204 protein-coding genes, 3 tRNA genes, 4 pseudogenes and 1 riboswitch (1 of these 212 only partly in view) are annotated in these 230,103 nt (G+C 68.6%); of the genes and pseudogenes, 109 read left to right on the top strand and 102 right to left on the bottom strand.

The features are described from left to right. On the bottom strand, window positions 1–495 hold the 5' portion of the coding sequence (locus tag CF165_RS23855) for a glycosyltransferase family 2 protein (RefSeq protein WP_093949765.1). It extends 150 nt beyond the left edge of the window; only the first 495 of its 645 coding nucleotides appear in the window; its start codon is at window positions 493–495; its stop codon lies beyond the left edge, outside the window. Between the two features lie 159 nt (window positions 496–654). On the opposite strand from CF165_RS23855, the gene CF165_RS23850 reads away from it, so the two are divergent. Genes CF165_RS23850 through CF165_RS23840 form a run of 3 tightly spaced genes read left to right on the top strand, consistent with a single transcriptional unit; the run spans window position 655 to window position 3,852 of the window. Next, window positions 655–2,094, top strand: a complete 1,440-nt coding sequence (locus tag CF165_RS23850; protein WP_093949764.1) for a hypothetical protein — start codon at window positions 655–657, stop codon at window positions 2,092–2,094. Window positions 2,095–2,104: 10 nt separating this feature from the next. Then, complete coding sequence (locus tag CF165_RS23845; protein ID WP_093949763.1) at window positions 2,105–2,806, top strand: response regulator transcription factor; 702 nt, start codon at window positions 2,105–2,107, stop codon at window positions 2,804–2,806. Next, on the top strand, window positions 2,803–3,852 hold the full coding sequence (locus tag CF165_RS23840) for a sensor histidine kinase (RefSeq protein WP_093949762.1): 1,050 nt from the start codon (window positions 2,803–2,805) through the stop codon (window positions 3,850–3,852). The genes CF165_RS23845 and CF165_RS23840 overlap by 4 nt, the downstream gene beginning before the upstream one ends. Here CF165_RS23840 and CF165_RS23835 read toward each other — a convergent pair. Beyond that, window positions 3,849–4,850 (bottom strand): helix-turn-helix transcriptional regulator, encoded by a 1,002-nt coding sequence (locus CF165_RS23835; protein WP_093949761.1) that lies wholly within the window; start codon window positions 4,848–4,850, stop codon window positions 3,849–3,851. The genes CF165_RS23840 and CF165_RS23835 overlap by 4 nt on opposite strands. 64 nt (window positions 4,851–4,914) lie before the next feature. Between CF165_RS23835 and CF165_RS23830 the strand changes: the two genes are divergently transcribed. Next, window positions 4,915–5,691: a nuclear transport factor 2 family protein gene (locus CF165_RS23830; RefSeq protein WP_093949760.1), complete on the top strand. Its 777-nt coding sequence runs from the start codon at window positions 4,915–4,917 to the stop codon at window positions 5,689–5,691. On the opposite strand, the gene CF165_RS23825 is transcribed toward CF165_RS23830, so the two are convergent. Continuing rightward, on the bottom strand, window positions 5,688–6,749 hold the full coding sequence (locus CF165_RS23825; RefSeq protein WP_167441548.1) for an NAD-dependent epimerase/dehydratase family protein: 1,062 nt from the start codon (window positions 6,747–6,749) through the stop codon (window positions 5,688–5,690). The two genes, CF165_RS23830 and CF165_RS23825, sit on opposite strands and share 4 nt — an antisense overlap. A 123-nt stretch (window positions 6,750–6,872) precedes the next feature. On the opposite strand from CF165_RS23825, the gene CF165_RS23820 reads away from it, so the two are divergent. Together CF165_RS23820 and CF165_RS54210 are read left to right on the top strand one after the other, a co-directional pair. Beyond that, window positions 6,873–7,373, top strand: a complete 501-nt coding sequence (locus tag CF165_RS23820) for a MogA/MoaB family molybdenum cofactor biosynthesis protein (protein ID WP_093949758.1) — start codon at window positions 6,873–6,875, stop codon at window positions 7,371–7,373. Then, window positions 7,370–7,549 (top strand): annotated as a pseudogene (locus CF165_RS54210) (hypothetical protein); the annotation flags it as partial. The gene CF165_RS23820 and the pseudogene CF165_RS54210, both read left to right, overlap by 4 nt. A 315-nt stretch (window positions 7,550–7,864) precedes the next feature. On the opposite strand, the gene mscL reads toward CF165_RS54210, so the two are convergent. From mscL to CF165_RS23790, 4 genes are all read right to left on the bottom strand, one after another. Beyond that, a complete protein-coding gene (gene mscL, locus CF165_RS23805; RefSeq protein WP_093949757.1) occupies window positions 7,865–8,278 on the bottom strand; it encodes a large conductance mechanosensitive channel protein MscL in 414 nt (137 codons plus the stop codon). A gap of 56 nt (window positions 8,279–8,334) precedes the next feature. Beyond that, a complete protein-coding gene (locus CF165_RS23800) occupies window positions 8,335–8,982 on the bottom strand; it encodes an SAF domain-containing protein (RefSeq protein ID WP_093949756.1) in 648 nt (215 codons plus the stop codon). 131 nt (window positions 8,983–9,113) lie between these two features. Next, window positions 9,114–9,413 (bottom strand): FmdB family zinc ribbon protein, encoded by a 300-nt coding sequence (locus CF165_RS23795; RefSeq protein WP_093949755.1) that lies wholly within the window; start codon window positions 9,411–9,413, stop codon window positions 9,114–9,116. 86 nt (window positions 9,414–9,499) lie between these two features. Then, complete coding sequence (locus tag CF165_RS23790) at window positions 9,500–10,090, bottom strand: 5-formyltetrahydrofolate cyclo-ligase (RefSeq protein WP_093949754.1); 591 nt, start codon at window positions 10,088–10,090, stop codon at window positions 9,500–9,502. 24 nt (window positions 10,091–10,114) lie between these two features. Between CF165_RS23790 and CF165_RS23785 the strand changes: the two genes are divergently transcribed. The 5 genes from CF165_RS23785 (at window position 10,115) to CF165_RS23765 (ending at window position 14,089) form a co-directional block, all read left to right on the top strand. Further along, a complete protein-coding gene (locus tag CF165_RS23785; protein ID WP_093949753.1) occupies window positions 10,115–11,020 on the top strand; it encodes a UTP--glucose-1-phosphate uridylyltransferase in 906 nt (301 codons plus the stop codon). Continuing rightward, window positions 11,017–12,294, top strand: coding sequence for a molybdotransferase-like divisome protein Glp (glp, locus tag CF165_RS23780; protein ID WP_093949752.1), 1,278 nt, complete (start codon window positions 11,017–11,019; stop codon window positions 12,292–12,294). Before CF165_RS23785 ends, glp begins: the two co-directional genes overlap by 4 nt. Next, complete coding sequence (locus tag CF165_RS23775) at window positions 12,294–12,962, top strand: GNAT family N-acetyltransferase (protein WP_093949751.1); 669 nt, start codon at window positions 12,294–12,296, stop codon at window positions 12,960–12,962. Before glp ends, CF165_RS23775 begins: the two co-directional genes overlap by 1 nt. A 163-nt stretch (window positions 12,963–13,125) precedes the next feature. After that, on the top strand, window positions 13,126–13,962 hold the full coding sequence (sepX, locus tag CF165_RS23770) for a divisome protein SepX/GlpR (protein WP_093949750.1): 837 nt from the start codon (window positions 13,126–13,128) through the stop codon (window positions 13,960–13,962). Window positions 13,963–14,016: 54 nt separating this feature from the next. Further along, window positions 14,017–14,089, top strand: a tRNA-Ala gene (locus CF165_RS23765). A gap of 649 nt (window positions 14,090–14,738) precedes the next feature. On the opposite strand, the pseudogene CF165_RS53820 reads toward CF165_RS23765, so the two are convergent. From CF165_RS53820 to CF165_RS23685, 16 genes and pseudogenes are all read right to left on the bottom strand, one after another. Next, window positions 14,739–15,845, bottom strand: a pseudogene (locus CF165_RS53820) (recombinase family protein); the annotation flags it as partial. Window positions 15,846–15,858: 13 nt separating this feature from the next. Next, window positions 15,859–17,367 (bottom strand): tyrosine-type recombinase/integrase, encoded by a 1,509-nt coding sequence (locus CF165_RS23750; RefSeq protein WP_093949749.1) that lies wholly within the window; start codon window positions 17,365–17,367, stop codon window positions 15,859–15,861. Then, window positions 17,364–17,594, bottom strand: a complete 231-nt coding sequence (locus tag CF165_RS53815; protein ID WP_093949748.1) for a helix-turn-helix domain-containing protein — start codon at window positions 17,592–17,594, stop codon at window positions 17,364–17,366. The genes CF165_RS23750 and CF165_RS53815 overlap by 4 nt, the downstream gene beginning before the upstream one ends. Then, a complete protein-coding gene (locus CF165_RS23740; RefSeq protein ID WP_158226821.1) occupies window positions 17,575–17,964 on the bottom strand; it encodes a helix-turn-helix domain-containing protein in 390 nt (129 codons plus the stop codon). The genes CF165_RS53815 and CF165_RS23740 overlap by 20 nt, the downstream gene beginning before the upstream one ends. A gap of 139 nt (window positions 17,965–18,103) precedes the next feature. Beyond that, window positions 18,104–18,814, bottom strand: a complete 711-nt coding sequence (locus CF165_RS23735) for a hypothetical protein (protein ID WP_093949746.1) — start codon at window positions 18,812–18,814, stop codon at window positions 18,104–18,106. 52 nt (window positions 18,815–18,866) lie between these two features. Then, window positions 18,867–19,478 carry an antirestriction protein ArdA gene (locus CF165_RS23730; protein ID WP_093949745.1) on the bottom strand — a complete coding sequence of 204 codons (612 nt, stop codon included), beginning with the start codon at window positions 19,476–19,478 and terminating at the stop codon, window positions 18,867–18,869. Between the two features lie 16 nt (window positions 19,479–19,494). After that, window positions 19,495–20,340, bottom strand: coding sequence for a replication-relaxation family protein (locus tag CF165_RS23725; protein ID WP_093949744.1), 846 nt, complete (start codon window positions 20,338–20,340; stop codon window positions 19,495–19,497). A gap of 166 nt (window positions 20,341–20,506) precedes the next feature. Next, window positions 20,507–22,696 (bottom strand): type IV secretory system conjugative DNA transfer family protein, encoded by a 2,190-nt coding sequence (locus CF165_RS23720; RefSeq protein ID WP_143268649.1) that lies wholly within the window; start codon window positions 22,694–22,696, stop codon window positions 20,507–20,509. Further along, window positions 22,686–22,823 (bottom strand): hypothetical protein, encoded by a 138-nt coding sequence (locus tag CF165_RS52100; protein ID WP_205660950.1) that lies wholly within the window; start codon window positions 22,821–22,823, stop codon window positions 22,686–22,688. Before CF165_RS52100 ends, CF165_RS23720 begins: the two co-directional genes overlap by 11 nt. Before the next feature lie 241 nt (window positions 22,824–23,064). Then, complete coding sequence (locus tag CF165_RS23710) at window positions 23,065–23,265, bottom strand: hypothetical protein (RefSeq protein WP_093949742.1); 201 nt, start codon at window positions 23,263–23,265, stop codon at window positions 23,065–23,067. Next, entirely contained in the window at window positions 23,262–23,855 is a 594-nt protein-coding gene (locus tag CF165_RS23705; RefSeq protein ID WP_205660949.1) for an MT-A70 family methyltransferase, read from the bottom strand. Before CF165_RS23705 ends, CF165_RS23710 begins: the two co-directional genes overlap by 4 nt. Before the next feature lie 210 nt (window positions 23,856–24,065). Further along, a complete protein-coding gene (locus CF165_RS23700) occupies window positions 24,066–24,794 on the bottom strand; it encodes a hypothetical protein (RefSeq protein ID WP_093949740.1) in 729 nt (242 codons plus the stop codon). Continuing rightward, window positions 24,791–25,876 carry a hypothetical protein gene (locus CF165_RS23695; RefSeq protein ID WP_143268648.1) on the bottom strand — a complete coding sequence of 362 codons (1,086 nt, stop codon included), beginning with the start codon at window positions 25,874–25,876 and terminating at the stop codon, window positions 24,791–24,793. Before CF165_RS23695 ends, CF165_RS23700 begins: the two co-directional genes overlap by 4 nt. Next, window positions 25,873–26,787: a vWA domain-containing protein gene (locus CF165_RS23690; protein WP_143268647.1), complete on the bottom strand. Its 915-nt coding sequence runs from the start codon at window positions 26,785–26,787 to the stop codon at window positions 25,873–25,875. The genes CF165_RS23695 and CF165_RS23690 overlap by 4 nt, the downstream gene beginning before the upstream one ends. Further along, on the bottom strand, window positions 26,788–26,997 hold the full coding sequence (locus tag CF165_RS50355) for a hypothetical protein (RefSeq protein WP_143268645.1): 210 nt from the start codon (window positions 26,995–26,997) through the stop codon (window positions 26,788–26,790). A 268-nt stretch (window positions 26,998–27,265) separates the two neighbouring features. Continuing rightward, window positions 27,266–27,703, bottom strand: a complete 438-nt coding sequence (locus CF165_RS23685; protein ID WP_158226820.1) for a hypothetical protein — start codon at window positions 27,701–27,703, stop codon at window positions 27,266–27,268. A gap of 181 nt (window positions 27,704–27,884) precedes the next feature. Between CF165_RS23685 and CF165_RS50350 the strand changes: the two genes are divergently transcribed. Beyond that, a complete protein-coding gene (locus CF165_RS50350) occupies window positions 27,885–29,405 on the top strand; it encodes a hypothetical protein (protein WP_143268644.1) in 1,521 nt (506 codons plus the stop codon). Between the two features lie 106 nt (window positions 29,406–29,511). On the opposite strand, the gene CF165_RS23680 is transcribed toward CF165_RS50350, so the two are convergent. Continuing rightward, window positions 29,512–29,862 carry a ribbon-helix-helix domain-containing protein gene (locus CF165_RS23680; protein WP_093949736.1) on the bottom strand — a complete coding sequence of 117 codons (351 nt, stop codon included), beginning with the start codon at window positions 29,860–29,862 and terminating at the stop codon, window positions 29,512–29,514. A gap of 360 nt (window positions 29,863–30,222) precedes the next feature. On the opposite strand from CF165_RS23680, the gene CF165_RS23675 reads away from it, so the two are divergent. From CF165_RS23675 to CF165_RS23670, 3 genes are all read left to right on the top strand, one after another. Continuing rightward, window positions 30,223–32,481, top strand: coding sequence for an SGNH/GDSL hydrolase family protein (locus CF165_RS23675; RefSeq protein WP_093949735.1), 2,259 nt, complete (start codon window positions 30,223–30,225; stop codon window positions 32,479–32,481). 124 nt (window positions 32,482–32,605) lie between these two features. Further along, window positions 32,606–33,133, top strand: coding sequence for a hypothetical protein (locus CF165_RS50345; RefSeq protein ID WP_143268643.1), 528 nt, complete (start codon window positions 32,606–32,608; stop codon window positions 33,131–33,133). An 886-nt stretch (window positions 33,134–34,019) separates the two neighbouring features. Then, window positions 34,020–34,400 carry a hypothetical protein gene (locus CF165_RS23670; RefSeq protein ID WP_093949734.1) on the top strand — a complete coding sequence of 127 codons (381 nt, stop codon included), beginning with the start codon at window positions 34,020–34,022 and terminating at the stop codon, window positions 34,398–34,400. Between the two features lie 187 nt (window positions 34,401–34,587). Here the strand turns inward: CF165_RS23670 and CF165_RS23665 are convergent, their stop codons facing one another. The 6 genes from CF165_RS23665 to CF165_RS50340 all read right to left on the bottom strand — a co-directional run bounded on the left by CF165_RS23665 (window position 34,588) and on the right by CF165_RS50340 (window position 38,593). After that, on the bottom strand, window positions 34,588–35,040 hold the full coding sequence (locus tag CF165_RS23665; protein ID WP_439098517.1) for an NUDIX hydrolase: 453 nt from the start codon (window positions 35,038–35,040) through the stop codon (window positions 34,588–34,590). A gap of 412 nt (window positions 35,041–35,452) precedes the next feature. After that, complete coding sequence (locus CF165_RS23660) at window positions 35,453–36,625, bottom strand: methyltransferase domain-containing protein (protein WP_240521751.1); 1,173 nt, start codon at window positions 36,623–36,625, stop codon at window positions 35,453–35,455. Further along, complete coding sequence (gene tgmB / locus CF165_RS23655) at window positions 36,622–37,611, bottom strand: ATP-grasp ribosomal peptide maturase (RefSeq protein ID WP_093949733.1); 990 nt, start codon at window positions 37,609–37,611, stop codon at window positions 36,622–36,624. Before tgmB ends, CF165_RS23660 begins: the two co-directional genes overlap by 4 nt. A 28-nt stretch (window positions 37,612–37,639) precedes the next feature. After that, window positions 37,640–37,903, bottom strand: a complete 264-nt coding sequence (locus tag CF165_RS23650) for a hypothetical protein (protein ID WP_093949732.1) — start codon at window positions 37,901–37,903, stop codon at window positions 37,640–37,642. Between the two features lie 22 nt (window positions 37,904–37,925). After that, the gene (locus tag CF165_RS23645; protein WP_093949932.1) at window positions 37,926–38,336 is read right to left on the bottom strand and encodes a hypothetical protein; all 411 of its coding nucleotides are present in this window, start codon (window positions 38,334–38,336) and stop codon (window positions 37,926–37,928) included. An 11-nt stretch (window positions 38,337–38,347) separates the two neighbouring features. Continuing rightward, entirely contained in the window at window positions 38,348–38,593 is a 246-nt protein-coding gene (locus CF165_RS50340) for a hypothetical protein (RefSeq protein ID WP_143268642.1), read from the bottom strand. Window positions 38,594–38,871: 278 nt separating this feature from the next. Between CF165_RS50340 and CF165_RS23640 the strand changes: the two genes are divergently transcribed. Both CF165_RS23640 and CF165_RS23635 read left to right on the top strand, forming a co-directional pair. Continuing rightward, entirely contained in the window at window positions 38,872–40,149 is a 1,278-nt protein-coding gene (locus tag CF165_RS23640; RefSeq protein WP_093949731.1) for a helix-turn-helix transcriptional regulator, read from the top strand. After that, window positions 40,146–40,652 carry an NUDIX domain-containing protein gene (locus CF165_RS23635; RefSeq protein WP_240521750.1) on the top strand — a complete coding sequence of 169 codons (507 nt, stop codon included), beginning with the start codon at window positions 40,146–40,148 and terminating at the stop codon, window positions 40,650–40,652. Before CF165_RS23640 ends, CF165_RS23635 begins: the two co-directional genes overlap by 4 nt. 15 nt (window positions 40,653–40,667) lie before the next feature. On the opposite strand, the gene CF165_RS23630 is transcribed toward CF165_RS23635, so the two are convergent. Further along, window positions 40,668–40,907, bottom strand: a complete 240-nt coding sequence (locus CF165_RS23630; RefSeq protein ID WP_093949729.1) for a helix-turn-helix domain-containing protein — start codon at window positions 40,905–40,907, stop codon at window positions 40,668–40,670. A 246-nt stretch (window positions 40,908–41,153) separates the two neighbouring features. Between CF165_RS23630 and CF165_RS23625 the strand changes: the two genes are divergently transcribed. From CF165_RS23625 to CF165_RS50330, 3 genes are all read left to right on the top strand, one after another. Beyond that, entirely contained in the window at window positions 41,154–42,251 is a 1,098-nt protein-coding gene (locus CF165_RS23625) for a hypothetical protein (RefSeq protein WP_093949728.1), read from the top strand. Window positions 42,252–43,061: 810 nt separating this feature from the next. After that, entirely contained in the window at window positions 43,062–44,849 is a 1,788-nt protein-coding gene (locus CF165_RS50335; protein WP_143268641.1) for a hypothetical protein, read from the top strand. A gap of 83 nt (window positions 44,850–44,932) precedes the next feature. Next, window positions 44,933–45,172 carry a hypothetical protein gene (locus CF165_RS50330; RefSeq protein ID WP_143268640.1) on the top strand — a complete coding sequence of 80 codons (240 nt, stop codon included), beginning with the start codon at window positions 44,933–44,935 and terminating at the stop codon, window positions 45,170–45,172. A gap of 68 nt (window positions 45,173–45,240) precedes the next feature. Here the strand turns inward: CF165_RS50330 and CF165_RS52095 are convergent, their stop codons facing one another. The 4 genes from CF165_RS52095 to CF165_RS23600 form a co-directional block, all read right to left on the bottom strand. Then, window positions 45,241–46,380, bottom strand: a complete 1,140-nt coding sequence (locus CF165_RS52095) for an SMI1/KNR4 family protein (RefSeq protein WP_205660948.1) — start codon at window positions 46,378–46,380, stop codon at window positions 45,241–45,243. Continuing rightward, window positions 46,380–47,663 (bottom strand): putative T7SS-secreted protein, encoded by a 1,284-nt coding sequence (locus CF165_RS53465; RefSeq protein ID WP_093949726.1) that lies wholly within the window; start codon window positions 47,661–47,663, stop codon window positions 46,380–46,382. The genes CF165_RS52095 and CF165_RS53465 overlap by 1 nt, the downstream gene beginning before the upstream one ends. After that, complete coding sequence (locus CF165_RS23605) at window positions 47,656–48,027, bottom strand: hypothetical protein (protein WP_093949725.1); 372 nt, start codon at window positions 48,025–48,027, stop codon at window positions 47,656–47,658. Before CF165_RS23605 ends, CF165_RS53465 begins: the two co-directional genes overlap by 8 nt. Window positions 48,028–48,256: 229 nt before the next feature. Then, window positions 48,257–49,072 (bottom strand): hypothetical protein, encoded by an 816-nt coding sequence (locus CF165_RS23600; RefSeq protein ID WP_093949724.1) that lies wholly within the window; start codon window positions 49,070–49,072, stop codon window positions 48,257–48,259. Window positions 49,073–49,376: 304 nt separating this feature from the next. On the opposite strand from CF165_RS23600, the gene CF165_RS23595 reads away from it, so the two are divergent. Together CF165_RS23595 and CF165_RS23590 are read left to right on the top strand one after the other, a co-directional pair. Then, the gene (locus CF165_RS23595) at window positions 49,377–50,861 is read left to right on the top strand and encodes a recombinase family protein (protein WP_093949723.1); all 1,485 of its coding nucleotides are present in this window, start codon (window positions 49,377–49,379) and stop codon (window positions 50,859–50,861) included. Between the two features lie 957 nt (window positions 50,862–51,818). Continuing rightward, window positions 51,819–52,340 (top strand): HNH endonuclease, encoded by a 522-nt coding sequence (locus CF165_RS23590; protein WP_158226819.1) that lies wholly within the window; start codon window positions 51,819–51,821, stop codon window positions 52,338–52,340. A gap of 40 nt (window positions 52,341–52,380) precedes the next feature. Here CF165_RS23590 and CF165_RS23585 read toward each other — a convergent pair whose 3' ends face one another. Continuing rightward, the gene (locus tag CF165_RS23585) at window positions 52,381–53,175 is read right to left on the bottom strand and encodes an NYN domain-containing protein (RefSeq protein WP_093949721.1); all 795 of its coding nucleotides are present in this window, start codon (window positions 53,173–53,175) and stop codon (window positions 52,381–52,383) included. 609 nt (window positions 53,176–53,784) lie between these two features. Here CF165_RS23585 and CF165_RS23580 point away from each other — a divergent pair. After that, window positions 53,785–54,111, top strand: a complete 327-nt coding sequence (locus tag CF165_RS23580) for a hypothetical protein (RefSeq protein WP_093949720.1) — start codon at window positions 53,785–53,787, stop codon at window positions 54,109–54,111. Window positions 54,112–54,133: 22 nt separating this feature from the next. Here CF165_RS23580 and dndE read toward each other — a convergent pair whose 3' ends face one another. From dndE to dndB, 4 genes are read right to left on the bottom strand one after another with little or no spacing between them, the layout of a single operon-like run. Next, window positions 54,134–54,532, bottom strand: a complete 399-nt coding sequence (dndE, locus tag CF165_RS23575) for a DNA sulfur modification protein DndE (RefSeq protein WP_093949719.1) — start codon at window positions 54,530–54,532, stop codon at window positions 54,134–54,136. A gap of 12 nt (window positions 54,533–54,544) precedes the next feature. Beyond that, window positions 54,545–56,536 carry a DNA sulfur modification protein DndD gene (dndD, locus tag CF165_RS23570; RefSeq protein ID WP_093949718.1) on the bottom strand — a complete coding sequence of 664 codons (1,992 nt, stop codon included), beginning with the start codon at window positions 56,534–56,536 and terminating at the stop codon, window positions 54,545–54,547. Then, entirely contained in the window at window positions 56,533–58,068 is a 1,536-nt protein-coding gene (gene dndC, locus CF165_RS23565) for a DNA phosphorothioation system sulfurtransferase DndC (RefSeq protein WP_093949717.1), read from the bottom strand. Before dndC ends, dndD begins: the two co-directional genes overlap by 4 nt. Then, window positions 58,065–59,204: a DNA sulfur modification protein DndB gene (dndB, locus tag CF165_RS23560; RefSeq protein ID WP_093949716.1), complete on the bottom strand. Its 1,140-nt coding sequence runs from the start codon at window positions 59,202–59,204 to the stop codon at window positions 58,065–58,067. The genes dndC and dndB overlap by 4 nt, the downstream gene beginning before the upstream one ends. 117 nt (window positions 59,205–59,321) lie before the next feature. Here dndB and dndA point away from each other — a divergent pair, with 117 nt between their 5' ends. The 7 genes from dndA to CF165_RS23525 all read left to right on the top strand — a co-directional run bounded on the left by dndA (window position 59,322) and on the right by CF165_RS23525 (window position 68,489). Next, entirely contained in the window at window positions 59,322–60,512 is a 1,191-nt protein-coding gene (gene dndA, locus CF165_RS23555; protein WP_093949715.1) for a cysteine desulfurase DndA, read from the top strand. 55 nt (window positions 60,513–60,567) lie between these two features. Beyond that, window positions 60,568–62,754 carry a DEAD/DEAH box helicase family protein gene (locus tag CF165_RS23550; RefSeq protein WP_143268638.1) on the top strand — a complete coding sequence of 729 codons (2,187 nt, stop codon included), beginning with the start codon at window positions 60,568–60,570 and terminating at the stop codon, window positions 62,752–62,754. A 7-nt stretch (window positions 62,755–62,761) separates the two neighbouring features. Further along, a complete protein-coding gene (locus tag CF165_RS23545) occupies window positions 62,762–62,941 on the top strand; it encodes a hypothetical protein (RefSeq protein WP_093949713.1) in 180 nt (59 codons plus the stop codon). Beyond that, the gene (locus tag CF165_RS23540) at window positions 62,938–64,992 is read left to right on the top strand and encodes an AAA family ATPase (protein WP_093949712.1); all 2,055 of its coding nucleotides are present in this window, start codon (window positions 62,938–62,940) and stop codon (window positions 64,990–64,992) included. The genes CF165_RS23545 and CF165_RS23540 overlap by 4 nt, the downstream gene beginning before the upstream one ends. Beyond that, window positions 64,992–65,462, top strand: a complete 471-nt coding sequence (locus CF165_RS23535; protein WP_093949711.1) for a DNA phosphorothioation-associated protein 4 — start codon at window positions 64,992–64,994, stop codon at window positions 65,460–65,462. The genes CF165_RS23540 and CF165_RS23535 overlap by 1 nt, the downstream gene beginning before the upstream one ends. A 14-nt stretch (window positions 65,463–65,476) precedes the next feature. Next, window positions 65,477–67,315: a DUF262 domain-containing protein gene (locus CF165_RS23530; protein WP_143268637.1), complete on the top strand. Its 1,839-nt coding sequence runs from the start codon at window positions 65,477–65,479 to the stop codon at window positions 67,313–67,315. Window positions 67,316–67,376: 61 nt separating this feature from the next. Continuing rightward, window positions 67,377–68,489: an IS630 family transposase gene (locus CF165_RS23525; RefSeq protein ID WP_167441547.1), complete on the top strand. Its 1,113-nt coding sequence runs from the start codon at window positions 67,377–67,379 to the stop codon at window positions 68,487–68,489. A gap of 62 nt (window positions 68,490–68,551) precedes the next feature. On the opposite strand, the gene CF165_RS23520 is transcribed toward CF165_RS23525, so the two are convergent. The 6 genes from CF165_RS23520 to CF165_RS23500 all read right to left on the bottom strand — a co-directional run bounded on the left by CF165_RS23520 (window position 68,552) and on the right by CF165_RS23500 (window position 73,302). Then, window positions 68,552–68,953, bottom strand: a complete 402-nt coding sequence (locus CF165_RS23520; RefSeq protein WP_240521749.1) for a helix-turn-helix domain-containing protein — start codon at window positions 68,951–68,953, stop codon at window positions 68,552–68,554. Window positions 68,954–69,202: 249 nt separating this feature from the next. Then, the gene (locus tag CF165_RS50325; RefSeq protein ID WP_143268636.1) at window positions 69,203–69,589 is read right to left on the bottom strand and encodes a hypothetical protein; all 387 of its coding nucleotides are present in this window, start codon (window positions 69,587–69,589) and stop codon (window positions 69,203–69,205) included. A gap of 794 nt (window positions 69,590–70,383) precedes the next feature. Beyond that, window positions 70,384–71,376, bottom strand: coding sequence for a sigma-70 family RNA polymerase sigma factor (locus tag CF165_RS23515; protein WP_093949709.1), 993 nt, complete (start codon window positions 71,374–71,376; stop codon window positions 70,384–70,386). 131 nt (window positions 71,377–71,507) lie between these two features. Then, window positions 71,508–71,660: an EthD family reductase gene (locus tag CF165_RS23510; RefSeq protein ID WP_093949708.1), complete on the bottom strand. Its 153-nt coding sequence runs from the start codon at window positions 71,658–71,660 to the stop codon at window positions 71,508–71,510. Next, the gene (locus tag CF165_RS23505; RefSeq protein ID WP_240521748.1) at window positions 71,657–72,583 is read right to left on the bottom strand and encodes a zinc-binding dehydrogenase; all 927 of its coding nucleotides are present in this window, start codon (window positions 72,581–72,583) and stop codon (window positions 71,657–71,659) included. Before CF165_RS23505 ends, CF165_RS23510 begins: the two co-directional genes overlap by 4 nt. Window positions 72,584–72,720: 137 nt before the next feature. Continuing rightward, the gene (locus CF165_RS23500; RefSeq protein ID WP_093949706.1) at window positions 72,721–73,302 is read right to left on the bottom strand and encodes a dihydrofolate reductase family protein; all 582 of its coding nucleotides are present in this window, start codon (window positions 73,300–73,302) and stop codon (window positions 72,721–72,723) included. A 145-nt stretch (window positions 73,303–73,447) separates the two neighbouring features. Here CF165_RS23500 and CF165_RS23495 point away from each other — a divergent pair, with 145 nt between their 5' ends. Continuing rightward, the gene (locus CF165_RS23495) at window positions 73,448–74,446 is read left to right on the top strand and encodes a sigma-70 family RNA polymerase sigma factor (protein ID WP_093949929.1); all 999 of its coding nucleotides are present in this window, start codon (window positions 73,448–73,450) and stop codon (window positions 74,444–74,446) included. Window positions 74,447–74,461: 15 nt separating this feature from the next. Here the strand turns inward: CF165_RS23495 and CF165_RS23490 are convergent, their stop codons facing one another. The 5 genes from CF165_RS23490 to CF165_RS23470 form a co-directional block, all read right to left on the bottom strand. Beyond that, window positions 74,462–75,799, bottom strand: a complete 1,338-nt coding sequence (locus CF165_RS23490) for a CBS domain-containing anti-phage protein (protein WP_276209739.1) — start codon at window positions 75,797–75,799, stop codon at window positions 74,462–74,464. Between the two features lie 32 nt (window positions 75,800–75,831). Then, the gene (locus CF165_RS23485; protein WP_093949704.1) at window positions 75,832–76,476 is read right to left on the bottom strand and encodes a hypothetical protein; all 645 of its coding nucleotides are present in this window, start codon (window positions 76,474–76,476) and stop codon (window positions 75,832–75,834) included. Then, the gene (locus CF165_RS23480) at window positions 76,473–77,417 is read right to left on the bottom strand and encodes a ParA family protein (protein ID WP_093949703.1); all 945 of its coding nucleotides are present in this window, start codon (window positions 77,415–77,417) and stop codon (window positions 76,473–76,475) included. Before CF165_RS23480 ends, CF165_RS23485 begins: the two co-directional genes overlap by 4 nt. A gap of 119 nt (window positions 77,418–77,536) precedes the next feature. Next, complete coding sequence (locus CF165_RS23475; RefSeq protein ID WP_093949702.1) at window positions 77,537–78,484, bottom strand: alpha/beta hydrolase; 948 nt, start codon at window positions 78,482–78,484, stop codon at window positions 77,537–77,539. Window positions 78,485–78,536: 52 nt separating this feature from the next. Then, entirely contained in the window at window positions 78,537–79,835 is a 1,299-nt protein-coding gene (locus CF165_RS23470) for a cytochrome P450 (protein ID WP_093949928.1), read from the bottom strand. Window positions 79,836–80,026: 191 nt separating this feature from the next. Between CF165_RS23470 and CF165_RS23460 the strand changes: the two genes are divergently transcribed. Both CF165_RS23460 and CF165_RS23455 read left to right on the top strand, forming a co-directional pair. Then, window positions 80,027–80,845: an SAM-dependent methyltransferase gene (locus CF165_RS23460; RefSeq protein WP_093949927.1), complete on the top strand. Its 819-nt coding sequence runs from the start codon at window positions 80,027–80,029 to the stop codon at window positions 80,843–80,845. Window positions 80,846–80,858: 13 nt separating this feature from the next. After that, a complete protein-coding gene (locus CF165_RS23455; RefSeq protein ID WP_093949701.1) occupies window positions 80,859–82,982 on the top strand; it encodes a putative bifunctional diguanylate cyclase/phosphodiesterase in 2,124 nt (707 codons plus the stop codon). Here the strand turns inward: CF165_RS23455 and CF165_RS23450 are convergent. The 9 genes from CF165_RS23450 to sigJ all read right to left on the bottom strand — a co-directional run bounded on the left by CF165_RS23450 (window position 82,925) and on the right by sigJ (window position 90,679). Beyond that, a complete protein-coding gene (locus CF165_RS23450; RefSeq protein ID WP_240521747.1) occupies window positions 82,925–83,863 on the bottom strand; it encodes a DMT family transporter in 939 nt (312 codons plus the stop codon). The two genes, CF165_RS23455 and CF165_RS23450, sit on opposite strands and share 58 nt — an antisense overlap. A gap of 26 nt (window positions 83,864–83,889) precedes the next feature. Further along, window positions 83,890–86,022: an MMPL family transporter gene (locus CF165_RS23445; RefSeq protein WP_240521746.1), complete on the bottom strand. Its 2,133-nt coding sequence runs from the start codon at window positions 86,020–86,022 to the stop codon at window positions 83,890–83,892. Between the two features lie 125 nt (window positions 86,023–86,147). Continuing rightward, on the bottom strand, window positions 86,148–86,396 hold the full coding sequence (locus tag CF165_RS23440) for a hypothetical protein (RefSeq protein ID WP_093949699.1): 249 nt from the start codon (window positions 86,394–86,396) through the stop codon (window positions 86,148–86,150). Further along, on the bottom strand, window positions 86,393–86,731 hold the full coding sequence (locus CF165_RS23435) for an ArsR/SmtB family transcription factor (protein WP_093949698.1): 339 nt from the start codon (window positions 86,729–86,731) through the stop codon (window positions 86,393–86,395). The genes CF165_RS23440 and CF165_RS23435 overlap by 4 nt, the downstream gene beginning before the upstream one ends. A gap of 55 nt (window positions 86,732–86,786) precedes the next feature. Beyond that, the gene (locus CF165_RS23430; RefSeq protein ID WP_093949697.1) at window positions 86,787–87,524 is read right to left on the bottom strand and encodes a Long-chain-fatty-acid--CoA ligase; all 738 of its coding nucleotides are present in this window, start codon (window positions 87,522–87,524) and stop codon (window positions 86,787–86,789) included. 53 nt (window positions 87,525–87,577) lie between these two features. Then, complete coding sequence (locus CF165_RS23425) at window positions 87,578–88,297, bottom strand: DUF2786 domain-containing protein (protein ID WP_093949696.1); 720 nt, start codon at window positions 88,295–88,297, stop codon at window positions 87,578–87,580. Window positions 88,298–88,377: 80 nt separating this feature from the next. Continuing rightward, window positions 88,378–88,956, bottom strand: coding sequence for a TetR/AcrR family transcriptional regulator (locus CF165_RS23420; protein WP_093949695.1), 579 nt, complete (start codon window positions 88,954–88,956; stop codon window positions 88,378–88,380). Further along, window positions 88,935–89,732 (bottom strand): SGNH/GDSL hydrolase family protein, encoded by a 798-nt coding sequence (locus CF165_RS23415; RefSeq protein WP_093949694.1) that lies wholly within the window; start codon window positions 89,730–89,732, stop codon window positions 88,935–88,937. Before CF165_RS23415 ends, CF165_RS23420 begins: the two co-directional genes overlap by 22 nt. Before the next feature lie 74 nt (window positions 89,733–89,806). After that, a complete protein-coding gene (sigJ, locus tag CF165_RS23410) occupies window positions 89,807–90,679 on the bottom strand; it encodes an RNA polymerase sigma factor SigJ (RefSeq protein ID WP_093949693.1) in 873 nt (290 codons plus the stop codon). A 101-nt stretch (window positions 90,680–90,780) separates the two neighbouring features. Between sigJ and CF165_RS23405 the strand changes: the two genes are divergently transcribed. Next, a complete protein-coding gene (locus CF165_RS23405; RefSeq protein WP_093949692.1) occupies window positions 90,781–91,761 on the top strand; it encodes an NAD(P)H-dependent oxidoreductase in 981 nt (326 codons plus the stop codon). A gap of 21 nt (window positions 91,762–91,782) precedes the next feature. Here CF165_RS23405 and CF165_RS23400 read toward each other — a convergent pair. After that, a pseudogene (locus CF165_RS23400) lies at window positions 91,783–92,577 on the bottom strand (MFS transporter); the annotation flags it as partial. Window positions 92,578–92,649: 72 nt separating this feature from the next. After that, the gene (locus CF165_RS23395) at window positions 92,650–94,020 is read right to left on the bottom strand and encodes a M20 family metallopeptidase (protein ID WP_167441546.1); all 1,371 of its coding nucleotides are present in this window, start codon (window positions 94,018–94,020) and stop codon (window positions 92,650–92,652) included. 104 nt (window positions 94,021–94,124) lie between these two features. Between CF165_RS23395 and CF165_RS23390 the strand changes: the two genes are divergently transcribed. From CF165_RS23390 to CF165_RS23380, 3 genes are read left to right on the top strand one after another with little or no spacing between them, the layout of a single operon-like run. Continuing rightward, window positions 94,125–95,027 carry a LysR family transcriptional regulator gene (locus tag CF165_RS23390; protein WP_093949691.1) on the top strand — a complete coding sequence of 301 codons (903 nt, stop codon included), beginning with the start codon at window positions 94,125–94,127 and terminating at the stop codon, window positions 95,025–95,027. Between the two features lie 26 nt (window positions 95,028–95,053). Next, entirely contained in the window at window positions 95,054–95,737 is a 684-nt protein-coding gene (locus CF165_RS23385; protein ID WP_093949924.1) for an MOSC domain-containing protein, read from the top strand. Beyond that, window positions 95,727–96,338: a TetR/AcrR family transcriptional regulator gene (locus CF165_RS23380; protein WP_093949690.1), complete on the top strand. Its 612-nt coding sequence runs from the start codon at window positions 95,727–95,729 to the stop codon at window positions 96,336–96,338. Before CF165_RS23385 ends, CF165_RS23380 begins: the two co-directional genes overlap by 11 nt. On the opposite strand, the gene CF165_RS23375 is transcribed toward CF165_RS23380, so the two are convergent. Together CF165_RS23375 and CF165_RS23370 are read right to left on the bottom strand one after the other, a co-directional pair. Next, window positions 96,320–97,885, bottom strand: coding sequence for a beta-N-acetylhexosaminidase (locus CF165_RS23375; protein WP_093949689.1), 1,566 nt, complete (start codon window positions 97,883–97,885; stop codon window positions 96,320–96,322). The two genes, CF165_RS23380 and CF165_RS23375, sit on opposite strands and share 19 nt — an antisense overlap. 65 nt (window positions 97,886–97,950) lie before the next feature. Then, window positions 97,951–99,822 carry a propionyl-CoA synthetase gene (locus CF165_RS23370; RefSeq protein ID WP_093949923.1) on the bottom strand — a complete coding sequence of 624 codons (1,872 nt, stop codon included), beginning with the start codon at window positions 99,820–99,822 and terminating at the stop codon, window positions 97,951–97,953. 184 nt (window positions 99,823–100,006) lie between these two features. On the opposite strand from CF165_RS23370, the gene CF165_RS23365 reads away from it, so the two are divergent. Next, a complete protein-coding gene (locus tag CF165_RS23365) occupies window positions 100,007–101,767 on the top strand; it encodes a serine/threonine-protein kinase (protein WP_093949688.1) in 1,761 nt (586 codons plus the stop codon). Between the two features lie 42 nt (window positions 101,768–101,809). Here CF165_RS23365 and CF165_RS23360 read toward each other — a convergent pair whose 3' ends face one another. Then, window positions 101,810–102,385: a class I SAM-dependent methyltransferase gene (locus CF165_RS23360; protein WP_093949687.1), complete on the bottom strand. Its 576-nt coding sequence runs from the start codon at window positions 102,383–102,385 to the stop codon at window positions 101,810–101,812. 82 nt (window positions 102,386–102,467) lie between these two features. On the opposite strand from CF165_RS23360, the gene CF165_RS23355 reads away from it, so the two are divergent. Further along, window positions 102,468–103,181 (top strand): AraC family transcriptional regulator, encoded by a 714-nt coding sequence (locus CF165_RS23355; RefSeq protein ID WP_093949686.1) that lies wholly within the window; start codon window positions 102,468–102,470, stop codon window positions 103,179–103,181. A 47-nt stretch (window positions 103,182–103,228) separates the two neighbouring features. Here CF165_RS23355 and CF165_RS23350 read toward each other — a convergent pair whose 3' ends face one another. Next, the gene (locus CF165_RS23350) at window positions 103,229–104,797 is read right to left on the bottom strand and encodes a dolichyl-phosphate-mannose--protein mannosyltransferase (RefSeq protein ID WP_093949685.1); all 1,569 of its coding nucleotides are present in this window, start codon (window positions 104,795–104,797) and stop codon (window positions 103,229–103,231) included. Window positions 104,798–104,865: 68 nt separating this feature from the next. Here CF165_RS23350 and rsmI point away from each other — a divergent pair, with 68 nt between their 5' ends. After that, window positions 104,866–105,702 carry a 16S rRNA (cytidine(1402)-2'-O)-methyltransferase gene (rsmI, locus tag CF165_RS23345; RefSeq protein WP_093949684.1) on the top strand — a complete coding sequence of 279 codons (837 nt, stop codon included), beginning with the start codon at window positions 104,866–104,868 and terminating at the stop codon, window positions 105,700–105,702. On the opposite strand, the gene CF165_RS23340 is transcribed toward rsmI, so the two are convergent. Beyond that, window positions 105,695–106,228 (bottom strand): QsdR family transcriptional regulator, encoded by a 534-nt coding sequence (locus tag CF165_RS23340; RefSeq protein ID WP_093949683.1) that lies wholly within the window; start codon window positions 106,226–106,228, stop codon window positions 105,695–105,697. The genes rsmI and CF165_RS23340 overlap by 8 nt on opposite strands. A gap of 42 nt (window positions 106,229–106,270) precedes the next feature. Between CF165_RS23340 and CF165_RS23335 the strand changes: the two genes are divergently transcribed. Next, the gene (locus CF165_RS23335; protein WP_093949682.1) at window positions 106,271–107,224 is read left to right on the top strand and encodes a quinone oxidoreductase family protein; all 954 of its coding nucleotides are present in this window, start codon (window positions 106,271–106,273) and stop codon (window positions 107,222–107,224) included. Between the two features lie 41 nt (window positions 107,225–107,265). Here CF165_RS23335 and CF165_RS23330 read toward each other — a convergent pair whose 3' ends face one another. From CF165_RS23330 to CF165_RS23310, 5 genes are all read right to left on the bottom strand, one after another. Further along, complete coding sequence (locus tag CF165_RS23330; RefSeq protein ID WP_093949681.1) at window positions 107,266–108,510, bottom strand: aminodeoxychorismate synthase component I; 1,245 nt, start codon at window positions 108,508–108,510, stop codon at window positions 107,266–107,268. A 19-nt stretch (window positions 108,511–108,529) separates the two neighbouring features. After that, window positions 108,530–109,144: a glycoside hydrolase family 25 protein gene (locus CF165_RS23325; RefSeq protein WP_093949680.1), complete on the bottom strand. Its 615-nt coding sequence runs from the start codon at window positions 109,142–109,144 to the stop codon at window positions 108,530–108,532. A 92-nt stretch (window positions 109,145–109,236) separates the two neighbouring features. Next, a complete protein-coding gene (locus tag CF165_RS23320) occupies window positions 109,237–110,001 on the bottom strand; it encodes an ABC transporter permease (RefSeq protein ID WP_093949679.1) in 765 nt (254 codons plus the stop codon). After that, window positions 109,991–110,968 (bottom strand): ATP-binding cassette domain-containing protein, encoded by a 978-nt coding sequence (locus CF165_RS23315; RefSeq protein ID WP_093949678.1) that lies wholly within the window; start codon window positions 110,966–110,968, stop codon window positions 109,991–109,993. Before CF165_RS23315 ends, CF165_RS23320 begins: the two co-directional genes overlap by 11 nt. An 81-nt stretch (window positions 110,969–111,049) precedes the next feature. After that, on the bottom strand, window positions 111,050–111,649 hold the full coding sequence (locus tag CF165_RS23310; RefSeq protein ID WP_093949677.1) for a PadR family transcriptional regulator: 600 nt from the start codon (window positions 111,647–111,649) through the stop codon (window positions 111,050–111,052). A gap of 53 nt (window positions 111,650–111,702) precedes the next feature. On the opposite strand from CF165_RS23310, the gene metG reads away from it, so the two are divergent. The 9 genes from metG (at window position 111,703) to CF165_RS23265 (ending at window position 123,594) form a co-directional block, all read left to right on the top strand. Further along, window positions 111,703–113,499: a methionine--tRNA ligase gene (gene metG / locus CF165_RS23305; protein WP_167441545.1), complete on the top strand. Its 1,797-nt coding sequence runs from the start codon at window positions 111,703–111,705 to the stop codon at window positions 113,497–113,499. A 10-nt stretch (window positions 113,500–113,509) separates the two neighbouring features. Then, entirely contained in the window at window positions 113,510–114,346 is an 837-nt protein-coding gene (locus tag CF165_RS23300; protein ID WP_093949675.1) for a TatD family hydrolase, read from the top strand. Window positions 114,347–114,635: 289 nt separating this feature from the next. Beyond that, window positions 114,636–116,063: a resuscitation-promoting factor gene (locus CF165_RS23295; RefSeq protein ID WP_093949674.1), complete on the top strand. Its 1,428-nt coding sequence runs from the start codon at window positions 114,636–114,638 to the stop codon at window positions 116,061–116,063. 125 nt (window positions 116,064–116,188) lie between these two features. Next, the gene (gene rsmA, locus CF165_RS23290) at window positions 116,189–117,025 is read left to right on the top strand and encodes a 16S rRNA (adenine(1518)-N(6)/adenine(1519)-N(6))-dimethyltransferase RsmA (protein WP_093949673.1); all 837 of its coding nucleotides are present in this window, start codon (window positions 116,189–116,191) and stop codon (window positions 117,023–117,025) included. 126 nt (window positions 117,026–117,151) lie between these two features. Beyond that, window positions 117,152–117,242: riboswitch (SAM riboswitch) on the top strand. A 209-nt stretch (window positions 117,243–117,451) separates the two neighbouring features. Then, window positions 117,452–118,465 carry a methionine ABC transporter ATP-binding protein gene (locus CF165_RS23285; RefSeq protein WP_093949672.1) on the top strand — a complete coding sequence of 338 codons (1,014 nt, stop codon included), beginning with the start codon at window positions 117,452–117,454 and terminating at the stop codon, window positions 118,463–118,465. A 157-nt stretch (window positions 118,466–118,622) separates the two neighbouring features. Continuing rightward, window positions 118,623–119,585, top strand: a complete 963-nt coding sequence (locus tag CF165_RS23280; RefSeq protein ID WP_093949671.1) for a 4-(cytidine 5'-diphospho)-2-C-methyl-D-erythritol kinase — start codon at window positions 118,623–118,625, stop codon at window positions 119,583–119,585. Continuing rightward, window positions 119,582–120,001 carry an ASCH domain-containing protein gene (locus CF165_RS23275; protein WP_093949670.1) on the top strand — a complete coding sequence of 140 codons (420 nt, stop codon included), beginning with the start codon at window positions 119,582–119,584 and terminating at the stop codon, window positions 119,999–120,001. Before CF165_RS23280 ends, CF165_RS23275 begins: the two co-directional genes overlap by 4 nt. A 4-nt stretch (window positions 120,002–120,005) precedes the next feature. Further along, window positions 120,006–121,769 carry an ABC-F family ATP-binding cassette domain-containing protein gene (locus tag CF165_RS23270; RefSeq protein ID WP_093949669.1) on the top strand — a complete coding sequence of 588 codons (1,764 nt, stop codon included), beginning with the start codon at window positions 120,006–120,008 and terminating at the stop codon, window positions 121,767–121,769. A 136-nt stretch (window positions 121,770–121,905) separates the two neighbouring features. Beyond that, window positions 121,906–123,594, top strand: coding sequence for a fatty acyl-AMP ligase (locus CF165_RS23265; protein WP_093949668.1), 1,689 nt, complete (start codon window positions 121,906–121,908; stop codon window positions 123,592–123,594). Between the two features lie 63 nt (window positions 123,595–123,657). On the opposite strand, the gene CF165_RS23260 is transcribed toward CF165_RS23265, so the two are convergent. The 4 genes from CF165_RS23260 to CF165_RS23245 all read right to left on the bottom strand — a co-directional run bounded on the left by CF165_RS23260 (window position 123,658) and on the right by CF165_RS23245 (window position 125,825). Beyond that, window positions 123,658–124,014: a DivIVA domain-containing protein gene (locus CF165_RS23260; RefSeq protein ID WP_093949667.1), complete on the bottom strand. Its 357-nt coding sequence runs from the start codon at window positions 124,012–124,014 to the stop codon at window positions 123,658–123,660. A 263-nt stretch (window positions 124,015–124,277) separates the two neighbouring features. Then, the gene (locus tag CF165_RS53460) at window positions 124,278–124,610 is read right to left on the bottom strand and encodes a DivIVA domain-containing protein (RefSeq protein ID WP_276209738.1); all 333 of its coding nucleotides are present in this window, start codon (window positions 124,608–124,610) and stop codon (window positions 124,278–124,280) included. Between the two features lie 12 nt (window positions 124,611–124,622). Further along, window positions 124,623–125,216, bottom strand: coding sequence for an aminoacyl-tRNA hydrolase (gene pth / locus CF165_RS23250; protein WP_093949665.1), 594 nt, complete (start codon window positions 125,214–125,216; stop codon window positions 124,623–124,625). Window positions 125,217–125,225: 9 nt separating this feature from the next. Next, window positions 125,226–125,825 (bottom strand): 50S ribosomal protein L25/general stress protein Ctc, encoded by a 600-nt coding sequence (locus tag CF165_RS23245; protein ID WP_093949664.1) that lies wholly within the window; start codon window positions 125,823–125,825, stop codon window positions 125,226–125,228. Window positions 125,826–126,187: 362 nt separating this feature from the next. Here CF165_RS23245 and CF165_RS23240 point away from each other — a divergent pair, with 362 nt between their 5' ends. Further along, window positions 126,188–127,282 (top strand): hypothetical protein, encoded by a 1,095-nt coding sequence (locus CF165_RS23240; RefSeq protein ID WP_093949663.1) that lies wholly within the window; start codon window positions 126,188–126,190, stop codon window positions 127,280–127,282. 100 nt (window positions 127,283–127,382) lie between these two features. Beyond that, window positions 127,383–128,024: an NAD(P)-dependent oxidoreductase gene (locus CF165_RS23235; RefSeq protein WP_093949662.1), complete on the top strand. Its 642-nt coding sequence runs from the start codon at window positions 127,383–127,385 to the stop codon at window positions 128,022–128,024. On the opposite strand, the gene CF165_RS23230 is transcribed toward CF165_RS23235, so the two are convergent. The 5 genes from CF165_RS23230 to CF165_RS23210 form a co-directional block, all read right to left on the bottom strand. After that, window positions 128,018–128,950, bottom strand: coding sequence for a TIGR03621 family F420-dependent LLM class oxidoreductase (locus CF165_RS23230; RefSeq protein ID WP_093949661.1), 933 nt, complete (start codon window positions 128,948–128,950; stop codon window positions 128,018–128,020). The two genes, CF165_RS23235 and CF165_RS23230, sit on opposite strands and share 7 nt — an antisense overlap. A gap of 64 nt (window positions 128,951–129,014) precedes the next feature. After that, window positions 129,015–129,995 (bottom strand): ribose-phosphate diphosphokinase, encoded by a 981-nt coding sequence (locus CF165_RS23225; RefSeq protein ID WP_093949660.1) that lies wholly within the window; start codon window positions 129,993–129,995, stop codon window positions 129,015–129,017. Then, window positions 129,992–131,464 carry a bifunctional UDP-N-acetylglucosamine diphosphorylase/glucosamine-1-phosphate N-acetyltransferase GlmU gene (glmU, locus tag CF165_RS23220; protein WP_093949922.1) on the bottom strand — a complete coding sequence of 491 codons (1,473 nt, stop codon included), beginning with the start codon at window positions 131,462–131,464 and terminating at the stop codon, window positions 129,992–129,994. The genes CF165_RS23225 and glmU overlap by 4 nt, the downstream gene beginning before the upstream one ends. Window positions 131,465–131,512: 48 nt before the next feature. Beyond that, a complete protein-coding gene (locus CF165_RS23215) occupies window positions 131,513–133,267 on the bottom strand; it encodes a GGDEF domain-containing protein (RefSeq protein ID WP_093949659.1) in 1,755 nt (584 codons plus the stop codon). A 36-nt stretch (window positions 133,268–133,303) separates the two neighbouring features. Beyond that, window positions 133,304–133,375: transfer RNA gene (locus CF165_RS23210), tRNA-Gln, on the bottom strand. Window positions 133,376–133,581: 206 nt separating this feature from the next. Here CF165_RS23210 and CF165_RS23205 point away from each other — a divergent pair. The 3 genes from CF165_RS23205 (at window position 133,582) to CF165_RS23195 (ending at window position 136,184) form a co-directional block, all read left to right on the top strand. Beyond that, complete coding sequence (locus tag CF165_RS23205; RefSeq protein ID WP_093949658.1) at window positions 133,582–134,547, top strand: acyl-CoA desaturase; 966 nt, start codon at window positions 133,582–133,584, stop codon at window positions 134,545–134,547. A 92-nt stretch (window positions 134,548–134,639) separates the two neighbouring features. Then, window positions 134,640–135,233 (top strand): TetR/AcrR family transcriptional regulator, encoded by a 594-nt coding sequence (locus CF165_RS23200; RefSeq protein ID WP_093949921.1) that lies wholly within the window; start codon window positions 134,640–134,642, stop codon window positions 135,231–135,233. Between the two features lie 36 nt (window positions 135,234–135,269). Further along, window positions 135,270–136,184, top strand: coding sequence for a GNAT family N-acetyltransferase (locus CF165_RS23195; RefSeq protein ID WP_093949657.1), 915 nt, complete (start codon window positions 135,270–135,272; stop codon window positions 136,182–136,184). 85 nt (window positions 136,185–136,269) lie between these two features. Here the strand turns inward: CF165_RS23195 and CF165_RS23190 are convergent, their stop codons facing one another. Beyond that, entirely contained in the window at window positions 136,270–136,662 is a 393-nt protein-coding gene (locus CF165_RS23190) for an NUDIX hydrolase (RefSeq protein WP_093949656.1), read from the bottom strand. After that, window positions 136,659–137,162 carry an isochorismatase family protein gene (locus tag CF165_RS23185; RefSeq protein ID WP_093949655.1) on the bottom strand — a complete coding sequence of 168 codons (504 nt, stop codon included), beginning with the start codon at window positions 137,160–137,162 and terminating at the stop codon, window positions 136,659–136,661. The genes CF165_RS23190 and CF165_RS23185 overlap by 4 nt, the downstream gene beginning before the upstream one ends. A gap of 30 nt (window positions 137,163–137,192) precedes the next feature. Here CF165_RS23185 and CF165_RS23180 point away from each other — a divergent pair, with 30 nt between their 5' ends. Next, a complete protein-coding gene (locus tag CF165_RS23180; protein WP_093949654.1) occupies window positions 137,193–137,924 on the top strand; it encodes an SDR family NAD(P)-dependent oxidoreductase in 732 nt (243 codons plus the stop codon). A gap of 239 nt (window positions 137,925–138,163) precedes the next feature. Here CF165_RS23180 and CF165_RS23175 read toward each other — a convergent pair whose 3' ends face one another. Genes CF165_RS23175 through CF165_RS23160 form a run of 4 tightly spaced genes read right to left on the bottom strand, consistent with a single transcriptional unit; the run spans window position 138,164 to window position 142,028 of the window. After that, window positions 138,164–139,345 (bottom strand): PQQ-dependent sugar dehydrogenase, encoded by a 1,182-nt coding sequence (locus tag CF165_RS23175; RefSeq protein WP_093949653.1) that lies wholly within the window; start codon window positions 139,343–139,345, stop codon window positions 138,164–138,166. A 16-nt stretch (window positions 139,346–139,361) separates the two neighbouring features. Further along, window positions 139,362–140,210 carry an alpha/beta fold hydrolase gene (locus CF165_RS23170; RefSeq protein ID WP_093949652.1) on the bottom strand — a complete coding sequence of 283 codons (849 nt, stop codon included), beginning with the start codon at window positions 140,208–140,210 and terminating at the stop codon, window positions 139,362–139,364. Window positions 140,211–140,256: 46 nt separating this feature from the next. Continuing rightward, window positions 140,257–140,913 carry a response regulator gene (locus CF165_RS23165; protein ID WP_093949651.1) on the bottom strand — a complete coding sequence of 219 codons (657 nt, stop codon included), beginning with the start codon at window positions 140,911–140,913 and terminating at the stop codon, window positions 140,257–140,259. Beyond that, window positions 140,910–142,028: a sensor histidine kinase gene (locus tag CF165_RS23160; protein ID WP_240521745.1), complete on the bottom strand. Its 1,119-nt coding sequence runs from the start codon at window positions 142,026–142,028 to the stop codon at window positions 140,910–140,912. Before CF165_RS23160 ends, CF165_RS23165 begins: the two co-directional genes overlap by 4 nt. Before the next feature lie 131 nt (window positions 142,029–142,159). Here CF165_RS23160 and CF165_RS23155 point away from each other — a divergent pair, with 131 nt between their 5' ends. Continuing rightward, window positions 142,160–142,756: a class I SAM-dependent methyltransferase gene (locus tag CF165_RS23155; protein ID WP_093949649.1), complete on the top strand. Its 597-nt coding sequence runs from the start codon at window positions 142,160–142,162 to the stop codon at window positions 142,754–142,756. Continuing rightward, window positions 142,728–143,216 carry a DedA family protein gene (locus tag CF165_RS23150; protein ID WP_093949648.1) on the top strand — a complete coding sequence of 163 codons (489 nt, stop codon included), beginning with the start codon at window positions 142,728–142,730 and terminating at the stop codon, window positions 143,214–143,216. Before CF165_RS23155 ends, CF165_RS23150 begins: the two co-directional genes overlap by 29 nt. Here the strand turns inward: CF165_RS23150 and CF165_RS23145 are convergent. Beyond that, window positions 143,192–143,965 (bottom strand): helix-turn-helix transcriptional regulator, encoded by a 774-nt coding sequence (locus CF165_RS23145; protein ID WP_093949647.1) that lies wholly within the window; start codon window positions 143,963–143,965, stop codon window positions 143,192–143,194. The genes CF165_RS23150 and CF165_RS23145 overlap by 25 nt on opposite strands. A gap of 74 nt (window positions 143,966–144,039) precedes the next feature. Between CF165_RS23145 and CF165_RS23140 the strand changes: the two genes are divergently transcribed. Next, window positions 144,040–144,963 carry an LLM class flavin-dependent oxidoreductase gene (locus tag CF165_RS23140; RefSeq protein WP_093949646.1) on the top strand — a complete coding sequence of 308 codons (924 nt, stop codon included), beginning with the start codon at window positions 144,040–144,042 and terminating at the stop codon, window positions 144,961–144,963. A 53-nt stretch (window positions 144,964–145,016) separates the two neighbouring features. Then, window positions 145,017–148,571: a transcription-repair coupling factor gene (gene mfd, locus CF165_RS23135; RefSeq protein WP_093949920.1), complete on the top strand. Its 3,555-nt coding sequence runs from the start codon at window positions 145,017–145,019 to the stop codon at window positions 148,569–148,571. A gap of 156 nt (window positions 148,572–148,727) precedes the next feature. Here mfd and CF165_RS23130 read toward each other — a convergent pair whose 3' ends face one another. Beyond that, window positions 148,728–149,135 carry a hypothetical protein gene (locus CF165_RS23130; protein ID WP_093949645.1) on the bottom strand — a complete coding sequence of 136 codons (408 nt, stop codon included), beginning with the start codon at window positions 149,133–149,135 and terminating at the stop codon, window positions 148,728–148,730. 85 nt (window positions 149,136–149,220) lie between these two features. Here CF165_RS23130 and CF165_RS23125 point away from each other — a divergent pair, with 85 nt between their 5' ends. From CF165_RS23125 to helR, 10 genes are all read left to right on the top strand, one after another. Continuing rightward, complete coding sequence (locus CF165_RS23125; RefSeq protein ID WP_240521744.1) at window positions 149,221–150,264, top strand: SurA N-terminal domain-containing protein; 1,044 nt, start codon at window positions 149,221–149,223, stop codon at window positions 150,262–150,264. Then, window positions 150,261–151,187 (top strand): nucleoside triphosphate pyrophosphohydrolase, encoded by a 927-nt coding sequence (locus CF165_RS23120; RefSeq protein WP_093949643.1) that lies wholly within the window; start codon window positions 150,261–150,263, stop codon window positions 151,185–151,187. The genes CF165_RS23125 and CF165_RS23120 overlap by 4 nt, the downstream gene beginning before the upstream one ends. Before the next feature lie 60 nt (window positions 151,188–151,247). After that, a complete protein-coding gene (locus CF165_RS23115) occupies window positions 151,248–151,805 on the top strand; it encodes an RNA polymerase sigma factor (RefSeq protein WP_093949642.1) in 558 nt (185 codons plus the stop codon). Beyond that, window positions 151,802–152,623, top strand: coding sequence for a zf-HC2 domain-containing protein (locus CF165_RS23110; protein WP_093949641.1), 822 nt, complete (start codon window positions 151,802–151,804; stop codon window positions 152,621–152,623). Before CF165_RS23115 ends, CF165_RS23110 begins: the two co-directional genes overlap by 4 nt. A 10-nt stretch (window positions 152,624–152,633) precedes the next feature. Continuing rightward, the gene (locus CF165_RS23105; protein ID WP_093949640.1) at window positions 152,634–153,437 is read left to right on the top strand and encodes an ABC transporter ATP-binding protein; all 804 of its coding nucleotides are present in this window, start codon (window positions 152,634–152,636) and stop codon (window positions 153,435–153,437) included. A gap of 142 nt (window positions 153,438–153,579) precedes the next feature. After that, window positions 153,580–154,938 (top strand): hypothetical protein, encoded by a 1,359-nt coding sequence (locus tag CF165_RS23100; RefSeq protein ID WP_240521743.1) that lies wholly within the window; start codon window positions 153,580–153,582, stop codon window positions 154,936–154,938. Further along, window positions 154,935–155,498: a hypothetical protein gene (locus CF165_RS23095; RefSeq protein WP_093949638.1), complete on the top strand. Its 564-nt coding sequence runs from the start codon at window positions 154,935–154,937 to the stop codon at window positions 155,496–155,498. Before CF165_RS23100 ends, CF165_RS23095 begins: the two co-directional genes overlap by 4 nt. Window positions 155,499–155,686: 188 nt before the next feature. Next, window positions 155,687–157,006: a glycosyltransferase gene (locus tag CF165_RS23090; protein WP_093949637.1), complete on the top strand. Its 1,320-nt coding sequence runs from the start codon at window positions 155,687–155,689 to the stop codon at window positions 157,004–157,006. Between the two features lie 50 nt (window positions 157,007–157,056). Then, complete coding sequence (rox, locus tag CF165_RS23085; protein WP_093949636.1) at window positions 157,057–158,487, top strand: rifampin monooxygenase; 1,431 nt, start codon at window positions 157,057–157,059, stop codon at window positions 158,485–158,487. Window positions 158,488–158,495: 8 nt separating this feature from the next. Then, complete coding sequence (gene helR / locus CF165_RS23080; RefSeq protein WP_205660946.1) at window positions 158,496–160,733, top strand: RNA polymerase recycling motor ATPase HelR; 2,238 nt, start codon at window positions 158,496–158,498, stop codon at window positions 160,731–160,733. Window positions 160,734–160,737: 4 nt separating this feature from the next. Here the strand turns inward: helR and CF165_RS23075 are convergent, their stop codons facing one another. The 5 genes from CF165_RS23075 to efeU are packed head-to-tail and all read right to left on the bottom strand — an operon-like array spanning window position 160,738 to window position 165,570. Next, window positions 160,738–161,154: a PPOX class F420-dependent oxidoreductase gene (locus CF165_RS23075; RefSeq protein ID WP_093949918.1), complete on the bottom strand. Its 417-nt coding sequence runs from the start codon at window positions 161,152–161,154 to the stop codon at window positions 160,738–160,740. Between the two features lie 33 nt (window positions 161,155–161,187). Continuing rightward, window positions 161,188–162,324, bottom strand: coding sequence for a GDSL-type esterase/lipase family protein (locus tag CF165_RS23070; protein WP_093949635.1), 1,137 nt, complete (start codon window positions 162,322–162,324; stop codon window positions 161,188–161,190). Window positions 162,325–162,329: 5 nt separating this feature from the next. Then, a complete protein-coding gene (gene efeB / locus CF165_RS23065) occupies window positions 162,330–163,589 on the bottom strand; it encodes an iron uptake transporter deferrochelatase/peroxidase subunit (RefSeq protein WP_093949634.1) in 1,260 nt (419 codons plus the stop codon). Then, window positions 163,586–164,728, bottom strand: a complete 1,143-nt coding sequence (gene efeO / locus CF165_RS23060) for an iron uptake system protein EfeO (protein ID WP_093949633.1) — start codon at window positions 164,726–164,728, stop codon at window positions 163,586–163,588. Before efeO ends, efeB begins: the two co-directional genes overlap by 4 nt. Next, on the bottom strand, window positions 164,725–165,570 hold the full coding sequence (gene efeU / locus CF165_RS23055; protein ID WP_093949632.1) for an iron uptake transporter permease EfeU: 846 nt from the start codon (window positions 165,568–165,570) through the stop codon (window positions 164,725–164,727). The genes efeO and efeU overlap by 4 nt, the downstream gene beginning before the upstream one ends. Before the next feature lie 369 nt (window positions 165,571–165,939). On the opposite strand from efeU, the gene CF165_RS23050 reads away from it, so the two are divergent. Continuing rightward, the gene (locus CF165_RS23050; protein WP_093949917.1) at window positions 165,940–166,686 is read left to right on the top strand and encodes a lysozyme family protein; all 747 of its coding nucleotides are present in this window, start codon (window positions 165,940–165,942) and stop codon (window positions 166,684–166,686) included. 825 nt (window positions 166,687–167,511) lie between these two features. Here the strand turns inward: CF165_RS23050 and CF165_RS23045 are convergent. Beyond that, complete coding sequence (locus CF165_RS23045) at window positions 167,512–167,916, bottom strand: tetratricopeptide repeat protein (protein ID WP_167441544.1); 405 nt, start codon at window positions 167,914–167,916, stop codon at window positions 167,512–167,514. 72 nt (window positions 167,917–167,988) lie between these two features. Here CF165_RS23045 and CF165_RS23040 point away from each other — a divergent pair, with 72 nt between their 5' ends. The 13 genes from CF165_RS23040 (at window position 167,989) to CF165_RS22980 (ending at window position 181,884) form a co-directional block, all read left to right on the top strand. Then, on the top strand, window positions 167,989–168,450 hold the full coding sequence (locus tag CF165_RS23040) for a VOC family protein (RefSeq protein WP_093949916.1): 462 nt from the start codon (window positions 167,989–167,991) through the stop codon (window positions 168,448–168,450). Window positions 168,451–168,514: 64 nt separating this feature from the next. After that, on the top strand, window positions 168,515–169,801 hold the full coding sequence (eno, locus tag CF165_RS23035; protein ID WP_093949630.1) for a phosphopyruvate hydratase: 1,287 nt from the start codon (window positions 168,515–168,517) through the stop codon (window positions 169,799–169,801). 191 nt (window positions 169,802–169,992) lie between these two features. Further along, window positions 169,993–170,355, top strand: coding sequence for an FtsB family cell division protein (locus CF165_RS23030; protein ID WP_093949915.1), 363 nt, complete (start codon window positions 169,993–169,995; stop codon window positions 170,353–170,355). A 149-nt stretch (window positions 170,356–170,504) separates the two neighbouring features. Then, the gene (locus CF165_RS23025; RefSeq protein ID WP_093949629.1) at window positions 170,505–171,014 is read left to right on the top strand and encodes a DUF501 domain-containing protein; all 510 of its coding nucleotides are present in this window, start codon (window positions 170,505–170,507) and stop codon (window positions 171,012–171,014) included. Between the two features lie 141 nt (window positions 171,015–171,155). After that, window positions 171,156–172,337 (top strand): lytic transglycosylase domain-containing protein, encoded by a 1,182-nt coding sequence (locus tag CF165_RS23020; RefSeq protein WP_093949628.1) that lies wholly within the window; start codon window positions 171,156–171,158, stop codon window positions 172,335–172,337. A gap of 38 nt (window positions 172,338–172,375) precedes the next feature. After that, window positions 172,376–173,329, top strand: a complete 954-nt coding sequence (locus CF165_RS23015; RefSeq protein WP_093949627.1) for a Ppx/GppA phosphatase family protein — start codon at window positions 172,376–172,378, stop codon at window positions 173,327–173,329. A 236-nt stretch (window positions 173,330–173,565) separates the two neighbouring features. Continuing rightward, window positions 173,566–175,194 carry a peptide ABC transporter substrate-binding protein gene (locus CF165_RS23010; protein ID WP_240521742.1) on the top strand — a complete coding sequence of 543 codons (1,629 nt, stop codon included), beginning with the start codon at window positions 173,566–173,568 and terminating at the stop codon, window positions 175,192–175,194. Between the two features lie 93 nt (window positions 175,195–175,287). Continuing rightward, window positions 175,288–176,217: an ABC transporter permease gene (locus tag CF165_RS23005; RefSeq protein ID WP_093949625.1), complete on the top strand. Its 930-nt coding sequence runs from the start codon at window positions 175,288–175,290 to the stop codon at window positions 176,215–176,217. Then, window positions 176,210–177,163 carry an ABC transporter permease gene (locus CF165_RS23000; protein WP_093949624.1) on the top strand — a complete coding sequence of 318 codons (954 nt, stop codon included), beginning with the start codon at window positions 176,210–176,212 and terminating at the stop codon, window positions 177,161–177,163. The genes CF165_RS23005 and CF165_RS23000 overlap by 8 nt, the downstream gene beginning before the upstream one ends. A 6-nt stretch (window positions 177,164–177,169) precedes the next feature. Further along, window positions 177,170–178,165 (top strand): ABC transporter ATP-binding protein, encoded by a 996-nt coding sequence (locus CF165_RS22995; RefSeq protein WP_093949623.1) that lies wholly within the window; start codon window positions 177,170–177,172, stop codon window positions 178,163–178,165. Then, complete coding sequence (locus CF165_RS22990; RefSeq protein ID WP_093949622.1) at window positions 178,158–179,156, top strand: ABC transporter ATP-binding protein; 999 nt, start codon at window positions 178,158–178,160, stop codon at window positions 179,154–179,156. Before CF165_RS22995 ends, CF165_RS22990 begins: the two co-directional genes overlap by 8 nt. 103 nt (window positions 179,157–179,259) lie before the next feature. Then, entirely contained in the window at window positions 179,260–180,945 is a 1,686-nt protein-coding gene (locus tag CF165_RS22985; protein ID WP_167441555.1) for a S8 family serine peptidase, read from the top strand. A gap of 117 nt (window positions 180,946–181,062) precedes the next feature. Further along, window positions 181,063–181,884 (top strand): hypothetical protein, encoded by an 822-nt coding sequence (locus CF165_RS22980; RefSeq protein WP_093949620.1) that lies wholly within the window; start codon window positions 181,063–181,065, stop codon window positions 181,882–181,884. Between the two features lie 46 nt (window positions 181,885–181,930). Here the strand turns inward: CF165_RS22980 and CF165_RS22975 are convergent, their stop codons facing one another. Then, complete coding sequence (locus CF165_RS22975; protein ID WP_093949619.1) at window positions 181,931–183,424, bottom strand: S10 family peptidase; 1,494 nt, start codon at window positions 183,422–183,424, stop codon at window positions 181,931–181,933. Window positions 183,425–183,472: 48 nt separating this feature from the next. On the opposite strand from CF165_RS22975, the gene CF165_RS22970 reads away from it, so the two are divergent. The 4 genes from CF165_RS22970 (at window position 183,473) to CF165_RS22955 (ending at window position 186,431) form a co-directional block, all read left to right on the top strand. After that, on the top strand, window positions 183,473–184,132 hold the full coding sequence (locus tag CF165_RS22970; protein ID WP_093949618.1) for an endonuclease V: 660 nt from the start codon (window positions 183,473–183,475) through the stop codon (window positions 184,130–184,132). Then, the gene (locus tag CF165_RS22965) at window positions 184,129–184,812 is read left to right on the top strand and encodes a uracil-DNA glycosylase (RefSeq protein WP_093949617.1); all 684 of its coding nucleotides are present in this window, start codon (window positions 184,129–184,131) and stop codon (window positions 184,810–184,812) included. Before CF165_RS22970 ends, CF165_RS22965 begins: the two co-directional genes overlap by 4 nt. 84 nt (window positions 184,813–184,896) lie before the next feature. Then, window positions 184,897–186,231, top strand: coding sequence for an NAD(P)/FAD-dependent oxidoreductase (locus tag CF165_RS22960; protein ID WP_093949616.1), 1,335 nt, complete (start codon window positions 184,897–184,899; stop codon window positions 186,229–186,231). A gap of 123 nt (window positions 186,232–186,354) precedes the next feature. Beyond that, window positions 186,355–186,431, top strand: a tRNA-Leu gene (locus CF165_RS22955). A 977-nt stretch (window positions 186,432–187,408) separates the two neighbouring features. On the opposite strand, the pseudogene CF165_RS22945 reads toward CF165_RS22955, so the two are convergent. The 4 genes and pseudogenes from CF165_RS22945 to CF165_RS22930 form a co-directional block, all read right to left on the bottom strand. Next, window positions 187,409–187,618, bottom strand: a pseudogene (locus tag CF165_RS22945) (helix-turn-helix domain-containing protein); the annotation flags it as partial. A 352-nt stretch (window positions 187,619–187,970) separates the two neighbouring features. Next, the gene (locus CF165_RS22940; RefSeq protein WP_093949614.1) at window positions 187,971–191,054 is read right to left on the bottom strand and encodes a P-loop NTPase fold protein; all 3,084 of its coding nucleotides are present in this window, start codon (window positions 191,052–191,054) and stop codon (window positions 187,971–187,973) included. 434 nt (window positions 191,055–191,488) lie between these two features. After that, the gene (locus CF165_RS52755; protein WP_240521741.1) at window positions 191,489–191,905 is read right to left on the bottom strand and encodes a C40 family peptidase; all 417 of its coding nucleotides are present in this window, start codon (window positions 191,903–191,905) and stop codon (window positions 191,489–191,491) included. Window positions 191,906–192,368: 463 nt separating this feature from the next. Then, complete coding sequence (locus CF165_RS22930; RefSeq protein ID WP_338023429.1) at window positions 192,369–192,815, bottom strand: helix-turn-helix domain-containing protein; 447 nt, start codon at window positions 192,813–192,815, stop codon at window positions 192,369–192,371. Between CF165_RS22930 and CF165_RS22925 the strand changes: the two genes are divergently transcribed. Further along, window positions 192,814–193,569: a methyltransferase domain-containing protein gene (locus CF165_RS22925; protein WP_093949914.1), complete on the top strand. Its 756-nt coding sequence runs from the start codon at window positions 192,814–192,816 to the stop codon at window positions 193,567–193,569. The genes CF165_RS22930 and CF165_RS22925 overlap by 2 nt on opposite strands. Before the next feature lie 36 nt (window positions 193,570–193,605). Here CF165_RS22925 and CF165_RS22920 read toward each other — a convergent pair whose 3' ends face one another. After that, complete coding sequence (locus tag CF165_RS22920; protein ID WP_093949612.1) at window positions 193,606–194,187, bottom strand: TetR/AcrR family transcriptional regulator; 582 nt, start codon at window positions 194,185–194,187, stop codon at window positions 193,606–193,608. Between the two features lie 76 nt (window positions 194,188–194,263). Here CF165_RS22920 and CF165_RS22915 point away from each other — a divergent pair, with 76 nt between their 5' ends. Both CF165_RS22915 and CF165_RS22910 read left to right on the top strand, forming a co-directional pair. After that, the gene (locus CF165_RS22915; RefSeq protein WP_093949611.1) at window positions 194,264–194,866 is read left to right on the top strand and encodes a DUF2218 domain-containing protein; all 603 of its coding nucleotides are present in this window, start codon (window positions 194,264–194,266) and stop codon (window positions 194,864–194,866) included. Window positions 194,867–195,090: 224 nt separating this feature from the next. Next, window positions 195,091–195,252: a hypothetical protein gene (locus tag CF165_RS22910; protein ID WP_205660945.1), complete on the top strand. Its 162-nt coding sequence runs from the start codon at window positions 195,091–195,093 to the stop codon at window positions 195,250–195,252. Here the strand turns inward: CF165_RS22910 and CF165_RS22905 are convergent. Beyond that, window positions 195,193–196,197, bottom strand: coding sequence for a DNA-3-methyladenine glycosylase family protein (locus tag CF165_RS22905; protein ID WP_093949610.1), 1,005 nt, complete (start codon window positions 196,195–196,197; stop codon window positions 195,193–195,195). The two genes, CF165_RS22910 and CF165_RS22905, sit on opposite strands and share 60 nt — an antisense overlap. Window positions 196,198–196,282: 85 nt before the next feature. Between CF165_RS22905 and CF165_RS22900 the strand changes: the two genes are divergently transcribed. The 18 genes from CF165_RS22900 (at window position 196,283) to CF165_RS22815 (ending at window position 230,092) form a co-directional block, all read left to right on the top strand. After that, window positions 196,283–197,263, top strand: coding sequence for a helix-turn-helix transcriptional regulator (locus CF165_RS22900; RefSeq protein ID WP_093949609.1), 981 nt, complete (start codon window positions 196,283–196,285; stop codon window positions 197,261–197,263). Between the two features lie 134 nt (window positions 197,264–197,397). Then, a complete protein-coding gene (locus CF165_RS22895; protein ID WP_093949608.1) occupies window positions 197,398–197,652 on the top strand; it encodes an acyl carrier protein in 255 nt (84 codons plus the stop codon). Between the two features lie 56 nt (window positions 197,653–197,708). Continuing rightward, window positions 197,709–198,641, top strand: a complete 933-nt coding sequence (locus tag CF165_RS22890; RefSeq protein WP_093949607.1) for a 3-oxoacyl-[acyl-carrier-protein] synthase III C-terminal domain-containing protein — start codon at window positions 197,709–197,711, stop codon at window positions 198,639–198,641. An 8-nt stretch (window positions 198,642–198,649) separates the two neighbouring features. Beyond that, entirely contained in the window at window positions 198,650–199,993 is a 1,344-nt protein-coding gene (locus CF165_RS22885; protein ID WP_093949606.1) for a preATP grasp domain-containing protein, read from the top strand. A 1-nt stretch (window position 199,994) separates the two neighbouring features. After that, window positions 199,995–201,284: a type III PLP-dependent enzyme gene (locus CF165_RS22880; RefSeq protein ID WP_093949605.1), complete on the top strand. Its 1,290-nt coding sequence runs from the start codon at window positions 199,995–199,997 to the stop codon at window positions 201,282–201,284. Window positions 201,285–201,301: 17 nt separating this feature from the next. After that, window positions 201,302–201,571, top strand: coding sequence for a phosphopantetheine-binding protein (locus CF165_RS22875; protein ID WP_093949604.1), 270 nt, complete (start codon window positions 201,302–201,304; stop codon window positions 201,569–201,571). Window positions 201,572–201,574: 3 nt separating this feature from the next. Beyond that, the gene (locus CF165_RS22870; RefSeq protein ID WP_093949603.1) at window positions 201,575–202,339 is read left to right on the top strand and encodes a beta-ketoacyl-[acyl-carrier-protein] synthase family protein; all 765 of its coding nucleotides are present in this window, start codon (window positions 201,575–201,577) and stop codon (window positions 202,337–202,339) included. Continuing rightward, window positions 202,336–203,043: a DUF2786 domain-containing protein gene (locus tag CF165_RS22865; RefSeq protein WP_240521740.1), complete on the top strand. Its 708-nt coding sequence runs from the start codon at window positions 202,336–202,338 to the stop codon at window positions 203,041–203,043. Before CF165_RS22870 ends, CF165_RS22865 begins: the two co-directional genes overlap by 4 nt. Continuing rightward, window positions 203,036–204,178: an acyl-CoA dehydrogenase family protein gene (locus CF165_RS22860; protein WP_240521739.1), complete on the top strand. Its 1,143-nt coding sequence runs from the start codon at window positions 203,036–203,038 to the stop codon at window positions 204,176–204,178. Before CF165_RS22865 ends, CF165_RS22860 begins: the two co-directional genes overlap by 8 nt. Before the next feature lie 45 nt (window positions 204,179–204,223). Further along, window positions 204,224–205,252, top strand: a complete 1,029-nt coding sequence (sbnB, locus tag CF165_RS22855) for a 2,3-diaminopropionate biosynthesis protein SbnB (protein ID WP_093949601.1) — start codon at window positions 204,224–204,226, stop codon at window positions 205,250–205,252. Window positions 205,253–205,258: 6 nt separating this feature from the next. Further along, on the top strand, window positions 205,259–206,239 hold the full coding sequence (gene sbnA / locus CF165_RS22850; RefSeq protein WP_093949600.1) for a 2,3-diaminopropionate biosynthesis protein SbnA: 981 nt from the start codon (window positions 205,259–205,261) through the stop codon (window positions 206,237–206,239). After that, window positions 206,236–213,915, top strand: a complete 7,680-nt coding sequence (locus CF165_RS22845) for a non-ribosomal peptide synthetase (RefSeq protein WP_093949599.1) — start codon at window positions 206,236–206,238, stop codon at window positions 213,913–213,915. The genes sbnA and CF165_RS22845 overlap by 4 nt, the downstream gene beginning before the upstream one ends. An 8-nt stretch (window positions 213,916–213,923) precedes the next feature. After that, window positions 213,924–221,039, top strand: a complete 7,116-nt coding sequence (locus CF165_RS22840; protein ID WP_093949598.1) for a non-ribosomal peptide synthetase — start codon at window positions 213,924–213,926, stop codon at window positions 221,037–221,039. Continuing rightward, window positions 221,036–221,824, top strand: coding sequence for an ABC transporter permease (locus CF165_RS22835; protein WP_093949597.1), 789 nt, complete (start codon window positions 221,036–221,038; stop codon window positions 221,822–221,824). Before CF165_RS22840 ends, CF165_RS22835 begins: the two co-directional genes overlap by 4 nt. A gap of 34 nt (window positions 221,825–221,858) precedes the next feature. Beyond that, window positions 221,859–222,080, top strand: a complete 222-nt coding sequence (locus tag CF165_RS22830; RefSeq protein ID WP_093949596.1) for an MbtH family protein — start codon at window positions 221,859–221,861, stop codon at window positions 222,078–222,080. Next, window positions 222,067–223,317 (top strand): cytochrome P450, encoded by a 1,251-nt coding sequence (locus CF165_RS22825; RefSeq protein ID WP_093949595.1) that lies wholly within the window; start codon window positions 222,067–222,069, stop codon window positions 223,315–223,317. The genes CF165_RS22830 and CF165_RS22825 overlap by 14 nt, the downstream gene beginning before the upstream one ends. Next, the gene (locus tag CF165_RS22820; RefSeq protein WP_093949594.1) at window positions 223,314–224,267 is read left to right on the top strand and encodes an ATP-binding cassette domain-containing protein; all 954 of its coding nucleotides are present in this window, start codon (window positions 223,314–223,316) and stop codon (window positions 224,265–224,267) included. The genes CF165_RS22825 and CF165_RS22820 overlap by 4 nt, the downstream gene beginning before the upstream one ends. 161 nt (window positions 224,268–224,428) lie before the next feature. Continuing rightward, window positions 224,429–230,092: a type I polyketide synthase gene (locus tag CF165_RS22815; RefSeq protein ID WP_205660944.1), complete on the top strand. Its 5,664-nt coding sequence runs from the start codon at window positions 224,429–224,431 to the stop codon at window positions 230,090–230,092. Window positions 230,093–230,103 lie beyond the last annotated feature (11 nt).

The following is a 230,103-nucleotide window of genomic DNA, read 5'->3' as shown; positions in this document are numbered from 1 at the left end:
CAGCTCGAGGGGATAGCCGAAGGCCCGGTCGGCGACACCCAGGCGGAGCAGCGCCAGCCGGTCCGCGGCGCGCAGCGGCGCAATGTCCCGCACCGGCAGCCCGCGGCCCCGCAACAGGTGCGCCAGCACGACGTTGCCCGCCCGCGCGTGCCACGGCCACACACCGGGGCCGGTCGGCACGCGGCGTCCCACGGCCAGGTCCGCGCCGCCTTCGACGGCGGCCACCAGCCGCGGCAGATCGGTGAGGTCCAGGGACCCGTCGGCGTCGGCGAAGCACACGATGTCCGCGGTGGCAGCCTCCAGGCCCGCGTGCACGGCCGCGCCGTAGCCGCGACGCGGCTCGTGGACGACCTTCGCGCCGAGCGAGGCCGCCACTTCGGGCGAGCCGTCGGCGGAACCGTTGTCGACCACGATCGCGCGGTAGCCCGGTGGGAGGCCGGCCAGCACGCCGGGGAGGGCACCCGCTTCGTCGAGACAGGGCAGGACGACGTCCACGTCTGAGTCAGTCACGGTGCCGACCGTAAGTCCGCCCGGAACGCCGGAGAACCCTTGTGGCGCTTACCGAATCATGACATCCGAAGAGTTCTTACCGCGTCGTTACGGCTGCGGCTCCGGGCGCGCGGACCGCCTTCCGCGAACCTAGGGTGGATGACGATGAGCGAGCCGAATTCGGCAGCCCGGCTCGCCGAGCCGCCTGCCCGTGAACCTCATGCCGAACCCCATGCCGGACCCGATGGCCCGGCACGTGATCGGCGTGGGCGACGCGCCGATCTCCTCGCCGTGGCGGCGGCCGTGGTGCTCGTCGCCGCGGCCACGGCGGTCGGCCTGTACTACAACCGGCCGAACTCCGGTGTGGTCATCTTCGTGTCGTCGCCGCCGTTGTTCGCCGACTGGCTGCCGCACGTCGGCCCGGGCTCGGTGTTCGCCGTGCTCATCGCCGTCGCCGTGGTCCTCCATGGCCCGGCGCTGGCCGCCCGTCTGCCGTGGCGGCACGCGCTCGCGGCCGGTTACCTCGCCTCGCTCTCCTGGATCTTCTCGCTGGCGATGGTCGACGGCTGGTCCCGCGGGTTCGCCGGGCACCTCACCATTCCCCAGGAGTACCTCCACGAGGTGCCCGGCATCACCGACATCCCGCGGATGCTGCGTGAGTTCTCCTCCCGCATCCTCGACTTCCGGCCGGACTCGTGGACGACGCACGTGTCCGGGCACCCTCCGGGCGCGACGCTCGTCTTCGTCTGGCTGGACCGGCTCGGCCTGCACGGCGGCGCGTGGGCGGCCACGGCGGTTGTGCTGGTCGGCAGCCTGGTCGCGGTGGCGGTGCCCGCCACGGTCGCCCTGCTCGGCCGGCCCGAGGCGGCCCGTGCGGTGCTGCCGTTCGCCGTGCTCACCCCCGGCGCGGTGTGGATCGGCGTGTCGGCCGACGGCCTGTTCGCCGGGGTGACCGCCACCGGCCTGGCCCTGCTCGCGTTGTCCGCGAAGGGGTTCACCGATGGCCGCCGGTACGCCGTACCGGCCGGGCTGGCGGCCGGAGTCCTGCTCGGCTTCGGCATCTTCCTGTCGTACGGACTGGTCCTGCTCGGCCTGCTCGCGGTCGCCGTGGCTGTCCTCGGCAGGCAGTGGCTCGCGGCGGCCCTGGCGATCACCGCGGCGCTGGCCGTCGTCGGCCTCTTCGCGTGGGCGGGCTTCTGGTGGCTCGACGGCTATCACCTCGTCGTCGAGCGCTACTACCAGGGAGTCGCGCTGGTCCGGCCCTATTCGTACTGGGTCTGGGCGGATCTGGCGGCGGTGGCCGTCGCCCTCGGCCCCGCGGTGGTGGCCGCCCTCCGGCGAGGGCTCACCGAGACGTTCCTGCCACCGCGCCGTGCGGTGCTCGCCGACCCGGTCCTGCTCCTGGGCGTCGCCGCCCTGCTCACCATCGTCTTCGCCGACGTTTCGGGCCTGTCGAAAGCCGAGACCGAACGGATCTGGCTACCGTTCGGGGTGTGGTTGCTGCCGATGACGGCGTTGCTGCCGCGGCCAGGACGCCGGTGGTGGCTCGCCGCGCAGGCGGCGACGGCGCTGGCGGTCAACCACCTGCTGCTGACCGGCTGGTGAGGGAGACGTGATGAACGATCAGGCCGGGCGCGTGCTCGTGGTCGACGACGACGAGACGGTCCGCGACGTCGTCCGCCGCTACCTCGAGGTGGCCGGGTTCATCGTCGACATGGCCGGCGACGGCGCCGAGGGGCTGGCGAAGTTCGCCGCCCACGAGCCCGACCTCGTCGTCCTCGACGTGATGATGCCCGGGATCACCGGGCTGGAGGTGTGCAAGCGGCTCCGGCAGACCAGCCAGGTGCCGATCGTCATGCTCACCGCCCTCGGCGAGGAGGAGAACCGCATCGCCGGGCTCCAGCTCGGCGCCGACGACTACGTGACGAAACCCTTCAGCCCGAGGGAACTCGCCCTGCGGGTGGCCTCGGTGCTGCGCCGCGTGCGGATGCCACGCCCGGAACCGGTCGCCGCGGAGCTCGTGGACGGCGACCTGCGCCTGCAGATGACCGCGCGCACCGCGGCCCTCGGCGGCCGCGAACTGCCCCTCACCACCCGCGAGTTCGACCTGCTGGCGTACTTCCTCGCCCACCCCGGCGTCGCCTACTCACGCGCGGACCTGCTGGAGAAGGTGTGGGGCTGGGACTTCGGCGATCAGTCCACAGTGACCGTCCACGTGCGACGGTTGCGCGAGAAGATCGAGCGCGACCCGGCCAAGCCGGTCCGGGTGGCGACGGTGTGGGGTGTCGGCTACCGCTACGACCGGGAGCAATCGTGATCGGCTCAGGCGAGTCCTTTTCGGAGATGCTGACGCATCTCTGGCACATCCTGCCGTTCGCGCTGATGTTCTCGCTGCCGGTCGCGGCGCTGGGCGGTGTGGCGTTGTACGTCCTGCGCCGCGGTTCGCTGGCCACCACGCTCACCGTGCTGGTGCTGATCCCGGTGCTCGCCACGCTGGTCGGCGTCCTCGGGATCAGCGGTTTCATGTTCACCCCGGCGCTGACCACGATGCTGCTGGTCTGCCTGCTCGTCGGGCTGGTCACCGTGCCGGCGGCGATCATCCTCGGCCGGGCGATCGCGCGCCGCAGCGTGTGGGAGCGGGAAGCGCGCGAGCGGGAGCGCGCGGCCGAGGCGTCCCGGCGCGAGCTGGTCGCCTGGATCAGCCACGACCTGCGCAGCCCGCTGGCCGGCATCCAGGCGATGGCCGAAGCACTGGCCGACGGCGTGGTCTCCCAACGCCACGAGGTCGCCGACTACGCCCAGCGGATCAGCGGCGAGACCCGGCGGCTGTCCGCGATGGTCGGCGACCTGTTCGAGCTCTCCCGGATCACCGCCGGCGCCCTGGAGCTCACCATGTCCGCCGTGCCGCTGCGGGACGTCGTCAGCGACGCCGTCGCCGCCCAGTCCCCGGTCGCCGAGCGGAAGCGGGTACGGGTGCTCGCCAACGCGTCGACCTGGCCGGTGGTGACGGGCAGCGACCCGGAACTGGCCCGGATCGTGCGGAACCTGGTGTCCAACGCGATCCGGCACACCCCGCCGGACGGGACGGTCGCCGTGCAGATTGGCGTCGACGGCAACGAGGCCTTGCTGGCCGTCGACGACTCTTGCGGCGGCATCCCCGACGACGAGATCAACCGGGTGTTCGACGTCGCGTTCCGCGGGACGCAGGCGCGGACCCCCGAGCGCGGCGGCACCACCAGCGGCGGCGGGCTCGGCCTGGCCATCGCCAAGGGCCTGGTCGAGGCCCACCGCGGGAAGATCGGCGTCCACAACCACGGACCGGGGTGCCGGTTCGAAGTCCGCCTGCCGCTGGCGATGTCCTAGAGGCCGTAGACCCGGGTCATCGCGCGCAGGGTCCGGACGACTTCCGCTCGCAACGCTTCCGGTGCGACGACCTCGACGTCGGCGCCGAACTTGAGCAGTCCGGGCACGGCGGCCTCGACCGATTCGATCGGGATCTCGAGCTCGGTCCAGCCCGCCGCGTCCGGCCCGGTCCTCGTCTTCCGGGCCACGACAGGGTCGTCGGGCAGAGCAGCGTCGGCGGCCAGGGCCGGTTCGAGCAGCTCGGGTAGCCGCTCGAGGCCACGACGGGAGAGCCGGAGGACCGCGGTGTCCCGGTGCCGGCGCCGGTCGAAGTGGTCGAGGTAGTTCTCCCAATGGCTCGCCAGGTCGAACCCTTCGGCTCGTTCGAACCGCTCGGGGAGGACGTCCACGTCGAGGATCCGGGAGATCCGGTAGGTCCGGAACTGCTCCCCGCCGCGGGCCACGAGGTACCAGTTTCCCGCCTTCAGGACCAGTCCGTGGGGCTGCACGGTCCGGCTGATCTCGTGCGGCTCCGCCCAGCGCAAGTAGCGGATCCGCAGGGCGTGCCGGTCACGGGTGGCGTCCGCGATCGGCGCCAGGTGCGGGGGTCGTTCGGCGCGGAGGTACCACGACGGGAGGTCGACGTGGAACCGGCCGGCGGCGCGGCCGGCGCGGTCGCGCAGCTCGGCGGGCAACGCGGCCATGAGCTTGAGCTGCGCGGCGGTCGTCGCTGCCGTCAGGCCCAGCTGGGCCGCCGCGGCTGGGAGCCCGGTCAGGAACAGTGCCTCGGCTTCGTCCGCGGTGAGGCCGGTCAGCCGGGTCCGGTAGCCGTCGAGCAGCCGGTAGCCGCCGTCGTGCCCCGGCTCGCCGTACACCGGCACACCGGCGGCGCCGAGCGAATCGACGTCCCGGTAGATCGTCCGGACCGACACCTCCAGGGCGTCCGCCAGTTCCCGAGCGGTCATCCGGTCCCTGGTCTGCAAAAGCAGCAGCAGGGACACCAGGCGAGTCGCACGCATGTCCGGAAGTCTGCCCGGATCCACTGACGAAAGGTGTCAGGGAACCCGCTCTAGCTTCCTGACCATGACCTCGAACTTGATCAGCCGCTACGTGGCGGTGTGGAACGAGCCGGACGCCGCCGTGCGGCGCAGCGCCGTGGCGCAGCTGTGGGCCGAAGACGGCGTGCAGTACACCGAAACCGCCGAGCACCGGGGACACGACGCGCTCCAGGCCCGGGTCACCGCCGCTTACGACCGGTTCGTCGCGACCGGGGAGTTCGTCTTCGTCGCGGCGGACGACGTCGTGACCCACCACGACGCGGTCACGTTCACCACTCACATGGTTCCCGCGACGGGTGGCGCCCCGGTGTGGAGCGGCACCATCTTCCTCCTGCTCGACGCGGACGGCCGGATCCGGCACGACCACCAGTTCACCGGGGCGGAGGCGAGCACCCGGGCGGCCGTGACCGAGTTCCTCGCCCGGCTGGCGGAAGGGAACCCGGACCGGATCGCCGAACTGTTCGCGGACGGCGTCGACCGGCAGCTTGACTGGCAGCTCGATTGGCCGGAGGCCGGGCACGCCGCGGTGCCGTGGATCCGGCCGCGGTCGACGCGCGCCGACGTTGCCGACCACTTCCGCCAGTTGAACGAGTTCCACGGGGAGCGGGGTGGAGTGATGTCGAGGGTCCTGGTCGACGGCCGGGACGCGGTGGTGCTCGGAGAGATCCGCCAGACGGTGAAGGCCACCGGTCGGGCGTACAGCGCCCGCTGCGCCCTTCACCTCACCGTTGACAGTGGTGTGATCACCCGCTACCACGTCTACGAGGACAGCCTCGCCGTCGCGCGGGCGTTCACGGACTAAACGCCAACGGGGGCGCGCAGTTCCGCCGTCGCGAAGTCGGCGATTCCCGCTTCGAAGCCGATTTCCGCGGTGAAGCCCAGCAGTGCGCGGGCGCGGGCCGGATCGGCGACGACGTGCCGGACGTCGGCGGGACGCGCGCCGCCGATCACCCGGGGCGCCGGGCCGTCGCACGCCCGTGCCAGCTCCTCCGCCAGCTCGCCGACCGTGTGCGGGGTCCCGGAGCAGACGTTCACCGGCGTGAGATCGCCCGCCGGGCCGTCCGTGCGCAGCGCCAGGACGTTCGCCCTCGCGACGTCGTGCACGTGGACGAAGTCGCGTTGCTGGCGGCCGTCCTCGAGGACGGCCGGTGCCTCGCCGCGCACGAGCGCCGAGCGGAAGAGCGACGCGACCCCGGCGTACGGCGTGTTCTGCGGCATCCGCGGGCCGTAGACGTTGTGGTAGCGCATCGCCCACACGCTGCCGCCCGTCTGCCGTGCCCACGCACCGGCCAGGTGTTCCTGCGCGAGCTTCGTCGCCGCGTACGTGCTGCGCGGGTTCAGCGGCGCGTCCTCGGGCACGAGCTCCCAGCCCAGCTCGGCCGCGCACGAGGGACACCTCGGCTCGAACCGGCCGGCGTCCACATCGGACCGGCGACGCGGCGACGGTGCCACCACGCCGTGGTCCGGGCACGAATACCGGCCTTCGCCGTAGACGACCATCGACGACGCCAGCACCAGCTTCCGCACCCCGGCCGCGTGCATCCCGGCCAGCAGCACCGCCGTGCCGTAGTCGTTGTGCAGGGCGTACGACGGCGCGTCCGACGGGTCGATCCCGTGCCCGACCACCGCCGCCTGGTGGCACACCGCGTCGACGCCGTTCAGCAGCTCCGCGACGATTTCGGCGTCGGTGACGTCGCCGCGCAGGAAGCGGTGCCTGCCGGTGTACGGCGGCGGGGCAGGGGATCCGTGGGCCGTCGGGAGCAGGTTGTCCAGCACCACGACCTCGTCACCCCCGTCCGCCAGGAGATCGGCGATGTGAGACCCGATGAACCCGGCTCCGCCGGTGACCAGCACGCGCATACCGGCCACGCTAGGGGGCCGGGCCGGGGCGCACCCCGGCTAGCGGGCCCACGTCACCAAATCGTCAGAACTCACCCGGCACCTCCCGGCGCCGGGTGACCGAAACCGACTACGGTGGGCGCCATGGAACGGAGTGCACAACGGCTGGGCCGGGCCCTCGTGGTCATCGTGGACGATCGCGTGGCGCACGGGGAGCACGAGGACACCACTGGCCCGCTGGTCACGGAGCTGCTCGAAGAAGCGGGCTTCATCGTCGACGGTGTCGTGGTCGTCGAAGCCGAGACCGCGGGAATCCGCAACGCGCTCAACACCGCCGTGATCGGCGGCGCCGACCTGGTGATCACCGTCGGCGGCACCGGTGTGCTGCCGCGTGACCGCACCCCCGACGCCACCGCCGGTGTGCTCGACCGCCCCATCCCGGGCATCAGCGAAGCGATCCGCGCGTCCGGCCTGGCCGCCGGCGCGGTCGACGCCGGGATTTCGCGCGGGCTCGCCGGGGTGTCGGGCAGCACCCTGGTGGTCAACCTCGCCGGCTCGCGCTCCGCGGTCCGCGACGGGATGGCGACGCTGACCTCGCTCGTGCCGCACGTGATCGACGAGCTTTCTGGCATCGAAGAGGTGTGACCGGGCCGGACCTGGACGAGATCGAGGCCTGGTTCGACGGTGTCCTCTCCGGACGGGCCACCCGGGACGAGGCCGATCGCTGGGCCATGCAGTGGCTCAGCGACGACTTCGCGGGCCGGGTCGATCTCGACGAGGACCAGCTCTGGGCGCTCGAGATGCTCGCGGGCATCGACCTCCCGTCCGGGCCGGGTACCGGCTATCTGCACAGCGAGGAGCAGATCCGCGGCTGGCGGGACGAGGTGCGGGCGCACCCCCGCCGGTCGAGGTTCTCTCTGGAGTTGTCAAACAACGGGTCGTGGGAGACTGGGGGCATGCCCGGTCAGAAACGCGACCCCAAGGCCGGTAGCGACCAGCGCCGCCGGGTCGACGAGATCTTCGGGGACGTCCTGCCCGAGACGACCTCCGACGAGCGCGATCCCGAGCGGCGTTCCGGCCTCCCGGACGACTGGTACCGGGAGAACCGGCCACCGCACCACGACCGCTGACCGGCGTCAGCCGCGGTCGGTGTCGCGCTGGTACTGCGCGCGCAGCAGGTCGCGGATCTCGATCAGCAGCTCCACGTCCGTCGGCTCCGACGGACCCGGCTCCTGGCCGCGCTTGCGGCGTTCCTGCAGCTTCTTCACCGGCATCACGATCACGAAGTAGACCACCGCCGCGACCAGCACGAAGTTGATCGCGGCGTTGATGACGCCGCCGAAGTCCAGGAACGTCGCCTTGTTGTTGTCGAAGATCTGGTACCCGAGGCCGTTCGCGGCGTCGGTCCCGCCGATCGTGCTGATCAGCGGCTTGATCAGGCCGCTGGTGAACGCCGTGACGATCGTCGTGAACGCCGAGCCGATGACCACCGCGACGGCGAGGTCGACGACGTTGCCGCGCATCAGGAAGTCCTTGAAGCCTTTGAACACCTTGCACTCCTCACGAACCGGAAGGGGACGCCGTCGCCCGTCTCGGCGGGCGTGGGCTAGCGGAGAGTAACCGTCACCGGACGCTCCAGTGAAATCGCCGCCACCCTGGTCGCGGTCGCTTCGGGGAGCCGGAGCAGCACGAGTGGTCCCTTGTCGGGTGGGCCGAGCGCCTTCGGCGTCGTGTCTTGGTGCTCCACCTCGACCACCGTCGCGCCGGCGGCCAGCACCGACGCGGACGTCCCCGGTTCGGACGCGGCCACGACGTCGACGCGCCGGCCGGGCGCCAGCAGTCCGGCGACGGCCGCGTCGGCCAGCCGGACCGGCACGGTCGCCGTCCCGGGATCACCCGAGCCGGCGAGGGCCGTGGCCAAGCGGACGTCGGTCAGGGGTTCACCGGCACGGACGGCGCCCGCCAGCAGGCGCCCGTCAACGGCGTCCAGGGTGCTCAGCGAGCCCTCGGGCCGCGTTTCGTCGGGAAGGTCGGCCAGCCGGACGTCGCCGGCGCGCAGAGTCGCGCCAACGGGCAGGTCGTGGGCGGCGACGACGGTCGGAGTCGTCGGCGCGCCCCGCGCGGAACCGGGGTAGGCGAACAGCAGCGCCCCGGTCAACAGCAGGCAGGCGGCGAGCCCGCGGCGGATCAGCCGCGTCCGCCTGCCCGGCAGCAGGGTGAAAACGGGTGGGTGGAGCTTCGACAGGACGTCCACAGGGCCCCCTCGGCCGGATCGGATGCGGCGGTGTGCCGCACGAGATCGACGTTAGGGAAGCCGGACGTGCCGCCGGAAGGGCCGCGTCCGGCATCTGTGGACAACCGGGGTGTTGTGGACAACCTCCGGCGTCAGGACGCCGCGGCGGCCGTTTTCGTCGTACCCGAGGAGGATGATGCCGCGCTCGTGTCCGGCTTCGACTCAGTCTTGGTCTCGGTCTTCGCCGGCGTCGTCGCGGTGCTCGACTTGCTCGAGTCGCGCGAGTCGGTGCGGTAGAACCCGCTGCCCTTGAAGACCACGCCGACCGAGCTGAAGACCTTGCGCAGCGCGCCGGAGCACTGCGGGCACACGGTCAGGCTGGGGTCCGAGAACGACTGCACGGCTTCGAACCGGTGGTCGCATTCTTTGCAGGCGTACTGGTACGTAGGCACTGACGGCTCCTTTGCTGGCACTCATCCGACCAGAGTGCTAACCCGATTGTGCTTGAAAGCATTCCCCGAAAGCAATTCCTCGTTGCTCACATCGGCAGCTCGAGCACGCCTCGACCCGGTGTCAAGGCCCCGCTCATGCGCACGTCGTGAGGTTCCCCGGGCAGCCGTTCGACCAGCTCTTCGTCACGGACCACCGCCAGCAGCGTCGCGCCGGCCGCGGCGAACACCAGCGAGCGATCGTAGTGGCCGGCGCCCCGGCCGAGCCGGACGCCCCGGTGGTCCACGGCCAGCGCGGGCACCAGGACCAGCTCGGCCGCCCCCACGGCGTCGCTACCCAGGCGTTTTCCCCCCGGCTCGCGGATCCCGCGGAACCGGCTGGGCACCAGATCGGCCTCGCCCGTGTACTCGGCCCAGTCGAGCGGCTCCGTCCGCGAGAGGATGACGGGCAGCAGCACCCGTGCGCCCCCGGCCGCCAGCGCGTCGACGAACGCTGTCGTGCCCGGTTCGTTACCGAAGGGTAGGTAGGCGCACACGGTGCCGACTGTGACTTTCGACACCACGCTGACCAGCGCGGATGCCTCGCGGGCGTGGGATTCGGCCGTCTGGTCCGCCCGCGCGCGCGTGAGCCGGTCGCGCCACTCCGCCTTGCTCAGGTGCTCATTGCCCAGCGCGTGCATGACCTCACGTTAGGCTTTGCGCCCATGACGGGCGCCGCAACCACCCAGACGTTCAGAACCGCCATCGTGCCTGCCGCCGGCCTGGGGACACGGTTCCTTCCGGCGACGAAGGCCGTGCCCAAGGAACTGCTGCCGGTGGTGGACACGCCGGGGATCGAGCTGGTCGCGGCCGAGGCCGCCGCCGCGGGTGCGGAACGCCTGGTGATCGTGACCTCGCCGGGCAAGGACGCGGTCGTCAAGTATTTCGAGAAGCAGCCCGAGCTGGAGCAGAACCTCGAGGCCAAGGGCAAGACCGAACTGCTCGCCAAGGTGCGCCGCGGGTCGGAACTGCTCGCCGTCGAGACCGCCATCCAGGAGCAGGCGCTCGGCCTCGGCCACGCCGTCGCGCAGGCCGAGCCGAACCTGAAGCCCGACGATGAGGCCGTCGCCGTGCTGCTCCCGGATGACCTGGTGCTACCCACCGGCGTGCTGGAGCGGATGAGCGCGGTCCGCGCCCAGTACGGCGGCAGCGTGCTGTGCGCGTTCGACATCCCGAAGGCCGAGATCTCGCCGTACGGCGTCTTCGACGTCACCGACACCGACGACGAAGACGTCAAGCGGGTGCACGGGATGGTCGAGAAGCCGAAGCCGGAGGACGCGCCGTCGACCTACGCCGCGGCCGGGCGCTACCTGCTCGACCGGGCGATCTTCGACGCGCTGAAGCGGATCACGCCGGGCAGCGGTGGCGAGCTGCAGCTGACCGACGCGGTGGCGCTGCTGATCAGCGAGGGGCACCCGGTGCACGTCGTGGTGCACCGCGGCGGACGCCACGACCTGGGGAATCCGGGTGGTTTCCTGCGCGCCGCGGTCGATTTCGCGCTTGAAACGCCCGAGTACGGTCCATCTTTACGGGCGTGGCTGACGGAACGGATCGGGACAGAGCGCCCATGACGGAATCCCTCGACGCGGCGCGGCCCGAAGTGGCCGGGGACGAGGCCGAGCTGCGCTCGGTGGACGCGCAGATCTCGATGACCTTGGACGCCGCCGTCCGGCCCCAGCCGGTGCGCGTGGCGATCTCCGAGGCCCAGGGCCTGCTCTGCGCCGAGGAGGTGGTCGCCGAGCACGCGCTGCCCGGGTTCGACCAGGCCGCGATCGACGGGTACGCCGTCCGCAGCGTCGACGTCCGCAACGCCGGGCAGGAACCGGTGCAGTTGCCGGTCGTCGGGGAGATCGCGGCGGGTTCGCGCCAGCCGCGGCGGCTCCAGCCCGGTCAGGCCGTGCGGGTCGACACCGGCGCGCCGCTGCCGACGCTCGCCGACGCGGTCGTGCCGCTCGCCTACACCGACGGGCACCAGGCTCGCGTGACCGTGCACCGCTCGGTGCCGTCGGCGGGATACGTGCGCCGGGCCGGCGAAGACGTCCAGATCGGTGATGTCGCGGTCCGCCGCGGCGACACGATCGGGTCGGCGCAGGTGGGCCTGCTGGCCGCCGTCGGCCGGGCGAAAGTCCTCGTCTACCCACGGCCGCGCGTGTCCATCGTGTCGGTGGGCGACGAGCTGGTCGACATCGACCGGACGCCGTCGGTCGGGCAGGTCTACGACGTCAACTCCTACGCGCTGTCCGCGGCCGCCCGGGACGCGGGCGCCGAGGTCAGCCGGGTCGGCATCGTGCCGAGCGAGCCGAAACGGCTGCGGGAGGTCGTCGAGGGCAGGCTGCTGATGTCGGAGATCGTCGTGGTCGCGGGCGGCGCCGGGGGCACCACCGGAGACGAGGTCCACGCCGCGCTGTCCGACCTCGGCCGGATCGACATGACGCGGGTGGCGATGCACCCCGGCTCGGTCCAGGGCTTCGGCAGGCTCGGCCCCGACTCGGTGCCGACGTTCCTCATCCCTGGCAACCCGATGAGCGCGCTGGTGGTGTTCGAGGTGCTGGTGCGGCCGCTGATCCGCGCGGCGCGCGGGACCCGCAACCCGCACCGGCGGATCGTCGGCGCGCGGCTGCTGTCGCCGATCACGTCGACCGAGGGCAGGCGCGGGTTCCTGCGCGGCCAGCTGCTGCGCGACGAGGCCAACGGCGAATACCTGGTCCAGCCGCTCGGCCAGTCCGGGGCGCACCTGCTCGCGTCGCTGGCCGAGGCGAACTGCCTGATCAACGTGCCGGAGGAGCTGACCGAGGTGCCCGCGGGCGAGCAGGTCCAGGTCACCTTCCTGGCACAACGGGCCTGATGAACGCCGTGTCGGGTGTGTCCTACCCGGTCGAAAGCCGGCACCCGGGGTGGCCGGCCCGGCTCGGCTCGCTGCGGGTGCCCGCGGGCGAGGTCGCGGTCCGGCCGGTCCGGCTGCGCGACGCTGGCGAGTGGAGCCGGATCCGGCTCCGGGACCGGGCGCATCTCGAGATGTGGGAGCCCGCCGGCGTCGGCCCGTGGCCGGAACGCAACGCCTTCTGGTCGTGGCCGTCCCAGTGGGCGGCGTTACGTTCGCTCGCTCGGCGTGGTCAGTGCCTGCCGTTCACCATCACCCTGGACGGGCGTCTGGCAGGCCAGATCACTGTCGGTAACGTCATCAGGGCGTCGCTCAGGTCGGCCTGGATCGGCTACTGGGTGTCGTCCGACGTGGTCCGCGGCGGGGTCGCGACGGCCGCCGTCGCGCTCGTCACCGACCACGCCTTCGGCCCGGCCGGGCTGCACCGGCTGGAGGCCACCGTGCGGCCGGAAAACGCCGCCAGCCTGCGGGTTCTCACCAAGGCGGGGTACCGGCAGGAGGGGCTGTTCGAGCGTTACCTCGACGTCGCCGGCGCCTGGCGGGACCACTACTGCTACGCCATCACGCGCGAGGAGACCGGGGCCGGGCTGGTGTCGCGGCTCGTCGCGTCGGGCCGCGCCAGCTACGCCTGAAGGTGATTACCCACCCGGGTCAGTAGCCGCGTTACCACATGCTGTGAGTTTCACCTAATCCGGTGAGGCATTTCCGTGATCGAAACCGGCGAGCCTCCGCCCGATCTGTTACTCCTGTGACTAGCGTGATTCATGGTGGAAGGATCGGGGGAGGTGACGGGAGATGCCCAGCTCCGTGATCATCGTCGCGCTCGCCGCGGCATGGCTCGTCGTTCTCGTGCCCATGGTCGCGCGCCGGCGGCAGCAGGTCGCGAGGACGATCGACTCGGCGCTCGCGGCCAGGGTCGTACGTAGTGGACGCAACGAAGACCGGGAGGAATTCGCCATGTCCGATCCCGGGAGGTCCCGGCCCTCGGTCGAGGACGACCTCGCCGAGCTGGAGGCAGACCTAGAACTCGAAGACGACTTCGACGAGCCGGAACCCGAACCGGAGCCGCTCCCGCAGCCGAAGCGCGGTTCGCGGGCCGAACGCGACCGGCCGGGCTACCGTCCCGGCCGGGGCGGCTTCGACCCCGAAGCCGCCGAGATCGCGGCCCGCGCGAAGTACAGCTTCCGGCAGCGCGTCGTGGTCATCCTGCTGGTGATCGCGGTGGCCACGGCCGTCGTGGCCGGCTTCGTCGTCCCGCTGGCCTGGTGGGGCCACGGCGCGATCGACGTCGTGCTGGTCGGTTACCTCGTGTACCTGCGCCGCCAGGTGCGCATCGAGGAGGAGATCCGGCAGCGTCGGCTCGCCCGCTTCAACAGCACCCGCGCGCCGCGGCGCCCGTCTTCTTCGGCTCCGGCTCCTTCGCCTTCGGCCTCGGTGGAGGAAGAGCGCGCGGAGGTCGAGGACGTCGAGGTCGTGGAGCCGGTCCGCCGCGAGGTGGTCGAGCGCCGCCCGTCCCCGACATCCCGCGTCCGCCGCAGCGCGGTGGTCGTCGACCTCGACGACGAGGACCCGGCGTTCGAGGAGCTCGACGAGCCCGGGACCGGGCCTTACCGGCGTGCGGTCGGAGAGTGACCCCCCTGAGTGAGGTGCTCGTAGGGCACTGCTAAGCTCTACGAGCACAACCAAGGGGCTGTAGCGCAGTTGGTAGCGCGTCTCGTTCGCATCGAGAAGGTCAGGGGTTCGATTCCCCTCAGCTCCACGCTGGAGGGCTTACTAGAACACTGGACCAAGTCCATGCCCGCTAGTAAGACTTCAACATCGTTCATGACACGAGGGGCGTCTCCGGATCCGGAGACGCCCCTCGTGTCATCTTTGAGCAGCGCGGTGGTAGCGCCCGGATCAGGCTTGTCGCTGCTCGCACTCTGGTGGCGCTCCTCGACTGAGCGCAGTGTGGCATACGGCTCTCGCAAGTCGTAGTCGGTGACTTCTTCGTCCTCGATGAAGATGTGCTCGAAGAGAGCCTGGTTGAGTAGCCGCCGTTGCTCGTCGTCGCACCGTCGATATAGGGCCTGCGAGTCATCGAGCAGGGTCAGGCAGAGTTCGACCAGCCGGGCGGCTTCCGAGAGGTCCTCGGTGGTCTCGTCTAGGCGTTCGGTTAGGCGCTGGCGCTGTCGACCGATGTCGCGCAGCTTCTCCTTGATCTTGTCCTGCGGCATTGTCTCGTCGCCGCCGGCGACCAGGTCGATCAGCTTCTCTTCCTTGGTGCCAAGCTCGCGGAGCTGTGCGGTGAGCTGCTGTTGCAGCAGGCGCGTGGCAGCTCGCTCGTCCTGGAGGGTGACAGCGACGTGGGCTCGGGCGTCTGCAATGAAGTCAGGGCTGAACCGGATGGTCGCGTAGTGCGTCTCGACAGCTTCCTCGACGAGTAGGACGTTGATGTGCGGGGCGCTACAGTCGCCGCTCTGCTTGTTCCGGCAGAAGAAGTACGTGTACTCGTAGCCGCGCGAGTTGACCGTGTGCTGGATGATCATGCGCGAAGTTCTGCCGTTCTTCCGGCAGCGGCCGCAGAACAGCGATCCCTTGAGGTAGTGGTGATGCACGCGTCGACGCTCCTTCGCGGCGGTTCGTGAGCTTGCGATGGTTTGGACGTGGTCGAACAGGACAGGGTCGATAAGTGGTTCGTGGCGACCGCGGACCTCTTCGCCCTGATGTGTGACGTAGCCGATGTAGTACCGGTCGCGAAGCATCAGCGACAGCTTGTTGATCGATACCCTTTTGGCCGGCCGCCGCGGTGTCGGTCGGGTGCGCAGGCCGCGCTCGTACAACTCCTCGTCTAGGTCCGCTAGCGTGTAGTCGCCGGTCGAGTACAGCTCGAAGGCCAGTCGGACGAGCGGCGCGCGCTCTGGGTCGACGGCGATCGTGCGGATCTCGCCACCCTCGGGCTTCGGCACACGGACGTTCAGGTAGCCGAGGCGAGCGATACCGACCGTGCCACCGTTCCGGACCTTCTGGCCCATCTTGTAGCTGATGTCCGCGCCGCTTGCCTCAGACTGATACTGGTCGACGGCGTGCAGGATGGTCTCCACCATCGCGCTCTCCGGGCTTTCTCCCATGTCGAGGATGGTGGAGACGACCCGGGTACCAACCTTCTTCAGATCCCGCTTAGTGATGCCTGCGTCGACGCTGTTTCGGAAGACCCGGTTGAAGTGGTAGACGATGACGTAGTCGATGTCCCTGTGGGATTTCACCCAGGCGACCATCTCCTGGAAAGTTGGCCGCTTGTCGATGCTGGTGGCGGTGCGACCGGGCTCTACGAACTCCCGGACGATGTCCGCGTCGAGCTGCTCGGCCTTCCGCTTACCAGCCTCGCGTTGGGCCGGGATCGAGATGCCTTCCGGGTTGTAGTCGGTGTGGACCTGTCCAGGCGTCGATACGCGAAGGTAGAGCACGGCTCGCTTGCGGCGACGTTCGCCAGTCGCGTACCGGGCGACGTTGCGGTTCAAGGCTTGCTCGGTCATGGGACCCTCCCTTCTAGTTGGTGTGTTCGCGTGGGTCAGCCGAAGGACTTTTTTCCAAGGTTGAAGCTGGAAGTAGGGCGAAGGGGAAGCACCGTTGAATCAAAGCTGTGGTCTCGGTCTGGCGAATGAGTCGCAATAGATCGACCCAGACTCGGACTTGGGTGGCTACGGTGAACAAGCGGGAGTCGTCGTTGCAGCAGACCTTGACAGCACCCCATCCGACGACGTGTGCGTAAGAACGTGCGCGTAGGTGGCTGATAACGGGGGTAGAAATCGCGTGTATTTCTGACAACATGTAGCTCTTAAGCAGGGTGTCCTGAGTTCGAGTCTCAGATGGCCCTCCAGGGGTGAGTGCGCGAAATATCGCGCCTTCACCTGTGGAAAAGTCGCTATTGACAGCAGTGTTGACAGCAGCGCCCCCTGTTAGCAGCTGCTCGATACGTTCAAGTGCCTTCGTCTGGCCGCTCAAGTCGCCGTGCTGGTACAGCTGCTGCGTCGTCGTGACGTGAGAGTGGCCGAGGATGAGCTGCGCGTCGCGAGCCGGAACGCCCATGTTCTTGAGGAGTGTCGCGGCTGTATGGCGCGTGTGGTGCACTGTGATGCGGGGCAGGCAGGCCCTCTCGCTGATCTCGTGGAAGGCGCGGACGAAGTTCTTCGGATCGACTGGGGTACCGGTGCTGCTGAGGAACACTAGGTCTTGGTCTCGCTCAACCTGCCGCTCTCGGTAGAGCCCCTCAAACCCTTCGCGGAGCAGCGCCAGCAGTGGGAGGTCCCGTTGTCCGGCTTCTGTCTTCACTGGGCCCAGCTCGAGCTCCGACCCGATCCGTTGCAACTGCTGGGTGACGTGCACGATGCCGCGCTCGAAGTCGAGGTCGCACCAGCGCAGCCCGAGCACCTCACCGCGGCGCATGCCGTAGGCGACCAACATGACGTAGGCGAGGTACCACCGGTGTCCTTCTGCGGCCTGGAGGAACCGCATGGCTTCGTCGAGACTCCAGGGCTGGATCGGCTTGCGCTTCCAGGCCTCCAGTTCGACCAGTTTGGCTACGTTGCGGGCCACTAGTTCTTCGCGCTGGGCACGGCTGAGCGCGGCTCGAAGGACACTCCGCATCAGCTGAACCATTCGAATCGATCGGCCTTGGGTCAGGTGGTCGTTGAGCAGCGTCTGCACCGTCTGGACGGAGAGCTTGGTGAGGCGGACTTTCCCAAGAGTGGGCTTCAGGTAGAGCCGGACGGTTGACGAGTAGAGCTCGACAGTGCGGGGACGGTTCTTCGTCGCTACGACGTCCGTGAGCCAGTAGTCAAGGTAGGCGCCAACGGACCACTCGGTGTCGGGAGTAGGGACGCCGCGTCGAGCAGTAGTGAGCTTGTCTTCGAGGCGGTCGTGTGCTTCGCGGCGGGTTGCGGCGTAGACGTGGATACGCTTGCGTTTGCCGCCCACGGTGTCGACGAATGCCGAGCCGACCCACCGACCGTCGCTGCGGCGGTAGATCGATCCTTCACCGTTTGCCTTGCGGCTCACAGCGACTCTCCCTCGTCGCGTAGCTCCTTGATCAGCGCAGTGAGGTCGGGCTCAGCGATGAGCCGTCGTCGGCCGATGCGGATGGTCTTAAGCCTTCGTCGGTTGATCAGTGCATATACCTGCCATCGGCTTACCCGGAGTCGTTCGCTCGTTTCGGTGACGGTGAAAAGGCGCGGTGGCTCGGGTGCTGCGTTGGCGTTGGGTGCGTCAGTATTTGGTTGGGTCATAGGTGCCTCCTTTCTGTGATCGCTCGCTTTCATACGAGCTGGCTTGTTCGGTGCAGTACTGGGCCATCGCGGCTCGAGTCTCAGCGGGAAGATGGCCGAATTTTGTGTTGATGTAGGACGTGAGGTCTGGCAGCTCGCTTGCTGTGACGTACTCGGCCATGGCGAACAGGTCGGCGAGTGGAACGTCGAGAGCTTTTGCCAGCTGCTTCAAGGTGTACGGGCTGGGTGCGTGGATGCCACCTTGCTCAAGACGCGTGACGGTCCCGCTGTCAATGCCTGCTCTAGCCGCGAGACCACGAGCGCTCAGCTTGCGCTGCGTGCGTAGGTCTCTAAGGTATTCGCCGAAAAGGCGTGCGGCATCGTCAGTCATGTTCGCGAAAGTCTCCGTTATTTGTTTCCCTATTTTACCTCCGTTTGCGCACCAAAGCACCCATTGTTGACAATTCCGCAACAGTATTCCGATTATTGGATTTATTGGACGTCTTGACGCTGCCTGCACAGCGCTGCCGCTAGCGCATGAAGACATGAAACTTCCCATCGAACTCGATGACGTCCCAGGTAGCCCGGACGGTTCGTTCAAGACGCTCTTGATCAAGCGTGACGAAGTCTTCGAAGCCCCATCGCTCCTCGGCTTCCTTGATCGCGTCCATGAAGGGCTTGATCTCAGTCAGCTCATCGACGACGTCGTCCAGGCCAGCGAAGCTGCCGACGTGGAAGTCGTTGAAGCGTTCAACAACGTCGTCAGGGGCTTCGCCTGGGTGCAGCTGGAGGTAAGCCCAGAAGGGTGCGCCGTGCTCTTGTAGTCCCTGTTCGACAGCCGTCGTGGTGTCTGCGGGATACCCAGGACGACCAGCAGGTTGCTTGATCAGGTAGAGCCCGAGCATATCGCAAAGCTCTTTCGTCTGGACGTCGCCGAACTGCGCATGGATCGCCAGTTCGCGAGCGAGCCCAAGGTGGTCGACGCTGCCCGTGACGGCGTAGTGGTGCAGGGTGCCGGGCACCGGGATGCGGTTGGCAAGCTCGCGGGCGATGACCCGGGCGCCCCAGTCGGGGATCTTCTCGCCGACTCCGCCGGCCTCTGTCACCGCGTCGAAGATGACGTCGGCCAAGGCCTCCGGTTGTTGGACGCTTCCGGTGAGGTCGATTTCGCCGGACTCCAGCTTCTCCCGGGCGGGGATGCGTCGGTTCCGGTCATATGGGTTCTGCGGTTGTTGTTCCAAGTAGTACCTCCTTTCGATTCTTGGTGGTGTGCAGGCGGTGCCGTGCGCCGCCTCAACGGGCGAAGACATGAACGGTCCCGTCGGGATCAGTCAGGACGTGCCAGCTGGCGCTAGCGTCCTGGGCGACCGCCTCGTAGTCGAAGACGACATACGGGCGTATCAGCGTGTCGGTGATCCGCCGATCGAGCTCCTGGTGCCAGCCGAGGTTCTCCACGAGGGCCCACGCCCAGGCTTCCTGCGACTGGTAGCTGCCGGTGTAGGAGTCGCGGAACTCGGTGATTCGCGTGCGGTCGTTGCCGACAAACCGGGCCCACGCTGCGAAGGCGCGACCGTGCTCGATAAGGCCGCGAGCAAGGTCCATGATGACCGCGCTGTCGGTAACGGTCGACAGGTCGATGCCGTCGAAGTCCTCCGCGGACCGGATCGTCCACAGCTTGGCGCCGGGTACCGGCGAGCTCGCCAGCATCGCCTCGATGTCCGCGTCGATCTCGCTTGCCGACTGGTCGGCGTCTATCCACAGGCCGTGCTCGATGCCGCGCTCTGTGCTGGCCAGGTCGGCGACGTAGATCCTGGGATGGCGGGCTTGCTGTCGCTCGGAGTCGAAGGTGCGTGGGTGCTCGTCGAACTCGTCGTCGGATTCAGGTTGATGTGGTTGTCTTTCCATTAGGTAGTACCTCCTTTCAAGATGAGTTGTTGGTTCTGGTGGTCGGGCTTCGCCGCCGCTGGCGGATCAGAACCCCACTGGCGATCAGTTGCCGGAACCCCGACGTCGTCACGACCTGGAAGAGTCCGGGCTGAATGGCCTTGTCGCCTGCCAGTGCGGCCTGAAGTGCTCGTTGCCGGGTGACATCCGGCACGACCCAGACCACGGCAGGGAAGAGGCCGTGGCGTACCTGGTGCGCGCCTGTCGCCGCGTAGCGCTGGTAGAGCTTCGCCTTGCGGAGGACGACGGTGGGATGTTCGGTGGCGAGGTCCGCTTCGACGTACCAGTGGTCCTCGTAGTCGCCGCTCACCGTGATGGCGAACAGGTCGGGCTTGAGCCACTCGAGCGTGCCGTGCGGGCCGGCAAAGGAGCGCCAGCAGGACGGTTCAGTCTCGATCCTGACCACCTCGATCACGCCAGCCTCGCCGAGCTCGTGCAGCGTGACGGCAAGTTCGGCGGTGGCAAGGGTGTGCGCCGCGAAGGTGGCTCCCGGCTCGACGAGCCGGCGGCGGTACTTCTTGCCTTCCATGGTGCGGATCAGGCGCTCGCCGGTCGCACCGAGCTGCCAGGTAATGCCGGACGACCCGGCGCGGACGCCACCGATGCGCCGCCCCAGGCGGACGACAAGGTTCTTCTCTTCCAGGCGGGTCAGGACCCGCATGACGGCGCCGGACGCAGCACCGAGGGTGGCGTGCCCGCGGGCGAAGTGCAGTCGCCGGATCTGGGCGGTCGAGAGCAGTCGATGGGTGCTGATCGACTGCAGGATCGAGATGTCCCGTTCCGACAGTTGGAGCAGCAAGCTGGTGACGTCGGTCGGGCTCATGCGCCGTCTCCTCGGTCCGCCCGGTGACCCCCAGATTGGGGGTCAGTCCCATCCCGAGAGGGGAGATGTAGGGGGTATGACCTGCGGGGATGCAGAAGGAGGGACGACACGAAGGTACGGGCGAACATATGGGTGGAGACACTGCTCTTGATGTCAATCCGTCGGTTCATGACGTCCTCCGCTTCCGGCCGATCCGTTCGATCGGTTGAGGTGCTGGTTCGGGGGCAGGCGTGACCACGAGCGCGCCGTCTGGCTCAGAGGTGCTCGGTGGAGCTGTGTCCTCGACAGGGGCGTAGTTGGCCTGCGAAGCCGCGCGGACGATGGCCGGGTCGATCGTGGGCGGCGTCGGTGGCAGCGTCTTGATCAGGGCCCAGCCCGAGGGGTGACCATTCGCGACGAGGTTGGCGTAGGCATGGAACTGGGGCAGAGACTGGAAGTCCTCGGGCGTGAGGTCGCGGGTGAGCTTGGCGGTGTCCCGAGCGTCCTCGTACTCGGTGGCGAACTGGATCTTGGAACGAGCGTTCATGTCGACGGCCCGAGCGAGGGCCGGTGGGAACTGGGAGCGGAACTGGGCGGCCAGGAACCAGCCGACACCGAGTGAGCGCGACACGGCGAGCGCATCAGCCATCGAGACGGGGAGATTCAGGAAGCGCGGTGCCTCGTCGATGTAGATCGTCGCCGGGTTCTTCGCCGCACCAGGGTCGCCAGCGCGCTCCTGCGTGGCCTGCCAGATGTCCGCCACGATCAGACTGCCGAGCAGGCTGGCGGTGCCAGGCCCGATGAGACCCTCGTTGAGCGGCACCAAGACGATCTTGTTCTCGCGGAACAGGTCGCGGAGCCGGAAGCGGCCACGGCGTTGGTCGAGCATCCGGATCAGCGCTGGGCGGAGCAGGAACTGGCGCAGCTTGTTCAGCGGCGGAGCGATCGCGGCTGCCTGCGCTTGAGGTGACTGCCCCTCGTACCACGCCCAGAAGCCGGCCAATGCCACGTCGCTTTGGATGCGGCCGACCTGCTGGCGACGGAACGCCGAGTCAGTGAGCAGCCGAGTCAGGTCAACCAGTGTGGCGGGTTCTTTCGGCGTACTGGCTCTGGCCAGCGTGCGTAGGCACGCAGAGAAGATGTCCTGGGTGCGTGGGCCCCAGCCGTCGCTGAAGACGGCGGCGAAGACCGCCAGGATGCCGTCGACCACGACGTCGGGATCGCGCTGCCCGACGTCGAGCGGGTTGAAGCCGATGGGTGCGAGGTCGCCGGCGTTGAGCTCGACGACGTCGTCGATGCGGTTCTTCGGGATGCGCGCCAAGAGGTCGTCGATCAACTGGCGCTTCGGGTCGAGAACGGCGACGGCGCGGCCCGCCTCGATGTCCGCTTGGATCAAATGCTGAATCGCGGTGGTCTTGCCGGAGCCGCTCGGGCCATAGGCAATCCCGTGGTAGGTCTGATCCTCTGCGGAGATCCCGATCTGACGGTCGTCGCCGGGCGCAGCGCTGATCGCGAAGACCCGCGGGCCGGTATGCACGCCCTGGGCGGCACGCAGTGGTTTGGGATGCAGCGATGGCAGCCCAGGCAGCTCGCCCTCACCGAGCGGCCACGCGAGCAGCCCGAGCAGTTCGGGTACTGCCAGGTGCAACGGCCAGCGCCAGGGCAGCCGCGCGTCGTTGAGTGCTGTCGCTTTCTCCGGCACCAGCGTTACCTGGACGCCGGGGCTGCGTGCGGTGGAGATCGCGCTGAGCATCCCCGTAATGAAGCGCCGTCGCCGATCGGTGTCGCTGCTGGCGGCGCCGAGCCGGATGGTGGCTCGAAAGCCACTTCGGGAGAGCCGGTCCATAAGGCGGTGGCGCGTATCGGAACTAACGGGTCGACCACCGGTAACGAGTGCTCCGAGCAGAGTGCCATTGGGATCGGATGCGTCCTTCGGCACTGATCGCGGGGTGTGCCGCGGGCCGAGGACGACCTGGAGTACCAGCGACTCACCGGCATGGAGGCGGACGGCAAGCGCCGAGAGCAGTGCTAACGCCGTCGCCTCGGCGGTATCCGCGCGAAGCGGCAGGCTCGCGGACTGCAGCCGAAGCTGCCTGGCCACGTCGACAGCTGGGCGCGGGTCGGTGCCGTTCGGAGCGCCGGTGAGGACCGTGCCGGGCAACAGGTCGCCGAGCAGGCGCCGAAGCGGGTGTATGTCGCTGGCACGGCAGCCGAGCAGATGCTGGGTGCCGGCTTCGCTGGCTCGTGCCTCGAAGATGACCCGCGGTTCGTCTCGGTCGGACGCGAGACGTTCGAGGAACCGGAGAACTGCGGAGGACTCGAGCGGACGTGGCAGGTGGAGCTGGGAGAAGACGAGGTGACCAGCGTCAGGCGCCATGGCGACCGCCCTTCTTCGCGGATGGGGGTGAGTCGCTGGTGGGCTGGGCTTCGGCGGCTTGCGCCTGAGCTTCGCGCTCAGCCTCGGCCAGTGCGAGGCCGATAATGGCTTTGGAGAGCTTGCGCATATCCGGTGTATCCCGGCGAACGCTACGGACCCTTAAGCGGCGTTCACGACGCTCCTTTCCGTTCTTACTGGTCTTCTTTGGTGCTGGGCTCATAGATCACCTCACTTTCTCCGTATCGCGCTTGTGCTGCATGGATTCAACACTTGGCAACGGCTTAACTTATTACCTACTTTAGACAAAACGTCAAGATTGTTTGTTTATTTGACAACGCGTGCGCCTGACATGTGTCGGTACGCTGCGGTTACCAGCGAGACCGCCGCCACCGGATGAAGGTGACCACGCACCAGCCGATAAAGGCCACTGCGAGGCCGCCGGCCAGCCAGGGCACGACGGGCTGCAGAAACGCGACCGCCAGGTTGAGCGCGATGGATGCGCCGAGCATCACGAGGCTGGCGTGCAGCAGCCAGGCGAGCGGGTTCTTCGGGCCGCCCTTGTCGTTCACCGAGCACCTCCGTCGGACCGGCGATCGCTGGGAACTGGGTAGCCGCGAATGGTGATGTCCGAGTGGATCTGGTTGCCCCAGACCGACCAGTTGGCGTTGGACGATGGCCGGCGGCGGGCGAACAGTTCCAGGTAGGGACCGGGCGAGACCCGCTCGATGAGGGCGTACTGCTCTTCCGGCTTGTGGGAGTGATCCTGGACCGGAGCGGTGAACCAGGTGGGCTGCGAGCGGAACTGGACCGGGGCCTTGCCCCGGGTACAGAACAGGAGATGCTCAGTCGTGTTACGGAGGTAGGAGCCAAGCCCGATCCGGAACTTCACCCAGGTGAGCGGCGAGCGCACCGTGAAGCCCCAGCTCGCGGCGACGTCGTAGCCGTCGCGCAGCGTGGCGTTCGTGACCCACAGCCAGAGGTGCGCGTTGTTCTCGGCGAGATCCCCGACGGGCATCGCCTTGATGCGCTCCAGCGTCATGAGCTGGTAGTGACGCCCGGCGCCGTAGCCTCCTTTTTGGAGGACATCCCACGGCGGGTCAGCCAGGATGGTTCGGAACTGCTTCGGCATGGCGGGTAAGATCTCGTTCGTTGTTGTCACGCATGACTCTCCTTTCTCTTCCTGGACCAGCGCCGGGGTGAGGTGCCAGCCAGGTATGTGGCTATTTATGGACGACGAGTGGTAGGGAGGGAAACCATCGGTTCGGTCGAAGTTTCGGGCGAATGTTCGACCGAATCGACGGTGTCCTTCTGGGATGGAACGTCTTAGGTGAAAGCATTGATCGCTCCGATGCGATCGTTGTGGAATTGACTACGGATCTTCTGCGAAGGCCGCTGCGCTACTGTCTGGTCGATGGGTGACCAGGCTGCTGAACAGAGCCTCTGCCACGGCACCGGGGCGGCTGTCGCAAGTAACCGGCGTGACAGTGATCCCGCCGGCGAGGACGCCGTCCGGCACCTGGCTCCCCATGACGACGGCGTGGACGTCGCCGGGGAAGGTCACCAGGTCGGACAACACCTGGGCCGGGTCGGTGTCCAGGAGCAGGAAGTCCGACAAGACGACCAGCGTGGTCGCGTGCCCCGGATATCCCTCGGTGAGCTGGGTTGCCTGGCGGAGGCTCGACTCAAGGGAACTTGAGCCGACCGCGTCGGTGGGGAAACGCAGCCCACGGCGCAGAGCGGTCATGCCCCGGCGTGTCAGCGGCACCGGTGCGACGTCGCCCCTGCACGGTGAGTCGAAGTGCAGCACGGCTCCGAGCTCGCGCGGCGAACCACGTCCCGCTACGACCTGAAAGGCGTGCTCGGCTTCGGCGTACCGCTTTGACAACGGATCGTTGCCGCCGCGGCCGGTGACGGAGCCGGAGTCGTCGAAGACCGCGATAAGGAGCGTCGGAATGGGAGACGGATCCCCGGGATCTCCGAGCTGGTAGAACACCTCGTCGGATTCGAGCGCCGCAGCTGGTGCATTAGCGGAGCCGGTCAGCCCGAGCAGATGGCTGGCCTGCAGGCCGCCGGGGGACAAACGGGACGGCCGAATCACGCAGCACCTCCTCGCCGAGGCCGCCGCCCGATCACTCCACCCTGTTCACCAGCTGAAAAGCCGTGTCCGAGAACGGCGGGATTTCGGACGTGGATGTGCCAGGCGAGTGACTCCATGTGCTCGGCGGCAGCTTGGCCGCGGAGGTCATGCTCATCGTGAACCGAGCGCGCGTTGGTGAGGGAAGTCGCTCGTTGACGCAGCGGAGCGGAGCCGGCGAGCTTGAGGTGCCGAGCTTCGGCACGCTGGGCGCGCTTGCTGAGCGTGTCCAACAGGTCGGCGACGTCGTCGGCGGCCGAATAGCTGAGCAAGCCAGATGCGAGGGCAGTTGCTGCCGCGAGCAGCCCGAAGGTCAGCCCTGTAGCGCTCCCCTCGATGGAGGCCCGCAGGCTGCCGACGCCGATGGCTATGAGCCCGACGACGGTCAGCGAGACAAGCCCGACCAGCTTGACGATGTTCATCCCGCCGCCGGGCCCGGCGAATAGCTGCTGGTAGCGCTGCTCGTCTGCGTTCAGCTGTTCCGGCTCGCGCTGCCTCGCCCGAGCGAGCCGGATGATGCGTAGCTCCGTGCCGATAAGGCCGGAACAGACGCCCGCCATGCCGGAGGCGAGCGCGAGCAGTAAAGCGATGTAGACGAGATCACCGTTCGTCACCGCGGCCGTCCAGACACCGCCAGTGTCCCCGAGCCACAGAACCGGCAGCCCTACCCAGTACCGCAGCTTGGCGCCGGACGAGCGCTTGACGTGCTGACTGAGGGTGCGAGCCGCATGCTGATGATCCGCGTGGGCGTCTCGGACCTGGCCTTCGCTTTCGCGGAGGAGGAACTCAGTTGCTTCGGCAGCGGACGCTTGACCTGCAGCTTCCGCCTGGTGCGGCCGAGCGGCAGCTTCACCCTCGGCCGCCCAGAGCGACTCCTGTTCGCCGGCGAGCGCCTGGTACTGGTGCTGCACGTACGTCGTGCCGACGTTGTTCGGACGCGGGCAGGCGGCAGCGCCGTCGAGGCGAGGCAGCGTGACCGCGTCGGCTTCCCGCCGCCACGCTGTCGTCTGATCTGCTCGGCTACCCGCCGTGCGGAGGCGGTTCATCGGCCGCTCACCGCATAGTCGGTCACCGCCGCACAGCTGGCAGCCGCGGTCTTCTTGCAGAGCGCGTCGTAGAACGCCACCAGCCCGTCGACGACGTCAGAGCTGGGAGGATCGCTCGCGACGCGCCCGAGTCCGGCGACCACGATGGACGAGCCGGGCAGCTGCGGCACCGCGACGCGCCCGGCCAGGTCAGCGGCTTGCTGCTTGGTGATGGCGCCCTCGTCCAGCGCGATGCCGACGTTCTGGAAGCCGTCGGTCAGCAGGTAGAGGTGCAGCTTGAACGGCGCGCCGACCTGGGCGAGCCATTCACTGGCCAGCCGGTACTCCGCGCTGATGTCCGTGCCGCCGCTCGGCAGCGACTTCAGGGCCGAACTGTACTTCGCGCGGATGGTCGTCATGACGTCCGTGACCAGCGGCGGGAGCTTCTTCAGACGGGCGTTGTCGGTGGCGCCGTCCAGGTGGAGCGACTTGTCGATGAGGATGGTGGTCGCCGCGCTGGTCGACGCGAAGACGCTCACGCGCAGCCGGCCGCCGCAGATCGCCGTGGTGTGCACGATCGACTCGATGGCCTTGAAGCGCTCCTCCGCGATGGCGTCCGAGCTGCTCGAGCCGCTGCCATCCAGCTGCACGTCGGTAGCCGGCGGGGCCGCGGCGTCGCAGGTCGAGAGGATCTGCTGGTCAGCAGCCAGTTGGCCGGCCGAATTCGATGCAGGACTGCAAGCGGACATGGCTGCGACAGCTGCACCCAGCGCGATGGCTGCGATAGACCGCTTCACGGCCGAGCGCGTGAGGTTCTTGTTGGTAAAGTAGGACACAGTGGTTCCCTTCTCTCGGAATTTCCTGACGTGACTTTCTTGTTGGCGTATCGACCAAGGCAAATGGAGCGCCTTGCTGGTGTGGTCCACCGACATTTAGTTGTCCTTCTTCTCGGGCTTAGCGCGGCGCCGGTGCTTCACGCGGGCACTGCGCTTCTCTTTCTGCTCGTTACGGATGGAAAGAGGAATGAAGTCAGGGCTCGGCTGACGCAGCTCTTGCGCGAGTGAGCGCAGTTCGGCTTCTTGACGCGCGATCTGGGCGCGTGTGCTTTTGCGAACGAGCTTGGTGTAGCGGTTCCGGGGCATGGGGTGACTCCTTGGCTGGTGGCGGGCTGTGAATCCGCGGGGGCTGATTGCTTCTCGCGGGCGCCGATCTGCGGCGTGCAACCACTTGAGCACGAGTCAGATGGAGGACAAAGATCTTCCCCTGATCTGCCCGGGGAGACCCCGGGGAAGGAAAGAAGCCGCAGCTCAGGGAGTCGGGGAGGTGTCGGGGAGCCGCCCGGGAAGCGGCGACAAGACAGGAAAAGCCCGCTCCTTGGAGAAGCGGGCGGGGGTCGGCCTGGCGGGTTGTTCAGTGGTCGTCAGCGGGAAGACGGGCGTCCGATGGGCTGAGCGGTCGGTTGCCGTGCAGCTCCCGGAACGTCGCCTTGGCGAAGAAGTACGGATCGAGGATGTCGTGTCCAGAGAGTCCGCCGTCGGAGATCGTCGTCACCCGACGCTCGATGGTCGCCATCTCCTCGGTCTTGGGGTCATCGCTGACGTAGTAGACGTAGTCGAGGAGATCAGGTGTTCGGTGCCACTCTTCGATGATGGCGATGATCGCCAGCGTGTACCTCTGGAAATCTCCTTGACACACGCGGACGCCGTAACCTGCCATCACCCATGAACAGATGTAGTCTGCCAGGGATCGATGGATCAAAGGCGACAGTTCTTCGGGCGATGTCTGGGTTGCAAACTCCCGAAAGGAGTTGATGGCGGTTTCATCGAGGAAACCCATAGGAATGCGCACGTTAGCCTCCAGATAGTTGAAGGCCGACCCGTTAAATATATTAACACATTTATTCGGTATTTGCAATAGCAAATACCGATGACGCAAGTGTGCCGCCGCCCTTGCTGTCGCTGGGCGCGTCACAGTGCGCGACGAAGTAACCTGGAAGCCTTCGACCCTGGGCGGATGGAGCAGCGCTACCGTGCGTGACGAAGACGTGACAGCAGAGCGGACGCCGGAAGAAGACCTGGCCTACCTCGCCCGCGTGGGGGTTTCCCGCATTGCGCTTGGGTCGTGTCAGAGCCTGGCCTTGGTGGTGCAAGACGAACTGAAACTCGGATCCCTTGCGGTTGGTCGTCGGGTCAACCTTCTTGGGACGGTCTTGAACGCGGTGCTTCACGACAGCCGGGAAGCGGCCCTCGCTGGGCTCGGTACGACAACGCATCACAGGGCGCGCCAGGTCGACGCGTTCCAGGTTGCCGCCGCAGGCGAGCTGCTGCGGATTACGGACGAAGAGGCGTTCTCGAAGATCTTGGCCGTCAGGCTTGTGCAGCACGAAACAACCTGGCCCAAGATGATGAAGAACGTCGGCAAGTCGGGGCCGGCGGCCGAGTGGCAGCTCCGCGCAGCTCAATGGCTGGGTTGGAAGAACATCGGAGGTATGAGCAAGAAGCGGGTCGAGCTGCTTGCGGCTCTGCTCGTTGCGCTCAGGGTGTACTTGGCCGACGAAGAAGTCGCCAGTGCTCTCCGGACCCAGTTCGCCGACGGTGTCGAACCCTCCGTGAAGGAGTCGGATGACGAGGCTCCGCCGCGTGTAGCGATGGATGAAAGTGCAGCTGCCGTCTCTTTGCAAGCCGGATCACCAGATGTAAGCGACTCGACGCAGCCACGCCGCGATGGACCTCGCGCCCTCAGTCGAGTCGGACAGCGCTGGTACGCGCTAGCTGGCGTGGTCCTGCTTATCGCCGCCGTGGTATCGGTGATCTATTTAGCGAGTGACGGTAGCGCCTCTTCTGGGGCGAACGGGGCGTCCTCAAGCGCACCGGCTCCGTCCACTGTGACGGAACGGCCTACGCTGCCCACGGGGCCGATCAAGTTTGATAATCGTGGTGGGTGGGGGCCAGAACGACAGCTCTTCACCAGCACCAGTCCGGCCGCATACGCGGTGTTCAATAGCATCACTGACAACCCCAACTATGGTGACGAGCGCAATGTCGTCACCTGTAAAGACAAGAGTCGTTCTGATCCGCTAGGCAATCAGCTCATCGCGGAAGACGGACATGTGTACCACTGTCAGGTTGGGGTATTCAACGATGTCGCGGATTCGCTCGATGACGGAGAGCAAAGAACTGCCCCGGCGCGTATGTTTAATGCTCGCCTAATCGTGGACCTCCCTCTGGGGCCAATATACAACCCTGGCGTATCGGCCACCCTTTCGGCAAATAACGCCCAGTCGGTTTGGTCGAGCTGTAATTTTATTTCACCGCAACCGATGAAACTGACGTATCAACGCGGCTCGACGCGTCTGATAACTCTCGGCTTGCCGGTGGGTGGTCTTCAAGTCCAGGAGAAGTTTCAAGGCGAGGCTATGAGTAGTGGCCTATTGGTTAAGCCGGGGATTCTGCTTGGCTATGATAAACAAGACGGCATAATCCGCCACAGTGGCCAATACTCCGCGTTTGTAACCTTTGAAATAAAAATTGAATTGGAGTCAGGTTCATAGTGCCATCGACTATGAATGTTAAGTGGCGGGAGTCGTCCAAGGTTCGGATATGGGCCGAAAGCTTCGATGACTCCCGCCGTCTGACGCTCTTGACGAGACGTCAGGGTTACTCGCCCGCGGACTTGCCTCGGCGCGTCCCGGTCTGGGGGCTGCTGGGTGCAGCCTTCTCCTCGGACTTCTGGTCGGCGCTCCCGCCGAAGATGGCAGCGATGGCTGCGCGCTCGGTCTGGGCCTTGCGCTCGATCTCGGCCCGCACCGCCTCGGCCTTCTTGAGGATGACCGGGTCGGCCTTGGTCTTCTCGATCCAGTGCTCCAGAGCCAAGCGGATCTCCTCGGTCGCGCTGCGGCCCGTGAGCTGGGCAACGATGTCCAGCTGAGCTCGCAGGTCTTCGGTGATGCGGACGGCCAGCGTGCGGAGCTGGCCGGCGCCCGCGGGCGTACTGGTTGGCTCGCTCATGGCGAGTTGCCTCCTCGGTGGTGGTGCAGCTGACGACCGGACTGGTCATCGAGGAGCTGCAGGACACCGACGAGGCTTTTGTGTCGCCAATCGCGACGTGCGCCGCGTTGGCTGCTCTATCTATCACTCAGTTCGCGAACAAGTTCAACCGTAGGTTCGCCCACGATGTAAATACCACTACAAATCGTCAGCCTTCCTCTCGTTGTATTTTGCACTATATGCACGAGTATCTAATTATGTCATAAATAACATGGCTCTTCAGCAAAGAGGCAACGAGGGTGGTTCGCCGCAATCCGGCCGAGCCGCCCTTTTGTCTTCGTACGTTCACATTTCAGAAACCAGAAAGTGGTGTAAGCCATCATGCGTAAAACGCGTATGCCGGTCATGCTCGCACTCGCGGGTCTGATCGCATCAGCGGTTACGTTCGTCTCTACGGGGACAGCGGCGGCCGCCGAGTCCATCCCGCAACTCCAGTGGCCAACGATCAAGAGCAGCCGGTACGTCTGGGATACCGTCACCAGCCCGTCTGGGGTGACGAATGGTTGCGACTACTCGAACAACGTGTACAGCAACCTGAAGTCCCTCAACAGCTCCGGCCAGGTCGTCCGCGAACTGGATCCGAACCAGCTGGTCGACGGCGTCCCGAACTGTATCTACCATCCGGCTGTTGCCGGAAACGGTGACCTTTACGGGAGACCGTACGGCAAGAACGCCGGTGGAAGCTACGTGTACGCCAGCTTGCTGGCCTACACCGGCAACACCTTGAAGTGGAAGTATGACGTCGGTTGTACTTCGCAAGGTGGCGCACCGGTCGTCGGCGCAGACGGCAATGTCTACGCGATCAGCAACACGAACGGTACCCGGTTGATCGGCCTGACCCCCGAAGTGGAGCCGGGTACGACACAGCCAAAGAAGGTATTCGACGTCGCGCTTACCGGGTCTGGCCTCTGCAGCGCCGAACTCTACGCAGTCAAGGACGGGATCGCCTACATCAACAACGGGCAGGCCTACCTCTACGCGTACAGTGGCAAGAAGCTCGGGACATCGCCGAGTGGGGCGTACCTCACTCGTGCGAAGCAGATCGGTGCCGACGGCCGCCTGTTCTATCCGGTCTTCACCGGATCGGGCAGCACGGCCAGCATCAAGATCGTCGCGTACAACCTGTTCCGCGACGTGGCCGACTGGACAGCGCCGGAGTCGCTGTTCGGCTACAACCCGCAGTACAGCAGCACCTATCCCACGCCAGACGGCGGAGTGGTCGTCCAGATCACGCGGCTGAAGGTCGTTGGTGGGGCGCCGACCACCGAACGGGTGCGTACAGTCGTCAAATTGAACGCCCTCGGACAGAAGTCCTGGGAAAAGGAATTTCCCAACCAGGACACGAGCGGAAACCCGTGGAACAACACCTACGTCTCCGTGGATGTCAGCGGAAAGATCGCGGTATTGCGCGAAGGGAGCTTGCAGACAAACGACCCGTCCAACAGCACCATGCCCGCTATATCCATCGGGGTCTTCGATGGCGCTGGGAACGTCGTGTATGACCAAATCATGCGCGGTAACCTCGACAAGCAGGCCGGCGGTGTCAACGGCTACAACGTGGGAGGACAAGGAACGAATGGTCCAACTACCGGACCAAACACCCTCTACTTCCTCGCCGTATGCAAGGGAACCTGCGGCGAGTATCTGGAAACCAAGCTCTACGCGGTCAAGATTCCCGGCCTTGGCCTGGACTACCCGCGCGGACCGGTCATCACTAGGACGCCGCGTCCAGCGTCGGCCTTTGTTGCCCTTGGTGACTCGTTCTCATCGGGAGAGGGTGTGCCGCCCTTCGAGGCTGTTACTGACCTCCCGGGCGTGAACACGTGCCATCGCAGCACCGCCGCCTATGCGCGTCTGATCTCCGGTACAAGTCCCAAGATTCCGTCGTTGGGAAGCGACGGATTCCGGGCGTGTTCAGGTGCCGTGACCAGTAACATCACGGACACGGTGCAGTGGAACGAAGGTACACAGCTCGACCTGTGGCCGGACACTACGACGCAGCTCGTTACCCTGACGGTCGGCGGCAATGACATCGGGTTCCGAGACTTCGCGAAGGCGTGCGTCTTCAACACCTGTCAAGCTGGAAGTCCCGTATACAACACCACACTGGGCCAGATCAATAACACTCTGCCGAATGGGCTAGCGACGACCTATCAGAAGGTTCTCGCGGAGTTTCCGAACGCCAAGATCTACGTGCTCGGCTATCCGCAGGTGGTCGCGAACAAGTCGGTAAACGACCCGTTCGACATCAGGTGCCCGTACATGTACAACAGCACCGGCGACACCGGTGCTGCACACTACCCATGGGAGGATGCTTGGGCGGCTCGGGACATCGTGACCAAGTTGAACGGTAAGATCAGTACCGCCGTCACGAACGCCAGCAACGCACGCCTGACGTACGTTCCGATGGATGCCGCTGGCTCACAGTTCTTCGGCCACGAGGTGTGTGGAACGGATAGCACTTCTTGGTTCCAGAACATCAACCAGGCGACCGGTGACCCGGCGTACGTATTCCACCCCAACGGCCTCGGCCAGCAGGGGTACGCCACCATCGCCGGTGCAGCAATCAACGCCGGGTAATTCTCATATGAATTGAAGAGCCAATGCCCTCAGTTCCCATGCCACCCACAAGGAGGCGAGGAACTGGGGGTATCTTCATTTTGATATTGTAAGCAAGCTGTAAATCATTATAATGGTAGGCAGTATGACAAACGATCCAAGAAGTGCATCCAAAAAGAACTCAGCGACAAGTAAGCGGGTTGCAACGAAGAACAAAATCCAATACGGGAACGGTGATATCCTTGCCGTTTCCGCTGTTCTCCTGATCATAATTGGTCTCTACTTTTTCGCCCGGAGCACTAGCTCGCTGGCTCAAATATTCACCGGACCGCTTAACGTCTTCTTCTTGCCAAGTATTCCCGCTCTGCTGATCGCCCTCTTCGGTGGACTGTATCTCTACAGGGTTATTAGGAGGGATCCGCTCGGTAGGATCCCCTTGGTGGTTGCTTCAATCTTTTCCGTCGCCCTGATTATTGTCGGCTTAGTGTTCCTAACTGTTCTTCTTGGAGCAGGAACAACTTGCCCAATCTCTTCCAACCCCCATCAAGATTGTGGGCAACTAAACGCGTTCATGCTCTATGTTTATGTAAATAACCCAATAGTCTATGGTCTCGCCATGATCCTTGCAGTGGTCGGGAGTGTGTCGTTGCTTGGCCGCGGAAGAAAAAATTAGCAGATTCTTCTTACTGTGTAGCCGTCCGACAAGTAAATCCTCGCCCTGACGCCTCTTGATGGTCATCAGGACGAGGGTTTCGCCTGAGGCGACGGTCAATGCAAGCCGCTACCTTTAGGAGCAGCATCCCGCTTCTCTCCTTCGGTGGGCCGAGTCTCTTCCGGAACCCGATTGCGAGTTGATCGACGCGGAGAAGTGCTTCCAGTCGAGGCTTTCCGCTGGTCCGGCGGGCTTGGGGCTCGACAGCGGAAGAAGTTGCGTAGCAAACGAGTCGTAGATGCGTTCCTCCATGAGGCGTTCGCAGAACGCTGCAAAAGCAGTTTTGATACGAGCTTCCGTGCCAAACCTCCTCGATCGGAAACGCGCCCTTCTTGAGACACGGGACGCCTGCGTTCAGAACGCTGGCCGTGCACCCGCACGCAGCACTCTCCACTGCACCTGCACGGGCGTCTGCATCCCCTGATTACCCATCCGTGCAGCCTCACTGGGCCGGTGGTGGACCTTCACTCGAAAGAGTTGTGGGTGTCAGGTATCTGTCCGACTTTTTCCAAATATCAGTAGTGGAACCACTCGAAAGTGGGATGAAAACTGCGACAAAAAGGTGTTTGACCAGTGCATAGTCACGCTGAATGACGTCTATCAACCGTTCACCGACGATCAAAGACCGGTCGTCGCAATCAGCCCCAAAACGACTCTCCTACTTTGCAGTAGCTCGTCGGGCTTCGCCAAGATGGCGTCAGCGTCTGACAAGGCTCCGACCCCGTCAGACGTGGACGCGGCCCCCAGCTGGAACTGGGAGCCGCGTGGGTGTTCGCACCGCCCGTCCCACACGCAAATATTGAGAGAGGCAACGAACATGGCGACGTTACCGCCGCTAGGTGGCGACATGCCAGACCGACGTTCCCCCGATCGGATCACACTTGACAACGATCCGAACTACGTCGGCCTTGAGGAATTATTCGAGGCGGCCGTCGAGCCGGCCATCGTGACGAGCTCGCCGGGCACGGTGCTCGAGCCGCCCTGCCGGAGGTTGCAGCGTGACCACGTCTCGCCGCATCCGGTGTGGGAGCTGCTGCGGCAGATCCTGTTCGGCGACCCGGCGCACATCTGGCGTTCGGCGCTTCTTCTGGTGGTGCTCGGCGCCGTGGTCTGCGGCATCTTGCTCGCAGGCTCGGTCGCGCTGACCGCGGCCGGCGCCGCGCTGGTGGGCTTGGTCGGACTGCTGCGGCTCAGCCGCTGGCAGGCCAACCGGGTGCGTCTCGGCTGATAGCTGCGGCGCAAGAGGAAGGTGGGCCGAGCCCGGGGCTGAAAAAGGCAGCCCCGGGCTCGGCCCGGCTCGGGTTCCCCCCGCACCAGCGATTCAACCGCTGGTATCCCCGCGCTGAGCACCGCCGTCAGCGTCGCGGCGGTGCTCAGACGGGTACGGCTGTCATTTCGCTGCGTGAAACCGCCAGTTAATCAGCCTGGCCGGTTTCGGCGTAGGCCTTCAGGACCGTCTTGACGGCATCTGTCACCGGCAGCTCCCCGTCGAGTCGAGCCCACTGGTAGACGTCGTGCTCCTGGAGCACGACCGGCTTCGCCCTGGCGACGTCGACGGCGAAGTTGAACTGGCGGCTCGGCTTGCCGCTACCGGAGGTGTAGTCGAAGCTTCCGAGGTAATGCTGGATCGTCGAGACGTCCAGCCCGGTTTCTTCCTTGACTTCGCGAATGAGCGCCGCGTAGAGCGCTTCACCCGGTTCGACCTTGCCGCTGGGCAGTTCCCAGAGCCCGCCCATGAAGTCGTCGGCGGGGCGACGGAGCAGCAGGATCTCGCCCTGAGACTGCATGACGGCGCCAACGACGAATTGCTGGATGCCCGCGGCCGTGGCTTCCGAGGCGAGCTTCGTCAAGAGTGTTGAGTCGACCAATACTCTATCCCCTAAGTTCGTGGTGGAGGTCGACAACCTTACGGAAGCCGGCGGTGTACTGATGGGCGAGTGAGATGTCCCGGCCTCGGTGCCAGACCGGCAGCGTCCGGGCGTACAGGCGCTCGGCGACTGGGAACTGACCCCGTTCGTAGCGGATCTGCCCGACGTACGGATGGTGCGGAAATAGCGGCCGCGGATCCTGGAATAGCGGCAGCAGGTTGAGCGGACAGGTCGCGCTGGGGCGGTCGACCCGGACCAGGCCTCCGGCGTGGTCCGGGTCGCGACGCGCTCACCGATAGATCGCCCGTCTCATCGCAGTCAGCCTGTACGGGGATGGCGTCCAGGTGCAGCGACAGCTTCACCGTGGCGAGGAAGGTGTAGGTGGGCACCGGGCTTCGTCGCCGATGCCGCACTACAAGGGCAGAGACCACTGCTTGTCGATGGCCGGGAGGGTCACGGACTGGCCGCCGCCCGGCGAAACCGTGATCGTGAAGTCCACGGGCTGAGGCTGATCGAGCCGAGTCCAGAGCTCGTACGCGGCCTCCAGTTCGTCCCACAGGCGTCGGTCTCCGCCCTGTGTAACCTCGCGGTCGGCGTCGCCGGCCTCTAGTTCGACGCGTGCCCATGACTCGCTACGCGGGTCCGTGAGGCAGAAGTACATTGGGCCGCCCTTGATCCTGATCCGGCCGGCGCGCGCTCCAGGTATCGACAACTGCGCAAGGAAGGCGAACTCCCACTTGCGGAGGGCGACAGGACCGAGATTGGTCCGGCGATGTGGTCCCGGAGCGCTAACGGCGCGAGATGCCAGCTCGGGCAGCTCGTGGAGGTGCTCCTCCTCGCTGCGAAGCGGCATGAAGTTCACCCGCTCCGGCAGGAAGCGACCACTCGCAGACCCGTCCTTGTTCACCGTCAGGCGGGCGAGGTTGCCGGCGAAGTCGCCGCGCAGGTCGGTCAAGATCGTGCCGCCTGGCCGCACCTGCTGCAGCCAGACCGGCGGCACCCTCCGCAAGGATGCTGTGGCGATGATCCGGTCGTACGGCGCGCGTGCCGGGTAGCCGAGGTAGCCGTCCGCGACTGTAAGCGTCGGATCCAGGCCGAGGTGATTCAGGCGTTCCCGCGCCTCGGCGACGCACCGCGGATCGATATCCACGGAGGTGACAGCCTCCGACCCGAGCCGGTGGGAGAGCAGACCGGCCGTCCACCCCGTCCCGGTACCGATCTCCAACACGGCGTCCCCGTCAGTCGCCTGGCTGGATTCGAGCATGGTCGCCACCACCGACGGCGCAGAACACGACGTCGTAGCCATCTCGCGCTCGTCGAAAACCGTCAGTAGTGCCTCGTCGTGGTAAACCGCGCGCAGCCACTCCTCCCGGTGGGCGCTGTCGGCGACGTCCAGGGCGTGACCGCCCAGGTTGTCCGGAAGGGTAAAGCGCGGGGCGAACAGGTGCCGGGGAACGTCCTCGAACGCGGTTCTCCATGAGCGCGTGGTCAGCTTCCCTGTTGCCGCCAGGCGCTCGATGAGAGCGTGGTTGAGGTCGATGGCCAGCTGGCTGAGCCTGCTGTCCTGCTCGATCACGTCGGTCACTGATCTTCTCCTGTGAGTAGGGCGGCGATGGCGTCCGCTATGGGAAGGGCCGTCGCGTCTTCTATCCAGCCCCATTGCCCGCTGGGGTTCAAGTCGACGAAGTAGTGGGTGTCGTCGGCTGTGACGACGAAGTCGGCCGCCGCGAAGCTCAGTCCGAGCTGCTCGGTCATCGTCAGGAGCGCCGACTCGACGCCTTCTGGCAGGTCCACGGGTTCGTAGCGCAGCGCCGCGTAGTCCGCGCGCCAGTCGAGCAATTCGCCGGCGGCCTCGTCGGCGACGAGGATGTTCGCGGCGAACACGCGCTTGCCGACAACGGTTGCCCGCACGTCCCGGACCTTCGGCACGCGTTCCTGGAACTGGTGGGCCGTGAGCGCGACCCGATCATCGGACATGTCCGCGATCGTGACCGGTGTCGTGTACACGAGCGACACGCGCTCTCCATCGGGGACCGAGGCGCCGGAGAGCGTCTTGTAGACGACGGAGCCGCCCAGGCGATCACTGAGATCGGCGGCGTCGCCGGGGACGTTGGTGATAGCGGTCCGCGGCACGGCCAGTCCGCACGCCGCAGCGGTGACGAGCTGGAGCGGCTTGTACTCCGCGTCCGCCGCCCGTGATGGGTGGTTCACCCACGAGCACCCCGGCAGGCTCATGAGGAGCCCACCGACCGCTCGGCGGGCTTCTCGCGCGGCGAAGCGCTGTTCGGCGTCGTTCATCGACGGCGGGAAGGTGAACGCGGTCGGCCTGCGGACATACACACTGCGGATGTCGCGCAGACCGACCGATCCGTCCGGACTGCGGATCTCGCCGTCCCAGGAGCCATCGAACCAGGCGCTCACACTCAGCGAGAGCGGGAAGTCGCCGGTGTCCGCCCGAAATACCTGCGCGTTCCGGCGCTCCAGATCTCGGACGACGAGATCTGCTGACGTATCGCTCGGTTCCGTCAACACCAGGACGGTGTCGGCGGTGGGGCGTGATTCGAGTTTCATGGCGTTGGCGAGTCCTTCGTCGGTGGCGTCAGATGTCGTTGGCGACGTCGTAGCGGGTGTCGCCCTCGTCGTTGCCGTCGGTGGACTGCTCGGTCACGCTTTCGGTGGCCATCGTGGCACCGGTTCCGGTGCGCAGGACCACGACGTTGCGGGAGGCGGGGGCGGTCCGCAACGTCAGGCCGAAGGGGGTGTTCTCCGTGTCCGAGACGGGCTCAGCCGTCGGCACGAATCCTCGGCGGACGCCGAGTCCGAAACGCTCGTCCGCGTCGGTGAGTGACATACGGGTCGTCATGCTCTGCTTCTCCTTTTCCCTATCACCACGCTGTTTTCGGCGTGGGGTCTTGGACGAGGCCGGTCGGCCAGGTCATGACCGGCTGACCCATTTCGAGGGGAACTCTGGACCCCGGAGCGGGGGCGAGAACCTGGAAGGGCGCGTCGGCCTGGCCCGGTGCGCCAATCGTGAGCACGGCGCGAAGGGTCCAGAGCGGCTCCGCCCCGTACTGCCAGGAGACCACCGACGGCCGGAAGACGTCGGTGCCGGGGAAGCTCGGCGTCCGGTACGCGGTGGCACGACGCTCGTCACGGATGATGAGGACATCGGTGCACGTCGGCCACCGAAACGTCGCGGCGTACAGGTCGGGCGCGGCCGGACGGCCGAAGAGGTAGAGCGTCCACTTGCGGCGGCGCAGCTCGACGAAGAGGTCGTCGAGGGAGAGCCCGGTCACCACTACGCCGCCTAGAAACCTTCGCGCAGCCGGTAGGCATGCCGAACGATGTCACAGGGCCAGACGACGGTGCAGCAAGCGCAGTCGCCGCTCGCCGGATCTGGCTCGTGCAGTACGAACGTCAGGGTGATCAGGCTGTAGAGCTGCACGGGCTCGGGGATCCGCTCACCGACCGTGGCCGACAGCCGGTTAAGCCGTCGTTGCCAGGCGCAGGACACTCGTGGGCCCGTGTGCAGGTCGATCGTTCGTACGGCCATGATGACCGCTCCGTCCGTTCCGTTATCGATCGTGGTGCGGCATCCGACGCCAGGGGCCTTGTACCGCAGGCAGCGAGGCTTCCCTGCGGAAGGAGACCTGCGGTCCCGGAGGCGGGGGATGGCTGCCCCGGCGCCGGATGCCGCTTTTGACCTTGGACGGCCGCTCGGCCGAATCCCAGGGAAAAGATCAGGAAAATTGGCGAAAGAGACCGGCAACCACAGGGGCTGACCTGGGGTAATGTGGCCAGGCGGCACGGATCGCATACGGAGGGGTACGTATGGTCGCCAAGCGCGACGAGCTGGCACGGGCACGGCGGGCAGCTGGCTACACGCAGGAACGGCTCGCTGAGGCTCTTGCCATCGACGTCAAGACGGTCGGCAACTGGGAATCCGGGAAGACCGAGCCATTGCCGTGCAAGCGACCCAAATTGGCCGCTGTACTGAAGGTCAGCGCAGACCGTCTCGAGGAACTACTACGCCTGGCCCCGACGTACGCGGCGGTCGAAGTTAGTAACGAACGCGACGGCGCGGCAGCGGCTGCCCGCGTGGATGAGCAGCGGCGTCCTCCGCGGGCGGTGCCCGTCGTCAGCCTGTTCCCTGCCCAACCCGCCCAACAGGACCGGCAAGCCGATCTCGCCACCATCCAGGCCATGGCGACGGCGTTCCAGGTAGCGGACCGGAAGGTCGGCGGCGGCCAGATCTATTCGGCCGTGGTCCACTACCTGCAGACCGAGATCAGCCCGCGGCTCTTCGACCCGGCCAGCGACATCCTGGGCGAGCGCTTGTTCGAGGCAGCTGCGTCCCTGACCGAGATTGCCGGTTGGATGGCCCACGACAGCGGCCGCGACCAGTACGCTCAGCGCCACTTCAGCCAGTCGTATCGGCTCGCCAAAGTCGCGGATCACCCAGCGCTTCTCGCCAATATCTGCGCCAGCATGAGCCACCTCGCCGGCCAGCTCCACCAGGCGGCGGACGCCGTCCGGATCGCTCAGGTTGGCTTGGCGCATGCCGAGCGTGGTCCCGCCCGGCAGCGGCTGTCGGCGCGACTCCACGCCATGAGCGCCCGCGGTTTCGCCATGCAAGGCGACGCTGACGCCAGCCGCCGAGCCCTCATGGACGCGGAATGCGTGCTGGAACGGCTGCATGAAGACACATCGGCGGAGTGGATCAGTCAGTTCGACGAAGCGTCGCTGGCCGGCGAGGCAGCCCTCTGCTACGACGCGCTCGGGGATCGGAAACAAGCCGAACGCCAGGCCCGCCGCGTCTTGGAGCTGCGCGTCGGCGACCGGGTGCGAAGTCGGGCGTTCGGGCAGCTGACGCTCGCAGAGGTGCTTGCTGGTGGCGGTGAGATCGACGAGGCTGCCGCCCTTGGACGTGAGATCTGCGCTGCGGCTGGTTCGCTGACCTCCAAGCGCGTGCGTACCCAGCTTGCCAAACTCCAAGTGACCCTGCGGCCGCACCGCTCAGTTCCCGCTGTGCAGCTGTTCCTGGCAGACTGCTCTCATGTCTTGCAACCCGCGGCTGCGCCGGAATCCGACACGTCGTGGCCGGTGTGACTGAGGACGATGCGGCCCGCTTTGCGTACCTGGCGGAGGGCAACGCCAAACAAGCGCGCAAGCGGGTCGCCGCCGACGTCCTGATCACCGACCGGGCTGGCCGCGTGCTGTTGGTGGATCCCACCTACAAGGAGGGATGGGACATACCCGGCGGGATGGTCGAGGCCAACGAGCCGCCGGTGGCTGCCGCCGAGCGGGAGCTGCGCGAAGAGCTTGGGCTGACGCTGATCGTCGGTAGGCTGCTGCTCGTCGAATGGGTGCCACCGCACGGACCGTGGGACGACCAGCTGGTGATGATTTTCGACGGCGGGACACTGGATGACGCGATGGTCGCGGAGCTGCGCCCCACTGACGACGAGCTTGCTGGCCTGGGATTCCTGACACCTGCCGAGGCGAAGCCGCTGCTCAAACCACGGCTCTGGTCGCAGCTCCAGAAAGCCCTCGCGGCGCGGACGTCGGGCGACGTCGCGTACGCCGAACTTGATCCAGACGCTGGACACTGAGGTCAGGCAGCAGCGTCAGTCCTCGGGCCACAGGCGTTGGAGGATGGCGACGACGGTCGTGCCGAGTGCCGTCCCGACCTGGTGCAGCTCGACAACATCGAGCCGTCGCTCGCCGGCCTCGTACTTGCTCACGAACGACTGCGGCTCGTCGAGCCGCTCGGCGACCTGCACTTGCGTCAACCCCGCTTCGCGGCGCAGTTCCCGGAGGAGCGCACAGAGCCGCTGGTACTCCGCGGAGTAGATCGTCTTGTTCACGAGGGGTAGCGGACCGTAATCCTTGCCAATATCCCAAAATAGGATATTGTCGGCCCTGGTAGGTCGGGAAACGGCCCTGACCAGCGGATTTCCGGGGAGGTGGGTACATGCGCTACGCGATGAGCGGCGGTGGTGGCGGAACCTGATCGCTGAAGGAATAGCGAGGACCCCTGGATGCCTGTAGCACCCAGGGGTCCTCATTTAGCTATTCAACATGAATACAAAGCTTGGTACAATAAGTGGCAGATGAACCACCTGCTCGACCAGCTGTACAAGACCAAGCTCCGGCTCGCCGGACTGATGACTGCGCTCCTCGGCATTGTACTGATAGTCATATCGCACCGCGTCGAGACGATTCCCGTGTTGAGCTGGCTCGTCGGCTGGCCTACTGGCGAAGTCGGCAGTGCGCTGCTCAGCGCCGGTGTCATTGCGGTCATCTTCGAGTACTACGCGCGCAAGGAAACCGCGGCCCGCACGAACGAACAGCTTCGCCATGCCATCCGCCAGGAGGCGCCGGCTATCCGCGACGCGGTCCTGGACAGCTTCGCCTTCAACCCTGGCGGGCTGAAGGACATTGCCTCAGACGACACCCTTGACCGCATCGCCACCAACGCCATCGGGCTTCGACTCGGTGACCAGGCGCTGGCGGCCGATGCTTACAGCGACCTGCGCGCACAAGTCATACGCTCGCCGGAGCGCTGGCGTGATGTCGATGTGTCGGTATCGCTCAGTCCGTGGACGGCCGGTCCCGCGGCGGGCAAGGGCTCAATGTTCGTCGCGACGATCCGCTGGGAGTACAAGGTGCAGCCCGCCAGCCCGACGATGCGCTTCGCCTGTGTCTCCGACCTCGTCGAGTACCACGAACTGCTCCATGACCCGACGATCGCCTCAGCCTGGCATTTCGACCACTCGGCCGGGCTCGACGCGGCCGACCCCGAGGCATTCACGCTCCTCCAGCTCAGCGTCAACGGTCGCGAGAAGAAGATTCGCAGATCGGCCCAAGAGGGAAGCCAGCTGACCACCGTCAGCTTGGGTCAGGCTGCCACCAGTAGCGAAGTGACAATCTCGTACACCTACCGTGTCCTCGTCCAGCGGCACGGCCACCTGCTTTACATCGATCTCCCGAGGCCGGCGAAGGGCGTGCATGTCCAGCTGGACTACGCCCGTGCCGGTGTCCGCCGCGTCAACGTGCTCGACTACTTCGCCAGTCCGGACGCCTCACGCATCGAACTGTCGCCAGCAGCAACACCTGCCAAGACGGTAGACGTAAGCTTCGATGGCCAGACCTTCCCGCGGGCTGGGGTCGCGTTTGTGTGGGTACTTGACGATGAGATGGAAAGCTAAAAAAATGCTTCCACTTGCAATAAGAAACTAATTTGTTACGCTGAAATAAGCGATTGAGCGGCTTGCTCTCGCCCCTTTCGTTTTATCGACTTCGGTCGGTAGATTGGGAGATTCTGTGCTAGCACTTTCGAGAGGAGGTGATCAATGATGCGCAACAGCGGCGGCGGTGGCGGTGGCGGAACCGGCGGCTGATTCAACAAACCCCCGGGCACCTTCAGGTGCCCGGGGCCTTTCATGTTCGCCGTCGATGGCGTCGAATGGTCCCAATGCGGCAGGCGCAGGTTTACCCGGTCACCCTTCGACAAGCCTCATCGACAGGCGACGAAGTGACGATCTCGTGCAGGGCCACGAGCACTGCTGTACCTGACCCGACCGACCGAGGGCCGCGTGCCCCCAGCTCAACTACGACGAATCGGACATTCAGTGTTAATGTCGTCGGCTACCTGGTGTGCCTCGGTGTCTCGCGTGTCGAGCGGTCACTTTCGAGACACCATCCAGGACGATCGACATCGCATTCGACGGCTAGATTCTCTCGGGCTGGGGTGGCGTCCGTGTGGGTTCTCGCCCAAGAGCTATCGTCGCTTGTAGATCGCTAACGCGGGGGCCTCGTCAGCTACTTTCTGTAGCTGAACTCGTGGTTCGAGTCGCAGGAACCCCTGTATGGCCCAAGAGGTGATCACTCTGAGTCAGTTTTCGTGCAAAATGCACGATTGACTGGCTCCTGCTTGGCTCGGACACTTACTAGGTTGCCGGTCGCCAGCCCCTGGTGATCGCGACAGGTCTACATGGTGCCCGGTCGAGGAGGTGTTGGTGAGCCGCTGGCAAATCTACACGTCCCTGGAGATCTTGGTGCTGGTGGCTCTGGGGTACTGGGCGGTCGTGACTTGGCATGGGTGGCCTACTCTGCCGGCGTATCTTACGGCTGGTCTTCTGGTGCTCCATGTTTTGCTCCCGCATCAATGGGGAGGGCGCCCCAAACGAAACGCAGTTGGTAAGCCTGAGCCGGAGATTATCGACTTTGCAGAACTTATTCGAGCCGACGACTATGTGTCAAAGCGCTACTCCATTGCGGCGGTCGACGCGTTCCGCCGTCTCGTCCTTGACCTGCCAGATCACCTGTCGCGAGTCGATCAGCGATTGACGCTCGAGGGAAGACAGGGGACGACGAACACATTCGTCATATACCGGAATGTCGGTTCTGCGCTGAGTGTTAAGGAACAGTATGCAAAAGTAACGAATCCCCCTGCCTTGGGGAAGGAGTCAGCCAGTCTCGACGTCGACGACTTGGCTGGCATGCTCGTTCCTCTAGCTTCTGTTCGAAGGGGCTACCTTTTCGATGGGTTTGAGGCTCGGAGCGCTAGCGGGAAGTTGCTGGCCACTGCGTCGCAATGGGAGGTTAGGGGGCTCCTGTTTGGCCTCATAAAGGCGCTCTTCGTAAGCGCCCTCCGAGGCGACGGTCTCGCCATGAACGGGCACGAGAAGTACGCGTTCAAAGGTGTAATCGAGAGCACGCTTTGTGGAGGGGCAAATGATTCGGACAACGACACAAAGATTACAGCAGCCTTCGAGTACGTCGCAAATCTGTCACCAAATAGGTTCAACGAAGAGAAGATTGCTAGAATAGAGACTTTTTGTAGGTCAATTAGTAGAGACTATCTGATAGTCGTCGAACTTGAGCAAGAGAATCTCGCCAATTTCAAGTTGTCCTACAAGCACGTAGTGACTGCGGCTGAGGTGAGCAAGAGAAGGGAGCATCGCACTCGAGCCAAGCACGGTCTCGCGCCTGTTGAGGTGGATGTAGCAATGACGTGGGCGACTCTGCCTGACAGTTTCCACTTCGAGCTCACTGCACCACCTGGCCAGTACATATTCGATCATCATCTTGAGCGGCTGGATGTGCGTAAGCCGCTTAGGCAAGCCGACTTCACAGTCAAGAACGTAAAACAGTATTTGCGTCTTCATTTTGAGCGTGGCCATAGCATCGCTCACCTTTACATCCGGAGAGTGCGCCTCGATAGATCGACGAACACGCCATCGGAACCGGTCGACGGGGCTGGCGACAAGGAGAAGGCCGACGGATCGGACGATGAGATTCGGGATTTCAAGTCGGTGATCCGCTTCAAAGAGATTCCTCCGGGTGTTCTTGGGAGTGCGGTAACCATTGCCTTCTTCACCTCGCTTATCGTATGCTTTTACGCTTTTGGTCGAGACGTGCCTCTTGTGCAATCTGTCCCGGGCCAGGCTGTCCTTACCCTACTTATGGCTGCGCCAGCATTTCTGGCGGCCGCTCTCGGCCGGGGCATATCCTCAGATAAGCTGCCGGGTGCATCTCTGACTGCTTTCTTTGGCCTATGGGCCGTAGTTTTAACGTCGATGGCTTCGGTCATTCTGTTCTTGAGTGATGTCACGACTATCGCGACGTTGAACCGCGAAATTACGTTCTTCGGATGGCCGCGCCACGTTAGCTTGCCCTGGGTGCTTCTTGCGCTGTTTAGCGTGGCCGTATTTCTATTGCTACGTAAGGAGAAGTCTGATCAACGAAGGTATTACTTGAAGATTTCGCGTAGGGCGGACATTGATCGACGAAAAGAGAAGTAGTAGTCTGAAGGGAGAATGTGTTGGCGCGGAATGCTGAAGAAGTGGCAGGCGACACTAATGCAACAGAGAGGAGGGGTAAGAATGTGAACGAGAAAAAGGCAAGTGATCGATTGGATGGACGCTCGGTATTGATGATGCCGGAGTCTCGGCCGAGCAACGTTGCTAAGCGGAATATTGTCTCAACCAAAGAGGAACACGAGGAGCTAACAAAAATACATATCGAGCAAGCGTTGGCAAGGCGTGCTATGGACAGTAGTGACGTAGACGCCGAGATCAATGAGTACGAAGAACTGGAACGCCAGTATGGGAAGTCTTCGCCGTAGGCGACGACGATGGCTGCCTACCCTCTGAGTGTCTCGACGAGGTTAGCTGCTGCAGTCGACCGCGGCTTCTAACCACCACTCAAAACATCCGGGTACCGTACGAGTACTCGCGGCTCTTGAACTGTGCCGGGCCACAACACCACGTGATAGAGATCGTCTCCGTGGATACCGTCGCTTGAGATCGTGCTGAACCCTCTTGCGTAGACACGCGTCATGTAGTCCCCGGCAGGGACGGCGGTCCGGGGGACAGAGTCGCTGTAATCCAGCATCGACACGATGACGTCGCCCGACTCCACATGCAGGCCGGCCTCGGTGACGTGGTCCCAGCTCTCGAAGTTGTCATCGGGGGCCTCTGACCGCACGTCCAGGATGACCGGAACGGTCGTCCTCCGGGCGGTACCGACCCCGATCACTCCGTCGCGTGCCGCGATCATGTCCGTGATCAGGGCCTTCGTCCATGCGCGGTCCGGCTCGAATCGCGCGGTTTCGTCCTGCACCATGAAGCTGTTGTAGTCGGCGAAGACATCGAGTTCGGCGTAGGCCAGCTGCTTGCTGCCGGGCTTGGCGGCCGGGGCGTGTTCAGCCATGAGGTGTACCTGAGCTCCGTCGGGTAGTTCGTGGATCGTCTGAGCGAGCGGGCCGCGGATGCGCATGCAGGTGACGGCGTCCTTGGCCACGAGGTTATCGAAGTCGTACGCCCCGCCCATGGTGAACAGCTGCAGCGGGATCAGGCGCTGGTCGTGCCCGAGCGCGCCGTGCTCGTCCTGCCAGGCGGTGGCGAATTGGTGGGCACCGCGGACCGCCGGGTCCTCGAGCAACCACGCGGCCCACTCGTCGAGGCTGGCCCCGATGGGGGTGCGCTCGGCAGTTTCCGGATCGAAGACGACGACCTCACGGTTGTCGCTGATCGCGAACTGGCAGCCGAACAGGTCCTGACCGAAGCAGAACAGGCGGTCGGCAAGCCCCGCGTAGGTGTTCTTCCAGGTCGTTGGCTCATTCCAGCGTCCGAGCTCGGGGCCGAGGCCGGCTTCACCGGCGTGGAAGACCTGCACCCCGGCGTTGAATGCGGTGAAGCCGTTCACCCGGGTGAGTAGCTCGGCGAGCTCGGCCAAGGGGCCGGCGTCGTGGCCGAGGTCGAGTTCGATGCGCGGTCCGAGCGGCGCGCGGGCCCCGGCCAGCAGCTGGTCGAGCGGTCGCAGGTCAGTCATCAGTCCGCCAGAATGGTGACGCGCTCGCCGTTGTCGAGGTCGCGGATCTGGTTCTTCACCGAGGAGCCAGCGCCGCGGTTGTCGAACGGGTCGATGTACTTCACGGACGAGCCTTCGCCGCCTTCCAGGAACACTGCCGGTGGGTACTCGTCGCGATCGTAGCCAGGTCTGGTCTGCGGGACTTGCTTCATCGACTCGGTCCGCCGGTCGGCGGCACCTTCGCGGTCGATCGTGATGTCCGCCGGCTGGGTCCTGGGGAACGACTCGTCGCCGCGCCAGGACGTGCCCATCTGCGCCTCGCGGGCGTGATCGGCCGCTTCGGGATAGTCGCCCTGGTCGATGATCACGTAGTGCGGTCCCTTGGGCTCCGGCTCGTCGCCACTGAGGAACGCCTTGGCGTCGTTGCCACGGTCTTGTAGCCAGTGTTCGGCGGTGTCACCAGCGCGGTCGACCGCGTCCCCGGCCTCGTGCATCGATGAGGTGACGGTATTGCCGGCGTCTTTCAGGTCGTCTGAGCCGACCAGGCCGCCGACGTCGCGGAGCACTCCGCCGACGCCGTCGCCGAGGTCGTGGACGATGTCGCCAGCAGCGTCGACGAGGTTGTTGGTGATGTCGCCGGCTGCGTTCATGATGTTGCTCGTTGCGTCGCCGAGGTCGCTTGCAAGGTTGTGCCCGACGAACTCGGCGGCCGACGTCAGCCCGTCGCCGATCTCGTCGAGGAAGGTTGGCTCCTCCGGGGCGTCGGCCTGGGCCTTGTCGATCTGGCCGACCGCCTGGTTGCCCGCAGAATCCAGCTGGCTGCGGGCCTCGTTCAGCAGCGAGCGGGCCTGCGCACGCTTTGGCTCGCCGGGATCCTGGAACGGCGCTGCCGTCGGTGCCGGTTCGCCGCGGGAAGCTGCTTCTTGCCCTGCGGCCGCCACGTCGCGGTCGTAGGCGGCGCGGGTCTGGCGGGTGGCGTCCTCACCCTGTTTCCACAGGTCAATGGCTTGCTGCGCCTGCCCCTGCGCCCAGTCGAGGGTCGAGGCGTAGCCGTTGATCGCCGCGGCGGCCCCGTGGAAGGCGTCGCCAGCGGTCAGCCAGCGGGCTGGTTCGGCGTGAGTCCGCCGGTGGTAGGCGTCCGCCGCCGGTCCCGACCAGCCGCCGGTGTCCAGTTTCTTGAAGCCCTCGCCGATGCGGATCATGGCGTCGCCGTACACCGTCAGGTGCACGGTCGATGCCCGGATCTCCTTCGCCTCGCCGGGTACGAGGGCTTTCGGGTCGTCCGTCTCGCCAAGCTCAGCCATCGCTCATCGCCGTCGCGCCGGGGTCTGCGCCCGTGTCGTCGAAGATGCCCTTGAGCTTGTGCTCGTGCGCCTGGTCGGCCTTGATGTAGGCGCCGGCCGCGTCGACCAGGCGGCGGGAGAGCTGCTGGCCGTCCTTGGTCAAGTTCTCGACGCCGAGCGCCCAACGGGTCGTGAACGACTCGTAGGAGTCGGCTAGCTTGGTGTGCCCAATGAATTTCCGGTCGCAGTCGATGTTCTCGACCTGCAGCTCTTCGAGGTCGCCGAGCAGATCTGACAACCCGAGCCCGGCGTTCTTCAGCGCCTCGACGTCGACAGCAAAGCCGTCTGGCATCGCACCCTCCCCGTGGATGACCAAGATCGGCATCCACCCTACGGTGCCGCGTCGACACGTTGAGCGACGCCACACCAGCGTCACTCGTTCGGCGGAGCGACTGCCGATCAAGCGCCGGGACGGGTTCCAGACATGATCGACGTGCTCACCAAGCTGGCAGACGACATCACCGCAAAGGCTCCCTACCAGACGGGTCCGCCCGGTGACGACTACTCACAGCGACTATGTTGATACATTCGTGACGGTTGAATACGCGACCTCATCAGCCGCCCTGTCCAGAAGATGATCGGCTGCCCTCGCACCGGCGGTCGAACAAGCTCCACCCGCAGCGCAGGCTGTGTATGGCGAGGCCGAACCAGCCAGCGAGGTCATCAACCGAATGCCCGTTGGCCGTCCCGGTAGAGAGCCCCGAGCGCTTATCCTGCGGCGAAAAGGAGATCGTCCTTAGCGCCAGGCTCCACATCAGGACGTGTGCGTCAGAGGAGAGAACGTTCCACGACTGCCTCAAGCCGGCCTGGCGGAACTCATCGTCAGGAAAGATCACCGACGCGGCTGATTCTATGAAGACCGCACCTTGCAACTTCGCCCTGGAAGTCCGGACCGCCCGCACGGCATCCTCACGGGACTGCACCCACTCGATCTGCTCGCGCACCTGCTCCTGGTCCTCTACAGACAGCTGAAGTGCCTGCGCTTGCTGGAGAGTCAGTTCGTGGTACTTCCGCAGTTGAACGTAGGTTTCGGTGATCACCGTGTGCCCACGTTCGCGTCGGATCGCCGGATCCTCCGGAGCCAGAATCCAGACGGCCTGGGTCGCACCGACTATGGCGGCGCGCGCCGCGCTGTACTGGCTCATGTTGTAGACGTTGCCGCACTTCAGTCCGTCGCAGATCAAGCGCAGGTGCTCGCCAGCAGAGGTCAAGCTGGTGCGCACGGTTTGGCTGATCAGCTGGTGCGGGAAAGCTGCGTCGTCCTGCGCGAGATCGCTGCCGGGCTCGGGCTGCTCTACCTGCTGCGCGCGTAGCCGCCAGCGATCTAGGTCGGCTGAGGCTTCCCTGAATACCGTGAGCTTGTCCTCCACGAACGCTGTTCTACAGCACGCGCGACCCACCAGTTAGTCAGGTGTAGCGGGTCGGCTCGGTGGGAAAGAGCTTCCTCGATCTGGCAGTCCAGGGGCAGCTGGTCGAGTGTGACGGCGAAAGGTGGTGTCGAGTCAGTAGCTGCCGACCGGCCAGCGGCCGGATGCCGAGGTGGCCGAGCATCCCCCGCGTGACGATCACTCGTCGGAGTGAACATCGCGGCTGCGCGATTCACACGGGTCGACACTGATCATCTGGGGTCGGCGGCGGGCGCGAGTCGGACTGCCGCGCGGATCGGAGGCGGCCGTGGCCAGCAGCGTTCAGCCCGATCCCTGGGCCGCCCTCGACGCGTTGTGGGGTAGAGGAGCAGCGAAGCCAGTTGAGGCGACCGTGGCTGCCACTGCGTTCTATGGCCGATGCTCCACGGAGGACAACCAGGATCCGCAGACCTCGCGAGGCTGGCAGCTGGACAACGCCCGACGGTTCATCGAACCGCGGGGCGGAAGGATTGTCGCTGAGTACTTCGACATCGGAGAGTCCCGCTCGGTGCCGTGGCATCGGCGGCCGGCCGCCGCGCAGCTCCTACTCGACCTGAAAGACCGCGGCCGTGGGTGGGGCGCCGTGGTGGTCGGCGAGGGGACCAGGTGCTGGTTTGGCAATCAGTTCTCCTTGACCGCGCCGAGGCTGGCGGCGTATGGCGTCGACCTGTGGGTGCCTGAGCTGGGTGGGCGGTTCGACGCGCGGAACCCGTCGCACGCCATGCTGATGAGCCTGCTTGGAGGGATGAGCGAGTCCGAGCGTCGACACGTCCAGCTGCGGGTACGCGCGGCCATGGACGCACAGGTTCGCAACGAAGGCCGGCACCAGGGCGGCCGCGCCCCCTACGGCTATGTCGTGGTCGACGGCGGGCCGCACCCGCATCCGCGCAAAGCTGCCGAAGGCCGTCGTCTTCGGGTGCTGCAGCTTGACCCGGACGCGGCGGCGGTCGTGGCACGAATCTTCGCCGAGTACCTGGAGAGCCGTACCGACCGCGAGATCGCTACAGCCCTGAGCAGCGACGGGATACCGTGCCCATCTGCGCGGTGTCCGGCACAGAACCGGCACAGACGGGGCGACGGCTGGCAGGCCAGCACGGTTCGCGCGATCCTCGAGAACCCGCGCTACACCGGCTATGCCGTGTTCGGCCGCTGGACGAAGCACGATGTTCTGCTTGACCCCGATGACGTGGCCGCCGGCCATGTCGTCCGGTTCCGGCGAGCTGATCCATGCGATGTCGCGCGCTCGGAGCAGCCCGCACACCCGGGCATCGTCTCGGTGGCAGACTTCACCCAAGTTCAGCTGCTGCGCCGCGCCAAGGCTCGCGGTGGCAGCATGATCGAACGCACCGCGCGCCGTACGGTGCACCAGTATCGCCTTCAGGGGCTGATCCGCTGCGCTCTCTGTGGCCGCAAGATGGAGAGCTGCTTCCGCGGCGCTCGTGTCTACTACCGCTGTCTCGCTCGGACGCTGCCGACCGGAGCGAGGCCGGACCACCCGACCTCGGTCTACCTCCGAGAGGACGCCGTCCTGCAGCGGGTCGATCCGTGGGTAGCAACGAACCAGCTGGCTGGCTTACCAGGCGCGGGCCGACGCGAGGACACCGCGGGGACGGCCGACGTGTACCGCGCTCTCGGGCTCGCCCTTCGGTTCGACACCAACTCGGCGACGTTGACGGCGGTGATCACTTCGCCGCCTGCCGGGCGGAAGGTGCTGGCGACGGAAACTCGGCGCACGTGGACGAAGGTTCCCTGAACGGTCCGCGTTGAGGCGGCCATCCGGGGCATGAACATTCCTCCGTAACAAGAGCTCGACATCGCGCGATCTTCTTGTCATGGCAGGTCTCGCGAGTAGGCTGATCATTCTTGTGACAGCCCAGCCTGCGCCGCCGCCCGCGAACGTGCCGAGCTGGACTGAATGGGTACGGAACGTGAGCCCAGGGTTCACCGCTCTAGCGGTCGTCATCGGAGCTGTGTGGGGCTACTTCCGATTCTGGCGTGGGCGGAGCTTTCAGCCTCGGTGCAGTATCACTATTGATGTGGTGGGCGCAAATGCTGGCAGGTCAGACTTCCTGATAGTAAACGTCACGATCGCCAACGCTGGTGATTCGCGGGTAAGTATCCCATGCTTGGGTGGCCGTTCGCTGGTTGAGATAATGCCGGTGGATGAATCGAAGTTGACGGCATGTCCTACTTGTTTCAGTCTTCAGGTTGCTGCTGCTCCTCGTGAACTTTGGACCGATGCTCCGCATCACTTGAGGGAAGACTTCCTTTCGCATAATTCACTTAGGAGGGGGTTTACAAGGTTGGAGCCGGGTGAAGATATTCGCCGCTCGGTCTGTTTCGCCTTGGCGCAGGATTGGTACTGCTGTAAGATTCGTGTGACTGTAGATAAGCATATTGAGAAGGGTCTCTACTGGACTGCGGAAAGGATAGCGATTCGAAGTGAGTTGCTAAATTTGAAAGGTAGGAGAGATGCGGCATGGTCAACTATCCATCACCCAGACTGCCCGGATCATTCAGGAAAGTCGTCGAGCTCCGTTGTGGCAGCTGTGGTTTCGTCTTTGAGGTTAAAGGGAAGTCGAAGCGGTCTCGTGTAGCGTGTCCGCGGTGCGGGGACCGCATTGACTCGGATGAATCTCGTGAACGTTGATCCATGCAGGTTGCTGCTGCCATCGCCATGCGTGAGACGTCACGAGGTAGGCTCAGGCCTATGACTGTGGATCGTCCCGCGTTACCGGCCGACCTGAAGCGCGCTATACTTGTCGAAGCTGGTCACCGATGTGCGATCCCGACCTGTCGTCATACGACGGTGGAGATAGCCCACATCGAGCCTTGGGCAAGAGTCAAGGAGCACACCTTTGACAACTTGATCGCACTGTGTCCGAACTGTCATCATCTCTACGATCAAGAGAAGAAGATAGATCGCAAGGCAATGCGTCAGTACAAGGCCAATCTAGGGCTCCTGCACAGTCGCTATGGCGACTTTGAGCGGCGGGTCTTGACGTACTTTGTCATGAATCCTGAGCAGGACTCGATTGCACTGCCGGGAGGGATGAATGTCGCCCTCTTGTACCTTCTGCGCGACGGGTACGTTGTGTACGGCGGAACACTGCGAACGCGAGCGAACGCAGATCACATATTCTCTTATGATGTGGTTGCCCTGCAGCACTATGTCATCACCGACCTTGGGCGCCAGTTCGTAACTGACTGGGCGAACGCGAACCCGCTCTGAAAGCTGCCAGTCGGCGATGAGGTCGCATGCCGATGCGCGGCTACGCCTCGACGCGTGGCGCGGGAACCGACTCGATCAGTCGAACGCGCAAGTCGCCAGGCCCGTCACTGGCCTGAACCGTCACGGTGTTGGGCAGCCGACCGAGGAACTCCTTGAAGCTCTTACAGCCGTAGTTCTGCTCGTCGAATGCCGGATCCAGTGCCAGCATCTTGTGCTTGAGCCACGCGCCGGGAGCATCGTCTCCGTCTCGCTGTCGCATGGCGTGGACGAGGAGTCGTTCGCCGTCCTTGATGTCGAACGTCTTCTCGACCGTCGGCTTCGCGCTGGGTTCGACGGCTGCGACCAGGGTGCCCCAGTACTTGTACTCGGAGCAGACCGAGACGAGCCGCGGGCTGGCAGAGGCTTCGGTGCCGACGCCGACGACGTGCTTGCCGAACTCGCGCAGCCGCTGTACGAGTGGCGAGTAGTCGCCGTCGCCGGCCACCAGCAGGTATGTCCCGATGTCCGGGTGCGTGATCAAGGTTTCCATGGCGTCGACGGCCATCCGGATGTCGGCGGCGTTCTTCTGCTGGATTCCGAACCGCTGGATCTGGATCAGGTCGACGCCGTTCATGGCGAGGTCGTGCTGGTACTTGCCGAACTGGGGCTTCGCCCAGTCGGCGTAGGCGCGGCGGATGGATGCGTTGCCGTAGTCGCGGCAGACCAGCTCGAGCGCGGCGTACGGTACCGGATTGGCCTGGTCGGGCAGGCTGTTGGCGGCGCCGATCGCCAAGTTCTCGAAGTCGATGAAGACGGCGACCTGTTCGGCGTTGCCTGGGCCGGTTGCGACGGTCATGTCGGCGCTCCGTTCATCGTAGGCGGCTGAGTTGTCCGTCCGATCGCGTACATCCACAGGGTGACGTCGAGACGACGCAGCAGGCTGATGTGCGGCCGGCCGCGTGGCGCAGCTTGGCCACGTATCGGCCCTCACCGCACCCCTATTCAACGTCAGTTCCTGGAGCTGAGGTCGCTGCGGGAGTTGACCGTGTTACGCGTTTCGCTGGCTCCAGCGATCGCCAGAGACGCAGGTCCGGGAACTTCGTCGTCGGCTGGAAGTTGCCCAGCTCGCCAGGCCGCGAAGCCGAAGCCGGCTGCCGCAACTGCGAAGACGGCCCCCAACACCCACGCCCAGGTGGCGTTCATCGAGGCTGCCAGGTAGACCTGCATCCCGGCGACAACAGCGTACGTGGCGGCGAGCGCCCGCCAGGTGGCCTGACATTGCATCAGGCACCTCCCATCGACAGCGATGGCCTCTATGTCGCTGATGGCGAGTCGTCAGTTACGAATCAGCTGTCGTCAGCCTCTTCCTCCGCGGCGCGCTTGCGCGCTCGGCTTGGCCAGCGCTTCGGCGACCCGTCCGGGCTGGACTTGGAGTCGAGACGGCGGCGAACTATGTTGAAACATCGTGAGCGATGACCAGCTTCCAGACCGTGAAAGCCTGCTTGAAGCACTCCAGCTCATTGGCCGGGGTCCGAACCTTGCGCCGCTGGACACGGCGTCGCTCGAGCACGCCCAGCCTGCGGTCCTCATCGGGATACTTGACGCCGCGATCCACACGCTTGCCGAGCAGTACTGCAAGGGTAAGGGTACGAGCCAGCGGTTCCAGATCGTTAAGGGCTACAAGCTGTACCTCGGCGCACGTGCCACGGAACACGACGTAATGCAGTTCTTTCAGTCGCGAGTCAAGCGCCTGGGGGCCGACATGCAGAGCGCGTTGAACGAGGTCCCGTAGCGGACATGACGGCGACCGAGCGTCATGCTGCGTCGTGATTTTTCTCTGGCAGCGCTGTGGCGACGAGATCGGCAATGTTACGGACGTGACGGTCGCCAACCATGTAGCCGATACCGCGATGCAAGTGCAACCTGAACTGCTGAGCCAGGGTTTCGTCGTCCAAGGGCAGCCCGTCGGCATGGCACCGGTGCCGTAGTAGAGCCCAGTAGAGCGCACCGTGTGAACCCGCAAACGTGCGCCAGCTCATCTCCACGTTGCTATCAGCCGGAATCTTAGCTGCCGGAGGGGCGGCCGGTTCGGTGAGGGACCGACAGAAAGCCCACCGGCACAGGGTATTCCAGTGTTCGATCCCCGTCCGTCGCTTCAGCGTGACGAGCTGATCTCGTGCCTGCTTGCTCAGGCGGATGGTGTCGAGCGGCATTGTGTCCTCGTATCAGCGGGTTGGTTCGGGCCAGAAGTAGCCAGGTTCGGCTGTCGTGTGTCCTGCGTCGGCGTCGAAGTCGAGGCGGTAGGCATGGCCGACATGCGGGTTGAGCTCGTTCCAAGCTTCTCGGTCGATCTCCTGATCGGTCGATAGCAAGATCACTTGGTGACTGGCCTGAGGGAAGTAACGCGACATCAGGTGACTACGGTGCACGCCATCGAGGCGGCCGAGCGGAGTGTCGATGACGACGGGCAGCGGCCGGCCTGATGCCTGAGCGAGTCCCCAGAGCAGAGAAACAGCGAGGAGTTGCCGCTCGCCCGCAGACAGTTGCTGAGGGAGAATCACGTTGCCAGTCCGGCCGCGTAGTTCGAGTGTGAACGACTCTGGGTTGATCCGGAGTTCGGTGACCAGTCGTTCCTTGCGTAGCAGGCGCTGCAGAGCCTCGATGACTAGTGTCTCGATGCGGTGCAGATTGCGGCGGGTTGCCTCGACACGAAGCTTGGCCAGCGTGTCACGAACCCGTTCGCTGTGTTGGATGATCCGTTGGGCGTCGTCATTCTCAGCGACCTCCTCAGTCGCCGACCGCAACAGTCGTTCCATCTCACGCTGGGCATCAATGACTCGCACATCCGCGTCCGCGACTTGACCGTCTGCCTGAACAGACGCACTCCTGGCTGCCGTCCAGGTACTGAGCGCTTCTTCCCGCTGGGCAGCGAGCTTCTCTACAGCACGGCTGTCCGGTACGGCAGCCAGGGTATGGACGACATCGTCCAGTTGGCGCGTGAGACTATCGCGTTCCTCGATGGCTGCGACGACTTGTTCGGCGAGAAGGTCCAGGTCGTGATCGAGCAGCGATCGCAGGCGTGAGGTGTCTTCGGCGCTCAACTCAATGACCGGCTCGATGCCGGCGAGGGCCAACCGTTCTTGGCGTTCCTGAGCCAGGAACGCTTCGAGATCATCGACGGTTTGCTTCTTGACCCGACGGGCACGGAGATGACCGATGATGTCTTCATCGCGCCGCGCGAGTACTTCCGCGACCTGCCCCTGTTCGTCGGCTGCTAGCTCGCGTTCAGCGACGTCGAGGACGTCTGCAAGCTGCTTGTGGACCAGCTGCAGTGGAGCGGCACCGTTTGCAAGATCTAGAAGGCGGGTATCGCTTGCCTGGAGCGCCTTAGCGAGACGTCGCTGCTCATCCTCGAGCGTGCGCTGGCGATCCAGCAGATCGCTGCCTTCCAGACGGAGCTGGTCCTCGAGCTGTCGCAGCTTGTGCTCGGCACGCTCCGCGATCGTTCGACTGCGCGCGGCTTCCTGCTTAGCTGTCGTGGCAACCGTGCGAGCATCCCGTACCCGCTGGTTGGCTTCCTCGAGCTGTTTGTGCGCAGCAGGTGGGGCAAGCTTGGTACGTTTGTTGCGCTCGATCACAGCCAGGTCTGTGGCCAGACGGTCGACCAAGTCGAGGCCAAGTAGCGCACCGATCGCCGTCTTGAGCATGTCGCGAGCGTTGTCCAGCTCCGCGAGCGTCTCGATCTTTTCTCCGTCGAAGAAGAAGAGCTCTGCGACGCCCCGCGGCACGAAAGCCTCGACCTGCTCAGCCCAACGATCCGTGAGCGCTCGGTCAAGCCGGCCATCGACCAGCACGTCGAGACGTTCCCGTACATTTGATCCACTGCTCGCCCAAGATCGCGTGACCCGGTAGTTGCGCCGCTCCCCCTCCTGATAGACGTGGAACGCGAGCTCAATAGCGGCGCCTTCGCTGTCTGGCACGCCGTGGTGGATCAGGCGGCGAAGATACGCTTGGTAGCTGCTCCCGCGGCGTCCAGCTGTGCGTGCCAGCGATCCAAACAGGGCAAGGTGCAGCGAGTCCAAGACCGTGGTCTTGCCGCCACCGTTAAGCGCACCGATCACGACGATCGGCTGGCGCGGGTTCGGCGGGGTCAGGGTGAACTGGTGGCGGCCGCGGAAGACACCAACGTTGTGCAGTACGAGCTCATCCAAGATCATGGTGTATCTGTGCCTTCTGCGGCTGTGTCGTCGGAAAGTGTGGTGGCGAGCTCAAGGTCGAGGTCGAGGTTGTATTGCTCGGTGAGACGCTGCGGAGTGTCGCGGCGAAGGTTCACTCGCGCAACTGCGTCGTCGGCATCGGTGTAGAACCCTCGCTTCAGCGACCGTTCGAGCGTGTCGAAGAGGCCGGCGCGGCGAGTCATCGAGCGGTGCCGCTGTTCGACGTCCAGTAGCTCGCGCACCAGCTCGAAGTGCAGCTCGTCGCCGTCGGACAGCTCGCGGAGCAGAGCGACGTCCTCCGGCCCGAGGGCAAGGTGGTTGTCCATCGGACGACCGGGATACGGCTCCCCGACTGCGGTCTCATAGATCCGAGGAAGATTGTCTTCGAACTCGTGCTTCTCGACGACCCAGATGCGTCGGATCTCCTCGAGTTCAGGCAAGGTGATCAGCTCGATCGTCCCAACATTCTTTGGGCCGTTCTCACGAATCCAGGTCTGTGCTTCGAGGAGCTTTTCGAGCCACCGCTCGCGCCACTTCTGCTTGTACGGCCCGGGGATCGGTTCATCATGGAACAACTGGACCGAGCCGTTCATGCGGCGGAAGTCTCGCTGCGTCGGACCGCGCAGTTCCTCCAGCTCGTTGCGCAGCTCCAGTAGCGGCTGCATCCACTCTTTCTCTTCGTCATTCTGGATCATCGCCGACATCGACTTGTCCTTGTCGACGAGCGTGCACACCCAGCAGCCGAAGCGGCTGTCGCCGCAGCTGGGGGTGCTCGCGTCTACGACGAGTGGGCATTCTCCGTCCGAGGACGCGCCCTGGTACATCGTGAGCAGTTCCTTATTGGAGTAGCCCCATGGATTGGGGCGCTGCATGAGGAACAGCCATACGTCGTCGTTGGTCCAGTCCTCAACCGGCGAGTAGACCAGCGAGTTCGGCAGGCTCGCGTTCGGGCTCAGCCGGTCCCGAACACGCTTCGTTTCCAAAGACGACATGCGCGCCGAACGTCCCGAGCTCTCGGCCTTACGGGTGCCCAGCACGAGGATAGCTTCACCGTGCTTGCGCACCATACGGCGGATAAACGCGTTGGACGGCTTGATCTTCAGCCGTTCGGTGCACCACCGGAACTTTGGCTTGGGTGAAGGGTAGCCGCGGCCGATTAGGTTTACCCAGAAAGTGTCGTTCACCTCAGGGGTCAGACGGTGCGGCTTGATCGGCAGCTGTTGCTCCTGCGCCGCGTTGCCGAGCACGTCAAGGGAGTTGGTGACCCAGGCCGCAACGACTGGGTTCTCCACTAAGGTATCGGTGGAGATCACGTGTACTTCCTTCGTGCGCTGCTCCGGCGGCAACCCTTTCAACGCCAACCACACCAGCTGCAACGTGGCCGTCGAGTCTTTACCGCCGCTGTACCCAACAACCCAGGGGATTCCGTCCGCGAGGTACAGCTCTTGAATCTCGCGCGCTAGCCGGTCTAAGGTCGCGGCGAAACCGTCTTCTGCGAACGCTGAGTTCTTACTGGGTGCAGTGGCCTTCATGATTCTCCTCGTCGATGTGCGTCTTCGACGCGCTGCTCTTCTGGACTGAGCGGCATACCGAGCTTCTGGCGGATGACATTCGTTGTCAGCACGACGTTGGTAGACGACTTCGATACTTTCCCGCCTACGAGAGCTCGTCCCTCCCATAAGGCTGTGTTTGACCTAGACCAGTCGATTTCTGACAACGGGGCTAGTCGTTTCGCCCACTTCTTGGGGTCTCGTGTCTCTTGCAGCAGCGTACGTCCGATGTTGCCGAGCGCGTGCAGAACGATGCCGTGGCTGTGAATGAAGTCGCGCCGCACATCGCCGGCCGTGACCTTCCGTGTGTGCACTTGCATCCACTCTGGGAATAAATGAAAGACGATATCCCAATAGTCGGTCGCCAATCCGACGGCATCGTCGTTCGTAAGCTTATCGGAGCTTTCGAGTAGGGACTTCGTTGCGGTATAGAGCGCTGAAAGCGTAAAGAGCTTCCTCGAGCGCGCTGAGAGGTTGCTTCGCTCCATCTCAACAAGATCCTGTAACGCGGATGACCTGAATACGACCATCCGTGCGATCTGTGCAGCGTTCTCGCGCTGGTCGTACAAAATTGTCAATGACCTGGCCGGGCGAATCGCGTAGCGATTCAAGTCGGTAAACATCTGTTGACAACGTTCAAGGCCGACGTCGAGGAATAGTACCACGGGAATACTTTCGTCGCCAATCTCTGGCTTCTCTCGCAATGCTTGCTCGATCGCGGCGCGGCGATGTTGCCCGTCATTAATGACGAAGCGCGCTGACATTGGAATGCTCATGATCCCGATCTGACTCTCGGCACCAGAGGTGCCGAATGATTGGAAATCAAGATCTGCATCGACCGATGCTGTCAGAGCAGAGAAGACATACCCGTTCGGGTTGTCGACGATGTATTGAGCGATCTCTGGAATACGAGCCTTGTTCAGTGTGCGTTGGGCGCGGAGGGTCGGCTGCAGCTCTTCTTCATCGAAGAGGAACATTCGGGGGATGAGCCTAAGCGGGAACATCGTGACATAGAACTCACGGCCGGCTTGCACTCCGCGGATAGCAGGGAAGACGAACCCGTAGGAGCCACGACCCGCCACTGCGCCCCCCTTCGGGGCTGCTTGGGTGATCGACATGGCCCATGTTTCCTTCGCTGTACGCTCCCTGTCAAGCGTACGTACGTGTCGAAATTAGCGTACTTGTATGCGTACCGTACGTACGGGTCGTTCCCGCCACGCGTACACTACCGTGCTATGGCAGCTTCGGCGCGGACGACTCGCACGATAACGACCACTTCTGAGGACACAACGACGCGTGCCGTCTACCTCGATTGCAACGCCACCGCGCCGATGGACGCACGGGTCCAGGACGAGGTCCACTACTACCTTGACCAGGAGTTTGGCAACGCTGGCAGTCGAACCCACGAGTATGGGCAACGCGCCAAGGAACGCGTCATCCGGGCCCGCGAGCAGGTTGCCAGCCTCGTCGCGAGCGCGCCCGATGAAGTCGTCTTCACGAGCGGCGCGACCGAAGCCGACAACCTAGCGCTTCTCGGGCTGGCGCCGCACGGCGAACAACACGATCGGCGCCACATCATCAGTAGTCAGATCGAGCACAAGGCGGTCCTTGAGCCCCTCGACGCTCTGCGAGAGCGAGGCTTCGAGGTCACGCTCCTGCCACCTCAACGAGGCGGTTGGATTAACCCTGACCAGGTCAGAGATGCGCTGCGGCCTGACACGCTGGCCGTGTCGATCATGCACGTCAACAACGAGACAGGTGTCATTCAGCCGATCGAGGAGATTGGCGCTGTACTCGACGGTCACGATGCGTACTTCCACGTCGACGCAGCGCAGGGATTCGGCAAGGTGCCTGAGACGCTGCAGAACACGCGCATCGACCTGATCAGCGTCTCCGGGCACAAGGTCTACGGGCCCAAAGGCGTGGGAGCGCTCATCACGCGACGTCGTGGCTTCCGGAAGCCGCCTCTGACGCCGTTGATGTACGGAGGCGGCCAGGAGCGCGGGCTACGGCCAGGGACGCTCCCGGTCGCGTTGATCGCCGGCCTCGGCACCGCGGCCGAGCTCGCAGGTAAGGAACACCAAGCTCGGAGTGAGGCCAACCTGCGTTACCGTCAGACGATCGTCGATACCTTCCTCGAGCTTGGTGGGCAGATCAACGGCGACCCAGACCGCGCGGTACCGCACACCTTGAACGTCGCGATCCCTGGCCTCGACTCTGAGGCCGTCATGCTTGCTCTGAAGGGTTTCGCGGCGATCTCCAACGGCTCTGCCTGCACTTCCCAGCGGTACGAGCCCAGCCACGTCCTCGCTGCCATGGGACTGCCCGAACCGCAGGTCGCCGGCGCACTGCGCATCTCGTGGGACCACAAGACCCCGATGATCGACGTCGAGGAAGTCCGCCAGCGCATCAAGGCCATCATGTAGCCGTAACAGGTCGAACGTCCCCGCCGATCTGTTAGCCAGCGCCGCGTCAAGAGTGGTGGCGCTGAGCTACGAGACATGTACGCTCGATGGGCATGCTGTCGTCGGTGACCAGGGGGACGCTTTGACCTCAAACCTTCGGTACTGCGGTATTCGCGACCACTACCGAAGTGATACGGACGACCTCGTCGAAGACTTTTTCGAGCCTTCTCTGAGTGTCGCGGTTCGCTACGACCGCGCCGTCGGGTACTTCACGAGCACTAGCCTTGCGTTGGCGGCGAGCGGCCTGAACCGCTTCATCGAAGCCGACGGGCGAATACGGCTGATCGCGAGTCCCCACCTCAGCGACGAAGACATTGAGCAGATCGAGCTCGGGTACGAGTACCGGGAGGTCATCGAGCAAGCGGTATTACGCGAGCTGGGTCCTCACGTGGACGAGTCCGACGACTTGGTCCAGCGTCTCGGGCTACTTGGCGAGTTGATCGGTAAGGGCGTACTCGACATCAAGATTGCCGTGGTCCGCCGCGGTAACCGCATCGCGCTCTACCATGAGAAGATCGGAGTCTTTGTCGATCGCGAGGGTAACCAAGTCACGTTCAATGGATCCTCTAACGAGACTGCCAGCGCTCTTGTCGACAACTTTGAATCTATTGAAGTCTTTCGCAGCTGGGAGAGCGGCGACACTAGTCGCGTGATGCGAATCGTTCATGACTTTGCTGCGCTTTGGGACGGCGACACGCCCAACATGGAGCTCTTCGAATTTCCAGAACTCGGTAAAGAACGGCTCAAGAAACTGGCCGGATCGGCCCGTGAGAAGGAACTGGGAACCCGACCTGGTCATCTGGACACGGGGATCCTCCTCGGTGCAAGTAGCAGCACGTTTGCGCTCCCGCGGTTGCCATCTGGCCTCAAACTTCGTGATTACCAACGCGAAGCCATTCGTGCGTGGTTCTCGGTCAATGGACGTGGCATGTTCGAGATGGCCACTGGGACCGGGAAGACGATCACTGCTCTCGCGGCGCTTACCAAGTTGGCTGAGATCTACGACAAGCAAGACCGCCCGCTGCTGGCGATCGTAGTCGCGCCGCAAATCCACCTCGTAGACCAGTGGGCTCGAGAGGCCAAGAGGTTCGGAATCACTCCTCTCTGCTGCTACGATAATGCGAAATCCTGGGTTGACAGTGCGCACGCACTGACCGCCGGCTTGGCTAGCCGGACAAACGGGTTTGCGATGTTGATCAGCACGAATCGTACCTTAGCCGGGCCCGTATTTCAGCAGTTGCTCCAGCAGTATGGGGCGCCCTTCGTAATCGTCGCCGACGAAGCGCATAACCTTGGTGCCCGGTCAAGCTTCGAGGCGCTGCCACCGCACGCCCCGCATCGACTTGCGCTCTCGGCCACGCCGGAAAGGTGGTTCGACGCTGAGGGAACTGAGAGTCTGCGCGACTACTTCGGTGATGTCCTGATCAGCCTTGGCCTCCAGCAGGCAATAGAAATCGGTGCGCTCTGCACCTACGATTACCACCCGGTGTTAGTGTCCCTCGACCTCGAAGAGAGCGAGCGGTACGCCGCACTAAGCAAACAAATTGCGCGCTTGCTCGGCGGTGGAGACAGCGATATCGAGACTCGCGGCAACGATGAGCTTTCCATGCTCTTGCTCAAGCGAGCCCAGATCCTGTCTCATGCGCGCGGAAAAATCGACGCGCTAAACCGCGCTATGCGAGACCGCATCGGCCAGAGTTGGCAACTCGTCTACTGCGCTGAAGGGTCCGGGCCTCAAGCGACGGGTTCGAGGCAGATTGACCAGGTCTTGCGTCTACTCGGGAAGGAACTACACGTTCCATCGCATCCCTACACGTCACAGGAGAGTCGAGTAGAGCGCACTAGAATCCTGGAACGGTTCAAAGCGGAAGAGTTGCGTGCCCTCGTTTCAATGCGTTGCCTTGACGAGGGTGTTGATATTCCTGATGCCCGCGTGGCCTACATGCTCGCGAGTAGTACGAACCCGCGCCAGTTCATTCAGCGGCGCGGGCGTATCTTGCGCACTGCCCCTGGAAAAGATGCCGCCGAGATTATCGATTTCATCGCGGCGCCGAGCGGCGACATAGATATCGGGCTGGAGCGTCGGCTGCTACGCAAGGAGCTCGCCCGATTCACCGAGTTCGCATCCTGTGCACGTAACGCTGGACAGGCTCTCTCGGTTATGCGGCCGATTCGGGTCGCTTACGGACTTATGGACGTGTGAGGACGAGATGACCGACACCAAGACTGAACGTGAGCAAGTCGCTGAAATCTATGCCGAGCAAGACGAGACGGTCCAAGAGATCATTAAGGAAGTATTGAGCACCGAGCGCAGCCGTTTACATCTGCGTAGCCAGGACAAGGCGACAGTCGACTTGCTCGTGAACGCCATCCGGAGGATCGTGAAGTGAAACTCCTATCACTGGAGCTGGAGAACTTCAGGCAGTTCCACGGCAAGCAGGCGATTGAGTTCGCTGCCGGAGGTGACGACGGCAACGTCACAGTAATCTACGGTGGTAACGGTGCTGGTAAGACTACGATCCTCAACGCTTTCACGTGGGCACTTTACGGTGACCTAAGTGATGACATGGAGGAGAAGGAGCGCCTTTTTACTGACGCTCTCTGGGAGCAAACTGATCTTGGCGCAACAATTACATGTAGTGTCACGGTCCAGTTTGAGCATAACGGCAGCGACTATCGGCTTCGCAGGGCGGTTAATGCTCGAAAGACTAGCCCGCGTCAGCAGCCGCATCACTCGGATGTGTCGTTAGCGTCGACCGGCGAAGACGGCGCCTGGCGAGACATTGAATCCTACACCGACAGCGTCGACCTCATCCTGCCGAAGCGCCTTTCGAGGTTCTTCTTTTTTAACGGCGAGCGTATCGAACACCTCGTGCAGTATGAGGACATCCAGGATGCAATCAAGACGCTGCTCGGCTTGGAGCAGTACGAACGAGCTGTCAAACACTTGCCGGACGTGGAAAAGATCTTCGCTAGCGAGTTGCGAAAGCTTGGGAAGTCCAAGTCAAGCGATTTGGTTGCGCAGCTTGAGCAAGAGAAAGAGGACCAGGGAAAGCTTACTGAAGAGCAGAAACGCCTCAGGAGCGAAGTTGGCAATCTTGAGGGTGAGATTGACCAGTTGGAGCAGACGCTCCGCAAACATGAGGCAACAAAACAATTGCAGGCGCGACGTGACGAGCAGCGTCGGGCACTCCGTGAAGCGGATGAACGGCGTGAGGAAGCGCGCCGAGGCCGGACCGAGACGTTGACTCGTCGCGCGTACAGGATCTGGCTCGCTGATCTCTTGCCTGAAGTCGAGCAGCTTGCTTCTGGGCTACATGACCGTGGTGAGTTGCCCGCGCCCCTCAAGCGACAGTTCGTGGACGAGCGGCTCGAAGTAGGCGAGTGTATTTGCGGAACACCCCTGCATCCGGGCGAAGGTCCGTATAAGCATGTGGAGGCGTGGCGCCAGAAAGCCGGCCTCGCGGAGGTGGAAGGCGCCTGGCAGCAAATGAAGGGGCAAGCGCGAGGCCTCGGGAACCTCGCAGAAGAGCCAATTAGCGAAGTGTTGCACTTCAACGCTGAAATTGCAGCCTCAAGCGAGGCTCATCGCAAGGCGGAAGAGATTCTCAACGAGGTAGCTGCACAGCTTCAGAATGTTGGATCTGAGGATGTTCAGCAACTTGAGCGCCGGGTGCGCGAAATGCGGGAGCGTGTCAAAGGGCATCAGTTTCGGCTAAGGGATATTAGTGTTGAGCTCGACGTAGTTTCTGCGCGAATCAAGGAGCTAACCGACAAGCTGAAGAAGGCGCACGGTGCGAACGAAAAAGAGGAGCAGCTCCGACGAAGTGTCGCACTAGCTAATGAGGCGGCGAAAGCCATTAAGCAAATGTTGGATACGGCAAGTGAGAGCGTGCGCCGCCGCCTCGACGTTAAGGTTCGCGCGGTGCATAAGGCGATCACGGTCAAGCCATTTGTTCCGGAGCTCAACGAGTCATTCGAACTAAAGCTTTGGTCGGGCGATAGCGAGGATCGGCTTCCTGCTCCAAAATCTACAGGCGAGAATCAGTTGCTCAGTCTCTCCTTTGTGGGGGCGCTTGCTCAACTCTGCCGTGACCAGGCAGACCAAGGCGAAAATGTCCAACTCGTAGGTAAGGTAGGCGGCCTCTATCCCATCGTCATGGACGCGGCGTTTGGGAATCTCGACGATAACTATCGTGAGGCTATCGCTAACGCCTTACCAAGTATGACCTCGCAGGTCGTTGTTCTGACTAGTAAGGCGCAGGCTACGGGTGTCGTAGCTAAGGAGCTCAGGCCTCATACCGGAGCCGAGTACGTCGTGTGCGTTCACACGACAAAGAGCGACGTTGACCCGGAGAAGATCGCCGTGCAAGGGCAAGAGTGGGACTATCTCGTGCCAGGGGCCGATTACGACTCTGCTACCTTGAGGAGGATCGGCTAATGCTTGATCCGCGCGTTCGGCGTCCAGCTGACAAAGAAGATCTTATATCGAAGCTTGCCGGGGATTCTTCCGAGGCGGGATTTTCTTCGATGCGTGACTTATTTGTCTTTGCTGCAGCCCTAGGTAAGGCTGAATCACGACATGTTCCGTTTACTGAAGCATACGGAGACGCTATCCGACTGGAGCTGTTTCAGCGGGACGGAACTCACGAACTGCTGATCAACGTTATCGCGGTACTTGAGCACCCGGGTGACCCTGAGATTCTCCGAGAAGATCGTGTGGCCGAGCGGATCGAGATCTTTGAAGGGTATGTCAACGGTGGGCTTGAGCTAATCCAAGCGCATCTCAACTCCCATCGGCTCGTCCGGGAGGATGACGCATTGAATATGCTCGTTCAGCGGCGGATCAGTGCGCGAAAGAGTGAGCAAGAAGTAAACTTGGCACAATTCGCCGATGACCTCGGCTTGTAGGGATTGGACTACTGTTGACTGAGTCGACGTCAATGCTGAATGCGGCAGGTGTTCGTCCGACAAGCTTGCCAATAGGAAAACTTCTGACGAATCGATCGCCAGCTCGGGTTCCTCGATACCAACGGTCATATGCGTGGGAAGACGAGCAGGTTAGCGACCTTATTGAGGATATTAAACTGCTGCTCACGGTCGCGACTGGCGAACGCGGCCATTTTTATGGCGGGATGGTCGCGATCGAGATAGGTGATGCTACTGAAGCCGGCGGAACAGTGTACGAGGTTGTCGACGGTCAACAGCGGCTCGCGACGTTCTGCTTGCTGCTCGCTCAGATTGCCGTCCGTGCAGATGAGCTTGGTGCTATCGCTGAGTCGCAAGCGATGCCCGAAATTCGGAATAAGTTCACGATCTTCGCTAAGTCGATCCGTAAGGAATTTCTATACTACGAAAGGTATGACGTCACAGAAGGAAGTGAGTCTGAGCAGCCACGACTTCGGCTTAGTCGAGCTGATGACGAAGTATTCCAGGGCCTCCTGAGGGGTGAGGCCGCATCGACGCTCCGCGCGAGTCATAAGCTTCTGGAACACGCGGCTCACTTGCTCAGGAAGGAGCTGATCTTAGAGCGGGCTCCTGACGCTGATCTTTATGCGAGTTTTGATTCGCTGGTACGCATCCGTGATGCGGTAATTCGAGACTCGTTCGTGATTCATATTGTTAGTGAAGAGCGCGCAAACGGGTATCGTCTATTTGCCGTATTGAACGATCGTGGCGCTCGATTGACTGTCGCTGACCTTCTGCGGAGTCACACGCTCGAGATGCTCGATAGCGTGCCTGATCTTTGCAGGAAGGCGGCGGAACTGTGGGACGATCTGCTCGCTGACGGCGGCGACGATGTTGACGATTTTCTTAAGGCCTACTATACATCCCTGGTGGGCAGGCGTCCCAGTCGCGATGACCTCTTTGATGATACTAAGAAACTTCTATTTTCGCCCGGGGTTGCTTCTGAGATGGTCGTTCAGGGGCTCAAGGATATGGGGCGCGAACTAGGCTCATTCAAGTCAATCAGTAAGGGAGTATGGCCTTACGTCGGTGAGCAACAGATGTCCGCTGTTACGGAGTGGGATCGCGCTCGTTTAGGTCGTCTTGTGTCAGTGCTTCGCCACGAGCTCTCGACGCCGATGCTTTTGGCTGCGCGTGCGGTCTGCGACGAGGCCGAATTTGCCGAGTTGGTGCACCTTGTCGAGATCTTCGCTTTTCGCTATAAGAATGTCTGTGGCGCGCACGCTGGTCCTGCAAGTGGTAGCTACTATGCGGAGTGTAAGCGTCTTCGTGCCTTGAGTTCTGATGCGAAGGTGAACTTTACAAAACTTCGAGAGTCTCTGCGAGGACTGCTGGCGCTGCGTGCGCCAGATTTGGTGTTTGAGACTTCCATTGCGAACCAGCTCCACTATGACGCGGGAAACGCAGCGAAGGCAAACATCAGGCATCTTCTGACGATGCTCGAAGACTACCGGAGTTGGGTAAAGCTGGGTGCGAACGGTGTGCCGCGGCCAGCGAGGATTACGGTCACCGATCTGAAGCTAGTCACTATCGAGCACTTATATCCTCAAAGTTCCTCTCCTCGTGATCCGGCGCTAGAGTCGCATGTCAATCGGCTCGGAAACCTCTCTTATTGGGAGCCTTCAGATAATAGGGAAGCAGGAAATCTGCCGTTCGTTGACAAGCTTCCAGCCTACAGGGCGAGTAAGGTTGGGCTGAATAACGACTTGTCGGAGTGGGGCGCTTGGGACTTGACGGCCTTGGAAGAGCGGGAAGAGCGGCTGATTAAGCAAGCTTGCCAGGTCTTTACAATATGAAACTGGGCATATGCAGCTAGTGTCCTGTGATTCCGTTTGGTTTACGTTGGGTTGACTGGGCATGGTGTTGGCTGACTCGGTGGAGTTGACGACGGGGCAGCGGGCCGAGTTGCAGGCCCTGGTGTACAGCCCGGACGTGGCGGCGACGGTCGCGACGAGGGCCCGGATCGTGCTGTGGTGCGTCGAGGGCAGGCAGAAGAAGGATGTCGCAGTGCTGGCCGGGGTGTCGCGGCCGACGGTGGACCTGTGGTTGGAGCGCTACGGCGCGGAGGGGCTCGCGGGCCTGCTCGACCGGCCGCGGGGGGCAGCTCGCGAGCAGGTCCCGGCGTCGGTCCGCGCCCGGATCCTGGCCCTCAGCCGTACCAGCCCGCCGGCCTCGACTGGGCTGTCGCATTGGTCGAGCCGGGAGATGGCTGCGTTCATCGCCCGCACCGAAGGTGTTTCCGTCTCGTACCACTATGTCGCGAAACTCTGGCGGGACAACGGGATCAGACCCCATCGCCACGGCACGTTCAAGGTCAGCAAGGATCCGGAGTTCGCTGAGAAGGTCGCCGACATCGTCGGGCTGTATCTGGCCCCGCCCGGCGGTGCGGTGGTGCTCTCGATCGACGAGAAAACCCAGATCCAGGCCCTGGACCGAACCCAGCCGCTGCTGCCGATCGACTTCGACGCGACCGAGAAACGCACCCATGACTACGTTCGCCACGGCACCACGAACCTGTTCGCCGCGTTGAACGTAGGCACCGGCGAGGTCTTGGGCGAGTGCACGCCGTCCCGCGACGGCGCAAGTTTCCTGGCGTTTCTGAAGAAGGCCGTACAACCACATGCGGGCAAGGATGTTCACGTCGTGCTGGATAACCTCTCGACCCACACCACGCCGGAGGTCATGGCCTGGCTGGCCGACAACCCGCACGTGCGGTTCCACTTCACGCCCAAGGGATCTTCCTGGATCAACCAGATCGAGACTTGGTTCGGGATCATCACCCGCCAGTCCATCCGACGCGGCACCTTCACCAGCGTCAAAGTCCTGATCAAGCAGATCCGCGACTACATCACGCACTGGAACACCACCGCCAAGCCCTTCACCTGGACAGCCACCGCCGACGAGATCCTTGCCAAGGTCCGACTCGTCCAGAGCAACATCAAGAAACTCGTCGACAACAACGCCAAGTAACGGAATCAGGATCACGAGACACTAGGGCTGATGACGGTCTTTATCGGCGGATCGATCGGTGATCAACGTGTATGCCCGTGAGGGTCTCGGATGCGCACCCCGCGGTCGAGCAGTCGTGCTCGTACCGTGTTCGCTGTTGTGTCGAGTGTGACCCCGATCCGGGCCAGTGACCAGCCGGCTGCGTAGAGTCGCACAGCTTCGTCGACTTGGTCCGGGGCTAGCCGTCCTCGAATCTGCACACCGGCTCGATGCAAGATGTCGCTGACGGTCTTCCGGTTGATCTTGAAACGCTCGGCGAGGTCGTACACCGTGTCGCCGGCCTGGTAGGCCGCGGTGAGCTTGTCGACCTGCTGTTCGCTCAGCTGGCGGGCGCGCCGTGGCTTAGCCCGTTCGGGTGAAGGTGTGGTGATTGTGACAGTGGCGGCCAGCCGCCGGACAAGGGCTTCAAGCGTCCTGACCTGCACGCTCGTGTTGTAGTGAGGTCCCCGGAGGTCCACAGCAGGTCAAGGGCCCTCTCCGGAACCTCGGGGAGGGCTTTTTGCTGCCCGTACAGCAGTGGCCTCACTGGAGGCCGTCCCCGAGCTTGTCGGTATTAGATCTCCATCGTGACTGCGAATTGGGCGTGTCGGAGGATGTGCATCGCGACACGGGGGTGGACGTCGGGGTCAGCGAGCAGGGAACCGCATGAGTGACGAACGCTGAATGGGTGTCCATTAGTGCTTCGGTGAAGTCGTAGCCTTCGGTTTCACTGTGGTCAGCTCGTTGAATCTTCTCACGTATTCGTCAACTGGTGGATCGGCGTCCGTGGACGAGGGCTGCCAGTGGATATTGCTCAAAGACGCAAGGGCTGCGCCGACTACCGCTAGAACGGCGAAGGTTGTCTTCACGACAGGAGATGCCGTGGACAAGCTCGTAATACCTGATCCGCCCGAGAATACCGCCGCGAGGAACCCAAGGCTGTAATTTGCCTGCGTCCAATGCTTGGCGGACTTTCTATATGCTGCTGCGGCTACAGTGACATCGCGGTAGATGCTCCGGAGTCTCCAGTCGGTAACCTCAGCTTCCAGGAACGTGTCGTCGGGTGGGGTCGCAGGGATCATTTCCTCGGTCGTCGCCGCTGCCTGAGGTCGGAGCATTAATTCGGTTGATGCGACGGTTGCTCCGATGCCTGCTACTTCAAGCAGGAGGACGAGTATCCATCCCGCGGGTGCTGAGTGATAGTCCAATGCCGAGCAGGCCCGCGATGGTCAGAAGTAGAATCCCTGACCAGAAGATGGCTCTTGCGGAGTGGCTAGGTTCTCGAGGCGATGACACGCCTTTGTGGTCGTTGCTTTGGTACTTAATGCCAAATATATTGGACGCCGGTGTCGGAACTGGTCCGGCGGCGATGGCTATCCATGTAATTGGTGGCAGGTCGGGAAGAGAAACCAGTTGGCGACCGAGAGCTATGTTGAATATGACTTCGACCGCAGTGACGGCGATGTGTCGGCGTTGATGTGTTCTCTATCGGCGCTGGTCCGATGCCTGATCCGGCTCGCCTGGCACGTTGTTGTCGCGACTTACCGGCAAGGACGTAATTCCGGATCAAGTTGTTACTGCCAACCCGCAGACTGTGACGTGTCTGGGACCTCGGTCGGGCGTTCAGGTGTGCGGTACTTGCATGCCGAACGCGGCAACCGCCGGCGTCAACTCGCCGGCCATCACGACTCACGCATCTCGGCCGCCAGGTGGCGGCTCCTCCAGGGGAGGCGTCGACGAAGGATGTGGCCAGGCGACGGGATGAGTGTGCGGCTCGTCGACCAGCCCTCGTCGGGCGAGCTTCCTTTGGGCGTCCGCACCGGGACAGACTATTCGGTCCGCTGAGGACAGTGAGCCGGTTTGCTCGCGCTGGGGATCAGTTGGTGAGCACGTTCGGGAAGCCGAATAGGACCACCAGGGCCGGATTGTGGAACTCCGTCACCCGGGTGACGCCTGTGGCTGTCGGCGTGAGCACGACGATGCCGTGTGCCTGGAGCTTGCCGTCGTTGCGGTGGTACACAGCTGCCGCGGGTTGGCCGTTGGCCTCCGTGGCGATCATTCGCCAGTCGCCCGGGGTGCCCAGCACGTGTGTGGCCAGCAAGTTGAGGCAGTTCAGGCGGCCCGCGTACCAACTGCGGAATGGCGTTGCTTCCAGGGTCGCGTCGGTGCGTAGCACCTTTTCCAGCAGGCTCGCGTCCGAGTGCTCGAATGCTGTGATGTAACCGTCCAGCAGTGCGCGTGCCCGCTTGTCGGTTGGCTCCAGCAGTTCGCCGGGCTGGGGTTCGAGCTCGTCCAGGCGGGCGCGGGCGCGCTGCAAGCCGCTCTTCACCGCCGCCGTTGTCGTGCCGAGGATTTTTGCCGTTTCGGGTGCTGAGAAGGCCAGCACCTCGCGCAGGATCAGGATCGCTCGCTGGCGGGCCGGCAGGTGCTGCAAACTCGCGATGAGCGCCAGCCGGAGTGACTCGCGTGCTACCGCCGTCGTCGCCGGATCGTCGGTGGACGGGGTGATCCAGGTGTCCGGGAACGGTTCCAGCCATGAGACCTCGCCCGGTGCGGCCTCGCTCGGTCGGCTGTCGGGGCCGTCGTGCGGGCCTGCCAGTCCTGACGGCAAGACCCGGATCGGGCGTGGCTGCGCCGCCGTCAGGCAGACGTTCGTGGCGATCTTGTACAGCCATGACCGGATCGACGCACGGCCCTCGAAACCCGCGTACGACCGCCAAGCCCGCAGGTACGTTTCCTGGACCAGGTCTTCGGCGTCCTGCGCCGAGCCGACCATGCGGTAGCAGTGCGCCAGCAGCTCACGGCGGAACCGCTCCGTCTCCGCCGTGAACCGGTTCCGGTCCGCCGCCTCCCGCACCTGCGCCGTCATGCCGCGAGCCTAGGCCGCAGACCGTCGGCCGGATGCGACGCGGCGGATTGCCTGCTTGTCATGCCCTGCTCCTTCGCTGTGGTCACCTCCAGTACGACCTGGACACCGGTGCGAAGGAATCTAAACGCAGGTCAGCGGGGCACCTCCTCGAGCTGCATGATCAGGCCGCGGAACGTCAGGCCCGGAATCTGTTTCGCCAGCGGGATGTGGACGTCGTTGTAGTGACGCTCGAACGCTTCGACGTCGGATGGGGTGTCGTAGAGCACGACGAATCGCGCCGTCACGGCCGCAGGGCCAGTTTGCCGACCGTCGCCCTGGCTTCCAGTTCCGACAGGGCCTTCGGGCCGTCGGCCAGGTCGTAGGTCGTGGGACGTGCTGGGGTGAGCACGCCCGCGGCAATGAGCGCGGACAGCTCGCCCATGAGCTCGCCGAAGACCCGGGGTGCGGCCTGGATCAGCACGCCGATGTTGAGCCCGATGACCTGGACCTGGTGCCGGTACACCAGCTCCCAGTTGGTGATCGGGGCTTCGCCGCCCGCCAGCCCGTAGACGACGACTCGGCCGGTGACCCGCTTGGCCGCGGCCAAGCTCGCCTCGAAGGTCGTCCCACCCGCGGACTCGAGCACCAAGTCAGCGCCGCCGGTCAGGCGCCGCACCTCGGCGGCGAGGTTCTCGGCGCGGGAGTCCAGCACGTGGTCGGCGCCCAGGGCCAGCACCGTCTCGTGCTTGCCCGGTGACGCGGTGCCGATGACCGTCGCGCCGTAGTGCTTGGCCATCGTCACCGCGGCCTGCCCCGTCGCGCCCGCCGCGGCGTGGACCAGCACGGTCTCGCCGGCGGCGACGCGGCCCAGCGGCTTGAGCGCGGCCAGTGCGGTGGGCCAGTTCACGACCAGGCCCAGTGCCTGCTCGGCGCTCCAGCCGGCCGGCGCCGGCGTCGCCGCGGCCGCGGGCAGGACCAGGTACTCGGCGAACGCCCCGGATCCGACGCCGGCCACGCGATCCCCGAGACGCGGGGCGCTCACCCCCTCACCGCACGCCACGACTTCGCCGACCGCCTCGAACCCCGCCCGATACGGCGGGCGCGGTCCGTCCAGGAACGTGCCGCGGGCCTTCGAGATGTCGGCGAAGTTGACCCCGGCGGCGGCGACCCGGATCAGGACCTCGCCCTGGCCCGGGGCCGGCACCGGCGCGTCGAGGATCAAACGCATGTCCTGCGGACCCCGTAGCGAGGTCTGCTCGAGGGCACGCATGGTGGCGGGAATGCTCACGGCGATCGGCTCTCTCTTCTCGGCTTACTTCATCGTCGAGCAGGTAGACCGCCGCCACCGCCGAAAGGAATCGGCGATCAGGCCGGGACGCCGGGCTGGTAGGTGAGGCTGACGAGGCTGTCCCCGACGGTGCGGCAGGCGGTCAGGCGCAGGGACTTCCGGTCGCTGATCCGCCCGACCGGGCGTTCGCCCTCGCCGAGCGCGAACGGGCACACGATCAGCCGCAGCTCGTCGAAGAGGTCGTGCTCGATCAGCGCTTGCACGAGCCGGCCGCTGCCGTAGACGACGATCTCGCCGTCCACTCCGTCCTTCAGCTTCGCGACCTCGTCCAGCACATCGCCCTCGAGGACCGCCGAGTTGACCCACGTGGGGTCTTCCAGCGTCGAAGACACGACGTACTTGGGCAGCTCGCGCAACCGGTCCGGCCAGTCGCCGTCGCGGGACGCCCAGCCTCGCGCGACGAACCACTCGTAGGTAAGGCGCCCCATCAGCAACGCGTCCGCGCCCACCGCCTCCTCGAATTCGACCTTGGCCCACGCCTGGCGATCCGAGCCCACGAGCTGGTCGAACCAGCCGGCGAACCGGAAGCCCTCGGCGCCCACCGGGTCCTGGAACACCCCGTCGAGCGATACGGTTTCACTGATCACGATCTTTCCCATCGCGGCTCTCCTTTGTTCGCGTTCTCGGCTGCCGGTGATAGGGACGTCGCGAGATCGGGAAAGGGGTCGGTCGGGGACCGCCCCCTTTGGCTCGCGGCCGACGTCTGTACACGATGGAAGGGCCGACGAGGGAGAGGTGGCCGCGGTGGAAACAGACCTGATCAGCAGGGCGCGGGCCGGGGACGACGACGCGTTCCAGGCGCTGACCGAGCCGCACCGCCGCGAGCTGCAGGTGCACTGCTACCGGATGCTCGGCTCGTTCCAGGACGCCGAGGACGCGCTCCAGGACACCATGGTCGCGGCCTGGCGAGGTCTCGGCGGGTTCGACGGCCGCGCGTCGCTCCGCACCTGGCTCTACCGGATCGCCACCAACCGGTGCCTGAGCACGCTGCGCTCGGCCGGCCGGCGTCCGGCCACGGTGTGGGACATCCCCGGGGTGGAGCCGCCCGAGCCGACCCGGCTCGGCGAGGTCGTCTGGCTCGAACCCTATCCGGACGCCCTGCTCGACGGCGCGATCCAGGTGCCGCTCGGCCCGGAGGCTCGCTACGAGCAGACCGAATCCATCTCGCTGGCCTTCGTCACCGCGTTGCAGGCCCTGCCGCCTCGCCAGCTCGCCGTCCTCATCCTGCGTGACGTCCTCGGCTTCCCGGCGAGCGAGGTGGCCGGCATGCTCGACACGACCGTCGACTCGGTCAAGAGCGCCCTCAAGCGGGCGCGGACGACCCTGCAGCGCAACCAGTCGCCCGAACCGCCGCCCGCCACGGCCTCGCCGGCGGAGAACGCGATCGTGGCGGGCTTCGTGCGCGCGTGGGAGACCGCCGACGTCGACGCGCTGGTGGCCCTGCTGACCGACGACGTCTTCATGTCCATGCCGCCGCTGCCACTAGAATACCAGGGCCGGGACGTCGTCGGCCGCTTCTGCGGCGCCATCTTCGACGCGGGCCGGAGGTTCGCCCTCGTGCCGACGCGTGCCAACGGCCAGCCGGCGTTCGGGGCCTACCTGACCGGTCCCACCGGCGTCCGCCACGGGACCGGCCTGTACGTCCTGACCCTCGCGGGCGACCGGATCAGCGCGTTGACCCGCTTCGAGAACAGCATGCTGTCGCCGTTCGGACTGCCGCGGTCACTTCCTCCTCAGGCGTGACGGGGAAACGGCGTTTCAGGCCAGGTCGCGGTACTGGTGCAGCAGGCTGTTGAAGCTCCGCAGCTTGTTGATGGCGTCTTCCGGTACCGGGTCCGGGTGGAAGTGCATGACCTTGTTGCGGATGAGGCGAATTTCCTCCAGCCGGGCGATGAAGACCTGACGGTCCAGCGGCCAGCCCAGCTTGTCCCAGACATCCCGGTTTCCGAGAATGCTTTGGTAGTCCCCGAAAGCCAGGTCGTCGAAGCTCTTGACCGTTCTGCTGCACAGCGGCTGGATGGCCGGAATGGCGAACGTCCGGTTCAGGATCCAGCGGAGCGTCTGGTCCAGCTCGCCCACCTGGAAGAACGGGGTGGCCATCTCGCCGTAGCGCTGTGCCACGTCCGCAGTGGTGACAATGCCCTTCACGACTCTGCTCTCGTTCAGGACGAACACGAATTCGTGTTGCTGCAGCAGGGGAAGGACCTCGAACAGGTCTCGGTCGTACGCGACCAGTTCCACGCGGGTGTCGAGCGCGTCGGCGACGGTCGCGTCCGGTTTCTGGTGCATCGCCTGGGCGATCGAGCGCCAGGTCACGGCACCCCGCAAATTGCGGGGGCCGTTCAACACAGCGAGCTGCGAGAACTCGTTGAGAAGCATCTTCGTGACCGCTTCGTGGAGCGTGCTGTTCGGGCTGACCGACTCCACACCCTCGAGTGGAGACAGGTTTCCCACCGTCAGGCGGACGTTCAGGTCATCGCCCCCCTCGTCGTCCTTGCCGAGGGGGACGTCGTCGATCACGGGTGCCCCCTCGTCGGACGGCGTGGTCAGGGAAACCACCGTGTCGAGGGTGACCGCGCGGAAGCTCGGTGACGTCACCAGCCCGTGGTTCGCCAGGTCCGCTTCGATCTGGCCGATCTTGTCGCCGCGATCGGTCGCTTCCCAGAGCGACAGGAGGGCGCGGACCGAGATCCGCTCGGGATTGTGCTCGTCGGCGCGGGCACGTGCTCGACGCAGGCGCTCATGGACGCGCTGACGATCCCGGTCCTCGGATTTCCGGTCGACCGTGGTCGCGCCGGCGATCGCCCGGTCGAGAAACTCCTGGCGCACCGAATCCAGCAACCGGCCTTCGTCGACCACGACCCACGCTCGCCATCCGTCGACCGCTCGCATTCCCGCCGCCACCATGGCCGCTCGCGAAGGCGAGCGGAACTCCTCGCCGTCGGGTTCGAGGCGGATCCGCCCCTCGTCGGTCACGGTCGCGTCGAAGGTGGCACCGATGCGCTTCCGCTTGAACCTGAGCTTCGCCCCGGCCTTGATCAGGCCTGCCTCGAGCAGGTCCGAGACCATGACGCGGCGGCCGCCGATCAGGTACATCGAGCGACCAGCGGCCTCGGCACTCATGTGAGTCACCACTTCCGCAGGCCGGCGAACTTGCGGCGGGCACCGATCGCCTGCTTGAGGATCCGCCTTCTCAGCTCCTTCTGGCTCAGGCGGTCCATGTGCGTGAGCTGCAGTTCGGTCGCGATGGCCAGCAAGCTGTCGCGGTCCAGGCGCTGCGCCTGGAGGTATTCGGCACCCTCTTCTTCGGTGTCGATCTCGCGCAGGCGGGCGGCGATCGCCGCCGCGTCGGCATCGGACGTCATCGTCACCGAGACGGCTTCGGGCGGTTCGGGCACGGGAGCTTCGGCTACCGGGGAGGGAGGCGCTGGTGCAGGACGCTTCGGCTCCGCGGGCGTCTCGGCAGGGGCCGGGGTTTGGTCGGCAAGCAGGTCGATGAGCTTGGGCTTCGTGAGTCTGCTGTAGTTGCGGTAGTGCAGCTCTCCGGCGACCTTCTTCAGATCGGCCACGGTGAGGTCAGCGGTTTCCAAGTAGGTTCGTCGTTCTGACGCCGTCGACAGCTCCGGCAGGGCTCGCACCGCCTGTTCAGCCGCGCTCAGCACCATCAGCTGCGCCGCCCCACTGACGATCCTCCGCAGCGTGGCCTCGTCCTGCCGGTCGAGGAACTCGTACACCCGCGCCTGCAGGGCGACGAAACTCTTCAGGTCGCTCACCGCCGGCCACCCGGCGTCAGCTCGAGCGCGGTCAGCACCTCGTCGACGAGCTGATCGAATTCCCGGACGACCAGATCCCGGCTGCTGGCGCGCAGCATCGCCGGTACGCCGGTTTCACCGGCGTCGCCGAAGTGGTTGGAGCTGTTGCGGATTGTGCTCGACAGCACGGGAACCTTGGAGTTCAGGCGGACTTCCTCGACGTAGGCGCGCTGGGCGGCGGTGGGGTGCTGGGAATAGATCTGCACCATGGTGAAGACCACGCCCAGCATGCCGGGGTCGATCGGGCGGTGCTCCCGGGTGCCGCCCTTGTGGTTGACGAAGTCGTTGAACTGCTGGACCAGCCCGGCGCAGTTGCCCACCAGGTAGTCCAGTCCCAAGGTGGACAGGTAGTCCGCCTTGGCCGGGACGAGGATCTGCTCGCTCGCGACGATCGCCGTTTTGGTGACCAGGCCGAAGTTCGGTGCGCAGTCGATGAGGACCAGGTCGTACCCGGCGAAGTGGTCGTCCGCCAGCGCTTGCCGCAGACAACCGTGCAGGTCCAGGAACCTCCGCTTCGACCCGTCAAGGGTGGTCGTGCCGCCCAGCAGAGCCGCGAGTTCGAGATCGATGTCGATCAGGCCGAGGTGGGAAGCGATCAGGTCGAGCTGTCCGCCGGTGCCCGCGAGGGCCTTGTTGACACGCTCCGGTGACACCACGAGGTCGCGCAGCGGAACGTCCCTGCCGGGCATTTCGCCGCCGTACCACTGCTTGATCGTGCGGTTGTCCGCGAGGCGCTCGTGCCAGTCGTCGATCGAGAAGAAGGAGAAGGTCAGGTTGGTCTGCGGGTCGAGGTCGAGCAGGAGGACCCGCAGGCCCCGGCCGGCCGCCACCGCGCCGAGGTTCGCGGTCAGCGTCGTCTTTCCCACTCCGCCCTTGTAGTTCATGACCGCCACGACCCGCATGCGCTCTCCCCGTGGTCTCGTGCCTGGGCCGTTTGTAGTGCACGGACGGCTGAACTGACGAGAAACGCGGGCAAAGTGTCATGAAGTTGTCCACCAGCTCGCCGATCGGCGAGAGGCGGTCAGGACAGGGTTTTCAGCCAGGTGGCCACCACTCCGAAGTACGTCGGCGCGTTGGGGGCGTAGTTGATCGCGTGGCCGTAGCCGTTGAGGATGTACGTCTGCAGGTTCGCCGTGCCGAAGAACGGGGCCTCCGAGGCGCGCAGGGCCGCCGGGGACGAGCAGTCGCTGCCCAGGGTTCCGCAGAAGTTCGGGTCGTTGCCCACCACCAGCAGGACCGGGGCCGTGATCTGCCGGGACGCCGGGACGACCACCGTCGTCAGTGTCAGGCTGTCCACCGCCTCGGTCGCCGCGAAGACGTCCTTTGTGGACTCGTCGTACGCCAGCGCTGCGGCGTCGTACGGGCCCGGTGTGTGGAACGCCGCGTAGCGGGTGCCCGGGTCGGTGGTCAAGTAGCCCGCGTCGCGGCCGGGGAGGGCCGGGTCCAGCGGGGCCGGCATCATCTGGGCCAGCGTCGGGATCACCGAGACCAGGTTCATCCGGTGCGTCATGCCCGTGACCAGCACGCCGTCGACGTCGCGGTAGCGGCCCGCCTCGATCATCGCCATCGCCGCGCCGATCGAGTGGCCGCCGACGACCACCTTGGCGAAACGGGAGTGGATTGCCTGGATCACCTGGTGCGCCGCCGTCGCCTGGACCGACGCGCTCAGCAGCGTGCTCAACGGCTTCGAACTGCCGCCCGTGCCCAGGCGGTCCAGGGCCAGCGTCGCCACGCCCGCCTTGTTCGCCGCCAGGCGGAACGAACGGATCTCCGGTGTGTAGCCGATGTCCCAATAGGACGCGTTGTACGTGCCGCCGGGGATCAGGACCACCACCGTCGACGCTCCGGGCGGGGCGCACAGGCGGCCGTGCATCGTCTGGGGGAGCAGGGCCACCGTGACCGGGACGTTCAGGTCTTCGCACGTCGTGGCCGCGGCGGCCGGGGTGGGCGTGAAAAGCGCGGCCAGCAAAAGGAAAACGGCAGCACAAAAACGTAGGCGGGACAAGGAGAACGACCTCCAGCTAGCGGGGGACTGCCGTCATCGGCAGGCTTTCGGGGTAGGCGGCGGAGGTGAACTTCACGCACACCGGCCGGCCCGGGACTCCGACCAGCCGCCACCGCGCGGCCACCGTGGCCACCGTGATGACGATTTCGTTCTGGGCGAAGCGGTTCCCGATGCACTGCCGGGTGCCCGCCCCGAACGGTACGAACGCGCCCTTCGGCACGTCCGCGGCCCGCTCCGGCGCCCAGCGGCCGGGATCGAACCGGTCCGGGTCGGCGAACGACGCGGGGTCGTGGTGGAGCGCGTGCGGGCTGACGATCACCTCGGCACCCTCCGGGAGGCGCACCCCGCCGAGGTCGACTTCGGTGAGCGTGCGGCGCATCAGCATCCAGAGCGGGTACCGCCGCAGCACCTCGTCGACCACCTGCCGGACGTAGGTCAGCCGGGTGAGGTCGTCGACGGTGACCGGGCGGCCGCCCAGCACCTCGTCGACTTCGGCGTGCACCCGCGCCTCCACCTCGGGGTGCCTGCCGAGCTCGTGGAACGTCCAGGCCAGCGCGAGCGCGGTCGTCTCGATGCCGGCCGTGAGCAGGGTCAGCACTTCGTCCCGCGCCTGCTCGTCGGTCATTCCTGCCAGCAGCAACGTCGAAAGCAGGTCGCCGCGGTCGGTGCTTTCGCGCCGCCAGTCGCGGATCACCTCGATCACGATTCCCCGCATCCGGGCGATGGCCTCGTCGAACCGCCGGTTCCCGGGAACCGGCAGCTTTTCGACGAACTTCGGGGACAACGCGCGAATCATGCCCTGCTGGATGATCACGAAAATCGAGCGGCGGGCTTCGGCGATCGCCTCTTTGCCCAGGTCCGTCGAGAACAGGGCCTCGCCGACGATCGTCACCGCGAGACTCTGCATGTCCTCTTCGATCATCCGCACTTCACCGGCTCGCCAGGTGTCGCTCATGCCGACCGCCGCGCGCCGCATGATCTCCGCGTAGGCGACCAGGCGGTCGCGGTGGAACGCCGGCTGCATCAACCGTCGCTGGCTCAGGTGGAAGTCCCCGTTCGAAAGCACCAAGCCATTTCCGACGAACGGCCGGAACTTGTCGAACATGGCGCCCTTGCGGAACTTCGGCCCCGCGGTGACCAGCACTTCATGGACCAGCCGCGGGCTCGCGACGAAGTACACGGGCGCCGGGCCGAGATAGAGTTTTACGATCTCGCCGTGCTCGTGCAATGAGTTGGTGAACGCGTAGCGTTGCCGCAGCAGTGCCGGAGTGTGCCCGAGAAAAGGCCACCGGCCCGGTGCGACCGGGACGCTCATGCGGACTCCTCGATTGAGCCATTCGTTCGAGCCAATGTGTGGATTCCCAAGGAGACGGTCTACGGTAGGCGCGTCCGGGCGAACCGGACAGTGCCCGATCGGGTGGTGTGGGCTCACGCATATGGCGCAGTAGCCGATCCTCGGGGAATCGCTAAGCTCTTTCCGGTCCGACAGATGAGAAGGTGTTCTTCGTGACACGATCACCGGAATGGGTACCACCGGGTGTCGATATCTCCGTGCCGAGCATCGCTCGCACTTACGACTTCATGCTCGGCGGCGGCCACAACTTCGCCGTCGACCGCGCGGTCGGCGAGGAGATCGAACGCGTGATGCCCGGCCTGCGCGACTCCGCGCGCGTGAGCCGCGCCTTCCTCGGACGCGCGGTGCGGTTCATGACCGGCCAGGGGATCCGGCAGTTCCTCGACATCGGTTCCGGCATCCCGACGGTGGCGAACGTGCACGAGGTCGCCCAGGCGCAGGACCCGGACTGCCGGGTGGTGTACGTCGATCGCGACCCGGTGGCGGTCGCGCACAGCGAACTGATGCTCGCGGGCAACGACCGCGCGGCGGTCGTGCAGGCCGACATCCGGGACCCGGAGAAGATCCTCGATTCGCCGCAGGTCCGCGAACTGATCGACCTCGACGAGCCACTCGGCCTGCTGATGCTGCTCATGCTGCACTGGATCCCGGACGAATCCGGGCCGCGGGAACTGGTCGGCCGTTACCGCACGGCGCTGGCGCCCGGCAGTTTCTTCGCGATGACCCACGTCACCGGCGACCACCAGGGCGAAAAGCTCGGAGAAGCGACCGAAGTGATCAAAGAGAGCCGGAGTCCCGATCAGGTGACCCTGCGGACGCACGCCGAGGTTTCCGCGCTTTTCGCGGGATTCGAACTCGTCGAACCGGGACTCGTCGGCTGCGGCGAATGGCGGCCGTCCGGGCCGGCCGATATCGCCGACGCGGCCGCGATGAACATGCTGGTTTACGCCGGAATCGGCCGGAAGAGCTGAGCGGGCGCAACGCATGCCGATGATCGACGACCGGCCGGAACAGCCCGCGCGTCCCGACGCGGAACGCGGGCGGACCTTGCTCGCCCGGAAATGGGCGTACCTGCTCAGCGGCGTGACAGTCGTTTCGCTGAGCCGGGAAGAACTCGACCGGGAACTGCGGGATCTGCTCGACTCGCTGGTCGAAAGCCTGCGGCGCGCGTCCGCGGACACGACGGCCGCCGAGCGGATCGGCGCGCGGCTGGTGGCGCTCGGCTACGTCGGCGAGCGGGGACTGCGGTGCACGCTCGATGTCCTGGGGAAGGGGCTGCCGTCGCTGCCCGAGCTCCAGCCGGTCGAATGCCTCACCGAGCGCATCGTGCTGACGCTCGGAGCGCTCTCGTGCGGGTTCCTGCTCGCGCACGAGCGCAGCGTCCTCGACCAGCAGGAGATCATGCACCTGGCACTGCTCAAGGCGGTGCGGGACGCCCAGTGGAACCTCAAGCAGAGCGAAGCGCGCTTCGACGAGGTGGTGACGTCGTCGGCGAGCGGCATCGCGCTCGTCGCCCTCGACGGCCGGATCGTGCGGGCGAACGCGGCGCTGGCCGAGATGCTCGGTCACCCGGACGGGGAGCTGGCGGGGACCCAGCTGACCGACGTCGTGCACCCGGACACCTTCCAGGTGCTCCGCGAGGCGATGGACGCGTTGATCGACGGCGGCAAGGACCGGATCCGGCAGTCCCAGCGGCTGCTGCGCAAGGACGGCGACGTCGCCCGCATCTCGCTCACCGCGTCCCTGCTGCGTGACGCCGAAGACTGCCCCGGCCACTTCGTCTTCGTCATCGAGGACGGCACCGAGCTGATGCTGCTGCAGGGCGAGCTGAGCCGCCAAGCCCTGCACGACGTCCTCACCGGGTTGCCGAACCGCCAGTACTTCGGCACCCACCTGGAGGCGGCGCTGAGACGCGCCGACCCGGTGTACGGCGTCACGCTCTTCCACGTCGACCTCGACGCGTTCGGCATGGTCTGCAACAGCCTCGGCCGCCGCGTCGGCGAGCAGCTGCTGGTGCACTTCGCGCAGCGCCTGAAGGCGGTGATGGCCCGGGAGAAGGCCATGATCGCGCGGTTCCACAGCGACGAGTTCGGCATCCTGGTCGAGAACACCGCGACGACGCCCGACATCGACACGATCGTGCGCGCGATCAACGACGAGCTCGCCGAGCCGTTCTTCGTCGACGGGCACGGGCTCGCGCTGTCGGCCAGCGCGGGCGTGGTGCACCGGCCCGCGAAGGGCATCGACCCGCTGGAGCTGCTGCGGCAGGCGGACCAGACGCTGCGGCGCGCCAAGGTGCGGCGGCGCGGTCAGTGGCGGATGTTCGACCGCGAGGCCGACGCGCACGACCGGCGGACGCAGGCACGGGCCGTCGGCATGGCCGGGGCGTGGGAGCACGGCGAGATCAGCGTGCAGTACCGGCCGGTGGCGCGGCTGGCGGACGGTGCCACCGCCGGCCTCGAAGCCCGCCTGCACTGGGACCGGCCGGACGACACGGCGCTTTCGCACGAGTGCTGCGTGGAGCTCGCCGAGTCGACCGGGCTCATGCTGCCGCTCGGGGACTGGCTGCTGCGCGCGGTGAGCCGGCAGGGCGAATGGTGGCGCCAGCGCACCGGGTTCGGCCTCCCGATGGTCGCCGGCCTGACCGGGCACCAGGTGTCGGACGACGCGCTCGGCACGCGCGTGACGCGGCTGCTGGCGGACACCGGCCTGCCGCCGGAGCAGCTGATGCTCGGCGTCCCGGCCGGCGCGCTGCCGGTGTCGGGCGTGATGGAGAACGTCACCGCGCTGGCCGACCTCGGCGTCCACGTCATGCTCGACGAGTTCGGGCTGGGGCCCGACGACCTGCGCGCGATCGAGGACCTGCCGGTGGACATCGTGCGTGTCGACCGGCGGCTCGCCGAATGGCAGGCGTGGTCGGACTCGACGTTCCTCGGCGCGCTCGTCCCGCTGGTCCGGCAGGTCGGCGCGACGCTCGTCGTCGACGGCATCCACACCGAGGACCAGGCGGACTGGTGGCGCACGGCAGGCGCGGACCTGGCCACGGGCGACTACTTCGGGATCGCGAGGCCGCCGGGCGAGCTGGCCGGGCAGTTCGCCGGCACCTGAGCCTGGGCCGGGACCCGGGCCTTCCGCCGGGTCAGGCCGACCGCGACCAGCACGATCACCATGCCGCCGACGATCCGGGGCGTCAGCGGTTCGCCGAGGACGAGCGCGCCGAGCCCGACCGACACCACCGGCAGCAGGTAGCCGACGGTCGCCGCGGCGGTCGGGCCTTCTTCGGAAAGGATCCGGTAGTTGAGGTAGAACGTGATCCCGGTGCCGAAGACGCCGAGGATCGCCACCGCGACGACGGCCGTCAGCGTCAGGTGCGGTGCCGTGGACGCGACCGGCAGCGCGAGAGCGGTCAGCGCGGTGGCCGTCATCAGCTGGGCGGCCGAGAGCGCCAGCGGAGCGCCGTTCGCCGGCAGTTTCCTGGCCATGTAAGCGAACGCGATCGCGTAGCTGAGGCCGGCGCCGAGCAGGGCCAGCGCGCCCCCGCTCAGCAGGCCCGGCTGCTGCCACGGCGCGAAGATCACCACGATGCCGCCGAAGCCGAGGGCCAGCCCGAGCAGCCGGGCCGGGTTGAGCCGTCGTTCCGTGCCGAGCGCGACGCCGATCAGGAGCGACCACAGCGGGGTGGTCGCGTTCATGACGCCCGCGACGCCGGAGTCGACCGTCCGTTCCCCGATGCCGAACAGCGCGAACGGCAGGGCGTTGCAGAAGAACGCGGCGACGATCAGCCGGGCCCAGGTCCCGCGGTCCCGCGGCAGCCGCTGCCGGGCCGCGAACGCCAGCGCGAGCAGCGTCAGCGCGCCGAGCGCGCACCGGACCAGCGTGAGGTGGACGGGGCTCAGCCCGGTCAGCGCCAGCTTGATCCACAGGAAACCCGAGCCCCACAGCAGGGCCAGGAGAGCCATCCGCGCCGAAGCGCCCCGTCCACCGATCATGCTTCTACGGTGCCCGTGTTGATCTGTCAGGACAAGTGAAGAGTTCTGGACGGATCTTTAAGCTTTGCTACAGCGGGCCAGAGCCGTTCGCCGAAGAGCGACAACGCGGCGGGCAGCAGCACGCCCCGCACGAGTGTCGCGTCGAGCAGCACCGCGAACGCCATGCCGAGGCCGAGCATCTTGTACTCGATCGCCGCGAGGCTCAGGAAGACACTGAACACCCCGGTCATGATCAGCGCGGCGCTCGTCACCACGCCGGAACTGCTCGCGGTGCCTTCGACGATCGCCTGCCGCGCCGGGACGCCCGGCAGCCGCCGCTCGCGGATCCGGCTGAGGATGAACACGTGGTAGTCGGTGCTCAGCCCGAACAGCAGCACGAACAGGAACATCGGCAGCCAGCCGAGCACGCCGCCGTAGGGCGTGAAACCCAGGAGGGGCGCGAGAAAGCCCTCCTGGAACACGAGCGTGAGCACGCCGTACGCGGCGCCGACCGACAGCAGGTTGAGCAGGATCGACACCACCGGCACCGCGACCGACCGGAACACCACGAGCAGCAGCAGGAACGCGAGCAGCAGGATGAAGCCGAAGACGAGCGGCGCCCGGGCCAGCACCTGCGTGGTGAAGTCGTGCGCCTCGGCGGTCCGGCCCGCCACCGCGTACCCCACGCCGTCGACCCGCCCGATGGTTTGCGGTAGCAGGGTTTCGCGCAACGTCGTGAGCGTGCGGCTCGCGGTTTCGTCGTTGCCGGTGCCCCCGAGCGGGATCCGGACGACGAGCGCCTGGTCCACCGGGACGACCATGGCCGGTTTCGGGGTTTCCGCGGTGAGCGCGCCGATCGCCTGCCGCACCGCGGGTGTGTCGACCGGGCCGCCGCGGGTGTTCCAGAGGACGACGTGCGCGGGCATCGTCACGCCGGGAAACGCTTCCTGCATGCGTGCGGCCGCGTCGATCACCGGGATGGTGCGCGGCAGGCTTTCGGTGGGGGCGGGGTCCTGCAACCGGATTCCCAGCGCGGGCAAGGTGAGCAGCACCAGCACCGCGGTGGCGATCCCGCTCCACAGCGCGGGTTGCCCGGTGACGACACGCGCCACTGCGGCCCAGAACGCCGAGCGCGTCCGCCGCTTGCCCAGCCACGGAATCCGGCCGCGGTCGACGCGGTGACCGAGCAGGGAGAGCGTCGCGGGAAGGACGGTGACCGCGGCGAGGGCGGCCAGTCCGACGACCAGGACCGTGCCCACGGTCAAGCCGCTGAGGTTGTCGAGGCCGGTGAACAGCAGGCCGGTCACGCACAGCACGACCGTCAGCCCCGACACGACGATGACGTGCCCCGACGTCCGGGCGGCGATCCGGATCGACTCGTCGACGCCGTGGGCGCGTTCCTCTCGTACGCGGCGCAGGAAGAACAGGGAGTAGTCGACGCTGACCGCCATGCCGATCAGCAGCGTGATCGCGGAAGTGGCGCTGTTGACCGGAACCCAGTTGTCCACAACGGACAGGAAGCCGAACGCGGCGAACACCGTGGTGCCCGCGAGGAGCACCGGGACCGCCGCCGCGACCAGCGAACCGAACACCACCAGCAGGATCAGCACCGTGATCGGCAGCGAGCGCGTTTCCGAACGCTTGATGTCCTCCTTGATGCTCTGGTCGACCGCGCCCGACACGCTGAGGTCGCCGGCCTGCGCCAGCCGGACGCTCGCGTGGCGGGTGGCGACCGTGCCGACCGCGGCGGTCGCCGTGGCGAGGTGCGACCGGATTTCGGCTCCGGTGCCGGTGATCCGGAAGGTGACCAGGCCCGACCGGCCGTCCGCGGACAGCCGGGACGGATCATCGAGCGGGGAGCGGATGTCCGCGACCGCACCCGACGTCGTCAAGGTGGTCACGAGGTCGGCCGTGGCCGCGCGAGATAGAGGCTGGACGAGGACGTTTTCCCAGAAGGGTTCGCGGGTGGACTGGCGGTCGAGGACGGCTTGGCCGGTGCCGGCGTCGCCGGCGGGGCTCGACCGCGCGTCGGTGCCGGGGACGAACGTGCCGACGGCCCAGGCCAGCGCGACGAGCGCCAGCCAGCCGGGGATCGCGGCGGCGCGGTGCCGCAGCGACCAGTTCGTGACAGTTTCGACCACCGGCCCCCGCCGGTGAGCCGGGGTGCCTGCGGGCAGCATGAACTAAAGTCCTTCCGTGGAGGAGTGATCCGATGAGAGCTCGCCCGCGGGCGAGGTGGTTGCTTCTTCCTCCTGGGCCGCCGAGTTGCCGCTCGGCGGCCCAGGGCCATCAGTCAGCCGGACCGTCAGTCGACCTCCTTGAGCACGTGTTCGATGGACCGCAAGCGATCCTGGACGTCCCGCAGCTGCCGTTCGGTCTCTTCCTGCGTCCGGACGGCTTTCTCCGCGAGGACGCGGTATTCGTCCTCGCGCGCCAGCTTCGCCTTGGCACGCCACGTCGAGGCCAACTGCACGATCGCGATCGACAGCACGACGGTGATCAGGACGAAGACCCCGGTCACGCCGATGATCTCCTGCCACTGGTGCCAGTTCATGTCCGTCCCTCCTCGCCGTCCCCCTGGACGGATTCCGGTGTGGTCAGCGTCGGCACGGCGGCCGCGATCGTCTCCGGCGTCAGCACGACGGAGAACGCGGTGAGCTCGTAGAACCGCAGTGTCTTCCCGTCTTCGCCGACCTCGAAGCTGCCGGTGACCAGGCCGGCGGCTTCGAGCTTGCGCAGGTGGACCTGCAGGAGCGCGCGGCTGATCCGCAGCTCGCGGGCGAGCTTGCTGACGTAGGTGCGCTCGGCCCGCAGCGCCGCGACGATCCGCAGCCGGTGCGGGTTGCCCAGGGCGCCCAGCTGCCGCAGGAGCTCGTCGCCGGTCCACATGCCAACAAAAGTTAGCAGGTGTCGGCGTGCGGGGGTATCGGGGTGATCCCGGAGATCACATCGGGTGTTCCATCCAGACGTTCGGCTCGACGTACGTCGCCGTGTCGTAAGCGGTCGACGCGATCACCGGGGCGATGCCACCCGGGATGAAGTTCTCGCCGTCCTCGAGTTTCACGCCGGTCCAGTCGCGCCAATCGGCCAGTGAGCCGGCGAGCGTCACCGCGAACGGGCACACCTTGACCACGCGCGCGCCCAGCCGCTCGTGGGTGCGCAGCCAGCGGTCGGCGAGCAGGCCGTCGGAACGGCGGCGGGCCGCGTACTCCGGCATGGGGACCGCGGGCTCGGCTTCCTTGCCGATCGGCCGCACCGAGACGATCAGCTTGCGCAGCCCCGTTTCCGCGGCCCGCGCTTTCACCGCCTTCAACATCGGCGAGGACAGGCCGGTGCCCCGAAGGTGCGGCGCGACGACGACTTCCAGCGCGCACAACGCGTCCGGCGCGCGGCCGTCCATCACGTCCTGTGCCGCCCACTCGATCGCCTGGTCCCAGCCGTGGTCCGGAAGTTCGGTGCGGTCCGGTGCCGGATACGCCAGCGGGACGGCCAGCGCGCGGGCCATCGGTGCGCCGTCGTCGCCCAGTGCGATCAGGAAGTACCGCGCCCAGTGCCGCAGGAACCGCTCGCCGGTGATCATCCGGCCGCTGGCGCCCTGGTAGATGAACTGCCCGCCGACGTCGCCGAGGTTCAGCGCGGGTTCGAGGAGATCGGGACGACCGGCAAGATCGACGACGCGCATGCGCCCAGTGAAGCGAAAAGATCAATCCCCGGATAGCGGCAACCGGGCGACGTTCAGCGGAGGGCCTTCCGGCGGCGGGTCAGCGCGGACGGGTCGAGGTTCGCCTTGGAACCGGCGTCGTGGCCGTCGAAGTAGCCGCTGCCCGACAGCAGCCGCGGCGCGGCGGAGCGCAGGCCGCCGTACTCCGTGTCGAACGCGTGCTGCACCAGCTGTGCGCGGTCGCGGACCACCAGCTCCGCCGACCGTTCACCCGGCGCCGCCGTGCGGACCGCTTCCTGCTCCGCGTGGGAAAGCCGCTCGTGCACCGCGCGCGCGAAGCCGTGCAGCCAGGTGCGCCGGTAGGCGGCCAGCGACTCGCCGGGGAAGAGCCCGCCCGGCCGGACGCGGGTCAGCTGCGTGCCCGCCTGCAGCAGCAGGCTGGTGAACAGCAGCTCCACCCGGCCGATGTCGGAGCGGAACCCGAACACCGTGACGCTTTCGACCTTCTGGCCACGGCGGTGCAGCAGGGTCCGGCAGCGCAGCGGGTACGCGACCGAGGTGAGCAGGCTCGCCTTGTCCCGGCTGTACGGGTCGTTCATCGGGATCTTCAGCGTGCCGATCTCGTCCGCGCTCGCCCCCGACGCCGCGAGCATCGCCTGGTCGATGCCGTACCGCGCGACGAGCTCGGCGGCTTTCTGGTTGTACGCCTCGGCTTCCGCCTCGGTGACCGCCGGGTCCTCGGCCTTGGCCAGCAGCTTGCGGATGCGCTCGAGCTGCGGATCTGACTCGGACATGGCCCCCCTCTCCTGGTCGGGCCCGGCCGGCCCGGCCGGACGTGGGGTTCACCGCGGGCGTCGGGGGTGACGATATTCGTTCAGGTGTTCGCCGTCCGGACAGGGGGAGCGTGTCGCAGGTACGTGTCGAGCGTGACGGCCAGCGCCGCTTCGGGCGACGGCGCGAAGCTCGCCCCGGCCAGCCCGCCCCACAGCCACAGCTGGGCGAGGCCGTGCAGCGCCGCCCACAGCGACGCGGCCACCAGCCGCGGGTCGGTGCCCGCGTCCGTTCCGGCCGCGGCGACCAGGGCCGCGAACTCGTCGAACACCGCGCTGCTCGCCGCGCGGAGCGCGGGCTCGTCCGGGTCGATCAGGTCGCGGCGGAACATCAGCTCGAACATCGCCGGGTTCCGCAGCGCGAAGTCGACGTAGCTGTGGCACGCGGCGGTGAGCCGTTCCCGCGGGCCGCCGTCCGGCAGGCTCGCCCGGCGTTCGAGCAGTTCGGTGAAGCCCCTCGTGGCGACGGCGGACAGCAGCTCCGCACGACCGGAGAAGTGCCGCAGCGGCGCGCCGTGCGAGACCCCGGCGGCCTTGGCGATCCCGCGCAGCGTCACCGCGCCGACGCCCTCCTCGGCGAGCAGCTCCGACGCCGTCGTGATCAGGCGTTGCCGGGTGCCCACGCGTCGTCCCGGGTCATGGGGAGCAGGGCCGGGCGCTTCGGGAGGAAGCCGTCGCCGGGCTGGCGGCCGATCAGCCGGTTGCGGGTACGCGTCACGGCCACCGGCAGGACTTCGCGGAGCAGCCACTGCACGTCGGCGCGCCAGCCGTGCTCGGCCGCGGCTCCGGGCAACGGCGCGAGCCACGCCGGGTCGTGGTCGAGGCCGAGGCAGGCGAGGACGTAGGCGGCGAGCCGGCGGTGCCCGTGGGCCGACAGGTGGAGGCGGTCGGCGCCGAAGTAGCGCGAGTCGGTGACGGCCTGGTCGGGCCACAGGTCGATGAGCAGCGCGCCGTGGCTGACGGCCGCTTCGCGGATGGCGTCGTTGAGGGCGACGATCCGCGGCCGCATCCGGCTGCCCAGGGGCATCCGGTGGGAGACGTCGCTGAGGGTGAACGTGACGACGGCCGGGGAGATTTCGGTGCAGGCGCGGACGGCGGCGTCGACCCGGCGGGCGACCGTGCGGGCGTCCCAGCCGCGGCTCATGACGTCGTTTCCGCCGCCGAAGAGGGCGATCAGGTCGGGGTCGAGCCGGGCCGCGGCTGGCACCTGCTCGGGGACGATCTGGTCCAGCCGCCGCCCGCGGACGGCGAGGTTGGCGTAGCGGAAGCCCGGCTGGTCTTCGGCCAGCCGGGCGGCGACGAAGTCGGCCCAGCCGCGGTAGTGGTTTTCCCCGGGGTACGGGTCGTCGAGACCTTCGGCGCAGCTGTCGCCGAGGACGACGAAACGGTGGTAGCTCATCCGATCTCCGTAACCCGCGGTTCACCTTGTAGACACTGTCTATCAAACCTGAGTAGACGCTGTCTACATCGGGTTCACTGCCAGGGGCGGAGCTTCTCGGGGTTGCGGACGGCCCAGATGCGCGTGATCCGGTCGTCCGCGATGTCGAACGCGTACACGGCGGCGAGCTCGTCCCCGCGCTGGAGCAGCAGCCCGGGCAGGCCGTTGACCGGGCGTTCCACGAGCGTCAGCGCGCCGGCGGCCCCGGCGCTGAGGTCGACGACGTACCGCGCCACGAGTTCGCCGCCTTCGATCGGGCGCAACGCGGCGCGGACCACGCCGCCGCCGTCCGCGGTGAGGGTCGCGCCGGGGTCGAGGAGGCCGACGAGCGCGTCGATGTCCCCGGCCTCCCAAGCCTGCTTGAAGTCCCTGACCAGGTCCGCTTGCCGGGTGACGGGCACCGCCGGCCGCGACGCGCGGATCCGGCGGCGGCCCGACGAGGCCAGTTCGCGGCACGCCGCCGGCGTGCGGCCGGTGATCCCGGCCACCTCGGCGAACGAGTAGCCGAAGACGTCGTGCAGGACGAGCGCGACGCGCTGCGGCGGGGTCATCGTTTCGAGGGCGACGAGGAAGGCCATGCTGACCGACTCGTCGAGGGTGATCCGATCGGCCGGGTCGGCGACCGGCCCGGTGGGGCCGGGCAGCGGCTCCGGCAGCCATTCGCCCACGTACCGCTCGCGCCGCACCCGTGCCGAGCCGAGCACGTCCAGGCAGACACGGCCGGCGACCGTCGTCAGCCAGGCGCCGGGCGAAGCGATGGCGTCCCGCTGCGGCGGCGTCAGTGCGTACCAGCGGGCGTACGTCTCCTGCACGGCGTCCTCGGCCTCGGCCAGCGAGCCGAGCAGCCGGTAGGCGAGGTTGAGCAGGTGACGTCGTTCGGCGACGACCGGTTCCGATGGCGTTGTCATGACTCCTCCGACGACACAGCGTTCCCGAACGTCAGGTCCTGACGTTCCGCGGGCCCACTTCGTCGTACTGGCCAAGGAGCCAACCGAACAGGGGAACAACGATGGTCAAGATCGGGATCGTGATCGGCAGTACCCGCCCCGGCCGCAAGGGCGACCAGGTCGCCCGGTGGGTCCACGAGCGGGCGGCGCGGCGAAGTGACGCCGAATTCGAGGTGATCGACCTGCGCGACCACCCGCTGCCGCACCTCGAAGAGCCGCCGGGCTTTTCGGGCCGGTACCAGGACGAGCGCACCCGGGCCTTGGCCGCGGTCGTCGCGTCGTGCGACGGGTTCGTCGTCGTCACGCCGGAGTACAACCACTCCGTGCCCGGCGTGCTCAAGAACGCCATGGATCACGTGTACGTGGAGTGGAACACCAAGGCGGCCGGGTTCGTGTCGTACGGCGGCGTGGGCGGCGCCCGCTCGGTCGAGCAGCTGCGGCTGGTCTGCGGGGCCCTGCAGCTGGCGGACGTCGCTCCGCAGGTCACGCTGCCCCTGGCGACCGAGTTCGAGAACCGCGAGGTCTTCAAGCCGGGCGATCACCAGCTCGCCGCGTTGGACATGCTGCTGGACCACGTCGTCGCCTGGAGCACCGCGCTCGCCCCGCTGCGCACGCGCGCGGACGAGGAAGCCGCGATCCGGGGCAGGCTCGACGAAATCATCGCGGGGCTCCGGGCCAAGGACTTCGAAGCACTGCGGCGGGTCTACGCGCCGGACGTCGTGTCGTTCGACGTCGAACCGCCGCTGCAGCACGTCGGGGTCGAAGCGAAGCTGAAGAACTGGGCGAAGGCGTTCACGTTCTTCGAGAAGGTGGACTACGAGCTGCGCGACCTGACCGTCACGATGAGCGGCGACCTGGCCGTCGGGCACGGCTTCGGCCGGGTCAGCGGCACGCTGCCGAACGGGGACGCCGTCAACGGCATGTGGGTCCGGGCCACCTTCGTCTTCCGGAAGACCGGCGGCGAGTGGCTGATCGCGCACGACCAGGCTTCCGTGCCGTTCGACGTCGCGACCGGCCGGGGAGTCGCCGACCTCGAACCGTGAAGCGCCCGGGGTCTCCCGGCCTCAGTTGATCCCCCGGCGCCGGTGCGCGACGACCAGCGCGGCGACGCTCAGGCAAGCCGTCAGCACGAGGTAGTACCCCGGCGAGACCGGCGACCCGGTCGTGGCGATCAGCGTCGCCGCGATCGTCGGGGTGAACCCGCCGAAGATGCCGACCGTCGCGTTGTAGCCGAACGAAAGCCCGGTCGCCCGGGTGTGTGCGGGGAACGCGTCGGCCATCACCGAGGGCAGCGCGCCGAAGTACGCGGCCTTCAGCAGCCCCGGGATCGTCATCGCGATCGTCAGGTCGCCCCAGTGGTTCCGGAACAGCTCCCGGATCGGCGCCTTCTTCGCCGGCGTGACGGGCGATTCGTCGACGTGCCGGCGGATGTACCAGCCGATCGGGCCGATGAGCAGCCCGAAGGCGAACGGGACCCGCCAGCCCCACGACGTCATCGCGTCGTCGCTCAGCACCGCGGTCAGCCCGGCCGCGAACCCGGCCGACAGCAGCGTCGAGAGTCCCTGGCTCGCGAACTGGAAGCTGCCGAGGAAACCCTTGCGCCGGTTGTCCTGTTCGATCAGGAACGACGTCGCGGCGCTGAACTCGCCGCCCGCGGCGAACCCCTGGACCAACCGCGCGACGATCACGCCGAGCGGGGCCAGGATCCCGATCCGCGCGTAGCCGGGCAGGAGCACGAGCAGCAGCGTGCCGAGCACCATCAGCCGGATCGTCCACACGAGGGCCTTCTTGCGCCCGTGCCGGTCGGCGTACGCGCCGAGTACGAGGCCGCCGAGCGGGCGGATCAGGAACGTGATCCCGAAGCGCGTTGCCGATCGTCGCCGCGGCGATCGCGCGCCGGCCGGTGACGCGGGGGCGGATCTGCGTCTCGGTCATCGGCGTTCCCTGAGGGCGTGGAAGAGCGCGGTCGCGAGCACGAGGCCTTCGCGGGCGACGGACGCGAGCAGGTGCTCGTCCGGAGCGTGCTGGAGGCAGCCGGGGTAGGAGTGCGGCAGCCACAGCGTCGCCAGCCCGAGGACGTCGGTGAAGACGTGGTTGGGCAGGCCGCCGCCGAAGTTCGGCAGGAGCGCGACCGGCTTTTCCGCGATTTTGTCCAATGTGGACTTCGCCCAGCCGGCCCACGGGTCGTCGACCGGTGTCCGGCTGGCCCGGAAGTTGCCGTCGACCGTCACGCCGACCATCGACAGTCCTTGGGCGGCAAGGTGTTGCCTGATCGCTTCCGCCGTCCCGCCGACGTCGGTGCCCACGACGTATCGCAGCTGGAGCACCGCCCGGGCCCGTCCGGGGATCGCGTTCACCGGGCGGTCGACGTCCGCCGCGCCGAGGGAAAGGACTTCGAGGGTGTTCCAGCCGTAGAGCCGTTCGGCGGCGGTCAGCCGCGGATCGCCCCAGCCTTCGTCCGGCAGGGGGTCGCCGGGGGTGTTCGCGACGATGACTCCGTCCAGCGCCGCGCGGACGGTGTCCGGCAGCTCCGGCGGCAGCAGTTCGGGCACCTGGATGCGGCCGTGGCCGTCGACCAGGCTCGCGACGGCCGCGGCGAGCGTCGTCGCCGGGTTGCGCAGGATCCCGCCCCAGTTCCCGGAGTGGTAGGCGTCCGGGCGCAGGTCGACGTCGAGCGCGATCCGGACGCTGCCGCGCGCGCCCAGGAACAGCGTCGGCGTCGCGGCGTCGAGGCGCGGGCCGTCGGAGGCGATGAGGACGTCGGCGCGCAGCAGGTCCCGATGTGTCTCGGCGAACTCCGTCAGGCCCGGCGAGCCGATCTCCTCGCCGGTCTCGAACAGGAACTTGAGGTTGAAGCCCAACGAGCCCGTTTCGGCCAGCAGCAAGCGCAACGCCGTGAGGTTGACCAGGTGCTGGCCCTTGTTGTCGGCGGTGCCGCGGCCGTACCAGCGGTCGCCGTCGGCGGTCAGCGTCCACGGGTCCCGGCCCTCGCTCCACCGCCCGGCCTCCCCGACGACGTCGGCGTGGCCGTAGCAGAGCAGCGTCGGCAGCCCGGGTGCCTCGACGCGGGTGCCGACGAGGAACGGGCCGCCCGCCGGATCGGGGTTGGGGTGGGTCTCCACCGCGCAGCCGAGTGCCTCGAGCCTCGGCGTCAGGACGTCGTCGAGGTATGCCTTGATGGCAACGCGACCCTCGGGAGCGTCGCTCACTGTCGGATACCTCACGAGTGTGGCGAGTTCGGCGAAGAAAGCGCCGGAGTCGACTTGGGCCTGTGCTTTCGCGATCAGTTCGGCAGGGATCACGGGGCCTCCCGGGTCGTGTCGGGAAAGCGTAAGGCGGGTGGGAGGTGGTGACCATTGCCGTTTGGGGTGGCTTGCGTTCTCATGAAGGCAAACCGGGAGGTTCGATGCGTCTGCTGCCCACGGGGCTGACCTACTTCCTCGAGGTCGCCCGCACCGGCTCGGTGTCCGAGGCCGCCGTCGCGCTGACGGTCGCGCCGTCGGCGATCAGCCGCCAGATCGCCAAGCTCGAGGCCGCGATCGGCGTGCCGCTGTTCGTCCGGCACCCGCGCGGCATGATCCCGACCGACGCCGGGAACCTGCTGCTGGACCACGTCCGCCGCAGCGAGGCGGAGTCGGCGGCCCTGCTCGACGAGCTGCGCACCGGGCGAGGGCTGCAGGCCCGCTCGATCACCGTGGCGTGTTCGGAGGGCTTCGCCTGGCGGGTCGTACCGCGCGCGATCGCGCGGTTCCGCCGCGACCACCCCGAAGTGGCGTTCCACGTCGATGTCGTCCGGCGCGACGAGGCCACGCGGCGGGTGCTCGACGGCGAGGCGGACGTCGCTGTCACCTACGCGACCGGTCCGCTGCACGGCGTGCGCGTGGAAAGCGCCGTGGTCGTGCCGGTGTACGCGATCGTGCCGGTCGGGCACGAGCTGGCGGGCCGGACGCGGGTGAGCCTGGCCGAGCTGTGCGCGTACCCGGTCGCGTTGCCGACCACCGGCCAGAGCCTGCGCGAGCTGTTCGACATCGCCGCCCGGATCGGCAACCTCGCCGTCCGGCGGGTGCTGGAGTGCGACGAGCTCGCGCCGCTGTACGAGTTCGTCCGCCAGGGTGGCGGGGTTTCGCTGGTCGGCGGGCTCGGGGATGTGCGGGGAGAGGGTGTCGAGTACGTCCACCTCGACGATCCCGCGTTCCGCCAGCGGGAAGCGCAGGTGCAGACGATGGCCAGCCGCACGCTTTCGCTGACGGTGACACGGTTCGCCGCCCTGCTCGTCTCGCTGGTCCAGCCGGCGATCCCGGAAAAATGACCGAACGGTCGTGCTACCTTCCGGACATGCGGATCGCGGGTGTTTACGTGGGAGAACCGAGTGTGCTGGGCTACCGCCGGGAGCGGCCGGTGCTGAGCGCGATCACGAAAGCGCCGGTCACGGCGCCGGAGCTGACGCTCACCGAGCTGAACCTCGACGGCGACCGGCAGGCCGACCTCACCGTGCACGGCGGCGTCGACAAAGCGGTTTACGTCTACCCCTCCGAGCACTACCCGGCCTGGGCGGCGGACGGCTTCGAGGCTTCGCAGGGCGGCTTCGGCGAGAACGTCTCGCTGACCGGCGTCACCGAGGACGACGTCCGGATCGGGGATGTCTGGGCCTGGGGCGACGCGCTGGTGCAGGTTTCCCAGCCGCGGCAGCCGTGCTTCAAGCTCGCCATGAAGACCGGGCGCAAGGACGTCACCCCGCTGATGATCGACTCCGGGCGCTGCGGCTGGTACCTGCGCGTGCTGCGGCCCGGCACGGTGCCGACGTCCGGCGCGCTCGAGGTCGTGGAGCGTTCGGACGGGCCGACGATCACCGAGGTGTACCTGGTTTCCTTCGCCAACTACGGGCAGCTGCCGCCGGACAAGGTCGAGGCGGCGCTGGACCTCGCGGACCGGGTGCTGGCGACGCCCGCGCTGTCCGCGTCCTATCGTGACGGTGTTCAGTCCACTGTGGACAGATGGCGGGCGCGGCGTGCCGGTTGACGGCCGGATCGCCCGCGGCGACGCGACCCGGCGCCTGGTGCTGCGCCGGGCGGTGGCGCTGGCGTCGGTCGACGGCCTGGCCGGGCTGTCCCTCGGCCGCCTGGCCACCGAGCTGGAGCTGAGCAAGAGCGGCGTGTTCGCGCTGTTCGGCTCCAAGGAAGAGCTGCAGCTCGCGACGATCGAGGCGGCGCTGGAGATCTTCCGTTCGCACGTCGTGACACCCGCCTCGGCGGTCTCGCCCGGCTTGCCGCGGCTGCGCGCGGCCTGCGAGAAGTGGCTGGACTACTCGGAAAAGCGCGTCTTCCCGGGCGGGTGCTTCTTCTGCAACGTCGGCGCGGAGTTCGACGCGCGCCCGGGCCGGGTCCACGACGCGGTGGCGGCGGCGAGCGGCTCGTTCGCCGCATTTCTCCGCGAGACCGCTCGCGAGGCGGTCGCGCTCGGGCACGTCGACGCGGACCCGGAAGTGCTGGCGTTCGAGCTGCACGCACTGGGCCGCGCGGCCAACGCGGACGCGATGCTCAACGGTGGAACACGGGCCTACGAGCTGGCCAGGCGGGCGATCCGCGCCCGCCTGGCCGGTGCTCACTTCCAGTCGACCTGAGGGGAGCGGTAGAAGCTGATGCCTTGGGTGGTCCAGCGCGGGGCCTGCTTCGCGAGGCGGGTGCGGTAGGCGTCCCAGTTGTGCGACGCCTTGGGGGACCAGCCGAGCTCCGCGATCCCCGGCAGCCGGGGGAAGGCCATGTACTCGATGTCGTCGCTGGTCCGGATCGTCTCGGTCCACAGCGGCGCCTCGACGCCCGCGACCTGGTTCTCGCCGACACCGGTCACCAGCGTCGCCGGGTCCCAGTCGTACGCGTCGCGAACCTCGACCAGCCCGGCCCAGTCCTGGCCCAGCTTCGTCGACTCCGTGTACTTCATGTCCAGGTACGCGTGGTTCGCCGGCGACATGAGGATCTTGTTGCCCCGCGCCGCGGCGGCCGCGACGTCCGGGTTGTCGCCGCCGAAGTCCCAGTACTGCGGGATCGCCGACACCGGCGGCGAAGACTTCGCGATCTCGTGCCAGCCGGTGATCTTCTTGCCGTACTCGGCGACGATCGGCTGCACCTTCCGCTCGAACGTCAGGTAGTCCGCGGGCGGCGTCGCGTGGGCCTCGTCGCCGCCGATGTGCAGGTACGGCCCGGGGGTGATGGCCGCCAGCTCGCGCACGACGTCCTCGACGAACCGGTAGGTGATCGGCGAGGAGATGCACAGCGAGCTGTAGCCGACCTCGGTGTCGGTCCGCGGCGGGACGGCCTTGCCGTCGCAGTTCAGCTCCGCGTAGGTCGACTGCGCCGCGTTCGTGTGGCCCGGCATGTCGATCTCCGGGATCACCGTGATGTGCCGCGAAGCCGCGTACGCGACGATGTCCTGGTACTGCGCTTGCGTGTAGTAGCCGCCCGGGTCGCCGTCGACGGCGGTCTTCCCGCCGACCGTCGCCAGCTTCGGCCAGCTCTTGATCTCGATGCGCCAGCCCTGGTCGTCGGCCAGGTGCAGGTGCAGCGTGTTGACCTTGTACTGGGCGACCTGGTCGATGTACAGCTTCACCTGGTCGGGCCGGAAGAAGTGCCGGGCGACGTCGAGCATCGCGCCGCGCTCGGCGAAGCGCGGGTAGTCGAGGATCGTGCCGCCGGCGACGGTCCACGTCCGGTGCTGCACGTGCTTCGCGTCGATCGCCGACGGCAGCAGCTGCCGCAGCGACTGCACGCCCTCGAAGAGCCCGTCCGCGGTGTTGGCTTTCAGCGTGACGCCGTCGCGCGCGACCTTCAGCTCGTAACCCTCGGTGCCGACGCGCGTGTCGTGGCCCAGCTTCAAGGAGATCGCGGGCAGGCCGGCGGCGTGCGGCACGACCGGCAGCGGGTAGCCGGTGGCCGGGCGCAGCAGGCCGCGCAGGTAGTCCGCGACCTGGCCGGCGCCGCGGTCGGCGCTGATCACGGTGGACGACGTGAGCCGGAAGCCGCCCTTCGGGTCGGCCTTGGCCGAGACGGGCGCCGGGACGACGTCGGTCACGCTCCGTTCGGTGACGGCCGGGGCCGCCACCGCGGAACCGGGTACGGCGACCGCCGCGAGACTCGCGACAGCCGCGGTCAGGACGGCTCTGGACAAGCGCATCAGGGCACCTCCGGTCGGGGACTCCTCCCAAAGGTACAGACCAGCCGGAGCATTTGGAACAGTCCTTAACGAAGGGCCTGCCGGAGCGCGTCCAGGACGCTCGGGTCCTCGATCGTGGAGGGCACCGGCTCGTCGCGGCCGTCGGCGATCGCGCGCATCGTCTTGCGCAGGATCTTCCCGGACCGCGTCTTCGGCAGCGCGTCCACAATGGACACATCGCGGAACGCGGCGACCGGGCCGATGTCCCGGCGCACCATGGCCACCAGCTCGTCACGCAGCTGGTCCTCGGGGATGTCCGCGCCCGCCTTCAGCACCACGAACCCGCGTGGCAGCTGGCCCTTGAGCTGGTCGGCGACGCCGATCACCGCGCACTCGGCGACGGCCGGGTGCGCGGCCAGGACCGCCTCCATCGACCCGGTGGACAGCCGGTGCCCGGCGACGTTGATGACGTCGTCGGTCCGGCCCATGACGAACAGGTAGCCGTCCTCGTCGAAGTAGCCGGAGTCGCCGGTCAGGTAGTGGCCCTCGAAGCGGGAGAGGTACGCCTCGCGGTACCGCTCGTCGTCGCCCCAGAGCGTCGGCAGCGAACCCGGTGGCAGCGGCAGCTTCACCGTGATGGCGCCTTCGCGTCCGGCCGGCAGCTCCTCGCCGGCCTGGTCGAGGACCCGGACGTCCCAGCCGGGGACGGGCTTGGTCGCGGAGCCGGGCTTGACCTCCATCGGCTCGAGGCCGCGGGGGTTGGCGGCGATCGGCCAGCCGGTCTCGGTCTGCCACCAGTGGTCGATCACCCGCGTGCCGAGTTTCTCGTGCGCCCAGTGGTAGGTCTCCGGGTCGAGCCGCTCGCCGGCCATGAACAGCGTCTTGAACGCCGCCAGGTCGTACTTCTCCAGCTCGCGCGCGTCCGGGTCGACCTTCTTGATCGCCCGCAGCGCGGTCGGCGCGGTGAACAGCGCCTGGACGCCGTGCTCGGCGATGACCCGCCAGAACGCGCCCGCGTCCGGCGTCCCGACCGGCTTGCCCTCGTACATCACCGAGGTCGCGCCGACCAGCAGCGGCGCGTACACGATGTAGGAGTGCCCGACGACCCAGCCGACGTCGGACGCCGTCCACCAGACGTCGCCGGCGTGGACGTCGTAGACGGCCTCCATCGAGTAGGCGAGCGCGACGGCGTGGCCGCCGGTGTCCCGCACGACGCCCTTCGGCTTCCCGGTCGTCCCGGACGTGTAGAGGATGTACAGCGGATCGGTCGCCGCGACCGGCACCGGGTCGGCCGGCGTGGCGCTCACCGCCAGCTCGCGCCAGTCGAGGTCACGCCCGGTCAGCACGGCCGGGGCCTGCTCGCGCTGCAGCACGACGACGTGGTCCGGCTGGTGCCCGGTCATCGCGAGGGCGGCCTCGATGATCGGCTGGTACTCGACCACCCGCTTCGGCTCGATGCCGCAGGACGCCGCGAGGATGACCTTGGGTTTCGCGTCCTCGATCCGCGCGGCCAGCTCCTTGGGCGCGAACCCGCCGAAGACCACCGAGTGCACGGCGCCGATCCGCGCGCAGGCCAGCATCGCGATCGCGGCCTCCGGCACCATCGGCAGGTAGACGATCACCCGGTCACCCTTCGTGACCCCCAGCGAGCTGAGCGCGCCGGCGAAGCGCGCGACCGTGTCCCGCAGTTCCTCGTAGCTGTAGGTGCGTTGCCGTCCGGTCACGGGAGAGTCCCAGATCAGCGCCGCCTGGCTGCCGCGGCCGGCCTCGACGTGCCGGTCCAGCGCGTTGTACGACGTGTTCAGCTCGGCGTCCGGGAACCACCGGAAGAAGGGCGGGTTCGCGTCGTCGAGCGCCCGCTCCGGCGGCTTCGTCCAGCTGATCGACTCGGCCGCGGCCAGCCAGAACGCGTCCGGCTCGGCCAGGCTTCGCCGGTAAGCTTCGGAGTACGCGCTCATGCCCCGCTCCTTCGCGTCGAACGTCCCGCCGATGCCCATCATGGCGCGGGAGCGGCGGCCGCGCCGGATTCCCGGCGGGGAAGACCCGGCAACCTCACGGCGGCCGGGAGCGTCCTAAGCTGGACCACGGGCAAACGCCGCGTGACAGCCACGAAGTGAACACGGACAGTAAGGGAGCCCGGCGGTGAACGGACTCGCGAGCGCGTTGCTCTCGCTAGCCCATTCCTTGTTCGGCCCGGGCTTCTGCCCCGGCGAATGGGTGTGGGCCACGAGTGCGGCCGGCGCGCTCGTCGCGCTGGTCCCGCCGATCGGCGCGGTTGCCGTGTCGATCATCCGGAAGGGCACGGGCAACCGCTACGACGCCACGACGCTGTCGGTGTTCGGCGCGATCGGCCTGTTCAGCGCGCTGGTGCTGCCGTGGCTGCTGTCGAACGGCGTGTCGTCGGTCTACCGGGCGGCGTTCGCGGGCTCGAAGGCCGCGACCGGCCTGACCAAGACGGAACTGGGCTCGCTCAACAACGACGGCGGCTGCTGGGTGGGCAACCAGACGAAGTACCTGGGTGGCGGTCAGTCCGTCTACGACGTGCTGTTCTCCAAGAACGGCGCCGACCTGCCGTTCTTCGTGTACGTGCTGGCGTTCGTCGTCCTCGGGGCGGGCTCGCTGTTCTTCGTGATGCTGCAGGGCCGCACGGCCTTCCGCCGCGGCCCGAAGTGGCCGTCGCGGTTCTTCTGGATCCCGTTCGCCGCGATGCTCGTGTTCAGCGTCGGCATGGAGGCGAACACCGCGCTGCACTTCTGGCTGGGTTTCCTGCCGTTCAGCGTGCTGGGCCTGATGCCGGTCGCGATGGTCGGCCCGCCGCCGTGGTCGGTGATCAACCGGTCGGACGCCCCGCCGCAGCGTGAGCCCGAGCCGCGCCGCGAGCAGGGGCCGCCGCCGTCGCAGGTCCAGCCGCGCCCGACCCCGCCGCCTCCGCCGCCGCCCCCGGTGAACCGGCCGTACCCGAAGACGGCGCTGGCCTCCGCGCCCGAGCCGCCGTCGCCGCCGGGAGGCGCGCTGGCCGCGGCACCCGGCCCGATCCCGCCGCCGCCCGGCTCGCGCAACGCCGGCGGCAGCCGCTACCGCCGCGTCAAGCAGCTCGGCGCGGGCGGGTTCGGCACGGTCTGGCAGGCCGTCGACACCCAGCTGAACCGCACGGTCGCGCTGAAGATCGCGCACGCGCCGGACCGCGACACGGCCGAGCGCATGCAGCGTGAGGCCCGCGCGCTGGCCGTGGTCAGCCACCCGAACTGCGTCAAGGTGTACGACCTCGCCGAGGAGCCGGACGGCCTGGCGCTGGTGATGGAGTACCTCGAAGGCCGTCCGCTGGCCGAGCTGGTCGACGGGCAGGGCCCGCTCGACGACATCGCCGCAGGCCGGCTGTGGGCGACGATGGCGGGCGCGCTCGCCGCGGCGCACGAGAAGGGCGTCCTGCACCGCGACATCAAGCCGTCGAACATCGTGCTCGACCCGAGCGGCCTGGCCCACCTGATCGACTTCGGCATCGCCCGCAGCCAAGGCGACTCCAAGATGACGGCCACCGGGATGATGATCGGCACGCCCGACTTCGTCGCCCCCGAGCAGGCGATGGGCGCGGTGGCTTCGCCGGCGTCCGACGCGTGGCAGCTGGCCGCGACGATCAGCTACGCGCTCTCCGGCCAGCCGCCACGCGGCACCCGCGAGACGCCGATGGCCGCGCTGATGGCCGCGGCCCGCGCCGAACCGGTGTCCCGGCTGCCCCAGCGCAGCGCGCACGCCCGGCTGCTGGCGGCGTCACTGGACCCCGAGCCGCGCCGCCGTCCCACGCTCAGCGCGGTGCGCCGCGAGGTCGAGGGCTGGCTGTCGCGGGCGGGCAAGTCCCCGGACGGCCCGGTGACCCGGGTGGTGCCCCGCCAGCCCCATCGCTAGCCGCTCGTGAGTGAGAAATAGGGTTAGAACACTGTTTCTCACTCACGAGCGCGGTGGCCGGATCGCCGAGAAGGTCACGATCTCCTTCGGCCGGGCCTGCACCTCGACCTGCTCGAAGCCGGCCTTCTCGAGCCGTGCCGGGAGGCTGCCGGCGTCGACCACGTTCATCGTGTCGCCGATGTGCAGCAGCCGGAAGCGGAAGCTGAGCTGGCTGTCGGTGCCGCAGAACCGGCCGCCCGGGCGCAGCACGCGGGCGGCCTCGGCGAAGATCGCGTCCTGCAGCTCGGCGGTCGGGACGTGGTGCAGCATCGTGAAGCAGACGACGGCGGAGAAGCGGCCTTCCGCGAAGGGCATTTCGGCGCCGCTGCCCTCGTGGACGCCGGCGCGGCCGCCGAACTTCGCCCGCAGCAGCTCGGCCGACGCGGGGTCGATTTCCAGGACCGTCAGCTTCGGGACGACGTCGAGCAGCACCTTCGTGGTGGCACCGAAGCCGGGGCCGATCTCGAGGACGTCGTCGCCGAGGTCGTGCCGCGCCAGCCACGGCTTCAGGCGTTCTTCGACGGTGTCCGCCCACTTGGCGGAGCTGCAGATCTTGCGGTGGATGAGGTTCATCGGCATGCGTCCGACGCTATTTCGGCCCGCGGGTGACCGGTAGCCGATACGCTGCCAACCGATGTCGCGAACCGGCCAATTCGGAGCCATGCTGCTCGGCGCGTTCGACCTGCCCGCGGGTACCTGGTTCCCCTGGCACGAGCACCCGGCGCACCAGCTCGTCTGGTCGGCGCGTGGGGTCGTCGCGGTCAAGTCGGGTGACGCGGGGTGGGTGCTGCCGCCGACGCGAGCCCTCTGGATGCCGGCCGGCGTCCGGCACCGCACGGGTGCGCTCGGCCGGGCGGCCCTGCGCGGCATCTACGCCGATCCGGCGTTGTCCCCGGTGTCGTGGCCCGCGCCGCGGATGGTGGTGGTCCGCCCGCTGCTGCGCGAGCTGCTGGAGTACCTGACCGGCGACGGCGTCGCGCCGGAGGCCCGGCTGCGCGCCGAAGCCGTGGCGTTCGACCTGCTCGAACCCCTGGACGTGGTGCCGATCGTGGTGCCGTCCCCGGCGGACCCGCGGGCCCGGGACGTGGAAGCGGCCTTGCTGGCGAACCCGGCGGACCCGCGCGGCCTGGCCGAGTTCGGCCGCGACGTCGGCGCCGGGGAGCGGACGCTGGCGCGGATCTTCGTCCGCGAGTGCCGGATGCCGTTCGGCACGTGGCGCACCCAGGTGCGGCTGCGTGCGGCTTTGCCGTTCCTGGCCGAGGGGACGCCGTTGGAGACGGTGGCGTTCCGGGTGGGCTACAGCTCGGCGAGTGCGTTCGTCGCGGCGTTCCGGCGGGCGGTGGGTGTCACGCCGGGTGCCTACTTCGCGGGCTGACACCAGGGTTCGTCATGAGGGGCACCCTCATGGCGATCGCCGCCGGACTACCGCCAGGAGGGCAGCCAGCGTTCGGCTTCCCAATGGCCGCTGGTGATCGCGATGCCGTTCAGGATCGGCCACAGCCAGGCGAAGTTCGCCACCACCAGCCCGACGTACAGCGACACCACGAGCAGACCCGTCCCGCGTCTTTCGAAGCCGCGGCGGGCACTGCCGAGGATCTGGCCCAGGCACAACGTCAGTCCCAAGACCAGGAACGCCGCCAGCGGGGTCGCGTAGAAGAAGTACATCTGGCGGTCGATGTTGGTGAACCAGAAGACGTACCCGCCGAGGTAGCCCACCAGCACCGCCGCGTAGCGCCAGTCCGCGCGGAAGATCGAGCGCCACGCCGCCCAGCCGAGCATCGGGATGGCCAGCCACCACATCGCCGGCGTGCCGATCAGCATCGTCGCGCTGATGCAGCGGGCCTCGCCGCAGCCGGTGACGTCGCCGTCGTAGCTGTACAGCATCGGGCGCAGCCCCATGGGCCACGTCCACGGCTTCGACTCCCACGGGTGCGGGCTGTCCTTGGGCGTCAGCAGCGTTTCGTGGAAGTGCAGGACGTTCCCCGTGTAGTCGCCGAGCGAGCGCAGCGCCGGCGGCATCCACGACCAGAAGCCGGGCGCGATGTCCTTGATCTCGGTGTAGTGCCGGTCGGTCGCCGTTTCGCTGGCGAACCACGCCCAGTACGCGCTGAGGTACATCAGGAACGGGATCAGCAGGATCGCCCAGAGCGCCGGCAGCACGTCACGGCGGAGCGTGCCCAGCCAGGGCCGCTCGACGCCCGCCGCGCGCCGCGCCGCGACGTCGAAACCGACGCACAGCAGCCCGAACGCGACGATGTAGTACAGCGCCGACCACTTGACGCCGAAGGTCAGCCCGATCATCAGGCCGGTCGCGAACCGCCACCAGCGGAAGCCCAGCTTGGGGCCCCAGACGGACTCGTTGACCCAGCCCTCGCGGACCGCCGTCGCGAGCCGCTCGCGCACCTGGTCGCGGTCGACGAGCAGGCAGGCGAACGCGGCGAGCACGAACAGCGCGATGAAGATGTCGAGCATGCCCATGCGCGACTGCAGGTGCAGCACGCCGTCGCTGATCACCAGGATGCCGGCGATGCCGCCGAGCAGCGTCGAGCGCGTCAGGCGGCGGGCGACGCGGATGGTCAGCAGCACCACCAGCGTGCCGGCCAGCGCGGGCATGATCCGCCAGCCCCAGCCGTTGTAGCCGAACAGCCACTCGCCGATCGCGATCAGCTGCTTCGCCAGCGGCGGGTGGACGACCAGTTCGTAGCCGTAGTTGTCCTCGTAACCGCCGTTGCGCAGCACCTGCCAGGCCTGTGGCACGTAGTGCTTCTCGTCGAAGACCGGGCTGCCCTTGTCGGTCGGGGCGCCGAGGTTCTGCAGGCGGACGATGCCGCCGATCACGGTCAGCACGATCGTGACGACCCACCCGCGCAGCCGGTCGGCCGGCATGCCGCGGCCGAGCAGCGTCAGCTCGCGATCGGTGGGCGGCCGGAGCGCTTCGGCCGGGTCCGGCCGGACGCTTTCGTCGTCGGGACGGGTCAGCACGGCGGTCACGGGGGCGATCCTACGGGCGGGGCGGGGCGTCCGTCGTCCGGATCCGCTGATCAGCCTAGGCTGGCCGGGTGACTCCGGGCCGCCTCATCCTCGCCGCCACCCCGCTCGGCGACGTCCGCGACGCCTCGCCACGCCTGGTTTCGGCCTTGGCGGAAGCCGACGTCATCGCGGCCGAGGACACGCGGCGGCTGCGATCGCTGGCTTCCGCGCTGGAGGTGAGCCCCCGCGGCCGGGTGGTGAGCTTCTACGAGGACGTCGAGACGGCGCGCCTGCCCGGGCTGCTCGATTCGCTGCGCGCGGGCGAGACGGTGGTGCTGGTGACGGACGCCGGCATGCCGAGCGTGTCCGACCCGGGCTTCCGTCTCGTGGCGGCGTGCGTCGAGGAGGATCTCCCGGTGACGTGCCTGCCCGGCCCGTCCGCGGTGACGACGGCGCTCGCTTTGTCCGGTTTGCCGTGTGATCGCTTCTGTTTCGAGGGCTTCGCCCCCCGTAAGCCCGGCGAGCGGACGAAGTGGCTTTCGGCGTTGCGCGACGAGCCGCGGACGGCGGTGTTCTTCGAGTCCCCGCACCGGCTGGGGTCGTTGCTGACGGACGCCGTGTCCGTTTTGGGCGGTGCCCGCCGGGCCGCGGTGTGCCGGGAGCTGACGAAGACGTACGAAGAGGTGAAGCGGGGGACGCTTTCGTCTCTCGCGGAGTGGGCTTCGGAGGGAGTCCGCGGGGAGATCACGGTGGTCCTTTCCGGAGCCGAGCCGCGCTCGGTGGCCGTGGCGGACCTGGTCGAGGAGGTCTCGGCCCGGGTGGCGGCCGGCGAGCGGCTGAAGTCCGCGGCGGCGGAGGTCGCCGAGGCGACCGGGGTGTCCAAAAAGGAGCTTTACGACGCGGTGCTGGCGTCGCGGGTCAAGTGAGCAGCGCGGTCACCGCGGCGTGCGCCTTCGAGGCGTCCGGCGCGTCCCCGGTGATCACGTCCGTGTACACGAACGACTCGCCGATCCGGACCAGCAGGTAGGCCAGGTCCGGCACCGGCAGCGGCGGATCCAGCCGGCCGGCCGCGGCCTCGCCCGACAGCAGGGCCTCCAGCTTCTCCGTCGTCCGCTTCTGGCAGACGCTCGCGCGCGTCGTCAGCAGCCGCAACGCGCGCTCCGGTTCCCGGCGCAGGAAGTCGCGGAACGGCGGTGAGTCGTTCGCGAGCCGGACGTATCCGCTGACGAAGTCGGCGACCCCGGCCGCGCCCCGGCCGACGGACGAGGGCCACAGCCGCGCGATCGACGCCGACGACAGCGACCACAGGATCTCCCCGAGCAGCCGGTCGCGGGAGCCGACCCGGCGGTGCAGCGTGGCCCGGCTGATCGACAGTGCCTGCGCCAGTTCGCCCATGTCCACCCGGCGGCCGGCCAGGAACCACTCGCGTGCCAGTTCGAACTCGTGAGACATATGTCAGAATGTCTCACAGCCACGACGGAGAGGGAACACGACATGCGCGCAGTGCAGGTGACCGAGTTCGGCGGACCCGAGGTGCTCACGCCGGTCGAGCTGCCCGACCCGGTGGCCGGGCCCGGCGAGGTCCTCGTCGACGTCGACCGCATCGGCGTCAACTACGCCGACACCCACCAGGCCGAGAACAGCTACCTCGCGCCGAGCAAGCTGCCGCTCGTCCCGGGCGGCGAGGTGGTCGGGACGTCGGACGGCAAGCGCGTCGTCGCGCTGCTCAACGGCGGTGGCGGGTACGCCGAGAAGGCCGTCGCCCCGGAGGCCACGACCTTCCCCGTGCCCGACGGCATCGACGACCTCACCGCGCTGTCCATGCTGGTCCAGGGCACGACGGCCTGGATACTGCTGAAGAAGAACGCCCACCTCGCCAAGGGTGAGTCCGTCGTCGTGCACGCGGCCGCCGGTGGGGTCGGGACCGTCGCCGTGCAGCTCGCCAAGGCATGGGGCGCCGGCCGCGTCATCGCCACTGCCAGCAGTGACGAGAAGCGCGCGCTCGCCCTCGAACTCGGTGCCGACGTCGCGATCGACTCCCGCGCCGAGGACATGACCGAGGCCCTGCTCGACGCCAACGGCCGCCGGGTCGACATCGTGCTCGACATGGTCGGCGGGAAGACGACGGACCAGAGCATCGCCGCGCTCGCCCCGTTCGGGCGGCTGGCCTTCTACGGCATGGCCGGGCGTGAGAGCCCGAAGCCGGTCGAGCTGCGCAACCTCCTCGGCCACAGCACCACGATCAGCGGCATGTGGCTGCCGCACGTCTTCCGCCTGCCGGGCAACGTCTTCGGGACGGCGCTGACGGAGCTGTTCGACCTGGTGCTGGCGGGCAAGCTCAAGGCGATCCCGGGCGGCGAGTACGCGCTCTCGGACGCCCGGGGCGCGCACGAGGCCCTGCGCTCCCGCAAGACGGTCGGCAAGCTCCTGCTCGACCCCGCCAAGTAACGGTCGTGAGTGAGTAACAGTGTTAGAACACTGTTACTCACTCACGACGGGTTGGCCAGGAGGTGTTCCAGGGGTGCCGCCTTGTGGAGGCACTCCTGCCACTCCGCCTCCGGGTCCGAATCCGCCGTGATGCCGCCGCCGACGCCGAGGGCGATCGAGCCGCCGTCGAGCTCGAACGTCCGGATCGCGACGTTCAGCTCCAGCCCCGCCACCGGGGACAGCAGGCCGATCGCGCCCGTGTAGACCCCGCGGCCGCAGGGTTCCAGCGACGCGATCAGGTCCAGCGCGCGGATCTTCGGCGCGCCCGTCACCGAACCGGGCGGGAAGGTCGCCGCCAGCAGGTCCGTGTCGGTGACCGAGGGGCGCAGGACGCCCGTCACCGTGGAATCCAGGTGCCAGACCCCGGGCGCCGGGCGGACCCGCAGCAGCGACGGCACCGTCACCGATCCCACCTCGCACACCCGGCCCAGGTCGTTGCGCACCAGGTCGGTGATCATCACGTTCTCCGCGACGTCCTTTGTGGACTGACGTAGCAGCCGCGCGTTCCCGTCGTCCGCGGGGCCGCGCCGGGGGAGCGTGCCCTTGATCGGCGTCGACCGCACCGAACGCCCGTGGCGCGCGAGGAACAGCTCCGGCGAGAACGAGACCACCGAGCCCCACGCGCCGGACAGGAAGGCCGCTCGGCGAGGCGCCAATGACGACACGCCGGAAGCGAACAAGGCCGCGGGGGAGCCCGAGAACGAGCCGGTGAACCGGGCGCAGATGTTCGCCTGGAACAGCTCCCCGGCCTCGATCGCGTGCACGCACGCCTTGACCGCGTCCCGGTGTTCCGAGGGCAGCGGACGCCGCAGCGGTCCCGCCGTCCACGAAAGCGACGGCGGCGGAGACGCCAGCAGCGATTCCATTGTGGACACCGACGGTCCGCCGCCGTCCAGAGACTCGAGGTAGCAGGTTCCGGAGGCGGACCACCGCAGCACGTGGTCCGCCCAGCCCCACGCGGACGCGGGCAGCGAACCGGTCCGGCCCGAGGGATCAGCCAGGTCGTAGGCCAGGGAGCCGAACCAGCCGCCGCCGATCACGCCGGGTGGGCCGTCGACCTCCGGAGAAGCGGGAAAATCCCGGGGTGACACCGTGAGCGACGGCGCGATGACGGCCTGCGATCCGAACCAGTCGCCCGAGAGCATCGCGGGCGGCGGCAGGCCGTGCGAAGCAGCGTGCGCGGCCAGCACCAGAAGTGCGCGCGACGGCGTCACGTCCGTCCGGAGCCGCCTGCTCGTCACGCGCATGGCGACATATCACCACACGTCAGAGCAGCAGGTCGCCCAATGTGAACGGGTACACGACGGCGTTCTGCTCGACCGGCCCGTCGATGCCCGGCACGTCCGGCGCGAACGCGTGCTGGTGCACGCCGAGCCGCGAGTGGAACCAGCCCGGCCGTCCGGGGATGCCGTTGTGCCGGGCCAGCCACAGCACGACCTCGCTGTCCGCCCAGCGGTCCGGGTGCAGCCGGTGCGCCCAGCAGTCGTGGTCGGCGTAGATCAGCACCCGCTCGATGCGCGCCGCGTGCCGGACGTGCTTGATCCACGCCTTGATGAACCGGTCGTCGACGCTCGGCGCCGCCACTTCCAGCGTCGGCGCCAGTGATCCGGGCGCGAACGCGCCGAGCCGGCTCGCCGTCCGCACGAAGAACTCGGCCTGGTCGTGGACCGCGCCCGGCCGCGCGTAGTGACGGCCGCCGACGTGCAGCCCGGCTTCCTGCGCGCCGGCCAGGTTGTGCTCCGCGGCCGAACTGGTCCAGTTGACGTTCTCGCTGATCGTCACCGACACGAACCGGGTCTGCGCGGCACGCACCGCCTGCCAGTCGGCCACGCGCTCGCGGTGCGACAGCGAGATGCCGAGCTCACTCTCCGGCTCTGTCACGGTCCGCCCCCGGCGCGTCGGTGGAGAGCACACCATACGTCGCCGGAGGCGGACCCGCAGTGACACACCCCGGTTGATCAGGCGGTTTGTGATCAGGCGTTTTCCTTCTGGAACGTCCGCGTCCCCCACCACAGGGACAGCACCGCCATCACCAGCACGACGACACTGCCCGTGAACAGGGCGTCCATCGTGAAGTCGCCACCGAAGCTGTTCCGCTCGACGTCGACGACGTGCCGGAACGGGTTGATCCGCGAAACCGTGTAAAGCCAGTCCGGCGCCCGTCCGGCGGTGATCGGCAGCAGGATCCCGGAGAGCAGCAACAACGGGATGAGCACCGCGTTCAGCAAGGCGGGGAACGTCTCTTCGCTCTTCAATGTCAACGCCAGCGCGTAGGAGCACGACGCCAGCGACACCGCCAGCAGGAACACGATGACCAGGCACAGCAGCACGCCGCCCACGGGGGCGTCGAGGGGGAACACCAGCGCGGCCAGCACGATGATCAGCATGGCCTGCACCACGGCCTGCAGCGCGTTGGCCAGCACCTTGCCCAGCAGCAGCGCGACCCGGCTGACCGGCGTCACCCGGAACCGCTCGACGACGCCGGAGCGGTATTCGGCCAGCAGCCCGAAGCCGACGAAGGAGCTGCCGAACAGCGCGAGCTGCGCGATCAGCGCCGGGGTCAGCAGCATCCAGCCCTGCACTTCGGTCAGGCCCTGGCCCTGCATGGCCTGCACCATCAGCGGCCCGAACAGGAACAGGTACAGCAGCGGCTGCATGATCCCGATCAGCACCCAGGTCGGGTTCCGCAGGGCCGCCAGCATGTCGCGGCGGAAGATCAGCCAGGTGTCACGCAGCACGGGTGCCCTCCTCCGCTTCCCGCAGCGAGCGGCCGGTCAGCGTCAGGAAAACGTCGTCGAGCGTCGGCCGGTGCACCTGCACCGACAGCATCGCGATGTTCTTCGCGTCGAGCGCGCGCAGCAGCTCCGGCAACGCGACATCGCCGCGCGGCACCCGGAACCGGACCTCGCCGCCGTCGACGGACAGCTCCCGCGCGCCGGTGAGCCGCCCGGCGATCTCGGCGGCGTCCGTGGCCTGCTCCGGCTCGACGCCGACCTCGACGCGGTCGCCGTTGACCCGGGCCTTCAGCGCGTCCGGCGCCCCTTCGGCGACGATCCGGCCGTCGTCGATCACGATCAGCCGGTCCGACAGCGCGTCCGCCTCGTCGAGGTAATGGGTCGTGAGGAAGACCGTGACGCCCTGGTCGGCGCGCAGCCGGCGGATGTGCTCCCACAGGTTGGCGCGGCTCTGCGGGTCGAGCCCGGTCGACGGCTCGTCGAGGAACACCAGCCCCGGCGAGTGGATCAGCCCGAGTGCGATGTCGAGCCGCCGCCGCTGGCCGCCCGACAGCGTCTTGGTCAGCCGCTGGTCCAGCCCGGTCAGGTCGAGCTGCTCGGCGAGTTCCGCGCCGCGCGCGATCGCGTCGGCTTTGCTCATCCGGTAGAGCCGTCCCTGCAGCTCCAGCTCGTCGGCGACCTTGCTTTCGGGTGCGCTGCCGCCGCCCTGGGCGACGTAGCCGATGCGCTTGCGCACGCCAACCGGGTCGGAAAGGAGGTCGCAGCCGCCGACGGTCGCGGTGCCCGCGGTCGGCTTGAGCAGCGTGGTCAGCATGCGCAGCGTGGTCGTCTTCCCGGCGCCGTTCGGGCCGAGGAACCCGACGAGCTCGCCCGCTTCGACGTCCAGGTCGACGCCCTTGACCGCGTGGACTTCGCCCCCAGTGCGGCCCTTGCGGCGGAACCGCCGCTCGAGACCGCGTGCCGTGATCATGAGATCCCCTCTCGAAAGTAGTCAAGCTTGACTAGCAGAGACGCACACTGTGTCGCAGGATGATGCGCTAGTCAAACTTGATTACTCGGTGCCCTCGGCCGGCGGCTCTCCGAAGGCGCGGCCCGGGTCGTCGGCCATCACGTATTCGCCGGCTTCGAGCCGCGCGATCAGGTTCCGGAGCCACTCCAGGCTCGCCGCCGAGATCTGGGCCCAGAGCCCGAACAGCTCGGAGATGTGCGCAGGCTGTCCCCACTCGGAGCCCTCGTCGATGAGCAGGCCCGCCCGGCGCACCTCGGCTTCGAGGTGGACGAGGCGCTGGTTCAGCATGCCGATCACCCGCTTGCGGGGCAGTGCCGTCATCAGCGAGATCGCGGCGGACAGCTCCGGGTGGCCGACCTCGGGATCGGACAGGGCCGTGCCCAGCAGGAGGTGGAACTCGCGGTCGCCGTCCTCGGTGACCCGGTAGGCGACCCGGTCCGGGCCGCCCTCGCCCGGTTCGACGTCGACCTGGTCGAGCAAACCCTCGGCGGTCATCTTCTTGAGCGCGTGGTAGATCGAGCCGGGCTGGACGTTGGCCCACTTGTCCGCCGACCAGGTCAGCAGCTCGCGCCGCACCTGGTAGCCGTGTGCGCGGCCGTACATCCGGACGACCCCGAGCACGAGCAACCGTGTCGCCGACAACCGGGGCCTCCCTCTCGAAAACGTGCGTGACGCCCTCCGTAGGCTAATAAGGTATGAGCACCCCTGTGTTGACCGCGGTGGCCTGGCCCTACGCCAACGGCCCCCGCCACATCGGCCACGTGTCCGGATTCGGCGTCCCGTCCGACGTCTTCTCCCGCTACCAGCGAATGGCCGGCAACCGGGTGCTCATGGTCTCCGGTACCGACGAACACGGCACCCCGATCACCGTCCAGGCGGACAACGAGAACTCGACCCCGCAGGAGACCGCGGACAAGTACACCCGCCAGATCGGGAACGACCTGCAGGGCCTCGGGCTGTCCTACGACCTGTTCACGCGGACCTCCACCGGCAACCACGCCGAGGTGACGCAGCAGATCTTCCTGGCGCTGCACCGCAACGGCTACGTCGTGCCGAAGACCACCCGTGGCGCGATCAGCCCGTCCACCGGCCGCACGCTGCCCGACCGCTACGTCGAGGGCACCTGCCCGATCTGCGGGTACGACGGCGCGCGCGGCGACCAGTGCGACAACTGCGGCAACCAGCTCGACGCCGCGGAGCTGATCAACCCGAAATCGCGGATCAACGGCGAGACGCCGAAGTTCGTCGAGACCGAGCACTACTTCCTCGACCTGCCGGCGTTCACCAAGACGCTCGGCGACTGGCTGGGCACCAAGAACGACTGGCGCCCGAACGTCCTCAACTTCACCAAGAACCTGATCGACGACATGCGGCCCCGGCCGATCACCCGCGACCTCGACTGGGGCGTCAAGATCCCCCTCGACGGCTGGCGCGACCAGCCGCTGAAGCGGTTCTACGTCTGGTTCGACGCGGTCATCGGGTACTTCTCGGCCAGCGTCGAGTGGGCCCGCCGGTCCGGCAACCCGGACGCGTGGCAGGAGTGGTGGAACAACGCCGACGCCCGGTCGTACTACTTCATGGGCAAGGACAACATCACCTTCCACGCCCAGATCTGGCCGGCGCTGCTGTTCGGGCACAACGGTGAGGGTGACAAGGGCGGCGAGCCCGGGAAGTACGGCAAGCTGCACCTGCCGGACGAGATCGTCTCCAGCGAGTTCCTCACCATGAGCGGCTCGAAGTTCTCGACCTCGCGCGGCCGCGTGATCTACGTCGAGGACTTCCTGCGCGACTTCGGCCCGGACACGCTGCGGTACTTCATCTCGGTCGCCGGCCCGGAGACCCAGGACACCGACTTCACCTGGGACGAGTTCGTCCGCCGGACCAACTTCGAGCTGGCCAACGAGTGGGGCAACCTGGTCAACCGGTCGATCTCGATGGCGCACAAGAACGTCGGCGCCATCCCGCGCCCGGAAGCCCCCACGGCGGCCGACGAAGAGCTGAAGGCGTTGTCGCGCAAGGCGTTCGACACCGCGGGCGCGCACCTGGCCCGGTCCCGGTTCAAGCTGGCGGCCGGCGAGGCGATGAAGGTCGTCACTGCGGCGAACAAGTACATCTCCGACCAGGAGCCGTGGAAGCTCAAGGACGACCCGGCCCGGCGTGACACCGTGCTGCACACCGCGTTGCAGGTCGTCTCCGACGCCAACACGCTGCTGACGCCGTTCCTGCCGCACTCGGCGCAGAAGGTCCACGAGGCCCTCGGCGGCACCGGCGTCTGGGCCGCCCAGCCGGAGCTCAAGGAGGTCGACGACCTCGACATCGACGGCCGGGTCAACCCGATCCTCACCGGCGACTACGCGGCCGAGCAGGCGAAGTGGGCCTCGACGCCGATCGAGGTCGGCACGCCCCTGCAGAAGCCGTCGCCGCTGTTCACCAAGCTCGACCCGGCGCTCGGCGAGACCGGTCCGGAGTGGGCGCCGATCATCAAGGAGTAAGAAGGCATGCATGGGTGAAGAGAAGCGCGAACTGCCTCCGGTCCCGGACCGGCTTCCCGTGACGGTGGTGGACGCGCACACCCATCTCGACGCGTGCGGCGCGGTCACCGCGGCCGATGTCACGGCCATGGTGGACCGCGCCGAGCGCGCCGGCGTCGCCCGCGTCGTGACGGTCGCGGACGACCTCGCCTCGGCCCGCTGGGCCGTCGAGGCGGCGTCCTGGGACCGCCGGGTGTTCGCCGCGGTCGCGATCCACCCGACCCGGGCCAAGGGGTTCGGCGAGGCGGAGAAGTCCGAAGTGGAGCGGCTGGCCGCGGACGGCCGCGTGGTCGCCGTCGGCGAGACCGGCCTCGACTACTACTGGGACTACTCGCCGCACGACGCCCAGCAGGAGGCGTTCCGCTGGCACATCGATCTGGCGAAGCGGCTGGACAAGCCGCTGATGATCCACGACCGCGACGCCCACGACGACGTGCTGCGCATCCTGGCCGAAGAGGATGCGCCGAATGCCGTAATTTTCCATTGCTTTTCCGGGGACGCGGAAATGGCGCGCAAGTGCGTCGACGCGGGGTATGTCCTTTCCTTCGCGGGCACCGTCACGTTCAAGAACGCGAAGGGGCTCCACGAGGCGGCGCGGCTCTGCCCGCCGGGGCAGTACCTCGTCGAGACAGACGCGCCGTTTCTGACCCCCCACCCGTTCCGTGGGCGGCCGAACGAGCCGTTCGGCGCCGCCTACACCGTCCGTCACCTCGCGGCGCTCAGGGGCGAAGCTGTCCACGAAGTCGCCGAATCGGTCCGGACCACCGCCGAGCGGATCTACCGACTCCCCAGTGTCACAACGGGTTGAACGCATTGCGACAACAGGGTTCCCTGCTCGCCCACTCGATGGAGTGACTCAGATCACGACACTCCGGGGGGTGTTTGCGCAACCCGGCGGGACCCGTTACTGTCCCGTGATCGTGCCGGTCGGTACTGCGGACTGCAGTTGCCGACTGTTACGCCCACAGTCACGTCAGTGCACGTCGGGGAAGCGGAACCAGGAGCGGTACGGCCTGGAACCGTGACGATGGCGCCGGCTGAGGGCCCAGACGTAAAGGTGCCGCCCCGAACGGCGCCTTGGGAAAGGGAACGACCCGGTGACAGGTAGCAGACAGGCTGGAGCGCGCTCCGCGGCCGTCCTCGAGCGCGATTTCGAGAACACTGCGTACGGCCAGCTCGACTTCTCCGACGACCCGAACATCACGCAGCAGGACATCCTGGCCGCGCTCGGCCCCGATGCCGACGCGATGATGGCCGAGATCGACGTCGACGTCGACGAACTGATCCGGCTCATCAACGCCGAGACGACGTACCTGCCGCCGATCGTCATCCCGGACGAGATCGAGGCGGACCGGACCGCGTCCCCGCAGGCCAAGCGGGCCGCGCTGGACGAGGGTCTCCGCGAGACCACCAAGATCTGGAAGCGCCGGTTCCTCAAGGGCGCCGTCCTCAGCGTCATGATCAGCGTCGCCGGCGGCGGCGCGGCCGCGCTGGCGATGAACAAGAGCGTCACCGTCGACGTCGACGGCCACCAGCAGACCGTGCACTCCTTCGGCGACACCGTCGGCGAGGTGCTCGAGGACGCGGGCCTGTCCGTCGGCGCGCACGACTCGCTGTCACCCTCCCCGCAGGCGGAGGTCGGCGACGGCGGGGTCATCAAGCTCGAGCGCGGCCGTCAGCTGAAGATGATCGTCGACGGTTCGGAGCACACCTCCTGGGTCCGCGCGACCCACCTCGGCGACGCGCTCGGCCAGCTCGGCATGACCGCCGTGGACAAGCCCGGCACGTGGATGTCCATGCCGAAGGACGGCGAGCTGCCCCTGCAGGGCGCCACCGTCGAGATCAAGACCCTCAAGAACATCACCCTGTACGACGGTGCCAACGCGCCGAAGCAGGTGAAGACGACCGCGGTCACGACGAAGGAGTTCCTGGGCGAGTACAAGCTCACCCTGGGCCCGGAGGACCAGGCCGAGGGTGGCCTGGACGTCAAGCTGACCGACGGCGCCGAGGTGCACATCAGCCGCACCGGCGTTTCGACGGTCGTCCAGAAGGAGAGCATCGCCCCGCCCGAGCAGCGTGTCGACGACCCGGACCTCGAGAAGGGCAAGACCAACGTCGAGGACCCGGGCACGCCCGGCGAGAAGATGGTGACCTACAAGGTCACGCAGAAGAACGGCAAAGAGGTCTCTCGCGAGAGCGTCTCCGAGCAGGTCATCACCCAGCCGAAGCCGAAGATCATCCACGTCGGCTCGAAGAAGCCCGCCGAACCGGACGTCGGCGACACCAGCGTGTGGGACCGCATCGCGCAGTGCGAGTCGGGCGGCAACTGGTCGATCGTCAACGCGAGCGGCAAGTACTACGGCGGCCTCCAGTTCGACAAGCAGACGTGGGACGCCTACGGCGGCGACCAGTACGCGGCGTACCCGAACCAGGCCAGCAAGGCCCAGCAGATCGCGATCGCGGAGAAGGTCCGCGACGCCCGCGGGGGCTACAGCGCCTGGCCGGTCTGCGGCAAGAAGGCCTGACAGTCCTCCCGAAACGGCCCCCGTCCCATGCGGACGGGGGCCGTTTCACGTCCGTGAGCCGCCCCTCCGGGTACGCGAACCGACCGTCCAGGTACGCGGGCCGGCCGTCTGGGTAGGCTCGTCCGGTGGTTGAACTGCTGGGACCTGCCGAGATCCGCGGGCTGGCGGCCGAACTCGACGTGCGGCCGACGAAGAAGCTCGGGCAGAACTTCGTGCACGATCCCAACACCGTCCGCCGGATCGTCGAGCTGGCGGACGTCAGCCCCGACGACGTCGTCCTCGAGGTGGGGCCGGGGCTCGGGTCGCTGACCCTCGGGCTGCTCGCCACCGGTGCCCACGTCGTCGCCGTCGAGATCGATCCCAAGCTCGCCGAGCGGCTGCCCAAGACCGTCGCCGAACGCGGACCCGAAGCCGCGGGGAACCTCACCGTCGTGGGGGCCGACGCCATGCGCGTCACCCGGGAGGAACTGGGCGAGCCGACCGCGCTCGTCGCCAACCTGCCCTACAACGTCGCCGTGCCCGTCGTGCTGCACCTGCTGGCCGAAGTGCCCTCGCTGAAGTCCGGGCTCGTCATGGTGCAGACGGAGGTCGCCGACCGGATGGCGGCGGGCCCCGGCAGCCGGATCTACGGCGTGCCGAGCGTCAAGCTCGCCTGGTACGGCAGCGCGCGCAAGGTCGCCGCGGTGCCACGCTCGGTGTTCTGGCCGGTACCGAACGTCGATTCCGCGCTCGTCGCGTTCGAACGCGGTGACGCGCCGGCGTCCGGGGACCGCGACCGGCTCTTCGGGCTGGTCGATGCCGCCTTCTCACAACGCAGGAAGACGCTCCGGGCCGCTCTCGCGGGCTGGGCGGGCTCGGCCGAGCGGGCCGGCGAGCTGCTGACGGCCGCCGGGATCGATCCCCGGACCCGCGGTGAGCAGCTCGGTGTGCACGACTTCGCCCGGATCGCCGCCGCGCGTTAGCCGTTCCACAGTGGAAGCGTGAAAATACCCCCGCTCCGGCCGTGATCTCGCGATTCGGACACCTCCACTCGTGTGATCTGGGCCAACAGGCTTGCTTTCGCTCCGTGGGATCGGTTTTACTCAGTACGTCCATCCCGAGCGACTGAGAGACCTGGCTCGCCGAAGTCGCAGCAACCACCCTCCACAGGGCAGGTGCTACCGCCAGGACCGATGGAGGCCGTTTTCGATGAAGAGGGTAGCTCGCCCCCTGCTCCTCACCCGGCGTCGCGTTGTCGACGAAGGCCGCCGCTCCGTGACCGCATGTCGGCGCTCCAACTGAGCTAGCCCCTGCCGGTCCACCTCTTCTTCATGCACCGTCCACATCGGACGGAACTCGCTTGCGGCCGGGTGCCGCGCCCTGCGTGCACCCCGTTTTCTGGAGCCTTCGTGATCACCGTCGAAAATCTGTCCAAATCCTTTGCCACCAACGGAAATTCGGTTCTCGCGCTGCGCGACGTGAGTGTCGACGTCCAGGCGGGCTCGCTGTTCGGCGTGGTCGGCCCCGCCGGGTCCGGCAAGTCCGTCCTCGCCCGCTGCATCGCCCTGCAGGAGCGGCCCGACCGCGGCGTCGTCCGGCTCGACGGCCTCAACACCGGCACGCTCGACGGCCGCCGGCTCCGCGAAATCCGCCGTCAGCTGGGTGTCGTTTCGACGAAGCCGGAGCTGATCGCCGAGCGCACGATCGCCGGCAACATCGCTTCCCCGCTCGAACAGCTCGGCGTCGACGGCCCGCAGCGCCGCAGCCGGGTCGGCTCGCTGCTCGACCTGGTCGGCCTGACGCCGCGCGCCGCGCAGCGTCCCGGCGAGCTGTCCGCCGGTCAGCTCCGCCGCGTCGCGGTCGCGAAGGCGCTGGCGGCGGCCCCCGCGGTGCTGCTCGCCGACGACCCGACCGCGGGCGTCGACCCGGAGGAGGCCGGTGCCGTCCTGACCGTCCTCGACCGGGCCCGGTCCGAGCTGGGGGTCACCGTCGTGGTCACGACGCCGGACGCGGGCGTGGTCCGCCGGCTCTGCGACGACGTGGCCGTGCTGGAAGACGGCACGGTCGTCGAGCGCGGCACGGTGCTCGACCTGATCTCCGACCCGGCCAGCCGCACCGCGCAGGCGCTGCTGCCCGCCATCGAGACGTCCCGTTCGCAGGTGGCACGCTACGACCGCTCGGCCGACGTCGTGCTGATCGGCTTCGCGTCGGTCGGTGCGCTGCTGCCCGAGGCCGCGGGCCGCTTCGACGTCGAGTTCGCCACGATCGGCGGCGGCCTGACCCGGATCGGTGACACGCCGGTCGGCCGGTTCCGCCTCGGGGTCCGCGGCGAGCGGGCCGACGCGGCGCTGGCGTGGGTCGCCGAGCGCGGCGGCCACGTGACGCACACCGCCCGCGGCCCGCAGGGCATCGCGGCCGCCTGACCCAGCCCCTGACCCAAGCGCCCCAATGTGGCGTTCGGTGCGTTGGACGCAACGAACGCCACATTGGGTGCGTTGGACGCAACGAACGCCACATTGGGTGCGTTGGACGCAACCAACGCCACATTGGGGCGTTTTCGCGAGCACGTAGGCTGGTCGGGTGCTCGCTGTAGTTCCGCCTCCAGTCACCGTCCGGGTCCCGGCCAAGGTCAACCTGCACCTTTCGGTCGACGACCTGCGTGAAGACGGTTACCACGAGCTGGTGACCGTGTTCCAGGCCCTGTCGTTGACCGACGAGGTGACCGTCGCGGTCACCGACGAACCCGGCATCGAGGTCTACGGCGAGGGCGAGGGCTCGGTCCCGACCGGCCACGAAAACCTCGCTTGGCGGGCCGTCGAAGCCCTGTCCGCGCACGTCGGCCGCACCGGCGAGCCGAAGGTCCGGGTGGTGCTGCGCAAGGGCATCCCGGTGGCCGGCGGCATGGCGGGCGGCAGCGCCGACGCCGCGGCGACGCTGGTCGGGCTCGCGAGCCTCTGGAACCTCGACGTCACTCGCGACGAGCTGGCCGAGATCGCCGCCGGCCTCGGCAGCGACGTCCCGTTCGCGCTCTACGGCGGCACCGCGCTGGGGACCGGGCGCGGCGAGCACCTCGTCCCGGTGCTGTCGCGGCACACGTTCCACTGGGTGCTGGCCTTCGACTCCGAAGGGCTGTCGACGCCGAAGGTGTTCGGCGAACTGGACCGCCTGCGCGCGGCGGGCAACCCGCCCCGGATCGGCTCGCACACCCCGGTCGTCGAGGCGCTGGCCTCGGGCGACCCGCGTCAGCTGGCGCTGCTGCTGGGCAACGACCTCCAGGCGGCCGCGGTTTCGCTGCGGCCCGAGCTGCGCCGCACGCTCCGGGCGGGCGTCAACGCGGGCGCGCTGGCCGGCACGGTGTCCGGCTCCGGCCCGACGTGCGCGTTCCTGTGCGAAGGCGCGCAGTCCGCGGTGGAGGTCGCCGCGGAGCTGTCGGGAGCGGGGGTGTGCCGCACGGTCCGGGTGGCGCACGGCCCGGTCCCGGGTGCCCGCGTCGTCGGCGGCGACGACGCGCCGCGCCCGGCGTCGCCGCGGGTGCACGCGTGAAGCACGCCGAGTTCGCGTTCCCCGGACCGCTGCGGGACAAGCTGGTCGCGGCGATCCTGCGCGGGGAGAAGACGTCGACGACCGGCCTGGTCGCCGAATACGAGAAGTACGGCGAAGAGCTGCCCGCCGTCGGCGAGCGTGCGCTGATGATCGACTCGGCGGGCGTGGGTGTCGCGGTTCTCGAGACCACCGAGGTGCGCGTCATCCCACTGTCCGAAGTGGACTTGCACGCCCTCGACGAGGGTGAGGGCTTCAGGAGCGTCGCCGAGTGGCGCGCCGACCACACGGACTACTGGCAGAGCGCGGAAATGCGGGCTGCCATGGAAGATCCGGAATTCACCGTGGACGACACGACCATGGTCGTGGCGACCCGGTTCGTCATCGTTGCAGTGTCTCCCAAAGAAAGGATCGGCTGAACGGATGGCCAACCTGGTCAATCTCGAGTCGGTGAGCAAGTCCTACGGGGTGAAGCCACTGCTGGACGGCGTCTCGCTGGGCGTCGCGGCCGGGCAACGCATCGGCGTCGTCGGCCTCAACGGCGGTGGCAAGACCACCCTGCTGGAAGTCCTTTCCGGACTCGCCGAGCCGGATTCCGGACGGGTGAGCCACGTCGGCGGCCTGCGGATGGCCGTCGTCACCCAGCGGACGGAGTTGCCGGACGGCAGCAGCGTCGGCGAGGTCGTGCTCGAACGCTACGGCGCCGAGCACGAATGGGCGGCCGACGCGCGCGTCCGGTCCATTGTGGACGGGTTGGGCATCACCGCGATCGGGCTCGACACGCCGACCGCGAACCTCTCCGGTGGCGAGCGGCGCCGGGTTTCGCTGGCGGCCGCGCTGACCGGTGAGCTCGACCTCGTCGTGCTCGACGAACCGACCAACCACTTGGACGTCGAAGGTGTCCAGTGGCTCGCCGACCACTTGCTCACGCGCCGGATCGCGGTCGTGGTCGTCACCCACGACCGGTGGTTCCTCGATACCGTCGCGACTTTGACGTGGGAGGTCGCGAACGGCCGCGTCGAGCAGTACGAAGGCGGTTACGCCGACTGGATCTTCGCCCGCGCCGAGCGGGCGCGGCTGGCCGCGACGGCCGAGGAGAAGCGGCAGAACCTGGCCCGCAAGGAGCTGGCGTGGCTGCGCCGCGGCCCGCAGGCGCGTTCGTCGAAGCCGCGGTACCGCATCGAGGCGGCCGAAGCGCTCATCGCCGACGTCCCGCCGCCGCGCGACTCCGTGGAACTGCAAGCGTTCGCGAAGCGGCGGCTCGGGAAGACCGTGCTGGAGCTGGAAGACACGACGTACGCGGTGGGCGAGCGGACGCTGCTCGACCACGTCACCTGGCGGGTCGGGCCGGGTGACCGGATCGGACTGGTCGGCGTCAACGGCTCCGGCAAGACGTCGCTGCTCAAGCTGCTCGGCGGGGACGTCGAGGGCTCGACGGGCCGCCGCATCGAAGGCAAGACCGTCGCCCTCGCCCACCTGCGCCAGGAGCTCGACGACCTGCCCGGCGACCTGCGCGTGCTGCAGGCGATCGAGCAGGTGGCCGGGCGCGTGGTGTTCGGCAAGCAGGAGATGACGGCGTCGCAGCTGGGCGAGAAGCTCGGCTTCCCGCAGGCCCGCCAGTGGACGCCGGTCGAGGACCTGTCCGGTGGCGAGCGCCGCCGGCTGCAGCTGTGCCGGCTGCTGATGGCCGAGCCGAACGTCCTGCTGCTCGACGAGCCGACGAACGACCTGGACATCGACACCCTGCAGCAGCTGGAGGACCTCCTCGACGGCTGGCCGGGCACGATGGTCGTCGTCTCGCACGACCGCTACCTGGTGGAACGCGTCTGCGACACGATCGTCGCGCTCTTCGGCGACGGCCGGATCACCCACCTGCCCGGCGGCATCGATGAGTACCTGAACCGCCGCGCGACGGCCCAGGACGTTTCGGGCCCGGCGCCGTCGGCGGCGAAGGCCGAAGCGAAGAAGTCCGCGGCCGACCTGCGGGCGGCGCAGAAGGAGCTCGGCCGGCTCGAGCGCAAGCTGGACCAGTTGCACGCCAAGGAGGAGAAGCTCCACGCGTCGCTCCTGGAGGTGGCCACCGACCCGGCGAAGCTGATGGAGCTCAACGCCGAGCTGAAGGGCGTCCAGGGCGAGATCGAGGACGTCGAGGGCCGCTGGCTGGAGACGTCCGAGCTGCTGGAATGAGGGTGTGGCTCAACCACCCCGCGTGCCGCGGGTCCGCAGGCTGGTCGACGGAAACCGGCAGGGGGACCGCCGGCTGCGAGGGCCCGTTTCCGCGCTGGTCGGCGGATGTTGACGGGCAGACAGTAATCTGACGCGCATGAGCAGGTTCGTGGACACGCTGGTCGCCACCGCGACGGCGCGGGGTCAGCAGCGGGGCATGGTCACCGGGGAGCCGAAGGAGCCGGTCCGCCGGACCTGGGCCGAGGTGCACGAGGAGGCCCGGCGGATCGCCGGCGGGCTGGTCGCGGGCGGGTTCGAGCGCGGCAGCGCCGTCGCGGTGCTGGCCGCGGCGCCGGTGCTGATCGCGCCGACCGTGCAGGCCGTGTGGCTCGCCGGGGGCAGCGTCACCATGCTGCACCAGCCGACCCAGCGCACCGACCTCGCCGAGTGGGCCGAGGACACCGTGCGCGTGCTCGGGATGATCGGCTCCGACCTCGTGCTGCTGGGCGAGCCGTTCGACCAGCTCGCGCCCGTGCTGAGCGAAAAGGGCATCGGGTTCAAGCTCATCACCGAGCTCGCGGAGGCCGAGCCGCTCGCCGACGTCGTCGCCACGGACGAGGGTGACACCGCGCTGCTGCAGCTGACCAGCGGCTCGACCGCCGACCCGAAGGCCGTGCGGATCACCTACGGGAACCTGTACTCCAACGTCAAGGCCATGGTCGACCGCGCGGAGTTCGACTTCGACACCGACGTGATGGTGTCCTGGCTGCCGACGTTCCACGACATGGGGATGGTCGGCTTCCTGACCGTGCCGATGACCTTCGGCGTCGAGCTGGTCAAGATCACGCCCGTCGAGTTCCTGTCGGGGCCGTTGATCTGGCCCGAGCTGATCACCAAGTACGGCGGCACCACCACGGCGGCACCGAACTTCGCGTACGCGATCGTCGGACGCCGGATGGCCCGCGTCGACGACGACACCGCTTACGACCTGTCGAAGCTCCGCATCGCGCTGAACGGCGCCGAGCCCATCGACGAAACCGCCGTCCAGACCTTTGTGGACGCCGGGGCCCGGTTCAAGATGCCCGCGGAGTGCGTCTTCCCGGCCTACGGCATGGCCGAAGCGACCCTTGCCGTGTCGTTCGCGCCGCTGTTCACCGGGCTCACCCTCGACGTCGTCGAGGCCGACGCGCTCGAGGCGGAGAACCGCGCGGTGCCGGTCCCGGAAGGCGACCCGCGGCGCGGCACCGACAGCGTCCGGTCGTTCGCGCTGCTCGGCCACCCGCTGGACGGGCTCGAGGCGGAGATCGTCGACGACTCGGGCACGCGGGTCGGCGAGCGCGAGGTCGGCGAGATCCGGCTGCGCGGCGAGGCCGTGACGCCCGGCTACCTGACCATGGAGGGCCCGGTCAGCACACAGGACGACGCCGGGTGGCTCAACACGGGCGACCTCGGCTACCTGGTGGACGGCCAGATCGTCATCTGCGGCCGCCGCAAGGACGTCATCATCATGGGCGGCCGCAACCTGTACCCGACGGACATCGAGCGCGCGGCGACCTCGGTCGAGGGGGTGCGCGCGGGCAACGCGGTGGCGGTCCGGCTGGACGCGGGCAGCCGTCGCGAGCGGTTCGCGGTGGTCGTCGAGTCGAAGCTGGCGGGTGACGCGGAGGCCGAGAAGAACCTGATGAAGCAGGTGTCGGCCCGGGTCCGCGACGCCGTCGACATGCGGCCGTACGCGGTGGTCGTGCTGCCGGCCGGAAGCCTCCCGAAGACGCCGTCCGGCAAGGTCAAGCGCGCGGCGACGGCACAGCAGTTCGCGGACCGGATCAAGAAGAACGCGGACGCCTGAGACGTCTTGAATGACTCATTCAGGACCTCCGAGGTCTTGAATGAGTCATTCAAGACGTGCGGGCTAACGCTGCTGGAGACGCTCCGCCCGGAGGGTCGGCGGGGCCGCGCGGTCGGCGGTGGCTTCGTCGGAGGTGCGGGCACCCGGGAGGTCCGGGGCGTGGCCCGTGCGGGCGGCGAGCTGGTCCTCCACCGCGTCGAGGAACTCGTCGACTTCGCGCTCGTCGTAGCCGCGCTTGCCGATCAGCGGCTTCGAGAACATGACGTGGTGCACTTCGGCGGCGGTCAGGTCGTCCTCCTCGGCGAACGTCTTGGCGATCCGCCGGACGAACTCGTCGACCTCGTGCTTCGCGTAGCCACGGCGGCCGATCGGGGCGTTACCGAAGGTGACCTCGGCGAGGTCTTCGGCGGTGAACGACATGGAACTCTCCGATTCCGGGTTGGGCGGGTGCGAACTCCCGTACACCGTCCTAACCCGTGAACAGGCTGCCCGAAAGGGGCTACCCCCAACCTCACCCTCACGGGCGGCCTCGCGCCCGCCTTCGGGTGAGAAGGTGCTACCCAGCGCTGTGTGGCCGGGTTCACACTGCAACATCCGGGGCTTCGCCCCGGGCCGGGGGCTCTGCCACCCGGAACCCCCGAAAAGAACGGTGACATCCGGGGCCTCGCCGAAAAGCAGCGCCGTCAGCCGCGCCCGAACCACTTCCGGGGGCCCTGCGGCCGCTGCGGCTCCTCGGCCACCGCCGGTGGCGGCGGCTGGCGCAGCTCCACCAGCGCCGCCTCGGCTTCGTCGAGGAACAGGTCGACCTGGGCCTGGTCGTAGCTGCGCATGCCGACCGGCATGATCGTGAACTCGACGTAGTGGATGTCGTCGGGGGTCAGGATGTTCCGCCCGGCCAGTGCCTCCGCGATGAGGTCGAGGAAGGCGTCCACTTCGTCTTCGTTGTAGCCGCGCCGGCCGAACCGGGGCTTGCCGAACGCGATCGACCGGACCTCTTCAGGAGTCAATGGATTCACCTCGCACCCATCTCAGCCCGCGTGAAAGGAGTTCTGGGCGGCCGCGAGGCCGGTGCCCACCAGTGCCTCGGTCGCGTCCGCGCAGCGGTCCACCTCGAACGGGAGCTCCTTGCGCTCGACCGTCGAGAAGTCCTTCAGCACGAAGTCCGCGGGGTCCTGGCGGCCGGGCGGGCGGCCGATGCCGAAGCGGACCCGGTAGTAGTCGCGGGTGCCCAGCGACTTCGTGATCGACCGGAGTCCGTTGTGGCCGTTGTCGCCGCCGCCGAACTTGAGCTTCAGCGCGCCGAAGTCGACGTCGAGCTCGTCGTGCACCACGACCACGCCGGACGGCGGCACCTTGTAGAACTTCGCCGCACCGGCCACCGGACCACCGGAGAGGTTCATGAACGACCGCGGCTTCACCAGCACCACGCGGCGGCCGCCCAGCCTGCCCTCGAGGACTTCGCCGCCGGTCTTGTGCGTCTTGAACTTGCCGCCGACGCGGGTGGCGAGCTCGTCCAGCACCATGAACCCGACATTGTGCCGGTTTCCGGCGTACTGGGGTCCGGGATTGCCGAGGCCGGCGAGCAGGATCAGCTCGCCGGCCCCGGGCAGGTCTTCCGTCATACGGTGATGCTATTCGGCGGCTTCGGCCGACTCTTCGCCCGCTTCGTCCTCGTCGCCGCCCTCTTCACGCTGCGGCTCGTTGACGGCCACGACGAGCGACTCCGGGTCGGTGACCAGGGTGGCGCCCTGCGGCAGCTCGACCTGGCCGGCCAGCACCTGGGAACCGATCTCGAGGCCCTCGATCGAGACCTCGAACTGCTCCGGGATGTGCAGCGCCTCGACCTCGACCTGCAGGGTGTCGACGTCCTGGTTGACCAGGCCGCCCGGGCCGGGGTTGCCGGTCACGACGACGGGGACGTCGACGACGATCTTCTCGCCGCGCTTCACGACCAGCAGGTCGACGTGCTCGATGTAGTTCTTCAGCGGGTGGACCACGATGGTCTTGGTCAGCGCCAGCTCGACCGAGCCCTCCAGGTCCAGCGTGATGACGGCGTTCGAGCCGTTCTCGCGGACTACGCGGGCGAACTCGATCGCGGGCAGCGCGAAGTGCCGCGGGTCCGACCCGTGGCCGTAGAGGACGGCGGGGATCTTGCCGGCGCGACGCGTGCGGCGCGCGGCGCCCTTGCCGAACTCGGTGCGCGGCTCGACGGACAGACGTACCTCGGACACGGTGTGGCACTCCTTCAAATCAAGACAGCATGCTGCGGCGGGGGGAAGCCGTTGCTTTGTTCGACGACTGTGTTCAGGAAGTTTCGGCGGCGAGTTTCCGGGCGTGCACGACGACGGGGGCTACTCGAGCCGCCGCGTCGATCACGCCGGGCACCCCAGAAGGGCCCCGCCTCGCCGAGACAACCTCAAGAGTGTAAACCAACCTCATCACGGTGGGTTGCGGCGGGTGCCCGCGCCAGGCTAGAACCCTCCTTGAACCCGGTATGTGACGACACAAATCCGGTGGCGGAAGACACCGGCTTGAGGTGTGCTCGGCGTAGCGGGAGAGGTGGGGGCGGAAAATGCGGGGTCGACGGAGCAGGGTGGCGGCGGTGCTGCTGCTGGGCGGGCTGCTGTCCGGCTGCCAGGTGGCGGTCGCCGGCACCGCCGGGGTCTCCGCGGCCGACCAGCAGACGGCCGACCGGCGCGCCGAGCAGCGCGCGGCGGTCGACACGGCCCTCACGGCGCTGGGCCAGGCGCCCGCGCTCGCGCTGAAGTCCACGGTCAAGGGCGCCGACCAGCAGTTCCGGGTGACCCGCGGCGGCACCGCCGTCGGCGGGCTGCCGCTCGACGGCCGCTTCGTCCAGGTGACGGCGGCCGGTGGCCAGTTCTACCTGCAGGCCGACGCCGACTACTGGAAAGCGCACGCGATCGACGAGGGCACCCAGTTCGGCACGAGCTGGGTGCGTTCGCTCGGCTCGGAACTGCCCCTCGACCCGGCGGCCCGGTTCGCCCCGGCCGCGCTCGCCGACGGCCTGCGCAAGGCACTGGCCGGGCTCGACCGGCTGGACGACCCGGTCAAGGAGAAGCTCCCCGACGGCACCGAGGTCTACCGGCTCGGCGCCGCGCCGAGCGTCCTGCGCATCACCACGGCCAAGCCGAACCGCGTCGTCAGCTTCGCCCCGGCGCTGCTCGACCCGCAGGCCGGCCCGAAGTTCGGTGCGGAGTTCCAGGTCGCCCCGCTCGCCGGCGACGCGCTGAAGGCCTTCCACACCGACCTCGACGGCACCCTCGGCGGGCTGGGACAGCCGTTCGAGGGGCTGGTGCAGGCGAGCGCCGTCGTCACGAACGACAACCTCGACTGCAAGGACTTCGTCGGTTCGTGCACGACGACGGTCGACGTCTCCAACAGCGTGGTCGGCTCGCCGGCCTCCGGCGGGAAGAGCGTCGTGCACATCACCCTCTCGGTCGAGGTCAGCGCGGAGTCGCTCGGCGCGCAGACGTGCACGGCGGCCGGTGACGCGGAGCCGTACGCGACGATCAAGCTGTCCTGCGCGGTGAAGTTCAAGCTGCCCAACCGCACGGCCAGCTACCAGGTGCTCTCGAAGCCGAACGCGACGGCGGAGGTCCGCGCGGCCGTCGACGCCGCCGCGGTGAAGCAGAAGGTGGCCGCGGAGTTCGCGGCCCTGGGCGGCTGACCTGGTCACGTACCCCCAGGTGTGTTGCTTCCGTTGAAGTAGGTGATCTTCCGTTCCTAGCATCGGCTGTGCACAGCCGAATCCGAACGGGAGAGAAGACATGGCCAAGCTGGTGGTTTTCGGGGCGACGGGGTACGCCGGGGGCAGGATCGGCGCCGAGGCGCTGCGGCGCGGGCACGAAGTGGTCGGCGTCGCGCGGAACGCCGGCTCGGTGCCCGAGGGTGTCGACGAGCGGCAGGGTTCGCTGCACGACGAGGAGTTCGTCGCGCAGGTCGCCAAGGACGCGGACGTCATCGTGGTCGCCACCCCGGCCCGCGCGATCGACGGCAAGAAGCTGATCGACGCCGTGCCCGGCCTGGTCCGGGTCGCCCGCGAGAACGGCGTCCGGCTGTCGTTCGTGGGCGGGGCGGCGAGCCTGCTCGTCGCCGAGGGCGGCCCGCGGCTGTTCGACACCCCCGAGTTCCCGGCCGAGTACAAGGACGAGGCGGGCAGCCACGCCGAGGTGCTCGCCCTGCTGCGCGAGCAGCCCGAGGACCTCGACTGGTTCTACGTCAGCCCGGCCGCCGAGTTCGGTGCCTGGACCGCCGGCGAGCGCAAGGGCGAGTTCCGCATCGGCGGCGACGTCCTGCTGACCGACGAGAACGGCAAGTCGCACATCGGCGGCGACGACTTCGCGATCGCGTACGTCGACGAGATCGAGCAGCCGAAGCACCGCCGCGCGCGGTTCACTGTCGCTTACTGACGGCTTTCGGGGGTCCGGGTGGCGGAGCCCCCGGCCCGAGGCGAAGCCTCGGTTGGGCACTGAAGCTCTTTCAGGACGGGGGCGAAGGTCTCGAGGTACGGCTCGAAAACCGTGATGTACGAGAAGCCGTAGCGCTCGCGCCGGTTTTCGAGCTGCCCGGCGATCTCCTCGACCGTGCCCAGCAGGAGCTGGGGCACGTCGAGGAGTTCGTCGACGTCGCGTGCGGTGCTGCGCTCGGTTTCTTCGTGCCACGCCGCCGCCGCGGCCCGCCGGTCCTCGGTGACCACCACCCGCTGGACCAGCATGTTGTACTCGGCTTCGCGATGCCCGGCGCGCGATCGGAAGTAGGCGACGCGCTCGTCCATCGCTTCGGCGTTGTCGAGCTTGAAGGTGCCCGGCGGCTTGCCGGGTTGCTGCCTCAGCCCGGCGAACCCGACGACGTCGGCGTGCTCGGCGGCCAGGTCCAGGACGCCGTCGCTGTTGCCCGCGATGAGCAGCCGGGGCAGCTCGAGTCCCTCGCCCTCGAAGTGTTCGCGCAGGTAGCCGATGCTTTCGTCGAGGTAGGCGATCCGCTCGGACGCTTTCCGCCACGGCAGCCCGGCGGCGTCGAACTCGGTCTTCTTGTTCCCGGCACCGAGCCCGAGATCGAGTCGCCCGTCCAGCAGCGTGGCTGTCGACGACGCTTCGCGTGCGAAGAGCGCGAGGTTGTAGAAGGGCACATTGGACACGAGCGTGCCCAGCCGCGGCCGCTCGGTGACGGCGGCCGCCATGGCCAGCACCGGGAACGGCGCGTACCGCCCGGTGCCCAGGTGGTCGGACACGGTGATGACGTCGTAGCCGAGTTCCTCGGCGCGGCGGCATTTCGCGATCCACTCGTCCCGGCGGCCGGAACCGAAGAAGCTGACGCCGAACTTGAAGGTCCCCATGCCCGGCACGCTAATGCCGGAAGATCCGCCGGGCGCGCGATTTCGCGCCCGGCGGAAGGAGATCTCAGGCGTTGCCGTCGAAGAGCGACGTCACCGAGCCGTCTTCGAAGACCTGCTGGATGGCCTCGGCCAGCATCGGCGCGATCGACAGGACCGTCAGCCCCGGGAACCGCTTGTCCTCCGGGATCGGCAGCGAGTTCGTCACGATCACCTCGCGCGCCTTGCACTGCGAAAGCCGCTCGGTCGCCGGGTCCGACAGGATGCCGTGGGTCGTCGCGATGACGACGTCGGCCGCGCCTTCGTCGATCAGCGCTTCCGTCGCCTTCACGATCGTGCCGCCGGTGTCGATCATGTCGTCGATCAGCACGCAGAGCTTGCCCTCGACCTTGCCGACCACGCGGTTCGCCACGGCCTGGTTCGGCTTGTCCGGGTCGCGCGTCTTGTGGATGAACGCGATCGGCCGGTCGCCCAGCGTCTGCGCCCACTTCTCCGCCAGCCGCACGCGGCCCGAGTCCGGCGAGACGACCGTGATGTCGGCGTCGCCGTAGGTGGCCTTGATGTGGTCGGCCAGCACGGTCTGCGCCATCAGGTGGTCGACCGGGCCGTCGAAGAAGCCCTGGATCTGCGCGGTGTGCAGGTCGACCGTCATGATCCGGTCGGCGCCCGCGGTCTTGAACAGGTCCGCGATCAGCCGCGCCGAGATCGGCTCGCGGCCCTTGTGCTTCTTGTCCTGGCGCGCGTACGGGTAGAACGGCATCACCACGGTGATCCGCTTCGCGCTCGCCCGCTTGAGCGCGTCCACCATGATCAGCTGCTCCATCACGTACTCGTTGATGGGCGTCGTGTGCGCCTGGATGACGAAGGCGTCGGTGCCGCGGACGGACTCCTCGAACCGGACGAACAGCTCGCCGTTGGCGAACGTGTGCGCCGTCTGCGGGGTGATCTTCACGCCGAGGTGGACCGCGACCTCTTCGGCGAGCTCCTGGTGTGCGCGCCCGGAGAAGAGCATCAGGTTTTTCTTCGGCGTGCCCTGCTTCTGGCTCATGCTCGCGACTCCCGGTCGGTTCCTGCTGCTGGATCGGCGTCGAGGGCGGCCTGGGCCGCCTCCGCCGCGGGTGTACCCGGCCGGCGCCGGATAGCCCAGCCTTCGATGTTGCGCTGCGGCGGCGCCGACACCGCGAGTGTGCCCGGCGGGACGTCTTCGCGGATCACGGCACCCGCACCACTGTAAGCGCCGTCACCGATGTGCACCGGGGCGACGAAGGTGTTGTCGGCACCCAACCGGACATACGAGCCGATAACGGTCCGGTGCTTGTGCACGCCGTCGTAGTTCACGAACACGCTGGAGCACCCGATGTTGCTGTGCTCGCCGATCGTGGCGTCGCCGACGTAGGTCAGGTGCGGCACCTTCGTGCCGGCGCCGATCTCGGCGGCCTTCGTCTCGACGAACGCCCCCAGCTTCGCCTTGACGCCGAGCTTCGTGCCCGGCCGCAGGTAGGTGAACGGCCCGACGTTGACGCCGTCGCCCAGTTCCGAGTCCGAGCCGTGCACGCGCACCACCGAGGCGCCCGCGCCGATCGTGACGTTCGTCAGCGTGCTGTCCGGCCCGACCGTGCTGCCCTCGCCGACCGACGTCGTGCCCTTGAGCTGCACGCCGGGCTCGATGACGACGTCGCGGGAGAGGGACACGCCGGCGTCGATCCAGGTCGTCGCCGGGTCGACGATCGTGACGCCCGCGCGCTGCCAGCGCTGCACGATCCGGCGGTTGAGCTCGGCGCCGAGTGCCGAGAGCTGGACGCGGTCGTTGACGCCCTCGGTCAGCCACGGGTCGTCGACGACGAGCGCGCCGACGTGCAGCCCGTCGCCGTTCGCGATGCCCAGCACGTCGGTGAGGTACAGCTCGCCCTGCGCGTTGTCGGTCGAGAGACGCGAAAGGCCGTCACGCAGAACCGCGGCGTCGAAGGCGTAGACACCCGAGTTGATCTCGGTGATCTCCGCCTGGTCCGGGGTGGCGTCCTTGTGCTCGACGATCCCGGTGACCTTGCCCGCGCTGTCGCGCACGATCCGGCCGTAGCCGGTCGGGTCGGCGACCACCGAGGTGAGCACGGTGACCGCGTTCTTCGCCTCGGTGTGCTCGTCGAGCAGCGCCCCGAGGGTCGCGGTGTCGAGCAGCGGGACGTCGCCGTAGCTGACGATCACGGTGCCGGTGAGGTCCGGCGGCAGGGTCGCGAGCGCGCAGGACACCGCGTGCCCGGTGCCCTTCTGCTCGGCCTGCACGGCCGTGCCGACAGCGCGTCCGAGGGTGTCGCCGACCTGGGCGAGGTGCTCGCCGACTGCCTCGCGGCCGTGGCCGACCACCACCACGAGGTGTTCGGGGTTCAGGCCGGCGGCGGCCCGGACGGCGTGCTCGACCAAGGGCCGCCCGGCGATCGGGTGCAGCACCTTCGGCGTCGAGGAACGCATGCGGGTGCCCTCACCCGCGGCGAGGATCAACGTGCTCAGCGGGCCGGTCAACGACGCTCCCAACGGTTACCAACGTGTGGCTTCTGTCGGGCTCAGATCCTAACTGTGCTCTTCGGTGTCCCACGCGGGGTCGGTCGGTGGCGCCTCGGCCGCCCACGCGGCGGCGGGGTCGGCGGCCATCGAGTTGGCCGACGCCACCTGGTTGCCGCCTCCGCGTTTCGCCTGGTACATGGCCGCGTCCGCGCGCGCGAGGACCTGCTCGCCACGCTCCTGCGGCCGCAGCGAGACCAGCCCGATCGACAGCGTGACGCCGTGCGAGAGGTGGTGCGGCAGGCCGGCGACGGACTTCACCGCACGCCCGAGCGCCATCTTCGCCGCGGAAGCCGGCGTGCCCGGCAGCAGGACGATGAACTCGTCGCCGCCGTAGCGCGCCACCAGGTCGTCGCCGCGCAGAGCGTCACGAAGGGTGCTCGCGACGACACGCAGCACGTTGTCGCCTTCGGCGTGCGACTGCTTGTCGTTGACGCCCTTGAAGCCGTCGAGGTCGACCAGCGCGACCGCCAGCGGTTGTGCGTCGGCCGAGGACGCGAGCTGGCGCAGCTTCTCGTCCAGCGCGCGCCGGTTCGGCAGCCCGGTGAGCGGGTCCTGCAGCGCCTGCTGGGTGATCGCGCCGTGCTCGGCGGACAGCCGTTCGTGCTCGCGGCGGGCGTTCAGCGTGGCGATCTGCGACTCGCGCAGGCTCCACATCTCGGATTCGAGGCGGCGCGCGTAGTCGATCAGCGATTCGCTGGCCCCGGACGCGTAGTCCGGGCTCGTGTCGAGCCGGGCCAGCTCGCGGGCGACGTTCAGCCGCATCGATGGCTGTGAGGTGTCGTCGGAGATGGACTGACGGGTTTCGCGCAGCACCGTGAGGGCCTCCTCGCGGCGACCCTCCTTGTCCAGGCAGCGAGCCAGCGCGATCGCGACGATCTCCCGGTCGTGGCCGAACGCGCGCTCGGTGTAGAGGTTCTGCAGCCGCTCGATGTGCTCGGCACTCGGCTGGTTCAGCGCCGGTGCCGCGGCCAGGACGCCGACCTGGTCGATGGCCGCGACGTTCGCCCTGCGCGGGAACAGCGACTCCGCGAACGGGCCTTCGGCCGCGGTCCCCATCGATGCCGCGGTGCGGAACTTCTCGGCGCTTTCGTCGTAGGCGTCGATGCGTTCCAGCCGCAGGCCCCAGCCGAGCAGCATCTTGATGCGGTTGATCAGCTGCAGGGCGATGTCGTGCGGGCTGGCGCTCTCGCGGATCGCCGAGGCCGCCCGGCCGATCACCTCCTCCGCCGCTTCGTAGACGCCGAGCTGGTTGAGCACCAGCCAGCAGTCGATCAGCGTCGTGGCCAGCAGGCGGTTCCAGCTGCGCAGCCCGACCTGCCGGTCGGGGATGGTGGAGTCGTCCAGGATGGCCAGCGCCCTGGCGATCTCGGTGAGCGCGGCGTCCTCCTGCGCGGCGATCACCAGCCGCCGCCCACGCAGGGCGTGCGCGTCGGCGCGCAGCAGGGCGATGCCGTGCCGACGGGTGTGCGCGAGCATCTCGTCGAGGCGGGGCTCGGCCTCGGGAGCCAGCCCCTGGGTGTTCAGCCGGGCGAGGGCGGACGAGCGCAACAGCTGGGCCACGAGGAGCGGCTCACCGCGCCGCTGGGTCTCGTCGAGCAGTTCGTCCAGCATCTCGACGATCTCGAGCTGCTGGGTGTACTCGTGCCGCTGGACCGCAGCGTTCAGCTCCCGCGCGCGCCCGACGATCCAGGCGTCGGACATCTCGGCCAGCGCGGGCCGCCTGGCCGCCACCGGGTCGGTCGCCTCTTCGGTCAGCGCCAACCTCCCGGTGTCGTGGGGTTTCGGGTCCTTCTGCTGCTCCGCCGCCAGGATTCGAACCTGAACTGTCAGAACCAAAATCTGAAGTGCTGCCGATTACACTACGGCGGATCGATCCTGGTCAGGATAGCGACGATCGGGTGTCGTCCGCGCGGGGGATGCGTTACACGCCCGTCTGCCGGGTACCCGGGTTCCGAAGTAGCGGTGTGAGTTCGGGCTCTCCCCAGCCGCCCGAACCTCCTGTACCGTAACTTACGGCATCGTAGGTTAGGGCGCCCTTGGTAAAAGGCGTGCCTGCGTAGGAAGAAGTGAAGCGTATGACGGCCACGCTCGACCGTTCCCAGCCCACCGGGGAGCCTTCGGCGCCCAAGGGGCCCAAACCAGTCACAGAGGGCACGCGCGGCATGGGCGTGCAACTGTCGGTCTACTTCGGCGTCATCGCGCCGCTGGTGGCCCTCCTGGTCGCCGTGCCGTTCGCCTGGGGCTGGGGCCTGAGCTGGGTCGACGTCGGCGTGTTCGTGCTGTTCTACGCGATCAGCGGGCTCGGCATCACGGTGTCCTACCACCGCTACTTCACGCACGGGTCGTTCAAGGCCAAGCAGTGGCTGCGCGTGGTCATGGCCATCGCGGGCAGCATCGCCCTGCAGGGCCCGGTGATCACCTGGGTCGCCGACCACCGCCGCCACCACGCGTTCTCCGACCGCGACGGCGACCCGCACTCGCCGTGGGCGTTCGGCACCTCGCCGTGGGCCATCGCCAAGGGCTTCTGGCACGCGCACATGGGCTGGCTGTTCGAGCGCGACCAGACCAACGCCGAGCGCTTCGCGCCCGACCTGGTCAAGGACCCGGCGATCAAGAAGGTCGACGAACTGTTCTGGCTGTGGGCGCTGGTCAGCCTGACGCTGCCGGCGCTGTTGGGTGGCCTCATCTCGTGGTCGCTGTGGGGCGCGGTGACGGCGTTCTTCTGGGCCGGGCTGGTCCGCATCTGCGTGCTGCACCACGTGACCTGGTCGGTCAACTCGATCTGCCACATGATCGGCGAGCGCCCGTTCGCCGCCCGCGACAAGTCGGCGAACTTCTGGCCACTGGCGATCTTCTCGTTCGGCGAGTCGTGGCACAACCTGCACCACGCCGACCCGACGTCCGCCCGCCACGGTGTCAAGCGCGGCCAGATCGACATCTCCGCGCGGCTGATCTGGATCTTCGAAAAGTTCGGCTGGGTGCACGACGTGCGCTGGCCGACGCCGCAGCGATTGGCCCGAATCGCCACGGAAAAGGGCTAGTCAACTAGGCTGCCTTGATGGCGGGGAGACGACGTTCGAAGCGTGAGCAGGTCACCGGGGCGCGTCCGGTCGCCCCGGTGACCCGCGTCCGGATGACCGGGACCGAGCGGCGTCAGCAGCTGTTGAACGTGGCTCGGGCCCTGTTCGCCGAGAAGGGTTTCGACGGCACGTCGATCGAGGAGATCGCCCACCGCGCCAACGTGTCGAAGCCCGTGGTGTACGAGCACTTCGGTGGCAAAGAGGGCATCTACGCGGTGGTCGTCGACCGCGAAACGCAGCTGCTGCTCGACCGGATGATCTCGACGCTGCACGGCGGGCACCCGCGGGCGATGCTGGAACAGGCGGCGACGGCGTTGCTGTCGTACGTCGAGGACTCCCACGACGGGTTCCGCATCCTGGTCCGCGATTCCCCGGTGGCGAGCTCGACGGGCACGTTTTCCACCGTGCTCAACGACATCGCGAGCCAGGTGGAGCACATCCTGGCCCAGCAGTTCGGATCCCTCGGCTACGACGAGAAGCTGGCGGCGCTGTACGCGCAGGCGCTGGTGGGCATGGTCGCGCTGACCGGCCAGTGGTGGCTGGACGCGCGCAAGCCCAAGCGCGACGAGGTGGCCGCGCACCTGGTCAACCTGGCGTGGAACGGGCTCTCGCACCTGGAGCACAAGCCGAAGCTCCGGCTGGCTTAGCGGAAACCGTTCGACGGCCCTGCCACAGTTGGGGGTATGGCCGAGCTTCTGACCGCCGCGGACCTGCAGCTCATGCAGGGCCTGGCGCAGCGGGTCACGGCGACCCGCCCGGATCTGGTGAACACCGACGCCTCGTTCGGCGAGCTGGCCTGGAACTGGGGCAGGGACCACGCCGCTTACGGCGAGAGCTGGCGGCACCGGCTGTGGTTCTCCGGCGAGGAGCTGGTGGCCTGGGGCTGGGCGCAGCTCCCGCGCCGGGTGCGGCGCAACGACGGGTCGTGCAAGGACGTCGCCGGCGCGTACCTGGCTTACCAGGTGCATCCGGAGCACGCCGGGCTGACCGACGAAGTGATCGGCTGGTACGACACGACGGCGCCCGGTCTCGAACGCACGGTGCTGCCGGGCGCGGCCGACTCGCCCGGCCTGCGACGCTGGGCGGCGCACGGCTACGCGCCCGACCCGGCCGACGCCTGGTCCCAGCTGAACGAGCGCGACCTCACCGACGTGGCGGAACCGTCGCTCCCGGCCGGGTTCTCGTTCCGCACTGCCGCGGAGGCCAGTCCGGAAGCCGTGGTCCAGGGCCATGTGGACGCCTGGGCGCCGACGTCGTACACGGCCGCGTCGTACGAGGGCCTCCGCCGGGCTCCGGGATACCGCGGCGACCTGCACATCCTGGTGGAGGCACCGGGCGGGACGATGGCGTGTTCGGCGATCATGTGGCTCGACGAGCTGAACGAGACGGTCGAGTTCGAGCCGGTCGGCACGCACCCGGGCTACCGGCGCCGGGGCCTGGCGCGGGCGATGTTGGTGCACGGGCTGCGCCTGGCGCAAGCGGCGGGAGCCCGGCACGCGACGGTCGCGTGCATGGGGGCGTCGCCGCAGGTGCGGGACTTGTACTACAGCGTCGGGTTCCGGGAACTGTCGCGGGACGCGCCGCTCATCAAGACCTAGATGTGGCGCTGCGGCGAAGAAGCTCGGCGAACGCTTGGGCGGCGTGCGTCAGTGGGCCCGCGCCCTGACCTGAAACACCAGCCACCTAGGCGAGCTGACCGGTGGCGTGCAGGTGGTCGAAGATGAGCTTGTCCACCGCGGAGACCCGGTCGTGGTCGGCGTATCCCAGCCACGCGACTTCTTCGATCTCGCTGCTCGCCTCGAGGGTTCCGCGGTACTCGGCGGTGTAGCAGGTCATCCGGACCCGCGTGCCCGCCGCGTGGCCGTGTGCCTGCGCCTCGAACGTGCCCGCCGCGACGACCGACTCCGGCGTGATCGCCACGTCGAGTTCCTCGCGGATCTCGCGGACCAGCGTTTCGACGTCCGACTCGCCGGGCTCGCGCTTGCCGCCGGGGAGGTAGAACCTGTCCTTGCCGCGCGAGCGTGCGGCCAGGATCCGGCCGTCCATCACGTGGATCCAGGCGATCTTGTCGATCACGCCAGCCCGGCCAGCGCCTCGTCCGTCGTCACGACCGTGCCCAGCCGCGGGAAGATCTTCGTGATCGCGTTTTCGTGCGAGATGTCCGAGAGCGCCGTCATCGCGTCGGACACCGCGACCGTGTCGTAGCCGTGGTCGGCGGCCGCGCGCAGGGTCGACTCGACGCCGAACTCCGTCGCGATGCCGCCGAACACCACCGTGCGCACGCCCGCGCCGCGCAGGAACTCGTCGAGGTCCGTGCCCGCGAACCCGCCGATCGTGTACTTCGTGACGATCTTGTCGTCGCCGGCCTCGAAGACCAGCTCGTTGCCCGGCGGGTTGTCCGGCCGCGACACCTTCACGATCACCACCGGCGCTCCGGCCTCCTGGAACGCTTTGCGCAGCCGCAGCGCGTTCGCGACGACTTCTTCGCCGGTGTACGGCGTGGTCGGCAACGTCACGACCCGCTCCTGCAGGTCGATCAGCACGAGCGCGGAGGTGGCCGGGTCGATCTTCGTCATGACCCGATCCTAGGCACTAGGGTCGGGGGCATGGGGAACACGAGGGAAGTCGTGGTGACCGGCGGCGGCACGGGCATCGGGTACGCCGTCGCGGCCGCCTTGGCCGGCGCGGGCGAGCGCGTCACGATCACCGGGCGCCGCGAGAAGGTGCTCACCGAGGCCGCGACGCTCCTGGGCGCGCGAGCCGTCGTGTTCGACGCCGCCGATCCCGCGGCCGTCGAAGCCGCACTGGCGGAGTTGCCGGACCGCGTCGACGTGCTCGTCAACAACGCCGGGGGCAACACGGACTTCCTGGGCGAAAACGGCGACGCGGAGGACCTTGCCGGCTTCGCGGCCGCGTTCGAACGGAACCTGAGGTCCAATGTGGTCAGTGCCGCGCTCGTGACCCACGCGCTGCGCGAACGGTTCGCCGACGGGGCGCGGATCGTCACGATCGGTTCGATCGCCGCGCACACCGGCGCCGGGTCCTACGGTGCCGCGAAGGCCGCGGTCGAGGGCTGGAACGTCAGTGTGGCCAGGGAGTTCGGCCCGCGCGGGATCACCGCGAACGTCGTGGCGCCGGGGCTGGTCGGGGACACCGAGTTCTTCCACGGGCAGCTGGGCGACCGCCGCCGGGAGTGGCTCGTCGGCAACACGATGAACAAGCGCCCGGGCAAGCCGGACGACGTCGCCGCCGTGGTGACGTTCTTGGCGAGCCCCGCCGCCGGGCACGTCACCGGCCAGGTGGTGCACGTCAACGGCGGCGCCCACCTGGGGCGCTAGCCGCTCCTGTCCGGCCCGGGCGGCATTGTTTGGAGCGGCATTGTTTGGAGCCGGCCCCCGGAACGCCGGGTCGGCGTCGGCGCCCGGGGACCGGCGCGGTGCTGCCGCGGGAACGCTTTCTTCGGACCGCGTCCAACACGCGTAGGGGACGGGCGAAACCTCTGGTGCACACCATGGTCCGCGATCCGCCACCCGGGCGGAAGTGTCCACGGCACCGCGTAGCCGTGGCTTTCTCATGGTCAGGCCGGGGTGACCCGCAGCAGCTTGTCGTTCGTGCCGTCGGACGTCGTCACGTACAGGGCGCCGTCCGGGCCGCTGCGGACCGCGCGCAGGCGGCCGAACTTGTCGTTGAACTCCGGCGGCAGCGAGACGTCGAGGACCTTGCCCGCCGGGTCCAGGTGGAACAGCAGCAGCTTCTGGCCCTTGAGTGCCACCACGACGAGTGCGCCGTCGTTCCGGCCCCACTGGGCGCCGGTCAGGAACGCGTCGCCGCTGATCGCCTCGGTGATCTTCCCGGACGTCCACAGTGGACTCACCGCGTCCGGGAACCGCTTGAGGTCGGTCATCGGCACGCTCTCGTCGTAGCTGGAGTCGGTGCCGCCCTTCGACGGGTCCCAGCCGTAGTTCCCGCCGGACTTCAGCAGGTTGACCTCGTCGTCGAACGTCGGCCCGTGCTCGGCGGTGATCACCTGGCCGCTGCCCGGCCGGATCGCCACCCCCTGGACGTTGCGGTGGCCGTAGGTGTAGATCAGCCGCTCGTGCGGGTCGCTCGAGGTGATGAACGGGTTGTCCGGCAGCGGGTTCCCGGTCTTCGCGTCCAGCCGCAGCACCTTGCCGCCGAGGGAGTGGCGGTCCTGCGCGATCGACGGGCGCGCGGTGTCGCCGGTGCCGACGAGCAGCGCGCCGTCCGGGGCGAACGTCGGGCGGCAGCCGGAATGCCTGCCGCTCGGGTTCACCGGCAGCCCGGTGAGCAGGTTCTTCACCTTCGCCGCGCTCGCGCCGTCTTCGGCCAGCCGCCACGTGACCAGCCGGATGTCGACGGCCTTGCCGCCCTCCTGGTGGTCCTGGCAGGTGATGAACTCGCGGCTGGTCGTGAAGTCGGGGCTGACGACCATGCCGAGCAGCCCGCCTTCGCCCTTGACGAGGACGTCGGAGAAGTCGGCGCGCACGTCGGCCGCCTTGCCGTCGCGGACCAGCGCGAGCTTGCCCGGCCGCTGCGGCACGAGGATGCCGCCGTCGGGCAGGAAGCCGACGTCCCAGCCGTGCTCGAGCCCGGCGGTCACCGTTTCGACCTTGAACTTCCCGGTCGCCGCGGCGGGGGTGGGGGCGGGCGGCACGCTCTGGACGGGCGCGCTGGACGCCCCCGAACAGCCCAGGACCGCCCAAGACACCACACCGATGAGAGCCAGCGCACGCCGCATACGGTTCATCCTGCCATCAAGCGGTGAAATCGCCGTTCGCCGCCGCGTGGGTGAGGAAGTCCAGGTCCGGTTCGCCGGGGATGTAGTGGCCGGTGCCGGGCACCAGGTCCACCACGGCGCCGGCCGCCGCTTCGAGACGTCGTTTCGTCGTCGCGGAGTCGACCATGGCGTCCTCCGCTCCGGCGACGGCGTACACCGGCATGGTCAGCCGTCCCAGGGCCGCGTCACCGAAAACCGGGAACGGGCCGGTGCGGTACCGGTAGTTCGCGGACACCAGCAGCTGGTGCGCCACGATCGGCGACGACTCCGGTTCGCCCAGCACGCCGGCGACGGATTTCCGCCGTCCCTTCTCGCCGAGCAACGCCAGCAGGACCGCCTTGACGACGAACCCCTTCTTCATCGGGCCGAGGCCGATCGGGCACCGCAGGGCCAGCGCGGCGACGCGCTCCGGCTGCCGGGTCGCGTAGTCGAGGGCGAGCCAGCCGCCGAACGACGACGTCAGGAAGGCCGTCCGCGCCAGGTCGAAGTGGTCCAGCACGGCGTCCAGCCACCGGGCGTACCGGTCGCTGTCGAGCGGCGGCCGCGTCCGGGCGCTCATCCCCGGCTCGCCGATGATGTCGACCGCGTGCACGCGGAACCGTTCGGTCAGCGACGGGATCCGGTGCGCCCATTCCGCGGAGTTGCTGCCGGACCCGTGGAGCAGCATCAGTGGTGGGGCTTCGGCCGGTCCCGCGACCACGACGAACGTCTCGCCTTCGGGCGTCGGCACGCGCACTTCGTCACGGGGGCCTGGCCACGCCCGCAGAGCGTCGAGGTACCGCTCGCGCAGGAGCCGAGCGCCGGCCTCCGACTTGTATATCGTCATGCAAAGTACTCTAAACCACCTTATCAAGAGGATTAATAGGGAGTTATCAGGAACCCGGTCGCACTAACCCGGCCTCGTACGCGAAGACCACCGCGTGGACCCGGTCGCGGAGCCGCAGCTTGCCGAGGATCCGGCCGACGTGCGTTTTCACCGTCGTCTCGCCGATGTACAGCTTCGCCGCGATCTCGCCGTTCGACAGCCCGCGCGCGATGAGGCCCAGCACGTCCTTTTCGCGTTCGGTCAGCACGCCGAGCTTCTCGACGTCCACGGGGTCGCGGTCGTCGGCGAGGTACCGGTCGAGCAGCCGCCGCGTGACCGACGGCGAGACCATCGAGTCGCCGCGCAGCACGCCGCGGATCGCCACGAGCATCTCTTCCGATGGCGCGTCCTTCACCAGGAAACCACTGGCCCCGCCCCGCAACGCGGCGTACGCGTACTCGTCGAGGTCGAAGGTCGTGATGATGAGGACGCGCACGTCCGGCAGCTCCGCGCAGATCCGCTCGGTCGCCGCGACGCCGTCCAGCACCGGCATCCGGACGTCCATCAGCACCAGGTCCGGCCGCAGCTCGCGGGCCAGGGCGATGGCTTCCTCGCCGTTCGCGGCCTCGCCCGCGACGGCGAAGTCGGCCTGGCTTTCGACGATCATGCGCAGCCCGACGCGGACCAGCTGCTGGTCGTCGCAGAGCAGGATCCGGGTGGTCACGGCCGGACCAGCAGGCTCGCGTGGACGCGGTATCCGCCGTCCGGCAGCGGTCCGGCCGACAGCTCGCCGTGGTACATCTCGACGCGCTGGCGCATCCCGGTCAGCCCGCGTCCGGACGACGGCAGTGCCGGGGCCGGCGACGCGCGGCCGCCGGTGTTGGTCACCTCGATCCGGATTTCGGGTGGCTCGAAGGCGACGCTGACGCGGCCGGTCGCGTCGGCCGGGGCGTGCTTGATCATGTTGGTCAGTGCCTCCTGGACGATTCGGTATGCCTGGAGCGCGGCGCTCGCGGGCAGGGTGCCCGGGTCACCGGTGACGTCGAGCGTGACGTCACGCCCTGACTGCTCGACGAGCCCGCGCAGTTCGTCGAGAGTCGGCTGGGGACTGCGCACCGCCTGGCCGGCGTGCAGGACTTCGAGGAGCAGCCGCAGCTCGGCCAGCGCGTCCCGGCCGGTGTGGACGATCGTGTCGAGCGTGCGGTCGACGGCCGCGGGGTCGCGGTGCCGGGCGAGCTTCGCGCCCTCGGCGTTCAGCACGATCACGCTCATGCTGTGCGCCAGCACGTCGTGCAGTTCGCGCGCGATCCGGGTGCGTTCTTCCGCGACCGCCGCGCGCGACTGGGCCTCGGCGAGCTTTTCCTCCTCCGCGGTGAGCTCTTCCTTGGCGCGGAAGAATTCCCCGAGTGCCCACGCCGCGATGTGCAGCGGGAAGATGGCGACGATCGTCAAGACCGGGTTCACGGTGTGCGGTCCCCAGAGGGTGCTCCACTGGACGTCGAGCACGAGGATCGCCACGGCGATCGCCGCGGCGAACCACCGGTGCCTCAGCTTGACCAGGGTGAACAGCGCGACCGCCATGGCCAGCTCGGTGCGGCCGCGGTCGTACGCCCAGATCTCGGTGTAGTACACCGCCGCCGCCCCGGCGATGGTCAGCACCGCGACCGTGCGCGGGAACCTGCGGCGCACCAGCAGCGGCAGGAGGAACAGCATGGGGATCGCGCGGATGACCCACGGCTGTTCGCTGGCCCAGGTGGGCGCGAGGAAGACGAACACGGCATACAGCGGCAAGTCCACGGTCCAGCCGTGCCTGCGCACCCACCTCACGAGTCGTCCCACACCCCGAACGTAATGCCGGCACCCCGCCCCGGGCGTCCATCCTTCGGTCCGATCGTGTCCTCCTCGGGGAGGACACGATCAGCCGGTCCGGCGGACTCGCGGCCACCGAGGCCGTTCCTAGCGTCGGGGCCATGTCGATCACCAGGGAATTCCTCCGCCACCCGCTGCTGACGGGCGCGATCGCGCCGAGCTCGCCGTGGCTGGCCGAAACGATGACCGCCGGCCTCGGCCTCGAACGCGCGACGCGCGTGGCCGAGCTCGGTCCGGGCACCGGCGTGTTTACCGAAGCGGTCCTCGCGCTGCTTCGCCCCGAAGCGCGGCTGACGGCCGTCGAGATCAACCCGCGTTTCGCGGCGTCGCTCAGCGAACGGTTTCCGCAGGTCGACGTCCGTACGGGCTCGGCGGAACACCTCGCGCTGGACGACGTCGACGTCGTCGTCTCCGGTCTGCCGTGGACGGCCATGACCGCGCCGAGGCAGCAGCGCATCCTCGACGCGGTCGTCGCGGCGCTGGCCACGAACGGCCGGTTCACGACGTTCGCGTACGCCCACGCGGCCTGGACGCCACCTGCGCGCCGCTTCGCGGCTTCGCTGCGAAGCCGTTTCGCCGTCGTAGAGCGCACTCCGGTCGTCTGGGGCAACCTGCCGCCCGCGTTCGTCTACCGCGCGGCGCTGCCCGTGGCGGTGGGAAGGACCCGGCGTGGACAGTCTGCTGCGGCCTCTGCTTGACGCGCCCGCGCCGCTCGTCTACCTGGTCTGCGCCCTGGTGATCACCGCGGAAACCGCGCTGCTGCCAGGGATCGTGCTCCCGACGCTGTCGACGCTGCTGCTGATGGGGTTCCTCGCCGAGCGTGGCACGCTCCACCTCGGACTCGCTTGGCTGGTGGCGGTCGCCGCGGCCGTGCTCGGCGACCAGCTCGCGTACCTCGAAGGGCGCCACTGGGGGCCGCGCGTGGCCCGTCGCGTCGGCCGCGAGCGCTGGGAGCGGGCGGAAACGGTGGTCGCGCGCTACGGCGTCCCGGCGGTGATCGCGGGCCGCTGCCTGGCCGGCTTCCGGACGCTGGTGCCGCGCGTGGCGGGCTCGGCGGCGATGCCGTACCGCCGGTTCGCGGCGGGCAGCGTGGCGGCGGCGGTGCTGTGGGCGAGCGCGGAACTGCTCGTGGGTCACGCGACCGCGGCGGTGCTGTGAAGCCGTTCCGCGGTTTCGGCGTCCGCGGGCAGGAACGTCTCCAGCTTCAGCTCCGACACCGTCACGTCCGCCGCCGTCGCGAACGTCGTGATCGCGGTGATCAACCGCAGCTCGCCGACGGAAGTGGCCAGCCGGACCGGCACCGCGAACCCCAGGTGCTCCGGGCCGGGCGCCGACGCCGGCGGCAGGTACCCCTCCAGTTCGGCGAGCTGCGCGGCCAGCCGTTCGTCCGGGATGCGGGCCAGGTCGTTGCGGAGGCGTTCGAGGATGTGCCGCGCCCAGTCGTCGAGGTTGGCCACGCGCGGCGCCATCCCGCGCGGGTGCAGCGCGAGCCGGAGCGTGTCGACCGGTTCTTCGAGGAGCTCCGGCGCGACACCCTCGACGAGCAGGGCGAACGCGTCGTTCTTCGCGACGAGCACGCCGTAGCGGTCGACGACGATCGCGGGGTAGGGCCGGTGGCCGTCGAGCAGCCGCCGCAGCCCGTCGAGCACCGGCCGGATCGCCGGGTCGCCGAGCCGTGTTTCGGGGTACGTCGGCGCGTAACCGGCGGCGTGGAGCAGGCCGTTGCGCTCGCGCAGCGGCAGTTCGAGCGACTCGGCGACGCGCAGCACCATGCCGCGGCCGGGCACCGACCGTCCGCTCTCCATGAAGCTGACGTGCCGCTGTGTCGTCCCCGCGCGCAACGCCAGGTCGAGCTGGCTGAGCCGCCGCCGGGTGCGCCAGTCCTTGAGCGCCGTTCCGAAGTCCACGGGTCCATCCTGCTCGGCTGCGCCATTCCCCGCGGGGAATTGAGGACATACCCGGCTTCGGTGAGGCTTCGGCCATGACGAACCACGGCCTGGTCATCCCGACCTACCAGCCCATCCTCGACGCCGGGCGGACCGCGCCCGAGCTGGTCGACGTCGCCGTCTCCGCCGAAGAACTCGGCCTCGACTCGGTGTGGGTGGGCGACACCCTCGCGCGCGCCCCGCTGGACCCGTTCGCGATGCTCGCGGCCTTCGCGGCCCGGACCTCGCGGGTGACCTTGGGGACGTCGGCGCTGCTCCCGGCGCTCCGGGATCCCGTTCTCTCGGCGAACCAGCTGCTTTCCCTCGACCTGCTCAGCGGCGGCCGCCTCACGGTGGCGGTGGGCGCCGGTTTCGCCGGGCGCAGTGAGCCGGAGTTCGCGTTCGCCGGCGTGCCGTGGGCCCGTCGGCGGGCTCGCCTGGACGACATCGTGGGGTTGTGGCGGGCGGCGTGGAGCGGTGAGTCGTCGTTCCACGGCTCGGTGCTGCACTACGACTCGCTGCCGTCGTTCCCGGCGCCGGCGCGGCCGGGCGGTCCGCCGGTGTGGCTGGCGGCGTACACACCGGGGGCGCTTTCGCGAATCGGACGCCTGTACGACGGCTGGCTGCCGTACCCGCCGGACCCGGCGGACTACGCGTCGGGCTTGGCGCAGATCCGCGCTCTTTCTTCGCGCCCGGTCACGCCCGCATTGTTCGCGACGGTCGTGGTGGAGGACGACGCGGACCGCGGGCGCGCGTTGCTGGAGGAGTACTGCCTGCGGAACTACGGGATGCCGGCGGACTTCGTGCAGGGAATCCAGATGCAGGTGACGGGGTCGGCGCCGGAAGTGGCGGCCCGGCTGCGGAAGTACGAAGGGGTGGAGCACTTCCTGCTGCGCGTCGCGAGCACCGAGCCGAAGGTGTTCGACGAGCAGCTGCCCCGCGTCGCGGAGGTGGTGAAGCTGTTGCGCGACCAGCCGTGATCGGAAACCTGTCGGGGGTGGCACGTAGGCTGGGGGCCGTGACCGACGCTCCACTGTCCGGACTCCTCACCGCCATCCTTCCCGACCCGGCGCTGCGCGGCGTGGTCGAGCGCGCCGGCGCGCCGCTGCTCGAACTGCAGGGCCCGATCGCTGCCCGGCAGCTCGTCGCGGCCGCCGTCGCCGCCGACGCCGGTGCCGCCAAGCCCGTCCTCGCCGTCACCGCCACCGGCCGGGAGGCCGACGAGCTGACCGCGTCCCTCGGCGCGCTCCTGGGCAAGCACAGAGTCGCCGACTTCCCGAGCTGGGAGACCCTCCCGCACGAACGGCTCTCCCCCCGCGCGGACACCGTCGGCCGCCGGCTCGAGGTCCTGCACCGGCTGAAGACGGGCGACGACGACCTGCGCGTGGTCGTCGCGACCGTCCGCAGCCTGATCCAGCCCATGGCGCCCGGGCTGGGGTCCCTCGCCCCGGTCGACCTCGTGGTCGGCGAAGAACAAAGTTTCGAAGGCCTCCTCGAACGGCTCGTCGAGCTGGCGTACACCCGGGTCGACATGGTCGAGAAGCGCGGCGAGTTCGCCGTCCGCGGCGGCATCCTCGACCTGTTCGGGCCGACCGCGCAGCACCCCGTCCGGGTGGAGTTCTGGGGCGACGAGGTCAGCGAGATCCGCGCGTTCGCCGTCTCCGACCAGCGGTCGCTGCCCGGTGAGATCCCGCGGGTCACCGCGCCGCCGTGCCGCGAGCTGCTGCTCACCCCGCCGGTCAAGGAAAAGGCCGCGGAGCTGGCGAGAACGTACGAAGCCGACGCGCACCTGGCCGAGATGCTCACCAAGCTCGCCGACGGCATCCCGGTCGAGGGCATGGAGGCCCTCATCCCGGTCCTCTGCGAAGGCGAGCTGGAGCTGCTCACCGACGCGATGCCGGTGGGCACGCACGTCCTGCTCACCGACCCGGAGAAGATCCGCGCCCGCGCCGCCGACCTCGTCCGCACCGGCCAGGAGTTCCTCGAAGCGTCCTGGACGACGGCCGCGGCGGGCGGCCAGGCGCCGATCGACCTCGGCGCGTCCGCCTACCGCAGGCTCGACGAGATCGCCTCCCACGCCCAGGACACCAAGCGCGCCTGGTGGACCCTCACCCAGCTGACCAGCGAAGACCCCGACGTCTACCGCGTCTCGGTCGAGGCCGCGCCCGCCTACCGCGGCGAGCTCGAGCGCGCGATGACGGACCTGCGCGCGCACACCGCGGCGGGCGGCACGGCGGTGCTCGTCGTCGCCGGGCACGGCACCGCGGCCCGCGCGGTCGAGCAGTTCTCGGCCGCCGACGTCCCGGCCGCCCTGGCGGGTGACGGCCTGAAGAGCGCGCCGGCGCCGGGCGTCGTCACGGTCACCTGCGGCGGCCTGACCGACGGCTTCATCTCGCCGGAGCGCGCCCTCGTCGTGCTCACCGAGGCGGATCTGACCGGCCGCGGCTCCGGCGCCGGAACGTCCACAAAGGACCTCGCCACCAAGATGCCGTCCCGGCGGCGCAACGCCGTCGACCCGCTGGCGTTGAAGGCCGGCGACTACGTCGTGCACGAGCAGCACGGCATCGGCCGGTTCGTCGAGATGGTCCAGCGGACGGTCGCCGGCGCCACCCGCGAGTACCTGCTGCTGGAGTACGGCTCGTCCAAGCGCGGGCACCCGGGCGACCGGCTGTTCGTGCCGACCGACCAGCTCGACGAGGTGTCGAAGTACGTCGGCGGCGAGCTGCCGACGCTGAACAAGCTCGGCGGCTCCGACTGGAAGAACACCAAGGCCAGGGCCAAGAAGGCGGTCAAGGAGATCGCCGCGGAGCTGGTGCAGCTGTACGCCGCGCGGCAGGCTGCCCCCGGCCACGCGTTCGGCCAGGACACGCCGTGGCAGGGCGAGCTGGAGGACGCCTTCCCGTTCACCGAGACGAACGACCAGCTCGCCGCCATCGACGAGGTCAAGGCCGACATGGAACGCGGCGTCCCGATGGACCGCGTCATCTGCGGCGACGTCGGCTACGGCAAGACGGAGATCGCCGTCCGCGCCGCGTTCAAGGCGGTGCAGGACGGCAAGCAGGTCGCGGTCCTCGTCCCGACGACGCTGCTCGCCCAGCAGCACCTGAACACCTTCCACGAGCGGATGCGCTCGTTCCCGGTGACGATCAAGGGCCTGTCCCGGTTCACGAACAAGACCGAGTCGGACATCATCCTGGAGCAGCTCGCCGGCGGCGAGGTCGACATCGTGATCGGCACGCACCGGTTGCTGCAGACCGGCATCCGCTACAAGGACCTCGGTCTCGTGATCGTCGACGAGGAGCAGCGCTTCGGCGTCGAGCACAAGGAGCACATCAAGGCGCTGCGCACGCACGTCGACGTGCTCACCATGTCGGCGACGCCGATCCCGCGCACCCTGGAGATGTCGCTGGCCGGCATCCGCGAGATGTCCACGATCCTCACCCCGCCCGAGGACCGGCACCCGATCCTGACCTACGTCGGCGCGTACGACGACAAGCAGGTCGGCGCGGCCATCCGGCGTGAACTGCTGCGTGACGGCCAGGTCTTCTACGTCCACAACCGCGTCTCCTCGATCGAGAAGGCCGCGCGGCACATCCGGGAGCTGGTGCCGGAGGCGCGCGTCGTCACCGCGCACGGCCAGATGAACGAGGACAAGCTCGAGAAGATCATCCAGGGCTTCTGGGAGAACGAGTACGACGTCCTGGTGTGCACCACGATCGTCGAGACCGGGCTCGACATTTCGAACGCCAACACGCTGCTCGTCGAGCGCGGCGACCTGCTGGGCCTCGCCCAGCTGCACCAGCTGCGCGGCCGCGTCGGGCGTGGGCGCGAGCGCGGGTACGCGTACTTCCTGTACCCGCCGGAGGCGCCGCTGACGGAGACCGCCCACGACCGGCTGGCGACGATCGCCCAGAACACCGAGCTGGGCGCGGGCATGGCGGTCGCGATGAAGGACCTGGAAATCCGCGGCGCGGGCAACATCCTGGGCGCGGAGCAGTCCGGGCACATCGCGGGCGTCGGGTTCGACCTGTACGTGCGGCTGGTCGGCGAAGCGGTCGACGCGTTCAGGCGGCACGCCGGCGCGGAGCCGGCGGAGGACGAAGAGATGGCCGACGTCCGCGTCGACCTCCCGATCGACGCCCACATCCCGCACGACTACGTCCCGGGCGAGCGGTTGCGGCTGGAGGCGTACCGCAAGATCGCGGCGGCACCGGACACCGAGGGCCTCGACGCGGTGCGCGAAGAGCTGATCGACCGGTACGGCCAGCCGCCGTCGCCGGTCAACCGGCTGCTGGCGGTGGCGAAGTTCCGGCACACGTGCCGGGAAGCGGGCGTGACGGAGGTGGCGGTCCAGGGCAACACGATCCGGTTCGCGCCGCTGCCGCTGCAGGACTCGCAGATGGTGCGGTTGAAGCGGTTGTACCCGAAGGCGGTGTACAAGGCGGTGACGAACACGGTGTCGGTGCCGAAGCCGACGGAAGGTCCGGCCGGCGGCCGGATCGGCGCGCCGACGCTGCGGGACCAAGAGCTGCTGGACTGGTGCACGAAGCTGCTGGTGCAGCTGACGAAGAAGCCGGCGACGGTGTAAGGGGCGGTGGACGCGGCACCACATCGGGGGACTTTCCGTTGTGATGCCGGGTTCGTGGTCCTGGTGGCTTTATCGGCTCCGAAGTCCTGATTCAGGACACCAAAGATCGCGAAGGCGGCAACCTCACCGCCTTCACCCCAGCGTGGCGGGAACTCCTCAGCCGACTTCGCTGAACATCGGCGGCAAGGCCTCCGCCAGCCCGATCCGCACCTTCTCCTCGGGCACCGGCACCGCGCCCGCCCCCGCCATGGGCAGCGGACGCGGCCTGCGTGGCATCCGCGACCCCGCGCCCCCGCCGCGTCCCGGGTAGACGAGCAGGCCGCGCGCCGGGTCCGGGACCGCGTCGAGCGCCGCCGTCACGACCGGCAGCGTCCGGAACGCGTCCCGCCGTTCCTCGGTCGCGAACTCGATCTCCAGCACCACGCCCCAGCGGTGTTCGTGCCACACCCACTGCTCGGCGCCGTTCGTCAGGGCCGCTTCGGTGAGCGCGTCACCGCGGGCGAGCCGCCACAGGGAAGCCGTGGACTCGCCGTCGAACACTTCGATGGTCAGCCAGTGGTCCATAAATCGACATTACCGCCGCCGTCACCCCATGGGTGTTGCGTTTCGGGTGCGATGGTGTGAGAGGGTATGGCCTGTGATGCGGATCATGGGGCGCCCTCGCGCGCTGGTCGCCGTCGTTGCCGGTGCACTTCTGCTCGCCGGGTGCGGCTCAGGTCCCAGCCAGGTCGGCGCCGCCGCGATCATCGGCGACCGCTCGATTTCCGTCGACCAGGTGCAGAATTTGATCGACAAGGCCGTCCGCGAGCAGCCGTATGCGCAGAAGCTCGCCAGTGAGCACAAGCTCGACGTGCTCGGCCGGGCCGTCGTCGGCCAGCTCGTCCTGCACGAGCTGCTCGCCAAGGCCGCGGAAAAGCAGGGCGTCACCCCCAACTACGCGCAGATCGACACCCAGCTGGCGAACGACCCCCTCAACGGCCCGGTCCCCGCGGACTCGGGCAACGAGACCCAGGCGGTCAACCTGGTGGTCGCCCGCACGCGCGACCACCGCGAGGAACTGACCGACACCTTCCTGGCCCAGTCGCTGGCCGACAAGGTCCTCCCGAACCTGTCGGTGGGCTTCGACTACACGTCGATCGGTCTGGTGGCGGACCCCAGCACCGGCGCCCAGCCCCAGGGCACGGAAGCGAAGAAGGCGGCCTTCGACCTCGCCCGGCAGTTCGCCGCCAACCCGGCGGCCGCGAACCAGCGGATCGGCTCCGACGTCCAGTACTTGACGGCGTTGCGGCAGCAGTCCGGCAACCCCGAATCGGTTCCGGGGTTCGCCGGTGGCGGCAACGTGGTGCCGGCGGCGCAGGCGGGCACGCTCGCCACCACTCCGCTCTTCGGGTCACCGACCGGCTCCGTCGTGGTCATGCCGTACCCAGGCGAAGGCAACGCCTGGCTCGTCGCGGTGATCCGGCAGCGCACGGACGACAAGCCCGTCGCCACGGAGAAGGCGCCGGAGCTCGACGCGTCCACGAAGACCGCGATCGGCATGCGGCAGCTGCAGCCGCTGTTCGACCAGCTGGGTGTGCGCATCAACAAGCGGTACGGCGTGTGGGACGCCGTGGCCATGAACGTCGCGCCGAGCGCGGACGCTTCCCAGGGCACCGTGGTGCCCCCGGGTGGTTCCGGTCGTACTCAGCAGTGAGCACGGGTGTCGTCGTGGTCGTCCGCGGGGCGACGCTGCCCGCCGCCGCGCTGAAGATCCTGCGCGACGCCACCGCGGTCTACGCGGCGACGGACGTCGACCCGGCCGTGTTCGGCGTCCCGGCGGTCACCGAGGCGCCTTCGCTGGTCGACGTGGTGCTGCTCGCCGGGTCGCGGGACGAACCCGCGGCCTCCTTGCTCATCGCGACCGGCGCGGAGGTCATCGAGACGCCGGTGCCGCCGCTGGTCGAGGCCGCCGACGTGATGGACCGGCTCCGCTCGCCGGGCGGCTGCCCGTGGGACGCGGTCCAGACGCACGACTCACTGCGGCAGTACCTGGTCGAGGAGACCTACGAACTGCTCGACGCCATCGAGGAAGGCGACCGCGAGGCGCTGCGCGAGGAACTCGGGGACGTCCTGCTCCAGGTGCTTTTCCACGCTCGCGTCGCGGCCGAGGACGCGCAGGACCCGTTCGGCATCGACGACGTCGCCGCGGCGCTCGTCGCGAAGCTGGTCGGGCGGCACCCGCACGTCTTCGCCGACGCCGACCAGGTGCACACGGTCGAGCACCAGAACGCCAAGTGGGAAGAGCTGAAGCAGCGCGAGAAACAGCGTAGATCCATTGTGGACGGTGTGGCGCTCGGTCAGCCCGCGGTCGCGCTGGCGGGCAAGCTCGGGCAGCGCTCCGGCCGCGCGGGCATCCCGCTCGACCTCTTCCCCGAAGGTCCCGGGGCGGCCGCCCAGCTGTTCCGCATCGCGGCCACGGCGCGCCGCGCGGGCGTCGACCCCGAGGGCGAGCTGCGGGCGCTGGCGAAGCAGTTCGCGAAGGACATCCAGGCCGCTGAACAGGCCGCCCGCGACGCCGGGCTCGAGCCGACGACCCTGGAAGCCGACGGCTGGCGGAAGTTCTGGCCCACGCGCTGAGTGTGACGCAGCACACAATCGGGTGAGAACCGTTTCCGGACATCCGGCGTCTTGCCTGGTGTGAGACAGAAGCCACTGGAGGACGCCGACGAGGAGCACCTCGTCCGGCGCACGGCCAAGGGCGACCGCGCGGCGTTCGAGGAGCTCTACCGCCGCACGTCGCCCTGGCTCGTCGTGCGCCTGCGCCGCCGGTGCGCGGACGAGCAGATCGTCGCCGAGGTCATGCAGGAGACGTTCCTGGCCGTCTGGCGCGCGGCCGGCTCGTTCGCGGGTGCTTCGGCCGGCGGGAGCGCGGTCGGCTGGATGTGGACGATCGCCGCGCGCCGGCTGGTCGACGCGTTCCGCCGCCGGGCGCACCACGCGCAGCCGCCGCCGGAGGTAGCCCTCGACGTCGTGCCGGTGGCCGCGGCCGAAGACGAGGCGCTGGCGGTGACGATGGGCGACGACGTCGGCGACGCGCTGCGCGACCTCGCGCCGGAGCTGCGGCAGGTGCTGCAGGCGATGGTGCTCGACGGGCTGACCGTCCGGGAGACCGCCGTCCTGCTGGGGCTGCCGGAAGGAACCGTCAAGACCCGCGCCCGGCGGGCGCGGATCGCGATGCGGGAGGCACTGTCATGAACCATGCGCCGGACGGGCTCATCGCCGCGTACGTGGCGGGTGACGACCTCCCGGGAGACCAGCTGTGGGGTCTCGAAGCACACCTCGAGACCTGTGCGGAGTGCCGGGCGCGGCTCGCCGCGGTGGCGCCGGTCCAGCCGGTGGTGGACGTCGTCTGGTCCCGGCTCGCGGGCGAGATCGAACTGTCGGGCGTCCCGTTTCACAGGCCCCAGCCGCAGTCGCGGTCTCGGCGGCGGTACCGGCGGCGGTGGCTCGACACCTGGATCACCCCGGCGATGGCGCCGTGGCTGGCGATGATCGTGGCGGTCACCCTGGCCGCGGTGCTGCTCGACCAGGTCTGGCGGGCGGTGCTCGACGTGACGGCGGTGCAGCTCTTCGCCCCGGTGCTGCCGGTGCTCGGGGTCGCCGCGTCGTGGGCGCGGGGGCTCGACCCGGCCTACGAGGTCGTCACCGCGACACCGCGGGCCGGGCTCTACCTGATCGTCCGGCGGACGGTGGCGGTGCTCGCGGCCATCTTGCCGGTGCTCGGGGTCGCGGGGTGGTTCACCGGCACCGGGCCGGCGCTGTGGCTGCTGCCGAGCCTGGCGTTCACCACCGGCACGCTGGCACTGGGCGGGGTGATCGGGGTCAGCAGGGCGGCGTACGCGCTGATCGCGGTGTGGGCGGCGATCGTCGTGCTGCCGAGCTTCGCCCACACGGGCCTCACGTTTGCGCTCAGCACCGGCGCGTTGCCGGTGTGGGCGGGGATCTTCGCGCTGACCACGGTGGTCGTCGCCCTGCGCGGGGCGGCGTTCACCCGGCTCGGCGCTCATCACTAGGGAGGACACGATGCGGGCAGTAGGGGCCGCCGAGGTCGCGCCGACGACCTACGCCTGGGAAATCCAGGCGGAGGGACTGAAGGTGCGGGTGGGGCGGCGGAAGATGGCCGTGGACGGGCTGGACCTGTCCCTCGGCAAGGGGGTTCACGGGTTGCTCGGGCCGAACGGCGCGGGCAAGACGACGCTGATCCGGGCGCTGGCGACGGTGCTGCGGCCGGCGGAAGGCACGCTGACGCTGCTCGGGGAGCCGGCGGGAGGGCCCCGCGGCCGGCGGGAGCTGCGCCGCCGGATCGGGTACCTGCCGCAGAACTTCGGGTACTACAAGCGGTTCACCGTGCGGGAGTTCGTCGAGTACATGGCGTGGCTCAAGGAGGTGTCCAAAAAGGACATTCCAGGTGCGGTGCAGCGGGCGGTGGAGCGCGTCGGTCTCGCCGACCGCGCCGACGACCGCATGAAAACGCTGTCCGGCGGCATGGTCCGGCGGGTCGGGATCGCCCAGGCGATCGTCAACGACCCCGACATCCTGCTGCTCGACGAGCCGACGGCCGGCCTCGACCCGGCGCAGCGGGTGCGTTTCCGCGAGCTGGTCGGCGAGCTGGGCCACGACTCGTGCGTGCTGATCTCGACGCACCTGGTCGAAGACGTCGCCACGGCGTGCACCGACGTCGTGCTGTTCGCCGAGGGCAAGCTGGTGTTCCAGGGCACGCCGGACGGGCTGGCCGCGGCGGGCACCCCGGACCACGTCGGCGACAGTCCCATCGAACGCGGCTACGCGGCCCTGCTGAACCACGAGCCGGGCAAGGGGGCGTGGTGATGATCCTGCGTACGGAAGGCCGGCCGGAGACTGCCGGCGTACTCGAACGGCCGACTCGCGTGCCTGGACGGTCGGTTCGCGTGCCTGGAGGGTCGACTCGCGGTTGCGGGTTCGCGGCCGCGGCCGGATGGGAGGTGGCGCGGTGATCCTGCGTACCGAACTCCGGCGCTCGATCGCGCCCTGGGCCGGGCTGGCGGTGGTGGCCGTCGCGCTCGGGTTCCTGTTCCTGCTTTCCGGGCCGTGGTGGAAGACGCCGGCACCGTGGACGGCGCAGGCGACGACCGCCGCGTTGTGGGTGCGGTTCCTGCTGGTCTTCCTCTGGCCGATCGTGGTCGGCGCCGGGGCGATCCAGGGCATGCGCGACAGCCGGTCCGGGATGACCGAACTGCTGGCGACCACGTCGCGTCCGGGCCGGCACCGGGCGGCGAAGCTCGCCGGTGCGGTGGGCGGGCTCAGCGCGGCGGGCTTCCTGCTGGTGTTCGCCGTCGGGGCCGTCGAGGTGCTGGTGCACGGCGGGCTGTTCTCGGCGGGGTTCGTCCCGGTGGTCGGTGTCGGGCTGCTCGCGGTGGTCGCCGGGAGCTGGCTCGGTCTCGCCGTCGGGCGGCTGCTGCCGCACCCGCTGACCGCACCCGCGCTCGCCGTGCTGGTCCTCGTCCTGTCGATGCTGTGCTGGACGGCGCTCGAACCGGCCTTGGACTCCGTCCTGCCCGCCCGTGCCGGCCCGCTGACCCCGGCGCTGGCCGAGCCGCGGGGCTCGATGGTGACGACCGCGGCGTCGGTCGACGCCGGGCAGGCCGTGTGGTTCGCCGGCCTCGCCGCGACCGGGTTCCTGCTGCTGTCGGTGAACTCCGTCCGGGCGCGGCTGCTGAGCCTGCTGCCGCTCGTCGTGGGAGCCGCCGTCGCGTTGCCGCTGTTCCCGGCATCGTCGGCAGAGGTGCTGACCACGGACAGCTTCGCCGCCGGGAAGGTCTGCGACGGGCCGGTCTGCGTGGCGGAACTGCACCGCGAGCGGCTGGCCGCGTTGGCCGGACCGGGGCGCGAGGCACTCGCGATGCTGGCGAAACTCCCCGACCCGCCGACACGAATCGAGGAACAGACCGCCGCGACCTTCACCGGCGACGCGCCCCGGCGTGCCCCCGACGTCGTGTACCTGGATTTCCAGCAGGAAGAAAAGCTGCTGACGGCGGATGCGGCCGATCTGCGGCTCGAGCTGCTGGCCGGCGGCGGCGTGCCCTCGTGCGACCGGTTCAGCGTCGTCAGCCTGCCGGACCAGGCCGCGCGGATGATCACGGCCGCTTACTTCACCGGCGAACTGAAGATGCTGCCGGAACACTCCGGGCGATGGCTCAAGAAGGACTTCGGCACGGTCGAGCAGCTGTGGAACTCCTTCCGCACGCTGCCGCCGCAGGTCCGGCTCGACCGGGTCGCCGCGGCGCGGCGGGTCCTGCTGTCCTGCCAGGGTGATCCCTTGGCCGCGCTGATTCCGGGAGCCCTCCGATGAGGTGGGCGATCCTGTACGCCCGGTCGCGGCAGCTGCCGGCGGCGGCGGTGGCGCTGGTGGCGGTGACGGCCGGGGTTTGGTTCCTGAGCCGGGACTCCTGGGCGACGATCCCGGCCGCCTTGACGCTGACCGCCGGGATCGCGGTGGCGGCGATCGGGCTGAGCGGCCAGGACGTCGACCTCGACCGCTCCGCGGCCCTGCCGTGGCCGGTCCGGCGGTTCACGCACCTGGCGCTGATCGGCGTCGCGGCCGGCGCGCTGGTGCTGGGGGTGCAGGAACTGGGCCCGGCCACGGTCGACCTGGCGATCGTCGTGCGCGACACCGCGGGTCTGGCGGGCTTGGGCGGCCTGGCCGCCACGGTCGTCGGCGGCCAGTTCGGCTGGACGCTCCCGCTGGCCTGGTTCGCCATCAGCCCGTTCGTCCCGCGCGACGGCTCGATGGTGAGCCGCGTCACGGCGTGGCCGCTGCAGCCCCCGGAAACGGCGGCGGCCACCTGGACGGCGGTGGTGCTGGCCGTGCTCGGAGTGGTGTCCTACACGGGCTGGGGTGGGCGCCGCTAGCTGCGCAAACGCACCCGGAAGAGGGGCGTGCGGGAGCGGCTGGGAAACAGGAGGAGCGGAAAACCAACTCTCTCCATGTTTAACGTATAGCGCACAGGGGGGCTTGCCGCAAGACCCCGGTCGTCCCTCAAAATCGTCGTCCTGAGCCGGACACCCCGGCTCAGGACGAAATATCGGGGGTTTTGCGAGTGCGTGTTTTGCTGTCGACGTACGGGTCGAGGGGGGACGTCGAACCGCTCGTGGGGTTCGCGGCCGCGCTGCGGGCTCTCGGCGCCGAGGTGCGGGTGTGCGCGCCGCCGGACGAGGACTTCGCGCGGCGGCTGGCCGGCGCCGGCGTGGAGCTCGTGCCGGTCGGCCCATCGGCTCGGGCGCTGACCGAGGCGGCGCCCGCGCCGTCGTCCCTGCCCCAGCGCGCGGCCCAGCTGATCGCCGCGCAGTTCGCCGTGGTCACCGCGGCGGCCGAGGGGTGCGACGTGCTGGTGGCGACCGGCATGACACCGACCGTGGCCGGTGCGCTTTCGGTGGCGGAGAAGCTGGGCGTCCGCTCGGTGGTCGTGACCTTCCAGAAGGTCGTCCTGCCGTCGCCGCACCACGCGCCGCTGGCGTACCCGGGGCGGCCGTTCCCGCCAGGGGTGACCGACCACCGGCTGCTGTGGGAGCTGGACGCCGAGAGCGTGAACGCGCTGTTCGGCGCGGCGCTCAACACGAACCGGGTGGCGAACGGCCTGGCGCCGGTGGACGACGTCCGCGGCTTCGTCCTGAAGGACCGGCCGTGGCTGGCCACGGACCGCGTCCTGGACCCGTGGGTGCCGACGCCGGATCTCGACGTCGTGCAGACCGGCGCGTGGATCACGCCGGACGAGCGCCCGCTTCCGAAGGACCTGGAAGCGTTTCTGGCGGCGGGGGAGCCGCCGGTCCACGTGGGGTTCGGGAGCATGCCCATGCGCGCCGCGGCGGACGTCGCGCGGGTGGCGATCGAGGCGGTCCGCGCGCAGGGGCGCCGCGTGGTCGTCCAGCAGGGCTGGGCGGACCTGTCCGCGGTCGACGACGCCGGCGACTGCTTCACCGTCGGCGAGGTCAACCACCAGGCCCTGTTCCCCCGGGTGGCCGCGGTCGTGCACCACGGCGGCCAGGGCACCACGACGACGGCGGCCCGGGCGGGGGTGCCGCAGGTGGTGGTCCCGCAGGCGGCGGACCAGCCGTACTGGGCGGGCCGGGTGGCCGAGCTGGGGGTCGGCGTGGCTCATGACGGCCCGGTGCCGACCTCCGAGTCCTTGTCGGCCGCGCTGAGAACGGCGTTGGCCCCGAAGGTGAGAGAGCGCGCGGCGGCCGTGGCGGCCACGATCCGCACCGACGGCGCGGAGTCCGCCGCGAAGCTGCTGCTCGACACCGTCGGCCGAAGTGCCGTCCGCGGGGGCGCCCCCCGTTTTCCACTTTACCGGCGACCACCGACATTTCCGGCCGCTGAAAGCCGTGAAGGCCGGGGTCCGGCCGTCACTTCCGCGTGAATCTCGCACCGGTAAATCGAAGCTTTTTTCGCTCTACACAAGGGGAATCGATGATCGACGTGATCGTGGCCGGTGGTGGCCCGACCGGGACGATGCTGGCGGCCGAGCTGCGGCTGCACGGGGTGCGGGTGCTCGTGCTGGAGAAGGAGCCGGAGCCGGTCAAGGAGGTCCGGTCGCTCGGCCTGCACGTGCGCAGCATCGAGCTGATGGCCCAGCGCGGCCTGCTGGAGAAGTTCCTCGAGAACGGGAAGCAGTTCAAGATGCCCGGCTACTTCGCCGGTATCGACAGCCCGTGGCCGGAGCGGCTCGACAGCGCGCACGCCTACGTCCTCGGCATCCCGCAGCCCGTCACCCAGCGGCTGCTGACCGAGCACGCCGTCGAGGCCGGCGTGGAGATCCGGCGTGGCTCCGCGGTGGCCGGGCTGAGCCAGGACGACGACGGGGTGACCGTCGAGCTGGAGGACGGTACGCAGCTGACGGCGCGCTACCTCGTCGGCTGCGACGGCGGCCGCAGCACCGTGCGCAAGCTGCTCGGCATCGGCTTCCCCGGCGAGCCCGCCCGGAAGGAGACGCTGCTGGGCGAAATGGAAGTGGGCGTGCCGCCGGAGGAGGTGACCGCCAAGGTGACCGAGATCCGCAAGACCGAGAAGTTCTTCGGGCTCGGGCCCACCAAGGAGGGGCGGTACCGCGTTATCGTCCCCGCCGAGTCGGTGGCCGAAGACCGCTCGGTCCCGCCGACCCTCGACGAGTTCAAGCAGCAGCTGCGGGCGTACGCGGGCACCGACTTCGGCGTGCACTCCCCGCTGTGGCTGTCCCGTTTCGGCGACGCGACCCGGCTGGCCGAGCGTTACCGCGACGGCCGGGTGTTCCTGGCGGGCGACGCGGCGCACGTCCACCCGCCGCTGGGTGGCCAGGGCCTCAACCTCGGCCTCCAGGACGCGGTGAACCTCGGCTGGAAACTGGCCGCCGAGCTCGGCGGCTGGGCCCCGGACGGGCTGCTGGACACCTACCAGGCCGAACGGCACCCGGTGGCCGCGGACGTGCTGGACAACACCCGTGCCCAGGGCGAGCTGATGCGGCCCGAGGCCGGTCCCCAGGCCGTGCGCCGGCTGATGCGGCAGCTGATGGAGTTCGAGCAGGTGAACCGGTACCTGATCGGGCGGATCGTCGGGATCGAGATCCGCTACGACTTCGGCGACGACCACGACCTGGTCGGCAGGCGGCTGCGGGACGTCGAGCTGAAGCGGGGCCGGCTGTACGACCTGATGCACGGTGGCCGCGGCCTGCTGCTCGACCAGACCGGGCGGCTCTCGATCGAGGGCTGGGCGGACCGGGTCGACCACGTCGTCGACGTCAGTGAAGAGCTGGACGTGCCCGCGGTGCTGGTGCGCCCGGACGGCCACGTCGCCTGGGTCGGCGAAGACCAGCCGGAACTGCTCGACCGGCTGTCGACCTGGTTCGGCGCGCCGAAGAAAGCTTGAGGTACCCCATGACCGCTCAGGAACACGAAGACGAACTGCACGCCGAACGGGACTACGTCGCCGGGCTCTACACGCGGCTCGACGCCGAGCGGGAACGCGTGCGGGGTGAGTACCAGGCGGCGCTGGGCGGCAATGACCTCGGCGCCATGGAACGGGACGTCCGGGTGCGCGCGCTGAGCCGGGAGGTGCGGCGGCTGGACGTCGTCGACAACGGGCTGTGCTTCGGCCGGCTGGACGCCGTTTCCGGCGAGACGAGCTACATCGGCCGGATCGGGCTCTTCGACGAGGAGAACGACCACGAACCGGTGCTGCTCGACTGGCGGGCGCCGGCGTCGCGGCCCTTCTACACCGCGACCGGCGCGAACCCGGAGAACATGCGCCGCCGCCGCCAGTTCCACACGCGGGGCCGGGCGGTCGCCGACTTCACCGACGAGGTGCTCGGCCGCCCTATCCCCGCGCAGCTCGGGGGGGCTGGGGGGTCGTCTCCCCAGGAATGTTTCCGCGAGGCGTCGGGTGACGAGGCGCTGCTCGCGGCGGTGAACGCACCGCGCGGTGAAGGCATGCGCGACATCGTGGCGACGATCCAGGCCGAGCAGGACGAGATCATCCGGCTCGACCACCCGGGCGTGCTGGTGATCGAAGGCGGTCCGGGCACCGGGAAGACGGTGGTGGCGCTGCACCGCGTCGCCTACCTGCTCTACACCCAGCGGGAGCGGATGGAACGCCACGGCGCGCTCGTCGTCGGGCCCAACCCGGCGTTCCTGGACCACATCAGCCGCGTGCTGCCGTCACTCGGCGAGACCGACGTCGTGTTCATGACCACCGGCGACCTCGTGCCGGGCCTGCACGTCACGGCCGAGGACGCGCCGGAAGCCGCGCGGCTCAAAGGATCGCGGAAGATCCTCGACGTGCTCGCGGCGGCCATCGCCGACCGGCAGCGGCTGCCGGCGGAGCCCGTGCCGATCCAGCTGCGGGAGGTCACCGTGCGGATCGACGCCGAGACCGCGGAGTGGGCCAGGCAGGAGGCGCGGGACAGCGGGCTGCCGCACAACGAAGCCCGCGCGGTGTTCACCGACATCGTCACGTACGTGCTCACCGAACGGGCGATGAACCGGATCGGACGCGGCTGGCTGCGCCGCGACGACCGCGAGGAATGGGAGAACTTCCGGGCCGAGCTGCTCAAGGATCTCACCGCCGACCAGGCGTTCGCCAAGGCGCTCGACGAGCTCTGGCCGATCCTGACGCCGGAAACCCTGCTGGCGCAGCTGTACTCGTCGCCGGAACGGCTGCGCGCGGCCGGTGCCGACGACGTGCTGGCCCGCGCCGAAGGCGACGCGTGGACGGTGTCGGACGTGCCGCTGCTCGACGAGCTGACCGACCTGCTCGGCCGGGACAAGACCGCCGACCGGGAGGCCGAGCGGGCCGCCGAACGGGACCGCCGGGCCAAGGCCGCCTACGCCGCGCACGTGCTCGACAACCTCATCGAGCGGCAGGACGTCGACGAAGACGTCGGCCTGATCGCCAGCGACCTGCTCGACGCCGAGGACCTGGCGGACCGGTTCGTCGAGACCGACACCCGGACCCTCGTCGAGCGCGCCACCGCGGACCGGGACTGGACCTACCGGCACGTCGTGGTCGACGAGGCCCAGGAACTGTCCGAAATGGACTGGCGGGCGCTGATGCGGCGCTGCCCCGGCCGGTCCTTCACGGTGGTGGGCGACCTCGCCCAGCGCCGTTCGGAGGCCGGGGCGCGGGCGTGGGGCTCGATGCTGGACCCGTACGTGGCGGGCCGCTGGGTCTACCGCTCCCTGTCGGTGAACTACCGCACCCCGGCGGAGATCATGGCCGTCGCCGCCGCGGTGCTCGCCGAGTTCGCGCCCGACGTCCGGCCGCCGGAGTCGGTCCGCGCGTCCGGCGTCCGGCCGTGGGCGCGGCGGGTCACCGACGACGAGCTGGCCGCGGCCGTCGAGGAGTTCGTCCGTGACGAAGCCGGCCGCGAAGGCACCAGCGTCGTGATCGGGCCCCCGGACGTGCTGGGCGCGGTGCCGGCGTCCGAGACGAAGGGCCTGGAGTACGACGCCGTCCTGGTCGTGGACCCGGACCGGATCCTCGCCGACGGCCCCCGCGGCGCGGCCGAGCTCTACGTCGCGTTGACCCGCGCGACGCAGCGCCTCGGCGTCCTGCACCGGAACCCGCTGCCGGAAGCCCTGACCGGGCTCGCCGAGGTCCCGGCGCCGGTGCGGTGACGCCTCAGACGTCGCGGAAGTTCGGCTCCAGCTCGAGGGGGTCCCGGTCCTGGTCCCCGTCCTCGACACCCATGGCGAGGATGCGCCCGGGGTGGATCCGGATCACCGCGTCGTCGAGGTGGCCGTCGGGCACGTTGGCGCCGGTCAGGGCTTCCGCGCGGCCGCGGATTTCCAGGCACCGCACGCGCCAGGGGTTCGTCGAGGGGACGTCGTCGACGACGAAGGCGACCTTGTCGTGCGTCGCGATGTTGCGGAACTTCTTGCTCTTGCGCAGGTTGTACCCGGTGATGTCGATGGTCTTCTCGTCCGGGTTGTAGTGGAAGGCGACCGGGTTGACCTGGAGGGTGCCGTTCGGCTGCTGGGTCGCGAGGCGGCCCAGCGGCTGGGCGGCGAGGTAGGCGAGCTCTGCTTCGGTGAACATGATCGCAGCCTCCAACTTCAAGCTCGCTTGAAGTCAACCTCCGGCCAGTACGCTCTCCGCGAACCGCGCGCCGATCCGGCGGTGGGCCGCGGGCGACGGGTGGAGGTCGTCCGGCAGCGGGAGGTCGGCGAAGTCGGCTTCGCCGTACAGCTCCAGGCCGTCGAGGTAGCGCAGGTTCGGGTCCTCGGCCTGCCGCTGCGCCACGATCCGGGCCAGCTCGTCCCGGATGACCTCCAGCGTCAGCTTGCCCGCCGCCCGCTCGGCGGGGTCCCCGGTCGCGCGGAACCGGACCACGCCGGCGGCCAGTGCTTCGTGGTCGAAGTCGCCCGGGCCGGGGGTTTGCTCGTGGATCGGGCAGTAGAGCGGTGAGACGACCACGAGCGGCGTGTCCGGGTGCCCGTCGCGGATCGTGTCGAGGAAGCCGTGCACGGCGGGGGAGAACGCGCGCAGCCGCATCAGGTCGGCGTTGACGACGTTGATGCCGAGCTTGAGGCTGATCAGGTCGGCGGGGGTGTCGCGCAGCGCCCGCGCGGTGAACGGGTCGAGCAGCGCGTTGCCGCCGAACCCGAGGTTCACCAGGTCGACGCCGGCCGCGGTGGCCGCGAGCGCGGGCCAGGTCGTCGCGGGGCTCGCGGCGTTCGAGCCGTGGCTGATCGAGCTGCCGTGGTGCAGCCACACCCGGCGGGCGGGCACCGCCTCGACCGGTGCGTCGGTGCGCAGGGCGACGAGTTCGGTGAGCTCGTTGTGCGGCAACCAGATCTCGACGTCCTTGGGCCGCCCGCCCAGTCCGGCGAACCGGACGACACCGGACGGGCCTTCGGTGCGCGAGGACGCGCCGGTCGCCATGTCGACGGTCAGCGTGCGGCCGCCGGCCACGCTCGCCTGCGCGGTGAGCTCGCCGTCGACGAGCAGGTCGTAGACCCCGTCCGGCCGCGGCGGGGCGCCGGCGTACACCTGCTTGGTCCGCAGCGTCTCCAGCTCGACGACGTCGGCCCGGGTCCGGAACCGCAGCCGGACGCCCGCCGGCTGCGCCTCCGCCAAGGCGAGCCGCGGGTCGCTGTTCTGGGCCCGCGCGCGAGCCGGGAGCCGGTGCGGCACCAGGCCGCGCTCGGTGCGTTCGAGTTCGAGGGCACCGCGGACGAGGTCCGCGGTCAGGGGAATGTCGATCATGGGGTTCAGGAGAACAGAGCGTCCGCCCAGCTCGACTCGCGGGTCACCCCCGGCGGGACCGCGAAGTGCGCGGAGCCGGTGTGCTGGACGTACTCCATCATCGCGTCCTTCGACGACAGCGCCTGCTGCATCGGCACGTACTGCTTCCGGGTGTCGCGGTTGAAGGCCAGGAAGAACAGCCCCGCTTCGAGGTGCCCGACGCCGTCGGAGCCGTCGACGAAGTTGTAGCCGCGCCGCAGGATCCGGACGCCGTTCAGTGCCTGGTGCGAGGCCAGCCGGACGTGCGCGTCCTCCGGGATCACCTTCTCGCCACCCGCGCCGCCGACGTCCAGGTCCAGCTCGTCGAACTCCGCGGTCTGGCCCAGCGGGGCGCCGGTGCCCTTCGTGCGGCCGATGATCTTCTCCTGGCCGTCGAGGGTCTCGCGGTCCCACGTCTCGATGTGCATCCGGATCCGGCGCGCCACCAGGTACGAGCCGCCCGCCATCCACGCCTGGCCGTCGCCGGCCTCGGCCCACACCTGGTCGCGCAGGAAGTCGGTGTCCTCGGACTTGATGTTGTTCGTGCCGTCCTTGAACCCGAACAGGTTCCGGGGCGTCTGCTGCGCCCGCGACGTCGACGAGCTGCGGCCGAAGCCGAGCTGCGACCAGCGGACCTCGGTCACGCCGAAGCCGAGCCGCACCAGGTTGCGCACCGCGTGCACCGCCACCTGCGGGTCGTCCGCGCAGGCCTGGATGCACAGGTCGCCGCCGCTGCGGGCCGGGTCGAGCTTGTCCTTCGGGAACAGCGGCAGGTCGACCAGCTGCGGCGGGCGCTTGGCCGACAGGCCGAACCGGCCGTCGAACAGCGACGGGCCGAAGCCGATGGTCAGCGTCAGGTTCGACGGCGGCAGGTCGAGCGCCTCGCCGGTGTCGCCGGGCGGGGCGTACGAGCCGCTGCCCACCGCGCCGTTCGCGACGACCTCCTGGCCCGCCGTCATCCGGCGGGCCGCGTCGGTCCACGTCTTGAGCAGCTGACGCAGCTTCTCGCGGTCCTTCGTCGTGACGTCGAGGGCCGCGAAGTGCAGGTTGGCCTGCGCCGGCGTGACGATCCCGGCCTGGTGCTCGCCGTGGAAGTCGACGGTGTTCGTCGACGCCTCGGCGTTGCTGCTCGTCACCTTGTCGATTCCGATGCCGGCGGCGGCCCCCGCCCCGGCGAGCGCGACACCCGCGCCGGCCAGGCCGAAGAGCTTCCGCCGCGAGACGCGCGTGCCCTCTGTCGACGTCACTTGGAGACGACCTCCGCAACCTTGCTCAGCGGTTCGCTCAGCGCGTCGACGGCCGAGGCGAACTCCTTGACCCGGTCCTGGGAAAGTTCGGTGTAGAGCTTGAAGCCGTCACCGGCGCGCTGCTTGTCGAGCAGGCTCTGGACGTTCGCGAACTCCTTGTCCAAAGTGGACACCAGGGCGGGGTCCTTCACCTGCAGGATCGGGCGCAGCGAGGTGATCGCGCCCTTCGAGCCGTCCACGTTGGCCTGGAAGTCCCAGAGGTCGGTGTGCGAGAAGGCTTCTTCTTCGCCGGTGATCTTGCCGGTGGCGACCTCGTCGAGCAGGCCCTTGGCGCCGTTCGCGAGGTCCAAAGCGGACAGTTCGAGCGTCTTCGTCTTGGCGACCAGGTCCTTGACGTCGGTCACCAGCTTGTCGGCGATCTGCCCGCTGTCGGGCTGCAGGCCGGTCTTGAACAGGTCCTTCTCCAGCCGGTGGAACCCGGTGAACTGCTGGTTCGGCTCGAGGTCGGCCTCACGGACGTCGATGGCCGGGTCCAGGTCGCCGAACTTCTCGGCCACCGGCTCGATCCGCTCGTAGTAGACGCGGGTGCGCGCGTACGCGGCCTTGGCTTCGTCCACCTTGCCGGTCTTCACGAGGTCGGCGAACTTCGTCGTCTCGTCCTGCAGCGCGGCGGTGTTGTTCGCGATGTAGTCGGCGTAGCTCTTGGTGGCCTGCGCCTTCTGCGCGTCGGCGTTGTTCTGCTTCGCGACGCCGCCGGTGACGGTGAAGTCGCCGCGGATGCCGGTGCCGGACATGCCCGGCTTGCACGCGGTCTGGTACTTGCCGGCGTCGGCGACCTCGACGATCAGCCGCCGGTTCAGCCCGGGCGCGATGTTCTCGACCTCGCCCATGATCCGGTCGCCCTCGGCGTAGAGGTAGAACTCGGTGACCTTGCTGCCCTTGTTGGTGATCTCGAAGGTCAGGTTGCCCGCGCCGGCCGTGGTGGCGGAAACCTCGCACGCGGTGTCGGACGCCGAGACCTTGATCGGGCCGCCGGCCGGGCCGCCCGCGGTGTCGCTCTTGCTGCCGCACGCGGCGAGCGTCACCAACATGGTGGCGCCGGCCAGTACGGCCAGCGAGGGGGTCTTGCGCACGGTCACTCCTTCGAGGCGGCCGCGGCGGCGGGCGCCGGCGCGGTCTTCTTGCTGGGCTTGAGGAAGAGGGGCAGCACGATGGCGACGTAGGCGACCCAGGCGACGGCCTGCAGCACGGTCGTCTGCTGCGAGTAGTTGAAGATGCCCTTCAGCAGGGCGCCGTACCAGGACGTCTCGGGCAGCGTGGCCGAAGCGTCGAAGGCGAGGGTGTCGATGCCGGGCAGGAACGCGGCCTCCTGCAGGTCGTGCAGGCCGTAGCCGAGCACGCCCGCGGCGACGAACACCAGCAGCACGCCGGTGATCGTGAAGAACTTGGAGAGGTTGAACCGCACGGCGCCCTTGTAGAGCAGGTACGCGAGCACCACCGCGGCCGCGATGCCGACGGTGAAGCCGATCAGCGGCTGCACGGTCTCCTTCTGCGCGGCTTGGACGGTCGAGTAGAAGAACACCGCCGTCTCCAGCCCTTCGCGCCCGACCGCGAGGAACGACAGCAGCAGCACGGCCGCGGGGCCGACGTCCAGCGCGTCGTCCATCTTCCCGCGCAACTCGGCGGCGATGCTCTTGGCCGCCTTGCGCATCCAGAAGATCATCGCCGTGACGAAGACGACGGCGACGATCGACAGACTGCCGCCGAGCAGCTCCTGGTGCTCGAAGGTCAGCTGGTTGGTCGTGAAGGTGAGGACCGCGCCGACGGCGATCGACAGCAGCACCGCGGCGCCGACGCCGGGCCACACCCAGCGCAGCGCGTGCCGCCGCTCGGTCTTGACGAGGAACGCCACCAGGATGCTGACGACCAGCGCGGCTTCCAGGCCTTCGCGCAGCCCGATCAGCGCGCTCGAGAACAACACCGGTCCGCCTCCCTGAGTTCTGCATGCTCCGTGAACTTTTTAGGTAAGGCTCACCTGTAAGTCCAGTGAGCCTACGCCCGGAGAAGGCGGAGGAAACGGGCAAAGTGGACTGGTGAGAGGAGTTAGGTTAGGGTAACCGCAGGTCAGAGGGGTGCGCGTCGACTCGATAACGAAAATTGTGATGTCCCTGGCAGGGGGATAGTTTTTACCGTCCGCTTGCCTGGTCACGCGCTTGGGGGACCCCCTTGAGTGCCCTCGTAACCTGATCGGGTGGCCGAAACCGCTCAGCCGACCGTCACGCCTCCGTCGCCGCCTCCGGGTGGTCCGCCGCGGCGGTATCTCGGCCGGGCCGGCCTCGCGCTGGGGCTCGTGCTCACCGGCGTGATCCTCGTCGTCACCATCGGTGTCCGGAACCCGGACGCGCCCGCGGTGACGCCGTCCGCGCAGCCGGCGCTGGTCATCCCGGAGCAGCGCCCGCAGCCGGGCGCCGAAGCGCCGCGTGCCGGGCTCGCCGCACCGGTCGACCGGCCGAAGGTGTCCGACCAGGCCGAGTTGGACGCGTGGGCGGCCCGCGTCGCGGGCAAGACGCACGTCACGGCGCGCGTGCTGTCGGCGTACGGCCGGGCGGAGATGTGGATGCAGAGCCAGAAGCCGACGTGCCACCTCGCGTGGGCGACGCTGGCGGGCATCGGCCGGGTCGAGGCCGAGCGCGCGGCGTTCGACCTCTCGGCGATCGACGCGAACGGCCGCGTCACGAAGCCGGTCGTCGGGCCACCCCTGGACGGCGCGCCCGGAGTGCCGGCGGTCCACGACACCGACGGCGGCAAGCTCGACGGCGACAAGGCCTGGGACCACGCGATCGGCCCGATGCAGTTCCTGCCGTCGACCTGGAAGAAGTACCAGCAGCGCGCGAACGGCGACGGCGGCGCGCCGGACCCGCAGAACATCGACGACGCGGCATTCACGGCGGCCCGCTTCCTCTGCTCGGGCGGCGACGACCTGGGTACACCGGCGGGCTGGTGGCGCGCGATCCTCTTCTACAACCCGGCGGTGGAGTACGGACAGGACGTGTTCAGCGCGGCGGACGCCTACGCGGAGGCGAGCGTCGCACCGTGACGCAGTTGTCCACAGGCCACCGGGATTGTGGACAGGATCGCCGGAATCGCCTTTGTCGCCGGGGCTTGTCGGTGTGGGCCGATAGACTGGACTTGGGGACGCCCCCCTGGGAGGGCGGGGGAGGTTTTCGGGCCCAGGGGTCCCCGGCAAAGTCGTAGCCCCCCTTTTTCAGGTGCCTCACCGGCGTGACGGCACGTGGATGGCATTACCGGCGCCCCACCCAGACCCTCCCTGCCACCCCGATACGAAGCCAGAACACGGACGGAGGTGCCGGGTCAAGGCACGCTTTCCCGCCTTGACGCGGTACTGCCGTCCGTAGTCATAATCCGGCTTCGGGGTGGTGGGCACAACGAGTGCTTTGCGGAGCTACCGGCAACAACACGACCTTGCCGGAACCCTGCCCAGGAGGGCGGGGAAGGTTTCTGCGGCGGGAGTTCTGGCAAAGTCAGCCGACGGACGCGTCCGCGACGTCATGAACGACTCTTTCCTGTCGTCAGACGTCATGAACGAGTCGTTCACGACATCCGGCCACCGCGGAGCCGAGCGCCAGCGCGCCGCACGAACTCCTGCCGAGTGCCCGCTCTGCCGCGCGGAACAGGCGGAACCGTCAGAGTTCGCGGTCGACGATGAGCGGCGTGACGGCCATCAGGACGAGCAGCAGCAGCCCGGCGTAAGCACCCAGCGTGGCGAAGATCGACATCGTGGTTCCTCCCTGTTCGGTCTGGAACCAGCTTCGCCGGACGACGGCATGCCGGACATCGGTCGAGGGGCCCGCGTCGGTCGGCCGAACGGCCGAGGTGACCCGGGCCGTTCGGCCCTGCCGCCTCAGCGTTCGCGCAGTGCGATGTGGGCCTTGACCTCGCTGATCGCCTCGAGGTACTCCGGTACCGGGTTCATCGCCGACGCCATCCGCATCTGCGCCAGCGCCTCGACGAACCGGCCGAGGCGCTGCAGCGTCCGGCCCAGGATGAACCTCGCGTAGTGGTCCGTCGGGTCCAGCTCCAGCACCCGCGTGAACGCCTGCTCGGCCCGCCGCAGCTGCGCGGAGTGGAAGTACGCGCGCCCGGCCAGCAGGTGCACCGACGGCTTGTCCGCTTCGGAGTCCAGCAGGGGCTGCAACGCCTTCAGGGCGTCGAGCGGACGACGGCGGCCGACGAGGTCTTCGGCCTGGCGGAAGGCATGGAACCGCGACTCCTCGGGAGGCTGCGAAGCAGCTGCGGCGTCCGTCATGGTCACTCCCACGTTACCCCGGGAGAGGGGGATGCACACGCCTCGAAACGAGACGTGATGGACTGTGCCGCCATGAGCAGCGGCTATCGGGGCCTGGCGCCCTACCTCTACTACGCCGACGCCACGGCGGCGCTCGCCTGGCTGACCAGGGTCTTCGGGTTCACCGAGGAGGTCCGGTTCTGCGACGCCGCGGGCGAGGTCTTCCAGGCGACGCTGTCCGCGGGCGGCGCGCGGATCCAGCTCGCCGGCGTCGGGCCGGACTACTGGCAGGCCAAAGGCGTCGACGGGCCGGTCGGTCAGCTCAACATCCTCTACGTCGACGACGTCGACGAGACCTACGAGCGGGTCGAGGCGGCGCTCTCCGGCGAGTGCGAGCTCGACCCGCCGCAGGACCAGCCGTACGGCGCCCGGGTGTTCACCGTCGCCGATCCCGGGGGCAACAGCTGGACGTTCTGGCAGCAGACGTCCGAGACCGTGGAGCTGCCGCCGGGGTGGCAGGAGGTCCGGGCGGGCGGTGAGTCCTCCAACGGGTGAACTGGGGCGACGGCTAGGCTGGGGCCGTTACCGCAGGCAGGCACGACGCACCGAGGAGCATGGCGTGGCTCTCATCGAGCAGGTAGGCGCGCGCGAGATTCTGGACTCGCGCGGCAACCCGACGGTCGAGGTGGAGGTGGCCCTCGACGACGGCACCCTGGCGCGGGCCGCGGTCCCGTCGGGTGCGTCGACCGGTGAGCACGAAGCGGTCGAGCTGCGGGACGGCGACACCGGCCGCTACAACGGCAAGGGCGTCGAGCGCGCGGTCGCCGCGGTGCTCGACGAGATCGGCCCGGAGATGGTCGGCATCGAGGCCGTCGACCAGCGGATCGTCGACCAGAAGCTGGTCGACCTCGACGGCACGCCCGCCAAGTCCCGCCTCGGCGCGAACGCCATCCTCGGCGTCTCGCTGGCCGTCGCGAAGGCCGCCGCGGAGTCGGCCGAGCTGGAGCTGTTCCGCTACCTGGGCGGCCCGAACGCGCACGTGCTGCCGGTGCCGATGCTGAACATCCTCAACGGCGGTTCGCACGCGGACAGCAACGTCGACGTCCAGGAGTTCATGATCGCGCCGATCGGCGCGGAGACCTTCCGCGAGGCCCTGCGCTGGGGCGCCGAGGTCTACCACTCGCTGAAGTCGGTGCTGAAGGGCCGCGGCCTTTCGACCGGGCTCGGCGACGAAGGCGGCTTCGCGCCGAACCTGGCGAACAACCGCGAGGCGCTCGACCTGATCCTTCAGGCCATCGAGAAGGCCGGCTACACCCCGGGCCGCGACGTCGCGCTCGCGCTGGACGTCGCCGCGACGGAGTTCTTCGCCGACGGCGCGTACACCTTCGAGGGCAGCAAGAAGAGCGCGGAGCAGATGTCGGCCTACTACGCCGAACTGATCCGCGACTACCCGATGGTGTCCATCGAGGACCCGCTGAGCGAAGACGACTGGGACGGCTGGGTCACCCTGACCGCCGAGGTCGGCGAGAAGGTCCAGATCGTCGGCGACGACCTGTTCGTCACGAACCCGGACCGGCTCGAGGAGGGCATCACCCGCCGCGCCGCCAACGCGCTGCTGGTGAAGGTCAACCAGATCGGCACCCTGTCGGAGACGCTCGACGCGATCTCGCTGGCCACGTCGTTCGGCTACAAGTCGATGATGAGCCACCGCTCCGGCGAGACCGAGGACACGTTCATCGCCGACCTCGCGGTCGCGACCGGCGTCGGCCAGATCAAGACCGGTGCCCCGGCCCGCGGCGAGCGGATCGCCAAGTACAACCAGCTGCTGCGCATCGAGGAGACCCTCGGCGACGCCGCCCGGTACGCCGGCGAGCTGGCCTTCCCGCGGTTCAGCGCCGAGGGCTGAGACCCGTGGCGGACCGGGGGAGGGCGCGCGGTCGCCGCGACGGCGGCGGCTCTTCCAGGACGGGCCGGCCCGCGCCGGGCCGCCGTCCCGAAGGGGCGCGCCGCCGCACCGGCGACGCGGAAACCACCAGGGCCCGGCTGCGCCGGGGCCTGGCGGCGAAGCGGGCGTCCGGCGCGGCGAAGGTGCTCGGCATGTCCACCACCCGCCGCGCGGCGGTGGTGGCGATCGTGGTGTGCGCGCTGGCGTTCACCATCGCCGTGCCCCTGCGCACGTACCTCTCCCAGCGGACCGAGGTCCGCGAACAGCAGGCGCAGCAGGCTCAGCTGCAGCAGCAGGTCGCTCAGCTCCAAGGCCGCAAGGCGGAGCTGAGCGACCCGGCGCAGATCGAGGCCGAAGCCCGGCGGCGGCTGCGGTACGTCAAGCCGGGCGAGACGCCGTACATCGTCCAGCTCCCGGAGGACAAGGCGCCGGACGCCGCGCCGCCGGCCGGGCAGCAGCCGACCACTGGCGGCTCCTGGTACGAGAACCTCTGGAACCAGGTCTCCAGCGGCTGAATCGGCGCAAGTTTCAAACGCCCCAATGTGGCGTTCGGTGCGTCCAGCGCACCCAATGTGGCGTTCGGTGCGTTGGACGCAACCAACGCCACATTGGGGCGTTTGGGGCGCGGGCCGGGTGGTGAGCCTCACGCACTAACCTTGACCGCGTGGACAGCACGCAGCAGCACCGGTTCGAGCCCGTCACCGACGCCGACCGCGAGATCATCGCGGAGCAGCTCGGGCGGCCGCCGCGAGCGCTGCGCGCCATCGCCGCGCGGTGCCCGAGCGGGCACCCGTCCGTGGTGCAGACCAGCCCGCGGCTGGAGAACGGCACGCCGTTCCCGACGCTCTACTACCTCACCTGCCCGAAGCTGAACTCGATGATCGGCACCATCGAGGCGTCGGGGATCATGAAGGAGATGACCGAGCGGCTCTCCACCGATCCCGACCTCGCCGCGCAGTACCAGCGCACGCACGAGACCTACCTCGCCGAGCGGGACGCCATCGAGCCGCTCGGCCACCAGGTCACCGCGGGTGGCATGCCGGGCCGCGTCAAGTGCCTGCACGTCCACGTCGCGCACGCGCTGGCCGTGGGCCCTGGCGTCAACCCGTTCGGTGACGAGACGCTCGCCATGCTTAACGCGAACGGGTGGCCCTCGGGGGACTGTGCCGCGTAACACTCGCGCAGTGTGAAGAGATAACTGGTCTGGGTGAGCGAAAACCCCGATCGGGTCTCTCGTCGGGGTGAAACCTCGCCTCGGGTACGGCAGGCTGTGACCCGAGGGTGGTGACCGATCCGGCCAGGAGGGCTTCGAGTCATGCGTGTGCGGCGGCTGCCAGACGCAGTCGGGAGCTACGCCCGAAGATTCGGGATCCGCCACCGCACCGCGTACCCCCTGATCACCGGCATCATCGCGGTGGTCCCGGCGCTGGTCGCCGGTGGCGGCACCCTCGGCTGGCTCGGTGGGAGCGGTGACCACACCCGCGACGCCGCGCTCGGCCAGGGCTACGACCCCGGCCACGCCGCCCTCCAGCAGATCGCCGTCGACGGCACCCTCCCCGGCGCGCCCACCCCGCTGCCGCTCCCGGCCTACGAGCTCCCCGACGGCCCGCTCGGCATCCCGGCCACCGCGCTCGCCGCGTACAAGACCGCCGCCGGCATCCTCGGCCGCGAGCTGCCGGCCTGCCACGCCGACTGGGCCCTGATCGCGAGCATCGGGCGGATCGAGTCCAACCACGCGCGCGGCGGCTACGTCGACGCGGCGGGCACGACGCGGGAGCCGATCCTCGGCCCGCAGCTCAACGGCCAGGGCGGGTTCGCCGCGATCCCGGACACCGACCAGGGCGTGCTCGACACGGACCCGGTGTGGGACCGGGCCGTCGGCCCGACGCAGTTCATCCCGGCGACGTGGAAGGCCTACGCCTCCGACGGCAACGGCGACGGCAAGTCGGACCCGAACAACATCTTCGACGCGGCGCTGGCCACCGGCCGGTACCTCTGCTCCGGCGGCTTCGACCTGGCCAAGCCGGACCAGCTGCGCGGGGCGATCTACCGGTACAACAACTCCGACACGTACGTGAACACGGTGATCCTCTGGGCGGAGGCCTACCGCAACGGGATCATGCAGGTCCCGGACAGCACGGTGCCGATCGGCGCCCCGAACGCGGCCGCGGCCCCACCCCCGCCGTCGATCCCGCCCCCACCGGTCCCGACGACGACGCCGGTGCCGACGACCACGCCCACGACGCCGGGAAAGCCGACCTCGCCGACGACGAAGTCCTCGCTGCCGTGCGCCACGCCGACGACGACGGTCACCACGACGACGGTGACGAGCGTGACCACGACGACGACCCCGCCGCCGACCACGACTCCGCCGACCACCACCCCGCCGCCGGAGCAGCAGACCACGCCACCGAAACCGCCGTGCGGGGCGACCGTCACCTCGGTCACCACGTCGACCACCCCGACCACGACCACGGTGGGGCCGCCCAGCGGCTGAGCGAGCTGGTGCCGGCACCGGCCAGCTAGGGTGATCGCATGCCTCGTGTTGCCGCGATCGACTGTGGGACCAACTCCATCCGCCTGCTCGTCGCCGAGCTGACGCCGCGTCACGATGGCACGGTCGACCTGCGCGACCTGCACCGCGAGATGCGGATCGTCCGGCTCGGCCAGGGCGTCGACGCCACCGGCGAGCTGGCCCCCGAGGCGCTCGAGCGCACCCGGGTCGCGCTCGCCGACTACACGGTCGCCGCGCGGCGCAAGGGCGTCGAGAAGGTGCGGATGGTCGCCACCTCCGCCACCCGCGACGCGAAGAACCGCGACGACTTCTTCCGCATGACCCGCGAAACCCTCGGCGTCGAGGCCGAGGTGATCAGCGGGGACGAGGAGGCCCGGCTCAGCTTCACCGGCGCCGTCGGGGAGCAGGACCCGGACGACGGCCCGTTCGTCGTGGTGGACGTCGGCGGCGGCTCGACCGAGCTGGTCCTCGGCACCTGGGACGGCAGGCAGGCCGAGGTGCTCGCCGCGAAGTCCGTCGACATCGGCTGCGTGCGGATCACCGAGCGCGCGCTCAAGAGCGACCCGCCGACCGCCGACGAGATCGCCGCCGCCCGCGACCTGGCGGGCAAGGTCCTCACCGACGCGTTCGACGTCGTCGACGTCGCCCGCGCCAAGACCTGGATGGGCGTCGCCGGCACGGTGACCACGCTGTCGGCGATCGCCCAGGAGCTGCCGGAGTACGACCGCGACCGCGTGCACCTTTCGAAACTGAGCGCGGCGGACATCGACCGGCTCGCCACGCGCCTGCTCAGCGAAAGCCACGCCACCCGCGCGGCGAACCCGGTGATCCACCCCGGCCGGGTCGACGTCATCGGTGGCGGCGCGGTCGTGGTCCAGACCCTCGCCGAGCAGCTCGCCGCCCGCGGCGGGCCGACCGAGCTGGTCGTCAGCGAGCACGACATCCTCGACGGCATCGCGCTGTCGCTCGCCTGACCGACCGTTCGGCCGCCTCAAAGGGCTTGCGCCGCAACGCAAACCGTGGGTGAGTACCTGATGACCGCCCGTCCGCGCTACGCCGTCCGGGGTATCCGGATTCCAACGTTGGTTGTACTCCAACCAGGTGATCCCGACGGTCGTCACACATTTGCAACACCGCAGTCCTGTGATCAGCTTCATCGCCCCCGATAGCGTGCGTCTCACCTTTCGGACAGACGGAGATGGAGGGGATCATGCGTCGTTCGCGCAGGCTCTGGGGACCCACGGTGGTGATGACCTCGCTGGCGCTCGTGCTCGCCGCATGCGGCGGCGGTTCGGGCAGCAGCCCCGCGGGCGCCGGCGAGACGAACCCGGACGGCGCGGTCAGCGTCTACGGCACCGAACCACAGAACGCGCTGGTCCCGACCAACATCAACGACCTGGGCGGCACCAAGGCGATCCAGGTCATGTTCGCCACCCTGGTCGGTTTCAAGGGCGCGGACGCTAAGCCGTTCAACCTGATGGCCGACTCGATCACCACGACCGACTCCAAGGTCTACGACATCAAGATCAAGCAGGGCTGGAAGTTCCACGACGGCACCGAGGTGAAGGCGCACAACTTCATCGACGCCTGGAACTACGGCGCCTACGGGCCGAACGGCCAGCTCAACACCGACTTCTTCTCGAACATCCAGGGGTACAAGGACGTCCACCCCGAGGACGAGAACGCCAAGCCGGCCACGGACAAGATGTCCGGCCTCGTCCAGAAGAGCGACTACGAGTTCCAGGTGACGCTGGACGCGCCGTTCTCGGTGTTCGACATCAAGGTCGGCTACCAGGCGTTCGCGCCGCTGCCCGACGCGTTCTTCAAGGACCCCAAGGGCTTCGAGCAGCACCCGATCGGCAACGGGCCGATGAAGTTCGTCTCGCGGACGCCCAACCAGGACATCAAGCTCACCCGCAACGACGACTACAAGGGTGACGACAAGGTCCACTTCAAGGACCTCGACATCAAGATCTACGCCAGCCAGGAGACCGCTTACCAGGACCTGCTGAGCGGGCGGCTCGACTTCATGGAGGCGCTGCCGCCGTCGGCGGTCGCGGGTGGCAAGTACAAGAACGACCTCGGCGACCGGCTGGTCACCGGCCACCTGCTCGGGATCAGCACCATCGCCGTGCCCTACTACGTGCCGGGGTACAACAACCTCGAGCTGCGCAAGGCCATCTCGATGGCGATCGACCGCGCGCAGATCACCAAGACCGTCATGAACGACACCTACGTGCCCGCGGACGGCTACATCTCGCAGGGCATCCCGGGTGCGCGTCCCGGTGTTTGCGAGTTCTGCAAGTTCGACCCGGCGGCGGCCAAGGCCGCCTTCCAGAAGTCCGGCTTCCAGGGCAAGCTGACGATCGCGTCCAACGCGGACGGTGGCCGCAAGGAACCGCTGGTCGCGGCGTGCAACAGCATCAAGAACACCCTCGGCGTCGAGTGCGACTTCGTGCCCGCGACCGACTTCGGCCAGTGGCGCAGCATCGTCACCAAGAAGAAGCTGACCGGCATGGGCCGCTCGGACTGGTCCGCGGACTACCCGTCTATCGAGGACTTCCTCAACCCGATCTACAAGACCGGCGGGTCCTCGAACGACTCCAGCTACTCGAACCCGCAGGTCGACGCGCTCCTCGGGAAGGCGGACGCCACCGCGGACAAGGACGCGGCGGTCAAGCTGTACCAGCAGGCCGAGGACCTGATCGCCAAGGACCTGCCGTCGATCCCGGTGTGGGACGAGAAGGGCGTCGCGGCGAAGTCGAAGAACCTCAAGTCGGCGGCCCTGGACTTCCGGCGCATGCCGGACTACCCGTCCATCGAGGTCCTGAAGAAGTAGCTGCCGCACCCACCACCACGCCGTCGTGAGTGAGAAACAGTGTTCCAACCCTGTTTCTCACTCACGACGGCCGGCGCGCACTAGGAACTCGTCATGATCCGCTATGTCCTGCGACGGCTGCTCCAGCTGGTCCCGGTGTTCTTCGGCACCACGTTCCTGATCTACGTCCTGGTCTGGGCGCTGCCCGGCGACCCGTTCTCGGGCAAGTGCGGCCAGGCCGCCTGCCCGGCGGCCTACGTCGCCCAGATGACCGAGAAGTACCACCTGAACGACAACATCTTCGTCCAGTACTTCAAGTACCTCGGGAGCCTCTTCACCGGTGACTGGGGCGAAACTTTCAACGGCACCTCCGTCGGCGAGCTGATCGCGACGTCGTACCCGATCACGCTGCGGCTGGCCGTGATCGCCGTGGCCATCGAAGCCGTCATCGGCCTCACCGCCGGCGTGCTGACCGGCCTGCGCGGCAAGGGTTTCCTCGACAACCTGGTGCTGGTGTCGACGACGTTCCTGATCTCGCTGCCGGTGTTCGTCACGGCGATCGTGCTGCAGCTCGCGCTGGGCGGCAACGGCCTCGGCTGGATCGAGGCCAGCGTGTCGGAGAACCCGGGCATCGGCGAGCTGATCGTGCCCGGCATCGCGCTCGGCAGCCTGTCGATGGCCTACGTCGCCCGGCTGTCGAGAAGCAGCATCGCCGAAAACCGCCGCGCCGACTACGTGCGGACGGCGATCGCCAAGGGGCTGCCGCAGAGCCGGGTCGTCGGCGTCCACCTGCTCCGCAACTCGGTGATCCCGGTGCTCACGTTCCTCGGCACCGACCTCGGCGCCCTGATGGGCGGCGCGATCGTCACCGAAGGCGTGTTCAACATCAACGGGCTGGGCAGGCTGATCTTCCGCGGCATCCAGGACCGGGAGAGCGCGACCGTCGTCGGCGTCGTCGTCCTGCTGGTCCTGGTGTACCTGCTGATGAGCCTGATCGTCGACCTGCTCTACGCCGTTCTCGACCCGAGGATCCGCTATGACTGACCCGAACCTGGTGGGTGGTGGCGGCGCCGACGCGGCCGAGCTGTCGCGCATCGACGACTCCGCCGCCGGCCCGCAGCAACCCCGCAGCCTGTGGAGCGACGCCTGGCAGCAGCTGCGGCGCAAGCCGGCGGTCATCGCCTCGGCGGTGATCATCCTGTTCATCGTGCTGCTCGCGATCGCTCCCGGCCTGTTCAGCTCGCGCGACGCGGGTTTCAGCGATCTGTCCCACGCCAACGAAGGGCCGTCCGCGGACGCCTGGTTCGGCTACGACAACCAGGGCGCCGACGTCTACGCCCGCACGATCTACGGCACCCGCGCCTCGGTGCTGGTCGGGGTGTTCTCGACGCTGCTGACCGTGCTCTTCGGCTCGCTCGTCGGCATCCTCGCCGGCTACTACGGGCGGTTCGTCGACAGCCTGCTCTCCCGCTTCGGCGACATCTTCGCGGGCCTGCCGTTCATCCTCGGCGCGATCGTCATCCTGACGACGTTCAACGCGCCCGGCACGAACCCCGGCGCCGTCACGATCGTCGTGCAGGTGGTCTGTTCGATCGCGGTGCTGAGCTGGCCGGTGGCCATGCGGATCATGCGCTCGGCGACGCTGGTGGCCAAGCAGCTCGACTACGTCAAGGCCGCGCGCGGCCTCGGCGCGAGCACCCCGCGGATCATCTTCCGGCACCTGCTGCCGAACACGATCGCGCCGGTGCTGGTGTACGCCACCATCGCGCTCGGCGCGTTCATCGGCGCCGAAGCGACGCTCGCCTTCCTCGGCATCGGCGTGCGCGCGCCGGTGGTTTCGTGGGGCTTGCTGATCGCGGACTCGCGGGACTACTTCCAGAGCTACCCGCACATGTTGCTGTTCCCCGGCGCCTTCGTCACCCTGACCGTGCTGGCCTTCGTGATGCTCGGTGACGGCATCCGCGACGCGCTCGATCCGAAGTCGAGGTAGATCCCTTTGTCCGACAACGAACTCCTGCTCGAAGTAGAGGACCTGCGCGTCGAGTTCCGGACGTCCGACGGCGTGGCGAACGTGCTCAACGGCGTCAGTTACTCGGTGCACGCCGGGGAAACCCTGGCCGTGCTGGGTGAATCCGGGTCCGGGAAGAGCGTCACCGCGCAGACGGTGATGGGCATCCTCGACGTGCCGCCGGGCGTGATCACCGGCGGTGCCGTGCGCTGGCGCGGCGAGGACCTGCTGACCGCGCCCGACGAACGCCGTCGCGAGGTCCGTGGCAGCGAGATCGCGATGATCTTCCAGGACGCGCTGTCCGCGCTGAACCCGGTGTTCACCGTGGGCTTCCAGATCGAGGAACAGCTGCGCGTCCGGCTCGGAATGTCCAAAAAGGACGCCCGGAAGCGCGCGATCGAGCTGCTCGACATCGTCCGCATCCCGGCCGCGGACCGGCGGATCAAGGACTACCCGCACCAGTTCTCCGGCGGCATGCGCCAGCGCGCGATGATCGCGATGTCGCTCGCGCTCGACCCCGACCTGCTCATCGCCGACGAGCCGACCACCGCCCTCGACGTCACCGTCCAGGCCCAGATCATGGACCTGCTGGGCGAGATCCAGGCCGAACGCAAGATGGGGCTGGTGCTCATCACCCACGACCTGGCCGTGGTCGCCGAGGTCGCCGACCGGATCGCGGTGATGTACGCGGGCCGGATCGTCGAGCAGGCCGACGTCGGCGAGCTGTTCCGCGCGCCGGGCCACCCGTACACCGCCGCGCTGATGGACTCGCTGCCCCGGCTCGACCTCAAAGGACAGACGCTGGAAACCATCAAGGGCCTGCCGCCCAGCCTGCTGGACATCCCGCCGGGCTGCCCGTTCCACCCGCGGTGCAAGCGGGCGGAGGGGCGCTGCTCCTCGGAGGTTCCGCCCCAGCACGCGCTCGGCTTCGGCCGCACGAGCGCGTGCCACTTCGCCGAAGAGGTGGTGAGCTCCCGTGCCTGATCCGATCCTCTCGGTCACCGACCTGAAGAAGCACTTCCCGGTCCGCGTCGGCGTCCTGTTCAAGCGCACGATCGGGCAGGTCAAGGCGGTCGACGGCGTCTCGTTCGACCTGATGCCGGGCGAGACGCTCGGCGTCGTCGGCGAGTCCGGCTGCGGGAAGTCGACGCTCGCCCAGGTGCTGATGCGGCTCGAAGAGCCGACGGGCGGGACGGCGACGTTCGAGGGCCGCGACATCTTCGCGTTGCGCGGCAACGAGCTGCGCAAGCTGCGCCGCGAGATCCAGATCGTCCTGCAGGACCCGTACACCTCGCTCAACCCGCGGATGACGGTCGGCGACATCATCGGCGAGCCGTTCGAGATCCACCCCGAGGTGGCGCCGAAGGGATCGCGGGCCGGCAAGGTGCGCGAGCTGCTGGACGTCGTCGGGCTCAACCCCGAGCACCTCAACCGCTACCCGCACCAGTTCTCCGGCGGGCAGCGCCAGCGCATCGGCATCGCGCGGGCGCTGGCCCTGCGGCCCAAGGTGATCATCTGCGACGAGCCGGTGTCCGCGCTGGACGTCTCGATCCAGGCGCAGGTGATGAACCTGCTCGGCGACCTGCAGGGCGAGTTCGGGCTGTCCTACGTCTTCATCGCGCACGACCTTTCGGTGGTGCGGCACCTGTCGAACCGCGTCGCGGTGATGTACCTCGGCAAGATCGTCGAAATCGGCACCGACGAGGAGATCTACGAACGACCGTCCCACCCGTACACCCAGGCGCTGCTGTCCGCGGTCCCGGTGGCGGACCCGGCCGTGCGCGGCCACCGCCAGGTGATCCGGCTGACCGGCGACGTCCCGAGCCCGCTGGATCCCCCGTCCGGGTGCCGGTTCCGCACGCGGTGCTGGAAGGCGCAGGAAGTGTGCGCCACGGAGGTGCCGGAGCTCGTCCCGAGGACCGACGGGCATCCGTCAGCTTGTCACTTCGCGGAGCAGAAGTCGGTTGTTCCATAACGTACTTTTTGCCGTTGTAAGCGCATTGTCCGATCTATACGGTGCAGGAACCGCTTTCCGGAGGAGGAGAAACGTGAAGAGACCCAGGCTTTTCGCCGCGGCCATGGCCGTCCCGCTGTTCGGGGCGCTCTCGGCCGTCGCGGTCCCGGTCGCGTCGGCGCAGCCCGCGCTGTCCGGCCCGGCGACCGAGTTCACCGTGCTCGCCAAGGACGTCCAGAGCATCGCCGGTGCCCAGCAGGCCATCAAGGCCGCCGGCGGCACCGTGCTGGAGACCAACACCGCCGTCGGCCTGATCAGGGCCAGCGCCCCGGCCACCGGGTTCACCGAGCGCGTCACGGCGAACCGGGCCGTGTTCGGCTCCGCCAAGGCGCAGGTCATCGGCTCGCTGCCGAAGAACGGCAAGAAGACCAAGAACGACAACGCGGAGAAGGAAGGCCGCGGCGCCGCGAAGAAGGCCGCCGCCGCGCCGGTCGGGATGGACCCGCTGGACGACCAGCTCTGGGGCCTCAAGTCCGTCCGTTCGGACCTCTCGCGCACCAAGCAGCCGGGCAGCAAGCAGGTCAAGGTCGGCGTCATCGACACCGGCATCGACGGCACGCACCCGGACATCGCGCCGAACTTCGACCTGGCCGACTCGCGCAACTTCACCCGCGACATCCCGACCGACCCCAACGGCGTCGAACTGGACGGGCCCTGTGAGTTCCGCGGCTGCGTCGACCCGGCCAACCACGACGACGGCGGCCACGGCACGCACGTCGCCGGCACCATCGCCGCCGCGGCGAACGGCTTCGGCGTCTCCGGCGTCGCGCCGAACGTCACGCTGGTGAACATCCGCGCCGGCCAGGACTCGGGCTTCTTCTTCCTGCAGCCGACCGTCGACGCGCTGACCTACGCCGGCGACGCCGGCATCGACGTGGTCAACATGTCGTTCTACACCGACCCGTGGCTGTACAACTGCACGGCGAACCCGGCGGACTCGGCCGCCGAGCAGGCCGAGCAGCGCACGATCATCGAGGCGACCCAGCGCGCGCTGAACTACGCGCACCACAAGGGCGTCACGATGGTGGTCGCGCTGGGCAACCAGCACACCGACCTCGGCGCGCCGCAGCCGGACACCACCAGCCCGGACTACCCGGCGAACGCCACGCACCCGCGCAACGTCGACAACTCGAGCTGCCTCAGCCTGCCGGTCGAGGGTGGCCACACCATCGGCGTGAGCGCGTTCGGGCCGTCGCAGAAGAAGGCGGACTACTCGAACTACGGCCTCGAGCAGATCTCGGTGTCGGCGCCGGGCGGGTTCTTCCGCGACGGCTTCGGCACACCGTGGTTCCGCACGGTCGAGAACGAGATCCTCTCGACGTACCCGAAGAACGTCGGCGTCGCCGAGGGCAACATCGACGCGGACGGCAACGTCACGCCGGCGGGCGTCGCGCTGGGCATCCAGAAGGCGACGGCGGCCGACGGCCGGGTCGGCTACTACCAGTGGCTGCAGGGCACGTCGATGGCGACCCCGCACGCGACCGGCGTCGCGGCGCTGATCATCTCGCAGTACGGCAAGAAGTCCCACGGCGAGTTCGGCATGGACCCGGACAAGGTCCAGCGGGTCCTCGAAGGCACGGCGGCGAAGATCGCCTGCCCGGTGCCGCGGACGGTGGACTACCTGAAGGAAGGCCGGGACGCGACGTTCACGGCGACCTGCGAAGGTGACCCGTCGTTCAACGGGTTCTACGGCCACGGCGGGGTCGACGCCTACGCGGCGGTGACGCGCGGGTCGCAGTACCTGAAGTAGCGGTTGGCTCGCGAACCGGCTCACCTCCTCTGCGGGAGGTGGGCCGTTTCGCTTCCGGAGGCAACCTCTTCGCGGGGGCGTGCGTGTATTCGCCGGAGGCGTACCAGGGGAGGTCCGATGATCATGGTGACGGCCGCGGAGCACGGGGAGGCCCGGCACTGGCTGGCCAGGCACGGGCAACCGGTCGGGCAGCCGACACCCCTGGTGACCGCGCTGATCGCGACGAGGCGGCCGGTGAGGGGCCGCGGCACCTGGCGTTACTTCGGGTACGTCATGCTTGCCGGGCTCGCCGCGTCGGTGTATCTACTGCTGTTCGGCCCCGGGGCGACCGAAAGCGCCATCGGCTACTTCATCGGCTTCGGGATCCAGCTGGGGTTGTGGGACATCATCAGACGGCGCGAGCGCGAACTTCGCGCGTCGGCTCCGGCGCGGCCTCCGGCGGAACCCTGGTGGCAGGTCCTGGGCGGCTGGTACCTCGCGTCTCTCGTCCTCGCGTTCGCCGGTGGGGCCGTGCTCGCCGGCGCGATGTACTTCACGACGCCGGACCGGACGTACGCGGTGAGCTGGCTGGGCTTGCTCGGGCTCAGCGGGCTCAGCAGCGGCTGCGTCCTGATCGGCATCCTCCGCGGCCCGGTTTTCGGCGCGGACGCGGAGTCCCTGGCTGTCGCACGGGCGTTGCGAGCCGAGAAGATCTACCTCGCGTCGCCGGTGCTGGGGGTTTTGCCGCTCGCGATGGAAATGCTCATGGGCCACGGACGGCAGCCCGCGGAGTTCTTCCCGTGGATGGCCGGTTACATCGCGGCGGTGGTGCTCCTCCAGGCGGTCAGCGGCCTCCGGCACCGGCGCCGGTTCCGGAAGCTGCCCCCGGGCCACTACGGCGAGCCGGCGCCGGACCGGGATCCCGGCACGCCGGTCGACTGGTCGCCGCCGGGGTACTGACGAGCTCCGGGCGGGTGGTGCCCGGCCTGGGCACCACCCGCCGGACTCAGCGGTTCGACGCCTTCTTGACGAACTTCGCCAGGTCCTTCGCCTGCTGCACCCGGGTCGGCTCGTGGACGTACATCATGTGACCCGCCGGGTAGTACGCCGTGTCGATGTTGTCCCGCAGTTCTTCGGGGATCTGCAGGCGGGCCAGCACGTGCTCGGCCGCGAAGTACGCCGTCGCGCCGTCGTAGTGGCCGAAGGCGACGTGCACCTTCAGGTGCGGGTTCGCGCGCATCGCCGCGCTCAGCGAGTCCACCACCGACACCGAGCGGCCCTCGAAGTCCGAGTACGACCACGCCTTGAACGTGTCCTCGTGGATGAGCTCGTACGGCAGGTCGTTCTCGTACCCGAGATCGGCCCGCACGTAGTGGTTGAACGCCGCCGCGTAGGCCCCGATGACCCGCGAGATCGACGGGTCGTCGCTCATGTGCTCGCGGCCGCCGTCCGGCTCCCACGTCGTGAACCGGCCGTCCATCCGGCCGACCGTCAGGCCGCGGTCGCGCAGCAGCTCGGTGAAGAAGCGGATGTGCTCGATCCGCAGGTTCACCCGGTCCACATAGGACTCGGTGAGCCCGGTCAGCGACGCCAGCGTGGCCACCGCGTCGGCCCGGTCCTGAGTGGACAGCCGCGCGCCGCGCGAGAGCGCCCACGGCAGCTCCTTCGCCGCGAAGTCCTCGGCGTCGGCGAGCACGTCGTCGAGCGGGCGCTCGCCGTGCAGGCCGTGGTAGTGCGCGATCGCCGCGTACGTCGGCACGTACAGCGAGTACGGCAGGTCGTTGCCCTCGGTGAACCGCAGTGTGCCGAGGTCGAGCACCGACGAGATCAGCAGCAGGCCGTTGAGGTAGAGCCCGTGCCGGTCCTGCAGGTGCGCGGCCAGCCCGGCGGCGCGCAGCGTGCCGTAGGACTCGCCGGCCAGGAACTTCGGCGACAGCCAGCGCTGGTGCCGCGACACCCACAGCCGGATGATCTCGCCGACCGACTCGATGTCGCCCTTGAAGCCGTGGAAGTCCTTGGTCTCCTCGCCGCCCGCGACCCGCGAGTAGCCGGTCGACACCGGGTCGATGAACACCAGGTCACTGTGCGTCAGCAGCGTTTCCGGGTTGTCCGCCAGCCCGTACGGCGGCGGCACCAGGTCGTCGACGTCGCCCGAGAGCACCCGCCGCGGCCCCAGCAGGCCCATGTGCAGCCAGATGCTCGACGAGCCGGGCCCGCCGTTGAAGGCGAACGTCACCGGCCGCGTCCCCGGATCGGCGTCGTCGAGGGTGTAGGAGGTGATGAACACCTCGGCCTTCGCCTTGAAGCCCTCGGACTTGCCGTCCTTGACGACCTCCTTGCGGAGGACGACCCGGCCCGCCTTCGCCGTGTACGCGAGCTTCTTCCGCTTCACGGTCAGCGTGTGCCCGGTCGTGACGATGTCGTCGGTGGGCTCGGCCGGGATCTCCGTGGCCTCCGCGGCCTTCGGCTCGGGAGCCTCTTCGGGGGTGGTGTCCGCCATGGGCCCAACTTAGTCGGCGCGGACGGGCGGCTGTGGCAGGGTGACCTGGTGCACACCGAGGACTGGCCCTCGACGATCGAGGAAGCGCTCGCCACGCAGGAACGACTGCGCGGCCGGGTCGACCTCACCGACGACCTCCCCGAGCTGCCGCCGACGGTCACCGGCCTCGACGTCGCCTACGACGACGCCGGCGGCATCGCCGCGGCGGTCGTCACCCTCGAGACCGCCGGGCTCACCGTGGTCGAGGAACGGACACACCGCGCGAAGGCCGTCTTCCCGTACGAGCCGGGCCTGTTCGCCTTCCGCGAGCTGCCGCCGCTGCTGGCCGCGCTGGACCGGCTGGAGCGCACGCCCGACATCCTCGTCTGCGACGGCCACGGCCTCGCGCACCCGCGCCGCTTCGGCCTCGCCTGCCACCTCGGCGTCCTGACCGGGCTGCCCGCGTTCGGCGTCGGCAAGACGCCGTTCATCGGCTCGCACGAGCCTCCGCCGGCCTCCCGGGGCTGTTCGGCGCCGCTGGTCGACGCCGGAGAGCTGGTCGGCGCCGTGCTGCGGACCCAGGACGGCGTCAAGCCGGTGTACGTCTCGGCCGGGCACCGGATCGGCCTGGCCCACGCCTGCCGGCTCACGCTGGCGCTCACCCCGCGCTACCGGCTGCCCGAGACCACGCGGCACGCCGACCGGCTGTCACGGGCGGCACTGCGATGAGGTCCCTCGCCGAGCTGGACTCGGCGGTGGCGGGGTGCCGCGCCTGCCCGCGGCTGGTCGCCTGGCGGGAAGGCGTCGCGGGCACCAAGGCGGCGTTCCGCGGCGAGGAGTACTGGGCGCGCCCGGTGCCGGGCTTCGGGCCGCCGGACGCGTCGCTCGCGGTCGTCGGCCTGGCCCCCTCGGCGCACGGCGGCAACCGCACCGGCCGGATGTTCACCGGCGACCCGTCGGGTGACTTCCTGTTCCGGGTCCTGCACGAGGTCGGGCTCGCGTCCCAGCCGACGTCGACGTCGATCGGCGACGGCCTGGAGCTGTACGGCACCCGGCTCGTCTCGCCGGTGCGGTGTGCCCCGCCGGAGAACAAGCCGACCCCGGCCGAGCGGGACACCTGCCGCCCGTGGCTCGCGGAGGAGCTGGCACTGTTACGTCCGACACTGCGGGCGATCGTGGTGCTCGGCGCGTTCGGCTGGCAGGCGTTGCTGCCCGTGCTGGAAGCGGCCGGGTGGCCGGTGCCGCAGCCGCGTCCGGCGTTCGCGCACGGGGCGTCGCTCGAACTCGGCGACCTGCGCGTATTCGGCTGTTATCACGTCTCGCCGCGCAATGTCCAGACGCACCGGGTGACCCACGCCATGGTGGTGGACGTCTTCCGTGCCGCGACCTCGGTGACAGGACCGGACTGAATCGTTACGGAAACCGCAGCGACGCTGGTCACAGCCGGATGGGGCCCCCGAGCGGGGACGCGGCGAAGGTGTCACCATGAGGACATGGCTGCTGCGAAGTCGAAGTCGGAACCGACTCGGATCCTCGTCCTCGGTGGTGGGTACGTCGGGCTCTACACGGCGTACGGCCTCCAGAAGATGCTCCGGGCCAACGAGGCCTCCGTGACCGTCGTTGACCCGCAGCCCCACATGACCTACGCGCCGTTCCTCCCGGAGGCCGCGGCCGGCGCGATCGAGCCCCGGCACGTGGTCGTGCCGCTGCGGCGGGTGCTCAAGCGCTGCCACGTGCTGACCGCGCGCGTCACCAAGATCGAGAACGAGAAGAAGTCCGTCACGGTCGAGGCGGCCGACGGCCACATCGAGCAGCTCGGCTACGACATCCTGGTCGTCGCCCTGGGCGCGGTGGCCCGCATCCTGCCGATCCCGGGCCTGGTCGAGGAAGGCATCGCCTTCAAGACCATCGGCGAGGCGATCTACCTGCGCAACCACATCATGACGAAGCTCGACGAGGCGGCCAGCACGCTCGACCCCGAGCTGCGCAAGCGCCTGCTGACGTTCACGGTGGTCGGCGGCGGGTTCGCGGGCATCGAGGCGCTGGCCGAGCTCGAGGACATGACCCGGTTCGCGGTGGAGAACTACTACCCGAACATCGAGACCTCCGACATCCGCTGGGTGCTCGTCGAGGCCGCCGGCCGGATCCTCCCCGAGGTCCGCGAGACCCTGGGCGTGTACACGGTCGAGCAGCTGGAGAAGCGCGGCATCGAGGTCTACCTGTCGACGGCGGCGAAGTCGTTCGAGAACGGCCACGTCGTGCTGTCCGACGGAACCGAGTTCGACACCGACACGATCATCTGGACCGCGGGCGTGAAGGCCAATCCGGTGCTGGCCAACTCGGACCTCCCGCTGGACAAGCGCGGCCGCCTCGAGGCAACGGCGGCCATGCAGGTGGTGGGCCACCCGGACGTGTGGACGGCGGGCGACAACGCGGCGATCCCGGACCTGTCCCGCACGGAAGAGGACCCGACGGCGACCTGCCCCCCGAACGCCCAGCACGCGGTCCGCCAGGCCCGCCTCCTGGCGAAGAACATCATCAAGGTCCTGCGCGGCGGCAAGCCGAAGGACTACTTCCACAAGAACCTCGGCGCGGTGGCGAGCCTCGGCCTCCACAAGGGCGTCGCGGACGCGCTGAACCTGAAGATCAAGGGCTTCCCGGCCTGGCTGTTCCACCGCGCCTACCACCTCAAGGCGATGCCGACGTGGAACCGCCGCATCCGCATCCTGTTCGACTGGATCCTGGGCGGGCTGTTCAGGCGCGAGGTCATCTCGCTCGGGCAGATCAACAACCCGAAGGACGAGTTCGCCCGCGTCTCGAAGTCCTGACGCAGTTCTGCTCGAGTGCCCCCGGTCGCAGCGACCGGGGGCACTCGCCGTTTCGGGACTTCGCGCACGTCTTGCCTCGACTCCGCGGACGCTGAAGTGAGGCCATCACCTAGAGTGTGCGGTGCCCCCGTAGCCCAACCGGCAGAGGCAGTCGACTTAAAATCGATTCAGTGCGGGTTCGAGTCCCGTCGGGGGCACCACGCAGACCATCATCGCCCTGATCGGCCTCGGCTGGCTGGCACGCTGGTCATCGAGGGCACGTACGACCTCTCGTCGAAGCGCGGGAGGCGGTGATGGGCTCCTCGTCCAGCGTGAGCAGGTTCGTCACCACGATGATGAGCATCGTCATCGGGCTGACCTTCCTTTTCGGCTTCGGGAATGTCCTGGCCTTGGCGTTGCGAATCGGTGTTCCGGCATACGTCGCTCCGCTGGTGGCCCCAGCCCTGGACTTGACCGTGCTCGGCTTGCTGGTAGCTGGCGATGCACGGCGCTCCGGAAGGGGTGCTGCGGCCGGCTCGGCGGCTCATCCTCGCTGTCAGCATCGCGACGCTTGCTCTGAATGTTGCCGACCCTATCTGTGCAGGCCAATGGGGGTAAGGCTGGACGCCGAGAGGTCGGCGCGGAGGGCTCGATGTTCGACCACGCGGATAGGTGACCTGATCGCGTTCGCCACCGCTGCAGGGACGGACCAAGGCCGGCGGACGCTGCTCGGCGAAGACGAACTGGTTGCCCTTGCGTCAGCACGTGATGGCGAGCGTGGAGAACGCCACCCACCGGTCCGCCTGGCCGTCCTCGCGCTCGCCCGCCGACCGCCGGGTGCGGGCCCTGCGGCCGACCGGGACGGAACTCGCCCTGGTCGAAGAAAACTCTCTGTCACTGGAACTCGGCGGCGCCCTGAAGGACCCAAGGAACTTGTAGCCGGAGCCCCGCTCGGTAAGAAGAAACTCCAACAGTAAGGACTCCGTCGAGAACGCAGCGTGCGCCGAGCAGGTCGCTTTCGATGGCGCCCAGAACGCCATGTTTGACGACTGGACCACGGCCAAGCTCCTCCTCGGCATCGGCCGACCGTCCGCCCAGGACCCGTGCGTCGGTCCCGCCCACGATTAGCGGTGGGTCGGCGCCTCGCGTCGCTGGTGTGGTGTCCGCGGAGTCGCAGCGTTCGTCACGGATTAAGTCCTCCGATCGAGGCGAACCGGTCACGCCACTTGATCACCGTCGGACGGGACACCCCGACCAGCCGCGCCGTGTCCGCAGTTCCATGCCCGTCCGCGATCGCCAGCACAATCCGGGCCCGCTCGACATGACTCGCCCGGATCGCCCGCGACCGCGTCCCCGACTCCAACGTCGCCCGGTCCTCGACACTTACCACCAAACCCGACGAAGGCATGACCCATCATCGCGAACCCCACGCCGTAAACCAATTAACGACGCACGACACTGGCAGGTCGCCAGTATCCAGGGTAATCGTTCCAGTCAATTTGCCAGCTTCCGGCGATGCATGGCCGCATCGCCGAGCAACGCTAAATCGACTGCTTCGAAGTACCGGGAAGTCTACCGGCGCGGCGCGCGCCGCACTTCATGGCTGAGCGAGCGTGTGCCGAGGTGGTCACATCGACGGCGCTTTGTGCACCGTATTCCCCTTTCGACTCGGAAGAGGTCGCCGACCTGATCCTGCGGGCGACCAGCGTCTGAACGGGTCCGGCGCCGTGGTCCAGAGGGCAACTCGCGATGCGGGACGTTCACGCGAACCGGTGAGCGGCTTCGGCGATGGGAGGATCGGTGGCGAGAAACCGACGAAGTGCGTTGGTCGAGGACCGGTTCGGCTCACGCGTGCCCTCCTCGGCCAGCCCGCACTCTTGGAGCGCCTGGTACCAGCCGGTGAGATCGCCTGAGTCGGCGCGGGCGCTCTGCTCCAGTACCTCAAGTACGGTTCGGGTTTCGTCTGGGGAGAGAGCGCGCAACGTGTTGCGCAGGTGCGGCCAGCGCAGAGTGAGTGTCACTATCTTGGCCGTCGTTTCGGGCGTGGCGGTCGCGTCGGTGGAAAGATTCGTCCGGTGTCCGATGAACGTGTAAAATCGGTAAAGGTTGACGAAGCGTTTGATTTCACGGGGGTTCCTGATCTTGGCGTCGTCCATCGCCGCGACGATGGGTTCGTATGCGTCAGCGTCGGAATATAGTTCGCTGAAGACTCGGAGTGCGGCCTGTACCGTCTCTGGCTGGAGCTTCGCGCCGACGTCGCCGAGGACTTCGTACTGTACGAGGTGGCGGAGTTGCGGAAGTTGTTCGATCGTCGGCTGATGGTCGCGGATTGCTGCTGCGATTTTGTCGATCTTTTCCGCCGAGTGAACGACCTCGGACACCTCCTTGGTCTGTCCCCCCTTGCTGAAAATATTTTCCTTTGCGGTAAGCGGGGCGCGGTCGATGCTGCCTGAAGCGAACAACGACTTCAGATAAGTGCTCGGCGAACGATCGGCCTGCGATGGCAGGTTCATCGGCAGCTGCACGATCTTCTCGAGGAACCGCCAGCCCAGCGGTGAATGACGGTCCACGCTTGCACTCTGCCGTAGGTTGTCAGCCAGGTCCTTGTAGGTCGACTCGATGTGCGCGGCTATCACCGATGGCTCGACAGCCAGCAGGAAAATGCAGTTCGGGAATTCTCCGGCCAGGAACAGGTTGACCGCCTCGATCACTTGGCAAACGGTGCCCGGCGAGCAGCGGTCCAGGTCGTCGACAAAGACGACGAGCGGTCGGCTCGGTGTCGCCACGAGGTCGAGCGCGTGCCGCATGTCGGTCTGCACGAGGTGCAGAAAGCCGAGTCTGGTGCGGTAGTCGGGATCGGGTAGCAGCGTGTCCAGCGCGCCTTGCGTCTGATCTGCGGAGAACTTCCGGGCCGCCGCGGGCAAGCTCGGCTCGCTCACTAGCGAACGAAACTGGGATGCGGCGTCCTCGTGCAGGAACTTCTTCACTCGCAAGGCGAAGCTGCCGAGGATGCCTAGTGTGCCGAGTGGCGCGATGGCGCCGGCGAGACTGCGCAGCACTTCGCGAGCTACAGGGAGCAGCCAGCTCGTGAGCAGAGCTGTGCCGAGGAGAAGTGCAAGTGCGGCGAAACCGGCCAGCAAGGGCAGGAGTCGCTCCCACAACGCTCGGTACACCCTGCGCCGCACGGCTTGCCGGTCGACCCGGCGCAGATTCAGTTCGAGCCAAAACCGCTCCCGATCGCCGCGTGCCATCCTTCCGGTGATCTGCGTTATGATCTCGTGGGCGAGGCCCGCCCACACTTGTTCGCCGTTCTGGTACATCCACGGGTTGAACCATACGGTCGGGCGCCAGTCCGCTTCGGAAAGCGTGGGACTGTCCGGAGCTGTCACGTCGAGGTCGCGGAGCTCTACCTCGTCGGCCCTCGTCCACCTGCGCACTCGGCGAAACAGCTCTCCGACGGTGATCCGGCGGGGCGCGGCTTCGTCGACGCGGGGGGAGACTCGATCCAGCAGCACGTCCCGGGAGCCCCGCGAGAACTTGATCTGCTGCCGGGTCCAGCGTTCCTTGTCCGCGGGAGGGTCCAATAGTTCCTGCACCATCCGCATGAGCGAAGTCTTGCCGGCTCCCCACGCCCCGCTGATTCCAATGGTGAGCGGCGGCCGCGTGTCGGCATGGCGGACGAACGCAGCTATGGCTTCTGCGTAACTCCGGTGGCCCAGGGTATCGTCCGTGGTCCAGTAGTCCCGGTTGATCCGGGCGTCGCGGGGCCCGCGAGCGGGTAGGGGGAGTTCGCTGCCGTCGGGGTCGATCATTTCTCGTGCCGGCCGGTCACCGCCCTGTGCCTGCTTTACGATCTGCGCGGCCAGGGTGGCCGCTTTGTCGGGCATGGCCTCGTCCAGCTCGGTCTGCACTTCCGGCTTGTTCCGGTGGGCGAGGGCACGGATGCGTACGTCGTCGGAATCGTTGGCGACGAGGTGTCGGAAGTGTCTGTCGAACACCTCCCGAGAAGGTGCGGCTGTGTGCTGGACTACGAACTCGGTAGGTAGATTGTCGACATCCTGTGGTCGGCCGAACAGGATGATGACCAGATACGTATCGATCGTAGTGAGCAGATTTGCCAGCTTGTACAGCAGGTCTGGCGCAGTCGCATGCATTGCTCCGCGGGTGATTTCTGCCAGAAGGCCGGACCGGCTGTTGAGCTGGAACTGCATCTGCTCAAGAGCTTCGAGTGATGGCGAGGAAATCCGGTATATATCGTTCGTCAGACTCGTCAAGGTCGCGAGCGCGCTGGCCCTCAGGCCGGATCCCCTTCGGCCGACGAGGATCTGAAGGTGATGTCGGTGGAGGCCGTCGATGAGGAGTTCATCGGACGATGTGGCGACGTGGAGCGCGCGTACTTCGGCGATCTTGTTCTCAGAGACTCTCGCTGCGGCAAGAGCCTTGGGGGACATCCATCGCTCAATACCTTCTATGATCTCGGCAATATCTTCTTCCAGGTGGCCTTTGCGTAGATTTCCGAACAGTATGTTGGACAGGGCCGCTAGTTGGGGTGGCAGTTCCGAGGGAATTGGTGTCCGATCGACCAGGACGGGAACTACCGGAACATCCTCGGACAGGGCTGCGGCTACTTCATCGTGTACCTTCTGGTCCGGCGTTGAAGGGATATCAAGTGGCGCAGAAAAAAATGCGACTACGACGGTTATGTCTCGAAAAAAATCTTTTCGTTGGCCCTCAGGTGGCGACTTCGGGACAATCTCGTAACTGCGGAAAGTTTCCGTCAGCACGTGGACTGCGCTCATGATCAGCGGGTGGTCTTCGCCCCATGTGAGGTAGATGCGAGCCAATGGTCTTGCCTCCCGTGCTCGTCGGCGGGTGCTGCCGAAGGAACATCGGACTACCAGTTCCGGCGTTACCGGGTGAAGGGAGCGCTCAGCGATCGGGTGACGGTTTGGAGGCCCTGCCGCAGATCGACGGCGTCACAAGTGGCAGTTGTTCTGGCACGTGCGGACGCTTCAGCTTCGCCGTTGGGTGCACGTCGAGTGTCTCTTCGTCGAGCGGGCAGACGGCCCCAGGCCTGGAATGCAGGGTAGTAGTTCGGCTCATAGTCGGCGGCCTCGTCAGGCGCCGGTGGAACCTGGGTGAGCCACGCATTCGGGGTGTCGACGTCCAGTGGTGCGGTGGGTTCGGCTAGGCTAGCGATGTAAGTTCGTCTGACGACAGATGGGTCTCTTGCTATAGAGCTTCCCTTCGGTTCCGCTGCGAACTCGCAGCGCCTGCGCTAGAGCCGAGGACGAACCACGGGACGACTAGCAGCGAGGTAGTCATCGCCATTCCATCTATACTGGCTCACCTGAATGGGCTGTCCGAAGTCTGGTGCGCGCACCATCTTGCCAGCGTCGATATGGAGGTCGACGCGGTGGATATTGCCTGCTGTCCTGTAGAAGATCAGGTCTCCGGCCATAGGGGTGCCCAGCAGGCCGGTGTTGTACTGGGTCTTAGCTGTTCTCGGCAGCGAGATGCCGACTGCGTTGTATGCCGCCATGGTGAAGCCGGAGCAGTCGAACCCTTGTCGCCCTGGCTGGTCCATTGCCGCCCACTGGTAGGGCAGTCCGAGTTGGCCGCAGGCGAAATTGATCGCCATGATGGCCGCGGGTGTCGGCGCCAGCATGTTCTTGCAATCGTTGGTGCCGACCAAGGCTTCACCTTATTTATTCGCCTGCGCAAGAACTTCGCCGACGTACCATTCGGTGTGGTTATAGGCGAAGATCGCCTTAAGAAGGTCCCTGAGTGCTCCCGAGTCGCAGAGGTACTATGCCGCGGCGTAAATCGCGTCATGCGAGTTTGCGCCGGGATGGTGGTGTGGCACCCCTGTCGGCAGTGGATGCCAGGAGACGATACCGTCGAATGTGGACTGCAAAATTACATGGGTCCACCAGCGTGAGCGTCTCAGCGTGTCGAGCGCTTCGCCGGCGGCTGCCGGGATGCTCGCCGGCGCGGCAACAGGTGCTGGCGCGCGTACCGATGCGAGCCGAGTACGAGTTCCTGGGCGACTTAGGCAAGAAGCTCGGGTACGGACTCGGGCATCCGGCGCGGGCGAGCGGGCCGCTGACGAGTGGTGGCTGTCGTAACGGGCCACGCGTTCTGCGTGGGCTGCCGCCTCAGGTGTCCGGGTGGCCCGAGCCGATCCGGGCGTCGATTGCCGCCTGGAAGTGGGAGCACCTGGTGATGTCTTCGTGGTTGCAGCCCAGTGCGTCGTCGATGAGCTTCAGCGACGCCTGGGCCGTCGCGATTCTGGTGGCCAGCTCGGCTCTGCGGTGGCGCAGGATGGCCGTTCGGGTGGCCGGATCCCCGGTGGCGAACATCTTCCCGATGTCCTCCAGGCTGAATCCGGCTTGCTTCGCGCGCAGGATCACCGCGACGCGGTAGAGGTCGGTGGGACCGTAGCGGCGGCGGGACGCCGTCACCCGTTCCGGTGTCAGCAAGCCCATCGACTCCCAGTGCCGCAGCACGTGCGTGGCCAGGCCGAACCGCTGCGCGATCTCGCCGATGCCCATGCCCGCGTTGCTTGACTTCATGTCGACATTAAGTCCCAGCATGGTGGTCATGTCCAGCACCGCACCCGATTCCACCGCGTCGCTGATCCGTCTGCTCGACGCCGTCGACACGCTTCCCGGCGCGGCCGAGCTGCGCGCGCACACCTATGACCTGCTGCGGCTTTCCCTCGATGGGACCGTCGTCGACGTCGGGTGTGGTGCCGGTCGCGCGGTGGCCGAACTCGCCGGCCGCGGGGTCCGCTCGATCGGGATCGACCCGGATCCACGGATGCTCGCGGCCGCGCGGGAGCGGTGGCCCGAGCTCGACTTCCGCGTGGGGGTCGCCGGCGGACTGCCGCTGGACGACGGCTCCGTGGCCGGCTACCGCGCCGACAAGGTGTTCCACGAGATCGCCGATCCGGCCGCGGCGCTGGCCGAGGCGCGCCGGGTGCTGGTCCCGGGTGGCCGGATCGTCCTCATCGGCCAGGACTGGGACACCATCGTCATCGACTCCGGCGACCCGGAGCTGACCCGCGCGATCGTGCACGCCCGCGCCGGCACGGTGACCAGCCCGCGGGCCGCCCGCCGCTACCGGTCGTCGTTGCTCGACGCCGGTTTCGGCGATGTCACCGTCGAGGTGCGGACGGCGGTCTTCACCGGCGAGCTGGTGCCGGCGATGCTGGGCGGGTTCGCCGATGCCGCGTGCGCGACCGGCGCGGTCGGACGGGACCAGGCGGAAACCTGGCTGGCCGAGCAGACCCGCCGTGCCCAGACGGACCGCCTGTTCCTGGCCGTGCCGCTGTTCATCGCGACGGGCGTCAGCTGACGCCCACCAGCGCATCAGAGACGGCTCGGGGCGAGGTCAGCTCCGGCGGCGCAGCCCGTCCAGCGTGATGGTGGCCAAGCGGTGTGCCGCGGCGCGGGTCGGCAGTGCGCCGGCGGCGGTCAGTGCGTGGAGGCAGTAGGTCGCCAGCTCGTCGGCGGCCACGTCGTCGCGGATGTACCCGGTTTTCGCGGCTTCCGTGAGCAGGTCGCGGAACAGCGCGTGCAGGTGCTGCTGGGCCTGGGCGACGTGCTCGCCGCGATGCAGCAGCGCCGCCAGTTCGGTGCCGTCGTGGTGCCGCGCCCGTTCGTGCTGAATCTCCGCGTACTTGCCGAGCACCTTTTCGAGGTGCTCGGCGGCCGTGCCGTCCCGGTCGCGGATCTCGGCGAGCTGGGCGAGATGGGCGCGAATCCGGCGTTCGTGCCAGGCGGAAAGGATCGCCTCGACGTCGGGGAAGTACTTGTACAGCGTCGCCCGGCCGATGCCCGTCTTCGCGGCGATCTGCGCCATCTTCACCCCGGTCAGGCCGTGCTCGGCCACCAGTTCCGCGGTGGCGTCCAGGGTTGCGTCGCGCACCGCCTCCCGGTGCGCCTCGATCGTGTCATTCCACAGCTTCGGCACACTCCGAGCATACATACCGCCACGGACGAGACAAAGCGTATTGACAGAGACATCGTGTCTCGATAAAGCTGGGCGCATGACAACCTCCCCGCCCCATCGCCCTGACGACCTGTACCGTCGGCCGGTCGCCGAAGCGCACGTCGACACGCGACGCGCTGAACGGTTCCTCGCCCAGCTGTGCCGTCACGCCGAAGCCATGGGTGGCCAAGCCCGGCACCTCCACGGCGGAGACGGGGAACCGCGTCCCGAGGTGGTGAAGGCCGAGTACGCCGGGAACGAAGGGAAGATCACCTTCAGCCGGGGTGCCTGCACCCTCAGGTCTACTTCGGACACGTTGTGGGTGCACGTCGAAGCCGAGGACGCGGACCAGTTGGCGCGGCTTCAGGGCATTCTCGCCGCGGACCTGGAGAGGTTCGGCCGGCGTGACGACCTCAAGGTGACTTGGCAAGGCCAAGAAGGAGCCGCCGACGTCGTCGTCCGCCGGTCGCGGGGCACGACGATCGCGCTCGTCGTCGCCGTGGCGGTGGCCGTGGTCGCGCACCTGGTGTTCGGCAGCGCCGCTCTGGCCGCGTGGCGCTGGACGAGCGTGGTCGCCGACATCCTTTTGGGGCTGGTGATCCTGAAGATCGTCGTGGTGACGATCTTCGCCCGGCGCCACCGACGTCCCATGCCCGGGTGACGACGTAGCATAGGCGGCAGGGAAAGGAATATCGGAAGAAAATGCAGCGGTTCGATGTGCTGCACCGGGACCGGTTCGGGTTGCTGGCGGCCCTGCCGAGCTGGACGCGCCGCCGCACCGAGCGGGCACAGCACGACCGATGTGGGTCTCTGACGGGGGCGAGCCCTCGAGACCGCCCGCGGCCGTGACCCGCGCCCACCGGAGCGGGGATCAGCGTCATCCCCTTGTCAACGGCGACGTTCTACACCCGCCCGGACGTCACCGGCATCCCGGTCGAGGACATCGGGCCGAACCGCGTCTGCCTCGCTTGGCTCGCGACGCGCCGCTCACCCCTGATCGACGCCTTCCTCGGCGCGGCGGAAAGCCTGGTGCCCACCAGCAGATGAGCGGCCAGGTAGGCACGCGACCGGGCCCTGCGCCTCGTCGCGCAGGGCGCCCAGACCGGTGTGCAGGTAGTAAGCCCAGTAGCCCAGGTTGTCCCCGTACCGGCTGCGCAACCGCTGGTTGTCGTACCCGGGGCCGTAGACCTTGGCCGTCGCGTCGGCGAACGCCGGCATCTCCAGGGGGACGAAATCCATCCGGCCCAGGCCGCGCAGGAGGATCGCGGCGGCGGAGAACTCGCCGACGCCCTTGATCCCGCGCAGCGCCTTCGTCGCCTGCCCGTAGGACGCCGTCGCGAGGTAGTCCTCGCCGATGTCCAGCAAGCCTTCGACGAGGCAGGCGAGGTATTCGGCCTTGCGCGCGTTCTTGACGATCGCGAGCCAGTCGCCGACCTCGAGCTGCCGCAGGTCGGTCAGCTCGGGGAAGGCCTGGAACCGCAGCCCGTCGTAGCCGATGGTGCGCCCGAACCGCTCGGTGATCCGGCGCTTGAGGGCGGTGGAGACGTTCTTCGGCGTGCGCTGGGACAGGATCGCCCAGACGCCGATCTCCGCCACCGTCAGGAACCGGACCTGGTGCAGGCCCCGGAGTGCCTTGACCAGGCGCGCGTAGCCGGGGTGGTCGCCGTCCGCCTGGGCGTAGAACCCGGTGAGGTCGTCGGACAGGCTGAGGTAGCCGTCGATCTTGGCGAGCACCGCGTCACGCAGCTCCGGCGCGATCGGCCGGTCCGAGCTCAGCTCGTATTCGACGCCGCCGTCGCACGGGCTGACCTTGAACACGACGGCCTGGCCGCCGATGGCGATCGCCTTGGCCAGGGTGTCCTCGGTCATGACCTGGTCGCCCTGGCAGGCCCCGAAGCCCCGCAGGAACCGGATCGAGGTGCGCAGGTCGAACGGCTGGGCCGCCGGCAGAACGCCGGAAACGGTGGCCGGTGCGGTCAGGCTCGTCGTCATGGTGGTCTCCCTCGTCGATCGCTGCGGCCGACGGTAGAACCCATGTAGGTCAGTCCGTGTCCCACATCAGGAGGATGCTTGCGTCATGACGGACACCCCGGCCCGGTTGCTGGCCCTGCTCTCCCTGCTGCAGACGCCGCGCGAGTGGCCGGGCAGCGAACTGGCGGAACGGTTCGGGGTCAGCCCGCGCACCATCCGGCGTGACATCGACCGGCTGCGCGAACTGGGCTACCCGGTCGAGGCGACGATGGGCGCGATCGGCGGGTACCGCCTGGTCGCCGGGCAGGCCATGCCCCCGTTGCTGCTCGACGACGAGGAGGCCGTCGCCATCGCGGTCGGCCTGCGGACCGGCGCCGGGCACGCGGTCGAGGGCATCGAGGAGGCGTCGGTCCGCGCCCTCGCCAAGCTGCTGCAGGTGCTGCCCTCCCGGCTGCGCCACCGCGTCAGCGCGCTGAACTCCGCGACCGAACCGCTGCTGCCCGGGGACGGCCCGCAGGTCGACCCGGAGGACCTGGCCCGCATGGCCGTCGCGGTGGCGCAGCACGAACGGCTCCGGTTCCACTACCGGGCGGCGGACGGGAGCGAGACGCGGCGGCTCGTCGAACCGCACCGGCTCGTGTCGACCAAGCGCCGGTGGTACCTGGTGGCGTGGGACAACGACCGCGCCGACTGGCGGATCTTCCGCGTGGACCGGATGCGCGAGCCGTTCCTCACCGGCGTCCGGACGCCACCGCGGGAACTGCCGGCGGCGGACGCCGCGGCGTACGTGTCCGGCAAGCTCTTCGAACGCGCGCCCACCCACCGCGCGGTGGTGGCCCTGCACGCCCCGGTCGACGAGATCCGCCGTCGCCTGCGCGGGGCACCGGCGGACCTGGAACCGATCGACGACCACCGCTGCCGGCTCCGGATGCGCGCCGACTCCCTGGAGTGGATCGCGTTCCGGCTGGTCATGCTGCGCTGCGACTTCGACGTGCTGGAGCCGCCGGAGCTGGCGGACCACCTGCGCGAGCTGGGCGATCGGGTGCTCCGGGCCGCGGGCGGCCCGGGCGGACGACTTCAGTCGTAGGGACCCACGCTTGGCACCAACTTCGCCCCCGGAAGACTGTCAGTTTGCTGTCAGTCGACCGTCAGTGGCGTGTAACCGGGTCTCATTAGAGTTCCTCTGCCTGAGCAAGGTCACGCGTCCAATGGGGGTTAGAAATGACCACGGCGTTCACGCGGCAGCGGGTCGAAGCGATTCGGGAAATCCTTCTGGAACACCTCGAGGTGGACGCCGCGGAGCTGACTGATCACAGCAATTTCAAGGAAGATCACGAGGCCGATTCGTTGCGGATGATGGACGTGATCGCGGCGCTGGAAACGAAGTTCGGCATCGAGATCGATGAGGCGCAGTACGTGCGCATGGTCGATCTGAACAGCGTTTGTGAGATCGTTTCCGAGCTGGCCGACCGGTAGACCCGCGTGTCCGTGGGGAGTTGGTGCGCCGGTCACCCGGCTCGGGAGGTGGCGGTGTGACGGCGATCGTCTCGGTATCCAGCCATCTGCCGGAAACCGTTCCGCTGGCGTCGCTGCGGAGCGAGCTTCGGCTGACTGACATCGGGCTTCGCAAATTGCTGAAGTTCTACGGGCTGAGGAACGTCTGCCGCTCCGCGGAGTCCGAAGTGGACTCATTGGTGGCGGTGGCGGGCAAACTGGCGCCGTTGTCGGGTGTCGAGGACCGGGTTCGCTACGTCGTTCGCGCCAAGACCATGCCGATCTCGCACGTCTACCCGGACGATTCACTCCGTCAGGTGTGCGATGTGCTGGGCCTGAGCCACGCGACCAGCTTCACGGTGACCGACCACGCGTGTGCCTCCGGGCTGCTCGCCGTGGACATGTGCGGAATGCTCCTTGCCGCGGACGGTGATCCCGGCGCACTTGCCTTGGTGCTGCTGGGGGAGAAGGCGTTCACGTACATCGCGCGGACGATCGCCGACATCGCGGTGATGGGTGAGGGGTTCGCCGCCGTGCTGGTGCGGGCCGGTGCCGAGGGTGACGGGGACCGGCTTCTGGGGTACGCCACCCGGACGCACAGTGACGCGGCGGGCTCGGTGGCCATGACGCCGGCGCAGGCGAAGGAATTCCGGCTGACCTATCACGAAACGCTCGCCGAAGTCGTGCACGCCGCGCTGGGTGTGGCCGGGGTGGCGCTCACCGACGTCGACCTGCTGCTGCCGCACAATGTCAACACCGTGTCGTGGCGCCGGACGGCCGAGGCGATCGGCTTGCCCCATGAGCGGGTTTTTCTCGACAACGTCAAGGTTTCCGGTCACTGCTTCTGCGCTGATCCGTTCCTCAACTACCGCACGGCGATCGACCTCGGCCGGCTCGGCGCCGGAGACCGCTACGTGATGGTCTCCGTCGGGCTCGGGGCGACGTTCTCCGCGATGGTCTTCCAACATTAGGTGTGTCTATGGTGAACGATGACTTTGCCGCCCGGTTGAAGCTCGCCTTGACCGGTGCGACGGACACGTCGCTGGTCTACCTCGGCAACTTCGAGGTGGAGCGGCAATGGGCCGTCGGCGAACGCTCGCTGCCGAGGGTGTCCTCGGCCGCGAGCGGCGCGATGGTCGGCCACATGGACGAGTTCACCCTGCTGCTCGCCGGTGCCGGTGACCACGTGGTGCTCAAGGCGGCACCCGACCCGGACTACCTGGCCTACCTGAAAGGCCTCGGGCTGGAGCTGCCGACCGTGCACGTCGCCTCCGGGACCGATGCCCGGCAGTCGGTGACCGAGGACGCGCTCGGCGATCCCGACCTGCTGGTCACGCTGTCGGAGCTGGCCGCGCGAGGCTGCCGCCTGGTCGCCCACGGCGTGTCCACTGCGGAGGAGGACTTGGCGCGGGCGACGGGACTCCCGCTGGCGGCACCGGATTCGGCGACCTGCAAATCGGTCAACAGCAAGGTGTACAGCCGCGCTGTGGCGGACGAGCTGGGTCTGCGCCAACCGGCCGGCTGGGGTTGTTCGACGGTCGCGGAGCTGGCTGCCGCGGTCGGCGAGTGCCGGGCGCTGCTGGCCGCGGGCCGGCGGATCGGCGTCAAGGAGGCCTTCGGCGTCTCCGGCAAGGGCATTGCCGTGGTCGACGACGAGCGCCGGCTCGACCGGCTGCACCGGATGATCGTGCGTGGCGCCGAAGCCGGCCGGGTCTCGTTCGTCATCGAGGAATGGGTGGCGAAGGCCGCGGACCTGAACTACCAGTTCACGGTGAGCAAGGACGGCTCCGTCCGGTTCGACTTCGTCAAGGAGGCGATCACCGAACGCGGCGTCCACAAGGGACATAGAATGCCGGCCGACCTGCCCGCCGGCACGCTCGAGGAGATCCGGGATGCCGCGGAGCTGCTCGGGGGGCGGCTGGCGGCCGACGGGTACTTCGGGGTGGCCGGGGTCGACGCCTTCGTCGATCCGGACGGCGGGCTGTACCCGGTGATCGAGATCAACGCCCGGCACAACATGTCGACGTACCAGGTGCCGTTGCAGGAGAAGCTGATCGGTCCCGCCCAGGTCGCGCTCGCCAGGTACTACCCACTGCCACTGGAGCGCCCGCTGCCCTTCGGCGAGGTGAACCGGATGCTGGACGGCCTGATGCTGGCGCATTCCGGGGGAACCGGCCTGGTGGTCAACAACTTCGCGACAGTCAACGCGGGCGCCGGGAGCGGTTCCTTCGAAGGCCGGCTGTACGGCGTGGTGGTCGCCGACACCACCGAGGAGCTGGCCGCGATCGACCAGCGGATCACCGAACGGCTTGGAGAGGGCTGAGATGGAGTTCCAGGTCCAGGGCATCGACATCAGTGAACTCGCGGCGGAGTACGGCACGCCGCTGTACGTCTACGACGGCGACGAGCTGGCCGGGCGGCTGGTCGGGCTGCGTGAGCGGCTGTGCCCGGAACTGGAGATCTTCTTCTCGTTGAAGAGCAATCCCAACCTGTCCATCTGTGCGCTCCTGAGCGGGCACGGCGCGCGGGCCGAAGTGTCGTCGATGTCCGAGCTGCTGACGGCGCGCCGTGCCGGGCTCGCGCCGCGGGACATCATCTTCGTCGGACCGGGCAAGAGCCGCACCGAACTCGCGGCCTGCCTCGACGAGGGCATCTACGCGATCGTCTGCGAGTCGTTCGGGGAGCTGGACGTGATCGAGGAGATGGCTGCCGCCAGGGCGGTGGTCGCCCCGGTCGCCCTGCGGATCAACCCCGCGTTCAGCGTCAAGGGTTCCGGGCTGACCATGGGCGGAAAACCGCGCCAGTTCGGCATCGACGAGGAACGCCTGCTCGACGCCGACGGGCTGGTCCTGCGCTATCGGCATGTCCGGTTCATGGGCGTGCAGGTGTACATGGGTACGCGCATCCTCGACGAGGAGCCGATCGTGGAGAACACCCGCAGGATTCTCGCGACCGCGGAGGTGTTGTCCGATCGGCTCGGGTTCGGCCTGGAGATGGTGGACGTCGGCGGCGGACTGGGCGTGGCCTACTTCGAGGGAGAGCGTGATCTCGACGTCGACCTGCTGGCCGCCCGGCTGAACCCGGTGGTCGCCGAGTTCCACGCGCGGCACCCCGAGACCCGGTTGGTGATGGAGCTCGGCCGGTTCCTGACCGCGATGTCCGGCACCTACGTCGTGCGCGTGCAGTACGTGAAGGACTCCCGTGGCCAGAACTTCGCGGTCACCGACGGGGGGACGAACCATCACATGGCGGCGGTCGGCGTCGGGTCGTTCGTCAAGCGGAACTTCCCGATCGAACTGCTCAACCGGGTCGACGAGCCGGCCGTCGAGAGCTGGCACGTGGCGGGACCGCTCTGCACGCCCAACGACCTGCTGGGCAAGAACGTCGCCCTGCCGCCGGTCCGCGTGGGCGACCTCGTCGGGGTGCGCCGCTCGGGAGCCTACGGCCCGACCGCGTCACCGACCCTGTTCCTCGGGCACGGGTGTCCGGCCGAAGTCCTGGTCCACAACGGACAGTCCTACCTGGTCCGCGAGCGGGACCGGCCCGAAGACCTGCTGGCCCGGCAACACCTGCACAGTCTCGCGACGCTCACCACCGCGCGCACGACCCGTTGAGATCAGGAGTGAACACGATGAACGAGACCACCCAAGCCGTGGACCGCGACCGGGTCGTGCTGGCCATCGATTCCGCGCTTCGCGACGCGCTCGACACCGAGTTGCCCGAGATCACCGAGGAAACCCGGCTTTTCGAGCTGGGCCTGGACTCCACCGGCGTGCTGGAACTGCTGCTGCACCTCGAGGACGAGCTCGGCCACGAGTTCGACTCGGAGAACCTGCGGATGGAACACTTCCAGTCGGTTCGCTCGCTCGCCGATTTCGTGTCGGCGGAGATGGGCGCGTAGCGCATGTACCGGACGGCACCGCCCGCCATCGGCCGGACGAACGGCGTGCTTCCGCTGCGCCTCGACCGGCTGGTCCGCCGACGCTTCGCCGCCGGCGGCAGCCGGACAGACGATCCGGAGCTGCACGAGTACTTCGCGGATCTCGCGGCGCTGCACGGCATCGGCTACCGGCCTGAGGTTCTCCGGCGGGGGACGGGCAACACGTTCGCCGGCATGGCCGCCGCGATGCTCGACGGCCTGGACCCGGTCGACGTGGTGATCATCGCGCACGCCACCCCCGACCTGGACCCCCGGGTATCGGCCGGGGCCGGCGCTTCGCACCGGTTCGCGGGCAAACCGCTGGTGTTCGCCGTGATGGACCAGGCGTGCTCCGCGGCGTTCACCGCGATCAGGCTGGCCGGCGAGTACGTGCGCAGGCATTCCTGCCGGCGGGCGCTGGTGCTCGTGTTCGACCAGTCGACCGTGCCCTACGAGTCCGCCGCGGAACTGGACGGTGACGCCGCGGTGGCGTTGCACTTCGGCTTCGATCCCGGCGGGCGCGTGCGGACCGGCCGGATTCCCGGCGTGGATCCCGGGGAGGTCGCGCGGGTCGCGGACGGGATCGGCAGCGGCCTGCCGGTGATCGGACTGGGGCAGCCGGACCGGCGGGTGCCCGCCACCGGGATCTGGGGCGCGTACGAGCCGGCCGCTGGCGCGGTACTCGTCCACCACGACCGGCCCCGTGCCCAGCTGAGCTACTGCGCCATCGACGCGAACGAGGCGACATGACGAACCGGAACCCGGCCGGGCTGCGGAGGGCGGACCCGGCAGGCGAGTCGGCGATGTCCGCCTGCCGGCACACCGCACGGAAGCGGGGACTCGCCCCCGCGTTGGCGATGCTGTGCGCCCACGCGCTGCCGGAGCTGTTGCCGTGTGGCCCGCTCGGACACGCGCTGGTGCCGACCGAGCTCGCGGTGTCCGCGAATCGTGTCTGGGTGGATGGCGCCGTGTTCGCCCGGTCGGCCGGCTCGGAGACGACGTTGGCACGCGGAACCGTGGTCGCGCTCCGGCACGTGCCGGAGCGCGACCACGGCTCGCAACCGGGGGACGGCGGCGAGCTCTGGCGGTCGGGACTGGTGTGGCTGAGGCTGGGACTTTCCGAGGGCCTGCTCGACCACTGCGTGGGCTACCTCGGCGGCCGCCGGTGCGGTGACACCACCTTGCTGCGTCAGCAGATGGTGATGGGTTCGGTGGCGGACGTCCTCATCGAGCACCAGGAGGCCGGCGCGGTGCTGGCCGAGTTCGAGGGGGCAGGCCTGCCGCTGCCGGAGGCGACGGCGACCCACCTGCAGCGGCAGCTCACCTCGGCCGGGCGGACGCTGCTGCGGCTGCTCGGCGCCAGCGGCTTCGTCGCCGGCGGGCCGGGCGAGACCGCGTACCTGTCCGAGCTGCTCGCCGAGGCGCACACGCGGCCGGGGAGTGCCCGTGAGTGAACTGGACCACCGGCTCGTGGCTTTGCGGCAGCAGGTGCGCGAATGGGCCGCCGACCTGCGCCCGATCGCTCTCGAAATCGATCGCGACCCCGACGCGATCAACGACCACCTCGATCTGCCGGCGATCCGGTACCTCTCGACCATGGTCATTCCGCCGGAATACGGGGCGCCGCCGATGACGGTGGCGGGACATCGGTTCTACGGCATGGCCTCGCTGGAGCGCGCCGTCGTGCTGGAGGAGCTCGCCTGTGCCGACGCCGGGACGCTCCTCGCCGCACCGGGGGCGTCCATGTCCGGGGTGCTCGTCGACCTGCTGGCCGACGAGCAGCAGAAGGAGTGGTTCTACGGACAGCTGCTGGAACGGCCACAGTGGACGTTCTTCGGCCTCACCGAGCCCAACCGGGGATCGGACGCCGGCGGGCTGCGCACCGCACTGTCGGCGGATGGCGTGCTCACCGGGGAGAAGCGGTACGTGGGCAACGCGACCAGGGCGAGTCTCGGCGTGGTGTTCGCCAGGACGAGACCCGGCCCGCTGGGAATCGTCGCCACGCTGGTGCGGACCTCGGCGCCCGGCTACACGGCCGTTCCGATCGACACCGTCGGCCTGCGGGGCGCGCGGATCGGCGCCATCACCCTCGACCGGGTCGAGATCCCGCCGGAGCACGTTCTGGGCAGCCATCTCTCCGCCGCACAGCGTGGCATGTGGGCCTGCGTCCGGACGTTCAACCGGTTGCGGCCCGGGGTGGCGGCGATCGCGCTGGGCATCGCCCGTGCCGCGTACGAGTACGTGCTGGCCGAGCGCGACCGGCCCGGTCGCGACGGGCGGGACCGGCTGGATGTCCTCGGCCGCCGCATCGAGGCCACCCGGAGACTGATCCGGTCCGCCGCGATGTCCGTCGACGCCAACGGCGGCCACGGCCACCTGGCGTCGGCGGCCAAGGCCCGGGCCTGCCGGCTGGCCGAGGACGCCACGCTCGAGGCGTGTGAGCTCCTCGGCCCCGGCGCCAGGCTGGAACACCCGGTGCTGGACAAGCTCACCAGAGACGCGCGCGGCGTGGAGTTCATGGAGGGCACCGAGAACATGCAGAGGCTCAACGTCTTCCACGGCTACCTGGCCGGTGCGTTCGGCCGCTGACGGGCCGGCGTGGTTGTCAACACAGGACTTTGCGTAAGGAGCGCGATGACGAACCCCAGGTTTTCGGTGATCTCCGGTGCCCAGGTCGGGCAGGTGCTGCACGGACAGGAGAAACGGATCGTCGAGCTGATCGAGGCGACCTACCGGCAGCACGGCACGGGCGCGACGGTGAACCCGCCGTCGTACTTCCTCCGGTTCCCCGACCGCCCTGACGCGCGGATCATCGCGCTCCCCGCTTCGCTCGGCGGCGAGTCCGGAGTGGACGGTCTGAAGTGGATCTCCAGCTTCCCGGCCAATGTGGAGTCCGGCTTGCCGAGGGCCTCGGCGGTGCTGATCCTCAACGATCCGGCCACCGGGTATCCCTTCGCCTGCCTGGAGAGCTCGATCATCAGCGCGACCCGCACCGCCGCGTCCGCCGCGCTGGCCGCCGACTGGCTCAGCCGCGAGCGAGGAAGACCCACCCGGGTCGGCTTCGTCGGCGCCGGCCTGATCGCCCGCTACATCCACACCTACCTCGACGGCATCGGTTTCGCGTTCGACACCGTCGGCGTGCACGACGTGAACGCCGGCCATGCCGAGGGCTTCCGCGGCTACCTGGAAAACGCCGGCACGGAGGCGTCGATCGTGCTGCACGATCGCGTCGAAGACCTGGTGCGCTCGTGTGATCTGGTGGTGTTCGCGACCGTTGCCGGAGCTCCTCATGTATCCGACCGGAGCTGGTTCGACCATTCTCCGATCGTGTTGCACGTGTCGTTGCGGGACCTGGCGCCGGACGTCATCCTGTCCGCGACCAACATCGTCGACGACGTCGAGCACTGCCTGAAGGCCGGCACCTCGGTGCACCTCACCGAACAGCTGGTGGCGAACCGGGAATTCCTGGACGGCACGCTCCACGACGTGATGACCGGCCGGGTGCGGCCGCCGGCGGACGAGCCGGTGGTGTTCTCGCCGTTCGGGCTGGGCGTGCTCGATCTCGCCGTGGGCGCGCACGTCCACCACCAGCTGCGGCAGTCCGGCGAGCTCGGACACGTCGACGGCTTCTTCCACGAACTCGACCGCTACGGGAAAAACTGACCTCTCGTGCCTGTCATCGTCACTCCCCAGGAGTTCAACGTCGAACGTCTCTTCGTCGACCTCACGCCGCACTTCGGGCACCGCCTGTACCTGAAGTGCGAGGGATTCAACTTCGCCGGGTCGATCAAGCTCAAGGCCGCCACCGAGATGGTCGACACCGCCGAGCGCAGTGGCGCCCTCGTTCCGGGAGCGACCTTGGTGGAAAGCTCGTCGGGCAACCTCGGCGTCGCGTTGAGCCTGGTGGCGCGCAGCCGCGGCTACCGGTTCGTGTGCGTGACCGATTCCCGGTGCACGCTCACCTCGCGGCAGCTGATGCAGGTTCTCGGCGCCGAAGTACGCATGGTCACCGATCCCGACCCCGTGGAGGGCTTCCTCGGTGCCCGGCTCCAGGAGGTCCGGCGGCTCTGCGCGGAGAATGCCGGTTATACGTGGTTGAACCAATATGCCAACCCGGGCAACTGGATGGCGCACTACCGGACGACCGGGCCGCAGATACTGGCGGAGTTCCCGGACGTCGAAGTCCTGTTCATCGGTGCCGGTACCGTGGGCACGTTGATGGGTTGTGCTCGCTTCTTCCGCAAGGCCAAGCCGTCGGTGCACGTGGTCGCCGTGGACAGCGTCGGCTCGGTCACGTTCGGCGCGCCGGCCGGGCCACGCATGATCCCGGGGCTCGGCATGGGCGTACGGCCGATGCTGCTCGACGAGTCCTATGTGGATGAGGTCGTGCTGGTGCCGGAGATCGAAACCGTGCGGATGGCGCGCAGCCTCGCGCAGTGCGGCTTCCTGTTCGGCGGCTCCACCGGGACCGTCCTCAGTGGAGCGATGGAATGGCTCGCGGACCATCCGCGGCACGCGAAGTCCACCACGGTGGCGATCTCGCCCGATCTCGGTGACCGATACCTGGACACCGTTTACCAAGACCAGTGGGTGACGGACATCTACGGCGCCGAAGCCCTGGATCACCGACTTTCCGAGGTGCCACGATGACGGCAACACACCTGGCCGGCCTGCCGCTGTCCATCGCGCAGACCGATGTCTGGTTCGACGAGAAGCTTTCCGGTGGCGGCCTCGCCTACAAGATGGCCGACTACCTCGACATCCGGGGCCCGCTGGACATCGGGTCGTTCACCGCGGCGTTCGCCACCTTGGTCGCCGAGGCCGAGTGCTACCGGGCCAGGTTCGTCGAAGTGGACGGCGAGCCACGGCAGGTGATCGAACCGGACGTCGTCCCGGACGTGCCGGTGGTCGACGTCAGCGCGGAGCCCGACCCGGAGGCGGCCGCACTGACCTACATGCACGGCGATGTCCAGACGCCGCTGGCGCTGACCGACTTCCCGCTGTTCCTGTGCGCGTTGATCAAACTGGGCGAGCAGCGGCACTTCTGGTACATCTCGACGCACCACATCATCGCCGACGGCTACAGCGCCGCGATCTGCTATCGCCGGCTGAGCGAGATCTACGAGGGCCTGGTGACCGGGGTCGACACCGGCGTGCCCTTTCCGCCGTTCCGGCCGTTGCTGGAAGCCGAGTCGTCCTATGCGGACTCGGCGCACGCGGAACGGGATCGCCGCTACTGGGGCCGCCACTTCGCCGACCTGCCCGACATGATCAGCTTGTCCGGCAAGGAACCGGCGCCGGCCAGGGATTCCCTCCGCCGCACCGCCGTGCTGGCCGAGTCGGCCACGACGTCGATCCGGCAGGCGGTGCAGGACGCGAAGGTGACCCTGCCCACGCTCATGATCGCCGCGATGGCCGCGTACACACAGCGCTTCTCCGGTGCCGACGACATCCTGCTGACCGCGCCGGTCGCGGCGCGTGCGGGCCGGTCCCGCACCACGCCCGGCATGGTGGTCAACTACCTGCCGCTGCGATTCCGGCTGCGGCCGGACATGACCAGGGCCGAACTGCTCGGAATGGCCTCCACCGAGCTGGCCCAGGCGCTCAAGCACCAGCGCTACCACGTCAACCAGATCCGGCGGGACATCGGCGTGCGCAGCGACGAGCGCCGGCCGTTCGGCGGCCCGTTCGTGAACGTGCTCCCGCAGGATCCGGTGGTGGCGCTCGGCCCGTGCCGGGCAACGGTGCACAACCTGTCCACGGGGATCACCAACGACCTCGCGGTCACCGTGGTGGACACCGCCGACGGTGGCCTCGAGCTCAACCTCAACGGCAACCCGGATCTGTACCGGGACGTCGAACTCGCGACGCACCTCGACAGGTTCGTGGAATTCCTCGAGCGCTTCGCGCGCGCCGACGACGACGCGCTGTTCGCCGGCCTCGATGTCGCCTCCGACGACGAACGGCGGCAACTGGCCGCCTGGAACGACACCGCCCCTTCCGGCGGGTTCGAGGGCGTGCTCGAACGCGTCCGCGGCCACGCTCGTGACATGCCGGACGCGGTCGCGGTCGTGGACGACGCCGGCTCGGTCACCTATGCCCAGCTGGTCGCCAGGGCCAACGCCGTGGCCCGCAGGGTGGACGGCCTCGTCGCCGTTCTCGCCGACCCCGGAGCCGGCTTCGTCACGGCGGTGCTGGGCGTCCTCGGGGCGGGGGGTGCCTATGTGCCGCTGGACGGTGCCGCGCCGGTGGCTCGCATCGGGGATCTGCTGGCCGAGAGCGGGGCCCGGTGGCTGGTGGTCGACGAGGCACACCGCGAGGTGGCCCGAACGTTCGAGGACATCCCGGTCGTGGTGCTCGACGGAGCGGAGGACGCCGACCTCATGGCGCCCCGCGGCTTCGAGGACGACCTGGCCTACGTGATCTTCACCTCCGGCTCCACCGGCCGGCCCAAGGGCGCCATGGTCCACCGGCGCGGCATGGTCAACCACCTGCTGGCCAAGGTGGCGGACCTCGGTCTGTCCCGGCACGACACGGTGGTGCAGAACGCTCCGGTGACCTTCGACGTGTCCGTGTGGCAGATGCTGGCGCCGCTGATCGTCGGGGGCACCGTGCGAGCCGTGGGGCGGGACGTGGCCGCCGACCCGACCGCCATGCTCGGCCTGGCGCGCACGGACGACGTCACGGTGATCGAGGTGGTCCCGTCGCTGCTGCGGGCCATGCTGGACCTGTGGGAGGCGGGCGGGCCCGCGCCGGACCTGGCCGGGCTGCGGTGGCTCGTCGTCACCGGCGAGGCGCTGCCGCCCGACCTGTGCGCCCGGTGGCTGGCTCGCAGCACGGTCCCGATCGTCAATGCCTACGGCCCGACCGAATGCTCCGACGACGTCACGCACGCGTTCATCACCGGCGAGCCGGACCTCGTGACGAGCCGCACCCCGATCGGCCGGGCGGTCCGCGGCATCCGGCTCCACGTGCTCGGCGGCGAGCTGCGGCCGGTGCCGATCGGTGTCGTCGGCGAGCTGTACGTCGGCGGTATCGGCGTCGGCCGCGGCTACCTGCACGACCCGCGGGGCACGGCGGCGGCGTTCGTGGCCGATCCGTTCTCGGACGAGGCCGGCGCCCGCCTGTACCGGACCGGTGACCGGGTGGTCTTCCGCCAGGACGGCCGGCTGGAGTTCGTCGAGCGCCGCGACGACCAGGTGAAGATCCGCGGGCACCGGGTCGAGCTCGGTGAGGTCGAAATGACACTCAGGTCGTTGCCGGCGGTCACCGACGCCGTCACGAGGGTGATCGCCGATCCGGACGGCAACGTCCGCCTGATCGGCTACGTCGTCGCCGCGCCGGACGCGGACACCGCGGAACTGCGCGGCGCCGTGCAGCGTCGGCTGCCGGACTACATGGTCCCGTCGGTGATCGTGGCGGTGGACGCGTTTCCCCTGACCACCAACGGAAAGCTCGACCGGTCGGCGCTGCCGGAGCCGGACCTCGGCGTGCTGGACGCCGGGCGGGCACCGCGGACACCGGAAGAGCTGGTCGTGTGCGAGGTGCTGGCCGAGGTGCTGGGCCTGAACAGGGTCAGCATCGACGACAACTTCTTCGCCCTCGGCGGCGACAGCATCACCTCGATCCAGGTGGTCAGCCGGATGCGCAAGGCCGGCCTGGTCATCACCCCCCGTGACGTCCTCGAGCACAAGACGGCGGCCGCCATCGCGCTCGTCGCGCATCCGGTCGGCGGCCCGCAGCCGGCGGCGACGGTCTCGGTGTCCCGGATGGACGCCGGCACCGAGATCCTCCCGCTTTCCGGTTCGCAGAAGGGTTTCCTCTTCCACTCCGAGTTCGACCAGCAGGGACTGGACGTCTACACCGTCCAGCTGGCCGCCGACCTGGCCGGCCCGCTGAACGTCGCCGCCCTGCGCGCGGCCGGCGCCGCCGTGCTCGCCCGGCACGGCAGCCTGCGCGCCGGGTTCCGGTTCGAGTCCTCGGGTGAGCCGATCCAGGTCGTGCCCGGCGCCGTCGACCTGCCCTGGGAGGAGGTGGACCTGTCCGCGCTGCCGGACGACGAGCGCGCTGCCGAGCTGGACCGGCTGGTGGCCGCGGACCGGGTCCGCCGGTTCGACGTGACCACGCCGCCACTGGTCCGGTTCACGCTGGTCCGGCTGGGCGAGGACCAGTTCCGTCTGCTGTGGACACTGCATCACCTGGTGGTGGACGGCTGGTCGATGCCCATCCTGGTGCGGGAGCTGTTCGCGCTGTACGACAACGGCGCCGACCTCGCCGAGCTGCCCGGCGTGACGCCGTACCGCGACTACCTGGGCTGGGTCGCGGCGCAGGACGACGAGGCCGCCCGGGCTGCCTGGCAAGGCGTGCTGACCGGCCTGACCGAACCGACGCTGCTCGTCCGCGCGGACGCCGGCCGGCTGCCGGTGATGCCGGAGTCACTGGTGATCACGCTGCCCGAGCGGCTGTCGGGCGAGCTGGCCGACTGGGCACGCGGCCGGCACCTGACCCTGAACACCCTGGTCCAGTGCGCCTGGGCGATCCTGCTCGGCCGGCTGACCGGCCGCCGGGACGTGGTGTTCGGCGGCGTCACGTCGGGACGGCCCGCCGAACTGCCCGGCGTCGAGGACATGGTGGGCCTGTTCATCAACACGCTGCCGGTTCGGGTCGACCTCGCGCCCCACCGGTCGGTCGAGGACCTGCTCAGGGCGGTCCAGGACCAGCAGTTCGGCCTCGCCGCGCACGAGTACCTCGGTCTGGCGGAGGTGCAGCGGATGGCCGGCATCGGCGAGCTGTTCGACACCGCGGTGACCTACACCAGCTACCCGCGGGCGGTGGACGGCTCCGGCGTGCTCGCCGACGGGGTCCAGGTCGTCGACCACCGCATCTGCAACGCGTCCACGTATCCGCTCGGCGTGATCTTCGTCCCCGGCAAGCAGATCGTCATGGACGTGCAGTACCGGCCGGACCTGTTCGAGCGGGCCGACGCGCAGCGGATAGCCGACCGGCTGGTGCGGGTTCTCACGACCATGACCACCGACGCCGCCACCCCGGTCGGGCGCGTCGACGTCCTGGACGACGGCGAGCGCGCGCGGATCCTCGGCGAGTGGGCCGGTACCGGTTCGCCGTTGCCCGCGGTGACGTTGCCGGAGGTGTTCGAAGCGCAGGTGCGCCGGGCCGGCGATCGCACCGGGCTGGTGTTCGAGGACACCGAGATCGGCTTCCGGGAGCTCAACCGCCGCGTGAACCGGCTCGCGCACCTAATGATCGCCAGGGGTGTCGGTCCGGAGCAGGTCGTCTCGCTGGCGGTGCCCCGCTCACCGGACATGATCGTGAGCCTGCTCGCCGTGCTCAAGACCGGCGCGGCCTACGCCCCGATCGATCCCGATCACCCGGCCGACCGGATCGCCTACCTGCTGGCCGACACCCGGCCGGTCCTGGTGCTCACCACGTCGGGCAGCCCCGCGCTGCCGGGGGACGTCGCGACGCTGCACCTGGACGCGATCGAGGCGGAGCTGGCCGGGCAACCGGACACCGATCCCACCGACGCCGACCGCGTTCGGCCGTTGTCACCGTGGGACGCCGCCTACGTCATCCACACCTCGGGGTCCACCGGCCGGCCGAAGGGCGTGGTGGTGCACCACATCACCGCCGCCGGGCTGGCCGCCGACCACGCGACCCGGTTCGGCATCGGTGCGGACACGCGGTCGCTGCAGTTCGCCTCGATGAGCTTCGACGCGGCCGTGTGGGAGCTGTGCGTCTCCTTGCTCAGCGGCGCGGCGATGGTGATCGCGCCGAAGGACATGCGGGCGGGTGCCCCGCTCGCGGACCTGATCAACGACAAGCGGGTCAACCTGACTGTGCTGCCACCGGCAGTGCTCGGCTCGGTGCCCGCCGAGGCCACCCTGCCGGACGACCTGATGCTCGCGGTGGCCGGCGAGGCCTGCCCGCCGGAGGTGGTCGAGCGGTGGTCGGCCGGCCGGACGATGGTCAACGCCTACGGCCCGACCGAAGCCACGGTGTGCGTGACCGTCAGCGATTCACTGGTCGCGGGCGGGCGCCCGCCGATCGGCCGGGTCGTGGCCGGCCATCGAGTCTACGTGCTCGACCCGTTCCTCAACCCCGTCCCGGCCGGCGTGCCCGGCGAGCTCTACGTCGGCGGAAACGGCCTGGCCAGGGGCTACCTGAACCGGCCGGCGCTGACCGCGGACCGGTTCGTGGCCGACCCGTGGCTGCCGGGGAAACGCATGTACCGCACCGGGGACGTGGTGCGCTGGTTGCCCGACGGCACGCTGGACTACGTCGGGCGGACCGACTTCCAGGTCAAGGTCCGCGGACATCGCATCGAACCCGGCGAGATCGAGACGGCGTTGCGGACGCTGCCCGGGGTCGACCAAGCCGTCGCCCTGGTGCGCGCGGGCCGGCGGGGTGACCGGCGGATGCTGGCCTACGTCGTCGGCGCCGGTGCGGACCCGGCACGGCTGCGGGAACGGCTGGCCACCCTGCTGCCCGACTACATGGTCCCCGCCGCGATCGTGGTGCTGGACGAACTCCCGTTGACGGTCAACGGAAAGCTCGACCGGGACGCCCTGCCCGACCCGGACTTCGCCGGCGCGGCCACGGGCCGGGCGGCCGGCAACCCCGTCGAGGAGGCCCTCTGCGCGGCGATGGCCGAGGTGCTCGAGCTGCCGTCGGTCGGCGTGGACGACAACTTCTTCGCCCTCGGCGGCGACAGCATCGCCTCCATGCAGGTGGTCGCCCGGTTGCGCAAGGAAGGCCTGATCCTCGAACCCCGGCACGTCTTCGACCACAAGACCCCGGCCGCGCTGGCGGCGGTCGCGGTCGCGGCCACCGGGGCGGCCGGCGGCGACGACGGAACCGGCGAGATCGAGCTGACGCCGATCATCGCCGGGTTGCGGGACGCCATCGAGGTGCACGACGACCTGATACGCGGCCTCAACCAGTACGTCGTGCTGCGCGTTCCGTCCGGGCTCGACGAGGCCGCGCTGGCCACCGCGGTCCAGGCGCTGCTCGACCAGCACGCGGCGCTGCGGATGCGGCTGGACGCGAGCTGGCGGCTGGAGGCCCTGCCACGCGGTGCCGTCCGGGCGGGCGACCTGATCCGGCGGGTGGCGGTGGGCGCCGACCCGGACGCCGTGCTGGCGGACGAGGTCGTGGCCGCCCGGTCCCGCCTGGACCCGGAGCGGGGCGTCATGGCGCAAGTCGTCGTGCTGGATGCCGGCGCGGAGCGGCCGAGCCGCCTCCTGGTGATGGTGCACCACCTCGCCGTCGACGGGGTGTCCTGGCGGATCCTGGTGCCGGACCTGATCAGCGCGTGGCACGCCGTCGACGCCGGTATCCCGGTCACGCTGGACCCGGTCGGCACGTCGCTGCGCCGCTGGTCGCGGATCCTCACCGAACAGGCGATGACCCGCACCGCCGAACTGCCGGTGTGGACCGGTCAGTTCGCCAAGCCGCACCTGCCGGTCGCTCCTCGCCCGATCGACCACGGCCGGGACACCTACGCCACCGCGCACCGGCTGACCTTGACCCTGCCACCCGAGACCACCTCGGCGTTGCTCACCACGGTCCCCTCGGTGTTCCGCACGGAGATCAACCACGCCCTGCTCGCCGGTCTGGTGCTGGCGGTCGGCGACTGGCGGCGGCGCAGGCACGGTTCGGGCGAGGCCCGCGTCCTGATCGAACTGGAGGGCCACGGCCGGGAGCACATCGCGGATGGCGTCGAGCTCTCCCGGACCGTGGGCTGGTTCACCAGCGCGTTCCCGGTCCACCTCGATCTCGGCACTCCGGACTGGACCCGGGTGTGGGCGGGCGGCGAGGCTGTCGGCACCGCCCTCACCCGGATCAAGGAGCAGCTCCAGGCCCTGCCGGACCACGGGATCGGCTACGGGATGCTCCGCCACCTCAACCCGGAAACCCGGCCGTTCCTGTCCGGAAAGGACATTCCACAGGTGGGGTTCAACTACTTCGGCCGGTTCGCCGCCGGGTCCGCGACGGACTGGTCGCTGGAGGGTGGCCGCGAGGTCGTCCGCGCGCACATGGACCCCGGGGTGCCGATGCTCTACGCCCTGGAGCTCGGTGTGGTGACCGAAGACCGGCCGGACGGACCGCACCTGGTCGCCGACTGGGGGTGGCCGGGCGAGCTGATGTCCGACGCGGACGTCCACGACATCGCCGACACCTGGTTCCGGGCGTTGCGGGCTTTGGTCGAACACGCCGGGCGACCGGACGCGGGCGGGTTGACCCCGGTCGACGTCGCGCTGGTCTCGGTGACGCAGGACGACATCGACAGCCTCGAGTTCGAGTGAGGAGTGGGATGAAACGTAGCCGGATCGACGACATTCTGCCGCTGTCCCCCCTGCAGAAGGGGCTGTTGTTCCACTCCGAGTTCGATCGGGACGCCGAGGACGTCTACATCATCCAGGTGGTCGCCCACCTCGAAGGCCCGCTGGACGCCGAGGCGCTCCGGACCGCGGCGGCCGCTCTCTTCGAGCGGCACGCGTCACTGCGCGCCTGCTTCCGCTACCCCAAGTCCGGCCGGCCGTTGCAGGTCGTTCCGAAGACGGTGACGGTGCCGTGGGAGGAGGTGGACCTGACGGGACTGCCGGAGTCCGAGAGCGACGCCGAGACGGCCCGTATCCGTGCCGCGGACCGGGTCCGGCGCTTCGACCTCGCTCGTCCACCGCTGCTGCGCTTCACGCTGGTCCGCCTGGCCGGGCAACGGTTCCAGCTGGTGTGGACGGTCCACCACCTGGTGCTCGACGGGTGGTCCATGCCGGTGCTGGTGAGCGAGCTGTTCACCCTCTACGAGAACGGCTCCGACCCCACCGTCCTGCCGCCGGTCACGCCCTACCGGGATTATCTCGCCTGGCTGGCCGAGCAGGACGAGACCGCCGCGCGGGAGGCGTGGCGGGCCATGCTCGACGGCGTCGAGGAACCGACCCGGCTCACCGCCGTGGAGCCCGGTCGTACCCCGGTCCTCCCCGAGCTGGTCGTCCGCGAGCTGCCCGAAACCGCCACCGCCAGGCTGAGGAGCTGGGCGCGCGAGCACGGCCTGACCGTGAACACCGTGGTCCAAGGCGCCTGGGCGATCCTGCTAGGCAGGCTGACCGGCCGCAGGGACGTCGTGTTCGGCGCGGTCTCGTCCGGCCGTCCGGCTGCCCTGCCCGGAGTGGAGCGGATGGTCGGGCTGTTCGTCAACACCCTGCCGGTGCGGGTCGATCTCGACCCGAAACTGTCCGTTGTGGACATCTTGACCACGCTGCAGACCCAGCAGGCGACGATGCTGCCCCACCTGCACGTGAGTCTCGCCGACGTGCAGAACGACATTCCCGGACTGGCCGGCACGGGCGAACTGTTCGACACCGCGATCATGTTCGAGAACTTCCCCAGCAGCGGCGAAAACGACGTGATGGGGGACATCCGGATCACGCGCGTCGACTCGCACGACCCGCAGCACTACCCGTTGAGCCTGGTGATCGACACCGGCGAGCGGCTGTGCGTCCACTACGCCTACGCCCCGGACCTGCTGACCCGGGAGCAGACCGAGGTGATCGCGGACCGGTTCGCCCGGCTGCTCGACACCATCGTGAGCGGTGACCGCCGGCTCGCCGCCCTCGACGTGCTGAGCGACCGGGAACGTCGCCGGCTGCTCGTCGAGTGGAACGACACGGACCGGCCGGACCGGTACGAGGGCGTGGTGGACCGGGTCGGACGCTGCGCGGTGAAGCGCCCGAACGCCGTCGCGGTGACCGACGCCACCGGATCGGTCAGCTACGCCGTGCTGCTCCGCCGGGCGAGCGCGCTGGCCCGGCGGGTGGACGGCCTGGTCGCCATCCTCGCCGATCCCGGAATCGGCTTCGTCACGGCGGTGCTGGGCACCCTCGCCGCGGGCGGCGCCTACCTCCCGCTGGACGTCGACGCTCCGAAGGCACGGTTGGCGGCGTTGCTGGCCGGCAGCGGGGCCGGCCACCTGGTGACCGACGCCGCACACGCCGCCCTCGCGGCCGAACTCGCCGACGGTGTCCCGGTCGTCGTCCTCGACGGCGCCGAGGACGTGCCCGCCACGCCGCGTGGCCGGCTGGACGACCTGGCTTACGTGATCTTCACTTCGGGCTCGACCGGCAAACCCAAGGGTGCGATGGTGCACCGGCGTGGCATGGTCAACCACCTCCTGGCGAAGATCGAGGATCTCGGACTGTCCGAAGGGGACACCGTGGTGCAGAACGCGCCGGTGACCTTCGACGTGTCCGTGTGGCAGATGCTCGCGCCGCTGATGGTCGGCGGAAGTGTCCGGGTGGTGAGCCGGGACCAGGCGGCGGATCCCGAGGTGCTGTTCGGCCTGGTGGCCGCGGAGCAGGTGGCCGTCCTCGAAGTGGTGCCCTCGTTGCTGCGCACCGCCGTCGAGTCGTGGGACTCGGGCGCCGACCGCCCGGACCTCAACGCGCTGCGCTGGCTGGTGGTCACCGGCGAGGCGCTGCCCCCGGACCTCTGCGCCGGCTGGCTGCGGCACATCCCGGGCATTCCGCTGGTCAACGCGTACGGCCCGACCGAGTGCTCCGACGACGTCACCCACGCGTTCATCACCGACGTCCCCCGCCGCACGCCGATCGGCGCCGCGATCCGCAACACCAAGCTGTACGTCCTCGGCGACGAACTGCGGCCGGTTCCGGTGGGGGTGCCCGGCGAGCTGTACGTCGGCGGCACCGGCGTCGGTCGCGGGTATCTCGACGATCCGCGCCAGACGGCCGCGACCTTCGTGGCGGACCCGTTCGACGGCGGGCGGATGTACCGGACCGGCGACCGGGTGGTCCGGCGCGCGGACGGGCAGCTGGAGTTCTTGGAACGCCGCGACCAGCAGGTGAAGATCCGGGGGCACCGGATCGAGCTGGGCGAGATCGAAAGCGCGCTGCGCACCCACCCCGACGTGTCCGACGCCGCCGTCGTGGTGTGGGAGGAACCGCCCGGCGAGAAGCGGCTGGTGGCGTACGTGACCGGCGCGGACCCGTCGGTCCGCGATCATCTCGCGGCCCGGCTGCCGGCTTATCTGATCCCGTCCGCCATCGTGGCTCTCGACGCCCTTCCCTTGACACCCAACGGAAAGCTCGACCGCAGAGCCTTACCGGCGCCGGCCTGGGGCGAGCGGGCAGCGCAGGCTGCCCGCACACCGGTCGAGGACATCCTGTGCGGCATCATGGCCGACGTGCTCGGGCTACCCGAGGTCGGGGTGCACGAGGACTTCTTCGAACTGGGCGGGCATTCGCTGTCCGCGACCGTGGTGGCCAGCCGGGTCCGGTCCGCACTGGGCCGGGAGCTGTCGGTGCGCGGGCTGTTCGAGGCGCGGACCGCCGCGCGGCTGGCCGGCCGGCTGACCGGGGCCGGGGAAGCCCGGCCCGCGCTGGGCCGGCGGGTCCGTCCCGACGTGCTGTCGCTGTCGTTCGCCCAGCAGCGCATGTGGTTCCTCAACCGCCTGGACGGCTCGACCGGCCGGTACAACATGCCGACCGCGCTGCGCCTGTCCGGCGAGCTGGACCGGGATGCCCTGCGCGGCGCCCTCGCCGACGTGTGCGATCGGCACGAGTCCTTGCGCACGGTGTACCCGGACACCGGCGGGCATCCGTATCAAGAGATCCTGGACACGCGGGCCGAGCTGGTGGCCGAGACCATCGAACCGGACCGGCTCGCCGAAGCACTGGACGCCGAGCTGAACCGCGGTTTCGACCTGGCCAGGGAGATTCCGTTGCGGGCCAAGCTCTTCGCGCTCTCCCCGGACGAGCACGTCCTGGTGCTGGTCATGCACCACATCGCCGGTGACGGACAGTCGATGGACGTGCTCCTCACCGACCTCGCGCAGGCCTGCGAACTGCGCCGCGACGGCAAGGGCGGCCTGCCGGAACCGGCCGTCCAGTACGCCGATTACACGCTCTGGCAACGAGAACTGCTCGGCACGGCGGACGACCCGGACAGTGTGCTCAGCCGTCAGCTCGCGTTCTGGACGCGTGAGCTGGCCGACCTGCCGGAGGAGCTGGCGCTGCCGACCGACCGGCCGCGTCGCGGTCTGACCACCTTCGCCGGCGGCATGGTGCCCTTCGAGGTCTCCGCGGAACTGCACCGGGGACTGACCACGCTCGCCCGCCAGGCCGGCGCGACGGTCTTCATGGTGGTGCAGGCGGCGCTGGCCACCCTGCTGACCAAGCTCGGGGCGGGCACCGACATCCCGATCGGCACGCCGATCGCCGGACGCACCGACGAGGCGCTCGAGGAGCTGATCGGGTTCTTCGTGAACACCCTGGTACTGCGGACCGACACCGCGGGCGACCCGACCTTCGCCTCGCTGGTTCGCCGGGTGCGGGAGACCAGCCTGGCGGCCTACGCCCACCAAGACCTGCCGTTCGAGCAGGTGGTCGACGCGCTCAACCCGAGCCGCTCGCTGACCAGGGCCCCGCTGTTCCAGGTCATGCTCACCTTCCAGAACACCGAGGACGCCCGGTTCGAGGTGCCCGGCCTCGACGTCCGGGAGGAGCTCTTCCTGTCCAGCACGGCGAAGTTCGACCTCACCTTCCTGATGTCGGAACAAGCCGCCGGGGGCATCCGGGGGCTCCTGGAGTACAGCGCCGAACTCTTCGACCGGGAAACCGCGGAGCGGATCGTCACCCGGTTCCTCCGGGTCCTCGACAGCGTGGTGACCGAGCCCGCCCGGCCCTTGAGCCGGATCGACGTCCTGGACGACATCGAACGCCGTCAGGTCCTCCAGGAGTGGAACGACACCGCACGGCCCGGCGACTACGAGGGGATAGTCGAACGGACGTGCCGGCTGGCCGCTGCCAACCCGGACGCCGTCGCGGTGGTCGACGCCACCGGATCGATCAGCTATGCCACGTTGGTCCGCCGCGCCACGGCGCTGGCCGGTCGATTGAACGGATTGGTCGCGGTGCTCGCGGAGCCGGGCATCGGCTTCGTCACGGCGGTCCTGGGCGCGCTGGCCGCCGGCGGCGCGTTCGTGCCGCTCGACGTGAATGCGCCGGTGGCGCGCATCGCGGCGTTGTTCGCCGACAGCGGTGCCGAGTGGCTCGTGGTCGACGAGGCGCATCGTGAGCTGGCCGAACAGCTTGGCGCACCTCGGGTTCTCGTGCTCTCCGACGGCGAACAGACGCCCGCGGAGCCGCGTGGCCGTGCGGACGACCTGGCCTATGTGATCTTCACTTCGGGCTCGACCGGGAAGCCCAAGGGTGCGATGGTGCACCGCAGCGGCATGGTCAACCATCTCCTGGCGAAGATCGAGGATCTCGGACTGTCCGAAAAGGACAGCGTGGTGCAGAACGCGCCGGTGACCTTCGACGTGTCGGTGTGGCAGATGCTCGCACCGTTGATGGTCGGTGGCACCGTGCGGGCGGTGGGCCGCGAGGTCGCCGCCGATCCGGGCGCGTTGTTCGGCCTGGTGGACACGGAGGGGCTGACTGTCCTCGAGGTCGTGCCGTCGTTGCTGCGCGTGGCGCTGAACCGCTGGGACGTCGGCGCGCCGGTGCCCAGCCTGGCGTCACTGCGCTGGCTCGTGGTGACCGGCGAGGCCCTGCCCCCCGACCTGTGCAGCCGGTGGCACCGGCATTTCCCCGGCATCCCCATCGTGAACGCCTACGGCCCGACCGAGTGCTCCGACGACGTCACGCACGCGTTCATCGGCAAGGACGACGCTTCTTTTCGGGGGTTCCGGGTGGCGAAGCCCCCGGCCCGGGGCGAAGCCCCCGATGTCACAGCCGGGGACGTCCGGGTGCCGATCGGCCGGGCCGTGCGCAACACCCGCCTCTACGTGCTCGGCGACGATCTACGTCCGGTTCCGGTCGGTGTGCCCGGTGAGCTGTACGTCGCCGGCAGCGGGGTCGGACGCGGCTATCTGAACGACCCCGGCCGCACCGCCGTGACGTTCGTGGCCGACCCGTTCGCCGGCGGCCGGATGTACCGCACCGGCGACCGGGTGACCTACCGGCGGGACGGGCAGCTGGAGTTCGTCGAACGGCGGGACACCCAGGTGAAGATCCGCGGCCACCGGATCGAGCTCGGCGAGATCGAGAGCCTGCTGCGCGCCCATCCGGACGTGAGTGACGCCGTGGTGGTGGTCCGCGAGGACACGCAGGGCGACAAGCGCCTCGTCGCCTACCTCGTCGGTGACGACACCGCGGTCCGCCAACACCTCGCGGACCGGTTGCCGGTCTACCTGGTGCCGTCCGCGTTCATCCGCCTCGACGCACTTCCGCTGACCGCCAACGGAAAGGTCGACCGCAAGGCGCTGCCGGCACCCGGAGTCACCAGGTCGGCCGGACGCGAGCCGAGGACGATGGCCGAGCAGATCCTCTGCGACGCGGTCGCGGACGAGCTCGGCCTGGAGCGCGTCGGCGCCGACGACAGCTTCTTCGAACTCGGCGGCAACAGCCTGCAGTCGGTCGCGCTCACCGAGCGAGCCGCCGCGGCCGGACTGCGGCTCACGGTCATGGACGTGTTCGCGCACCGGACCATCGAGGATCTCGCCCGGATCGCCGAAAGCCGGGAAACCGCGACGGACGGCCAGGTCGCCCGGCTCGACGTGCGCGCCTGGGTGTCCGAGGCCGCCGAGCGGGAAGTGGACCCGCTCGCACCGGTGCTGCCGATCAGGACGACCGGCGACCAGCCACCGCTGTTCTGCATCCACAGTGGACTCGGGCTGGGCCTGTCCTACTTCGGCTTCGCCGGCCACATCGGCTCCGACCGCCCGATCTACGCGCTGCAGGCACCGAACATCAGCACCACGCTCCCGCTTCCGGGCACCATGGAGGCCGTCGCCGCCAACTACGTCGCCGAGATCAGGAAGGTGCAGCCGGAAGGTCCGTACCACCTGCTCGGCTGGTCCTACGGCGGGGTCGCGGCGCACGAGATCGCGGTGCAGTTGCAGGAGGCGGGTGAGGAGGTGGCGTTCCTGGCCAATCTCGACGGCTACCCGTTCGTCGCCGGGCGCGACCAGGACATCCTGGACGACCAGGAGCTGATCATCCACTTCCTCGGCCACGCGGGATTCGACCGCGCGGAGTTCGCCGGACGGCGTCTCACCCCGGCGGACGTGGTGAGCGTGCTGCGGCGGGGCAACAGCCCGCTGGCCGTGTTCGACGCCCAGAGCATGGCGAACGTCCTCGCCGTGATGCACAACCACGCCGTGCACCTGCAGGCCTTCAGGCCACGGTACTTCGCCGGCCGGATGCTCCTGTTCGTGGCCGTTCCCGGTCTCACCGACGGGGAAGCGGAGCCGTGGGCGCGGCAGTGGCGCCCGCACGTCGATGCGGTGGACGCACGGACACTGGTCTGCGGGCACGAGTTCATGATGCATCCCGGACCGCAGTCCCTCATCGGTGCCGTGGTCGCCGAAGAGCTTCGCCGGGTGACCGAGGCAAGAGGAGTGTCCACATGAGAACCGCGCTGTCCGAGGTCGCCGCGTTGGCCGGGCGACGGTTGATGCACCTGCGCAGCGCGCCGGGCCGGCTGGTCGGCATGACGTTCAACTCGCTGATCACGATCCTCGCGGTCGGGTACCTGTTCGCCGGGTCGATCAAGGTGCCCGGCGGCGGGAGCTACCAGGAGTACCTGATGGCGGGCGCCGCGGCGCAGATCGGCCTGGCCGGCATCGCCCCCACCGCCATCGGCGTCTCCGTGGACCTGCAGCGCGGCCTGACCGACCGGTTCCGCTCGCTGCCGATCACCCGTGGATCGGTGCTGGTCGGGCACAGCCTCGGCGACCTGGTGGTCGGGCTCGTCGCGCTGGTCGTCGTCTCCGTGGTGGCGGCGCTGGCCGGCTGGCGCGTCCACACCGGGCTCCTGCCGGTACTGGGCGGGTTCGCCCTGCTGGCGATGTTCATCTACGTGATGATCTGGATCGGTGTGCTGCTCGGCATGACGCTGCGCAACGTCGAGTCGATCGATTCGCTGGGCGGGATCGTCGTGATCGTGTTCTCGTTCCTGTCCAACGCTTTTCTGTCCACCGAGACGCTGCCGCCCTGGATCCGTCCGTTCGCGGAGTGGAACCCGGTGAGTTCGGTGACCAACGCCTGCCGCCGGTTGTGGGGAAACCCGATGATCACGGACAGCGGTTTCCCGGGGCGCAACCCGGTCGTCGTGGTGGTCGTGTCGTTCGTCCTGCTGCTGATCGTGGGCACCGTGCTGAGCTTCCGGCGTTACCGCGTCGCCGCCGCGGCCTGACCTGCCCTGTACACCGAGAAATGGAGTGATTGCCGTGTCCAACCCGTTCGACGACCAGAGCGGTACCTTCTACGTCCTGGTGAACGACGAGGGCCAGTACTGCCTCTGGCCGACGTTCGCCGAAGTGCCCGCGGGGTGGACCGTCGCGCTGGCCGAAGGCCCGCGAGACGCGGCGCTGGAGTACGTCGAGACCCACTGGACCGACATGCGCCCCCGCAGCCTGCGTGAAGCGGTGGACGGTCATGCGAAGTCCTGAGTGGAAAGTCGGTGAGCCTGGGCTGGATCTGGCCGCGCCCGGCTTCTACGGTTCGGGCGACCACTGGGACGTCTGGCGGCAGGCCCGCGCGGCACATCCCGTGGCCTGGCACGAATCCGGCCGGGTCGGCGGTTTCTGGTCGGTGACCACCCACGCGCTGGGAAGCCGGGTCATCAAGCGCACCAAGGAGTTCGTCTCGACCCAGGGGATGCGGCTCGGTGGCAATCCGGCCTCGGTCCGCTCCGCCGTGCACAAGATGATGGTCGTCGCCGACGGTGCCGATCACCGGCGGATCCGTGCGGTCCACGCACCGTGGTTCACCGGCAGGGCGGTCACCACCATGCGGTCCGAACTGGAGAAGCGGCTCTCCGCGCACGTCGACGCCCTGGTCGAACGAAACACCTCGTTCGACGCCGTACGGGAGCTCACCGCCCGGTTCCCGACCTGGGTGCTCTGCCAGATGATGGGCGTGCCGCCGGAGGAATGGGCCAAGCTGGCCACCCTCACCGACACGGCGTTCGACGACTCGGACCAGAGCGAGGCCGCCGCGGCGGCTCGCGGTACGGCACACGCCGAGATCTTCCTGTACTTCGCCGATCTGATGGAGCGCCGCCGGTACGCGCCCGGCAACGACGTCGTCTCCACGCTGGTCCACACCGAGGTCGACGGGCAGCGCTTGTCCACCAAGGAGATCCTGCTCAACTGCGACGGGCTGATGAACGGCGGACTGGAAACCACCCCGCACGCCGCCGCCGGCGCGATCCTCGCCTTCGCCTCGTACCCCGATGTGTGGCAACGGGTACGCAAGGATCCGGACCTGATCGATGGCACGGTCGAGGAGATCCTGCGCTGGACGTCGCCGCCGATGCACGCCATGCGTACCGCCGTGGCGGATGTCGACCTCGGTGACGCGCGGGTGCGCGAGGGCGACCAAGTCGTGGTGTGGCTGCCGTCGTGCAACCGCGACGAGACGGTGTTCGAGCACCCCGACGAGTTCATCGTGGATCGCCGTCCGAACCCGCACATCTGTTTCGGTGGTGGCCCGCACTACTGCATCGGCGCCCCGCTGGCCCGCGTGGAACTGCGCTGCTTCATCGAGGTGATGGCACCGCGGATCGCGGCCTTCCACGTGAGCGGCGACGTCGTCCGGAAACAGTCCAGCTTCCTCAACGGCCTCGACCGGCTCGAGATCACGATGGAGCCCGATACCCGCGTGCCGGCCGAGGAGCAGCGTTGAGCAACGCCATCGAGGTCGAGGGGCTCAAGAAGCGCTACCACGGACACGAGGCGCTCCGGGGGGTCGACCTCTGCGTGCAGGCCGGCAGCGTGCTGGGACTGCTGGGGCCCAACGGGGCGGGCAAGACCACGATCGTCCGGATCCTGGCCACCCTCCTGGAACCGGACGAGGGCCACGCGAAGGTCGCCGGGTTCGACGTTCTGCGCGAAGCGCACCGAGTGCGCGGCCGGATCGGGCTGGCCGGTCAGTACGCCGCCGTCGACGAACTGCTCACCGGACGGCAGAACCTGCTCCTGCTGGGCAGGTTGCTGCACCTCGGCCGGAAACGCGTCCACGCTCGTGCGGCCGAGCTGCTGGACCGGTTCGGTCTCACGGATGCCGCCGACCGCTCCCTGTCCACCTACTCCGGGGGCATGCGCCGCCGCCTCGACCTCGCCGCGTGCCTGATCGCGTCGCCGTCGGTGCTGTTCCTCGACGAGCCGACCACCGGGCTCGACCCGGCGAGCCGCCGGTCGCTGTGGGCGATGGTCCGTGAGCTGGTGTCCGACGGCGTCACGGTCCTGCTGACCACCCAGTACCTGGACGAGGCCGACCACCTGGCCGATCGGATCGTCGTGGTCGCCGAGGGCCGGGTGGTCGCCGAAGGCAGCCCGGACCAGCTGAAGCGCAAAGTGGGGGAGGAATGGCTGGAAGTCTCGGTCGCGCTGCCGTCGGAACTGGGAACGGCGGTCGCGGCGCTGTCGGCGGTCGGCCAGACCCGGGTGGACGAGCACCGGGCCACCATCGCGCTGCAGGTCGGCGACGGTATCGGCGGGATCGCCCGTGCCGCCGCCGCCCTCAGCGAGGTGAGTGTGGACGTGGCCGACTTCGCCCTGCGCCGGCCCACTCTCGACGACGTCTTCCTCAGCCTCACCGGTCACCCTCCCGGTTCGGCGCCGCGGGGTGGCTGACGTCAGCCGGCTGTCAGCGGCCGGTAATCGAGTTTCGTTAAACTCCGGGATCGCGAAAAAAGTGTCTGTTGTCGTTTCCGAATCGGCCGGAACGGCCGGGAACCAGTTTACCCAAGGCGTGGCGAAATAGGAGCGTGACTGGGGTGCGTGAACCATCTCCGGTGGCCGTTGTCGGTATGGCGGGCCGGTTTCCGCAGGCGCCCGACCTGGACGCGTTCTGGCGGCTGCTGGAGTCGCGCACGGACGCCATCACCGCGGTTCCCGCCGGCCGGTGGGACCCGGCCGAGTACGGTGTCCAGGCGGTCGGCGGGTTCATCGACGACGTGGACCTCTTCGACGCTGGGTTCTTCGGGATCAGCCCCCGCGAAGCCGAGGTGGTCGACCCGCAGCAGCGGCTGTTGCTCGAATCGGTGTGGCGGGCGCTGGAAGACGCCGGCCAACCCGCGGCCGGCCTGCGCGGGAGCCGGACCGCGGTCTACGTCGGTGCGGAGTGGCACGACTACGAGCTGCTGCGCAAGGACACCGGCCAGCCGGCCACCCAGCACAGCCTCGTCGGGAGCTCCATGGACGTGGGGCCGGCGCGGGTGTCCTACCTCCTCGGGCTGACCGGGCCGAGCATGACGGTGGAATGCGGGTGTTCGTCGTCGCTGGTGGCGGTGCACCAGGCGTGCATGGCGTTGCGGTGCGGGGACATCGACGGCGCCCTCGTGGGCGGCGCCAGCCTGATGTTCACGCCCGAGGTGACGGTGGGCCTGACCCGGTTCGGCGGCCTGTCACCCACCGGCCGGTGCCGGGCGTTCGGCGCGGGAGCGGACGGTTTCGTCCGCGGCGAAGGTGTCGCGGCCGTCTACCTGAAGACGCTGGACCGCGCGATCGCCGACGGGGACCGGGTCCGTGCGGTCATCGTGGCGAGTGCGGTCAACAACGACGGCGGCGGCGACAGCCTCGTCACGCCGAACCCCTCGGCCCAGCAGGACTTGCTCCGCCGAGCCTACCGCGACCTCGGTCACGTCAATCTGTCCTATGTGGAGGCACACGGCACCGGAACCCGGCGCGGCGACCTGTCCGAGGCTTCGGCCATCGGCGAGGTCCTCGGTCGCGCGGACGGCCTGCCGATCGGCTCGGTCAAGACCAACATCGGCCACCTGGAGCCCGCGGCCGGCCTCGCCGGCCTGATCAAGGCCGTGCTCTCGCTGGAGCACGGGTCCGTGCCACCCTCACTGCACGCCGACCAGCCGAACCCGGAGATCGACTTCGCCCGCCTCGGCATTCGCGTCGCCACCGACGCCGTCCCGCTGGCCGAGGACGCCCATGTCGGCGTCAACTCCTTCGGCTGGGGTGGTACCAACGCGCACGTCGTGCTCACCGCGCTCGCCGACAGCCCCAGCGCCGCCGACGTGACGACGGCCGGGCCGTACGTGCTGCCGGTGAGCGCGTACGACCCGGCCGCCCTCGCCGAGCGCCTCGAGGGTGTGCGGGACACGATCGCACACGGCGCGGACGGCCGTCAGGTGGCCGCGACGCTGGCCCACCACCGCGACCACTTCCCGCTGCGGCAGCCCGTCGTGGTCGACGGCGATCCCCTCGCCGCCATCGACGCCATCGCCGGCGAGCCCCGGCGCGCGCGGACGCCGGGCAAGACCGCGTTCGTGTTCCCCGGGCAAGGGGCCCAGTGGGTCGGGATGGGCCGTGACCTCCACGGCGCCGACCCGGCGTTCACCGAGTCCTTCGACCGGTGCGCCGACGCTCTCGGGTGGACGGTGGACGAGGTCTTCGACGGGCCGCTGGGCGGGGTCGACCGGGTGCAGCCCGCGTTGTGGGCGATGCTGGTTTCGCTGGCGGCCGCCTGGGAACGGGCAGGCGTGCGGCCGGACGTCGTCATCGGGCACAGCCAGGGAGAGATCGCCGCGGCGACGGTGGCCGGCGTGCTGTCGGTGGCCGACGGCGCCAGGGTGGTGTCGCGGCGCGCCGAGATCCTGCGCGCGGCGGCCGGTGGCGGCCGGATGCTCGCGGTCGACCTCGGCTGGGAGGAACTCGGGACGGTGCTGGCCGGGTTCGAGGAGACCGTGACACCCGCCGTGCACAACGGTCCTCGCTCCTGCGTGCTGTCCGGCGACGTGGACTCGGTGGTGCTGCTGAAGGAAATCCTCGAGGCCGACGACGTGTTCTGCCGGCTCGTCGACGTCGACTACGCCTCGCACAGCCCGCTGATGGACCCGATCCTGCCGGACATCCGGCAGGCTCTGGCCGGCATCACGCCGGGTCGTGGCCGCGTGCCGTTCCTGTCCACGATGGACGTTTCGCTGCGGCACGACCTCGACGCCGGCTACTGGGCGAGCAACCTGCGTCACCCCGTGCGGTTCGCGGACGCCGTGGACGCGGCCGTCGCCGACGGCGTGACCCACCTGGTGGAGATCAGCCCGCACCCGGGATTGGGTGCCGCGCTCACCCAGCTCGCCGAGCGGTACGACGAGCCGCCCGCCGTGCTGGCCAGCCTGCGTCGCGGTCACGGCAGCAACGCGGATCTGACCCGGGCGTTCGCCGAGGCGTACGCGTCCGGCCTGCCCGCTGTCGGGCCGCGTCCCGCGCAGCGTCCGGCGGGCACCCCCTTGCCGTACCCCTGGCAGCGCAAGCGTTACTGGATCGGTCCGGATCGACGCCGCGGCACCGCGGGCGACGGCGTCACCACGCTGTCCCTCGCCACGCACCCCTGGCTCGCCGATCACAAGGTGCACGGCACGGTGGTCTACCCGGCGGGCGGCTACCTCACGCTGCTCCGGGCCGGGGTGGACCGGGTGCCGTTGCGCGACGTGGAGTTTTCGGCCGCGCTCACGCTGGGCGAAGACGATGTCCAGCTCACGACGGTGCGCCGTCCGAACGGCCAGGTCAGCGTGAGCACGCAGGTCGAGGGCCGCCCGGTCACCCATGCCACCGCCCGGACGTCTGTCCCCGCCGCGCTCGGCACAGTTCCCGAGCTCGCCCCGGGTGCGCCGGTGGACTTCTACGCCCGGTGTGCCGAGCGGCACCACGAATACGGCCCCGCGTTCCGCTGGGTCGCCGAGGTCACCGCCGGCGACACGCACGCGGTCGGCACTCTGCGGTACCCCGGCAGCGGTCCCGTCGGTGAGAGCGCCGCGTTCTGGGACGGCGTTCTCCAGGTGGCACTGGCCGTGCTGCCCGGTGCCGACGCCGTGGTCCCGGTGTCGGCGCGGTCGGTCCACCTGGCCGACGTGCCCACCGAGCCGCTGGTCCACGCCCGCCGTACCGCCGACGGCGAGGTGGACCTGCTGATCTGCCGCCCCGACGGCACGCCGGTCGGGCACGTCGACGGGCTCCGGTTCTCGTACCTGCCCGCGAGCGTCCCCGAGGACCGCCTGCTGCGCTGGGTGTTCGACCCCGAGCCGCGCACGGCCACCCCGGCCAAGCCGCCGTTCACCCTGGCGGGCGCGGATGCGGGCCTCGACGCGGCCGGTGCGGGCGATCCGGTCACCGTGTTCGTCGCGCCGGGCGATGGCGGACTTTCCGACCTGCTCGACACCATCCGCGAAGCCGTCTCCGGCTCCTCGGCGTTCGTGCTTCTCACCCGCAACGCCAGGCCCGCCCCCGACGGCTCGCCAGTCGATCCCCACGCCGCCCTGTACGTGGGCATGGCGACCGTCCTGCAGTCGGAGTACCCGCACCTGCGGACCCGCCTGATCGACGTCGACGCCGTCACACCGGCCACGGTCGCCGAGTTGTCCGATGTGGACGGTCCGGACGTGGTGGTGCTGCGCGGCGAGCGGCGATGGGTCGGCCGGCGGTGTCGTGGTGGCGACCCGGCTGCGACGCCGAAGCTGCGCGAGCGCGGCTACCGGCTGGCCGTCCGCCGGCCCGGCCGGGTGGACACCGTCACCCGGCTGGCCACCTGGCCACGCGAGCTCGGTCCCGGCGAAGTGCGGATTCGCGTGGACGCCGCGTCGCTGAACTTCCTCGACGCCATGAAAGCCCTGGGCGTCTACCCGGACCCGGTCGACCGGGACCTGCTCGGCCTCGACTGCGCGGGCGAGGTCGTCGCCTCGAACGCCGCCGGCGTCGAGGTCGGCACCCCCGTCATCGCGTGCGTCGCCGGCGCGATGGCCGACGAGGTCGTCGTCGACGCCCGGCTGACCGCGCCGATCCCCCCGGCGCTGACCGCGGCCCAGGCCGCCGCGCTGCCGATGGCGCTGGCCACCGCCTGGTACGCGCTGAGGTGGGTCGCCCGCGTCCGGCCTGGGGAGACGGTGCTGATCCACTCCGCCACCGGTGGCGTCGGGCTCGCCGCGCTCGCGGTCGCCCGCGACGCGGGTGCGACCGTGCTGGCCACCGCGGGTACCGAGGCCAAGCGCGCTCACCTGCGTGAGCTGGGCGTCGAGCACGTCTTCGATTCACGCACGACCGACTGGGCCGACGAGGTCCGGGCGGCCACCGGTGGACGCGGGGTCGACGTCGTGCTGAACTCGCTGACCGGTGCGGCGATCCCGCTCGGCCTGGACGTGCTGGCCGACGACGGCCGGTTCGTCGAGCTGGGCAAGCGGGACATCTACGCCGACATGCCGATCGACCTCGGCGCCTTCCGCAAGGCCGTGTCGTTCACCGCGGTGGACATCGTGGGCCTGCTGCGCCGCTCGCCCGACCGGTTCGCCGGCCTGCTGGCCGAGGCGTGGCCCCATGCCCCCGTTCTGCCGGTCACCGAAGTGCCGTTCGCCCGGGCGGCGGACGCCCTGCGGATGCTCGCCAACGGCGACCACATCGGCAAGATCGTGCTCACCCACCCGTGCGACGGCGAGCCCGTCGCCCCGGATCCCTTGCCGCGGGGCCGCTTCCGCGCCGATGCCACGTACTTGATCACCGGCGGTGCCGGCGCGCTCGGCCGCTCCCTCGCGGAGCATCTGCTCACGCACGGCGCGGAGCACGTGGCGCTGCTGGGCAGGAGCGCGGCCGAACCCCCGCCCGGCGCGCGCTACTGGCGCGCCGACGTCGCCGACGAGCGACGCATGACCGAGGTCCTGGCCGACGTCCGCGCCACCATGCCCCCGCTGGCGGGGGTGTTCCACGCGGCCGGCGTCCTCGACGACGCCACCCTGCCGAACATCACCGCCGACAGCCTGGCCACGGTCCTGCGCGCCAAAGTGGACGGTTCGCTGGTCCTGGACCGCCTCACCCGCTCCGACCCGTTGGACGCGTTCGTGCTGTTCTCCTCAGTGGCCGCGTACGCGGGGCTGCCGGGCCAAGGCGCCTACGCCGCCGCCAACGCCTTCCTGGACGCCCTCGCCGAACGCCGCGTCCGCGAGGGACTGCCCGCGCTGAGCGTGCAGTGGGGGCCGGTGTCCGAAGTGGGCCTCGCCGTCGGCAACATCGGCCGCCTGGCCGACCGGGGTCTCGCGCCGCTGCAGGTCGACGAGCTGTGGCACGCGCTCACCGGCTTCCTCGCCGAGGAGACCGTGGTCGGCTACGCCGATCTGGATGTCCGCCGCCTGCTGGAGATGTACCCGGCGGCGGCTGCCCAGACCAGCTGGCAGTCCCTCACCGACACCACCGGCCGGACCGCCAGGGCGGTCGGCCCCGACGACATCGCCGTCGTGGTCCGCACGGACGTGGGCGCTGTCCTGCGCATCGACCCCGACGGTCTCGACCCGGCCACCCCGCTGAAGACCCTCGGGCTGGACTCCCTGATGTCGCTGGAGCTGCGCAACCGGCTGGAGGCCTCCCTCGGCCTGCGGCTCAGCCCGACCCTGCTGTGGAAACACGGCAACGTGACCCGCCTCATCGCGGCCCTGACCGATCTGGCCGTGGCCGGTCGTGAGTGAGAAACAGTGGG

Source organism: Amycolatopsis vastitatis, from assembly GCF_002234595.1.
Lineage (GTDB): Bacteria > Actinomycetota > Actinomycetes > Mycobacteriales > Pseudonocardiaceae > Amycolatopsis > Amycolatopsis vastitatis.
The sequence above is the reverse complement of the archived record's forward strand: the minus strand, read 5'-3'. Positions and strand labels throughout refer to the sequence as shown.

Excerpts from the sequence above, each read along its gene's own strand:
- CF165_RS23850 (WP_093949764.1), top strand. The coding sequence starts at position 655 with ATGAGCGAGCCGAATTCGGCAGCCCGGCTCGCCGAGCCGCCTGCCCGT.
- CF165_RS23845 (WP_093949763.1), top strand. The coding sequence starts at position 2,105 with ATGAACGATCAGGCCGGGCGCGTGCTCGTGGTCGACGACGACGAGACG.
- CF165_RS23835 (WP_093949761.1), bottom strand. The coding sequence starts at position 4,850 with ATGCGTGCGACTCGCCTGGTGTCCCTGCTGCTGCTTTTGCAGACCAGG.
- CF165_RS23830 (WP_093949760.1), top strand. The coding sequence starts at position 4,915 with ATGACCTCGAACTTGATCAGCCGCTACGTGGCGGTGTGGAACGAGCCG.
- CF165_RS23825 (WP_167441548.1), bottom strand. The coding sequence starts at position 6,749 with ATGCGCGTGCTGGTCACCGGCGGAGCCGGGTTCATCGGGTCTCACATC.
- CF165_RS23820 (WP_093949758.1), top strand. The coding sequence starts at position 6,873 with ATGGAACGGAGTGCACAACGGCTGGGCCGGGCCCTCGTGGTCATCGTG.
- CF165_RS23790 (WP_093949754.1), bottom strand. The coding sequence starts at position 10,090 with ATGCACGCGCTGGGCAATGAGCACCTGAGCAAGGCGGAGTGGCGCGAC.
- CF165_RS23785 (WP_093949753.1), top strand. The coding sequence starts at position 10,115 with ATGACGGGCGCCGCAACCACCCAGACGTTCAGAACCGCCATCGTGCCT.
- glp (WP_093949752.1), top strand. The coding sequence starts at position 11,017 with ATGACGGAATCCCTCGACGCGGCGCGGCCCGAAGTGGCCGGGGACGAG.
- CF165_RS23775 (WP_093949751.1), top strand. The coding sequence starts at position 12,294 with ATGAACGCCGTGTCGGGTGTGTCCTACCCGGTCGAAAGCCGGCACCCG.
- sepX (WP_093949750.1), top strand. The coding sequence starts at position 13,126 with ATGCCCAGCTCCGTGATCATCGTCGCGCTCGCCGCGGCATGGCTCGTC.
- CF165_RS53815 (WP_093949748.1), bottom strand. The coding sequence starts at position 17,594 with ATGACCCAACCAAATACTGACGCACCCAACGCCAACGCAGCACCCGAG.
- CF165_RS23740 (WP_158226821.1), bottom strand. The coding sequence starts at position 17,964 with ATGACTGACGATGCCGCACGCCTTTTCGGCGAATACCTTAGAGACCTA.
- CF165_RS23730 (WP_093949745.1), bottom strand. The coding sequence starts at position 19,478 with ATGGAAAGACAACCACATCAACCTGAATCCGACGACGAGTTCGACGAG.
- CF165_RS23725 (WP_093949744.1), bottom strand. The coding sequence starts at position 20,340 with ATGAGCCCGACCGACGTCACCAGCTTGCTGCTCCAACTGTCGGAACGG.
- CF165_RS23720 (WP_143268649.1), bottom strand. The coding sequence starts at position 22,696 with ATGGCGCCTGACGCTGGTCACCTCGTCTTCTCCCAGCTCCACCTGCCA.
- CF165_RS52100 (WP_205660950.1), bottom strand. The coding sequence starts at position 22,823 with ATGCGCAAGCTCTCCAAAGCCATTATCGGCCTCGCACTGGCCGAGGCT.
- CF165_RS23695 (WP_143268648.1), bottom strand. The coding sequence starts at position 25,876 with ATGAACCGCCTCCGCACGGCGGGTAGCCGAGCAGATCAGACGACAGCG.
- CF165_RS23690 (WP_143268647.1), bottom strand. The coding sequence starts at position 26,787 with ATGTCGGTGGACCACACCAGCAAGGCGCTCCATTTGCCTTGGTCGATA.
- CF165_RS50355 (WP_143268645.1), bottom strand. The coding sequence starts at position 26,997 with ATGCCCCGGAACCGCTACACCAAGCTCGTTCGCAAAAGCACACGCGCC.
- CF165_RS23680 (WP_093949736.1), bottom strand. The coding sequence starts at position 29,862 with ATGAGCGAGCCAACCAGTACGCCCGCGGGCGCCGGCCAGCTCCGCACG.
- CF165_RS23675 (WP_093949735.1), top strand. The coding sequence starts at position 30,223 with ATGCGTAAAACGCGTATGCCGGTCATGCTCGCACTCGCGGGTCTGATC.
- CF165_RS50345 (WP_143268643.1), top strand. The coding sequence starts at position 32,606 with ATGACAAACGATCCAAGAAGTGCATCCAAAAAGAACTCAGCGACAAGT.
- CF165_RS23670 (WP_093949734.1), top strand. The coding sequence starts at position 34,020 with ATGCCAGACCGACGTTCCCCCGATCGGATCACACTTGACAACGATCCG.
- tgmB (WP_093949733.1), bottom strand. The coding sequence starts at position 37,611 with ATGAAACTCGAATCACGCCCCACCGCCGACACCGTCCTGGTGTTGACG.
- CF165_RS23650 (WP_093949732.1), bottom strand. The coding sequence starts at position 37,903 with ATGACGACCCGTATGTCACTCACCGACGCGGACGAGCGTTTCGGACTC.
- CF165_RS50340 (WP_143268642.1), bottom strand. The coding sequence starts at position 38,593 with ATGGCCGTACGAACGATCGACCTGCACACGGGCCCACGAGTGTCCTGC.
- CF165_RS23640 (WP_093949731.1), top strand. The coding sequence starts at position 38,872 with ATGGTCGCCAAGCGCGACGAGCTGGCACGGGCACGGCGGGCAGCTGGC.
- CF165_RS23625 (WP_093949728.1), top strand. The coding sequence starts at position 41,154 with ATGAACCACCTGCTCGACCAGCTGTACAAGACCAAGCTCCGGCTCGCC.
- CF165_RS52095 (WP_205660948.1), bottom strand. The coding sequence starts at position 46,380 with ATGACTGACCTGCGACCGCTCGACCAGCTGCTGGCCGGGGCCCGCGCG.
- CF165_RS53465 (WP_093949726.1), bottom strand. The coding sequence starts at position 47,663 with ATGGCTGAGCTTGGCGAGACGGACGACCCGAAAGCCCTCGTACCCGGC.
- CF165_RS23605 (WP_093949725.1), bottom strand. The coding sequence starts at position 48,027 with ATGCCGATCTTGGTCATCCACGGGGAGGGTGCGATGCCAGACGGCTTT.
- CF165_RS23590 (WP_158226819.1), top strand. The coding sequence starts at position 51,819 with ATGACTGTGGATCGTCCCGCGTTACCGGCCGACCTGAAGCGCGCTATA.
- CF165_RS23585 (WP_093949721.1), bottom strand. The coding sequence starts at position 53,175 with ATGACCGTCGCAACCGGCCCAGGCAACGCCGAACAGGTCGCCGTCTTC.
- dndE (WP_093949719.1), bottom strand. The coding sequence starts at position 54,532 with ATGCCGCTCGACACCATCCGCCTGAGCAAGCAGGCACGAGATCAGCTC.
- dndD (WP_093949718.1), bottom strand. The coding sequence starts at position 56,536 with ATGATCTTGGATGAGCTCGTACTGCACAACGTTGGTGTCTTCCGCGGC.
- dndC (WP_093949717.1), bottom strand. The coding sequence starts at position 58,068 with ATGAAGGCCACTGCACCCAGTAAGAACTCAGCGTTCGCAGAAGACGGT.
- dndB (WP_093949716.1), bottom strand. The coding sequence starts at position 59,204 with ATGTCGATCACCCAAGCAGCCCCGAAGGGGGGCGCAGTGGCGGGTCGT.
- dndA (WP_093949715.1), top strand. The coding sequence starts at position 59,322 with ATGGCAGCTTCGGCGCGGACGACTCGCACGATAACGACCACTTCTGAG.
- CF165_RS23545 (WP_093949713.1), top strand. The coding sequence starts at position 62,762 with ATGACCGACACCAAGACTGAACGTGAGCAAGTCGCTGAAATCTATGCC.
- CF165_RS23535 (WP_093949711.1), top strand. The coding sequence starts at position 64,992 with ATGCTTGATCCGCGCGTTCGGCGTCCAGCTGACAAAGAAGATCTTATA.
- CF165_RS23525 (WP_167441547.1), top strand. The coding sequence starts at position 67,377 with ATGGTGTTGGCTGACTCGGTGGAGTTGACGACGGGGCAGCGGGCCGAG.
- CF165_RS50325 (WP_143268636.1), bottom strand. The coding sequence starts at position 69,589 with ATGATCCCTGCGACCCCACCCGACGACACGTTCCTGGAAGCTGAGGTT.
- CF165_RS23515 (WP_093949709.1), bottom strand. The coding sequence starts at position 71,376 with ATGACGGCGCAGGTGCGGGAGGCGGCGGACCGGAACCGGTTCACGGCG.
- CF165_RS23505 (WP_240521748.1), bottom strand. The coding sequence starts at position 72,583 with ATGCGTTTGATCCTCGACGCGCCGGTGCCGGCCCCGGGCCAGGGCGAG.
- CF165_RS23500 (WP_093949706.1), bottom strand. The coding sequence starts at position 73,302 with ATGGGAAAGATCGTGATCAGTGAAACCGTATCGCTCGACGGGGTGTTC.
- CF165_RS23490 (WP_276209739.1), bottom strand. The coding sequence starts at position 75,799 with ATGTACCTGATCGGCGGCCGCCGCGTCATGGTCTCGGACCTGCTCGAG.
- CF165_RS23480 (WP_093949703.1), bottom strand. The coding sequence starts at position 77,417 with ATGCGGGTCGTGGCGGTCATGAACTACAAGGGCGGAGTGGGAAAGACG.
- CF165_RS23470 (WP_093949928.1), bottom strand. The coding sequence starts at position 79,835 with ATGAGCGTCCCGGTCGCACCGGGCCGGTGGCCTTTTCTCGGGCACACT.
- CF165_RS23455 (WP_093949701.1), top strand. The coding sequence starts at position 80,859 with ATGCCGATGATCGACGACCGGCCGGAACAGCCCGCGCGTCCCGACGCG.
- CF165_RS23450 (WP_240521747.1), bottom strand. The coding sequence starts at position 83,863 with ATGATCGGTGGACGGGGCGCTTCGGCGCGGATGGCTCTCCTGGCCCTG.
- CF165_RS23445 (WP_240521746.1), bottom strand. The coding sequence starts at position 86,022 with ATGCTGCCCGCAGGCACCCCGGCTCACCGGCGGGGGCCGGTGGTCGAA.
- CF165_RS23440 (WP_093949699.1), bottom strand. The coding sequence starts at position 86,396 with ATGAACTGGCACCAGTGGCAGGAGATCATCGGCGTGACCGGGGTCTTC.
- CF165_RS23435 (WP_093949698.1), bottom strand. The coding sequence starts at position 86,731 with ATGTGGACCGGCGACGAGCTCCTGCGGCAGCTGGGCGCCCTGGGCAAC.
- CF165_RS23430 (WP_093949697.1), bottom strand. The coding sequence starts at position 87,524 with ATGCGCGTCGTCGATCTTGCCGGTCGTCCCGATCTCCTCGAACCCGCG.
- CF165_RS23425 (WP_093949696.1), bottom strand. The coding sequence starts at position 88,297 with ATGTCCGAGTCAGATCCGCAGCTCGAGCGCATCCGCAAGCTGCTGGCC.
- CF165_RS23415 (WP_093949694.1), bottom strand. The coding sequence starts at position 89,732 with ATGAGCTACCACCGTTTCGTCGTCCTCGGCGACAGCTGCGCCGAAGGT.
- sigJ (WP_093949693.1), bottom strand. The coding sequence starts at position 90,679 with ATGACAACGCCATCGGAACCGGTCGTCGCCGAACGACGTCACCTGCTC.
- CF165_RS23405 (WP_093949692.1), top strand. The coding sequence starts at position 90,781 with ATGGTCAAGATCGGGATCGTGATCGGCAGTACCCGCCCCGGCCGCAAG.
- CF165_RS23390 (WP_093949691.1), top strand. The coding sequence starts at position 94,125 with ATGCGTCTGCTGCCCACGGGGCTGACCTACTTCCTCGAGGTCGCCCGC.
- CF165_RS23385 (WP_093949924.1), top strand. The coding sequence starts at position 95,054 with ATGCGGATCGCGGGTGTTTACGTGGGAGAACCGAGTGTGCTGGGCTAC.
- CF165_RS23375 (WP_093949689.1), bottom strand. The coding sequence starts at position 97,885 with ATGCGCTTGTCCAGAGCCGTCCTGACCGCGGCTGTCGCGAGTCTCGCG.
- CF165_RS23370 (WP_093949923.1), bottom strand. The coding sequence starts at position 99,822 with ATGAGCGCGTACTCCGAAGCTTACCGGCGAAGCCTGGCCGAGCCGGAC.
- CF165_RS23360 (WP_093949687.1), bottom strand. The coding sequence starts at position 102,385 with ATGCCGATGAACCTCATCCACCGCAAGATCTGCAGCTCCGCCAAGTGG.
- CF165_RS23355 (WP_093949686.1), top strand. The coding sequence starts at position 102,468 with ATGCTGCTCGGCGCGTTCGACCTGCCCGCGGGTACCTGGTTCCCCTGG.
- CF165_RS23340 (WP_093949683.1), bottom strand. The coding sequence starts at position 106,228 with ATGTCTCACGAGTTCGAACTGGCACGCGAGTGGTTCCTGGCCGGCCGC.
- CF165_RS23335 (WP_093949682.1), top strand. The coding sequence starts at position 106,271 with ATGCGCGCAGTGCAGGTGACCGAGTTCGGCGGACCCGAGGTGCTCACG.
- CF165_RS23330 (WP_093949681.1), bottom strand. The coding sequence starts at position 108,510 with ATGCGCGTGACGAGCAGGCGGCTCCGGACGGACGTGACGCCGTCGCGC.
- CF165_RS23315 (WP_093949678.1), bottom strand. The coding sequence starts at position 110,968 with ATGATCACGGCACGCGGTCTCGAGCGGCGGTTCCGCCGCAAGGGCCGC.
- metG (WP_167441545.1), top strand. The coding sequence starts at position 111,703 with ATGAGCACCCCTGTGTTGACCGCGGTGGCCTGGCCCTACGCCAACGGC.
- CF165_RS23300 (WP_093949675.1), top strand. The coding sequence starts at position 113,510 with ATGGGTGAAGAGAAGCGCGAACTGCCTCCGGTCCCGGACCGGCTTCCC.
- CF165_RS23270 (WP_093949669.1), top strand. The coding sequence starts at position 120,006 with ATGGCCAACCTGGTCAATCTCGAGTCGGTGAGCAAGTCCTACGGGGTG.
- CF165_RS23265 (WP_093949668.1), top strand. The coding sequence starts at position 121,906 with ATGAGCAGGTTCGTGGACACGCTGGTCGCCACCGCGACGGCGCGGGGT.
- CF165_RS23260 (WP_093949667.1), bottom strand. The coding sequence starts at position 124,014 with ATGTCGTTCACCGCCGAAGACCTCGCCGAGGTCACCTTCGGTAACGCC.
- pth (WP_093949665.1), bottom strand. The coding sequence starts at position 125,216 with ATGACGGAAGACCTGCCCGGGGCCGGCGAGCTGATCCTGCTCGCCGGC.
- CF165_RS23235 (WP_093949662.1), top strand. The coding sequence starts at position 127,383 with ATGGCCAAGCTGGTGGTTTTCGGGGCGACGGGGTACGCCGGGGGCAGG.
- CF165_RS23230 (WP_093949661.1), bottom strand. The coding sequence starts at position 128,950 with ATGGGGACCTTCAAGTTCGGCGTCAGCTTCTTCGGTTCCGGCCGCCGG.
- CF165_RS23225 (WP_093949660.1), bottom strand. The coding sequence starts at position 129,995 with ATGAGCCAGAAGCAGGGCACGCCGAAGAAAAACCTGATGCTCTTCTCC.
- CF165_RS23205 (WP_093949658.1), top strand. The coding sequence starts at position 133,582 with ATGACGGCCACGCTCGACCGTTCCCAGCCCACCGGGGAGCCTTCGGCG.
- CF165_RS23200 (WP_093949921.1), top strand. The coding sequence starts at position 134,640 with ATGACCGGGACCGAGCGGCGTCAGCAGCTGTTGAACGTGGCTCGGGCC.
- CF165_RS23195 (WP_093949657.1), top strand. The coding sequence starts at position 135,270 with ATGGCCGAGCTTCTGACCGCCGCGGACCTGCAGCTCATGCAGGGCCTG.
- CF165_RS23185 (WP_093949655.1), bottom strand. The coding sequence starts at position 137,162 with ATGACGAAGATCGACCCGGCCACCTCCGCGCTCGTGCTGATCGACCTG.
- CF165_RS23180 (WP_093949654.1), top strand. The coding sequence starts at position 137,193 with ATGGGGAACACGAGGGAAGTCGTGGTGACCGGCGGCGGCACGGGCATC.
- CF165_RS23175 (WP_093949653.1), bottom strand. The coding sequence starts at position 139,345 with ATGCGGCGTGCGCTGGCTCTCATCGGTGTGGTGTCTTGGGCGGTCCTG.
- CF165_RS23170 (WP_093949652.1), bottom strand. The coding sequence starts at position 140,210 with ATGACGATATACAAGTCGGAGGCCGGCGCTCGGCTCCTGCGCGAGCGG.
- CF165_RS23155 (WP_093949649.1), top strand. The coding sequence starts at position 142,160 with ATGTCGATCACCAGGGAATTCCTCCGCCACCCGCTGCTGACGGGCGCG.
- CF165_RS23140 (WP_093949646.1), top strand. The coding sequence starts at position 144,040 with ATGACGAACCACGGCCTGGTCATCCCGACCTACCAGCCCATCCTCGAC.
- CF165_RS23130 (WP_093949645.1), bottom strand. The coding sequence starts at position 149,135 with ATGGACCACTGGCTGACCATCGAAGTGTTCGACGGCGAGTCCACGGCT.
- CF165_RS23125 (WP_240521744.1), top strand. The coding sequence starts at position 149,221 with ATGGGGCGCCCTCGCGCGCTGGTCGCCGTCGTTGCCGGTGCACTTCTG.
- CF165_RS23110 (WP_093949641.1), top strand. The coding sequence starts at position 151,802 with ATGAACCATGCGCCGGACGGGCTCATCGCCGCGTACGTGGCGGGTGAC.
- CF165_RS23105 (WP_093949640.1), top strand. The coding sequence starts at position 152,634 with ATGCGGGCAGTAGGGGCCGCCGAGGTCGCGCCGACGACCTACGCCTGG.
- CF165_RS23095 (WP_093949638.1), top strand. The coding sequence starts at position 154,935 with ATGAGGTGGGCGATCCTGTACGCCCGGTCGCGGCAGCTGCCGGCGGCG.
- rox (WP_093949636.1), top strand. The coding sequence starts at position 157,057 with ATGATCGACGTGATCGTGGCCGGTGGTGGCCCGACCGGGACGATGCTG.
- helR (WP_205660946.1), top strand. The coding sequence starts at position 158,496 with ATGACCGCTCAGGAACACGAAGACGAACTGCACGCCGAACGGGACTAC.
- CF165_RS23075 (WP_093949918.1), bottom strand. The coding sequence starts at position 161,154 with ATGTTCACCGAAGCAGAGCTCGCCTACCTCGCCGCCCAGCCGCTGGGC.
- CF165_RS23070 (WP_093949635.1), bottom strand. The coding sequence starts at position 162,324 with ATGATCGACATTCCCCTGACCGCGGACCTCGTCCGCGGTGCCCTCGAA.
- CF165_RS23045 (WP_167441544.1), bottom strand. The coding sequence starts at position 167,916 with ATGACGGACGCCGCAGCTGCTTCGCAGCCTCCCGAGGAGTCGCGGTTC.
- CF165_RS23040 (WP_093949916.1), top strand. The coding sequence starts at position 167,989 with ATGAGCAGCGGCTATCGGGGCCTGGCGCCCTACCTCTACTACGCCGAC.
- CF165_RS23030 (WP_093949915.1), top strand. The coding sequence starts at position 169,993 with ATGTCCACCACCCGCCGCGCGGCGGTGGTGGCGATCGTGGTGTGCGCG.
- CF165_RS23020 (WP_093949628.1), top strand. The coding sequence starts at position 171,156 with ATGCGTGTGCGGCGGCTGCCAGACGCAGTCGGGAGCTACGCCCGAAGA.
- CF165_RS23015 (WP_093949627.1), top strand. The coding sequence starts at position 172,376 with ATGCCTCGTGTTGCCGCGATCGACTGTGGGACCAACTCCATCCGCCTG.
- CF165_RS23010 (WP_240521742.1), top strand. The coding sequence starts at position 173,566 with ATGCGTCGTTCGCGCAGGCTCTGGGGACCCACGGTGGTGATGACCTCG.
- CF165_RS23005 (WP_093949625.1), top strand. The coding sequence starts at position 175,288 with ATGATCCGCTATGTCCTGCGACGGCTGCTCCAGCTGGTCCCGGTGTTC.
- CF165_RS23000 (WP_093949624.1), top strand. The coding sequence starts at position 176,210 with ATGACTGACCCGAACCTGGTGGGTGGTGGCGGCGCCGACGCGGCCGAG.
- CF165_RS22985 (WP_167441555.1), top strand. The coding sequence starts at position 179,260 with ATGGCCGTCCCGCTGTTCGGGGCGCTCTCGGCCGTCGCGGTCCCGGTC.
- CF165_RS22980 (WP_093949620.1), top strand. The coding sequence starts at position 181,063 with ATGATCATGGTGACGGCCGCGGAGCACGGGGAGGCCCGGCACTGGCTG.
- CF165_RS22975 (WP_093949619.1), bottom strand. The coding sequence starts at position 183,424 with ATGGCGGACACCACCCCCGAAGAGGCTCCCGAGCCGAAGGCCGCGGAG.
- CF165_RS22965 (WP_093949617.1), top strand. The coding sequence starts at position 184,129 with ATGAGGTCCCTCGCCGAGCTGGACTCGGCGGTGGCGGGGTGCCGCGCC.
- CF165_RS22960 (WP_093949616.1), top strand. The coding sequence starts at position 184,897 with ATGGCTGCTGCGAAGTCGAAGTCGGAACCGACTCGGATCCTCGTCCTC.
- CF165_RS22925 (WP_093949914.1), top strand. The coding sequence starts at position 192,814 with ATGTCCAGCACCGCACCCGATTCCACCGCGTCGCTGATCCGTCTGCTC.
- CF165_RS22930 (WP_338023429.1), bottom strand. The coding sequence starts at position 192,815 with ATGACCACCATGCTGGGACTTAATGTCGACATGAAGTCAAGCAACGCG.
- CF165_RS22915 (WP_093949611.1), top strand. The coding sequence starts at position 194,264 with ATGACAACCTCCCCGCCCCATCGCCCTGACGACCTGTACCGTCGGCCG.
- CF165_RS22905 (WP_093949610.1), bottom strand. The coding sequence starts at position 196,197 with ATGACGACGAGCCTGACCGCACCGGCCACCGTTTCCGGCGTTCTGCCG.
- CF165_RS22900 (WP_093949609.1), top strand. The coding sequence starts at position 196,283 with ATGACGGACACCCCGGCCCGGTTGCTGGCCCTGCTCTCCCTGCTGCAG.
- CF165_RS22895 (WP_093949608.1), top strand. The coding sequence starts at position 197,398 with ATGACCACGGCGTTCACGCGGCAGCGGGTCGAAGCGATTCGGGAAATC.
- CF165_RS22885 (WP_093949606.1), top strand. The coding sequence starts at position 198,650 with ATGGTGAACGATGACTTTGCCGCCCGGTTGAAGCTCGCCTTGACCGGT.
- CF165_RS22880 (WP_093949605.1), top strand. The coding sequence starts at position 199,995 with ATGGAGTTCCAGGTCCAGGGCATCGACATCAGTGAACTCGCGGCGGAG.
- CF165_RS22875 (WP_093949604.1), top strand. The coding sequence starts at position 201,302 with ATGAACGAGACCACCCAAGCCGTGGACCGCGACCGGGTCGTGCTGGCC.
- CF165_RS22870 (WP_093949603.1), top strand. The coding sequence starts at position 201,575 with ATGTACCGGACGGCACCGCCCGCCATCGGCCGGACGAACGGCGTGCTT.
- CF165_RS22865 (WP_240521740.1), top strand. The coding sequence starts at position 202,336 with ATGACGAACCGGAACCCGGCCGGGCTGCGGAGGGCGGACCCGGCAGGC.
- sbnB (WP_093949601.1), top strand. The coding sequence starts at position 204,224 with ATGACGAACCCCAGGTTTTCGGTGATCTCCGGTGCCCAGGTCGGGCAG.
- CF165_RS22845 (WP_093949599.1), top strand. The coding sequence starts at position 206,236 with ATGACGGCAACACACCTGGCCGGCCTGCCGCTGTCCATCGCGCAGACC.
- CF165_RS22840 (WP_093949598.1), top strand. The coding sequence starts at position 213,924 with ATGAAACGTAGCCGGATCGACGACATTCTGCCGCTGTCCCCCCTGCAG.
- CF165_RS22835 (WP_093949597.1), top strand. The coding sequence starts at position 221,036 with ATGAGAACCGCGCTGTCCGAGGTCGCCGCGTTGGCCGGGCGACGGTTG.
- CF165_RS22825 (WP_093949595.1), top strand. The coding sequence starts at position 222,067 with ATGCGAAGTCCTGAGTGGAAAGTCGGTGAGCCTGGGCTGGATCTGGCC.